Genomic DNA, 229670 nt, shown 5'->3' with positions numbered 1-229670 from the left:
CTCGGGCGGGTGCGGGAACACCCCGAGCGCCAGGTCCACTTCACCGTCCGTGAGCTGGGCCGCCATCGTCTCCCGGCTCGCCTGGCTGATCGCCAGGTCCAGGCCCGGCGCCCGCTCGCGGATGTGCCGCACCAGCGGCGGCAGCACGATCCGTGAGGCGTAGTCAGACAGGCAGAGCCTGAAACGCCCGCGGGTGCGCGACGGGTCGAAGTCCGGTGCGCTCAGCAGCCCGTTCAGGCGCGTCAGCGCCTCCTCCAGAGGCCGCACCAGCGCCTGCGCACGGGCCGTCAGGACCATACGGCCGCCGTGCCGCACCAGCAGGGGATCACCGAACCGTGTACGGAGCTGGGCCAGGGCGTGGCTGACGGCCGGCTGGCTCTTGTTCAGCCGCAGGGCGGCCCGTGTGACGTGCTTCTCGACCAGCAGCGCGTGCAGCGTCAGGAGCTGGTTGAGGTCGATACGACGCAGCTCATCCATGCGGCGAATACTACGAATGCACACAAAGCATTTCCATTGACGAGCGTGATGGCACAAGGTCGAAGCGTCGCCCCGCGGGCCCCTCCGGGGCGGCGGCCCACCGCACCCTCACCCTCCGGAACAGCCATGCCCACCTCTTCCGGGGCGGCCCACACGCGCGCCTCCTCCGCCGTGTCCCCGCCCGCCCGTCAAGTACCCGCCCTCTGGCTGGTGTTGCTCGCCTCCCCGGTGGCCGCCGCCGGCAACGCCGCCGTGCTGATCCTCGGTGATCTCGGCCGCTCCCTCGGGACCCCCGCGGCCACCGCCTCCTGGCTGGTCACCGCGTACGCGCTGGCCCTGGCGGTCGCGACACCGCTGTTCGCGACGCTGCTGCGGCGGCGCGGCATCCGGCCCGTGCTGTGGCTCGCCGCCGCCTGCGTCGCCGCCGGCACCGCGCTGCTGGCCCTGTCCCCGTGGCTGCCGCTCCTCCTGACCGGACGCGCCGTGCAGGCAGCGGGCGGAGCGGGCATGACGGCCATCGCCATGAACCTGGCCGGCACTGCCCGCCGCATGGGCGCGATCAGCGCGGGCACCGGGATCCTCGGCGCCGTGGGACCGCTGCTCGGCGAGCGCCTCACCGAGACGGTCTCCTGGCGCGCGGCGCTGTCCCTCCTGGCGGTCACCCTCCTGGCCGTCCCCGCGGTCGGCCGCCGCACCGCACCGGCACCGCCGCCCTCCGGGGACCGCTTCGACGCCCGGGGCGCGCTGCTGCTGGCCGTGCTGTCCGGCGGGCTGGTGCTGCTGCCGTCCCGCCCGCTGCCCGCCCTGGCCGTGGCCGCCGTCGCCGCCGCGCTGCTGGTGCCGCACATACGGCGCCGCCCGGACGGCTACGTCCCCGCCGCCGCGCTGCGCTCCGGCCCCTTCCGCGGCTCGGTCCTGATCGCCCTGACCCTGTCCGGGTCCTACTTCACGCTGCTGTTCGCGGTGCCCCAGTCGCTCGCCGACCGGGCGGACCGGCCGGCGACCTCCGTGGCCCTGGGCCAGATGGCCGCCATGATCACCGGCTCCCTGCTCACCCTCGGCTTCGCGGCCGTCTCCACGCGGCTGCGCCCCCGCACGGTACGGGTGATCCTGCTCGCGGCCGGGACGCTCGCCGCCGCCGCGGCCGTCCTCGCCCACGGCGCGGTCGTGCCGCTCGCGGCCATCGGCCTGGCCGTCTTCGCGGCCACCGCCGCCAACGCCACCCAGTCCGTGGTCGCCGCCTCCGCCGTCCCCGACCGCCAACGCCCCGCCGCCATCGGCCTGTTCCAGCTCGCCTATCTCCTCGGCGGCGCCCTCGGCCCGGCCCTCGCCACCACGCTCGTGCTGCGCTGAATCGCGGACCTGCCGGGTTGTTGACGAGGGGAACCGCTGAAACTACTTTTCATCGCATGAATGCGTTTGCGAAGGAAACTTTCCTTCCGTGAGTGTGCGTCAGCTCGACCTGCTGGTGGTCGTCGTCTACCTCGTGGCCATCGCCGTGATCGGACTGCGCCTGGCCGGACGGCAGAAGACGGCGAAGGACTACTTCGTCGGTGAGGGCCACATGCCCTGGTGGACCGTCTCCTTCTCCGTCGTGGCCACCGAGACCAGCGTGCTCACCGTCATCAGCCTGCCGGGCGGCGCCTACACCGGACAGGGCTTCGGCAACGTCGAACTGGCCCTCGGCTACGTCATCGGGCGCGTCGTCGTGGCGACCGTACTCATCCCCCTGTACAAGCGGGGCGGTTTCGTCAGCGCCTACCAGTACCTGGGCAGCCGGTTCGGGCTCAAGGTGCAGGGGCTCGCCTCGGTGACGTTCGTCTTCACCCGGCTGCTCGCCGAGGGCGTCCGGCTGTTCGCCTCCGCCATCCCGATCAAGCTGCTGCTGGACGAGTTCGGCGTGCACGCCGGCTACCGCGTCATCATCCTCGTGCTCACGGCGATCACCGTCGTCTACACCTACCTCGGCGGCATCCGGGCGGTCATCTGGACCGACGCCATCCAGATGGGCCTGTACCTGGGCGGTGCCCTGCTCGCCATCGGCGTGCTCGCCGCCCAGGTCGGCGGGGACGGCGTCCAGCGCGCCCTGGACGCGGGCCGGTTCCGGCTCTTCGACACCGACTTCACCCTGGCGCACGTCCTCACCAGCCCGTTCGCCCTGCCCACCGCGATCATCGGCGGCGCCATCTTCGCGATGGCCAGCCACGGCTCGGACCAGCTGATCGTCCAGCGCGTCCTGGCCACCCGCTCACTGCGCGACGGCCAGAAGGCCATGATCGCCTCCGGTGTCTTCGTCACGCTCCAATTCGCCGCGTTCTCCCTCGTCGGCGCGCTGCTGTGGTCCCACAACCAGGGCAAGACCTTCCAGGAGCTGGGGTTGAGCAGCTCCGACAACCTCTACCCGGACTTCATCCTGCACGGACTGCCCGTGGTGGTCTCCGGCCTGCTCGTGGCCGGCATCCTCGGCGCGGCCATGGGCTCGCTGTCCTCCGCGCTGAACTCCATGTCGAACTCGACCGTCGCCGACATCATCCACAGCTTCTTCCGGAGCGTGCCCACCGAGGAGTTCCTGCTCCGCCTCGCCCGGCTGATGACCCTGGTGTGGGCGGTGCTGATGGCCCTGTTCGCCTGCGCCTTCAGCACCAGCACCGGCAACGTCTACCTCACCGGCCTGACCATCGCCGGATACACCTACGGCGCGCTCCTCGGCGCGTTCCTCCTCGGCCGGCTCGTCCGGCGGGCGAACGAGACCGACGCCGTGATCGCGTTCCTGGTCACGATCGGCGTCATGACGTACATCGTGCGGGGCGTCAAGATCGACGTCAGCGCGGGCGGCGGCACCGTACCCACCGCGATCGCCGCGCAGTGGCTCGTCCCCCTAGGAGTGGCCGTCACCCTGGCCGTGGGCGGGCTGACCAGCCTGTTCCACCGGGCACCGACGAGCGCCCCGGCACCGCTGGACGAGGGCGGCCCCGAGCGCACGGCGGCCACCGTCGCCCCCGAGTGACCCGGCGGGCGGCCAGCCCGGCGACCGGTATCCGCGACAGCCCCGGAGGGACCATGCACCAGCCGCAGCCGACCCCGCCCGACCCCGGTCGTAAGGAGGCGCCGTGCGTGTGATCGGCCTGATGTCCGGCACCTCGTACGACGCCATCGAGGCCGCCGCGGCGGACCTCGCGCTGGACGGTGACGCCCTGCTCCTGCGGCCCCTCGGACACCTCTCCGTCCCCTACCCGGACGGACTGCGGGACGACATCGCCGCCGCCCTGCCCCCCGCCCACACCACCACGCGGGCCGTCTGCGCCCTGGACACCGGCATCGGCCAGGCATTCGCCGGTGCCGCCGGCCGGGCCCTGCGCGACCTGTGCGCCGGCACCGCCGACCTCGTGGTCTCGCACGGCCAGACCATGCACCACTGGGTCGAGGACGGCACGGTCCGCGGCACCCTCCAGCTCGGCCGGCCCGCCTGGATCGCCGAGGCGACCGGCCTGCCCGTCGTCTCCGACCTGCGCAGCCGGGACGTCGCCGCCGGCGGTCAGGGCGCGCCCCTGGTCGCCCTGACCGACGCCCTGCTGCTGTCCGGACTGCCCGGCACCCCCGCCGCGCTCAACCTCGGCGGCATCGCCAACATCACCGTCCTCGCCCCCGGCGCCGAGCCGCTCGCCTTCGACACCGGCCCCGCCAACGCCCTGCTGGACGCGGCCGTGCGCCACTTCACCGACGGCGCCGCCGCCTACGACGAGGACGGCCGCCGGGCCGGTGCCGGACAGGTCAGCCCGGAACTGCTGCGTGTCCTGCTGGCCGACCCCTACTACCGCAGACCCGCCCCGAAGACCACCGGCAAGGAACACTTCCATTTGCCCTATCTGCGGCGCGCCCTCGACACCGTGCCCGTGCCGTCCACCGCCGACGTCCTGGCCACCCTGACCCGGCTGACCGCCGTCACCGTGGCGGACGCCTGCCGCGCCCACGGCGTCACCCGGCTCGTCGTCTCCGGCGGCGGCACCCGCAACCCGGTGCTGATGCGCATGCTCGCCGAGGAACTGCCGGGCGTGCCGCTCGGACCCAGCGACGACCTGGGCCTGTCGTCGGCCGCCAAGGAGGCCCTGGCCTTCGCCGTCCTGGGGTTCCTCACCGCCCACGGCCTGCCCGGAGCCCTGCCCTCGGGCACCGGGGCCCGCCACGCCACCGTCCTCGGCAGCATCACGCCCGGCCGGACACCGCTGCGCCTGCCCGAACCCGCGGCACGGCCGCCGCGCCTGCTGCGGATCCTGCGCTGACCCGGCCGACCCCGGGCGGGCTGGGAGCCCCGCCCGCCCGGGGTCGGTGCCACCCGGGCGGGCGGGGACGAGGGGACCGCGCCGGGCGGGGCTCCCGGCCGGGCGCCGGGGCCCGCCGGCCGGTGGTCAGGTGCCGGCGCAGTGCGGGGACGGTGTGCCCGCGGTGCCGGTCGCGGTGAAACCGAACGTGGCCCTGGCGCCGGGGGAGAGGACGCCGTTGAAGGCGGCGTTGCGGACGGTCGCCCGGCCCTGGGCCGTGGACAGGGTGCCGTTCCACAGGCTGGTCACGGTGGCCCCGGCCAGGTCCCAGTCCACCGACCAGCCCGTCAGCGCCCCGGAGCCGGTGTTCTCCACGGTGACCTCGGCCTGATATCCGCCCTGCCAGGAGGAGACGGTGCGGAAGGCCGCCGTGCACGTGTCCGGGGAGGGAGTCGGGGTCGGGGTTGGGGTCGGCGTGGGTGTCGGAGTCGGGGTCGGCGTGGGGGTCGGGCTCGGTTCGGGGGCGTCGTCGTAGGTCAGCCCGTACCCGTACGGGAACAGCGGGGTCTTGCCGTCGCCGTCGTTCACGGGCTGCTGTGAGGCGGTGCGCATCCAGCTCATCGGCAGCTTGCCGGTGGGGGCGTGGTCGCCGAACAGGACGTCCGAGACGCCCGCGCCCTCGGTACCGGGCAACCAGGCGGCCAACAGCGCCTTCCAGTCAGGCAGCTGAGCGGCGATGTCGAGCGGCCGGCCGGAGACCAGCACCACGACGACCGGCACCCCGCTCGCCTTCAGCCGGGCGAGGGTCCCCAGGTCCTCCTGATCCAGTCCCAAGCCGTTCGGGCGGTCGCCCCGGCCCTCGGCGTACGGGGTCTCGCCGACGACGGCGACGGCGGCGGTGTAAGTGGAGTCGATGCCGTTGCCGTACCGGTCGTAGGTGACGCGTGCGGGGTCTGTGACGGCGGCGCGGATGCCCTGGAGCACGGTGGTGCCGTCGGTGACGGGACCGCTGCGTCCCTGCCAGCCCACGGTCCAGCCGCCGCTCTGGTTGCCGATGTCGTCGGCGGACTTGCCGGCGACGAACAGCCTGGCCGACTTCGCCAGCGGCAGTACCCCGCCGTCGTTCTTCAGCAGCACCTGGGACTCCCGCACCGCCTGCCGGGCCAGCGACCGGTGCGCCGCCGAGCCGACCGTGCCGGTGAACGACCGGTCGGTCAGCGGGCGTTCGAACAGGCCCAGCTGGAACTTCTTCGTCAGGATGCGGCGGTTGGCGTCGTCGATGCGGGCCTGTGCGATCCGGCCCGCGGTCACCTCGCCGCGCAGCAGGGCGAGGAACTTCTTGTAGTCGTGCGGGACCATCACCATGTCGACGCCGGCGTTGACGGCCGTGGTGATCTCGGCGCCGGTGAAACCGCTCTGCCCGTCGAGCTGGTCGACCGCGGCCCAGTCGGACACCACGAACCCGGTGAACCCCAGCTCGCCCTTGAGCACATCGGTGACCAGGTACTTGTGGGCGTGCGAGCGGACGCCGTTCCACCTGCTGTACGACAGCATCACCGAGCCGACCCCGCGACGGATCGCCTCCTTGAACGGCGGCAGATGGACAGCCCGCAACTCCGCCTCGGACAGCTCGGTGTCGCCCTGGTCGACGCCCGCGGTGGTGCCGCCGTCACCGAGGTAGTGCTTGGCGGTGGCCAGCACGGACGCCGGGGCCGCGCCCAGGGTGTCGCCCTGCAAGCCGGTGACGAACGTCGTCATGGCGGACGGCAGTTCGGGGCTCTCGCCGTACGACTCGTAGGTGCGGCCCCACCGGTCGTCGCGGGCGACGCACAGGCACGGGGCGAAGTCCCAGTCGATGCCGGTGCCCGAGACCTCCTCGGCGACCGCGCGTCCGATCCGCTGGACGAGGGCGGGGTCACGCGTGGCGCCGAGTCCGATGTTGTGCGGGTAGAGCGTGGCCCCGCGCACCGCGTTGTGGCCGTGCACGGCGTCGATCCCGTAGATCATGGGGATGCCGAGCGGTGTGGTCAGCGCGGTGCGCTGGAGCGAGTCGTAGGTGTCCGCCCAGGTCCGGGCGTTGTTGGGGCTGACCGTGGAGTCGCCCCCGGACAGCACGGACCCGATCCGGTACGCGGCGAGGTCGGACTGCGGGAGGAGGGAGTCCTTCTCGATCTGTGTCATCTGGCCGAGCTTGTCGTCCAGCGTCATCCGGGACAGCAGGTCGTTCACCCGGTCCGGAACGGGCAGCGTGGCGTCCTGGTAGGGGAGCCCGGCGGCCGGCGCGGCGGTGGCCCGTTCCGGGACGGCCGTGGCGGGCCCGGAGAGGACCAGGCCCGCCACGCACAGGGCCACGGCCGCCGCCACCCGGCGGCGGGCGGACGGAAAGCGCCTGGCGGCGCCGTTGTGGTGCGGTGACAGTCGCATGCGGGTCCTCTCCGGGGAGGCGGGAGGGGCGGCGAGCCAGGAAATGGGAGCGCTCCCATAGCTGGTCTGCTGGGACTGTAGAGACAGGCACGCGCCCCTGACAAGACGATCTGCCGAAGAACTTGCCGAGGAGACGGTCGCGGCGGCGGGCCGGAGGTTCAGCCGTCGTCGCGTACGGCGGCCAGGCCGTTGAACACCCCGATGTAGGCGGTGCCGTCCGGACCCACCGTGATCGGCGCCCAGTTGTTGTCGTACCCGATGCCGGTGCCCACGAGACGCTTCCAACGGGTCTGCCCGGTACGGAAGTCGACGGCGGTCAGGTACCAGGCGTCCACGCCGAGGCTGTGGGAATCCTTGGTGTAGAGGTAGATCAGCCCGTTGCCGGCGGACAGTTTGGGCACGACGGACGGCGACCGCTCACCGCTCTCCCACACGGTCTCGCAGCCGCTGCCGTCCGGGCGGACGTCGATCCGGGTGACCCCGCCGACGACGCTGCGCCCGAAGGTGAGGGAAGAGACGTTCTCATAGCCGTAGTTGTTCTCGACCACCAGGCTGTCGCCCCAGCTGATCAGAGAGTTGTCGGTCGTGGACGCACCGGGGGCGAAGACGGGGACCTCGCACACCAGCCGCCGGCCGGCGGGCACGTCCGCGCCGCGCCGGTAGACCAGGACGTGCATCCGGTCGTCGGCGTTGTCCGTGATCGCCACGTACCGGCCGCCGTCGCCGAAGATGTCCGGCGTGGTGCCCGAACCCTGGTTCACCGAGCCGGGCTTGGTGCCGGTGCCCCGGTCGTAGGTCTGCCGCCACACCATGGCTGGGGTGCCGTCCGCCGCCGCGGTGAACTCGTACAGCGCGTGGTCGGAGACGATGGACACGCCGTCGGCGGCGACGGAGAAGGAGTTCTGGATCTCCTCACCGTCCAGCCGGACGGAACGGACGGTCCCGGTGGCGGGGTCGACGGTGCCGACCCGGCCCTGCCGGGTGACCCACCAGATCCGGCCCTGCCAGTCCGGCATGACGGAGGTGACCGGGTCACAGCTTCCGTCGGGGAACGGATCGGCCCAGGTCGCGCAGTCGTGGGGCACCCGCTCGCCCAGGTCCCAGTCGTCGGTGACGGTGAACTCCCAGCCGCCGTCAGCCCGTTGCCGGTGGGCGAGCCGGATGATGTGCTGCCGGGAGTCCGCGAGCACCAGCCGGTCCTCGTTGTCCAGGTACGCATAGGCCCCGCCCGAGGTGTCCTTGAAGATCCGGGAGAAGTCGAGCCGGGTGATCGCCTCCACGGTGGACGGGCGTTGGGGCAGCTCGTACTCGGCCAGCGTGGCCAGGGAGCGCGGGTCGAGCAGCTTGACCAGGAAACCTGTGAACGTTCCGCACACGGTGACGATCCGCCCCGCCCGGTCGAAGGTCACGGTGGCGCACTCCCCGCCCAGCAGCGCCATCCGCTCGCTGTCGGCCCGCGGGTGGGCACCGAGCGGGCCGGACCAGGGGGAGGTCGCGCTGCCCCAGCCGTCCGCGTGCATCCCGGACCGGCCGTTCGGCGCGAGGTAGGGATGCTGGGGCGGCCGGGTCTCGGGCAGTGGCCGCGCGGCCGCCGGGGCACCGGCGTAGGAGTCGACCAGGCGGTGCCCGGGCGCCCTGGGGATCGGGTCGGCCGCCGCGGGATGAGGTGCGGCGACGGCGGTGCCTGCGGCCAGGGCCAATGCGAAGGCCAGGGCCCGGCCGGGCGTCCTGCGGGACATGGGGCTCCTCGGAATGGGTGCGTCGGGTGGTCGCGCCGCCGCGACCATAGGAGCGGGCCCCCGAGGAGTCCAGGGGAAGATGACGGTTGTTCATGACCCCGCAACACGGGTACCGGCAGCGGTGGGCAACCCTCCAGCGGACCCATGTGTCTCACTCCGTAATGGCGTGACAAACGATCAAGGGGGCAACATCATGCGACGAACAGCGGCGGCGGCAGCGGCGCTCGTTCTGGCGGGAACCGCGCTGGGGATGGTGACGGCCGCCGCGGGCACCGCGACGGCGGCCACCACCGGCGCCACGGCCTGTCCGACCGGCTGGGGCAGCGGCGACAAGGGCGGCGTCGCGGCGGGCGCCGTGCCGCTGAAGAACATCAGGGCCGGCCGGCACGACTGCTTCGACCGCCTGGTCTTCGACGTGCCCGGCGGCGGCGCCCTCGGCTACTCGGTGGGTTACGTCGACCAGCTCCACCAGCTCGCCAGCGGGGAGTACATCCCGGTCGGCGGCGGCGCCGTGCTCGACGTCCGGGTGGGCGCGCCCGCCTACGACCCGGCGACCGGCGCGGCCGCGTACCCGGGGCGGGCCGGCCAGCCCCTTCCGGGCGTGGACGTCAGCGGGTACAGCACCTTCAGGGACGCCCGGTTCTCGGCCAGTTTCGAGGGAGAGACGCAGATCGGCCTCGGCGTCCGCGCCCGGCTGCCGTTCCGGGTGATCCAGCTGCCCGACCAGCTCGTGGTGGACGTGGCGCACTCCTGGTGAGGTGCCGCACCTTCACTGCCATGGCGGGCTTGCGGTGACGTGGCGCGCTCCCGGTGCCGCGGTGCGCGCCCGGTGACGTGCCGCGCGCCTGGCGGGGCGGCGGACGAGAGCGGACGGACGACTGGCCCCCGCGCGGCCCGCCGCCCGGGACGGGCGGGCCGAGCGCCTCGCGGCGCCGGCGCGGGGTAGCCGGAACCTACCCTTCCGGCGGTCGGAAGGGAAGCCCCGCGACGGCCCTTCGGCAGTTCCCGGACAGCCCTCCGGCAGTTCCCCGACGGCTCTTCGGCAGTTCCCCGACGGTCCTTCGGCAGTTCCCCCACGGCTCTTCGGCAGCTCCCCGACAGTCCTCCGGCGGCTCCCGGCCGCGTGACGGCGTGTTCCGGACGGCGGGCGGGGAACGGCCGTTGCCGTGACGCTCATATCGGGTATGTCTCCCTGGCGTCGCCAAAGCGGCATGTGCGGTCGACCTCGGCCCGGGAGGCACGATGAGTCAGCAGCCTGTCCTTCTTCCCTACTCCGATCCGGCCTTCCTGGCGGACCCCTTCCCGCTCTACCGGCGGCTGCGCGAGGAGGGCCCGGTCCGGCGCGCGGTGATCGCCGGCGGCCTGGACGCCTGGCTGATCACCCGCTACGAGGACGCACTCGCCGCCCTCTCCGACCCCAGGCTGAGCAGCGATGTCCGCGACGCCTCGGACCCTCGCCTCATCGCACAACTGCCCGAGTTCGAGCGCGAGTCGATGATGAGCAGCATGCTGCGCGCCGACCCGCCGGACCACACCCGGCTGCGCCGCCTGGTCTCGAAGGCGTTCACCGCGCGCCGGGTCGCCGGGCTGAGCCCCCGCGTCCAGGAGATCACCGACCGGCTGCTCGACGCGGTGGTGCCGGCCGGCCGGGCCGACCTCGTGGCGGACTTCGCGCTGCCGTTGCCGGTCACCGTCATCGGCGAACTGCTCGGCGTGCCCGGGGACGACCGGCAGGACTTCCAGCGGTGGACCGACGCCATGCTCGTACGCGACGAGACCATGCCCGACCCGGCTGTCGTCAACGAGGCGTGGCAACGGATGCACGCCTATCTGACCAAGCACCTGGAGACCAAGCGCACCCGGCCCGGGGACGACCTCCTCAGCGCGCTGATCAGCGCCCACGACGAGGAACAGCGGCTCAGCCAGGACGAGCTGATCGCCATGACCTTCCTGCTGCTGGTGGCCGGGTACGTCACGACGGTCAACCTGATCAGCGGGGGCATCGCCGCGCTGCTCGCCCACCCCGGGCAGCTGTCGTCGCTGCGGGAGCGCCCGGAGCTGCTGCCCGACGCCGTCGAGGAATTCCTGCGCTACGACGGACCGGTCAACCCGGGGATCGTCCGGTTCGCCCGTGAGGACGTCGAAATCGCGGGCGTGACCGTTCCCCGCGGGGCCACCGTGGTGATCGCGTCCGCGATCGCCGACCGCGACCCGGCCCGGTTCACCGACCCCGACAGGCTGGACATCACCCGCGGTGACAGCGGCCACCTGGCCTTCGGGCACGGCATCCACTACTGCCTGGGCGCACCGCTCGCCCGGCTGGAGGGCCGGATCGCCATCGGCACGGTGCTGCGCCGCCTCCCGGACCTGGCCCTGGCGGTGCCACCGGCCGAGCTGACCTGGCGCCCCGGCGGCCTGCGCGGCCCGGCACGGCTTCCGGTCACGTTCACGCCCGGCGGGCGGCGGCCCGGGGAGAGCTGACCTGTCGCAGGTCTCGTACGCCTCGTGGGCAAGTCCGGTGTGCAGGGAGCCGGTGGCTCCGGTGGGCCGGAGGCACGGCCTCCGGCACCGCACCCACCCCGCGCCGGGACACGGCTCCGGCGGCGGATTCCCGCACAAGACCGGTGACATTGCCGGTCCGGTCGTGCCGCGCGGCGCCGACAGTGGCACTGCTCACCCCACTGGCGGAGCCCGTCGGCCGGAGCGCTCACGCGTGCCATCCGGGCCGGACGGGCGGCTCGCCACGACAGAGAGGACGACTCGTCGTGCAGCACCCGCGCACCAGCGCCACGGCACCGGCCCCCCGCACACGCCCCACCCGTCGCGCCGGACGGCTGGCGACCCTCGCCGCGGCGGTCACCGCCGTCGTCGGCCTGACCACGCTCGGCGGACCGGCGGCCCACGGTGCCGACAACCCCTACGAGCGCGGCCCGGCGCCCACCGAATCCAGCATCGAGGCGCTCCGCGGCCCCTACGCCGTAGCGGAGACCAGCGTCTCCCGGCTCGCCGTCTCCGGCTTCGGCGGGGGCACCATCTACTACCCGACCAGCACCGCCGACGGCACCTTCGGCGCGGTGGCCGTCTCACCCGGCTACACCGGCACCCAGTCCTCCATCGCCTGGCTCGGCCCCCGGCTGGCCTCCCAGGGGTTCGTGGTCTTCACCATCGACACCCTGACCACGCTGGACCAGCCCGACTCCCGGGGCAACCAGCTGCTCGCGGCGCTCGACTACCTCACCGGCAGCAGCTCCGTACGGAACCGCATCGACTCCAGCCGTCTGGGCGTCATGGGCCACTCGATGGGCGGCGGCGGCAGCCTGGAGGCGGCCAAGACCCGCCCCTCCCTCCAGGCGGCGATCCCGCTGACCCCGTGGAACCTCGACAAGACCTGGTCCGAGATCAAGACCCCCACCCTGATCTTCGGCGCCGACGGTGACACCATCGCCCCCGTCGCCACCCACTCCGAGCCCTTCTACGCCACCCTCCCCAGCTCCCTCGACCGTGCGTACCTGGAGCTGAACGCGGCTACCCACTTCACGCCCAACACCTCGAACACGACGATCGCGAAGTACAGCGTCTCGTGGCTGAAGCGGTTCATCGACAACGACACCCGCTACGAGCAGTTCCTCTGCCCGCTGCCCCGGCCGAGCCTGACCATCGAGGAGTACCGGGGCAACTGCCCGCACACCTCCTGACCGGTCCTCCGGACCCCGGCGGCGACCGTTGCTCGTGGCGGTCGCCGCCGGCGTCGTGCCGGGCCGCCGCCGGCGTCCCGCGACCCGGACACGGCGCCGCCGCAACGGATCGCAGGGGGCCGGACGTATGCCTTCCGCGCGTCCTTACGCGTCAGTAAGGTTTCGGGAATGAGCGGAGAGACGACTCTGGGGCCCGGTGCGGCGCGGCACCGGGCGGATCCGGTCGCGACGCTGGGGGAGCGGCTGCGCGAGGGCGGCGCGTACGTCGTGACCGGTGAGCCCGGCAGCGGTCGCTCGACCGTCCTCGCCCGGATCGCCCGCGCGTTCGACGCCGGGCCCGCCGTGGTCGTACCCGCCCGTCCCGAGCCGTTCCGGCAGCCCCTGGCCGGGCTGCGGGCGCTGTGCCGGGCGGCCGGGGTGCCCGACGCCGACGCGGCGGGCCCGGTGCCGGACCTGGCCGGTGCGCTGCGGGCGACCGCGGCGTCCGGGACGGTCCTGCTCTGTGTCGACGACGCCGACCGGTGGGACACCGTTTCCCGGACCGCCCTCGGCCGGCTGGCCGCGCTGCTGGCCCCCGGCGGCGGGGTCGCCCTGGTGCTCACCGTGGCCGGATTCCGGCCCGTGGACCCGGAGTTCGCCGGCCTGCCGCTGCTCCGCCTCGCCCCGCTGTCCGCGCCGGAGGCCGCCGCCCTGCTGGACGAGGCCGCGCCGGGCGCGCTCGACCCCCGGGTACGCGAGGAGATCACGGCCGCCGCCGAAGGCAACCCCGGCCTGCTGCTCGGGGTGGTGCACCGCCTGACTGCGGCCCAGCTCGGCGGCATCGCTCCGCTGCCGTGTCCCCTCGTCGCGGCCGAGACCCTCGCCGCGCTGGCGGGCCGCCACCTCACCGGACTGCCGCCGGCCCAGCGGGACCTGCTGCTGGTGAGCGCGGCGGCCGTTCAGGTCTCCGGGGAGCCGACCGCCGATGCCGACCTCGTACGACGCGCGGCGGCCCGGCTCGCCGCCGCCGGGCCGTGCGCCGATCCCTTCGCACGCGCGCTCGCGCACGCACCGGCGCATCCACGCGCCGAGCACGGCTCCCTGCCAGGCGGAGGTCTCCCGCGCCAGCCGGGGCCATGCCCTGACCCCGACCCCCTGTCGGAGCCGGCTGCCGGGGATGAGTCCGTGCCGGGTGGCGGTCCCGGTTCCCTCCCGGAGACGTGCACCCATGACGGCCCCATCCCCGGTCACGGCCCCGTTCCGCCTCCCGATCCGCACGGCACCGGCGACGACCGGCTCCCGCCGGGCGGCATCGCGCTGCCGGAGACGCTGTACGCGGCCGAGGGGCGGGTCGGTTTCCGCAGTACGGTGCTGTGCCGGGCGGTCTACGCCGGCGCGTCGGCCGAGCGGCGCCGTGCGGCCCACGAAGCGCTGGCCCGTACGCTGCCCGACGCACGCGGCCTGCCGGCGCTGCTGCACCGCTCCTGGGCCGTCGCGGCCCCGGCCCCGGCGCTGGCCGCCGCCCTCGCGTCCCTCGCCGCGGACCCGGCGCCGGCCGCCACACCGGCGCAGCGCTGTACGGCCTACACCCGGGCCGCCGAACTCGCCCCGGACGGCGTCGAACACGTCCGGTGGTACACGGCCGCCGCCGAACAAGCCCTGCTCGCCGGTCAGTCGGCCCGGGCGCTGCGACTGCTCGACACGGCCCGCTGCCGACCGGCGCCCGCACCGGTGCGCGCGCGTGCCGAACTGCTGCGTGGCACCGCGCTGCGCTGGGACGGTCCGGTCGACGACGCCCGCGAAACCCTGCTGCTCGCGGCGGCCCTGTCCGCTCCGCACGATCCCGAGCGGTCCGCCGAAGCCGCCCTGGCCGCCGCGGACGCCGCCTGGTCGGCCGGCGACGTCGCCGCGTGCCTGCGCGCCCTGACGCAGGGCCGTTGGTGGACCGGCATCCACCGCGCGGGGAAGGTCCCCGGCGCCGCTCTCACGAGCCGGTCACTCCCCGGGACCCCGCCCCCGTCCGCAGACCGGGCCGCGGCCGAACGGGTGCCAGGCGCAGGGGGAGGGTCCGGGGTCGCCCCCGTGGGCCACGCACGGCCCGTGTCCGCCGGACGGCCGGGGGACGAGCGGGGTCTTGACGTGGCGGAGGCCTCCGGCCCGGTGGGTGAGATGCCGTCGGATTCTGCCGGTCGGCCTGGTGATGAGCGGGGCTTTGGCAGGGCGGAGGCGCCCGGCCCGGTGGGCCAGGCGCCGCCCGTGTCTGCCGCTTGGCCCGGGGATGAGCGAGGTCTCGGCACGGCGGGGGCCCTCGGCCCGGTGGGTCAGGTGCCGCCGCTGTCCGCCGTTCCACCTGGGGATGAACGGGGCCTTGGCACGGCGGGAGCCCCCGGTCCGCTGGGACAAGTACCGCCCATGCCTGCTGAACGGGGCCCTGCCGTACCGGAGGCCCCCGGTCCCGGCCTCCTGGGGCAGGCGCCGTCCGTGAGCACGTCCCCGGCCGCCGGTGCGCTCCCGGCCGGGCGGGGCTTCGGTGCCGTGGCAACCCTGCGGGACCACCGTGCGGGCATGCGCGCGGTCCTGCAAGGGCGCTTCGACCTGGCCGCGGCCCCCCTGCGGCGGGTCGTGGAGCGCGCGTGGACGGCGGACGACCCGGAGGAACTGCTGAGGGCGGCCTCGGCGGCCCTGCTGCTCGGCGACACCGCCGCCGCCCGCCGGTCCGGCGCCCGGGCGCTCGCGGTGGCCCGTACCCACGGGTCCGCCCTGCACGAGACACGCGCCCTGGAGTACCTGGCCTACGGCGAACTCCGCGCCGGACGGCACGCGCTGGCCCGGGCGCACGCCGAGGAGGGGCTGCGCAGCTCCTACCGCGCCGGGCTGCGCAACACGGCCGCCCACCACCACGCCGTACTCGCCCTGGCCGCCTCCATCGCCGGTGAGGCGCACACCGTCGCCGAGCACGCGACCGCCGCCATGACCACCGCCCGCCGGCACGGGCTGGCCCAGGCCGCCGCGCTGGCCCAGTGGGCGCTGGCCCGCGCCGACCTGGGGCACGGCCGGCCCCGCGAGGCCGCCGAACGGCTCGCACCCCTGGTGCGGCCCGGCTCGGGCCGCGGCCACTTCGCCGTCTGGATGCTCGCCGTACCGTGCTACGTGGAGGCGTGCGCGCTCGCCCGGCAGCCGGAGGGCGCCGGGGACGCGGTCGAGGACTTCGCGCTCTGGGCGGCGTGCGACGCCGACCCGCAGGCCCCCGCCCAGCTCCTGCGCTGCCGCGCCCTGCTGGCACCGCCCGAGGCCACCGACGCGCTGTATCGGCAGGCGCTGCGGCGGCACGGGGAGGGCGCCGGGGACTTCGAACGCGCCCGCACCGAACTGCTCTACGGCAAGTGGCTGCGCCGGCGCCGGCGGTTGCGCGAGGCACGCGCCCATCTGCGGGCCGCGCTGCTCGGCTTCGAACGCTGCGGCGCCGGCCCGTGGGCCCAGCAGGCGGCGGCGGAACTCCGGGCGAACGGGGTGACCGGAGTGACCGGGGTGACCGGCTCCGCCGGTGTGCCCGGCGCGGACGGACCGGCGGCGGGCGTGCCGGGGGAAGCGGTCCGACCGGACGGGCTGGCGCGGCTGACCCCGCAGCAGCTGCGCATCGCCCGGCGCGTCGCACAGGGACTCACCAACCGGGAGGTGGCCCTCAGCCTCTCCGTCAGCACCCGCACCGTCGACTACCACCTGCGCAACGTCTTCGCCGCCCTCGGCGTCCGCTCCCGGATGGAGCTGGCCCGTCTGGTGGCGCAGGCCGGGCAGACCGTGGCACAGCCCTGAGCGCGCCGTGCGTCAGGTGTCCCGGCGCCGCCTCAGCACCGCGAGACCCACCGCGTACAGCGCGAGCACCGCGGTGAGCGGGAGGTAGTAGACGGGCGGCAGGGCGGTCAGGCCGAGCACCGGGCCGAGCGGCGAGGGCGGCACGGCCAGCCCGATGACGGCCAGGGCGAGCGCCGCCCAGGACACCGGTCCGGGACGACGGCCCCGGCCACCGCCACGCTCCCCCCGGAGCAGGAACATCACCAGGGCCTGAGTGAGCAGGTTCTCGGTGAACCAGCCGGAGCGGAAGAGCGTCACGTCGTCCCCGCTCCCCGTTCCGGCCGGGACGAGTGCGAGCACACCGAAGGTGGCGAGGTCGGCGACGGCGTTGAGCAGCCCGAAGCCGGTGAGGAACCGCAGGAGGGCCCCAGGGCGCAGCACGGCGGGCCGGCGCAGCACCGACGGATGCGGCCGGTCGTGGGCGAAGGCGAGCTGGGCCGCGTCGAAGCACAGGTTCTGGGCCAGTACCTGCGCGGGCAGCATCGGCAGGAACGGCAGCAGCAGACCGGCGGAGAGCATCGCCACGACGTTGCCGAGGTTGGAGGACAGCGTGACGCGCAGATACGTGGCGATGTTGCCGCCCGCGTGCCGGCCGGCGGCGATGGCGTGGGCGATCGCGGTGAGGTCCTTCCCGGCGAGCACCACGTCGGCGCCCTCCCGGGCCACGTCGGCGGCGTCACGCGGGGCGAGGCCGACATCGGCGGCGCGCAGGGCGGGCAGGTCGTTGACGCCGTCCCCGAGGAAGCCGACCGTGTGTCCGCCCGCGCGCAGCGCCTGGGTGATCCGGGCCTTGTGCTCCGGCGTGCAGCGGGCGAAGACGGTCGTACGGCGGACCAGGCCGGACAGTTCGGCGTCGGTGAGGGCGTCGATCCGGCCGGCGGTGAGCACACCGTCCGCCGGGACCGGGATCCCGAGGTCGCGGCAGGCGCGCAGGGCGGTGCCCGGGTGGTCGCCGGTGAGCACCTTGACGGTCACGCCCCCGTCCATCAGGTCCCGCAGCGCGTCGGCGGCGGTGGGCGCGAGCGCGTCCCGCAGGGTGACCAGGCCGCGGAAGGCGAGGCCGCGTTCGTCGGCCGGGGTGTAGTCGCGGGCGCGGGCCGGGCGTTCGGCGGTGGCGACGGCCAGGACCCGCAGCCCCTCCTCGGCCGCGCGGGCGGCGCGGGCCCGGTGCCGCTCGCGCTCCGCCCCGTCCAGGGCACAGCGCTCCAGGACGCAGTGGACGTCCCCCTTGACGACGAGCGTGTGCGTGCCGAGCCGGCCCGGGGTGCGGATCACGGCGGTGGCGAGGCGGCGGACCGGGTCGAAGGGGAGGGCGGCCACTCCGTCGTAGGCCATCGGGCCGTCCGGGTCCGCGTCCAGGAGTGCCTCGTCCAGGGCGTCGGGCTGGGGCAGGTCGGCGAGCTGGAGCGTCCACCACGCATTGACGGCGGCCCAGCGCAGCACCTCGGGATCGTCCCGGCCGTCCGCGCCGACCGACCGGTCGACGACCGGCCGGTCCTGGGTGAGGGTGCCGGTCTTGTCCAGGCACAGCACGTCCATCGCACCGATGTCGTGCAGGGCGGGCAGCCGCTTGACGATCACGCCCCGGGTGCGGGCCAGCAGCGCCGCCCCGCGGGCCAGACAGACGGTGACCAGGACCGGCAGCATCTCGGGCGTCAGTCCCACCGCCACCGCGACGGCGAACGGCAGCGTCTCCAGGCCCCGTCCGCGCAACGCCGCGTTGGCCATGAGCACCAGCGGCGGGGTGAGCAGCATGAACCGGATCAGGATCCACGAGATACCGTGCACGGACCGGTCGAAGGTGCCGGCCTCCCGCCGGCCGGCCGGGCCGCCCTGGGCAGCGGCGAACCGGGTGCGCGCCCCGGTCGCGGTGACGACCGCGGTGGCGCTGCCGGTGGCGACACTGCTGCCCAGGAAGCAGTACCGGGACTGCCCGGCCACCCCGCTTCCCGTCCCGCCCGCAAGACCGTCCGCGTGCTTGGCGACGGCCGCCGACTCGCCCGTCAGCGCCGACTGGTGCACCGTCAGCCCACTGGCCCGCAGCAGGCGTACGTCGGCCGGCACCAGATCGCCCGGACCCAGGCGGACGACATCCCCCGGGACCAGCTCGTCCACCGGAACCTCCCGGCTCGTCGGCGCCGCGTCCTCGTGTGGGCGGCGCAGCACGGTGGCGGTGGTGGCGACCAGCTCGCGCAGCCGGGCCGTGGACCGGTCCGCCCGGTGCTCCCCGGTCGCCCGCAGGACGCAGCTCACCGTGACCAGGAGGAGGATCACCGAGGCCGTGCCCCAGGCGAAGACGGCCGCCGACACCAGTCCCAGGCACGCCAGCACCGCGGTGAACGGGTCCCGCAGGCTGCGCACGCACAGGCGCGCCCAGGAGACCTCCCGCCGGGCCGGGAGCACGTTGTCGCCGAACCGGGCCAGTCGCCGCGCGGCCTCCGCCTCCGTCAGGCCGCGCGGACCGGTCTCCAGCGCGCGGAGCACCTCCAGCACACCGGGCTCCGGGCGCTCCTCGCAGCGAGCCCCGTCGACGTCTCGGTTCGGGCCCGTCCGCGCGGTGGCGCCGGGAGCCGGACCCGCCGCGTCCCGACCGGAGGCCGCGGCGGCCTCAGGCACCGGTTCCGCGCAGCCCGCGCGTCCGGCCGGAGCCGTACCGGGAAGGTTCGGTCAGATGCGTGACCATCACCCGTACGAGTGTGACCACGTCGGGATCGTCGATGTAGTAGACCTGCCGCCGGCCCTCCCGGCGCGAGCCGACGAGTCCGGCCAGCTTCAACTTGGTCAGGTGCTGGCTGACGGCGGGCAGCGCGCCGCCCACCCGGTCGGCGAGGTGGGTCACGTCGCTCTCGCCCTGGGACAGGGCCCACATCAGATGCAGCCGGGCGGTCGAGGCGAGCAGCCCGAACGCGGCGGCCGCGGCCGCCAGCACCTCGGCGGGCGGGTCCTCCAGGGCACCGGCGCGGTCCGTCACAGTTTCCCTGTCCTCTCCTGTCCTCTCCGATTCCGGCCCGTGGGCGACCGGCGTCCACGGGCCCGCCCATCGTAAGCGCCGGGGCACCGGCCACCGTGCGCCGCCGGGGCCCGGGTCATCCTGTGCTGCCGGGGTTTCCCGGGCCCGGTCCGTCACCGCCCCGCCCGGTCCCGGCGCTGTCCCAGGCGTGCCTCTTCGAGACGGCCGAGGAGGAAGGGCACCACCCCCCGCTCCAGCAGGGCCAGTTCCCAGGCCTGCCGGGCCCGGACCACGGTGTCCGCGGGGGCCGCGGCCGTGCCGGAGCCGCCGGTGTGCTCGCCCGGCACCGGCCCGGACCGCCGGAGCAGGCGACCGATCGCCGCTCCGACGGCCGGTGCGCCCAGCAGCAGGCAGACCGTCAGCACACCGTCGCCGGCGCGGGGCAGAGCGCCGGAGAACCACATGCCGTACCCGGACAGCAGCACCAGCCCGACCGAGGACAGGACGAGCCGCACGGACGTCGAGGGTGGCCGCCCGGCGGCACGGCCCGGCGGCCCGGGGTCGCGGGAGGGCGGCAGGGTGCCGCACGACGGCACCCCTGGGTCGCGGGACGGCGGCGCGGGGGCACGGAGGGCTCGCCGGCCCTTCCCCCGGTCCGAACTCGCGGTCACGGCCGCCAGATACTCGCGGTACTCGATGTCGGCGAACGCGGTGATCGCGTTCATCGCCCCGAGCGCCTTCGCGCGCAGCTCCGTGCGGTCGACGAGGCTCCCGCACCGCTCCATCGCCTCCACGACCTGCCCCAGGTCTATGGCCTGGTCGAGTACGCGCTCGAACACACCGCCGAGTTCAAGCCCGAGCGGGGCACTGTCCGTCATGCATCCCCCAGGTGCGGAAGGTTCGCCGGCAGCAGGTCCGCCACCCGTCGCAGCGTGGTGCGGCGAGGGGTGGCGCGTCTCATAGTCGCAAACTTGCGCAACCAACAGAACGGATCGCGGGGTCGGTCGAGGGGGCGTGAAGAAGGGAAAGCGTGAAGAAGTGAAAAGGGGAAGGGGAGACCGGTGACTCGGTCTCCCCTTCCCCTTTCAGGGCGCTCGGTTTCCCGTCAGGACACTCAGCTCAGGCGCAGGGCCTCGCGGAGGGTGGTGAACAGGTCGGTCTGGTCGGTGACGCCGAGCACGCGGTAGGCCAGCGGGCCCTGTGCGGCGATGCGCACCTGGGTGCCGGTGTGCTCCTGGGACTGGCCCGGGGTGTTGGTCGAGTAGTTGACCTTCAGCTGCTGGCCCTCGTTGGTCACCAGGGTGGCGGACAGGCCGGGCGGGGTGGCCTCCAGCGGCACGATCTGGCTGGTGTGGCCGTGGTCGGCGGTGGTGACGACGAGGGTGTCCGGGTGCTGGGCCGCGTAGGCGCGGGCGACCTTCACCGCGCGGTCGAAGGCGGCGGTCTCGCCGATCTGGCCGCAGGGGTCGGCGGCGTGGTCCTGCTTGTCGATGGAGGCACCCTCGATCTGCAGGAAGAAGCCCTTCTCGGAGTGCTTCTGCCGCTGCTTGGCCTCCAGTAGCTGGATCGCCTTGGTGGCGGAGTCCGCCAGGCTCGGTGTGGCGGACGGCCGGTTCGGGTTCGAGGTGACGCAGCGCTGCGGGTCGGTGCCGCCGACGGCGGCCGGCTTGCCGGTCCACTCGACCGGTACGTTCCCGGAGGTGAACAGGCCGAGGACGGGCTTGCCCGGCTTCGCGGCCTTCATCGAGGCGTTGTCGGTGACGACCTGGTAGCCGAGTTTCCTGGCCTGCTCGGTGACGGTCAGGCCCTTGTACTCGCCGTGGGTGACCTTCTGGTCGAAGCGCTGCTTGCCGCCGCCGAAGAGGACGTCCACCTTGTGGTTGACGGACTGCTCGGCGATCGAGCCCGGGCCGCCCGCCGCGATCGTGTCGGCGGGACACTTGGCCATGTCGGCCGGGCCCTGGCAGGAGCGGTCGGTGACGTGGGCGGCGAGCACGGCCGGGGTGGCGTCGGTCAGCTCGGCCGTGGTGACGCTGCCGGTGGCGTAACCATTCTTCTGCGCCAGTTCCAGGATCGTGCGGGTGGCCTTGTTGCCCGGTGTCTTGGATATCCGTCCATTGACCGTCTTCACACCGGTCGCCCAGCCGCTGCCGCTGGCGGCGGAGTCGGTGACGTAGTCCGGCGTGCCGTCCTTGTGCACGGCGTACGTGGTGTAGTCGCCGGTCAGCGGGAACTTGTCCATGTTCAGGCGACCGTCGGCGCCGACGGTGTAGTCACGGGCGAGCGTGATCTCCGAGTCTCCCATGCCGTCACCGATCAGCAGGATGACGTTCTTCGCCTTGCCGCCCTTGATGGCGTCCTCGGCCTGCCGCTTGGTGTCGGTCGCGCCGGCGCCGGTGGTGAAGGCGACCGCGGCGGCGGTGGACGCCAGCAGCGCGGTGGCGAGGGTGAGGTGACGGCGGGACGGCCTGTGCATGAAAGCGACTCCTTGGGGCATCCCGTCCGGGACGGACGGGCGTCAACGGGCGTCAGCCCATCACCCGTTGATGAATCGCGTGGAAACCCCTGGTGGGGCGTCGGTTTCGGACGCATGGCCCCCGGACGGCCATGGGCGTGTGGCGTTCGGACGGCTGTCGGTGCGCGGCCCCGGGCCGGCCGCCGGTGACGAAGCCCGTGCCGATGGAGGATCGCCGTTCCGGCGGTACGGGCTCAGGGGCGGGCGATGGCTTGTTCCAGCAGCTCCTGAAGGGTGCGCTGCTGCTGTGGGCTGAGGCCGGCCAGCGGTGAGTCCTGGGAGAGGAGCCCGAGGAGCCGGTCGCGCAACGCCGTGCCCTCGGTGGTGAGCAGGAGCTGCTTGGCGCGGCGGTCGGTGGGGTGCGGGCACCGCTCGACCAGGCCCTGCTTCTCCAGTTTGTCGACGACGAACGTGGCGTTGGAGGGCTCGCAGCTCATGCGTTCGGCGAGCTCGCGCATGGTCATCGGGCCGGTCATCTCCCGCAGCGCGGTCGCCTGGGCGGCGGTGAGGCCCAGGGCGGCGGCCCTTTCCCGTACGTGCTCGGTGATCTGCTGCGCCAGTCCGTTCACCAGACCGCACAGCTGTCGTTCGGCGCTGGTCTGCGGCTCCGGGGGCATCGTCATGGTCCCATTCTAGCGAGTCCATCAAGTTCGGATATTTAGAGCTTGAATGTTTCTAGCTTGATGCTTATCGTGGTGGTGTGCCGACCGGGAGACATGACGGTGACCGGCATCGATGTCCGGCGCCGGCGACCGAGGCCGGGGAACGAAGAAGAGGGAGACGAAGCACATGGTGGCCAACTCCGCGCTCGCCCAGCACGACCGGCTGCGCCGGCCCGCGGCAATCCGCTCGGTACGGCTGGGCGACACGAAGGTGTCCTTCGTCCCGGACGGAGCCGTGCAGGGCAGGCCGCGCGCCTGGCTGCCGGACACGACCGAGGAGACCTGGGCCGCGCATCCGGAGTACCTGGACGCCTCCGGGTATCTCGTGGCGAGCATCGGCGGCCTTCTGGTGGAGCACGGAGACCGCGCGCTGCTGATCGACGCGGGGTTCGGCCCCCAGTCCCTGCCGGCCGTCCAGGGTGCGCCGAACGGCGTGCTGTACGGCGGCGCGCTGCTGGACGGCCTGGCCGAACTGGGCCGTGCACCCGGGGAGATCGAGGCCGTGGCCTTCAGCCACCTGCACCCGGACCACACCGGCTGGGCCGTCCACCCCGCCCCGGACACCGGCCGGCTCGCGTTCGCCCACGCCGACCACTTCGTGCCGGAGCCGGAATGGGCCGCGCGTGACCTGCCGGAGACGGCCGGCGGCCTCTCCGAGGAGACCGTGTCGGCGCTGGCGCCCCGCGTGCGCACGGTGACCGACGGACAGGAGATCTTCCCCGGCGTGCGGGTCCGGATCACCGCCGGCCACACGGTGGGGCACGCGGAGTACGTCGTCACCGGCGGCGGGAGCCGGCTCATAGCCTTCGGCGACTCCCTGCACTCACCGATCCAGGTGGACCACCCCGAATGGTCCTGTGTCTACGACCAGGATCCCGCCCGGGCCGCCGACCATCGCCGGCGGCTCGTCGCCGAGCTGGCGGAGCCCGGCACGATCGGCTTCGGCGTCCACTTCGCCGACGTGGTGTTCGGCCAGGTCCGGCGGGAGGGCGACGGCCCGGCGTGGCAGCCTCTGGACGCCTGAGGCGCAGGGCACGGGCAGGGCGGGGTGCGGCGTACGGGCAGGGCGAGGGCGCATCCACGGGGCGCGGGTGGCCGGTGAGGGCGTGGGCCCCCCGAGGGCGCGGCTCGTACGACTCGTACGACGACGCACTCGCCCACTCGTACGGCGTGAACCCGCCCACTCGTACGACGACGCACCCGCGATCCGCCGGCCGGCGCCGCAGTCCCGCGCGCCGACCCGCATTCGACCGCGGTACCCGCCACCATGGACCCGGCCGTGCCGCCCACTCGCCGCGGCCGCATGCTGAGGACGGCCGCTGGGTGACCCGGTGAGGAGAGCGCGATGACGACGGATCACGGCCGGGTCAGCCGCCGGGACCTGCTGCGGGGGTCCGCCGCCGGGCTGACGGCGGTCGCGGCTCCGGCCCCGGTGACCTCCCCGGCCATGGCCGCGTCCGGCTCCGTAGGGCAACAAACCCTGCTTTACCGCGAGTTGACCGGTGGATCGGTGACCTCTTCCCGTGACGGGTCCGTGGTGATCGCCGAGGTGCAGGGCGTCCTGTGGCGGGTGCCGCCGGAGGGCGGGGAAGCGGTGCGGATCACCGACTGGGACCTGGAGGCGACCCGCCCGGCCCTGTCCCCCGACGGCAGGCGGCTGGCGGTGGGCGGCTACCGGGGCGGCGGCTTCCATCTGTGGACGCTGCGCACCGACGGCAGCGGGCTGCGCCAGGTCACCGACGGGCCCTGGGACGACCGGGGCGTGGCCTGGTCACCTGACGGCAGCCGTCTGGTCTTCGCCTCCGAGCGCGGCGGCGACCCGGTGGCCGGTGCCTCGTTCGGCCTGTGGACGACGGACGCGGACGGCGGCGGGGCCGAGCGGCTGACCGGCGGCGCCTACGAGGACATCGACCCGGTCTGGTGGCCGGACGGGCGCTCGGTGGTGTGCGTCCGCGCCGCCCACACGCCCGACGGCGGCAGCGACGGTGGCCGGGCACTGGTCCGCGTGCCCGCCGGGGGCGGTGCCGGGCAGGTGCTCCGCAGGGTGGGGGAGGGCCGGCTGCTGTGCCCGTCGGTGTCCCCCTCGGGCCGGATCGCCTGCCTGCACCTGTCCGGTACCACCGCCTCCCCGTCCCTGCCGGCCGCGCGGGCCACGCTCCTGGTGGACGGCCGGGCGGTGACCGAGGGCGAGGATCTGGCGGCGGCACCGCCGTGCTGGCTCGGCGACGACCGGCTCCTGTACGTCGCCGACGGCCGCCTCCGCCTCCGCACCCTCGGCGCACCCGGATCGGTGCGGGACATCCCGTTCACGGCCCGGATGCCGGTGCCACGCCCTCGGCGGCGCCCCAGAACGCTCTCCCTGGAGGCCGCGGGGCCGGTGCGCGGCATCCATCTGCCCGCCCTCGCGCCCGACGGCGGCAGCGTGGCCTTCGTGGCGCTGAACGCCCTGTGGGTGCTGCCCGTCGGCGGGACGCCCCGCAAGGTGCTCCAGGCCGCCGCCGTCCACCATGTGCAGATGCCCGCCTGGGCGCCGGACGGGCGGAGCCTGCTGTACTGCACCGACCGGGACGGGCTGACGGCCGTACGCCGGTTCCACCTGGACAGCGGGCACGACGAGCCGGTCACCGGACCGGGCCGGCTGTACCCGGCGGTGTCCCCGGACGGCACCCGCCTCGCCTGCCAGGACACCCGGGGCAACGTGCTGCTGCGCGACCTGGCCAGCGGCGCGGAGCGGGTGCTGGCCCGGCCGCTGGCCGCCGACGGCCCGCCCGGCGCCCCGACCTGGTCACCGGACGGCCGGTACGTGGCCTTCTGCGACCGCAACCGGCTCAACCACCGCTTCCGCGAGGGCTACCACCTCATCCGGGTCCTCGACACCCGCACCGGCACCGAGAGGCGCCAACTGCCCGCCGCGCACCAGTCCCTGTCCGACCGCGCAGCCGCCGGCCCCGTGTGGTCGCCCGACGGCCGCTGGATGGCGCTGGTCGCCGAGTCGGTGCTCTGGCTGCTGCCCGTCACCGGTGACGGCACCCCGGCCGGTCCCGCCCGCCGGCTCACCGGCGAACCGGCCGACCACCCCACCTGGGCACGCGAGACGAACACCCTGCTCTACCTGTCCTCGGGCCGGCTCCGTCTCCTGGACCCGGCCCGGTCCGGGCCCCGGACGCTGTCCGTGCCGCTCACCCACCGTCCGGCCGGCGGCCGGGAGCGACTGCGCGTCCACGCCGGGCAGTTGTGGGACGGCACCGGCACCGCCCCGCGCCGGGACGTCGACATCCTCACCGACGGCCGCCGGATCACCGCCGTCGAACCCCACCGCCCGCGCCGCCCGGGGCACCGCACCGTGGACGCCTCGCGGCACACCGTCCTGCCCGGCCTGTTCGACAGCCATACCCACCCCTACAGCGCCACTTACGGCGCCCGGCACGGCCTCACCGCACTCGCCTACGGCATCACCACCATGGCCTGCATGGGCGGGTCCCTGTACGAGGCGGTCCGGCTGCGCGAGTCCCTCGCCTCCGGGCACAGCACCGGCCCGCGCCTGCTGGCCTGCGCCGAACTCATCGACGGCGCCCGCACCGCGTACGCCATGGGCCGCGCCCACCGCACCGCCGCCGGTGTGCGGCGCACCCTGGAGCGGGCCACCGCCCTGGAGGTCGACTTCGTCAAGACCTACGTCCGCGCCTCCGGGCAGGTCATGGCGCGGGCGGCCGAAACCGCTCACCGGCTCGGGGTGCCCAGCGGCAGCCACCTGTGCGCGCCGGGCCGGGCCGCCGGACAGGACCTCACCACCCATCTGCAGGCCACCCAGCGCCTGCCCTACGGCCACGCCACCACCCCCACCGGCCACATCCACCAGGACCTCGTCCAGCAGTACGCCGACGGCCGTTTCGCCCTGATCGCGACCCCGTTCGCCGCACAGGCCCTGCTGGGCGCCGACCCCGCCCTGGCCGACGACCCCCGGGTGCTCACCCTCATGCCGCCCTGGGACGTCACCGCCGTCCGTGACCGCGCCCGCAATCCGCCCACCGACGAGCAACGGCGGGCCCTCGCCACCGAGATGGCCGCCTACCGCCGCCTCGCCGCCGAGGGCGCCCTGCTCGCGGTGGGCACGGACGCGCCCCTGGTCCCGGCCGGGCTCTCGCTCCACCTGGCCCTGCGCGCGCTGCACGCCCACGGCTTCACTGCGGCCCAGGCCCTCCTGTGCGCCACCGCCGCCCCCGCGCGGCTGTTCGGCGTCGAGGACGATCTGGGCACCGTCGAGCCGGGAAAGACCGCGGACCTCACCGTCGTCGACGGCGATCCCTTCACCGACTTCGGCAGTCTCCCGCGCACCCCGCTGGCCCTCCGGGACGGCATCGCCCACTACCAGAGCGACCTCGTGGCCGCGGTCCGGGGCACGGTCACGACGCCCGCTTGAGGACCACCGTCCGCATGCCCCCCGGCCCGCCGCGCTCGTGCGCCACCCGCAGCCCGGCGGCGCGGAACCGCTCCAGCACCCAGGCGTGGGAGAGCCGCAGCTTGCGGTAACTGTGGGCGTTCAAGGACCAGTCGCCGCTCGCGGGGTCCCGGGTGTGGATCAGGTCGTGCACCACGACCGTGTAGGCGTCGAAGTCGTCCGGGTACTCCAGGAAACAGGTCATGATCCGGTCCTCGGTGGAGCGGACCGGGAGGAAGCGGTCCGTGCCGGTGAGCGGGACCGTCAGGTCGCGGTAGGCGAACACGGCCGTTCCCCCGGGCGCGAGCGCGGCGGCGACATCGGCGCACAGCGCGGCCACGGCCCCCCGGGTCGGCAGATGGGTCAGGGTGTCGCCCAGGCACACGACGGCCCCCACCGAGCCGGGGCGGACCAGCTTTGGCAGGGCGGCGCGCACGTCCGCCCGCACCGGGCGCACCGCCGGGGTGCCGGTGGCGTGCGCGGCCAGCTCGTCCAGGAGCGGTTCGCTCAGGTCGACGGCGAACACCGGATCGAAGCCGAGGCCGGCCAGGGCCAGACTGGTGTGCCCCGGACCGCAGCCCAGGTCCACGGCCGTCGACCCCGCCGGACCGGGCACCACGCCCCACTCCAGCAGCTGGGCGCGCTGGGCGGCGGCGAGCGCGCGGAGATCACCTCCCAGCATCCAGGTGTAGTGCTCCGCGAGAAACCGGTCGTAGTGATCGACGGCGGTCGTCATGGGGCGTTCAGGGCTCCCTTCGGATCCGGTGGGTGAAGGGAAACCTAGAGCGTGATACGGCCGTTCCGAGCGCCCGCCGAATCCTATTCGGGGCGCGGGGAAAAATGGCGGCCATGGACTCCATTGATTCGGCGATCCTCGGCCATCTGCAGCGCGATGCACGGCTCACCAACCGGGAGTTGGCCCGCAAGGTCGGCATCGCCCCGTCCACCTGTCTGGAGCGGGTCCGGTCGCTGCGGGCCCGCGGGGTGATCACCGGCTACCACGCGGCCGTGCAGCCACGTCTGTTGGGCCGTTCGCTCCAGGCCCTGGTCTTCGCCCGGCTGCGCCCGCTGAGCCGGGACGTGATCTCCGGTTTCGAGGCGTACCTGGCCGAACTGCCGGAGGTGGTCTCGGTGTTCGTGGTCTCCGGCGACGACGACTTCGTGGTGCACGTGGCGGTGCCGGACATCGAGCGGCTGCACGCCTTCCTCATGGACCGCTTCAGCGCTCGCCGGGAGGTGGTGAGCTTTCGCAGTTCCGTGATCTACCAGCAGACGAGCAGCCGCGTACTGAGCCCCATGGACGGCACCGAACGCAGTGAGGGGAGGTGACCGGGGCGGATGCCTGACGCCACGTCAAATACCGTCGGGTCACCCGTAGAACCGTCGCCCTCCGGTCGCGTCAGTCGTCGGCGCCCAGTGTCCGGGCCGCGAACTCCGCCAGCCGTGACCGCATCTCCTCGCGGGACAGCCCGCTTGCGTCGGCCAGGTGGGCGACGAGGTCGGCGCGGGTGGCGGCGAGCAGGGCGTGGGCGGTGAAATCGGCGTCGGCCTCACCCGGCACCTGCTCCAGCAGTTCCTTCAGCAGGGCGTGCCATCGCTCGTAGTGGTCCGTGCGGTACGGGCTGGCGTCGCCGGTCTGTTCCAGGGCCAGCGCGAGGTGGCGGTTGTCGAGCTTGAAGCACAGCACGGCGTCGAGCAGGGCGAGCACCCTCCGGCGCGGCGGGCTCCCCGGGCCGAGCGGCGGCGGGCCCTCCTCCGCGCTCGCGCGGACGGGTTCCAGCCGTGCCTCGTACAGCGCCCGGAGCAGCCCGGTGCGATCGCCGAAGGCGCGGAAGAGCGTCCCCTTGCCGACGCCGGCCGCCGCCGCGATGTCGGCCATGGTGACGTCGTCCGGGTGCTCGCACCGGGCGAACAGCGTGTCGGCGGCGGCGAGGACGGCCGCGCGGTTGCGGGCGGCGTCCTTGCGCGGTCTGCGGTCGGCCATGGGCCCCTCCTCTGTTGCGATCCGGACCAGCGGTCCGTATCTTCAATGAAGCGGACCGACGGTCCGTATCGTACTGGAACGGAGACAGCCATGCCCGTGACCACCCGAGCCACCGCCTCCCCGGCCGACCTGTACCGCCACAGCCTGCGCCTGCTCCTCGACAAGGACATCCCCGGCTGGATCGGGCTGTGGGCCGAGGACGGCGTGATGGAGTTCCCCTTCGCCCCGCCGGGCCGGCCCCGCCGGCTGACCGGCCGGGACGCCATCGCCGCCTACATGCGCCACTACCCCGACCACATCGACCTCCACGACTTCCCCGAGGTGCGGATCCACCAGACCACCGAGCCGGACACCATCGTGGTCGAGATGCGCGGGGTGGGACGGATCGTGGAGAGCGGCGACCCGTACGACATGACCTACATCGCCGTCGTCACCGTCCGGGACGGCCGGTTCACCTCCTACCGGGACTACTGGAACCCCCTCGCCCTCCAGGCACCCGGTCTCGACTTCAACAGGTCCGTCCAGACGCCCGGCTCCGACTCCCGCGGGAGCGACGCCCGATGACGAACCCCGGCACCACCCTGGTCATCGGCGCCACCGGCACCACCGGCGGCCGGACGGCCGCGCGGCTGACCGCCGCCGGACACCGCGTGCGGGCCGCGAGCCGCCGGGCCACCCCGGTCCCGGGGGCGCGACCGGTCCGCTTCGACTGGTACGACCCCGGCACCTTCGACGGCGCCCTCGACGGAGCCGACCGCGTCTACCTCGTCCCGCCCCTGGGCGACCCGGACCCGGCCGCGGTCATGCTGCCCTTCCTCCGGCGGGCCCGGGCCGCCGGCGTCCGCCGCGCCGTGCTGCTCGGCTCCTCGGCCATCCCCGCGGACGGGCCGGGAGTGGGCGCCGTGCACCGGGCCCTGCCCGAGCTGTTCGACCAGTGGGCCGTACTGCGCCCCTCCTGGTTCATGCAGAACTTCACCGGCACCCACATGCACGCCCGGAGCATCCGGGAGCACGGCGTGATCCACACCGCAGCCGGGAGCGGCCGGGTCGGGTTCGTCGACGCCGACGACATCGCCGCCGTCGCCGTCCACGCCCTGACCGACGACCGCGCACCCGACACCGACCTCGTCCTCACCGGTCCGCAGGCGCTCGGCTACGACGACATCGCCGCCGTCGTCACCGAGGTCACCGGCCGTCCCGTGACCCACCGGCCGCTGACGTACGAGCGGATGCGGGACCGGCTGGCCGAGGAACTGCCCATGGAATTCGCCGAGATGCTGGCCGGCATGGACCGTGCCGTCGCCGCGGGCGCCGAGGACCGCACCACCGACACCGTACAGCGCCTCACCGGCCGCCCGCCGCACAGCTTCCGGGAGGTCGCGGAACGCGAGCTGACCCGGGGAGGATGAGCGGGGCCCGCGCCGAAAGGGCCGGACGGCCCTGTTCCCCGGTCCCGGAAGGGACCAGGATCGGCGTGGAGAACCGAGTAAGTGACAGGGAGTTACCATGGCGGAGCGCGCGCAGACCGGACCCGGCAACCCGATCCGGGTCTTCCTCCTCGACGACCACGAGGTGGTCCGGCGCGGGGTGCGCGACCTGCTGGACGACGAGCCGGACATCACGGTGGCCGGCGAGGCGTCCACCGTCGCACAGGCCCTGGCGCGCGTCCCCGCCCTGCGCCCCGACGTGGCCGTCCTCGACGTCCGGCTGCCGGACGGCGACGGGGTGACCGTCTGCCGGGAACTGCGCTCGCAGCTGCCGGAGCTGGCCTGCCTGATGCTGACCTCGTTCGACGACGAGGAGGCGCTGCTGGACTCGATCATGGCGGGTGCGTCCGGGTACGTCCTCAAGCAGATCCGGGGTTCGGACTTGGTCTCCGCCGTGCGCACGGTGGCCGGCGGGCAGTCGCTGCTGGACCCCAGCGCCACCACCCGGCTCCTGAGCAGACTGCGGGACGGGCGGGAGGAGGAGGCCGAGCCGGACGACCTGCCCGGACTGACCGAGCGGGAACGGGAGATCCTGGCGCTCATCGGGGAGGGGCTCACCAACCGTCAGATCGGCCGGCGGCTGTTCCTGGCCGAGAAGACGGTGAAGAACCACATCTCGCGCCTGCTCGCCAAGCTCGGGGTCGAACGCCGTGTCCAGGCGGCCGTCATCGCGACCCAGGTCCGCAGCCGCCCGCGCGCCGCCGGCCACCGGTCGTGAGCCGGGCGGCGCCCGGCCGGTCACATCCCCGACAGCCGGCGGCCGGTGACCAGGTCCGGCGCGATGCGTACGAACACCCCGTCCGGCAGGGGCATCCAGGACTCCGGGCCGCGCCGCGCGAGGCGCGCCCGCTCGGCCGGGTCCGTCACCAGGGCGGCCCGGCCGGTGACGACCACACTCCAGCCGCTGCGGGCCGCCGCGTCGAACTCGTCGGCCTCGAAGGCGACCACGGCGCCGTCGACCGCGCGCACCAGGTCCGAGCCCGCCGACGTCCGCAGCACCACGGAGGAGTCCGCGTCCAGACGGAAGTTGACCGGCAGCACGGCCGGCAGCGCCCGCCGGGTGTACACGATGCGGCCGACCGGCACCCGGCCCAGCAGGCGCAGGCAGGCCTGTCTGCCGAGCGCGTGGAAGTCGACGTCGTGAAGCACCAGGCCATCGTGGACCCGGGCGATGACAAGGGGTAGGGCCGATAGGCCCTGCCCGCGCGCCCGGAAACCGCTGCCGAGGGGCCTGCCGCCCGACCCCGTGCCACGCCCGCCCGCCCCGGCCGCTACCGTGATCCCGGACGAGGCGGCCGCGCGCGGGGCGAGGGTTCGGGGAGGAACGGCGGTGGAGAGCTCCGAGGGCACGGGTGCGGCAGGCGTCGTACGGCTGCCGCAGCTGAGACTGGACGAGCTGCTGGGGGAGTTGCAGGCCCGCCTGGACGCCGCCCGCGGCACCCAGAACAAGGTGCACACCCTGCTGGAGGCCGTGGTCTCCGTCGGCCGCGAGCTGGACCTGGAGCAGGTGCTGCGCGGCATCGTGGAGGCGGCGGCGGTCCTGGTCGACGCCGAGTACGCGGCGCTCGGCGTGATCGGCACCGGCGGCACACGGCTCTCGGCGTTCGTCACCTACGGCGTCGACGCGGCGGACATCGCCCGCATCGGCCCGTACCCGGAGGGCCACGGCATCCTCGGCGAACTGATCCGGCACCCGGAGCCGCTGCGGCTCGGCAAACTCTCCGAGCACCCGGCGTCGTACGGCTTCCCGCCCAACCATCCGCCGATGAACACCTTCCTCGGCGTACCCATCCGCGCACGCGACCGGGTCTTCGGCAACCTCTACCTCACCGAGAAACGCGGCGGGCTGCGGTTCGACGAGGACGACGAGTCGCTGCTGTCCGCGCTGGCCGTGGCGGCGGGCGTGGCGATCGACAACGCCCGGCTGTACGAGGAGTCCCGGCTGCGGGAACGCTGGCTCGCGGCCACCGCGGAGGTCAGCAGCAGCCTCATGTCCGGCGCGGCCCAGTCCGAGGTGCTGGCGCTGATCGCCGAGCGGGCGCGCGACATCAGCGGCTCGGCGCTCGCCGCCGTGGCGACCCCCGTGCAGGACGCCGACGCGCTCGCGGTGGAGCTGGCCATCGGCCCGCAGGCCGACGCCCACCGCGGCCTCGTGCTGCCCGTGGAGGGCACCCTCACCGGCCGGGCCTTCGCCCTGGGCGCCCCCGTGACCAGCCCGGACGTGGCACGTGACGAGCGGGTCACGGCGGGCCCGCCGCGGTTCGCCGGACTCGGCCCGGCCGTCGCCGTCCCGATCGGCCGGGAGGACCGGGTCCGGGGCGTGGTCCTGCTGGCCCGCGAGACGGGCGCGGCGGACTTCTCCGACAAGGAGACGGAGCTGCTGACGGGATTCGCCGCGCAGGCCGCCGTCGCCATGGAACTCGCCGAACGCCGCCGGGACGCCGAGCAGATCGCACTGCTGGAGGACCGCGACCGGATCGCCCGGGACCTGCACGACCTGGCCATCCAGCGGCTGTTCGCCACGGGCATGACGCTGCAGAGCGCGGACCGGTTCATCCAGCACCCCCAGGCCGCCGAGCGAGTGCGGCGAGCCGTGGACGACCTCGACGAGACCATCAAGATCATCAGGTCCGCGATCTTCGGCCTGCGCGCCGACGACCGCGACGAGACACCCGGGCTGCGCGCCCGGGCGGTGCGGGTGGCCGGCGAGGCGACACCGGTGCTGGGATTCGCGCCCAGCGTCCGGATGGAGGGACTGCTCGACACCCACGTGCCCAGGGAGACCGCCGACCACGTCGTGGCCGTCCTGTCCGAGTCCCTCGCCAACATCGCCCGGCACGCCCACGCCGACCGCGCCGACGTGGCCCTGGAGACCGACGGCACCGAGGTACGGCTCACGGTCACCGACAACGGCGTCGGCATCCCGCCCGGGGGCCGCCGCAGCGGCCTGCGCAACATGGCGGAACGTGCCCGGAACCTCGGCGGGGACCTGGAACTCGGCTGCCCCGAAGGCGGGGGAACCCGGCTGGTCTGGCGCGCGCCCCTGCGGCGGTAGCGCCCCGGCGGTGTGCGACCGGGGCCCGCTGCCGGACGTCGGCCGTCGTCGGGAATCACCCGAGCGGAGCAGCGCGGGGGCCGAACGGCCGTAGCCCGCCGGGGCCGGGGACCGTTTGACCGGGCCCGGCCCGGCGACATCGGTCATGGTGGACATACGGGGCGACGGCCCGCAGCCCGAGGAATGAGGAACCATGGCCGAAGAGAGACCACCGGGACGGCTGCCGCAGGGCGACCTCGGGCGCCGCATCGAACAGCGCCGCAGGGAACTGGGCCTCACCGTGGAGGACCTGGCGTTCCGGGCGGCCATGGCCCCGGCCTACATCGAGCACCTGGAGCAGCACAGCACCGCCGCACCGGAAGCCGGTACGCTGCTCCGGCTGGCCGGGGCCCTGCGCACCAGCGTCACGGAGCTCGGCGGCGGACACGCCGACCTGCCGTCCGGCCTCGGGCAGGCCGCCCGGACGCCCCGCTTCACCGAGCTGGGCGAGGAGGACTGCCGTCGGCTGCTGTCGACGCACGGCGTGGGAAGGATCGCGGTGTCCACCGAGGCCGCCCCGGTCGTCGTACCCGTCAACTACAGCGTCATCGACGACGCCATCGTCTTCAGGACGCAGGCCGGGACGGTCTCCCTCCAAGGGCTCGACCGGGAGGTGGCCTTCGAGGTCGACCGCGTGGACGACGCGCTCAGCCAGGGCTGGAGCGTCGTCGTGCACGGCACCGCCGAACAGGTGACCGACCCCGACGCCGTACGTCATCTCGCCGAGCGCGCCTACAGCGCGCCCTGGGCCGGCGGGGAACGCGACGTGTGGGTGCGGATCGGGATGAGCGCGCTGACCGGCCGCCGTATCGACACCTGGTAGCCGACGGCACCTGGCGGCCGGATCAGCGCCGCCGGTCCTGGTCCTCCCGGACGACGACGACCGGGCAGGCCGCGTGCTGGGCGCAGCGCAGGCTTACGGAGCCCAGGAACGCGCGGGCGAAGCCGCCCCGCCCCCGGCGGCCCACGACGAGGATCTCCGCCCCCTCCGAGGCCGCGATCAGCACGTCCGAGGGGTCGCCCTCCACCAGGATCTCGCGCATACCGGCGGGCCGTTCGTCGGGGAAGACCGCCCGCATCTCCTCCGCGAACCGCTCCTGCGCCTGCTCCAGGTCGAACTCGGGGTCGATCGCGGGCCCGGTCCAGCCGATGGCCGACGGGGTGTCCCAGGCGTACACGGCCTCCACGAAGCCGCCGACCATCTCCGCGTACCGCGCCGCCCAGCGCAGCGCCGCGTACGACGTCGGGGAGCCGTCCACACCCGCGACCACGCGGGCCTTCGGTTCAGGGGGTTGCATGGCCACCTCACCAGCGAGTCGTTGTCGGTACTCTCCACGCTGCCCGGGACGACGCGACTGTGCCAGCCGGGAAGTCACCTCCACCGAGTGGCGGCGAGCACGGGGAGTGAGCACCCGCCGCACGGCGCCGCGCGGTCAGAGGAGGCTTCCGCTGCCGTAGGGGGCGTACAGGTCGAGCAGCCGGACGCGGGAGGCGAGCAGCCGCTCGACGAGCACCCGGCCCACCCAGACCGCGATCGCACGGCCGAACTCCGGGTCCTGGGCGCACATGGCCCGGACCGTCCCGCCGTCGAACTCCCACGCGCGCACCGGAGTGACCGCCTCGGCGCCCAGGCGCCAGAGGTACGGCGGGTGGTACCAGGACCAGCCGACCAGTTCGCCGTGGCCCAGCGAGGCGACGACGGCGGGCCGCCGGCCGGGCACGCGGAGGTCGAGGGCGACCGTGCCGGTGCGGACGATCCACAGCCGGTCGGCGCGCCGGCCCTCCTCGAACAGCCGGGTCCCGGCGTCGAAGGACACCTCACCGGCTGCCCGCATCAGCCGTGCGCGGTGCTCGGCGGGGAGTGCCGCGTTCATGGTGGTGGCGGAGGTCATCACACCGGCTCCCTTCGTGTGGTCTGCCTCCAGCCTGGGCCGTTTCCGCCCTTGCCACCACGGGCCGCCCGGCCCGCCCCCGGGGCCCTTCGGCCCCCTCGCGCCCGCCCCCCTGCCGACGACGGTCCGGGGTCCTCAGCGGCCGTCGGGCTGCGCGCGGGCGTGATAGAGGTCGCGCAGCAGGGCGATCTCGGCTCCGTGGTGCAGCAGTTCCTGGTTCACCCACCACACGATGTCGAGGAACGGCTCTTCCGGATCGCCGCCGTGCGGATAGGTGCAGTACCCGACCGTGTCGAGCGCGGTGTCGTCGGCGCCGAGCAGCGCCTTCCGCCAGGCCTCCGCCCCGCTGCCGAAGGCGGTCGTCGCGGTCGCCGCGTCCCCGCTGATCCGGTAGTCGTCCCGGGTCAGCCGCCGGCCGCCGGCGGTGTGGTCGGCGCGCAGCGTCAGCATCTCGCTGAGGTGGCTCAGGCGCCACGCGATCGTGGTGAAGGGCGGCGGCCAGGGGTGCGGGTAGGCGGCGGCGTCGCGCCCCCAGTCGCCCGCGCCCGTCAGGGACGTGGCGCGCGGCCCCGGCCCGCCCTCGCGCCGCCGTACCGACCAGCAGCCCGGCACCGGCTCCCAGAAGTACTCGTCGTCCGTCAGCGGACCGACCGGGGTGTCCGTTCCGTCGCCGCTGTCCACGACGGGCCCTGTCATACGGTCGGCGAGACGCCTGTACGCGAAGTCGAACTGCTCCAGCAGCGGCAGCAGGCGGGACGGCACCGTCATCGGAGGCTCCTGTGTCGAAACCGGTTCGGGACGGTCCGCCAGACTGGCACAGCCGCGGCCGGAGCCGCGCCAGGTTTTCCCGCGCGGCTCCGGCCACGGCTGGTGTCCCCCCGGCCGTTCCTACCGCGGCGCGCGCCGGCAGGCATCCAAAGCGATCACCGCGGGGACGTACTCCCGCCGCAACTGTGTGTAACAGGACCGGATGGCCTCCTCGGTGCCCTGGGCTCCGGTGAGACAGGCTCGTTCGACCACCTCGGGGTTCGCCTGGGGGTGCTGCTCCAACACCGCGTAGAAGCAGGATTGCGGGGATGCGTGGGCGGCCGGGGCGGCGGCGACGGCGCCGCCGAGAGCGAGGACGAGACCGCTGAGGGCAGCAGCGAGACGCATGGGGACCATGGTTCCTTTCGGGCTGGCGCGACACACGTTGGTCACGATGGGTAGTTGATCCAGTGGGGAGAGTGCCCGCGCGTGTTCACGGTGATGCGGCGGGAGGAGGGGCGCGGAGGGTGAGGAACGGGCGCGCGGGGAGCGCGAACCGGGGGCGGGGCGCACGGCCGCGGTCCGCGCCCGCAGGGACTCGGGGATTCGGCAGGATGAGGGTGCGCGCGGCATGCCCCTGCGTGACCCGCGTTCATGGCGGACGATGGCCCCAAGGCCACGTCGTCCCATCGGAGAGACCTCCATGAGAATCCACCTGACCAACGTCTTCGTCGACGACCAGGACAAGGCCCTGCGCTTCTATACCGAGGTGCTGGGCTTCGTGAGGAAACACGACGTTCCGCTGGGCGAGGACCGCTGGCTGACCGTGGTCTCGCCGGAAGACCCCCACGGCACCGAACTCCTGCTGGAGCCCTCCGGTCATCCGGCGGTGCGGCCGTACAAGACCGCGCTGGTCCAGGACGGCATCCCGGCCGCCTCGTTCGCCGTGGACGACGTACGGGCCGAGTTCGACCGGCTGCGCCGGCTGGGCGTGCGGTTCACCCAGGAGCCGCTGGAGACGGGCACGGTCACCACGGCCGTCCTGGACGACACCTGCGGCAACCTGATCCAGCTCGTCCACACCACCTGAGCGTTCCGGCGGCGGACCAAGCGGGCGAGCCAGAGGCAGAAGAAACGCAGGGAGGCGGCCCATCCTTCGTCGTTCCCCGGCATCCCGGCATCCCGGACCCGGCCCCGTTGCCCGTCTTCGTCTCCGACGCCGGCGGCAAGGCCGCGGCAGAGCGACCGGGCCGGCAACGGGCAACCCGGCGAGTGGTCGGAACAGATCGGTGGACACTGCGGACAGTCGGGCCGTGCTGTGCCGGTTCAGCGTGGCGGCTCATGCGCGGCGGGGGCGGACCGGTCCGGAGTGACGCCCGCGAGGACGGCCAGAACGGCGAGACGGATGCGGTTGTCCCGGCCCGTCTTCGCCATCAGGTTCGCCACATGCGTCTTCACCGTCGTGACCCCGAGATGCAGCCGGTCGGCGATCTCCTTGTTGGACAGGCCCGCGCCGAGCAGACCGAGTACCTCCCGCTCGCGCGGGGTGATGGCCGGCACCGGTGGGGCTTTGGGGGTGTCGGAGGAGGAACGGGCGCGGAGAGCGTGGGAGACGAGGCGGCCGAGAACGTTCCGGCTGAAGGGGGCTTCTCCGTCGGCGGCCCGGCGTACGGCGTCCAGAAGTTCGGTCGGCGGGGTGTCCTTGACGAGGAAACCGCAGGCTCCGGCCACGAGCACCGGGTACAGATGGTCGTCGTCGTCGAACGTGGTGAGGGCCACGACGCGGGTGGCCGGGCGCGCGGCGAGGATGCGGCGGGTGGCCGTGATGCCGTCCATCCCGGGCATCCTCAGATCCATGAGGACGACATCGGGAGCGAGGCGTTCAGCCAGTCGTACCGCCTCCGCTCCGTTGTCCGCCTCGCCCTGGATCTCGATGTCCTGGGCCTGCTCGAAGAGCATGCGCAGCCCCATGCGGACCAGTTGCTGGTCGTCGACGATCAGGAGCCGGATCACAGCAGCGGCTCCACGCCGGTGGCGGTGACGGGCAGTTCGGCCGTGAGCCGCCAGCCCCGGGCAGCCGGGCCCGCGTCCAGCCGGCCGCCGAGCAGATCCACGCGTTCACGCATGCCGATCAGGCCGTGTCCGGACGGGCCCGGGACCGGTGGCCGCGTTCTTCCGGCCCCGTCGTCGCGGATCGTCACCTGTACGGCGTCATCGGCCAACCGAACGGTCAGCTCCGCGTGTGCGCCGGGTCCGCCGTGCTTGGCGGCGTTGGCCAAGCCTTCCTGTGCCAGTCGGAGGACCGCGAGGCCACATACCGCGTCGAGCCGCGCGACACGGGGGTCCACGGAAGCGGATACGGTCAGGCCGGACTGTCGGCTGTGCTCCACCACCGACTCCAGTGCCGCCGGCAGCGCCCCGGGCACGATCAGGGAACCGGTGTCGGGACCGGCACCGTCCGGGGTGCGCAGTACGGCCACCAGGCGCCGCAGATCGGTCAGTGCCGCGCCGGCGCTGGAGTGCAGGTCGTCGAGGACTTCGGTGATCCGCGGGTCGGTGGTGCTGGTGGCGGCGACGACATGCCGGGCGACACCGACGCGCAGCACCATGGAGGAGACGTGGTGGGCCACGAGGTCGTGCAACTCGCGCGCGATGGTGGTGCGCTCCGCGGCGCGGGCGGCCAGCAGCTGTTGTCCGGCGCGAAGTCGCTGCTGTTCCGCGTGCTGACGGGCATGCGCCGCGGCGTCGCGGGTCACGCGCACGTACGCGCCCAGGAGCAGTGGCAGTCCTGCGACAACGCCCATCTTGTAGAGCACCTCCAAAAGCTCGCCGGGCAGGTCGTCGAGACGGTTCACGGCGACGGCGACCGCCAGTGCCGTCGTCCCGGCGGCCAGACGGCGCCCGGGCTGCCGAACGGCCAGCTCGAAGAGGGTGACGGCGGCCAGCACCTTCACCGCGGAAACGGTGCTCGCGCCCAGCGTGTGGGCGACGACGAGCAGCACCGACTGCGCCAGGAGCGCGCCGAACGCCCACTTGCCCGCGGCCAGGCACAGCACAACTCCGGCTGCGGCAAGGCTCCAGTCCTGTGCTCCGGACGGCCGCTGCAACAGCAGCAAGTCGCCGATCAGCGCGCCGGCGAGTGCGAAGGCGCGTATGACGGCGTACCTGCTGTCGAACGCAAGCTCGATCCAAGATCGGTTCACCCGGCCCACGATAGGCGGACGTCCGGCTCCCGGGGTCCTGCCGTGGGAGGAGGGCGTCTCCTCCCACCGGCCGTGAGGTACGGCCGCGGGAGGGAGCCGTGCGCCTGGACGGGCTGCCACTGTGCTCGTCATGGATACGCATGCGAACACGAACCCGACTGCCGGCACGAGTGCGGGTTCCGCGGCCACGGGGCGGCGGACCCTCCTCGGCGGTGCTGCCGCCCTGGGCCTGGCCGGCGCGGCCTTCGGCACTACCGCCCACGCGGCCGGCGCCCCGTCCAGGTCCCAGGCCGGCCGCTTCCCGGGCAAGTCGGTGCTCATCACGGGCGCCACCTCCGGTATCGGCAGGGCGGCGGCGATGGCGTTCGCCGCAGAGGGTGCCCATGTCGGATTCTGTGGGAGGAGAGCCGCGTTGGGGCGCCAGGTGGAACGGGAGATCCGGGCCTCGGGCGGCGAAGCCACGTACTTCCAGGCCGACGTCCGGAAAGCCGCCCAGGTACAGCGCTTCGTGGACCGGGTCGCGAGCCGTTACGGCGGCATCGACGTGGCCTTCAACAACGCCGGCATCGGTGGCGGCAGACTTCCCCACGAGATGAGCGTCGAGGAATGGGACGACGTCCAGGCCACCAACGCCCGAGGCGTGTTCCTCGCGATCAAGTACGAGATCCCGCACATGCTCAGGGCACAGCGCGGCGTCATCATCTGCACCTCGTCGTCAGCGGCCGAACAGGCGCGGCCGAACGGCGCCGCCTACACCGCGAGCAAGCGGGCGGTACAGGGCATCGTGAAGTCCGCGGCGCTCGCTTACGGACCCAGGGGAATCAGAATCAACGCCCTGCTGCCCGGTACCACCGACACCCCCTTCGTCCGCCCGCCGGGCATCCCGGACGCGGACTGGGCCCTGTACAAGCAGGCGTGGGGGCCGCTCAACGTCGACGGTCTCGAACGGATGGCCGACGCGGAAGAGATCGCGCGCGCGGTGCTCGGGCTCGCGTCCGACGACTTCCCGTACATGACGGGCGCGTCGGTCACCGTGGACGGCGGAAGCACCGCGGGCCGCGACATGACCCAGCCGAGCGGTATCTGAGGGCGCACCCCCGGCCCTGGGGATGATTCACCGACTTGGCCGAGGCGGCCCGGCAGGGGGGCGGCACAACAGCCACGGCGCCCCTGCCGGAACGTGCGCCTGCCGAAGACCGACGCCGCCCGCGCCGCATACGACAGCCGGGCCGACACCCCGGACGCCCAGCCCCCGCTCGGCTTCCGGGAGCGGGAACCCGAGGGTGCCAGGGCCACCCGGGCGCCAGGCGCGTGCCGCTGGAGCCCGTCCCGGGGTGTCGCGGCCTACGGTGGGAAGACCCGATGGGAGGAGTGCACGTGGAGATCGTGGCGTACGGCGTTCTCTCCGATGAGGAACCCCTGCTCAGGGCCGCGTTCGACAAGGCGTTCCACGGGCGGCACGAGCTGCGCTGCCTGCGGCTGTTCCTGGACCGGGACACCGTTCCGACGGCCGCCGGCCACGAGATCGTGCTCAGCGGCGTCAACGACACCCTGGACGCAGGCGTGCTGCGCACCCTGGCCGCGGGCGGCACCCGGATGATCGCCCAACGGTCCACCGGCTACAACAACATCGACCTCACCACCGCCGGGGAACTCGGCGTCACGGTCGCCCGCGTCTCGTACTACTCGCCGTACTCTGTCGCCGAGTTCGCCTGGACCCTGGCCCTGGCGGTCAACCGCCGGATCGTCCGCGCCGCGCACCGCACCCGCGAGTTCGACTTCCGGCTCGACGGACTGATGGGCCGCGACCTGCGCGGCCGGACGGCCGGTGTGGTGGGCACCGGAAAGATCGGGTCCGCGTTCGCCGCGATCGCCCACGGGTTCGGGATGCGGCTGCTCGGCTGGGACATCACGGAGAATCCCGACTGCCTCGCCCTCGGCATGAAGTACGTGCCACGCGAGCGGCTCTTCGCCGAGGCCGACCTGGTCAGCCTGCACGTGCCGCTGCTCCCGGAGACCCATCACCTCGTCGACGCCGGCACGCTGGGCCTGATGAAGGACGACGCCATCCTGGTCAACTCCAGCCGGGGCGGCCTGGTGGACACCGACGCCCTGCTGGCGACGCTGCGCGCCGGACGGCTGACCGGGGTCGGCCTCGACGTGTACGAGGAGGAGGCCGGCGTCTTCTTCCTGGACAAGTCGCTGGAGGTGATGACCGACGAACGCCTGGCCCGGCTGATGACCTTCGGCAACGTCCTGCTGACCTCGCACCAGGCGTACTTCACCGAGGACGCCGTCGGTCAGATCGTCCGTACCACCGTGTCCAACGTCGAGGACTACCTCGCCGGCCGCCGCGGCGACAACACACTCGTCGCCGCGACATGAACCCCTCTGTCGCGGGTGCTCACCTCGTGTCCTGGGCCGGGAGCACGACGCACAGCTCGTAGCCGCCGTCACTGGTGGGGCCCGAGGTCATGGTGCCGCCGAGGAGTTCGGCGCGCTGGCGCAGACCGAGCAGGCCGTGGTGCGCCCCGGGCAGGGGCAGCGGCGGCTGGGTCGGCGCGGTGTTCGTGACCCGGACCCGGACGGCTCCGTCGGCATGGCTCAGGTCGATGTGGGCGGTGGCGCCCGGGGCGTGTTTGCGGGTGTTGGTCAGCGCCTCCTGCACCGTGCGGTAGACCGCGCGCTGGACGGTCGGCGGAAGACCTTCGGGCAGGTCCATGCGCAGCTCGGTCCTGATGCCGCAGTTGTCGGCCAGCCGCTGGATGTCGCTGAGCGCCGGCTGCGGGGTGAGCTCCGTGGGGTGACCGCTGGAGGCGCGCAGGACACCGACCATGTGACGCAGTTCGTCCAGCGTCTGCACGCTCAGCCGCCGGATCGTCGCCGCCGCCTCCCTGGTGTCCGGGTCGCCCGCACCCACTTGCAGCGCCCCGGCACGTACGGCGATCAGACTGACCTGGTGGGAGACGACATCGTGCATCTCCCGTGCCAGCTGCGCGCGCTCCTTGGCGAGGACGGCCTGTGCGGTCAGCAACTGCTGATGGTCACGCGCCTCCGAGATCTCCGCCAGCCTCAGCGACAGATCGCGACGGGTGCGCACCAGCTGCCCCAGGAAGACGGCCGCCGCCGCCGTGGCGGCGCTGTACCCGAGGGCGATCAGCGTCGGGGTACGCGTCAGATCCAGCTCCGGCGACGGCAGCGACGTCGTGTCGCTGACCGCGAACGCCAGGGCGCACACCACCAGCAGCGCCCGGGGACGGTTGAACGAGGCGAGCGTGTACAGCGCGGCCAGGCAGGCGAACACCGCGTCGGACAGCAGGACCGCGGGCAGCGTGAGCAGGAAGGTCAGTAGCGGTTGCGGCCGGCGCAGCAGCAGGGCGACCGCGGCGGCCAGCGCGCACGCCATCCGCAGCGGCTCCTCGATGTCCCAGTGCGCCCACACGTCGAGGAGCGCCAGGGCCACGGCCACGCCGTCCAGGAACAGCGGGGACGGCCGGCGGGTCATTCCGCGCCCTCGGCGAGGAGTCCGGCCCGCTGGGCGAGGAGGGCTGCCTGGACCCGGCCGCTGACCTCCAGCTTGGTCAGGATCGCGCTGACATGGTCCTTCACGGTGCCGGTGCTCAGGTGCATCCGGGCCGCGATGTCGGTGTTCGACAGGCCCTCGGCGATCAGCACGAGCACCTCGCGCTCACGCTCGGTCAGCCGCTCCAGCGCCCTGGGCGGGCGCTCCTGGGTCCCCGCGTTCAGATAGCCGTCCACCACCGTGCGCGTGACCTTGGGCGACAGCACTGTGCCACCGCGGGCCAGGCTCTGCACCGCCGGCGGCAGCGCCTCGGGGTCGGTGTCCTTCAGCAGGAAGCCGGCGGCGCCCGAGCGCAGCGCCGTCTCCACGTACTCGTCCATGTCGAACGTGGTCAGCATGGCCACCACCGGAGGCTCCGGCAGCCGCCGGATGTCGCTCAGCAGGGTCAGCCCGTCCACGTCCGGCATGCGGATGTCCAGCAGGACCACATCGGGACGCGTCTCCCGCACCGTCCGCAGGGCCTGACCGCCGGAGACCGCCCCGACGACCTCGATGCCGTCGGCCGCGTCCAGAATGCGCTGGAAGCCCGTGCGGATCAGGGCTTCGTCATCGACCACCAGTACCCGGATCACATGTGCTCCAGCCTCTGTGGGAGTACTGTGTCCGATTCGTACCACGCCGGGCCCGGCCGCGCCGCCGGGGCGCCCGCGTCGCCTTCGCGGCCCCGGTGCCGTGCCGGTACGGGGCCGCCGCCCGGTGTCCCGCCACGGTGGCCGCGCGGCGGTCAGGTCAGGGCCGTCCGGCGGGGCAGAGCCGCTCCCGGTCGGCAGGCAGGGCGAGCAGGACGGCGCCGGGGACGCTTCCCCCGGCCGTCGGCGGCATCCGCCGCGGTGCCGTGGGCGGTGTGAGCCGGGCCGTCCAGTGGCCGTCGCGCATCGTCAGCGTCACCGTCGACAGCGGTGGCACCCGCAGCTGCCAGAAGGCGCGGGCGGGCACGGCCAGGGCATGGACCAGGGCGGCCCGGATGACCGCTGCCTCGGTGATCGCGAGCAGCCCCGGGCCGTCGGGCAGCGCCGTCAGCCAGGCCGCCGTACGGTCGCACAGCCGGGCGACCGACTCGCCGCCGTGCGGCGCGGCCTCGGGGTCCGTCAGCCAGGCGGACAGGCCGTGCGGGTCCTTGGCCGCGATGTCCCGCAGCGGACGGCCGTCCCACGCGCCGTGGTCCAGATCCCGCAGGGTCTCCTCCGGCGTCGCCTCGACCGCCAGGGCCCCGGCGGTCCGCGCGCAGCGGGCCGAGGGCGCCCGCAGGGCCCGCGCGTACGGCGGCAGGGCCGCCCGCACGGCGCCGGCCACGCTCTCGTTCGCGAGGTCCCGGTCGGGGCCGCCCGGTGTGGCGGTCGCGCACAGCATCGTCAGTCGCACGGTCACCATCCGCCTCCTTCTCCGCGCGGAGCGGCACCTCACCGGCCCGGTGAGCAGGGGGTGCTCGTCGAGCAGGGGGTGCTCGCCAGTCACCACCCTCCAGGCAGCAGGACCGGTCGAACCATCCGGCAGGTGGCCGGAGCACCCCCGCCGGGTGGCGGGACCCGCGCCGCGAAGAGCCGGATCGCCGGCCGCGGAGGACGTGGCGGCGGCCCCGCACCGGCTGCGTCAGCGCAGCCCCAGGCAGGGCAGCCAGTCGCGCGGTGCCCCGTGGACGGCGGTCAGCAGCGCGGCCAGCACCCCCGGCAGGCCGGTGAGGAGGTCCGCGGACCACTCGGCCGGCGGTCGGGCGGCCATCCGGGACGTCAGATGGCCGACGAGCCGGTCCTTCAGCGCGCTCGCCGCCAGCAGCCGGGCGTGGCGGTCGAAGGCGTCGGCGACCGCCAGCACGCCCGCGGCCCCGTGGCACAGCCCGAGCCGGTCGCCGGGGGTGTCGCCGAAGAGGTGGAACGTCTCGTCGTAGCGCTCGGCGAGCGTGGTGAAGGCGGTCGCGGCCCAGTCGGCGGCGGCCTCGTCCCCGAGGGCGTCGGCGGCGTCCCACAGGGCCCAGGCGACCCCCGGCGTGCCGTAGCACCACGCCTGGCGGGGGTTGGCCTCACGGGAGGGCGGCTCGGCGAGTCCGGCGCCGGGCCAGGTCCGGATGCCCCGCTCGTCGTCGTACGCCTGGCCGACCAGCCAGCGGGTGGCCCGGCGAAGGGCCCCGGCGAGATCGCCCGCGAGGTCCGGATCCGGCCCGGTGCGGCGCAGTGCCGCGGTGAGCGCGGTGACCAGCCCGGCGACGCCGTGCCCCATGCCGGTGTTGACGCGGCCCTGCATCCACGCCAGGAACGAGTGGTCCGTGTACTGTCCCGCGCGCAGCCGCCCCAGCTCCTCCTCGTCGCACAGCAGCGCCAGATGCGCGGCGAGCGGTCGCGGCACGGGCAGCCCCGGCTGCGTCGCGCACAGCGCGAGCAGCAGGCCCGAGGGGCCGGAGATCAGGTCGTAGTCGGGGAACGCGACCTCGCGGGTGCGGTACCTGAGCGGGCGCCCGGCGAGGTGGGCGCCGAGCCGGTCCGCCGCGGCCCCCAGCCCCGGAAGCACCCGGGCGCCCAGGCGCAGGCCGACGAACGTGCCGGCCAGGCCCCCGTCGTACAGGGCGGGGTGGGACGGCCCGCGCCCGGCCGTGCGGGACCACACGGCCACGGCGGCGGGCGCCGCCCGGTCGTCCGCGACCAGGTGGGCCAGCACCGGGATCCCGGGGTCGCAGCGGTGTACGCCCCGGTCGGGCGCCTCCGCCCACTCCATCAGGCAGCGGACGGCGAGGCCGTGGACGTCCTCGTCCGGCGGGGCGGCCGGTACTGCCGGATCGTGCGGCATCATCCTCCAAACGTCGTCACGGGCGGGGCGGAGCCGCCCGCACGGGCGGGCGGCTCCTGGGAGCGTCATCCACAGATGATGACCGTGGCACAGATGACGATCGTGCACAGGCCGCTGCATCCCTCGCTGTACCCGTCCGCCGACGGCAGCTCCTCGTCGGTGATCCGCTCCTCCAGGTCGCTGATCAGCGTGTCGAGTTCGGTGATCTCGTGTGCGGGCATGGGACTTCCCCTTTCACTGTTCACTCATCGGGTGTTGGCCGCCCCGGCGGGCCGCCTGGCGGGCGGGCCGGGGACGTCGTGCCGGCCCGCGTCGACCAGGGCGTCGGCGGCGGCCTCGGCGAGCCGGCCGGCGCATCGGTCGTGGGGGAGCCGGAGCAGGAGCTGCGCGGCGACTCGCGCGCCGCCGTGCAGCGGGTCACGCAACAGCAGGTCTTCGGGGGCCGGCAGCATCTCCTCCACCAGCAGCGCGGTGCCCGCCTCCCGGGCGCACAGCCGCTCGATCAGCTGGAGGGCCGTCAGCGAGGCGAGGTCCACCGGGACCGGCTTGGCGCCGGGGGCGGTGCGCACGAACGCGTGCCGGGGCAGACCGGCGGACCGGCGCAGCAGGGCGAGGACACGGACCTTGGTCAGCGGGTCGTCGCCGGGCTCCCACAGCTTGCCGCGGTCGACGCGCCAGGTCGCCGGGGCGAGGACGAGATCGCCGCCCGCGGTGAGCCGGGGCAGCCGGGCCCGGTCGGGCAGCGCCGCGTCCAGCGCGTCCAGCCGCACCAGATAGGAGGCGGCCGGATGGCTCGCCGCCAGCAGCAGCCGTACGAGGGTGTCGTAGGGCGGGGCGGGGGAGCGGGTCGCCTGGTACACGGGGATGACGCGCCGCCCGTCCGCCTCGGCGACGATCCGGCCGTTGGCGCGCCGCAGGCTGATGCGGTCCAGCGGGAGGTAGCGCGCGTGCCCGCCGGGCGAGCCGTAGTACGGCGTGGGGTCCGGGTCGCCGGTCCACCAGCGCGTCGTCACCGGGCGGCGCACGGCGTTGGCGGACCGCTCGGCGAGCGGCGGGACGAGCAGGTCGACGAAGCGGACCCCGGTGCGCTCCTCGACGGCCGAGAGGAAGGCACGGTAGGCGTCGCTGTTGCCGTAGCCGCCGTGCAGGGTGCGCAGCCCGTCGGCGAACCGGGCGTCGAGCACCCCGGCGGACGAGGCGGTCTCCAGCACGGCCACCGGGCCGCCGTCGGCGGAGGGGGGCAGCGGGCGCAGCAGACAGTCGACCGGCCAGGGCGGCAGCGTGGCACCGCCGGGCGGCGCGCCCAGCTCGTCCAGCAGCGCGTCGTCGAGGTCCACGCAGGCCGTGCCGGAACGGGCGGCGGCGTCCAGGTGGGCCAGCAGCCGGGCGTAGCCGCCGGCGGGGTCGTGGGCGGGGTGCCAGCCCCCATAACGGCGGCGGACGGGCGGCGGTTCGTCGGCGTTCAGCCGGTCGGCGAGGATCTCGCTGATGGGGCGCGCCTGTTCGGTCAGCCCGGCGAACCAGGGCTGCCGCTCCGGCGGCTCCGCCGGCCGGTCGGCCTCCCGGAGGGCGGCCAGCCGGGCCGCGATGCGCAGCCCGCGCCGGACGCGTGCGGCGGCAGCCGCGGGCACGGCGGCGCCGGCACCGAGCCGGCGGTAGGAGTCGAGGAACCAGGCGTCTGCCCCGCCGCCCGCGGGCACCGGCGGCAGCGCGCCGGTGGCGCCGACCGTCTCGGCCGGCACCCAGCCGGAGCAGTGCTGCCGGGGCGCCCGGCAGATCTGTACGACGCCCAGCCCGTGCAGGTGCTGGAGGAACCCGCGCAGCACCGCGGGGGCCACGGCCGGCCGGCCCGGCGGGGCGCTCAGCGCGGGCAGCACGCGGTCCAGTTCGCCGAGCGTGCGCGGCCCGTCGGCGAGCAGGGCCAGGATGCTCTCCAGCACGCGGGTGCGGCGCAGCACGATCTGCCGGAGCCGGCCGGGTTCACGGGGGTCCACGACGTAACAGCGCACCTGTCCGGGCGGGTCGCCGGGGGCGGGGGCGGACGGTTCGGCGAAGTGCAGGGGCGTCGGCGCGAGCAGGGTCGCGGGGTCGGCGGTGCTCAGATCCACGGGGGCGGTGCCGGCCCGCAGGAGGTGCACGTTCTCCACGGCGATCGCGGCGAGGGCACCGAGGGGGGTACCGGGCGCGAGCAGCGGCAGGCAGCCGTCGTCCGGGCCGTCGGCCACCGGGAGCGCGGCGATCTGGCCCGCCCAGCCGCGCGGCGTCGTCTTCACCGCGGCCCGGCCCACGATGCGCCACAGGTAGGCGGCACGTTTGCGCAACTGCTTGCCGGACCACGACTGGCCGTCGGCGAGCCGCCGTTCGATGTCCTCGGCGAGTGCGGGAGCGGCGCTGTCCAGGAACGCGCGCAGCACCGGGCTGGAGCACGCCGTGCGCCATGCCTGCTCGGCGACCCGCTGCTGCTCGGCCGTGACCTCCTGCCGCAGCCGGGACAGTGCCGCCTCCGCCGCCTCGGCGCCGCGCAGCAGGGCGCGGGCCTGCCCGGCGAGGTCAGCGGGCACGGCGGACGAGCGCTCCAGCAGCACGCAGTCCGGTGCCCCCGGTGCCGCTCCCGAGTGCAGCCGCCGCCGCAGCGCGAGTACGGCGCCCCGGTCGGCGGACGCCAGCGAAGGGTGCGGTACGACCTCGGCACCCAGCCGGTCGGCCAGCGACCGGGCCTGCGCGGCGAGCCGCTCGGTGGTGTCGGCGTGCCGGGCGGCACCGTCGAAAAGGTGCTCGGCGGCACCGGCCGTCCAGGCCGTGCCGGGCATGCCGCCCAGCCGCAGCAGCGCCGTGGCCCCGAGCGCGGTGTCGCGCGCGTCGGCCGGTTCGGCGGCTTGTGCCGGTACGGGCGTGGCCCCGGGTGACGTGTCGTATGTGCGGGCCGGTACGGCCGAGGTGCCGGGTGCGGTGTCGGGTGTGTGCGCGGGTCGGGCCGTGGTTCCGGGTGCCGTGTCGTGGCTGTCGTGCGTCGCGCGCGTCTCCTGCCTGTCTTGCTTGTCTTGCTTGTCTTGCCGGTCGGCTGGGCGGTCCGCTCGTGCCGGTACGTGTTCCATGCTCAGTCCGCCTCCTCCCGGCCGTCCGCGGCGAGTGCCTCGGTGAGCAGGCACTGGCGTACGGTGGGCAGCGCGCCCCGGTTCCAGTGGAAGATCACGTGGTGGGCGGCGGCCCGACGCGGACCGACCGTGGCCTCACCGGAGGCGAAGTAGTGGCTGTGCCAGCGCTCCGCGGCCCGCCCCACCGCCACCAGGTGCTCGCCGAGGACGTCCCGCCAGGCCTTCGGGAGGGCCTGGAGCCGGTCCTCGGGGCGCTGCTCCCAGTAGGCGCGGATCCCGGCGGCGGCCCGGCGCAGGTCCGGCTCGCCGAGGCCGCCCGGCAGCCGCCGGCCGGTCTCCTCCCGTACGACCTGCCAGACCCCGCGGTGCTCCCAGCCGACGATGCCGAGCCCGTCGAACACGGCGTGCAGCAAGGCCAGGGACACCCGCCAGCCGACCGGAGCGGGAGCACCGGCCACGGCGGTGTGCACGTCCAGCCAGGCCCGGGAGTCCGCGGTGAACAGCTCGTGCACCCAGGGCATGGAGCGCGGGCCGCCGAAGAGGTAGGTCTCCGGCTCGTACACACCGGCCACGGCCGGCGTCCCGGCGGCCCCGGTCCGTTCCGGCGTCAGGTGGCGCAGCAGGGCGGTGCGCAGTTCCGGTGCCCGGGACGGTTCCGCCGCGAGGAACCGTACGCGCAGCCCCGGGGGTTTGTGCATGAAGAAGAAGTCGCGGGCCTGCCCGGTGCCGAGCAACTCGCGTGCCGCCGTGGCGAGCCGGCCGTACGGTGGTGGCGTGACGGCCAGGTTGAGCTGGACCCAGCCGGCCTCGGGGGTGTGGGCGCGCAGCGCTTCGAGTCCGGCGGTCAGAAAGGTCCGCCGGGCCGCGGCGTACTCGGGGTCCTCCGCCGTGAGGGGCACGGTGCCCGACGGCTCGGTACGTACGTCGTCCAGGCAGTCGGCCAGTAACCGCTCGACCCGCACCATGCGACCTCCTCACCGGGAAGGGCAATCCACTGCTGTGATGTCCACGTCGCATGCGGTCCGAAGCACGGAAGCGAATTGGTCATATGATCAACAGGAGTGCGCGGGAGGTATGTCACGCGCGGCGACAGCCGGTCCGGCGCGCTGGTGTCACACCGGCGCCGCCGGTGACGGCCGGGCGAGTTCTCCCGGCTCGGTGACTCGCAAGTCGTCCCCGCTGACGAGCTGGCCGGCCCCTCGGCCGCCGCCGTGAACCGGGACGGCGGCGGGGCCGAAAACAGGTGGGCCGGGACGGCGCAGCGACGCGATCATGGACCGGTTCACCATCGCTTCTCAAGCACCGAGGGACCCGCCATGCCCGTACCCGCCGATCCGACCGTCCTGCACCCCATGCCCGGACAGCCTCGCGTGGTCCTGCTCAAGCCGCTGGTGAAGTCCCCGCTGATCGAGGTCGGGGAGTACTCGTACTACGACGACCCGGACGACCCCACCGCGTTCGAGACCCGCAACGTGCTCTACCACTACGGTCCGGAAAAGCTGATCATCGGTAAATTCTGTGCGCTGGGGACGGGGGTGCGGTTCATCATGAACGGCGCCAACCACCGTATGGACGGCCCTTCCACGTTTCCGTTCCCCACCATGGGCGGCTCCTGGGCCGACCACTTCGACCTGCTCACCGACCTGCCGAACCGGGGAGACACCGTCGTCGGCAACGACGTCTGGTTCGGCCACGGCACGACGGTGATGCCGGGCGTACGGATCGGACACGGCGCGATCATCGGCTCCGGCGCCGTGGTCACCGCCGACGTACCCGACTACGGCATCGTCGGTGGCAACCCGGCCCGTCTCATCCGCACCCGCTACTCCGACGAGGAGATCGCCCGGCTGCTCGCGGTGGCCTGGTGGGACTGGCCCGCGGAGCACATCACCGAGCACGTGCGCACGATCATGTCGGGCACCATCAACGACCTGGAGGCCGCCGCTCCGGGCGGCGGTCGGGCGTAGGGGCGGCGCCGACGGCCGAGCGCGCCATGCTGGAAGCGTGGCCGAGGTGGAACGCGACTGGTTCCAGCGGGTGTTCGCCGGCCGGGACGTGCCGCCGGCCTTCGGGGCAAGCAACCCGGACGGCTTCGCCCTCGACCCGGAACGCGGGCTCGACGAGGCGATGACCGTCTGGCGGGCGGAGGTTGCCCGGGGGCGTGCGGTGATCGACGGAGCGGCGCTGGACGGCTCCGGCCGGCTGCCCGAGCGGGAGGCCGGTCATGTCGGTGACCGGGGAGTCTCCCTGCGCTGGATCCTGGTGCACATGATCGAGGAGTACGCGCGTCACAACGGTCACGCGGACCTCATCCGCGAGCGGATCGACGGAGTCACCGGCGCGTGAGACATGCGTGCGGCGTAGGCCAGACCGCGCGAGCGCCGCGTAGGACAGACCCGCGAGCGCCCGGCAGCGTCTGCCGGTTCGCACCCGCGTCGTCTGCCGGTTCGGCACCCGCGCGCCGGTTCATCAGCCGTGGCACGCCCGCCTGCCTCAACCGATCGAGAAGGTGGTGCCGGGGGCGGCGTAGTCGACGGGGCCGGGGAACCGGGCCGAGGCGCGTCGTACCGCTTCGGCCGGGGTGAGGGTCGGGCCGACGTGGGTGACGAGCAACCGGCGCGCCCCGGCCGACCTGGCCGTGTCGCCGGTGTCCTCGGGAGTGTGGTGTGCCTGGGGGCCGTCGGCCGGGGCCTGGCTGCTCTCGGCCTCGCACAGCAGCGCGTCGCATCCCTTCGCCAGTCGTGTGAGGTTGGCGCACGGAGCGGTGTCCCCGGAGTAGACCAGCGACCGGCCCCCGGCCTCGATGCGCACGGCGAAGGCCGGTATGCCGTGCTCCACCGCCCGGGTGGTCAGCGTGAGACCGCCGACGTTCGCATGATGCCCGTCACGCAACTCGTGGAAGGCGAAGGCGGATTCGACGGGGCTGCGCTGCGAGGTGTTGGTCAGGAAGTGGGCCAGCCGGTCGGCGGTGCCCGGCGGCCCGTACAGGGGGATGGGCGCGTCGAACCGGACGTCGGCGAACAGCACCGCGTAGTACGCGGTGAGCAGATCCGCGCTGTGATCGGCGTGCAGGTGCGAGATCCAGATCGCGTCCACCTCGTCGAGCCGGACATGCCGCTGCAACTGCGCCAGTGTCCCGCTGCCCGCGTCCACCCAGAGGCGGGTGGCGCCCTGGGACACCAGGTAGCCGGAGCACGGATTGTCGACGGTGGCATGGGGCGTCGCGGAGCCCAGGACGGTGAGGTGAATCAGATCGCCGGTCATTCGCGGAGTCTATAGAGCGGATGATCTTATGAAAGCGTCAATTTCTTGTGCGCGGACAACCCGTGCGGATGACGCCGGTTCGCGTCACTTCGATGCGTCTGGGCGTGGATGCGGGCCAGTCGGGGTCGGCAGCAGCGGCGCGAAACGTGCCCTTCGAGACAATAAAGAAGATCATTCTTTAATTCGCTTTACATGGTGAACCGTTCCGCCCGGACAGCATGCGAAGGCAGCGCTTCCCGAGCGAAGGGAGTCGGCGGCATGGCCGACTGGAAGCAGATCAGCGGTGGGTTGACGCGGATCGCGGTGGGTTCGCGTACGAACGTGTGGGGCGTGAACTCGGCGGGGAACATCTACCACTACACCAACAACGACGCGAGTCCGTGGGTGCAGATTCCCGGTGGGCTGTCGGACATCGGGGCGGGTGCGGACGGCACGGTGTGGGGGGTGAACTCGGCCGGGAACATCTACCGTTACACCGGTGACCAGGGCTCCGGTCACTGGAAGCAGATCAGCGGTGGGTTGACGCGGATCGCGGTGGGTTCGCGTACGAACGTGTGGGGTGTGAACTCGGCGGGGAACATCTACCGCTACACGAACAACGACGCGAGTCCGTGGGTGCAGATTCCCGGTGGGCTGTCGGACATCGGGGCGGGTGCGGACGGCACGGTGTGGGGGGTGAACTCGGCCGGGAACATCTACCGTTACACCGGCGACCAGGAGTCTGGCCACTGGAAGCAGATCAGCGGCGGGCTGAGGGCGATCGCCGCCGGCTCCCGCACCACGGTGTGGGGCGTGAACTCGGCGGGGAACATCTACCACTACACCAACAACGACGCGAGTCCGTGGGTGCAGATTCCCGGTGGACTGTCGGACATCGGGGCGGGCGCGGACGGCACCGTGTGGGGTGTCAACTCGGCCGGGAACATCTACCGTTACACCGGCGACCTGCCCGGCTGACCGGGCACGGCGGCGCCCCGGGCCCCGTACGGGGGTCCGGGGCGCCGGTGACCGCGCAGTCCTCGCCGGGTGAGGTCAGCGCGCGGCGAGCAGGTCGAGTGTGTCGAGCACGCGGTTCGAGAAACCCCACTCGTTGTCGTACCAGGCGACCACCTTGACATGGCGGCCATCCACGCGAGTGAGGGCCGAGTCGAAGACGGACGAGGCCGGATTGCCCGTGATGTCGGACGACACGAGCGGGTCCTCGGAGTATTCGAGGATGCCGGCGAGCGGCCCCTCGGCGGCGGCGCGGTAGGCCGCCAGCACCTCGTCCCGCGACACCTCCCGGCTGACGGTGGTGTTGAGCTCCACGATCGAGCCCACCGGAACCGGCACCCGGATCGAGTCACCCGACAGCTTGCCGTCCAGATTCGGCAGCACCAGTCCGATCGCCTTGGCGGCGCCCGTGGTGGTCGGCACGATGTTCACGGCGGCGGCACGCGCACGGCGGGCGTCGCGGTGCGGACCGTCCTGGAGGTTCTGCTCCTGGGTGTAGGCGTGCACCGTGGTCATGAAACCGTGCTCGATGCCCGCGAGTTCGTCCAGCACCGAGGCCAGCGGCGCGAGCGCGTTCGTCGTGCAGGAGGCGTTCGAGACGATCGTGTGCAGGGCCGCGTCGTACGCCCCGGTGTTGACCCCGTACGCGAGCGTGACGTCGGCACCGTCCGACGGAGCGCTGACGAGTACCTTCCTCGCGCCCGCGTCCAGATGCGCGCGGGCCGCCTTGGCCGAGGTGAAACGGCCGGTCGACTCCAGGACGATGTCCACCCCGAGTTCGGCCCACGGCAACCGCGCCGGCTCCCGCTCGGCCAGCACCTTGATGCGCCGGCCGTCGACGACGAGCGTGTCCCCGTCGGCGCTCACCGGCCGGCCGAGCCGGCCGGCCGTCGTGTCGTAGGCGAGCAGTCGCGCCAGGACGGTGGGCTCCGTGAGGTCGTTGACGGCGACGACCTCCAGAGCGCTGTCGCGTTCGAGCAGCGCGCGCAGCACGTTGCGTCCGATGCGGCCGAATCCGTTGATGGCTATGCGGGTCATGAGTGCTCTCCTTCCGTTCGCCACCATCGTGGATCACCGCCTGCGCCCATGCCGACGGCGCGGGCGCCATGGTTCGCAAGGATCGCGCCAGACAGTGGGCCGGCCGTGTCCGCCCGTCGCGGCACCCCTCGGGCGGGCGGTGCGAGCCGGGTTTCCGGCACGGAGCGCACACTCGGTGCATTTCCTCAGATCTCGCTCAATTGTCGCCAACCTCGGCCGGAAGTGTGGTGTCGTTCTTCCCGGCACCGAACAGCCGCGTACGGCACGGTCGTCGCGGCACAGCACACCGCCCTGCTCTGGGCGCGAACGTACAGGGAGGGCGGATATGGCGAAGGTGGTGCACGCCTGGCTGGGCGACACGCGGATCACTTGTCAGGTCTGCCGAGGAGAGCTCTTCCGCGAGCGAGGCGTGAAGCTCAACAGCACCGGCATGGAATTCATGAAACTGGCCTGGGCGGACGAGACGGCGACGGGGCTGATCTGCTGGCAATGCGGGTATGTGCACCTCTTCGTCAACCGGGACATCGAGTTGCGCCGCGTCAAGATGTGACTTCGCCGTCCCCCGGCCGCCCGGCGAGCCGGGTCGCGAGGCGGTAGACGATCAGGGCGTCCCGGTACTCCTTCCCGGCGACGACTTCGTCGGGAAGGTTCGTGCGCTCGCTGCGGGACGTCGATGTCCGCTTCCCGGTGCCGGGGAAGCGGACCGCTGTTCGCGGTTCCTCCGTGAAGCGGAGGCGGTCGGCGCGGACGGTCGCCCGGAACGCGATGTCCCAGGGCGGATGGGCGGCGTCCGGAGCCGGGGCGCCGGCCGTTCAGGGCGGCTCGTCCCGCTCCCTGGGGGCGCGGCGGCGCACGGGACGGGGCGGCGACTTCCCGTCCTCGCCACGTGCTCGGCGCGCGCGGGTGCCGCCGTGACCGGGGACTGCCGGATTCCGGAACGCGTCGTCGGGCCCGCGCGTCCGGGCCCCTCCGGGGGCCGCGGCCCGGCGTACGCCACCACGCGCGGCGTCCGGCGCGTCGGTGACGGCGCCAGGTGCGTCTTCGACGACATCCGACGCGATCTCGGTGGCCTCCGGCACGTCTTCGACGACATCCGGCGCGGCCTCGGCGGCCTCCGGCACGATGTCGACGGCACCCGACGCGATCTCGGTGGCCTCCGGCACGTCCTCCACGGCACCCGCTGCTTCCCCGACGACGCCGGGTACGTCCTCGACCGCCCCGGTCACCCCGCTCACGGCGCCCGTCACAGTGCCCCCGGCCGCACGGCCCACGTCCCCGACGGCGCCCGCGGTACCCCGCCCGACGCCCTCCACCGCCGAGCCGGCGCCACGGCCCACCCCTTCCACCGCTGAACCGGCGCCCCGCCCTACACCTTCGACCGCCTGGCCGGCGCCACGGCCCACGCCCTCCACCGCCTGGCCGGCCCCGCGGGCCACGCCCTCGACCCCTCGGCCGGCGCCTCGGCCCACGTCCCGCACGGCCGACCCGGCTCCGCTGCCGAGGTCGGCGACCGCCCTGCTCGCGCCCGTACCCAGCTCGCCGACGGCCTGCCGCGCCCCGCTGCCGACGTCCCGCACGGCGGACCCCACCCCGCGGGTCAGCTCCTCGAGGATCTGCGGATTGCGGTCGAGCGTGGTGAGCACGCGGTTGATGATCGTCGCCACGTTGTCGAGCCGCACCTCCAGCCGGGCCTGCGCCTCCACCCCCGAGATGCCCAGATGCACCCGGCCCAGCGCGACATCGGCGCCCACGTTCAGCCTCAGCAGATCCAGCACCTCGGCCTGGAGCGAGACGTGCGCCCGCAGGTCCTCCACGTCCAGGTCGATCTGGTCTACCTTGAGCACCGGGACGTCGAGGAAGACATCGGGGTCCGCGTCGGCCGCCCTCCTCCGGACGGCGGGCTCCTCGTCCGGACCGGCCGTGCCGTCGTAGACCTCGTCGTCCGCGTCGGCCATATCGTCGTGAACCGCGTCGTCCGCGTCGGCCGTCTCCTCGTAGTCCTCGTCCTCAGGGGTGGCCGGGTCCTCCTCGTCGTACAGCCCGGGCTGCTCCTCGATCGGCCCCTCGCCGTCCTCGGCGCTGTCACGCATCACCGAGCCGCCTCCGCTGGTTCGCCGGATATTTGATCCCATTCTGCGGGGATATGTACCGGAGTGCTCGGCGCGAGGACGGCATTGGTATCTCCTTGGGCCCTGGTCGTTTTTTCGTCTTTGACCTATGGGGTGTTCCGGGCGTGCACTGGAAGAGCAGCCGACCAGCGGTGGGCCGAAAGCGCGAGTGAGGACTCACCCGCCAGGTGTCCGGGGAACCCGGGACCGGTGCCCCGCATGTTTCTCCGACACGGAAGGGCGATCATGGCCACGCACCACAAGAAGATGGATCCGTTCGCCGTCGAGGGCGACTTCTTCAGGATCAAGGACCTGCTCGAACCCGAGGAACGGCAGACGCTGGAGCGCATCCGCTCCTTCCTCGCCGACAAGGTGGAACCGACCGCCGGCGAGCTGTGGGCCCGTTCCGAGTCCCCGCTCCACCTGGTGGACGCGATCCGCGACCTGGGCATCACCGGCATCCCCGGCGACGCCCCCGGGATCACCGCGCGCAGCCCGCTGCTGAGCGGCCTGATCAGCATGGAGATGGCCCGCGTCGACCCTTCGTTCGCCACTTTCTACGGCGTGCACAGCGGGCTGGGCATGGGCTCCATCCGTGAGTGCGGCTCCGACGAGCAGCGGCAGCGCTGGCTGCCGCAGATGGTGGAGTGGCGCAAGATCGGCGCGTTCGGTCTGACCGAGCCGCTGGTCGGTTCCGGCACGGCCCGCGGACTGCTGACCACGGCCCGCCGTGACGGCGGTGAGTGGGTGCTCAACGGCGAGAAGCGCTGGATCGGCAACGGCACGTTCGCCGACCTGGTGGTGATCTGGGCCCGCGACGAGGCGGACGGGCAGGTCAAGGGCTTCGTCGTGGAAAAGGGCACTCCCGGCTTCACCGCCCGCAAGCTGGAGGGCAAGATCGCCCTGCGCGGTGTGCAGAACGCCCACATCGTCCTGGACGACGTCCGGGTCCCGGAGGAGAACCGACTCCAGCGGGCCGACTCCTTCCGCGACACCGCACGCGTCCTCAAGGTCACCCGCGGCGGTGTGGCCTGGCAGGCCATCGGCTGTTCGATCGGCGCCTACGAGGCGGCCCGCGCCTACGCGGTGGAGCGCGAGCAGTTCGGCAAGCCGATCGGGAGCTTCCAGCTCATCCAGGACCTGCTGTCCCGCATGCTCGGCAACATCACCGCCTCCCAGGCGATGGCGGTGCGGATGGCCCAGCTGCACGCCGAGGGCGCGCTGAGCGAGGCCCAGGCGGCCATGGCCAAGATGTTCTGCACCACCCGGATGCGCGAGACCGTCGCCTGGGCCCGCGAGGTGTTCGGCGGCAACGGCATCCTGCTGGAGTACAAGGCGGCCCGCTTCTTCGCCGACGCCGAGGCGCTCTACTCGTACGAGGGCACCCGCGACATGAACTCCCTCATCGTCGGCCGGGCGGCCACCGGGATCAGCGCCTTCGTCTGAGCCCCGCGCCCCGAGCCCTGGCCCCGAGGCCCCGCGCCCAGAGTCCTGTGTCCCGAGCGCTGAGCCCGTGTGGCTCCGCGCCCTGGACCCCGAGCCCACGCCCGCGCAGCCGCGCGCCGCCGGCCCTCCCTCACCGCAACCCTCCCCGTCCCGCACCGGGACGAGTCATTCCGCAAGGGGATGAGACCTTCATGAACCACCCCACCCCGGCATCCGGCACCCGCCCCCTCGACGGCCTGCGCGTCATCGACCTGGCCAGCGTCATCATGGGGCCCTACGCCTGCCAGATCCTCGGCGACCTCGGCGCCGACGTCATCAAGATCGAGTCGCCCGTCGGTGACGTGATGCGGCATGTGCACCGGCGGGACGCCGACACCATCGGGGCGCTGGCGCTCAACATCAACCGCAACAAGCGCAGTGTCCGGCTGGACCTGAAGACGCCCGAGGGCAAGCAGGCCGCGCTGGCGCTCATCGGCACGGCCGACGCGCTGATCACCAACATGCGCCCACGCGCCCTGCGCAAGCTGGGTCTCACCTACGAGGACCTGGCCGAGAGCAACCCGCGCCTGGTCTACTGCAACGCCCAGGGCTTCCGCTCCGACTCGCCGGCCGCCGACTACGCCGCCTACGACGAGGTCATCCAGGCAGCCTCCGGCATGGTCGACCTGATGCGGCGGGTCACCGGCCAGCCCTACTACGTACCCACGGCCATGGCCGACAAGGTCTGCGGCATGACCATCGCCTACGCCGTGCTCGCCGCCCTGCTCGGCCGGGAACGCACCGGCAAGGGCCAGCACGTCGAGGTGCCGATGGCGGACACGATGTTCGCCTTCACCCTGGTCGAGCACATCGGCGGCCAGGCGTACGAGCCCCCGGCCGGTCCCGTCGGCTTCCCGCGCTCCCTGGAACCGGGGCACGCGGCGTTCCCGACCAAGGACGGATACGCGTGCGTCCTGCCGTACAACTACCGTGACGCCGAGGCCTTCTTCACGTTCGTCGGGCACCCCGAGGCACTGGAGGGCTTCACCCCCGAGAACTTCCAGTCGAAGATCGGCGAGCTGTACGAGCTGCTCGCCCGGTACACCGGCGGGCACACCACCGCGGAGTGGGACGCGTTCTGCTCCCGGCACTCCATCCCGTTCGCCCCGGTCATGAACCTCGACCACGCCGGCGAGCACCCCTACTGGGTCGACGGGCACATGCTCGACGTGCAGCAGCACCCGCACGTCGGCGCCTACCGGGTGATCGGCGATCCCGTCCGCTACTCCGGCTCGCCCTCCGGGGTACGGCGGCCCTGCCCGGAACTCGGCGAGGACACCGCGTCCGTCCTGACCGAGATCGGCTACACCCCCGAGCAGGTGGCCGCGGTGACCGGCGAGGCCGACGCGGGGCGGTGAGGGAGAGGCGCACTGGGAGCGTACCGGGAGGCGTGGTCACGCTCCCGGACCCGGGCCGCCGGCGGACCGTGCCGCGCACGTCTCCCGCAGGATGTCCAGGAACACCCGGCAGGCCGGGGACAGGGGCTCCCTGCGGCGTGCCACTCCGAACGGGGCGCGCACGGGCGGGCCGAGGGGGCGGACGACCCCGCCCTGCTCCGCGATGCGCTCGGCGTACCAGCGGTCCACCAGAGCCGCGCCCGCACCGGTCAGCACCAGCGGGATGACGGAACCCAGACGCGGCGTGACGACACCGGCCCAGGAGCGCACCGCCCGCGCCGGCTCCCGGCCGTCCTGCTCGCGCCCCGCGCCCGGCTCGCGCCCGCTGCTCCGCCGATGCCCGGTGCCGTGCCCAACGCCTTCCTCGGTCCCGGTGCCGGCGAGGGCCCGGCGGATCGCGTGCCGGGCGGAGCCGCCGTGCAGGACCGCCACCAGCGGCATGGCGCTCACCTCGGCCGGCGACACCGGTCCCGGTGCGATGGCGGTGCCCGGCGCCATGGCCAGCCAGATCTCGTGGTGGCCCAGCTCCTCCGTCACCAGATCGGGAGCCGACGGCAACGGCAGTGACACCACGGCCAGTTCATGGCGCCCGTCGGCGAGCGCGTACACCAGCTCGTCGTCGTCGGACGCGTCCTCCACCAGCACGCCGACCCCCGGGTAGGCCCGGCGGAACCCGCCCACCGCCCGCGCCAGCGGGTCGGCCGTCACCGAGGCGTGCGCCACCAGCTCCAGGCGGCCGGCGCGCAGCGACGCCACGTCCGAGACCGCGCGGCCGGCCGCCCGGCGCGCCGCCAGCAGCCGCCGGGCCGGCTCCACCAGGGCCCGGCCCGCCGGAGTGGGGACGACACCGCGCGGCGTCCGCTCGAACAGCTCAACGCCCGCCTGCCGTTCGATCGCCCGTACGGTCTGCGATAGGGACGGCTGCGCCACGTGCAGCCGCCGCGCCGCCGCGGTGATGCCGCCGCTGTCGACCACGGCCAGGAAGTACTCGGCCTGCCGCAGACCGGTGAACGGCGCGCCCCGGCCCGGTTCACCCGGCAAAGGACCCACCCCCCACGTACGCTCCGTCGTCCGGTGCCACCGCCAGGCCGGCCAGCGCCCGGGCGGCCGGGGACAACCGGCCGTGCCCATGCGCCAGCCCGTACCGCTGGCGCAGGGGCGGATCGAGCCGGCGGACCCGCGCGCCCTGCCCGGCGGCCCACCGCGCCGCCTTCCCGGCGAGGAAGGACATGCCCGCCCCGGCCAGCACCAGCGGAACCACCATCTCCCGGTGCGCCACCTCGACGGTGAGCCGCAGCCGCACCCCGTGGGCCGCCAGATGGTCGCCCACCAGTGCGCGCTGACGGCTGTGCCCGGTGACCCCCACCGTCTCCCGGCCGGCCAGCCACCGGACCGGCAACGGGTCGGGCGGGGGTGGTTCGTCGGGCGGGAAGACGGCCATGATCTCGTGCTCGGCCAGCGCGCGCACCACGATGCCGTCCGTGTCCAGGGGGAGGTAGGCAAGGCCCACCTCGGCCCGGCCGTCCGCCAGCATGCCGGGCACCTCCGCGTCGCGGTCGGTGACCTGGACCCGCACCCGCACCTCGGGGTGCAGCCCGCGGAACCGCCCGAGGAGCGGGGCGCAGGGATCGACGGCCAGCACCGGCGTGGTGACCAGGTCCAGCTCCCCGGACAGCCCGCCGTCCGGACCGCCGATCACCTCGCCCGTCCGGCGCAGCTCACGCAGCAGCAGCCGCGCGTGGGGCACGAACGCCCGCCCCGCCGGAGTGAGGACGGCCCCCCGCCGCACCCGGCGCACCAGCGCCGCGCCCATCTCCTTCTCCAGGGTGCCCAGGGCCTGCGACAGCGACGGCTGGCTCACCCCGGCGGCCACCGCCGCGTGACCGAGGCTGCCGTGCTCGGCGACCGCGAGGAAGTACTCCAGCTGCTGACGGTTCACGCTCCGCACCGTACCCGGACCGGCACGCGATCCCCGCCGCAGGAGGCTAGTCCCGCCGGACGAAGGTGCGCCGGTACTCGGTCGGGGTGGTGCCGAGGATGCGCTGGAAGTGGGTGCGCAGGTTCGTACCGGTGCCGAGACCGACGTCGGCGGCGATCTGCTCCACGCTGCGTTCCGTACGCTCCAGCAGTTCGCGGGCCAGGTCCACGCGGGCCCGCATGACCCACTGCATCGGTGTGTACCCCGTGTCCTCGACGAAGCGCCGGGAGAGGGTGCGCGGCGAGACCGCCGCGTGCCGGGCGAGCGCCTTGAGGGTGAGGGGTTCGCCGAGCCGGTGCAGCGCCCACTCGCGGGTGGCGGCGAACCGCTCGCCGAGCGGCTCGGGCAGGCTGCGCGGCACGTACTGCGCCTGACCGCCGCTGCGGTAGGGGGCCGCGACCAGGCGCCGGGCCGCGTGGTTCGACGCGGCCACCCCGAGGTCCCCCCGCAGGATGTGCAGGCACAGGTCGATGCCCGAGGCGGCACCGGCCGACGTCAGCACGCTGCCCTCGTCGACGAACAGGACGTTCTCGTCGACCCGGACCAGCGGATGCTTCGCCCTGAGCGCCCGGGTGTAGTGCCAGTGGGTCGTGGCACGCCTGCCGTCGAGCAGGCCCGTGGCGGCGAGCGCGAAGGCGCCCGTCGAGATGGCGGCGAGCCGCGCGCCCCGGGTGTGGGCGGCGAGCAGCGCCTCGACCACGGCGGCCGGCGGGTCTTCGCGGTCCGGGAACCGGTAGCCGGGGATGAAGACGGTCTCGGCCCACTCCAGCGCGTCGAGGCCGTGGGCGACGTGGTACGACAGGCCGTCACCGCCGGTCACCAGGCCGGGCGCGGCGCCGCACACCCGCACCTCGTACGGCATGCTCGCCCGGGTCGTGAACACCTGGGCGGGAATGCCGACATCGAGCGGCTTGGCTCCTTCCAGCACCAGGACGGTGACACGACGCATACGGGAGGACGGCACGGGAACAGGGTACGAGCCGCCGCCTCAGCGGGAGCGGGCGGGCTGTTCGGAACGGAAATCGACGTGACCCGCGGGGAGTTCGCCGGTACGGGCGCGAGCGTGGAACGAGGGCCGGAGGCGGCCGGTCAGCGCCAGGAACGCGACGAAGGCGCCGGTGGCGACCCAGCCGGGCCAGCCGGCCATGCCCATGTGCAGCGGATCCAGGGCCGCCGTGGGATCGGCGAACTCCTTGACCATGCCGACACTCATCGAACTGACGAACGCGTGCCCGATGACGGCGGGCACGACCGACCCCGACCGCAGCCTGAGCCAGGTGAAGACCGGCAGGATCAGGACGCAGCTCACCAGCATGGCGGGCACCGACACGTACCAGGGCCGGCCCGGGTACTGGCCGCCCATCAGCAGCGTGGGCAGATGCCACAGGGCGAAGGCCGCGCCGGTGACCGCGTACGCCCGGACCAGGCTCCGGCCGCCGCCGTCCCCCGCGAGACGCGGGAAGAGGTATCCCTGCCAGCCCAACTCCTCGCCGAAGAACAGCGGGAGCGACACCAGCATGCCCAGCACGGCCCCGGCCGCCCAGCCGCCGAGCCCGCTCCAGTGCACGCCGCCGAACGGGTAGCGGCCGGCCAGGGTGCCGAGGGCAAGGGCGGCCGCCGTGAGCCCGCACGGGACGGCGAAGGCCGTCAGGCACGCCAGTGCGGTACGTCCCCACGGTCTCGGCCACCGCAGGGCGAGCGTGTCCCGTACCCGGCCGCCGCGCTCGACCCGGTGGACGACGAGGATGGCGGCGAGGGCGGGTGCGAGCATCGCGGCCGCGATGCACACCTCTTGCAACGCACCGGTCGCCTCGCGTGCGTCACCGCGGTGGTAACCGCCGAGCAGCAGCGGTGACATGGCCGCCCACATGCAGAGGTAGGCGACGCCGAGGTAGACCAAGAGGCCGCGCCGCCCCTTCACGACGGGCAGGAAGCTTGTGGAGAGTGTCATGCCGGGGGACGCTACGGGGTCGTGCGGGGGCGCGGAATGCGGCTGGGGCACGTATCGGTGGTGGCTTTGACACCACCCCCGGCCGGGGGTTCTCCCGCTCTGGGGAAGGCCGTTGCCGGCCCCGGGAACGATTGTGCCGATGCCATCCGCGGTGACTGTGCCGCCGGGTCCGAGGGGCGGCGGAGGGCGCTCACCTCCCCGTCGGCCTCGGCGGCCGGACCAGCCGTAGAGCCTTCAGGACTCCCGCGGCCGGGGCCGCCAGCCGCCGGTGACTTCCTTGACGGGCTTGTGCGGGAAGCGGCGCTCCGCGTACCGCTGCGCGTCGGAGTCCGGCAGGACGTACAGGGTCTCGGCCTTGTCCTGGAGCGGGCGCAGCACCGTGTCCATGAACCCCTTGCGGTCGTCGAGGTAGGGGCCGAGGACGTCCTCACCGGCGGGGCAGACGGCCACGCAGTAACCGGACTTGTAGTTCGGCTTGAACGCCAGGCTCTGCCACATCGACGCGTTCTCGGGATCGGTGACGCGGGAGCGGAAGTCGGTGGCGTCCGCGCTGTCCGCCACCGTCTGCGCCCAGTCGGTGAACCCGCTCATGAACTCCCGGTAGTTGTGCGTGACGCAGGCCATGAAGTCGAAGTCGCCGTCCTTCGTGAGGGCGCCGACGGGGCAGGCGGCGACGCACAACTTGCAGTCGATGCACGGGTTGTGGTCCAGCGGCTGCCCGTAGGCGCTCACCTCCGCGTCCACCAGCACGGTGGCCAGCAGGACGAAGGAGCCGAACTTCGGGTGGATGACGTTGCGGTGCAGCCCCATCACGCCGAGGCCCGCCGCCACGGCGACCGTCTTGTGCGCCACCACCCAGATACGGCCCGGGAACCGCTCCATCTCCTGCGGGAAGCCGGCCGACGGGTTCAGCGCGCGGTAGCCGGCGTCCTGCAGGGCCCGGGTGACCGCCCGGGCGGCGTGGTTGATCTGTTCGTCGGCCTGGTGGAACTCCTGGTTCGCCACGCTGCGGGCGGGCGAGCGGTAGTTGTCGCGGTTCATCCGCACCACGAGCGAGACGAGGGTGCGGGTGCCCGGGAGGGCGGTCAGCGCGTGCTCGCGTTCCCCGGCGAGGTCCGGGTGGCCGAGGCTCACCGCCGCGGCGTCGTCGGCACCGGCGGCCAGGCACAGCTCCCGCAGCCACTGCGCGTCGATCACCTGCGGGGGCTCGTCCGCCGCTCCGGAGTCCCGGCGGGCGAGGACGGCCCGTACGGACGGATGGCCGGCGAGCTTCGCGGGTAGCTTCGGCCGCCCGGCTCCCTCCGTGACATGTGGTTCGCGCATCCCGGCACGCTCCCTGTGAGTCGGACTGTGAGTTGGATTTTCAAACTCACTATGCCGGGCGAGGGGACCGGTCGGCAAGATCCCCCGCACCGGGAGACTGGTGTCACGGGGACGGGAGCAGCAGCACCGTGTTGGAGACCGCTCCCGCCGCGGTGTTCACCGGCGCACCGGAGGCCGTCCCGGGGCTCCCGTGACGGACGTAGGCGCCCGCCGTGCGGCCGTTCACCAGGAACGGGGAGACGACGAACGGCACCCGGGCCGTCTCCCGCGTGCCGTCGGCACTCCGGACATGCATCCACGTGGTGTCCGGCACGATCCGGTGCTGGAGGACCAGCGTCTCCTCGCGGGACCGCCGCGCCAGCAGGCCGGCCCAGTCACCGGCGGCGACCTCGACACCGGCGACGAAACCCGTACCGCCGTGGCCGCGCGACGGCTTGACGACGAGACCGGCCCGCTCCCGCACGGCACGCGCCAGGACGTCCCGGCGCCGTTCGGCGGACTGCCCGGGGCCCAGCCACGCCGTCCACGGCACATGCCCCAGGACCAGCGCCCGGTCCTCGGGCGCGTACAGGTCCAGATCCTCGTGCATCCAGGCCAGCACCTGCTTGGCGCTGAGCAGACACGCCGCTTCCGGCACGAACAACCGCACGCTCCGGGCCCGTACCGCCTCGCGCAGCACACCCAGGGCCGCCGTGTCCGCCACCACGGAACCGACGAACTGATTGAAGACCACATCGACGCGGTCCCCGCCCACCCACAGCCCGGCGGCGCCACCGCGCACCTCGGACAGGTCCGCGACCGTCACCTCCAGCCCCACCGCCTCCGCGGCCTCCGCGGCCGGCCGCAGATAGCGGCGCAACGCGCCGGCGCCGCCGAGCTTCGCCGCGATACCCGAGGCCGCCCGCCAGGTCGGCACCAGCACCCGGCGGCGCCCGCCGCCCGGCACCGGCTCCGGCACCGCTCCGGCGAGGGCCACCGCTCTGGCGCGCAGGGTCGAAGGCGGCTCGGCCGGTGCGCCGTCCGGCCAGCCGCGGGCGAACGCCGCGGCGCGCCGCTCCAGGCCCGGGACACCGTAGACGTTGGGACCGGTGTTCAGCTCCACGAACCAGGGCCTGCCCCCGGCCACCAGCGCGTCGGGACGGGCCACGCGCAACAGCGCGGGGTCGGACAGCGGCTGCGCCGGGTCCAGAAGCCGCGGCTCACGGTGGTCGTCCAGCGCCCGGCACAGCTCGCCGGCGGTCCCGGCCCGGCGCCGGCAGGCGAGGAGCGCGCACCGCAGCACGCCCGCGGCCAGCTCGCCGAACCGCTGGTAGTCCGCCTCGGCGAAGACCAGCGGGCGCAGCGCCTCCCAGCGGCTCGGCAGCGCGTCGAGAACCCACCAGTCGGCCTCGGCGGCGCGCCGCATCAGTTCCGAGCGGGCCCCGCCGGGCAGCCGGGGCCACAGGTCGCACAGGGTCACATCCGGGCCGCGCTCCACGTCCGCCTCCCTCCCGCTTCCCATCCTGCGGGAGCGCCCGGCGCCGCGCCCGCGCGGGCTACGCCGACGTCCGGGCAGGGGGCACGGCACATCCGGGCCGTCCCCGCGTATGCCGCCCTCCTGCCGGAGCGCTCGGTGCCGAGCCCGCGTGGGCTACGCCGTCGGCCGCACAGGGACACATCCGGGCCGTCTCCGGGTCCGCCTCCCTCCCGGCGGAGCGCTCCGCCCCGTGTCCATGCGGGCTACGCCGTCGGCCGCACCAGCGCGCCCGGCTCGTCGGCCGGCGCCGCCGCCGGCGTGCGGACCATCAGGTAGGTGCACACCGCCACCACGGCCGTGGCCACGGCCCCCGTGTACAGCGCCGCGTGCAGACCGTCGAGGAACGCGGCGTGGAACCAGCGGCGCACCGCACCGGCGCCCGGACCGGCGAGCGCCGCCGCCGGCCCGTGGGCCAGGGCACGGTCGGCCAGCGCGGTCGCCTGGTCCGCCGGGAGGACGGCCTCCGCCTGGCGCAGGAACGAGTCCCGCATCCGGGAGTTGAGTACCGCCCCGAGCGCCGCCACGCCGGTGACACCGCCGAGTTCGCGCAGCGTCTCGGCGATCGCGGTGGCCATGCCGGCCCGCGGGCCGCGAACCCGCTGCACGACGATGACGTTGACCGGTACGAACGTCAGGCTCACGCACACCCCGATGACCGGCAGGACCCAGCAGTACTCGGCGTAGCGCGCGTTCTCCCCGTACCCGGCGAGCCCCGCCAGCGCGAGCGGGCACAGCGTGACGCCGACCAGCAGCGGCCGGAAGGCGCTCCGGCGCGCGGACAGCCTGCCCGCGACGGGGCCCGTGACCACGATGAACGCGGACGCCAGCAGGAAGACGAGGCCGGCGCCGGCCGGCGACCAGCCGAGGATGTACTGGAGGTACAGCGACAGGAAGAAGATCGCCCCGAACAGGGCCAGGCTCGTGGAGAAACCGGCCAGCGCGGCCACCGCGCAGAGCCGGTCGCGGAAGAAGGACAGATCGATCATCGGCTCGGCGGCGCGCGCCTCCACGGCCAGCAGGGCGGGCAGCGCCAGCCCGGCCGCGGTGAACCCGGCCAGGACGGCCGGGTCGGTCCAGCCCTCCGACGGCCCCTGGATGAGCGCGAAGATCAGCCCGCCGACGCCGACGGCCGCCAGCGCCTGTCCGGGCAGGTCCCAGGGGCGGCTGCGGCACGGCGGCGCGTACGGCAGGAAGAACGCGCCGAACAGCAGCAGGCACACGCCGATCGGCACGTTGATCAACAGCACGCTCTGCCAGCCGAACCGCTCCACGAGCGGACCGCCGATCACCGGGCCCAGGGCGAGCCCCAGGCCGGACGCGGCGCCGCGCAGCCCGAGCGCCCTGGCCCGGGTGGCATCCTCGGGGAAGACCTGCCGCAGCAGGGCGGCGCTGGACGGCAGCAGGGCCGCGCCTCCCGCGCCCTGGACGATCCGGCCGGTGACGAGCATCGCCCAGCTGTCCGCCGTCGCCCCGAGCGCCGACCCCAGGGTGAACGCGGCCAGTCCGGCGAGGAACAGCCGGCGCCGCCCCAGCCGTTCCCCGACGATGCTGCCCGGCAGCAGGAAGGCCGCCAGGACCAGCGTGTACGAGGCCACGACCCACTCCAGGCCGCCGACGCCCACGGCCAGGTCCCTGCCGATGTCGGGGAGCGCGTTGTTCATCGCGAGGTTGTCGAGCATGACCATGAAGACGGCCACGGACTCGACGACGAGCACGGCACCGGGGCGGCAGCGCCTGGATCGGGGCACGGCGGGGGCGGCGGCGGGCGAGGGCGGGCCGGTACGCGGCAGGGACATGGCGTCGTCCAGACGGGGAGAGGGGCGGGGGTACGGGTCGGTAGCGCGGGCCGAGTGGTTCCGGGCCGGCGGATCAGGGTTCGGCGTATTCGAGTGGGGTGGAGCGGACCGGGCGGATACGGGTGCGGTGGAGCGCCCCGGGCGGTTCGGGCCGACGGATCGGGCCGGGCGGATCCGGGCGGTGGGGAGGGTCAGGGGGAGTCGGTCGGTGGACCGGGTCGGACGGAACCGGTCAGCGGACTCGCTCGGCGCGGAGCCGCGGTACCCGGTCGAGAGCCCGGGCGGGATGGCGGTGACAGCCGTGCCCTTCCCGCCGGGCGCGGTGGGCGGGCTCCGGACACTGTCCGGAGAATTCCGCGCCCGAACCGGACTGATGGGCGCCTCGCCCGGGGAAAAGGACTGCGATCACCTGGCAAAAGGTACGCGTTCCGCGCCGGAACGCAGGCCGATGACGGCGAAGATCACTGACAGAGGTGAGGCGCGTACCCGGGCGGGCATCATGCGGATGATCGGACAACCTGCGGCAATGTCAGGTGTGTTGATCGAGAGTGATCGGACCAAGCGCCGTACGGGACAAACGCGATCACGATAATGACGATGGCCTGTTCTCCCGGAGCAATTCTGCCCAGGGTCGGTTCCCTCTTTCTCGCATAGGGCTGGCAGCGACTCCTGTTCGGCGGGCCGGGGGCCGACGGCCGCCGGCGAGGGATTCGCGGACCTCGGCTATCGCCCGGGGAAGCTGTTCGCGGTGATCGCCGGTCTCTCCGAGTTCCACGGCGGCCTCGGCCTGGCGGTCGGACCGTTCACCCCGCTCTCGGCCGCCGCGCTGGTCGGAGTGATGATCGACGCGATGGCGACGGTGACCGGGGCGCACGGCCTGTGGGGATCGGACGGCGGCGTCGAGTACAACGTGGGCATCGCCGTCGTCGCCCTGACCGTGGCCGGGACCGGCCCGGGCCGACTGGCCCTCGGCCGCTACCTCCCTGGCGCGCCGGTGGCCGGCCCGCAGCAGGCGTCGCCCTGGTACTGGGAGGCATCGGCGCCACGATCACACTGAGCGTGTGAAGGCCGGTGACCTGAGCCTGTGAAGGTCGGTGGCCGGGCGGCCGTTTCCGGCATGTCCCCGGCCTGACCGATGCCGGCGACGGCACGCCGTACTCGCACCACTGCCGATCAGAGCTGGGCGCGCACCCACCGCGGGTCGGGGTTGACGTACGGCCGGCCCGCCACCACCACCGTCGGCACGGTCTCGGCACCCCCGTTGACCGCCCGCACCGCCGCCGCGCCGGCCGGGTCACGCCAGATGTCGACCCAGTGCAGCCGACGGGCGTCCCGGCCCAGCCGGAACCGCAGACGCAGGCAGTACCTGCACCCCGCCCGCCAGTAGACGACCGGTCGGCCGTCGACTGTGCTCAGCTCCCGTGCCTCCACCGCACCGACCGGCCGCGGAAACACCAGCGGGGAGTGCACCACCGCGAGCAGCGCGAACACCAGCCACATCGCGACGGCCGGTCCCACGGACCCGTCCACGGACCGTACAACCGCGACGAGCGAGCCGCAGCCGATGAACAGGAGGGGCAGCAACCAGGGGCGCATCATGATCAGGCAACCTATCAGGGCGGGTTGAGCGGGCCGGGCAAACAGCTTTCCGTGGTCACTTCGCGCGGGCGATGCCCTCGACGGGCGGGACGAGCGAGAGGCCGTGGCCCGGGTGATGCGCGACCGCCGGGATGCTCGCCGGCGAAACCCTGCGGCACTCGAAAGGGCTGACGTACGCGGCCGTGAGCGGGGTCAGCCGGTGTGGCCGAGACGAGCGGCGTCGTCGTACGACTCGCGGGCCTCGACGAGTTCCTCCCAGTGCTGCTCGGCCCAGGCGCGGGCGACCGCGATCGGTCCGAGCAGGCTGCGGCCCAGCGGGATCAGCTCGTACTCCACGTGCGGAGGGCCCTGTGCGTGGACGGTGCGCTTGATCAGACCGTCCCGCTCCAGGGAACGCAGCGACTGGGTGAGGACCTTGGGCGTGACACGCCTGAGCGGCACCCGCAACTCCGAGAACCGGCGCGGTCCGTGTTCAAGACAGCGGAGACGAGATCGAGACGCCCCGCCACCACCAGGCGGTGGCCGGAGTCCGGGAGCAGTCGCCGGCGACGCCGTCATGACCCCCGGCGACCCGGAGCACGCCGTCCGGTACGGCCTCCTGCCGCCGGACAGATGGCGGGCGGGCAGGCACCCACGGTGTTCGAGGAGCAGTCACAGAACAGGGGCTGGGCACCGCCGACGCCGTGTCTGCGGCGCGCCCGCCCGGGAGGACCGGCCGCCGACGCCCTCCGTGCGCCGTTGCTCCGGGGCCTGTCCGCCCCCTCCGGGGCACCGCTTCCCGAGCCTCCCGGCAGGTGGCGAGCCGTCCCGTGGCCACCACCGCCACCAGGGCCGATGCTCATGGGCATGACGCGGAGCGGCCCGCACCGGGCCGAGGGGGCTCGGGTCGGTGCGGGCCGCTCTCGGCGACTTCTCTTTGGGGGCTGGTCAGACCGCCTTCGTAGGCTGCCGGGCGGGTTCGGGAATGAGGGGTGCCGCGGTGGTGGTCCGGCGTGGTGGGGCCAGTGCGGCGAAGATGGCCACCGCGCCGATCGCGCACACCGCGGCCGTTCCGTACAGGGCGAGGTGAAGGGCGTGGGTGAAGGCGTCGGCCCGCACGGCCGAGCCGCCGCCGGACAGGTCGCCCGCGGCCACCCGCGCGGCCAGTTCCCGTGATCCGACACGGGTTTCGATGAGACTGACCAGGACCGCGCCGTACACGGCGATGACGATGGCCTCGCTGCCGATGCGCATGGTGTTGAGGAACCCGGTGGCCATACCGGCTTGTTCGGGCTCTACAAGGCTCATCGCCGCACCGTCGCCCACGCCGAACGACATCCCGGCGCCCAGCCCGGTCATCAGCAGCGGACCGGCGATCACGGCGACGGAATCGCCGGGGCCGATCGCGGTGAGCCACGCGTTTCCGCCGGCGAACATCAGCAAGGACGACGTGATCAGCGTACGGGCGGACACGCCCCGGTTGACCAGGGCCCCGGCCGGCGGCGGGGTCAGCAGTACCGGCGCGGTCAGCAACAGCAGGACCGTTCCCGCGCGTTGGGCGGAGAAGCCGCTCGCCCCCACGAGATAGGTGGGCAGGTACGTCAGCAGCGTCACGAAGCCGAACGTCGTCACCACGGGCACCATGCACAACGCGAAGAACCGGCGGTTCCGCACCAGCGTCAGATCCAGGACAGGGGCCGCGGAACGCGACTGCAGGAAGACGAACAGCACCAGCAGTCCCGCGCCGCCGGCGAGCAGCGCCGCCACGCCGGGACTCGTCCAGCCCCATTGCGGGCCCTGGACCGCGCCCAGGACGAGCAGGCCGAGGCCCGCCACGAACACCAGCGCGCCGGTCGCATCCAGCCGGGGACGCCGCGGGGCGCGGGACTCGGCGACGAACCCGACACCCGACAACGCCACGACGAGCAAGACCGCGTGCATCCCGAACGTGGCGCGCCAGCCGAGCGTGCCGACCAGCCACCCCGACAGGGTCGGCCCCACCGCCAGCCCGACACCGGCGGCACTGCCGAGGGCCGCGAAGGCACGGGTGCGGACGGCACCGTCGAAGGTCGTCGCCAGGATCGCGCCACCGCTGGCCAACACCCCCGCCGCGCCGATGCCCGACAGGGCGCGGGCGAGGTCCAGCAGGACGACGCCGGGTGCGACCGCCGCGGCCAGCGAACCGACGGCGAAGACCGCCGATCCGGTCGCGAAGATCCGCCGGCGCCCGACCAGGTCGGCCGCGGACCCGGCGACCAGCATGAACGAGGCGAACGTCAGGTTGTAGGCGTTCATGACCCATTGCAGGGGCGCGCCCGCGGTGTGCAGGTCCTCGCCGATGCCGGGCAGTGCGACGGCCGCACCGGAGATGGACATCGGCACGGTGGCGAAGGCGAGCAGGACCACGGCCAGCGTGATCGCCGGACGTGGTCGGCCCGCGGAATCGGTAGTCACGACGGAGGGCTCCTCCAGGAGACGGCAAGAAATGGCACCGAACGGCCACTTGGGCGACAGTGCCACTGAGTGGCATTAGCTGTCAAAGGGCAACCGCGTCCGGGTGGTAGGCTCATCGTGTGAGTGACGATCTGCGCGAACTGCCGCTACGGGAACGGAAGAAGCTGCGCACGCGCCGGGCTCTGGCCGAGACCGCGCTCCGTCTGTTCACCGAACGCGGCTATGACGCCACCACGCTCGACGACCTGTGCGACGCGGTGGAGGTGTCCAAGCGGACCTTCTTCCGGAACTACCGGTCCAAGGAGGACGTCGCGCTCGCCGCCGACAGCGACCTGTGGTCGGCGTATCTGGACCGCGTGGCCGCCGCGAAGCTGGACGGCCCGCTCCTCGAAGCGCTCCGAGTGGCCCTGAACGCCACCCTGGAGGACATGGACCCGGACTGGGAACGCCGGTTCCTGGCCACCCGTGAGCTGTCGGAGTCCGTTCCGGTACTCCAGTCGCACAGCCTGGGGTACTGCCAGGACACCACCCTGGCCATGGTCGAGACGCTGGCCGGCCGTTCCGGCGCCGGCGTGGACGAGACGTGCCTCCGGCTCACCGTGGAGATCTTCGTCGCCTCCTGGCGCACGGCGTGCCTGCGCTGGACGGCCGAGGGCGGTCAGGGGGGCCGCGACGGCCTGACGGACCTCATCGAGCGGACCTTCGCCCTGCTCCCCGACGCCCTCACCTGCGCCGCCTAGGCTCTGCCGACCCTGCGACGGCAGACGGCAGACGGCAGACGGACGCCTGACGCGCGACGGCGAAGGGGCCGCCCTCCGTCCCCGGGCCCGGAGCGGAGTGGCGAGCCTCCGCCCCGGCCCGGCGACATGCGCGTCACGCTCGCCTGGACGCACGAGCGCTGACGTGGCGCGTCAGGTCCGGCGCCGGGTGTGGTCGCCGACGAACGAGTGGGCGTGCGTGTAGCGCTTGACGCCCGGGTCACCTCCCGAGGCGGCTTCCTGGGAGGCGGCGTCGGTCCATTCCGTGACGACGACGGTTCGCTCGCCGTCGGACGTCACATGGAGGTGCGCCCCGAGCAGGCCCGGCGAGGGAGCGGTCGCGGCGTCCGCGTCGCCGGCCGCCACCGTGCGTACGGCGAAGAGGCCGGCCGGGCTGTGGGCGTCGTGAACGACGCTGCGGGTGAGGCGCGTCCGGGTGAGCCCGGGGCGCTCGATGCCGGGCACCAGCGCGTCGACGCGGCCGACGACCTCGGTGCGCCGGGCGCGGGCCCAGGCCAGATGCTCCTCGTCGCTGGTCCACTGGGCGTAGAAGAAGAGGCCGGTGCCGTCCAGGGCGAGGAAGACGTGCTGCGCCAGCCGCCCGGGGGGCGCCTGTGCCGCCGTCCACTCGTGGAACAGGGCGTCGGCGGCCGTGCGTGACCGCTCGGCGGTTCCGGTGAGCCACTCGCTCATCAACGTCGTACCGGCGGAAGGGTGCTGGAGGTCCCGCAAACGTGTCATGAACGATGACTCTGATACCTCAACTGCCCTTGAGGTCAAGGTCGAGTTCTGTCCACCCCTTCAGTGGTCCTCTTCCCGCGCGGACACCCCGGAGAGAAATCTCTCGCGGTCGACGACGGCCCGGTCGATCTCGCCGGTCGCGACGAGGTGGCCGGAGTCGTCGACGGCACGGACCGGGAAGGTGAGGCGTCGGCCGTCCACCGACGGCGGCTCGGCGCTCACCCGCACCCGCGCACCCACGCGGGAGGCACGCAGATGCCTGACGCGGACCCCGGTCCCCACGGTCGTCTGGCCGGCCCGGGTGAACGGCGCGGCGGCCCGCACGGTCGCCGCCTCCAACCACGCGATCAGCCGCGGGGTGGACAGCACCGGCACATCGCCGCTGCCCATCGCCACGGCGGTGTCGGTATCGGTCACCTCATGATGCATGGCAGCACGCTATCGCCGCGCGGACGCGACCAGGCCGCCTCCCCCTCGCCGCCCGGAGTCACGGAGATCACCCTCGCGGGAAATGCGAGAGACGGCTCTGTAAGAGGCAAACCCCGGCCGCACCACTCGGCTAACATGATCGAACTCATGACGAGCGCACCCAACGCTCGTCATTCACCGGAAAACCGTGCTATCCGGCGCGAAAAGACACCTAAATATACAACAACTAACAAATCGGCCAGAGAATTGATACCTATACCAACACGGGTAATACCCCGAACAAAGGGCGGAACCGAGGTCCCCCTGTGGCGCCGACCACGGGTGATCCTCTGGACCGCGGCGGCTGTGACAACTGTCGGTTTCCTGGTCGCACTGGAGATCACCGCCCATCACTACGGTCTGCGGGGACCGCTCACCACCGAGGCGCGAGAGCTGATATACCCGCCCAAGTCGGGATTCCTGCTGTACGCCAGCATGGGCCTGATGATGGTGGTGCTCACCTGGCGGCAACGGCTCATCGCCGCGGGCGTCGCGGTCGGCATCGACGTCGTCTTCCTGCTGGTGCGCTGGGCGTCCGGCTTCCACTACGACTTCGACGAGGGCCACCCCTTCGGCAACGGCGCGCTGTGGGTGCTCCTGGGCTCCGCGGTCTTCGCCGTCGCACGCCGCACAGGACAGGAGCGCGCCCTCCTGCTGAAGGGCGTCGGACTGGGCCTGCTGCTCATGGCCGGCCGCAAGACCGGTGACACCTGGCTGCTCATCACGTCCAAGAGCCGGCCGATGGTGCTCGACCAGTACGTAGCGGTCGCCGACCACGCGCTGGGCAACCCGTCGTGGCTGGTCGGCCGCCTGGTGAACGCCAGCGGCCCGGTCGGCACGCACCTGCTCGACTACGTCTACGCGCAGCTCGCGGTGGCCGCGGTCGTCGTCGCCCTGTACCAGCTGCGCAACGTGGCGACCGAGCGCCGCTTCCCCCGCCACCACCTGGTGCGCACCTTCCTGGTGATCGGCCTGCTCGGCCCGGGCATCTACATGATCTTCCCCGTGGTCGGCCCGATCTTCGCCTACGGCCCGGGCGCCTCCGGCACCGGCGGTCTGGAGTGGGCGGCGGCCAACCTCTGGCCGCACACACCGACGCCCATCGCCACACCGCACCCGATGCTGTACGACGGGATCACCCCCCGCAACTGCATGCCCAGCCTGCACACGGCCTGGGCCACCGCCATTTTCATCCACTCCCGCAAGGGCCCGAGAATCCTGCGGTACGGAGGCGCCTTCTGGCTCATCGCCACGCTCGCCGCGACCCTGGGATTCGGCTACCACTACGGCGCCGACATCGTGGCCGGTGTGGTGTTCACGCTCACGATCGAGGCCGCGCTGCGCTCGCAGGCACGGGGCTGGGACCGGTCGGGGACGCGACTGGTCGCCCACGGCGCGACGGTCTTCGTGGCACTCCTGGTGGCGTACCGCTACCTGCCCATGGAGATGGCCCGGCTTCCCTGGCTGTTCGGGCCGCTCGTCATTCTGGCGATGCTCTCGGTGATCTACGGCTACCTGCGGACCACCTCGCGGTGGGAACCGAAGCCCGTGCCGGCGCCCCGAGCGGAGCCGCAGCCCGAACCGGTGTGAGCCATGGCGCGGCACCGGACGCACGAGCCCGGGGTCGGCACCGGGACCGCGGCGACGGCGACCGCCGCCGGCCGGATCACCGACCCCGGCGGTCGCCGCGATCAGCGCACGGCCGTCGAGCGCCTCCGCGTCACGCCCACGACGACCGTCGCCCGACCCCCGCGACCAGCGGTCCGAGCCCGCCGAAGACCAGCGGCAGCGGCGGCGCCCCGCACCGTGAACAGGACTCTTCGGCCTCAGATACCCAAGTGCGAGAGCACCGTACCCATCGCGCGGGTGACCGCCTCCCGGGACTCGTCCGTCGGGCCGTGCAGCTCGAAGCCGTGGGCGCCGTGCGGTACGTCGATGATCTCGACCGGGGTCCCGGACTCCTGCGCCGCGCCCAGGAACCGTTCGACCGTGGCGGCGATCTGCGGGGTCTCCAGGCCCGCCCGGGTGAGCAGGAGCGGTGGCGGCTCGGCCCCGCCGGCCCGGAGCGCCTCGGCCGGGCGGAAGCGCGGCGGGACGGCGCCCCAGCCGGGCAGCGGGGCGAGGACGGGGTAGGTCAGGGCGACGCAGCGCAGCCACTCCGGCGGGGCGGTGAGCCAGTCGGTGACGAGCAGCCCGGCGCCCGAGAAGAACCACAGGGCGATGCGCTCCGGGTCCACGCGCGGGTCGGCCCGCAGCAGCTCGACCGCCTCGGTCACGTCGTCCGCGGCCCGCGGGTAGGCGGTGAGGCCGTGCAGGCGGTGCTCCACGACGGCGCCCACCGCGCCCAGGCTCGCCGCGAGGCGGGCGTAGCCGAGGTAGAACGGCCAGTCGCGGGGGGCCGGGTCGACGTCGGGCGTCAGCGGACCGCCGTGCACGAACAGCACCGCCGGCCGGGGCGCGCCGGTTGTCCCCGGTTCCGGCAGGTGCAGGTCCACGCGGCCGGTCCGCACCCGTGGCCGCTCGGGGACGTCCAGCAGGAACGGGCGCAGGAACGCGGGATCGCCCTCGGGCGGGGTCAGCCTGTGCCCCTCGTCCGCGGCGGCGCGGCACAGCACCTCGGTCAGCTCCCGCGGACTGGACAGCATCGGCCAGTGGCCGGTGGCCAGTTCGAAGAAGCCCACCCGCGGGTCGGCGAGCTTCCGCAGTTGCGGCGGGCCTACCCGCACCAGTTCCTGGACCCCCTCGATCGTCGTCCCCCCGGCCGTGCACAGGACCGCGCTGACCGGCACGCCGGCCGCCGCTCCGGTCAGCCGCAACGGCTGGGTCAGGGTGCGCGGCGGCTGGGCGACGGCCACAGCGCTCAGGAACTCCAACCGGTCCGCCGTAAGACCCTCGGTGCTGCCCCAGCGCTGCCAGTCCCGCGGCCCGGGCGGCGGGACGGGCCGCGGGTCGTCGCCGGCCCCGAGCAGCTGATGCACGGTGGGGTCCGGTACGAGGGCCAGGGCGGGGTCGCCGGGCTGCGGCAGCCCGGCGTCCAGGTGGACGACGCGGGCCACCCGCTCCGGGCGCAGGTCGGCCGCGCCCAGCACCGGGTGGATGGCGTAGTCGTGACCGACCAGCACCACCCGCGGCACGTCGAGGGAGTCGATCAGCCGGACCACGTCCTGGACATGCGTCTCCAGGTCCGCCTCCGGCCGCATGTCCAGCGTCACCGGGTACGCACCGGCACCCTCCCGCCGCAGCCGGCCCACCACCGCGTCCCAGATCCGCCCGTCGGTGAACGGGCCGGAGACCAGCACAAACGCAGACATCAGCGCCTCCAGACAAGTAGGTCGTCGCGGGTAACGTAGGAACTCCCCCTGAGGGAGGTTCAAGCTGTGTCACCGGACGGCACCCTGAGCATCGGCGAGCTGGCCGCGCGGGCCCGCACCACGGTCAAGACCATCCGCTTCTACTCCGACCAGGGCCTGCTGCCCGAAGCCGCCCGCAGCGGCGGCGGCCACCGGCGCTACGGGCCGGACGCCCTGGCCCGGCTGCGGACGATCCGGTCGCTGCGCGCCCTCGACGTCCCCGTGCCCGAGATCAAGCGGTTCCTGGAATGCGGTGACGGCAACGAGTCCGGTGACGGCCTGGAAGCCGTGGTGGCACGGCGGTTGGACGACATCGGCGGTCAACTCGCCGCCCTGCGCTGGCGGGAGGCCGCCCTGCGGGCACTACAGGACGGTGAACCGGAGCGGTTGGCGGAGCGCCTGGAGCTGATCGGAGCGGTCAGCGTCCCGCCCGACACCGCCGCGATCGCCCACTACTGGCGCCGGCTGCTGCCCACCCGGCTGTCCGCCCGGCTCCGCACCGCGATCACCGAGGCGGCCGTTCCCCAGCCGCCCGCCGACCCCACCCCGGACCAGGTTCTCGCCTTCGCCCGGGTGCACGCGCTGGCCACGGACGCCACCGACCACTGCCTCGCCGGCCACCGGCCCGTCACCGAGGCACACCCGGACCTGCTCTACGACGGCCTGTACGAAGCCCACCGACTGGTGGAGGCCGCCGTACGGGCCGGTCGTGTCCCCGGCCCGGGGGAGGCCCTGGACTGCTATACCGCCGCCTACGCACGGGCCGCCGGCACCCGGGACACCCCTGCCTTCCGCCGGGCCCTGGCGGCCCGTCTCGCCGCGGCGGACCACCCGGTGATGCGCCGTTACTGGCACCTGGCGGGAACGCTGATCCCCGGCCTCACCCTCGGCGCGGCCGACGCCTGGCTCCGCGACGCACTGGCCGCGGACACGGCGACGGCCTGAGCCGCCCGGCCCGGCCGGGATTCAGCCCTGCCACTCCCGGGCGAGCAGCGCGTACACGTACTCGCTGCCCCAGCGGTCCCCGTCCAGGTCGCTCTCCACCAGATGGGCCTCGCGGCGCATCCCGAGGCGCTCGCACACCCGCGCCGACGCCGTGTTGAGGACATCGAGCCGGGCGAAGACCCGGTGGGCGCGCAACTCCCCGAAGGCCAGTGAGAGCAGCGCGCCCGCCGCCTCGGTGGCGTAACCCCGCCCGGCGTGACGGGGGTTGAAGACCCAGCCGATCTCGGCCTGCCGCGCGTGCGCGTCGGTGAGGGTGAGGACCACCTCGCCGACGACCCCGGGCTCGTCCTTCCGGCACACGGCCAGCAGCAGCGTGTCGCCGTCCGACCGCCAGCCGGTGCCCTGGGCCCGGGCCGCGATGGACTCGGCACAGCCCTCGCGGGTGAGCGGCGGCCGGTACAGGTAGCGCGCCACCTCCGGCAGGCACTGGTAGGCGTACCGGTCCTCGGCATCGGCGGGCGTGAACAGCCGCAGCACCAGCCGGTCGGTGACGACGGGTGCCGTGATGTGCTTCGTGCTGTCCTTCGAGACGGCGGTCATCGCGTTCCCCCCACGTACTGCTGCCCGGCCTGCCTGCCGCGACAGACTAGCCGGGCACCGCGCGCCCTTCCCGTGCTTTTCCCGGGAATCCGGCGGCCGGCCGCTCAGTCCAGGGGGACGGCCACCTCGCCCGTGCCGGTCGCGCTCGCGCCGCCGCCCGCGACACGGACGGTGAACGGCCGTTCGGTGCCGCGCGCGGTGACCCGCAACCCGGTGCCGTCACGGCGGACGGTGAAGGTGGCGGCGGGGGTGCCCGACAGGTCGGGGACCGTGACCTCGGCGGTGAAGTCCGGCTCGGCCGTGGGGTGGACGAGCAGGGTGGGGGTGTCCAGCCAGTCGCCGTCGGGGCGGCTGTCGTCGGCGGCCAGCGGCAGGACGGCGCCCTCGCGGACGTACAGCGGCAGGCTGTCGTAACCGTACCGCTCGGTGCGCCAGGCCGGGCCGGTGACCCGCTCGCCGGACAGCAGGTGCGTCCAGGTGCCCTCGGGCAGGTAGACCTCCACCTCGCCGTCCTCCGTGAACACCGGGGCGACCAGCAGATCGGGGCCCAGCATGTACTGGCGGTCCAGCGGGCGGCACGCCGGGTCGTGCGGGAACTCCAGCAGCATCGGGCGCATCACCGGTACGCCGGTGCGGTGGGCCTCGGCCGCGGCGCCGTACAGGTAGGGCATCAGACGGTGCTTGAGCAGCGTGAACCGCCGGGCGACCGCCACGGCCTCCTCCCCGAAGTTCCACGGCACCCGGTAGGAGGTGGAGCCGTGCAGGCGGCTGTGCGAGGAGAGCAGGCCGAAGGCGAGCCAGCGCTTGAACACCGACGGGTCGGGGGTGCCCTCGAAGCCGCCGATGTCGTGGCTCCAGAAGCCGAAGCCGCTCAGCGACAGGGACAGCCCGCCGCGCAGGGACTCCGCCATGGCCTCGAAGGACGCCCAGCAGTCGCCGCCCCAGTGCACCGGGTACTGCTGCCCGCCCGCGGTCGCCGAGCGGGCGAAGAGCACGGCCTCGCCCTCGCCCCGCTCCTTCAGCAGGAGTTCGAAGACGGTCCGGTTGTACAGGTGGGTGTAGTAGTTGTGCATCCGCTCCGCGTCGGAGCCGTCGTGCCAGACGACATCGATGGGAACGCGTTCGCCGAAGTCGGTCTTGAAGCAGTCCACGCCCTGGTCGAGCAGCGCCTTCAGCTTGGCTTGGAACCAGGCGCGGGCGTCGGGGCTGGTGAAGTCGACCAGGCCCATGCCGGCCTGCCACAGGTCCCACTGCCAGACATCGCCGTCCGGCCGGCGCACCAGGTGGCCCAGGGCCGCCGCCTCCTCGAACAGCGGGGACTTCTGCGCGATGTAGGGGTTGATCCACGCGCTGACCCGCAGCCCCTTCTCCTTCAGCCGGGCCAGCATGCCCTCCGGGTCGGGGAAGACGGCCGGGTCCCACTGGAAGTCGCACCACTGGTACTCGCGCATCCAGAAGCAGTCGAAGTGGAAGACCGACAGCGGGATGCCGCGCTCGGCCATGCCGTCGACGAAGGACATCACGGTCGCCTCGTCGTAGTCGGTGGTGAACGACGTGGTCAGCCACAGGCCGAAGGACCAGGCGGGCGGCAGCGCCGGGCGGCCGGTCAGGGCGGTGTAGCGGGCGAGCACCTCCTTCGGGGTGGGTCCGGCGATCACGTAGTACTCGATGCTCTGGTCCTCGACGCTGAACTGCACCTGGCCGACGGACTCCGAGCCGACCTCGAACGAGACCTTGCCGGGGTGGTTGACGAACACGCCGTAGCCGCGCGAGGAGAGGTAGAACGGGATGTTCTTGTAGGCCTGTTCGCTGCTGGTACCGCCGTCCGCCTGCCAGATGTCCACCGCCTGGCCGTTCTTCACGAACGGCGTGAAGCGCTCGCCGAGTCCGTAGACCTGCTCGCCCACACCGAGGGCCAGTTGGGCCAGGACGTGATGGGCGCCGTCGTCGGTGGTGGCGAAGGCGGTGCCCTTGGCGCCCGCCCGGGTCAGCTCCCGGCCGTCCGCGCCGAGGAACGCCAGGGCCCACGGGGCCGCCTCGTCCAGGCGCAGGGTCAGCGGTCCGCTGGTCAGCTCCGTGACCGTGCCGTCCCGGCGGACCACGCCCGCGCCGTCCGGCTCCCCGCCCAGGGCGAAGTCCGGGCCGGGGCGGCGCTTGCCGGCGTGGTGGGTGACCCGCACACCGATGACGCCCTCGGCGGGGGAGAAGCAGTCGACCGTGAGCAGCGGCGCGTTGAGCGTGTCCCCTCTCCGCGCCACGTTCTGTACGGCCGCATAGGCGGTGAAGCGCTTCGATGACAGACGTACATCACGCGGCTGCACCGCGTAGAAGATCTGCACGCCGTCGCGGACGCGCCAGAAGCCGTTGGTGAACTTCATGTTCTTCCTCGGGGGAGCTGGAGTGGTTCGAGTAGGGCGCGAAGGCGCCGCCCGGCGGTTCGATCGTACACAGAACACTCCCCGGCCGGGCAGGTCCCGGCACCGATAAATCCCCCCTGAACAGGGGATATTGCGGGTTTCCAGCCACTCGCCACCGGCAGCGCGGACGAAAGTGGATGTGCTCGGGTCTGGCGCGACGGCCCGTGCATGGCGTATTAGTCATCACCATAAACAAAGGCGTCCGGCACCGTTGCCGGACGGTACGACAGCAAGGGCCGCACATGTCGAAGCGCTTCAATAGACGCTCCCGCAAGGCCGTGATACCTCTCGCCGTGGTCGGCGCCCTGCTCGCCGGGGCGGCACTGACCGGCTGCGGCCGGCAGCGCGACGGCTCCGTCTACACCGTGCTGAACTCCTCGACCGACGAGACGTACCACCGCTGGGACGCCGAGGCGATGGCCCGGTGCGGCGAGCGGCTCGGCGTCACCGTCGAGCAGCAGAGCGTCCCGGCGGCCCAGGTGATGACCAAGGCACTGCGCATGGCCTCCTCCAAGTCGCTGCCGGACATCGTGCAGTTCGACGCCTCGGAGATGCCGGTGTTCGCCGAGGCCGGCGGGCTGACCGACCTCAGGACGCTCGGCCTGGACACCGACGGCGTGCCGCGCGGCATCGTCAACTTCGGCTCCTACCGGGGGACGTACTACGGAGCCGCCCGGACGGTGAACACGCTCGCACTCTTCTACAACAAGGACCTCCTCGGCCAGGCGGGCCTCGAAGTGCCCACCACCTGGGCGGAGTTGCGTGAGACCGCGCGCAAGCTGACCCGGGGCAAGCGCTACGGACTCGCGCTCAGCGCGGGCGGCGCCGAGGACGGCGTCTTCCAGTTCACGCCGTTCATGTGGTCCAACGGCGGCGACGAGACCCGCCTCGACGGGCCGAGGGTCGTCGAGGCGCTGGACTACTGGAAGAGCCTGCTGAAGGACGGCTCGCTGTCGAAGTCGACGGTGGGCTGGACCCAGGCCGACGTCAACGACCAGTTCATGGCGGGCAACGCGGCGATGATGATCAACGGCCCGTGGCAGGTCGAGACCCTGAACACCGAGAAGTCCCTGCACTGGGGCATCGCGCGGATTCCCGTGCCGAAGCCCGGCGCCGAGTCCGTGGCCCCGCTGGGCGGAGCCGTGCTCACCGTCCCGGACACCGGCGACGAACGGCGGGAACGGATGGCGGGGAAGATCGTCGGCTGCCTGACGAGCGAGCGCGAGCAGCTCACCTACGCGCGCAACAGCTGGATGGTCCCGGCGAACGGGAAGGCCGCCGCCGTCTGGCGCGGGCAGGTGCCCCAACTGGACGCGCTGGCCGACCAGGTGGCCACGGCCCGGTCCCGCACGGCCCGGCTCGGCGCCGGCTGGCCGGCCGTGTCGCTCGCCCTGCAGAGCGCCTTCCAGGCCGCCCTGACCGGCCAGTCCAGCCAGGCCGCCCTCCAGCGAGCCCAGCAGCGGGCCACGAGCGGGAACTGAGGTACGCGCAGATGACCACGCCCACCGTCACCGCGCGCGGCGCGGCGCCCACGGCCGGGGTACCGGCCGCCGCCCGGCCGCGGTACCGGCGACGCCTCGCCCAGTGGGGGTTCGTCGCCCCCGCCGTGCTGTTCATGCTGCTGTTCTTCGGCTACCCGCTCGTCCGCAACGTCGTGATGAGCTTCCAGCACTACACGCCGAAGACGTTCTTCACCGGCGAGGCGCCCCTCAACGGGTTCGACAACTGGTCGGCCGTCTTCCGGGACGCCCTGTTCGGCAAGGCACTGTGGCACACGCTCGTCTTCACCGCGGGCTCGCTGCTCGGCCAGTTCTGCGCGGGCCTCGCCCTCGCCGTCTTCTTCACCCGCAGGTTCCCGCTGAACGGCGTCCTGCGGTCGCTGATCCTGCTGCCCTGGCTGGTGCCCATGGTGGTCTCCGGCATCGTGTGGCGACGCATCCTGGACCAGGACACGGGTGTACTGAACTCCTTCCTGGACGCCATCGGTCTCGACGGACACACTCCATGGTTGACCAGTCCGCACATGGCGCTGCTCTCGGTCATTCTGGTCAACATATGGATCGGAATCCCGTTCAACATGGTCATCCTGTACGGCGGTCTCCAGGAGGTGCCCCGCGAGCTGTACGAGGCCGCCGCCCTGGACGGCGCCTCCGCCTGGCGGACCTTCCGGTCCATCACCCTGCCGACGCTCCGTCCCGTCATCACGGTCGTCCTCGTCCTGGGCTTCATGTCGACGGTCAAGATCCTCGACCTGATCCTCGCCCTCACCGACGGCGGTCCCGCCGACGCCACCCAGACCCTGGGCACGCTCACCTACCAGAACTCCTTCGTACGGCTGGACTTCGGGGCCGGCGCCGTCGTCGGCAACGTACTGATCCTGATCTCCGCGGTCTTCGCGGTGTTCTACCTGCGGGCCAACCGCACCGAGGGGAAGTGACCGGCGATGGCCGCCGAGAACGTGAAACCGCGTACGCGCCGACGCCGTTGGGGCTCCACCGTGGCCGGGGCGCTCGTCCTGGCCGTGATGCTCTTCCCGCTGTACTGGATGCTCGACACCGCGCTCCAGCCCGAGGCCGGGCTGCTGGAGGTGGATCCGGTGCCGCACCGCCTCGACCTGTCCGGTTTCACCAAGGCGCTCGACGACCAGGGCGGGCATCTGCTGACCTCGCTGCTGGTCTCGCTCGGCGCGGTCGTCATCTGCCTGGCGATCGCGGCCCCGGCCGCCTACGGGCTGGCCCGGTTCCGGCTGCGCGGCACACGCACCATCGTGTTCGGCACCCTGATCACCCAGATGGTGCCCGGCATCGTCATCGCCAACGCCCTGTACACCTCGTACGTCGATCTGGGCCTGGTCAACTCCTACTTCGGCCTGATGCTCGCGGACGCCTCCCTGGGCATCCCCTTCTCCATCGTGCTGATGCGGTCGTTCATGCAGTCCATACCCGGCGAGGTGATCGAGGCCGCGGAGATGGACGGGGCGGGACGGCTGCGCACCTTCCTGCGGGTGGTGCTGCCGATGAGCCGCAACTCCCTGATCACCTCGGGCCTGTTCGCCTTCCTGTTCTCGTGGAGCGACTTCATGTTCGCGCTCACCCTCAACACCACCGACGACGTCAAGCCGGTCACGCTGGGCATCTACCAGTACATCGGCGCGCACGTGGGCGACTGGGGCTCGGTGATGGCCGCGTCCGTGCTCTCCGCGGTGCCCGCCGCGATCCTGCTCGTCCTCGCGCAGAAGTACATCGCCGCCGGCATCACCGGCGGCTCCGTCAAGTGACCCCGAGGGCAGGGCGGGGGAGCGTCGGCACCGCCGCCCCGGCGCGGCACCCGGGCCCGCCAAGGACGCCTCGTGCTGTATCCACGCAGCCCACCGGGCGATCAGCCGATCACATCAAGCATGCACCGAGCGCCTCGGGTCTGCCCGGCGGCCGTCGCGGCCGGGCTCGAGTTGCCGTCGCGGCCGGCGAGCCGCAGCATGGCCGGAAAGACGGATCCGAGGGCGACAGCCGCAAGGCGGACCGCCGTAAGGCAGGTGAGACCCGGAGACACACGAGGCAGCATCTCGGGTTGTGCGTCCGTGGATGACGTGCCTCCGATCGACCCACCGTGGTTTCCGGCCTCCCGCATCCCGCTTCCGGGGCGCTGCGAGGCCGAGGACGTCTGGGAGGCCGGCCAGTGGTGTACTTCACGAATTCGCTCGACCGAATGGTCCCCGACGCACTGGCCGGGTTCGCCCGGGTCCACGCCGACCTCGTCGTCCACGACGAGGCGGCCGGCTTCTTCCGGGCCCGGCACCCGGCTCCCGGCCGCCGCGTGGCGATCGTGTCGGGCGGCGGCTCCGGGCACGAACCGCTGCACCTCGGTTTCCTCGGCGCGGGCATGCTGGACGCCGTGTGCCCCGGCCAGTTGATGGCCTCCCCGCACAACCGCCAGGTGTTCGACGCCTCCCGTGCCGTGTCGCGCGGCGCGGGCGTGCTGCACCTGGTGAAGAACTACACGGGGGACCGTATCAACTTCGGCATCGCCGCCGAGCGGCTCGCCCATGAGGGCATCGACTGCGCCCGCGTGCTGATCGACGACGACCTGGCGTCGGACTCGTCCGAGTCGGCCACGGGCCGTCGGGGCACCGGGGCCGCCGTACTGGTGGAGAAGGTCCTCGGGGCCGCCGCGGACACCGGCCTCGGGCTGCGCGAACTCGCCGACATAGGCACCGAGTTGGTGAGCCGCTGCCGTAGCCTCGCGGTCGCCTCGGCCGCACATCGCACTCCGGCCACGGGGCGTTCCGCCTTCGACCTCGCCGAGGGGGACCTCGAGTGGGGGGTCGGCATCCACGGCGAGCGGGCCCGCCGTACGGAGTCCCGGCCGGCCCTGGACGAGCTGGTCACCCGGATGACGGAGGAACTGCTGGCGGCGCTGGACCCGGCCGCCGGCGACTCGGTCATCGCCCTGGTCAACGGGCTCGGCGGGGTGACGCGTCTGGAGTTGTACGGCGTGGCGCGGCAACTCGCGGCGCGGCTGGACCGGTGCGGACCGGTCCTCGAACGCGTCCTCGTGGGCGACTTCGTGACCGCGCTGGACATGCGCGGCTTCTCGCTCACGCTGATGCGTGCGGACCCGGAGACGGTCAAGTGGTTCGACGCGCCCGCGCACACGCCCTCATGGCCCCGGTGACCAAGGGCGGGCAGGAGGTGGCACCATGCTGGAGCACTACTCGGCGCAGGACGACGCGGCATCCCCGGACAGCACTGTCGCGAGCACGACGTGGACGGACATCCCCGTCGCGGACGCGGCCTTCACGGAAGGCTGGATGCGGAGGTTCGCCGCCTCCGTCCGGGCCACCGAGGCCGAACTCACCGCGCTCGACCAGCGGGTGGGCGACGGCGACTTCGGTACGAATCTCCGCTCGGGACTCGACGCCTCCGTGCGCGCCCTGGACCGGGCGGGGCCGGTGTCACCGGCTGCGGCCGGGCGGGCCGGCGGACCGCTGCGGACGGTGGCGACCGTCTTCCTGGACGGGGTCGGCGGCACCAGCGGCCCGCTGTTCGGGCTGCTGCTGACGGAACTGGCGCTGGCGGCGGTCGGCCCGGTACTGGACGTGGCCGCCCTGCGGGCGGGTCTCACCGGTGGGCTCGCCGCCGTACAGCGGGTCGGTGAGGCGCGGCCGGGGGACAAGACCCTCGTGGATGCCCTGTACCCGGCGTGCGAGGCGCTGCGCGTGTGTCCGGAGCAGGTCGGCAGCCGGGTGGCCCTCGCCCATGCGTCGCGCGCCGCATGGGAGGGGGTGCGCCTGACGGCACGCCTGCGTGCGCGCCGTGGCCGGGCCAGTTACGTCGGCGAGCGGGGCAGGGGAGTGCCGGACCCCGGTGCGGTGGGCGTCGGCCTGCTGCTCTCCTCAGCCGGCGGCGTGGTCACCGGACTGCCGCCGTCCGTCACGGATGCGGCGCCGCGGCGGCCGGACTGAACGAGCGGCGGGCCGCCTTCCGGGGACGGACCCGGGCCACCGTTCACCCGTCGCGGGACGGCGGTCACGGAGCCGTGGCCTGCTGGAGCCCGGAACCGGTCGGCGACGGAGCCGCGGCGGGCTTCGGCGGCGAGGTCCGAAGCGGTGTCCGTTCGGTGGCCCAGCGGATGATCCGGGGGTCCTCCAGCGTCTCGACCCACAGATCGGTCAGGGCGGCCGTCTCCTCGCCGGGCCAGGGGCCGGCGCCGAGCACCGTCAGTCCGGCCCGGACCGCGGCGAGGATCCCGCAGTGTGTGTCCTCGACCGCCATCGTGTCGGCCGGATCGGCGCCGCAGCGCTGGGCGGCCGTCAGGTAGACGTCCGGGTCGGGCTTGGGCCGGATCGTGCCCTCGGGCACCACCACGGCGCGGAAGTGACGGAGCAGCCCGGCCTCTTCCAGACCGGGTTCGACCACGTCACGGGGGCAGTTGCTGGCGATGGCCAACGGGGCGAAGGCGGCCGCCGCCCGCACCAGTTCGCGGGCGCCCGGCATGGTCACCGGATGGTCGCAGACCAGGGCGCGGAAGTGCCCCAGCAGCCGGTCGGCGAGGTCCCGGCCCAGTTCGGGACGGCCTCCCTCGTCGGCCATGAGCTGCCCGCACTCGGTGTAGTGCAGGCCCTTGGCCCGTTCCGCGAAGCCCGCGGCGGGGGTGAGGCCCACGTCGTCGAGAACCCGCCGGCGAGCGGTCTCCCAGTGTCGTTCGGTGTCCAGCAGCGTGCCGTCGCAGTCGAAGACGACGGCCGCCGGTGTCCAGGAAAGGATGCGATGAAGCGCCATCTGTGTGCTTTCCGTTCGGATGGGCCGCGAGAGCGCAGACCGGTGCGTGACGTCCTCTCACCGCGAGGGTGCGAGCGGCGCCGACGGGCCACCCGTGTGCGCGGGGCGGCGCAGGGTTCCGGGCGGGGCCGGAAGTCGTACGGTCGGCCGTTGACGCCCGTACGGACTAGTCCCACCAGGGAACATAACGATCGTTACGCTAGGTTTGGTCACGCATAGCAGTCAAGCGATGACGTCAAGTTACGCTCGCAAGGGTGATTGGTAGTGCAGAACGCCGAAAGCGGGGCATTCGCCGTCCTGCTCGAACCGGAAGGTACAGGTGCGGTGGTGCGGCACGCACACGATCCGCGCGGGTGGCGAGAACTCGGTGAAGCGCAGCGCCGTCAGCCGGACACCGGTGGGCCGGGACAGGGCCCCGTCGCTCGCCAGCGCGGCGGCCTGGCGCGCCGCCTCCAGCAGCACCATCCCGGGCACGTGGTCGGTGGCATGGTCGAAGAAGAAGGGATGCCAGGGGTCGGCCGCGTCCACCAGCACCTCCTGCGGGTCCGGCCGGTCCCGGCGGCGTCGGCCGTCGCCGCCGGGACCGGCGCGTCCCGAGTGGCCGGCGCAGCCGATGACCACGTCCCGGGCATGGGGCACACCGAGCCGTGCCGGGTCGGGCCGGAGCAGCCCGGCCGACGCCGGGGGTTGGCAGGTGCCCGTCAGCGGACCGCGCAAGGCGGCATACCGTTCGGAGGAGAGGAGCCGGGCACCGCCGCCGGCCCTCGCGAATACCGCGCCGCCGGCCAGGAACTCCGCGTGCAGCCGCATCCCGGCGATGGCCCCGTCGGAACCGGAGCGCAGCCCGGTGACCCGCACCCGGCAGGTGACCTGGGTGGCGCTGTGGGAGGCCCGTGGCTGCGCTCCGGGTTCCGTGGTGAAGAACACGTCGGTGATCAGCATGCGGGTGTCCACCGGGACGCCGAGGTAGCGCAAAGGGATGAAAATACCCAGCTGCCGTAACGTCTCCACCACCATCAGCGGATGATGTACGGCATGGCCGTCGACCGGAAAGGTGGGATGCGACCGCGACCAGCAGGCGGCCGCCAGGAAACGCGTCGAGTCGACGCGTAGCACGTCGGTGAGCAGAACCTCCGCCACGGACGCCCGGTGGACCAGTTCCCGGGGGACCGTGCGCGACCAGCTCAGGTCCCGCGGCTCTGCGGCGGTGCCACGGATTCGAGCGTCCATTCCCCCAGCAGACCGCAGTTCGGCGCGTTCCGCACACCGACTCGACAGTCCGGGCGGGCTCGGGTACTACATTGCCTAGCGGCAGGTGAGGTACGAGAACCTCGGAAAAAGGTTGCGACGCGTGCGAGCGAATCTGACACGGCGGACTCTGCTGGAAACCGCGGCACAATTGTTCGATGAACGGGGTTATGCCGGGACCAGCATCAGCGATATCAGCGCACTTTCCGGGCGCACCAGCGGCGCCATCTATTTCCATTACGCCAGCAAGGAGAAACTGGCCCTCGCCGTGGTCGAGGAGCACTTCGCGTCCTGGCCGCGCATGATCGAACACCATCGCTCCACGGGCCGCCCGGCCCTGGAGAAACTGGTGGCGCTGAGCTTCACCGTCGCCCGCGCCTTCCGGGACGATGTCGTCGTACGGGCCGGCTCACGCCTGTGGATGGAACGCAAGGCGATCGCCGCTCCGCTGCCCACGCCGTTCGTCGACTGGATCGAGGTCGTCACCGAACTCCTCGCCGAGGCACGCGCCAACGGCGAACTCGCCGACGGCGTCGATCCGGTGCCCGCCGCGCACAGCGTGGTCTGCGCGTTCTTCGGCCTCCACACCGTCTCCGACGCCCTGGATGGCCGCGAGCACATCGAGCAGCACCTGCACGACCTGTGGCGGCTGCTCCTCACCGCGCTCCAGGCCCACCCGGACCCGGCGCTGCTCGACCGTGTCCACGCCGCCCGGACCTCCCCTTCCCCGGGGGAGCGGCCGCCGGTCGACGAGGCGGTGCTCACCCGCGCCGAGGCGTAGCCGGTCACAAGAGAGGGAACCGCGAGCGGGGCAGGCCGCCGGCCTGCCCCGCTCCTCGCCGTCAGGCGGACGGGTTGACGGTCACCGTCGTGGAGTTGTTCCCGCTGTCCGGGTCGAAGGCGAAGGACGTGCCGTAGTCGGGACGGGCGACGACACGGCCCGTCGCGTCGGGAACGACCCGGTCGACGCGCAGCTGGAACGGGAAGCTGACGTCCAGGCCGGGCTTGGCCCACATCGGCAGGGTGCAGGCGTAGTGCGACGACCCGGCGGCGTTGCAGGTGTCCGGCACGGACGTGGCGGTGGTGCCCTCCGGGAGGTAGAAGTCGATCACGGCGACCGGGTCACCGGAACTGACGTTGCCGACCCAGGCCGGGCCCCCGTTGGTGAAGCGGAAGGCGGCGGTGACGGTGTCCCCGGCCCGGCCGCTCACCTGGGTGCCGTGCACCGCGAAGTCGGCGGTGTTGCGGGCGTTGATGCTCCAGGCCTGGTAGTTGTCCGAGACGTCGAGGTCGGTGGCGCCGCCGCCCGGCTGCACCTCGTAGTCGAACCGCTCGTACAGCGCGTGGCCGGTCACGGCGAGCCGCAGCGGCTCCGGCAGTTCCACCGTGGCGCCGGGCGCGATGTCGGTGTCGAAGGAGCACGTCACGTGCGTCATGGGCGTGTACTCGTTGCCGTCGGCGTCCGGCCCGACGTAGGCGCACTGCGGGTACCGGGTGGCGATGTCGAGGCCGTACGTCGCCCACAGCTTCACGCTGAAGCCGTGGGCCGCCTGGTCACCGGTGTTGGTGACGGAGAACGGCACCGTGAGGGTGGTCCCGGGCACCACGTCCCGCACGCTCTGCGAGGCGCTGACACCCAGGTCCGGGCCGGAGCCGACGGTGAGGAAGGTCTCCGAGCGCGGGGCGACGAGCTTGCCGTCGGGCCCGCCGGTGGCCTCCGCCGAGTACTCGATCGCGCCCTGCACCGCGCCGACGCCGGTGCCGGCGGCGGCCCGCACCTTCAGCTCGACCTGCCGGGTGTAACCGGTGGGCACGTCCCCGGTGTCGCACACGGCGACCGTACCGGCGTCGTCCGGCACGCAGTTGTCGGGCCAGACCACGTCGACCGCCCCGGCCAGCCCCGAGACATCGACGGTCAACCGGCCTTCGGTCACGGTGAAGTTGGAGTTGTCGTGGTACAGGCCGAGCGCCAGCGACCGGTACTCCCCGGCAGCGCCGTCCGCGCCCACGGTGACCGCCTGCTCGTACGGCGCCTGGATCCACAACTGGTCGGTCTGCGGCTCGTCGGCGAAGGCGACCCCGCTGCCGAGACCGGCGACCAGCAACGCCCCAACGGCTCCGGCGCACGCGCCACGACGCAGCACACGGCCGACGGAGACAGAACTCATGACATCTCCCGGATCGGAAAGAAGTGAAGCCCGGCGCGGTGTTCCGCACCGGGCTCCCCTTGGACGGCCGGCCTGGCCGAAAGGTTGTAACCGGCCTGCGCAGACCCGGCGTTCCACACCGCTTCAGAACCCCGGGCAGGCCTCCGGCCCCGACTCGGCGAGCACACTCAGGCCGCAATAGGCCGCCTCGGGGTAGTACGGGCCCATCACTTCGGCGGTGCGGGCCGTGTCGCTCCCCGCGGGCACCCGCTGGATCGCCTCGGCGAAGCCCGGCGCGGCCACCATGTTCCGCAGGATCAGCAGGTGCCGGGCGGTCGGTGTGGCCGAGGACAGCGGCAGGAAGGTGACCCCGGGCACGCGCTCGACGACCGCCCGCTGCTCCTCCGTACCGACGGCATAGGTGTAGGTGCCGGCCGGGGAGAGACGGGTGTCGAAGTCCGCGCGGCAGCCGGGGTCCACCCCGCCGTCGGGCAGCGGGTTGGCGACCACCTCGCCCGGCCCCCACCACAGGTTGTCGCACATCGACCAGTACCGGACCTGGGCGTTCCCGGCGGGCCAGGGCCGGGCGTGGTCCCCGGCGGTCGCGGTGGGCGCCTTGCCGCGGACGACGAGGACCTGTCCGGCGGGCGGCGCGTCGAAGCCGGCGCTCAGATACGCGTTGTCCGGATTGGGGTAGAGACCGGCACCGCCCGACCGGGAGAAGGCCGGCGGGGGCGGGGTGCCCTCCCCGGCCGGGGACGGGGGCCCGGAGGGCGTTCCGGCGGCGGGAGAGCCGGGGGACAGGGCGTCCGCGCACGTCCCCACCCGGACGCGGTGCCCGTCCTGGACGAAGGTGACCTTCGGCAGGCGGAACTTCCCGTGCGGCAGGTAGATCCGGTAGACGACGGTGCCCTCGGCGCCTTCCGGGGTGCCGGCGGGGGCGAGCGGCAGGGCGTTGGGCCGGCCCGCGGGTGTGTCCGTGACCGTGACGGTGAACTTGCCGCCGGGACGGGCGGGTCGGCGGTACGGGTTGCCGCTGCCCCGGTCCGGGAGGAGCTGGTGGTCGGTCAGCGCGGACGGGGTTCCGTCCGGGCCCGGGAAGCTGCTGCGCCGGGCGTCGTAGGTGGCGACGGAGGCGTAGCGGGCGTCCGGGAAGCGGCCGTCGAGCCGGATGGCCAGACCCTTGCGCACGGTGTACCGCAGCAGCCAGTACCGGGCATTGGTGTCGGGGTAGGCGACGTTGGACGTCTGGTAACCCAGCGGCTCCCAGGCGCAGTCGGGCACCGTGGGCACGGGGGCGCCGGCCCGCGCGGCGGCCGCGGGGGCGGCTCCCGACAGGGCGAGCACGGCGGCGAGGAGAACGGGCTTCCAGCACTTCATGCGGCTGTCCTTCCGGTCCGGGGGGCCAGCCAGGACGCGGCGGCGGCCAGGAGGTGGCGTACCCCGGCGGCGACGGCGTGCCGGTCGGAGGGCGCGTAGTGCGGGGAGTGGTTCGTGGCCGTGCCCGGCGGGAGCGTGCCGCGTTCCAGCGCGGCCACCGCCGCCTCGTCGAAGTCCCCGGGATCGGCGCCGCCGAAATGGAAGAACACCGACGGGCACCCGGCCGCCGCCGCGAACCGGCCGAAGTCCTCGCTGGCCGAGAGTGGAGCACGCAGGGTGTGCCCCAGGGCACCCGCGGCGCCCACGGCCGCGAGGACGCGCTCGGTGGCGGCCGGGTCGTTGACCGTCAGGGGGAAGGAGTCGTACGTCGTGATGTCCGGCGTACGGGTGGCGCCCTGGGCGTCGGCCTCCGCGTCGACGACGCGCCGGATGCCGGCCAGGACCTGCTCGCGGGTCTGCGCGTCGAACGTCCGCAGGCTGCACAACAGTTCGGCGGTGTGCGGGATGACGTTCGCCACGGTGCCGGAGTGCAGGGCCCCGACCGTGAGGAGCGGTGACGGGGACAGCGGCGCCAGGCGGGCGGACAGGGTCTGCAGCCGCAGCACCACGGCCGCCGCCATCACGATCGGGTCGACGGCGAGATGGGGGGCGGAGGCGTGCGCGCCCGCGCCGTACAGGGTGACGCGGAGGCTGTCGGCCGCCGCCATGAGGGGGCCGGGCCTGGTCGTCACCACACCGGCGGGCAGCGGGCCCACGTGCTGGCCCAGCACCACCTCGGGCCGGGGGAAACGGTCGAGGACACCGTCGTCCAGCATGGCCCGCGCGCCGTGGCCCACCTCCTCGGCGGGCTGGAAGACGGCCACCACGGTTCCGCTCCAGGCGCCGGGGTGGGCGGCGAGCTGCCGGCAGACCCCCAGCAGGGCGGCGACGTGCACGTCATGGCCGCAGGCGTGCATCAGCCCCGGCTCGACGGAGGCGTACGGGAGTCCGGTCTCCTCCCGCACGGGCAGGGCGTCCATGTCCGCCCGCAGCCAGACCACCGGCCCCGCGCCGTTGCGCAGGACGGACACCACACCGGTCCGGCCGACCCGCTCGGTGGTCTCCCACCCGCCGATGTCCGCCAGTTCCCGGACGACGGCGGCGGCGGTACGGCGCTCCTGGAAGGCGAGTTCGGGATGGGCGTGCAGATCGCGGTACACCTCCTCCCAGTGCGGGAGGTGAGCCGCGAGGCCACGGCTCAGGCCGGTCTCAGGCGGGGCGGGCGGCAGCGGAGGTATCACTGTCGTCCTCCTTCGGGGTGTCGGTGACGACGGCGCGCAGACGCGCCAGGAAACGGGGGGAGGTCTGGGGCACCCAGAGCACGGCGGCGACGGCGAGCACGGGACCCGCGAGCAACGACCAGAACGCGGTGCGGTAGGAGAAGGCGTCGACGATGTGACCGAACAGGGTCGGCACGATGATGCCCGACAGCTGGCCGCCGAAGAGGATGATTCCCGAGGCCGCTCCCGTCAGGCCCGGCGGAAGGCTGCGCAGGGGCACCGAGAAGCACGGCATGTAGCACAGGCCGACGGCCCCGCTGACGAGCGTGCCGACCGCCACGAACTGGGCCAGTGTGGTGGTGAGCGGCAACAGGACGAGCAGGCCGGCCGCCACGCACATGGCCGGGACGACGATCCGCCGGGGGCGCCCCTCGAACCTGTCGCTCAGCCGGCCCCCGATGACGGCGGCGACCGCCGCGAGCAGGGTCGGCGCCAGGGACACCAGCCCCGCGTCGGCCACCGCCAGACCGCGCTCCTCCATCAGGAAGGAAGCGCTCCAGCTGTTGAGCCCCCACACGACGACGTCGTAGGCGAGGAACATCACCGCGAAGCCCCAGACGACCGGGGACCGCAGCAGGGCGGTCGCGGCTCCCTTCGGCTGCCGCAGAGTCGGGCCGGTCTGTTCGGCGGGCAGCGGTGCGGGCAGCCCGTGCCGGATCGCGACCACCACCAGCAGGCCCAGCACGGACACGGCCGCGAACATCACCCGCCAGTCCCAGCGGGCCAGCAGCAGCCCGCCCAGTACGGCGGCCAGCAGCCCGCCGACCGCGTTGGAACTCTGGATCCAGCCGTTGGCCGTCAGCCGCTGCTCGGGCAGGCTGCGCCGGCTGAGGGTGTCGATGGCGGCGGCGGGGAACAGGCCCTGGGCCACGCCGAAGAGACAGCGGAAGACCACGAGCGCGGCGAACGACCAGGCGACGGCGGTCAGTCCGGTGAAGACCGACCACAGGACGAGGGCCGCGCACACCACCCGCGCACCGCCGAAGCGCGCGGCGACCAAACCGGCGGGGATCTGCGTCAGCGCGTAGGTGACGAAGAACGAGGAGAGGATCACGCCCCGTTCCGCGTGGCCGAGACCGAAGGTGTCACCGATCGACGGCAGTGCCAGATTGATCACCTGCCGGTCGATGTAGTCGACGGCCCAGGCGGTGAACAGCAGGACCGCGGTGGTCCGGGTGGTTCTGAGCAAGGGGTCCTCCCGCCGTGCGAGGCGACGCTTGGCGGACACCCTGCACCGTCCGCCGCTTCGCACCGCGCAATCGCAGGATTCCGGCTCGTGCGGGGACTTGGCGCCGGAATCCGGCAACCCGGTTACGGGCCGGGGCTCTTCATCCGGGCCGTCCGTGCTGACAGGATGAGACGCGTGCCGCCCACCGACACCGCCCTCCCGGACACCCCCGACGGGCTCGACGAGACCGACCTGGCCCTGGTCGAGGCCCTTCAGCTGGGGCCGCGCGCCACCTGGGCGCAGATCGCCTCCGTCATCGGCATCGACGCCACCACCGCCGCGCGCCGCTGGCGGCGGCTCAGCGCCGGCGGCCTGGCCTGGATGACGGCCTACCCGGCGCAGCACGCCTCGGTCGTCGGTTACGTCGATCTCGCCTGCGCGCCCGGCGCACTCGACGCGCTGACCACCGAACTGTGCCGCTGGGGACCGGTGTTCAGCGTGGAACGCACCACGGGCGACCACTCCTTGTTCCTGGGCGTGGCAGCGTACGACCTGCCGTCCCTGGACGACTTCGTCACCGGACGGCTGGGACGGCTGGACGGGGTGCGCTCGGTACGGCTGAGCATCTGTACCCGGGTGTACCGGGAGGGCAGCGGATGGCTGGTGCACACGCTCAACGAACGCCAGCGCACGCATCTCACCGGCGGCGACAGCCGTACGCGTGCACGGCCCGGCGGCGGACCGCACGAGGGCGACCGCAGGCTCCTGCGCGCGCTCGGCGCCGACGCCCGCCGCGGCCACGCCGAACTGGCGCGGGAGTGCGGACTGAGCGAGACGACCGTACGCCGGCGGCTGGCGCGCATGATCGCGGGCGGTGAGGTCTACTTCCGGTGCGACCTCACCCAGCAGCTGGCCGGCTGGCCGGTCATCGCCACGTTCCGTATCGCCGCCCCGGGACCCGGCACCGAGGCCGTGGCACACGCGCTGGCGGGACTGCCGGAAACCCGGCTGTGCGCGTCGGTCACCGGGCCGGACAACCTGCTGCTGTCCGTGTGGCTGCGCTCGCCCGCCGACTGCCTCACCCTGGAGGAACGCATCCTGCACCGCCATCCCGGGCTGCGGATCGGCGAGCGGAGCATCACCCTGCACACCGCCAAGCGCATGGGCAGGCTGCTGGACCGATGGGGCCGCGCCAAGGCCCACGTCCAGATCACGGCGGCACCGCAGACGGGGGCCTTGGAGAACGGTCGCGCCGAGAACTGAGGTCCCCTTTCCGTCCAGCCCCTTGACGTGCCCTGTGGTAACTGGCTGTATGGGAGCGCTCCCACATGTTTTCGGCCGACTTGTTCACCCACTCATGGAGCCGCAGTGAGAACAACGACAAGTACGACCCCGAGGAACCCGGTCACCGTACTGCTGGCCGCCGTGGTCGCCGTGCTGGGCCTGCTCGCCCTCGCCCCGGCCCCCGCCCACGCCGTTTCCCGGCCGGCCGCCGCCGCGACCGGGCTGCACATCGGCAACGGCCGCCTCCTCGAAGGCAACGGGAACGACTTCGTGATGCGCGGCGTCAACCACGCGCACAACTGGTACCCGGGCGAGACCCAGTCGCTGGCCGACGTCAAGGCGCTCGGGGCCAACACCGTGCGCGTCGTCCTCTCCGACGGCCACCGCTGGTCCCGCAACAGCCCGCAGGACGTCGCGACCGTCATCCAGGACTGCAAGGCCAACCGCCTGATCTGCGTCCTGGAGGTGCACGACACCACCGGCTACGGCGAGGACTCCGCCGCCGGCACGCTCGACCACGCCGCCGACTACTGGATCAGCCTCAAGGACGTCCTGGCCGGTCAAGAGGACTACGTCGTCATCAACATCGGCAACGAGCCGTGGGGCAACACGAACCCGGCCGGCTGGACCGAGCCCACCATCGCCGCGGTCAAGAAGCTCCGCGCGGCGGGCTTCCAGCACACGATCATGGTCGACGCGCCCAACTGGGGCCAGGACTGGCAGGGCGTCATGCGCGCCAACGCCCGCACGGTCTACGACGCCGACACCACCGGCAACCTCCTGTTCTCGATCCACATGTACAGCGTCTACGACACCGCGCAGGAGATCACCGACTACCTCAACGCCTTCGTCTCCGCGAAACTCCCCATCGTCATCGGTGAGTTCGGCGGACCCGCCGACCAGTACGGCGACCCGGACGAGGACACCATGATGGCCACCGCCGAGCGGCTCGACCTCGGCTACCTGGCCTGGTCCTGGAGCGGCAACACCGACCCGGTGCTCGACCTCGCGATCGACTTCGACCCGGCCCGGCTCAGCTCCTGGGGCCGGCGCATCTTCCACGGCGCCAACGGCATCGCCGCGACCTCGCGCGAGGCCACGGTCTTCGGCGGCACCGCCCCCGACACCCAGGCCCCGACGGCACCGGGCACCCCGACCGCCTCCGCCGTGTCGCCCACCTCGGTCACCCTGACCTGGCCCGCGGCCGATGACAACGTTGGCATCACCGGCTACGACGTGGTCCGCCTCAACGGCACCACGGAGACCACGGCCGCCTCCACCACGACCACCACGGTCACCGTCTCCTCCCTGACCGCCGACACGACGTACACGTTCGCGGTGTACGCCAAGGACGCCGCCGGCAACCGCTCAGCCCGGTCCGCGGCGGTCACCGTCAGGACGGAGAAGGGCACCGGAACCCCCGGCGCCGGCTGCTCCGTGCGCTATCGCGTCACCGGTGAATGGCCCGGCGGCTTCCAGGGCGAGATCACCATCGGCAACACCGGCACCGCCGCCATCAACGGCTGGACGCTGGGCTTCAGCTTCCCCGACGGCCAGAGCATCAGCAACATGTGGGGCGGCACCCCGACCCAGAACGGCGCCTCGGTGACGGTCGCCGCGGCCTCGTACACGTCGACGGTCCCCGGGGGCGGCTCGGTCACGGTCGGTTTCACCGGCGGCAGGTCGACCACCAACACCTCGCCCACCGCGTTCACCCTCAACGGCGCTGCCTGCACGACCATGTGACGGGCCTGCCTCGGCCCCCGTGGATGTCCCACGGGGGCCGACACGTCGTGCCGGACGGTCCTCCTCTTGCGTGGAACCACCGTCCGCGGAAGGGGAACCCGTGCTGCCGGCGGGCATCACCCCGGTGACCGGCGCCGCCCGCGACCATACGACTCAGGCATACGTGGGGAGAGATCGTGCAATCCCGCCCCGCACACCGGCGCGGCGGCGGACGGGACACTCGGCGGGGCGGCCACGGACACCCCGCCCCACCCGGTGCGGATTCGCCCCCGGCACCGGGACCGGCGGAGCCCCACTGATCATGGACGTGCTGGCGCGCGCCGGTCTCCTGGGCAATCTCCCGGCTCGCGCGCGCCAGACCTTCCAGCCGGCCGGCGGCCGGCCGCGGTCACCCGGCGCAGCCGACATCCAGTACCTCGACCACGTCGTCGTGGACGGTGTACACCAGCCAGCACCATTCACCGAAGGCCGCGGCGAGATCCGGGACCTGGGCCCGCCGGTCCTCGGAGACGGCCGTGATGAGCATGATGATCTCTTCGTGCATGTCGTCCGGGACGTCGAACAGCACGTTGGCGGCCCGTTGAATGAGTTCGATTTTCATGGCGTCCACCCGTGGACGGGAGGATTTCCCGTGGTGTGCAGATGTATACCGGGGGCTGGGACTGTCACGGAAGTGGGAAACAGGGCCCGTCAACATGGTAATTCCGCCGGCCCCGGCCGGAGCCGGTGAGACCTCGCACGCGGTCAGGCCGGGCCCGGCCTGCCGAACAGGTCCGCGTAGCCGGCCGGCAACTGTGACAGCAGGTGGTCGACCTCCGCGCCCGGCACGGCGTCCGCGACGGTGGACAGGACGGCGCCGGCGTCCCACTCGGCGGTCCGGGGCCGGGCGCCGGTCTGCTCGGCCACGCGCCGCAGGAATTCCTCACGCCCGAGGGCCTCCGGCCGTTCCGGGTGGACGTGCAGGACGTCGTCCAGCGGCGCGGGCAGCCGTGCCGCCAGGTCGTCCGCCTCCTCCGGCGAGATCCGCGTGGCGAGCACCCGCAGCACCGACGTACTGATGTGCTCGGCCTCCTCCTGGCTGCGGTACTCGCCTCGATCGCGGACCTGCGCCAGAAAATCCACCAGCTTCACTGTGCCCTCCTCGCACTGGTTCCTTCGGCACGCCTGGGAGACGGCCGGCACGAGACCCGGCGCGAGACGACAGCGTCGTCTCCAGGCCCCGTCGGCCTCACACCCCGGCGGGCCAGGTCTCCACCTCAGGGCTGGCCGCGGCCGTCGGGCGCAACGGGGTGACGGCCCGGGTGTGGTCGAGATAGCAGAAGGCGTCGTAGCGCTCGGCCAGGACGGTGGGAACGTAGTTGCCCACGCGTTCGTACCGCGGCTGGTAGACCACCCCGATGGCCCGGTGGCCGCGCTCCTCGTGGTACCACGCGCGCCGGCCGGTGGCCGGCGGCCGCTGGAACTGCACAGGGGGGAAGACGAAGAGGGCCCGCTCGCCCGGCAGCGCCGTGTGCAGCAGGTCCTCCAGGCTGCCGGTGTGCGCGGGCGGCACCTCCATGACCCGGGGCACGCCGCCCCAGGCGTCCGCGGCGATCACCGTGCCGGTGTACGAGCCGAAGCCGACCAGCGCCACGCCCGCGCCCATGTGCCGTTCGCGGACCAGCTGACCGACGTTGATCTCGCCGATGTCGGCCATGTCCGTGGCGCGGGCGTCCCCGACGTGGGTGTTGTGTTCCCACACCACAGCCTTGGCGCCGGGGCCGTAGTGCTCCATCAGCCGGTCCAGCGTGTCGACCATGTGCCGGTCGCGGATGTTCCAGGAGTCCGGGCCGCTGTCCAGCATGGCCCGGTAGTAGCGCTCGGCACCGGCCAGCACCTCGGCGTTCTGCCGGGCGGCGAACTCAGTGAGCGAACCGTCCAGGGAGGCCGTCCGCGCGGCGCTGTGCCGTGCCTCCGTGAGCAGGGAGATCACCTCCCGCTCACACCCTTGGGGGACATACCGTGTGGCCAGCGCATACTCCTGCGGGTCCTCGGCGTACGGCTCGAAGCAGCGGTACGCGTCCAGAGCGGGCCGCACCCGCTCGGGGTCGTGCTCGCGGAGATGGGCGAGGACGGCGTGCAGCGACTCCCACAGGCTGTAGACGTCCAGCCCGAAGAAACCGACGCGCCGCTCAGTGGGCAGCCCCTGGTTGTGCCGGCGCAGCCACCGGGCGAAGGCCGCGACCTCGGCGTTGCCCCACATCCACGTCGGCCAGCGGCTGAAGCCCGCCAGCACCTCTCCGGGGTCCTCGGGCGCGCCCGGGGACGCGACCACCGAGCAGTGCACGGCGTGGCAGTCGGGCCAGTCGCCCTCCACCGCGACGAAGGAGAACCCCTTCTCCTCGATCAGCCGACGGGTCAGTGCGTCACGGAGCCGGTAGTAGTCGGCGGTGCCGTGGGACGCCTCGCCCAGCAGGACGTAGCGGGCGTCGCCGATGCGGTCCAGCAGGGGGTCCAGGGAGCCCGGATCGGTCAGCGGCAGGGCCGCCGCCCGAATGCGGGCCTGTTCGGTGTCGGGCACGGCTCGCCTCCCTTCCACGGGGTGCACCACCGGGTCCCCGCCGCCCCACGCGCTGAAACCCGAGGTCACCGTGGTGCTCACGGTGTCCGGGGGGCGGGTGCGCACAGGAGGGTGTGATGTGAATCACAGTGCTGGGTCCGTGGGTGTTGCTTCGCTCACTCAAGTGGGGGAATTCGGATAAAAAGAACATAAGCCTCAATGCTGGAGAGGAGACGACGCCCATGTCGTATCCGCAATACTCCACCGGCATGACCGGACACCCCGAGATGGCGGAGATGCGGGAGCGGCTCGAACGCACCGCCTCCACCGGCAGGGCGATCGCCCTCGAAGGGCTGATCCTCCTGACCGGTCTGTACGTCGCGATCTCGCCGTGGGCCGTCCACTTCGCGGGCCTGCGGAACATCACCGCCAACAACCTGATCGTCGGCATCACCATCGGCCTGATCGGTCTCGGCCTGGCCCTCGTGCCGGAGCGGATGTTCCGTCTGGCCTGGGCGCTGGTACCCCTGGGCGTCTGGCTCCTGATCTCGCCCTGGGTGGTCACCGCCACGCACGGCGCACGGGCCGGTGTCATCTGGAACAACGTCCTGACCGGCGTCATCACCATGGCGCTCGGCCTGGCGGCCATGGGCCTCACCATCGGCGTCGCCCGCCCGGAAAAGCGCTGAGACGAGGAGCGTGCCGCACCCGGCGGGTCCGGCACGCCCCCGATCCGGCGGCACGCCCCCCGATCCGGCCGCACGCCGACCGATCCGGCCGCACGGTCCCCTCCCCGCCCCTCCATGCCGACGCGCCCCTCCATGCCAAGGCGCACGGATTGGAAGGTAAGACGATGCCCACCACCCGCTCATCAGACTTCGAGCACGCCATCCACAGTGCGAACATCTGGCTCAAGGCGGTCGCGGAAGCCCTGGGAACGGACGACCGCCATCTCGCCCACCGGGTCCTGCGCACCTGGCTGCACACCCTCCGGGACCGGCTCACCGTCGACACGTCGGCCCATCTCGCCGCACAGCTCCCCGAACTGCTGCGCGGCGCCTACTACGACGGCTGGACCCCGAGTTCCGTTCCCATCAAGTACGACATCGACGGCTACGTGAACCGCTTCGTCCAGGAAGCCAAGGTCGACGCCGAGGACGTGCCGAAGATGGCCGCCGCCGTCACCACCGTGGTACGCGACCACGTCTCGCCCGGCACGCTGGAGTCGGCACTGGACCAGCTCCCGAAGGACATCTGCGGCCTGCTGCTGCAGCCGGCCTGAACCGGGCGGGCCCGCGACCTCCTGAGGGCGAGTCGGCCGGGCATCCGTGACCCACGGCCCGCCATGACGCGCCTGGTGGCCGCGCTCCTGAAGGGTTGAGAGGCGGAGCGGGGGCCCTGCGGAACGGTCCGCAGGGCCCCCATGGCATGCGCGGAAACTCTCCCGCGCGCGTGGTGCGGGGCGGCCGGTGATGTGCGCGGGCACACGAATGGCGAGACGTAGTCACTTTCCGTGGTGAGTGGTGCGGTTTTGTCAGGGTTGTGCTGCACCTTCATTCGTGCGGTGTGTTTATACGGTTCAGCCGGTTATCCCACGCCGGTTCGGTCATCACCGTTGCGGGACCGGACCCCGCATGCCGGCGGACGGGGCGCCGGCCCACACCCCTTCGGACTCAAAGGACACGGAAGGAGGTGACAGATATGGAGAACCGCGAAGAGGTCTACGAGGCGCCGATGCTGAGCGAGGCCGGAGACTTCGCCGAGGTCACCCTCGGCTGGCCGTGGGGCAACCGCTACGACGGAGGGCTGCCGCCGTACTGGCGTTTCCCGTACGGCCAGTGAGCCCGGTGCTGTGAACCCGGTGGGCACGCGCGACGCGCGCGCCCACCGGGCGCGGGGCCGCCCGACCTGTCAGTGAGGGGAAGGAGTGCCGTGGACGACTGGTGGGTGATGCTGCCGGACTCACCGGCCGCCGCCGCTGTCGCGGAGCGGCTGTGCCGGGAGGGCGTGCGCCGGGTGCCGCACGCCTCCGGACGGCCCTGGCTGGTGGGCCGTTGGGACGCCCGGCAGGAGGTGTCGGCGCGGGCGGGCGAGGCAAGGATCGTGCTACTGGGCCGGAGCACCGCGCAGGCCGGGACGCTACGGCGGCGGATCGAGCGGGTGCGCCGGCCCGCGGAGGCGGAACGGGCCGTGACGGGCCTGGCGGGCAGCTTCCATGTGCTGGCCTCGGTGGGCGGACGCGTGTGGGCACGCGGTACGGCATCAGCCGTACGCCGTGTCTTCACCGCGCACATCGACGGCGTACCGGTGGCGGCCGGCCGTGCCGATGTGCTGGCCGCCCTGTCGGGCGCGGACCCCGACCTCGGGGCGCTCGCCGTGCGGCTTCTCCACCCGCCGGTGGCCTCCACGGTCCTGGCCGAGCGCACCTACTGGCGCGACGTGCGCGCCGTACCCCCGCAGGAGGCGTTGGTGTGGGAGCGCGACGGGCGCCGCGGGCCCCGGGCCCGCTGGTGGAGTCCCCCCGAACCGCACCTGTCCCTGACGGAGGCCGCGGCCGAGGTGCGTACGGCCCTGACGGACGCGGTCGGCACCTGTACGGCCGGTGGCGGCACGGTCAGCGCCGATCTCTCCGGAGGGCTGGACTCGACGAGCCTGTGCTTCCTGGCCGCCCGGGAAGCGGACCGGCTGGTCACCGTGCACTGGGAGGGACGGGACCCGGACAACGACGACGCCCTCTGGGCCGCGCGCGCCCGCGAGGCGCTGCCGTCGGCCACCCACCTGGTACTGTCCGGCGAGGAGTCACCCGACTGGTTCGCCGGCGTCGGCGGGTTACGGCTGCCCGGCGAGGAACCCTGCGCCTGGGTACGGGACTTCGCCAAACAGACCGACCTGCTGCGGCGGGTCGGGGAGCACGGCTCCCGGCTCCATCTGAGCGGTGGTGGCGGCGACGAGATGTTCACGCCGTTCCCCTGCCACCTCCAGGACCTGGCCGCCACCCGGCCGTGGCGGGCGTGGCAGCTGCTGAGCCGGCAACGCCACCAGTGGCGCGTCGGCCACCTCTCGGTGGCCCGCGGCGTCCTCGGACGGACCTCCTACCGGCGGTGGCTGCTGGACGCCGCCGGACACGTGGCGCTCGCGCCGCCGACGGGCCTCACGAGCATGCTCGGCTGGCAGCCCGAACCCCGCGCACCGGGCTGGGCCACCCCCGAGGCGGTGGCGATGATGACGGACGCGTTGCGCACCGCGGCGGCCGACAGCCCCGAACCGCTCGCGCCCCAGCGGTCCGTGCACTGCGCGCTGCAACAGGTCCGGGAGGGCGGCAACACGATCCGCGTACTGAACCAGACGCTGGCCGGCCCGGATCTGGCCCTGCCCTACACCGACGACGCGGTCGTCACCGCCGCCCTGTCGGTCCGCCCGCTGGAAGCCGTACGGCCCGGTGCGTACAAACCGCTGCTGGGCGCCGCCCTGTCCGGCATCGTGCCCGCGCACCTCCTGGCCCGCCCGGGCAAGGGCCCGTACGACGCCGACTTCTACCACGGGCTGCGCCGCCACCGCGGGGAGCTGCTGGCCCTGACCGAGGACTCGCTGCTGGCCGAAGCCGGACTGGTCGACGCCGAACGGCTGCGCCGCGCCCTGCACCACCATGCCGCCGCCGCCGAACTCGACCCGCTGCTCCACACGTTGGGCTGCGAGGTGTGGCTCCGTGCGCTGGACGACGACGGCCCGGCCCCGGTGCCGTACCCGCCGGCCGCGCGAGCACGGTGAACAAGGGGTACGGCGATGGAAGGAGCGCGTTGATGTCCGTATCCCTGTCCCTGGCCGCGTACGTGACCGCGGTCGACACCGACGGCGGGGCCATGGTCCTGCTGGACGAACGCACCGGCACCTACCGGCAGTTGAACCCCACGGGTGCGTTCGTCCTCCGCCTGCTGCTGCGGGGCGCCAGCACCGGGGACGCCGCCGCGGCCCTGGCGGAACGCTATCCGCAGGCCGTCGCGCGCGCCGCGGAGGACGTCGCGCGCCTCGTGGAAGCCCTGCGGCGGGCCGGACTGCTGCGTGACTGAGCCGCCCGGCATCATCCGTTCCCCGGCCACCGGGAGCCCGGAGCGGGTCCGGGAGCCCGGAGGACGCCTGAGACAGACACCTTCGCCACCGCACCAGGAGCCATCACCATGACCGACCCCGTCGGAGCACCCCAACCGGCCGTCGTCCCACGGCCGCGCCGTCTGCTCGCCCTGCTGGCCGTGGCCGCCGCCCGTCCGCTGGCCGGCGCCGGACCGCGCCGCATCCGCGCCGTCCTGCACCTGCTGCGCCGCGGAGCCGTCCCCGCCACCCGGCAGCAGGCCGCCGCGGCCCGGCAGGCCGTCATCACCGTCAGCCCGCGCTGCGCCGCCGACCGCAGCTGTCTGCAACGCTCCCTGGCCACCGCCCTGTTGTGCCGGGCGTGGGGGGCCTGGCCCACCTGGTGCACCGGCGTGCGCACCGAACCCTTCCGTGCCCACGCCTGGGTCGCCGTCGGCTCCGAGCCCGTGGGCGAACCGGCACACGAACGCGGCTACACGCCCGTCATCACCGTCCCGCCCCTGCCGCTCACCGGGAACCGCTCATGACCGGACGCCCGAGCCCCACCACGGACACCACCGCCGCCCGGGGAACCCGCCGCGCCCTGCCGTACGCGGTCCACACCCGGGGACTGGCCAAGACCTATCCCGGCGGCCAGGACGCCGTACGGGGCGTGGACCTGACCGTCGCGACCGGCGAGATGTTCGCCTTCCTCGGCCCCAACGGCGCGGGGAAGTCCACCACCGTGTCCATGCTGTGCGCGCTGAAGAGGCCCAGCGCGGGGGAGGCCTGGGTCGCCGGGGCGAACGTGCTCACCGAATCGCACCTGGTGCGCCGCCGCGTCGGCGTCCTCTTCCAGCACAGCGCCCTGGAGCGCGACCTGACCTGCGCCCAGAGCCTGCAACTGCACGCGCGCCTGCACGGTCTGTCCCGCTCCGACGCCCGCTCCCGCACCGGCCAGGTGCTGAGCGCCGCCCGGCTCGCCGAACACCGGCACGCACGCGTACGCACCCTCTCCGGCGGCATGCGCCGCCGCCTCGACATCGCCCGCGCCCTGCTGCACGAACCCCGCGTGCTCTTCCTGGACGAACCGACCGCCGGACTCGACCCGCCCGCCCGTGCCCGCCTGTGGCAACACCTGCGCCGTCTGCGGGAGGACGAACGCATCACCGTCTTCGTCACCACGCACTACCTGGAAGAGGCCGAGTACTGCGACCGGCTCGCCATCATCGACCACGGCCGCATCGTCGCCCACGGCACGCCCGCCGGCCTGAAATCCGCCCTCGGCCAGGAGACCGTACGGTTGCGCACCAGCGACAACCGGCGGGCCGCCGCCCTGCTCAGAACCGACCACGGCCGCACCGCCTTCGACGGCTGCGAGGAGGTCACCGTGCCGGTGACCGACAGCGCCGAGTGGCTGCCCAGGCTGTGCGCCACCCTCGGCGCACACGGCATCCACATCCATACGGCCACCGCCACCGTGCCGACCCTGGACGACGTCTTCTTCCACCACACCGGCCGCCCCTTCGACCCCGAGAGCGGCACCCCGTGACGACGGCACGCGTCCCGTCCAGGGCGGGGCACGCCGGGGAGGGCGGCGTGCGTCAGGAACTGCGCGCCGTCCGCGCGCTCATCACACGCGACTGGCTACGGCTGGTCGCCAACCCGACGAACACCGTGCTGATGCTCCTGCAGCCCCTGCTGTTCCTGCTCGCCTTCGGCGGCGGCCTGTCCGCGCTCGTCCCCGACAGCGCCGTCGGCGGCCAGTACCGCGCCTTCCTCTACCCCGGCATCCTGCTCATGGCCATCCAGGCGCCGGCCGTCAGCGTGGGCATCCGCCTGATCACCGACCGGTACAACGGCAACGTCCGCGAGCTGCTGGTGACCCCCGCCCGCCGGTCGAGCCTGCTGTGCGGGATCTGCCTCGGCGGCTGCGCCACGGCCACGGCCCAGGGCGCCGTCCTGCTCGCCCTGGCACCGGCCGGCGGACTGCCCTACCGGCCCCTGCTGCTCGCCGGCCTCCTCGCGGAACTGGCCCTGGCCTCCTTCACGGTGACCGCGCTCGCCCTCGTACCGGCCGTACACACCCGGGGGCCCGAGACCTTCAGCACGCTCCTGGCACTGACCAGCGCCCCCCTGCTCTTCGGATCGGGTGCCCTCGTTCCCCTGTCCACCCTGCCCTCCTGGGTGTCCACCGCGGCCGCCCTCAACCCGCTCGCCTACGCCACCGACCTCCTGCGCCGCACCGCCGGCCCCACCACTGCGGCCGGCGTCCACTGGGGCACCTGGCAGCCACCGCCGGCCCTGGAGGCGGGCGTCCTCCTGCTGACCGCGATCACCGCCCTCCTCTGCACGGCCCACCGCTTCGGCAGCACGGACGACGACGTGACCTGACCCGACCCTCAGGGCCCTCCGCAGCCGGGCCTGCGCCACGTCAGCGAGTACCGACGCAGCACATGCCGTCGACAGCGCACACCGGGCAACAGCCGCAGCGCCGTGGCCCGGACCTGCCCGACCAGCCCGTAGCGGCGCCTCTGTCCCCCCGCTGAGCGGCAGCGGTGGTGTCGATCAGCGGTTGTGGCAGGCGAGTTCAGCCGTGCGTCAGAGCGGGCGCGTACGTGTGGTCGCCCAGGGCGCGGTGTACCAGTTCGAGGACCATGGCGGTCACGCGGCGCTCGTCGATGTCGGCCCTCTCGTCCCCCTGGCCGATGAGGTCGTCCAGCAGGCCGTCGGACGCGTGGTAGGCCATGCGGAACGCCACGCGGGTGTCGCCGGCCCGGAACGCGCCGGCGTCCGTGCCCTCTTCGACGAACGCGCACATCAGGTCGATGACCCGCTGGTTGGCCTGCCGGCACAGCTCCAGGGCCTTGGCGTTGGCCGAACCGTAGACGATCCGGTGCAGTTCGGCGTTCGCGATGGCGTGCCGGACGAGGGCGCCCATCACCCGGTCGATGGTGGGCCACCAGCCGTCGCTCTCGTCCAGGATCTCCTGCGCGGTGGAGACGATGGCGTCGACATAGCGCTCCCACAGCGCGCCGAGCAGGTGGTCCTTGGACTCGAAGTACAGGTAGAAGGTGCCCTTGCCGATCTCGGCCGCGTCCGCGAGTTCGGAGATGGTGGCGCGTTCGAAGCCTGTTGTGCCGAACACGCGTTGCCCTGCGCGCAGGATGTCGTCCCTGCGGTCGTCGGGGCTCTTGGTGACCCGCTTCCTCCGCGTCGTCGCCGGCATGCCCACCTCCGTTCACGCGGTGTCGTGGCGCCCTGTAGGGGCTGCCCAATATATCTGACCGCCGGTCGCTTCCCTTCCATTGACTGACCGTCGGTCATTTGTTTGACTGACCGCCGGTCACACACGTCCGGCCGAAGCGCCGCGACGACGCACCCCCGCGACACCGACCCGAGGACCACGAGATGACCACGCACGGCCTGACGGCCTCCACCGAACCCAAGACCGTCCCGCGCAGCCCGGCCCGATTCTGGGCCACCGCCTACACGCTCCTCTGCCTGCTGACCGGCACCAACCTGCCCACCCCTCTGTACCGCGGCTACGAGCGCGAGTTCGGCTTCTCCCCGCTCGTGGTCACGCTGATCTTCGCGGTGTACGTCGCCTCGCTGATCCCCTCCTTACTGATCGCCGGCCCGCTGTCCGACTCCGTGGGGCGCCGCGCCGTACTCCTGCCGGCCGTGGTACTGGCCGCCCTCGGCTCGCTCGCCTTCGCGCTCGCCGACGACGTCGGCTGGCTCTTCGCCGCCCGCCTGCTCCAGGGCCTCGCCGTGGGTGCCGCCTCCGGCGCGCTCACCGCGGCACTGACCGAGCTGGAACCCCGTGGCGACCGGGGCCGGGCCGCGCTGGTGTCGACGGTCGCCTCCGTCGGCGGGCTGGGGGCGGGCCCCCTGATCGCGGGCCTGCTCGCCGAGTACGCCCCCTGGCCCTACGTCCTGCCCTACGCCCTGGAGATCGTGCTGCTGGTCCCCGCGGCCATCGCCATGGCCACCCTTCCCACCACCCGGCCCACGACCCGCTGGCGCCCCCGCCGCCCCACCGTCCCGGCCGCGATGCGCGGGCTGTTCCTCTCCAGCGGCACGGCGTGCTTCCTCGCCTTCTCCGTGATCGGGCTCTTCCTGAGCCTGGTGCCGACCTACGTCACGAAACTCTCCGGCAGCGACAACCTGGCCCTGGCCGGCGGTGCCGTCACGCTGATGCTCGCCTGCTCCGTACTCGCCCAGATCGCGGCAGCGGGGCGCCGGGCACCCGGCGTCCAGATCACCGGCCTGGTCGTACTGGCCGCCGGCCTGGTGCTGCTCGCCGTGGCCGGCGGCCTCTCCTCCCTCCCGCTGCTCCTGGCGGCCACCGTCGTCGGCGGCGCCGGCCAGGGACTGGCCTTCCTCGGCGGCATCACCAAGATCAACCGGGCCGCCCCCCAGGGCAGGCACGCGGACGTGCTCTCCAGCTTCTACGTCGTCGTCTACCTCGGTGTGGGCGTCCCCGTCATCGGCGTCGGCCTCCTGGCCACGACCACCGGTCTGCTGACGGCCGTGCAGCTCTTCACCGCCCTGGTGTCCGCGCTGTGCCTGCTGGACGCGGCCGTGCTGTTCCGCAGGCGCATGACCGGACGCGGCGCGAACGGTCTGCCGTAGCCGACCCGCCCCTGTGCGCTGATCCACTGACGAAGCGTGCGGCCATTGAAGCAAGGGCTGGAAATGGAGTTGAGTGCTGCCTCATGACTCAGTACATCAAGACATTCCATGCCATCGAGATCGGTGACGGTGGTGACGGGCGATGGGCCGAACGCGTCCGGCCGGCCATGGTGGGCGCGCCGGACTGGCTGACCGAGCAGGGACGGACTCCCGAGGGTGCGGCCCGTGCCCGGCGGCTCTTCGAGGAGCACATGCCCGAACTGGTCCCGGCACTCGACCGGCTCGCCGGCCAACTGCCCTCACCGCAAGCCAGAACTCTTCTCACGATGGCAGAGGTGCGGCCGTTCTTCTCCGGCTGCACCCAGATCGGCCGCGAGGGCACCCTGCTCAGGAACTACGACTTCGCTCCCGAACACTGCGAAGGAACCATCGTCTCCTCCCGCTTCCTGCGTCCTGTGATCGGTATGCAGGAGGCCGGGTGGGGGCTGCTGGACGGCATGAACGACGCGGGCCTCGCGGTGTCGCTCACCTTCGGCGGGAGGTACGTCCACGGGCCGGGATTCGCTCTCCCCATAGTGCTGCGCTATCTGCTGGAGACCTGCCGGACCGTCGATGACGCGCTGGACAGCCTGCGCACCATACCCATCGCGATTCCGCAGAACGTCACCCTCGTCGACCCGGGCCGGACCGTGACGGTCCACGTCGGACCCGACATCCCGCTGACAGAGACGCCGGACTCCTGCGCGGCCAACCACCAGCACCTGCCGGTGCCGGACGAACAGGAACGAGTCACCCGCACACAGGCGCGGCTGGCCGCCGTACGGGCGACGGGCATCGATGTCGCGGCGATGCTACGACCGCCGCTGTACCAAGGCGCGTACGACGAGTGGCTGGGCACGGTGTACACGGCCGAGTACCGTCCCGAGGAGGGCCGTGTGACCTACCACTGGCCCGAAGCGAGCTGGGAGCACTCCTTCGACGGCTTCTCCCCGGGCACCCTCACCGTCACCTTGGGGCTCCCGGACGGAACTGACAACAGCTGACGGCTGGAGCGCCCAAGCGCGTTCAGGACGGCATTTCGCTCTCCAGCCATGCCAGTTCCGCCTCGCTCAGCCTGATCTCCGTGGCCTGCGCCGAGTCGGTGATGGAGGCCGGGCGGCCGGCCCCCGGCAGCGGGATCACGGCCGGGGAGCGGGAGAGCAGCCAGGCCAGGGCGACCCGCTGTGGACTGACCCCGTGCCCGGCCGCGACGCGGTGGAAGGCGGTGTCGTGGGAGGTCGGGCCGGAGGGGCCGTCGAGGGAGCTGCGGGAGATGCCGCCGAGGGGGCTCCAGGGCAGGAACGCCAGGCCCAGCTCGGCGCTGAGCCGCAGCTGGGGCTCGCTGTCGCGGACCGCGGGCGAGTACTGGTTCTGCACGGAGACCAGTCCGTCGCCGAGGATCGCGTGTGCCTCGCGGATCTGGGCGGTGGTGACGTTGGAGATGCCGGCGGCGCGGATCGTGCCCGCGTCGAGGAGTTCGCGCAGGGCTCCGACGGACTCCGCCCAGGGCACGGCCGGGTCGGGCTTGTGCAACTGGTACAGGCCGATCGCCTCGACGCCCAGCCGCTTGACGGACGCTTCGGCGGCGCGCTTCAGGTGTTCCGGGGTGCCGGTGACCGTCCAGCTGCCGTCACCGGGCCGGCCGCGACCGCCCTTGGTGGCGATCAGGACGTCGGAGGTGTCCCCGCCGTAGCGGGCCAGGGCGCGGGCGATCAGCAGCTCGTTGTGGCCGGCCTCGCCGGCGTGCCAGTGATAGCTGTCGGCGGTGTCGATCAGCGTGACGCCGGCGTCGAGGGCGGCGTGCACGGTGGCGACGGCCCGCCGCTCGTCCGGGCGGTTCTCGATGGACAGCGGCATGGCACCGAGGCCGATGGCGCTGACGGTGGCGTCTCCGATGGTGCGGTACTGCACGGTGGTTGGTGTCCCTTCGAGCGGCGGGGGATGAGACGAGGGTTCGGGCAGCGGCGGCAGGCAACTGGTCGGCGGCGCCGCGGAAGAAGTAACCCGGTTTTTCCGCAAGGACGTTGCTCATGGCGTAGTGGCGCCTTCGCCGTCACCGGGGACCGCCGATGACACAGATCCTTTGCATGTCCCCAGCCTGCACACCTATCGTCAACAGCAGAAGTGGCCACTTACTGGAAACGCCCCAAGGAAAACTGTTGATCGATGTGCAGCGGCTCCGTGTGCTGCGAGCGGTGGCGGACCACGGGAGCTTCAGCAGGGCCGCCGCGGCGCTCCGCCTCACCCCCTCTGCCGTCTCCCAGCACGTGGCGGTGCTGGAACGCAGCCTCGGCACGCCGGTCGTGACCCGCAGCACGCGCGGAGTCACCCTCACCCAGGCCGGCCAGATCATGGTGGGGGCCGCCGAGTCCGTCGTGGCCGAGCTCGCACAGGCCCAGCAGCGGGTCGAGCAACTCAGCACCGGGCGCGTGCAGTTCACCGTCGCGACCTTCACCAGCGGCGGCAGGCACCTGCTGCCCGGCGCCCTCCCCCGGTTCATGGCGGCCCACCCCGGCACCCTGCTCCATGTCCGGGAGGGCGAGCCCGAGCACACCCTGCCCCTTGTCCGCCAAGGCGCCGTCGACCTCGCTCTCGCCTACCACTTCGACGGCCCGCTGCCCCTCGGCCCGCGTCCCGGTCCGCGGTGGACCGCCCTCATGGAAGACCCCCTGCACGTCGTTGTGCCGGAGGAACACCGGCTCGCCGGCCGCGAGTCGCTCGACATCACCGAACTGGCAGCCGAGCCCTGGGTGCTGGGATGCCTCAAGACCGAGGCGTACCTACGCCGTTACGCCGAGCGCGCCGGCTTCGAGCCGGACGTACGCGGCACCACCACCGACTACTTCTTCGCCTGCTCGCTCGTCGCCGCGGGCATGGGAATCTCCCTGATCCCTTCCATCGCGCTCGTCCCCGCCGTGCCCGGTGTGTGCATCGTCCCGGTCGAGGCACCGGCTCCGACCCGGCACATCGGCGTCGTCGCGATCGGCCACCGCGGTGACCGCCCGCACGTGACGACGTTCATCCGTGCCCTCAGTGAACAGGTGGCGCGGAACCACGGGTTGTCAGCGAGGCGTTGACCGGCGTTCGTACACTATGACCCTGCGGCCACGGGTCTGCTCGTCGGCCACCGGGACGAAGTACCTGTGCAGGACAGCGGTCTTCATCCGGTCCCGGGCGCCTCTCGCCGGGCGGGCCCCCGGGGACGCGTCCGTCACCAGCAGGACCCGCTGCTCGGCAAGGAGCGCGGCGCGTATGCGATCCGGTGCCGTCTCGACGCCTCTCAGAGTGCCGGACTTCTCCGGGGGCACCGCCAGGGCTATGTCCCGCAGGCCGGCGAAGGCGTCCGGGGTGAGGGACTTGACGTCCCTGCGGAGTGGGGGTACGAAGAGCACCGCGTTCCCGGGCCGCTTCAGGTGCCGTATGTCCGAGGCGATGGCCAGGACGTCGTCCACCCTGCTGGCCGGGGACCGTGTGGCCAGTGACTGCGGCAGCAGGGCCGACATGGCCACGGCGAGCGTGACGGGGAGGATCCACCTCGACGCCGTCGGGAAGCGGGGCCTGGCGGCCCGTACCGCCGCGCCGACGGCAGCACCGATCAGGAGGGCCAGCCCCAGCATGCTGTAGAGGACGTAGCGGTCCAGGAAGACCGGCTGGAGCAAGGACAGGGCGATCAGGCCGAGTTGGGGCACCGCGAGCAGCGGCAAACCTACGGTCGCCGCCGACAGACGGCCTGCCCGTGGCCGGTCCGGCAGCGCGCAGGTGCCGCCGATCGCCAGCAGGACCGCTGGGCCGATCAGCATGTGCCAGGTCAACGGCGGAATCCACGCCACTTGCACGGACTGGCCCCGGCTGAAGACGATCAGCGGCAGCACTCCCGCTACGGCGCACCCGGCCGCCGCCGCCCAGCGAGCCAGCACCGCGCGTCCGGCCCGGGTCCAGAGCAAGGTGGCCAGGTGCGCCGCGAGGATCATGAGCGAGAGCCAGTGCAGCAGGCCGGTGAGGAGGACAGTGGTGCTGTAGGCAGCCCAATGGCGCGTCCGGGCGGGTCGCTGGAGGACGGTGGTGAGGAACAGGGTGGAGATTGCCGCACCGGCCGCCACCAGCGCGTACGACCGGCCCTCCTGGAGATGGAACTGCACGGCCGGCAGCAGCCCGAACGCCAAGCCGGCGGCCAGGCCCGCCCAGCTACCCGCCACTCGGCGGCCGATGACGGCCACGCAAGCCGCCGCGACCGCTGTGGCCAGCACCGATGGCAGCCGCAGGGTCGTGGTGCCGGGCCCGAAACACGTGAACAGCACGTGCATCAGCAGGTAGTAGAGGCCATGGACCACGTCGACGTTCGCCAACAGGTGCCATATCTCCGCCGTCGAGCGCTGAGCCACCTGCCAGGTCGCGGCCTCGTCCCGCCACACACTGTCCTGCCGCGACAACCCCCACAGGCCGAAGACGCACGTCCACAGCATCGGCAGCAGCCACACGACAGCCGTGCGGATCGAGGCCGTTGGCGCCGCACGTGCTGCCCCGGGCGGAGAAGACGGGAGAGCGGTGTCCGACGTGTGGCCAGGCGACATGAAGAAAGACTCCCGATGCAGTTGTCTATGAGGGCGGACAGCCAGAAGTTACCTACCGGCCGTCAACCGTATCCCGGCCCCGGGGGAGCCGACCTTGCCGCTTCCGCGGACCGCCGGGACAGGGCCGTCGACACGAGCGACTCACCACGGTGCCGCCGGGGTTGCCTGGTAGGCCCCTCAGGCACGGGGTCCCACCGTCGCCATGGCCCGGTCCAGTGCGTCGGCGAAGGAGCCCTTGCCGGCCGAGGCGAACCAGGAGTGCTGGGCGGCGACCAGGCAACCGAACGCCGCTGCCGTCAGGGCCCGGGGTGCCGGGTCGTCGGGCGCGTAGGGGGCACCGATCGAGGCGGCCCGCTCGCCCAGCCCGGTGACGACGGCCTCCTGCGCCTGTTGCAGCTTCTGGAGATAGCCGGCGAGCAGCACGGGGGTGTCGAAGACCATCCGGAGGACCGGTGCCGCCGCGTGCTGGTGCCCCGGCGGCCCCGGGCGGGCCACCAGCACGTCCAGCACGCGGCGCAGGGAGGTCCACACCGGCTCGTCGGCCGGGCGAGCGCGCAGGGCGGCGAGCATGTCGTCCACGACGAGACCGAAGTGTCCGAGGACGATCTCCTCCTTGGTGGCGAAATAGCGGAAGACACTGCGCTGGGACATCCCCACGGCCGCCGCGATGTCGTCGACGGTCGTCGCCTCGAAGCCGCGCTCCAGGAACAGCGCGGTGGCGGCGTCGGCGATCTCGTTCCGCACCGCGCGGCGGGAGAGCTCCCGCAGGCCGTCCCGTTTCCCACCCATGACCCTCGCACTCTAGCGAGACCGGCGGTGCTCGACGCCCCGGACGGCGACGCCGGCCGCGTCCGGCACGCCGAGGGTGCCCGGCGGCCCGAAGACCGGCGGGTCAGGTGCGGCTCGGCGCCGGGTCCGGCGCGGAGAGGGGCGTCACCGTACGGCGGGGGAGGAGCAGCGGGGTCGTCAGGACCAGCACGCCGGCCAGGCCGATGGCCGTACGCGGGCCGAGCAGGCCGCCCAGCACGCCCCAGACGGCGGTCAGCAGCGCGGTCGAGGACCTGGTCGTCACGGTCCAGGCGGACAGCGTGCGGGCGACCCGGTCGGGCGCGGTGCGCTCCAGGCGGTAGGTGGCGTAGACGGGGTTGAACACCGCGCAGCAGAAGATGAGCCCCAGCTCCACGCCCATCACCAGCAGCAGCCCTCCGGCGCCGGGCCCCACGAAGGCCAGGCCGACGGGCCACAGCGCGCGCAGCGCACCGGACACCACCAGGACCCGGTGCCGCCCGAACCGGGTGACGAGCGGCCGGGCCAGCCGCGAGCCGGCCAGCCCGGCGAGGGAGGGCACGGCGAAGGCGAGGCCGTACTGCCACGGCGCGAACCCGAACCGGCCGAGCATCAGCACGGCCAGCAGCGGCTCCACGGCCATCACCAGTCCGTTGAACAAGACGGTGTTGAAGAACAGGGGGCGCAGCGCCGCGTCGTCGAGGATGTACCGCCAGCCGTCGCGCAGATCCCCGGCCCGCAGACGCGCGGCCCGCCGGCGCTCCGGCCGCGGCTCGGGTCCGCCCATCGCGCGGATGCCGAGCGCCGAGAGCAGATAACTGACCGCGTCGGCCAGCACCGTCGCCACCGGCCCGAGGAACCCGATCGCCGCGCCGCCCAGCGGCGGTCCGACGATCGTGGTCGTCCAGGTCGTGGACTCGAACCGGGCGTTGGCGACGAGCAGGTCCTCGCCGGGCAGCAGTGTCTTCAGGTACGCGCCGGAGGCGGTGCGGAAGGTGATGTCGGCCGCCGCGACGACGACCGAGACCAGCAGGAGCTGCGGGAAGGTGAGGGCACCGAACGCGTACGCCACCGGGACCGTCAGCAGTGCCGCGCACCGAGCCAGGTCCATCCCGATCAGCACCGGCCGCTTGCGGCGGAACTCCACCCACGGACCGAGCGGCACCGCCACGGCCGCACCCACCGCGGCCCCCACGGAGGACAGCGCGGCGACCTCGGCCGGGCCCGCGTCCAGCACCTGGACGGCGATCAGCGGGAACGCCCCGAAGGCGAGCCAGGTGCCGAGCGCACTGGTCCCGTACGCCGCCCAGAGCCATCCGAACCGCCTCCCCAGCCGAGGGCCGAGCACCTGACCCGGCCGGCGCCCGCTCTCCATACCCGCGTCCCCTCACGTCCGTACAACCGCCCCACGACCCGAAGCATCAAACCGGGGACGATGCCCGGGGATCAAACAACCGGGACGCCCCAGCACCACAACCAACGGTTGTGGTCATAGGGTGTCGGCATGGACCTCGAAACCGTCCGGACCTTCGTCGCCGCCGCCGACGCGGGGCAGTTCCAGGGGGCCGCCGCCGAGCTGTCGCTCACCCAGCAGGCCGTCTCCAAGCGCATCGCCGCGCTGGAGCGCGACCTCGGGGTGCGGCTGTTCACCCGCACCCCGCGCGGCGCCGGACTCACCATCGACGGCCAGGCCTTCCTGCCCCACGCGCGCGAGCTGCTGCGCATCGCCGAGCGCGCGGTCACCTCCGTGCGCACCGGCCGCCGTCCGCTGCGCGTCGACGTGATCGCCTCACGCTCCGCGCCGTCCGGCCTGATGCGCGACTTCCACCGCGCGCACCCCGGGACCGAGCTCGACGTCGTGTGGCTGTTCGACATCGAGGCGGCCGTCACCGCTCTCCGGAACGGCGAGATCGACGCCTCCTTCCGCGCCGTGGCCGCGCCCGGCCGGCCCCTTCCCGGGGACATCGAGTCCGTGCGGGTGCTCGACGAGCCGCTCCAGCTCCTCACCGGCCCCGCTCACGCCCTGGCGGGCGCCCGGTCCGTGCCCCTCGAACGGCTCGCCGGGCACCGCATCTGGATGCCCGGCGTCGTCCCCGGCACCGAGTGGGCCGCCTATTACGACGATCTCGTGGCCGAGTTCGGGCTCACCATCGAGGCGACCGGCCCCAACTTCGGCTCCGACGCGCTTCTCGACACCGTCGCCGACACGCCGGCCCTGGCCACCTTCATGGGAGCGCACACACGCCTCGTCTGGCCCGCCGGCCACGGACTGCGCCGCATCCCGGTGACCGACCCGACGCCCGTCTACCCGCACTCCCTGCTCTGGCACCGTGACAACCCCCACCCGGCGCTGGACACGCTCCGCGCCCACCTCGCCGCCCGAGCGGCCGGCCACGACGCCGCCGGGACCTGGACACCGGCCTGGGTACTGCCGCGCTGACCGCCGCCACGCCCTGTCAGGACACGCTGATGTCGGTGTGCGCCCGGGCCACGCGCAGCAGCGCCTTCGCGATCACGTCGGCCTCGTCGTCGCTCGGATGCCGGGCGAAGTGCTCCCGGATGTCCCGCAGGTGGACCGGCGTCGTCTCACGCAGCGGCCAGGGCTTCCTCGGTGATCAGCGCCCGGGTCAGCCGCTCGTGCGTGGGATCGGGCCGCTCGTTCACCAGGCCGAGCCGGGCCATCTCGTCCACCAGCCGGCTGACCCGGTTCCGGCTGAGGACCACACGCTCGGCGACTTCCCGCATGCGCAGGCCCCGCTCGCCCCCCGCGCCTCCCCGTCCACTGGGGCCTCAGCGAGGGCTGGTGGGGGCTGATCCGCGTCGAGGAGACTCCATGACCCCAACGACCACCGGTACGGACGGGCCGTCCGATCCCCGGCTGCCCGCCGCACCCGACACCATCGCCGTCTACACCGACCTCAAGTGCTCCTTCGCCCACGCCGCCGTGCGCCGGCTGTACGAGACCCGGCGCCGCCTCGGCCCGGAGGGACGGCTCCGGTCCGATCTGCGGGGCCTTCCCGCTGGAGCTGTTCAACCGGGAGGTCAACGCCCGCCCCGGAGTGGATGCGGAGATCTCCGTGCCGGGCGCGCTGGAGCCCGGGGCCGGCCGGCGGCTGTGGCAGGGGCCGGACTGGGCCTGCCCGGTGACCACGCTGCCCGCGCTGGAGGCGGTGCACGCGGCCAAGGCGCAGGGCCGGCACGCCGGCGAGCAGCTGGACCGCGCCCTGCGCCGGGCCTTCTGGGCCGAGAACCGGTGCATCTCCCAGCGCCACGTCATCCTCGACGTCGCCGCGGAGACCGGCGCGGTGGACGTGACGGCGCCGGCCGCGGCGTTCGACAGCGGCACCGCCCGGCAGGCCATCATGCCCAGTACGAGTCGGCCCGCGACGGCCGGGCCGGCTGCAGCCCGCACCTGTTCCTCCACGACGGCACGGACAGCGCCCCCCGGGCATCACGGCCCACTGGGTGGGCGGCGGTTCCGGCGTCGGCCATCCCGTCATCGACGAGGACCGCCCGGAGATCTACGACAAACTCCTGACCCAGGCGGCGGCGCCGCTGTAGGCACGCCGGGGTCCGCCGGTGTGCGGGGCCACCGCGGCCAGCCGTTCAGGCGGGCCAGTTCCCGCATCACCGGGTCGTCGCCCACGACGACCGCCCGACCGGTCAGGCGCAGCAGCGGCAGGTCGGAGACGTGGTCGCCGTAGGCCGTGGAGGCGGCCAGGTCGAGGGCGCCGCGGGCGGCGAGGGCGCGGACCGCCTCGGCCTTGGCCACACCGATCATCGGGGCGGTCACCCGCCCGGTGTACCTGCCGTCCGCGGTCTCGGGCTCCGAGCACACGACGATGTCGGCGCCGAGGTGGCGGGCGACGGGGGCCAGGCAGGCGCGGAACGAGCCCGACACCAGGACCACCAGGTGACCCTCGCGCTGGTGCCGGCGCAGCGCGTCCACCACGTGCTCGTTGAAGAACGGCCCGGAGCGCAGTTCGGCCCGGAACCAGTCCTCGGCGAGGCGGGCGACCGCGCGGACGTCGGCACCGGCGTAGGAGGCGAAAGAGGCGCGGTTGGTCTCCGTACGCGGCACCCCGGCGGCCGTCATGGCCTTCAGCCGCTGCCGTTCGTGCCGGTACACCGACGGCGGGTGCCCCTCGGCGGCCAGGCGGTACTCCAGGAAGCGGAACATGCAGGTGACGTTGGTGACGGTACCGTCGACGTCGAAGAAGGCCGCTGCTCGGCGCACGGATGCTCCTTCCGCACGGGGTGGCCGGGGACAGACGCGGGCGTGAAGGGGATACCCGCCCCGCGCCCCGGGCGGGAACGGGGGCGGGAATCCGGTCAGCGGGCCTCGGGCGCCCCGCCCACCGGCAGCAGCCCGCGCTCGGCGAAGACGCGCTTGGCCGTGGAGAGGGCGTTGAAGGTGCGGGGGAAGCCGATGAACGCCAGACCGTGCACCAGGGCGCCCACGACCTCCTCCGGGGTGAGTCCGGCATTCAGCCCCAGGCCCAGGTGGAAGGCGAACTGCCGGTCGGTGTCACCGAGCGCGGCGAGCATGGCCAGCGTGACCAACTGCCGCTGCCGGTCGTCGAGTCCGGGCCGCCCGTACAGGTCGCCGAAGACGAACTCGGCCACGTACCGGCCCATGTCGGGCGCCACGTCGGCGAGCGCCGTGAAGATCGCTTCGCCCTTGTCGCCGAGCCCTTCCAGCCGCGCCTGGCCGGTGACGAAGCGTGGATTGTCCCGCTGTTCGTCGCGGATGTCACGGGTCATGCGACGCGCTCCGCGTGGCGGGCGGTGAAGTCCAGCACCCGCCGCCAGGCGTCGGCGCTGATGTCCTTCCACTCCGCGGAACCGCCGTCGAAGAAGGAGTGCGGCGCACCCTCGTAGACCTTGTACTCGTACGACTTGCCGGCGTCGTCCAGCTTGCCGCGGAAGGCGGCGAAGTCCTCCTGGCTGGTGGCGACGTCGTTGCCGGCGAGCAGCAGGAGCAGCGGCGCGGAGATGTCCTTGAGCCGGTCCTCCGCCAGGCCCGGCAGGCCGTAGAAGCCGATGGAGCCGGCCAGGCCCAGGCCCGCGCCCGCGAGCCGCCAGGAGTGTCCGCCGCCGAGGCAGAAGCCGACGGAGAACACGGCGACGCCGGGGTTCTTCCCGGTCAGGAAGGCGACGGCGGCGCGGGCGTCCTCGGCCACCCGGTCCGGCACGAGCTGCTTGAAGTGCGGCTCCCACTCGAACGCGTCGTCCCGGGGGCCGAGCCCGGCCGTGCGGCCGTAGTAGTCGAGCACGACCGCCGGGAACCCTGCCTCGGCGAACCGGCGGGCCAGCTCCTGGTAGTAGGCGTGGACGCCGCGGATGTCCGGCAGGATCACGACGCCGCGGCCGTTGGGCTCATCCGGCTGGGCGTGGAAGGCCGTGAACGCCGTACCGTCCTGGGAGGTCAGCTCGATCAGCCCCTCCTCGGCCACACTGCCGGGGTCGGCGACGGCGGGGGGCCTGCTGTCGGTGCTGTGGCACATGGGTGTTTGGCCTCTCTTGGTTGGGACGCGGGGGAACCGGTCGATGACTGGTGTAGGGGCCCGGCCCGGCTCAGGCCGTGCGCACGGCGTCGCGGGCGCGGGCGGCCGGGGGGAGGCTGACGGCGCAGGTCAGCCGGGCGGTGCAGGAGCGCCGGCCGGAGCCGTCGCTGATGACGATCTCGTACGTGGCGGTGGTCCGCCCCTCGTGCAGGGGCCGGCACACACCCGTCACCCGGCCGCTGGCCACCCAGCGGTGGTGTGTGCAGGACAGGTCCAGGCCGACCGCCCGGCCACCGGGACCGGCGTACAGGAACGCGGCGAGGGACCCGAGGGTCTCCGCCAGCACGGCGTTGGCGCCGCCGTGCATGATGCCGACGGGCTGCCGGTTGCCGTGCACGGGCATGGTGCCGATGACCAGGCCCGGCTCGCACCGGACCAGCTCGATCCCCATCTTGGGGACCAGCTGCTCGTGGCTGAACTCGGCTGTGACGGCCCATGGGCCGATACTGACGTCGGACATGGCGAACCTCCCCCGTTGCGGAACTGGAATCCGTTGTCCGCGAACGCCGCCGACGTTAGTCAATTCCCGGCACCGGTCGAAAGTACGTCAGCTGGTGGTGTCCAGGGTGGTGTTGGCAGTAACCGCATGAACCGACTCTCCTTGCGCCGGCCGAACTCGGTTAGCGTCGAGCAGACCGAGAAGCGCCCGTTGGGCCTCGCCGCGAGGGAGTGCGCATTGTCTGAGAAGGGTTCTGCCGGAGAATTGCTGCTCGACTCGGTCGACGACTATCTCGGCCCGGCCGAGAAGCGGTTCTTCGGCTCCGGTTTCCGACGCGTCACCTACCGCCACGACAAACTGGAGGTGTGCCGCGGCGAGGAAGGCCGTACCGAGTTGTCCGGCCGCCTCGGCGTCGGCTATCCGCCGGACTGGTCGACCAAGGCCCGGCGCGGCGACCTGCGCCCGCACCTGAGCACGGTCGACGGGGTGATCACCGCCGTGCACCTGAGCGAGGCCACCCTCACCCACGCCCTGCGTCTGACCGCCGAGCGCCGCCGGGCCGGCCGGGTCCTGCAGGTGCGGATCAAGGCCGGCACCGTGCCCGACGAGGAGCTCGCGGGGCTGCCCGTGCGCAGCACCCTGCTGGGCAGCGCACCGGCCACCGACGACGACGGCGACGCGGTCGTGTCCCGGCTGGAGACCCTGGTCGGCGTGATGCGGGTACGCACCGCACTGCGCCATCCGGGGGCCGCCCCGGCCGCGGACGCCCCGGCCGGGGCCACCTACGCCTCGCCGGAGGAACTGCTCGGCCCCGCCGACCGGCAGTACTACGGCACCGGCTTCGCGGCCCGCACCCAGAGCGTCCGCAAGGTCGTGGCCCGCGTGGCCGAGGCCCGCGCGGACGCCGTGGTGGACGTGGCCCAGGAGCCCGGCAGCGTCCTCGCGACCGAAGGCACCGAGGGCCTCTACCAGCCCTTCGTCGGCCTGGTCGACACCTTCGTGACCAGCCTGCAACTGGGCCAGATCCTGCTGTACGAGACCGACGGGATCTCCCGGGGCGCCAGCGACACGCTGTGGATGCGCACCACCGTCCTCACCGCGGGCGTCGAACCCGACCCCATCCGCTACGAGACCCCGCTCAGCGTACGGCTGGAGAACAGCGCGCTGCTGCGGCGCGACGACGAGACGTGGCGCGCCGCCGACATCGTCGGCAGCCTCGCCGGAAACACCGTGCGCTGCAGCGTGGCGCACCGGCTGCCCCGCTGACTTCTCTTCCCGCCGAGAACATCCGAGGAATTCCCGGAGTCCACCGAACTCCGGGGAAAACAAGGGGCGGCCCGCGCCGCCCGGAAAATGGAGCCTGCCATGCGTATCGCCATCTCCGGCACCTATTCATCGGGAAAGACGCTCACCTCGTACGCCCTCGCGCATTACGTGGGAATTCCGCGCACCCGGGCCCGCACCATGCGTGAGCTGCTGCCGGAAGCCGTGCCCGGAAAGACCCTGGAGCAGTGCACCGCCGCCGAACTCGTGCAGCTGATCGTGCGCCGCCATGTGGACCGGGCCGTGCACGAGAGCCGGTTCGAGGGCCCGTTCATCTCCGACGGTTCCTCGCTCCAGGAGTGGATCTACGGCTCCGTCCGCGTGATCGTCGGCATCAACCCCAACGAGTCCGTCCACCTGGGCGCGTTCGAGAGCGTCGAGCGCACCCCCGAGATACGCGTGTTCGAGGAGGTCATGGAGCAGCTGGGCATCGCCTTCAAGCAGCACGTCAAGCAGACGTACGACGTGTTCGTGCACCTGCCGAACGAGCTGGCGCTGGCCGCCGACGGGCACCGCCCGGTCAACGAGCGCTTCCGTTCGATGGCCGACGAACGCCTCCTCGAGGTCGCCGCCGAACTCGGCATACCCGCCCATGTGGTGGGCGGCAGCGTCGCCGAGCGGCTGGTGCGGATCGCCGGGCTCCTCGACCTGCCGGTGCAGATGCCGCCGCACGAGGCGATCGCGCGCGCCGAGGCCGAGTACCAGGCCCTCGACATGCGCACCGAGTCCGACCGGGCCTCGGTGATCGTGCGATGACCCGGCGAGCCGCCGTCCTCGCGGGCCTCGGCTCGGCCCTGCCGCCCCGCGTGGTCACCAACGACGACCTGGCCGGCCGGATGGACACCTCCGACGCATGGATCCGCACCCGTACCGGCATCGCCGAGCGGCGGGTCGTCGACCCCGGCACCGCCACCAGCGACCTCGCGATCACCGCCGGACGGCGCGCGCTGGACTCGGCGGGCGGCCCCCGGGTGGGCGCCGTCGTGCTCGCCACGGCCACGCCCGACCACCCGTGCCCGGCGACCGGGCCCACCGTCGCCGCCGGGCTGGGCCTGGGCACCGTACCCGCCTTCGACGTCGGAGCCGTCTGCTCCGGATTCCTGTACGCCCTGGTCACCGGGGCCGGCCTGCTCGCGGCCGAGGTGGCGGACAGCGTGCTGGTGATCGGCGCCGACGCCTTCACCACCCTCGTCGACCCCCACGACCGCGCCACCGCACCGATCTTCGCCGACGGCGCCGGCGCCGTGGTCCTGCGCGCGGGCCGCACGGACGAGCCGGGGGCCCTGCGTGCGATTGACCTGGCCAGCGACGGACTCCAGGCGGACCTGATCCGCGTGGCGGCCGGCGGCTCCCGTCAGCGCAGCCACCACACCGAGGCACTGCGCGAGGACCACTACCTCACCATGCGCGGCGGCGAGGTGTTCAAGAACGCCGTGCTGCGCATGACGGAGTCCTCGCGGACCGTGCTGGCCCGCACCGGCTGGACCACCGCCGACGTGGACCTCCTGGTCGGCCACCAGGCCAACGCGCGCATCCTGTACGCGGTCGCCGACCAGCTCGGCGCCGACCGGGAACGGACCTACGTCAACATCGGCCACACCGGCAACACCGCGGCCGGCTCGATCCCACTGGCCCTGGACGAGGCGGCCGGCGAGGGCCGGCTGCGTCCCGGCGACCGGGTGCTGCTGACCGCCTTCGGGGCCGGCACCACCTGGGGTGCCGTCACCCTGACCTGGCCGCACGGCCTCACCCGGCCGCGCACACCGGCCGCCTGAACCCCGGGAACGGACGCCCCCGCCCGCACCGTCCGCACACCGCTCCCCCCACCTGCGCGCCACCTGTCCACGCAAGCCCCGGAGCACGGCTCCGAGGAGGGAGTACGCAATGCTGTTCACGGCTTATCCTGGCCTGCTCGCGTTCATAGCCGAGAAGGCCGAAGTCCCCGTCGAGGAGATCCACCCCGACCAGAGTCTGGACCAACTGGCCCTGGACTCGCTCGCCCTGATCGAGATCGCCCTCTTCGTCCAGCGCGAGTACGGCATCGAGGTGCCGGAAGGCGATCTGGACCTCGGCCAGAAACTGTCCGAATGGGCCGCCTACCTGGACGAGCGGGTGGGCCGGTGAAAGCCGTCGTCACCACCGCCACCGGCGCGCCGGACGTGCTGCGCCTCACCGCCACCGAGCGTCCCGCCCCGCTGCCCACCGAGGTCCTGGTCAAGGTCGCCGCCGCGGGGGTCAACCCCGTCGACTGGAAGATCCGGGCCGGCGTGTTCCCGCCCGGCGCACTGGGCACCCCGCCGTTCGTGCAGGGCTGGGACGTCGCCGGCGTCGTCGAGTCGGGACCGCGGGTGACCCGCTTCCAGCCCGGGGACGAGGTGTTCGGCCTCATCGGCTTTCCCCGCCCGGGCGGCGCCTACGCGGAGTACGTCACCGCTCCCGCCCGGCAGTTCGCGCGCAAGCCCGGGGGGCTGAGCTTCGAGGAGGCCGCCGCGCTGCCCCTGGCCGGGCTCACCGCCTGGCAGACCCTGGTGGAGACCGCGCACATCAAGGCGGGCGACCGGGTGCTGGTGACCGCCGCCGCGGGGGGCGTCGGTCACCTGGCGGCACAGATCGCCCGCGCCCACGACGCCGAGGTCACCGGCACCGCCCGCGCAGCCAAGCACGGCTTCCTGCGCGAGACCGGCGTCGAGTATCCCGTCGACTACACCACCGGACCGCTGCACCACAGGGTGACCGGACAGGACGTCGTCCTCGACCTGCTCGGCGGCGACCACAGCTTCGAACTGGCCCGCACGCTGCGCCCGGGCGGACTGCTCATCACCGTGATCGGCCACGTCAGCCCCGAACTCGCCACCCACGCCGCGAGCCTGGGCGTACGGGTGACGGGGTTCCTGGTCGAACCCGACCACGCCGGACTGGAGGAACTGGCACGGCTGGTGACGGCGGGACGGCTGAAGGTCCACGTGGACCAGGTCTTCCCGCTGGCCGACGCCGCCAAGGCGCACGAGTACGGCGAGACGGGCCGCACCACCGGAAAGATCGTGCTGGTCCCGTGATGTCCCACGCCGCCTCGGCCCGGCCCGCCGGACGTGGTGCCCGTACGGCACTGCGTCCGGCGGGCGGGCTCCCCGACCGCCTGGTCACGGTGTTCGCCGTGGCCGCGGGGTTCGCCGTCGCCAACATCTACTACGCGCACCCGCTGCTCACCGCGATCGCCTCGGCGTTCGGCGTGGGCAGCGGCACCGCGTCCCTGGTGGTGACGGCCTCCACCGCGGGCTACACGGTGGGCCTGGCGCTGCTGGTGCCGCTCGGCGACATCGCCGGCCGCCGCCGGCTGCTGGTCGCCCTGCTGCTGGTCACCGCCGTGGCCCAGGCCGCCTCGGCCGCCGCGCCCACGGCCACCGCGCTGATCGCCCTGTCCGGGCTGATGGCGGTCGCGGCGGTCGGCGCCCCGCTCCTGGTGGCGTTCGCCGCCGCGCTCGCCCGCCCGGAACAACGCGGCCGGGTCACCGGCCGGGTGATGAGCGGGGTACTCGGCGGGGTCCTGCTCGCCCGCACCGGCGCGGGACTGCTGGCCCAGTGGACCGGCAGCTGGCGCACGGTGTTCGTGGTGGCGGCGGTGGCCATGCTGGCGCTCGCCGTGCTGCTGTGGCGGCTGCTGCCCGACCTCGAACCCGCCGAATCCCTCGGCTACTTCGCCCTGTTGCGCTCGGTGGCCTCGGTGGTCGCCCAGGAGCCGGTGCTGCGGCTGCGCTGCCTGTACGGCTTCCTCACCTTCGCCTCCTTCAGCGTCTTCTGGGCCTCGGCGGCCTTCCTGCTCGCCGCGCCGCCCTACTCGTACGGCGCGGCGCTGACCGGCGCGTTCGGGCTGCTCGGCCTGGCCGGAGCGGTGGCCGCGCGGGCCACCGGTCCGCTGGTCGACCGCGGCCGGGACCGGCTGGCCGGCACCGTGCTGTACCTCGCGAACCTGGCCGCCTGGGTGCTGCTCGCCTTCGACGGCGGCCACGTCCCCGTGTGCCTGGTGCTCGGTGTCCTCCTGCTCGACTTCGGGGTGCAGGGAGCCCAGGTCGCCAACCTCGGCGTCCTCTTCCGGCTGCGCCCCGAGGCCCGCAACCGGATCACGATGGCCTACATGACCGCCTACTTCCTCGGCGGCGCGGCGGGTTCGGCGCTCTCGGGCGCCGTGTACTCCGCCGCCGGGTGGGCCGGTGTGTCCGCGGCCGGGGGCGGCCTGGCCGCGCTGGTGCTGCTGCTGTGGGGCGTCGAGCGACTGCGCGCACGGACGTCCTGACATCCCAACCCTTCTCGAGGAGTTCTCGTGCCCACTCGTCCGACGGGCGCCGTACGGTCCCGTCCCGTCCTCACCCTCATCGCGGTCTGCGTCTCCTGCGGACTGCTCCCCGCCTCCCTGACCGGAACCTCCGTCGCCCTGCCCGACCTCGGCGGCGATCTGCACGCCTCCCTCGTGACCGTGCAGTGGGTCGTCAACGCCTACAACCTCACCTTCGCCAGTGTGATGCTCGTCGCGGGCTCGCTCGCGGACCTGCTGGGGCGGCGCAGGATGTTCACCCTCGGCCTTACCGTCTTCGTGCTGTGCACGGCCGGCGCGGCCCTCGTCTCCGAGGTGGTGCTGATCGACGTCCTGCGTGGAGCGGCCGGGGTGGGCGCCGCGATGGTGCTCACCGCGGCCACCGCGCTGCTCGCCCAGACCTACGACGGCGCGGGCCGGGCCCGCGCCTTCGGGTTCCTCGGCTCGTCCTTCGGGCTCGGACTGGCCCTCGGGCCCTCGCTGTCCGGCCTGCTCGTCGGGGCCTTCGGCTGGCGCTCGGTGTTCCTCGCCCACGCCGCCGTCGCCGTGGCCGTCCTGCTGCTGTGCCCGCTGCTGACCGAATCCCGTGACCCGGCCGCGGGCGGCGTCGACTACGCCGGGGCGGCCACGTTCAGCGGTGCCCTCTTCGCGCTCACCCTCGCCCTGGTCGAGGGACCGCAACTGGGCTGGGGGCACCCGCTGGTGCCGGCCCTCGCCGTACTGGCGGCCCTGCTGCTGACCGGGTTCGTCCGGATCGAGAAGCGCCGGGCGCGGCCCATGCTGGAACTGTCACTGCTGCGCGAGCCGAAGTTCGTCGCCGTCGGGCTGATGCCGGTACTGCTGGCCTTCGGCTTCGTGTGCCTGCTGGTCTTCCTGCCGTCGTACTTCATCGGCGTGGGCGGCATGACCTCACAGCGGGCCGGTCTGACCATGCTGCTGCTCAGCGGCCCGGTGCTCGCCCTGCCCGTGCTGAGCGGAGCGCTCGCGCGCAAGGCCGGCACGGCGGTGCCGCTCGGGGTGAGCCTGCTGCTGGTCGCGGGCGGCGCCGCCTGGCTGACCGTCCTCGACCAGGACGCCACCACCCTGATGATCGCCGGGCCCCTGCTCGTCATCGGCACCGGGGTGGGCATCTCCTTCGGCCTGCTCGACGGCGCCGCGGTGGGCGCCGTGGACGCCAGCCGGGCGGGTATGGCGGCCGGACTGTTCAACACCATGCGGCTCACCGGCGAGGCCGTCGCCATCGCCGGCATGGGCTCCGTCCTGGTCAGCATCACCCGGCACAACCTCAAGGACCCGGGCGCCTGGCGGGGAGACACCGGCGACCTCGCCAACCGGGTCGTACAGGGCGAGATCGGCGCCGTGGCCGGCCAGGTACCGGCCGCCGACCGGGCCGGCTTCACCGAGTTCGTCTCCGGCGCCTACACCTCCGCCCTGCACACGGTGCTGTGGCTGCTCGCGGCCGTGTGCGCCGTGGGCGCCCCGGTGATCATGCGCATGCTGCGCACCGCCGCCGGGCCGGAGGTCTCCGCGACCGCGGACCGGGGCGCCAAGGAACCGATCACGATGGGAGAGAGGTCATGAGCAAGCACGATGACAGGCCCGTACTGGTCGTCGGCGCGGGTCCGGTGGGCCTGACGGCCGCGGCCGAACTGGCCCGGCGGGGCGTACCGGTACGGCTGGTGGACAAGGCGGCCGGGCCCAGCCCGCTGACCAAGGCGCTGATGGTGTGGCCGCGCACCTTGGAGGTGTTCCGGGGGCTGGGCGCCGCCGCGTACATCGACAAGCACGGTCTGCCGGTGCACTCCTTCCGGTACAACTCCGGCACCGACCCGATCTGCGACATCGTCTTCGGTGACCGCACCCGCCCGATGGTGATCGTCCAGCCGGACGTCGAGGAACTGCTGCGCGAGGCGCTGGAGCGCGACGGCGGGACGGTCGAGTGGCGCACCGAGCTGACCCGGCTCAGCCAGGACCCGGACGGCGTGCTCGCCACGCTGCGCGGCCCCGACGGAGCGGAGACCACCGGGGAGTTCGCCTACGTCGTCGGCGGCGACGGGGCGAGCAGCACCGTACGCAAGGCGATCGGCGTGCAGTTCACGGGAGCGACGTACCCCAACCTGTTCATCCTGGCCGACACCGCGCTCGACGGGGACCTGCAGCGCGACGCCGTGCACTACTACTGCACGGAGAACGGGATCATGGTGCTGGTCCCGCTGCACAACGGCCGGTTCCGGGTGTTCACCGCCGGCCCGCCCGGCATGAAGCCCAAGGACCTGACGCCCGAGGTGCTCCAGGACTTCGTCGACAAACGCGGACCGGGCGGCCTGAGGCTGTACGACATCTCCTGGCAGACCACGTTCAGCATCCACGCCCGGCACGCCGAGCGGTTCCGGGCCGGACGCGTCTTCCTCGCCGGCGACGCGGCGCACATCCACAGCCCGGCCGGCGGCCAGGGCCTGAACACCGGGGTCACCGACGCGCACAACCTCGCCTGGAAGCTGGCGCTGGTGCACCGCGGCGCGGCCGCGCCGGTGCTGCTGGACAGCTATGGCAGTGAGCGCGCCGCCGTGGCGCGGGCCGTGGTGAAGCAGGCCGAGGTACAGACGAAGGCATGGATGCTGGACAAGCGCTGGCAGATCATGCTGCGGGACGTCTCCGCGCGGCTCGCCGAACGCACCGGCCTCTTCGACCGGTTCTACTCGCCCTGGCTGGCGGGCCTGACCAACCACTACCCGGCCGGTCCGGCCGTCGACGACAGCCCGGGAGGGCGGCCGAGCCGGTTCCGGCAGCGCAACGGGCACCTGCTGGCGGACCCCGCGACACGCGAGTCACTGCCGGTGGACCGCTACACCCTGCTCGTCACGCTCCCCGCGTCCGGCGCACGCCCCGCCGCGCTCGCGGAACTCCAGAGCGCCTACGGGGAGTTGGTGCGGGTCCGCACCACGCGCGGCCGCCGCTTCTCGGCGGTCCTGGTCCGCCCGGACCACTACATCGCGGCCCAGGACTCTGCGCCGGACCTCGGGCTCGTCCACCGGCATCTGGCCTCGCTGGCCGCGCCCGCGGTGCCCGCCCGCCGCGAGGACCTCGTCGGGGAAGGACACAGCGCATGACCAGGAGCACCGCCGACACCGTCGGGGAGTTCTTCCGCCGCTTCGGAACGGGGGACCTCGCCGGGCTGCCTGAGCTGTTCGCCGACACAGCCGATCTGGTCGTGGCGGGCGCCCCGTTCGTCCCGTGGACCGGGCACCTCGTCGGCCGGAACGAGGTCGAAGGCTACTTCCAGCGGTTCGTGGCCGCTGTACGGACGCAGCGGTTCGACATCGAACGGATCGTCACGGACGGCGAAGACGCCATCGTCCTCGGCGCGTTCGAGCACCAGGTGACCTCGACCGGGAAACCGTTCGCGAGTCCCTTCGCGATCAGGATCACCGTCCGCGACGGGCTGATCCGCCGTTACCAGACGTTCGAGGACAGCTACGCCGCCGCGCTCGCCTTCTCCGAGGGCGACTGACCGTCCTCGTCGCCGTCCTCGCCCGGCCGGTCCGGATCCTCCGCGTCCGGACCGGCCGACGCGAAGAAGGCGTCCAGCTTCTCCTTCGTTTCCTGCACGGTCGGCATGTGCAGGACCAGCTGGACCTCGTGGTCCGCGGCCAGCTCCCACTCGTGGACGTCGAAACTGAGCGTCCCGACCCCGGGATGGAGCACTTCCTTCGTCCGGCTCTTCACCGGTTCCAGCACCTCATGGCCGCTCCACAGCTCGGAGAACTCCGGGCTGCGCTCGCTCAGTTCGGCCAGGACCCGCTCGACCTCCGGCCGGCCGAAGCAGTCGGCCACGTCCGCGCGGAAGCGGGCCACCGAGCTGCGGGCCAGGGCGTCGCCCCGCACATAGCGTTCCCGGCACGTCTTGTCCGTGAAGAACTCCACGAGGATGTTCGCGCCCGGACCCGGGAAGCCGAGGAACTCCGGCACCGCCGAGTTCGCGGCCAGGATGTTCCAGCAACGGTCCCGCACCAGCGCGGGGTTGGGGAACCAGTGGTTCACGAGCTCGGCCAGGCGCCGCGGGTCGTCGGGCCCGCTGGTGGCCCGGGCCGCGTCCTCCGGCGCCTTGAGGCCGGCCAGCCGGTGCAGGTAGATCTCCTCGGCCGCGTTGAGGCGCAGCGCGCCGCTGATGGCGCCGAGCACCGCATCCGAGACGTTGATGTCCCGGCCCTGCTCCAGCCACGTGTACCAGGAGGTACCCACGCCCGCCAGGACGGCGACCTCCTCCCGGCGCAACCCGGGCGTGCGACGACGTCCGGAGGTGGTGAGCCCTACATCGCCCGGGGACAGGCGCATGCGCCGCGTGCGGAGGAAGTGAGACAATTCTTCCAGTTGACGTTTTCGGTGACTTGTCGTCATGGACCATGAGGGTCCACGGAGGGCAATACTCAGTCAAGCCCCTGTGGCCGGTTCCTGCCGCCGGGAGAAGGTAAATTCTTATTCCGCTTTTTCATGAGGCGTTCAGCGGCCGTAGAGATATGCAAGTGATACCGGAAGACCTTATTCGCGTCCGCCTTGCCGTACATGTGTTCGTGGGTGCCTCCGCGTCCCCTGCCAGGTGCTTCCCCGGTACCTGCGCCGAAGCCCCGACTGTGCCGCGGCCGCGCGGAGCGCCGCGACAGGTTTCCGTCGCGCCGCCCTTAACGTGGAGAATTTGAGCGCTCTCTTCCGAAGGCCGTGCCGGAATCCCAGGAAAGGATGTCCGGTCAAACGGCCCGGACGGCAGCGGAAAGAAGGTCGCGCCGACGCGCGCCGCGGGAGCGGGGGCGCGTCCGGCCGAACGGGCGCACGGTGGAGAGGGGACGGCGGGTGCCGCGACGGCGGCTGCCCGCGGGCACAGACTGCGGGAGCGACCATGAGTGACGGCACCACACCGGCCGGACCGAAGGCGGGTGACGGCCTGACCTGCCTGGTGACCGGGGCCACGGGCTACATCGGCGGCCGGCTGGTACCGGAGCTGCTCGACGCCGGACACCGGGTGCGCTGCCTGGTCCGCACCCCGGAGAAGCTGCGCGACCACCCATGGGCCGGCCGGGTGGAGATCCTCCGGGGTGATGTGACCGACGCCGAGTCGGTGGCCCGGGCGATGGACGGCGTGGACGTGGCCTACTACCTCGTGCACGCTCTCGGCACCGGCCGCGGGTTCGAGGAGACCGACCGTGCCGCGGCCCGGATCTTCGCCGGCCAGGCCCGCCGGGCCGGTGTCGGCCGGCTCGTCTACCTGGGTGGCCTCACCCCCGGCTGCGTGCCCGGACACGAGCTGTCGCCGCACCTGCGCTCCCGCGCCGAGGTCGGCCGGGTCCTGCTCGCCTCGGGAGTCCCCACGGCCGTGCTCCGCGCCGCCGTGATCATCGGCTCGGGCTCCGCCAGCTTCGAGATGCTGCGCTACCTCACCGAGCGGCTGCCGGTGATGGTCACTCCGCGCTGGGTGCACACCCGGATCCAGCCCATCGCCGTACGGGACGTCCTCCGCCTGCTCACCGGCTGCGCCCGCCTGCCGAGGGAGGTGAACCGTACCTTCGACATCGGCGGTCCGGAGGTGCTGACGTACCTCGACATGATGCGCCGCTACGCCTCGGCGGCGGATCTGCCCCGACGGCTCATCCTGCCCGTCCCCGTCCTCACCCCCCGGCTGTCCAGCTACTGGGTGGGCCTGGTGACGCCGGTCCCGGCCTCGATCGCCCGCCCCCTGACCGAGTCCCTGCGCCACGAGGTGGTGTGCCGCGAGAGAGACATCGAACAGTACGTGCCCAGCCCGCCGGGACACCCGATCGGCTTCGACCGCGCCGTCCGGCTGGCCCTCCAGCGCGTTCGCGACGCCCAGGTCACCACCCGGTGGTCGTCGGCCTCCGTGCCCGGCGCGCCCAGCGACCCGCTGCCCACCGACCCCGACTGGGCGGGCGGCAGCCTCTACACCGATGTACGCGAACGCGAGGCGGACGTCTCGCGGGAGGCGTTGTGGCAGGTCGTCGAGGGCATCGGCGGAGAGCACGGCTGGTACTCCTTCCCCCTGGCGTGGGCGGTGCGCGGCTGGCTCGACCGGCTGGTGGGCGGCGTCGGCCTGCGCCGGGGCCGCCGTGACGCCCGGCACCTCAGGACCGGGGACTCCCTGGATTTCTGGCGGGTCGAGGAGATCGCGCACGGCCGGCTGCTGCGGCTGCGCGCCGAGATGCGGCTGCCCGGCCTGGCCTGGCTGGAGATGAGCGTGGACGGCGACGACGGCGGACCGGTCCGCTACCGGCAGCGGGCGCTGTTCCACCCCCACGGCCTCCTCGGCCACCTGTACTGGTGGGGCGTCTCGCCCTGGCACGCGGTCGTCTTCGGCGGCATGGCCCGCAACATCGTCCGCACCGCAGAACGCGCGGCACCGCCACCCGGCGGACGCGCGCCCGGCGCGCCCGGCGCCGCGACGGCGCCCGGGGACAGGGGCGCAGTCTCCCGGCGTGCCACGGAAGGGGGCTGAAGCCGTGAGCCGGCTGCCGCGTGGCGGGGCCGCCCCGCGGGTCAGAAGGCGTACCGGATGCGCAGCCAGGGCGCGTGGGCCGCGACCAGGCCGCGCAGGGTGCGTACGGCCCGTGCCTTGACCTGGTCGTTGTAGCGGACGTTCAGCGCGCCGTTCTGCGAGCGCTTGTCCTGTTGCAGCTCCGGGCGCCAGAGCAGGTCCTCGGCCCGGGGGTGCCAGCCCAGGTTGACCTGGTGCAGGTCCCGGTTGTGGGTGAGCAGGATCACCTCGGCGGCGGCCTGCCGTTTGACCCGGCCGGGCAGGACGTCGTCCAGCTGCCGGAGCACCTCGCTCCAGGCTTCTTCCCAGCCGGGGCGCAGCACCACGGGGGAGAGGTTGAAGTGGACCTCGTATCCGGCGTCCAGGAAATCCGCAGCGGCGGCGATCCGGTCGCCGACCGGCGATGTCCGTAGGTCCAGCAGCCGCGAGTCCGCCGCGGGCATCACGGAGAAGCGGATCCGGGTGCGGCCCCGGGGGTCGAGCGCCAGCAGGTCCGGGTTGACGAACTTGGTGGCGAAGGACGCCTTCGCGGTGGGCCAGCCGCGGAAGGCGCGCACCAGGTCCGCGGTGTTGTCGCTGATCAGCGCGTCCACCGAGCAGTCGCCGTTCTCCCCGATGTCGTAGACCCAGGCCGACTCGTCGCACTGGTTGGGCTCCGGCTTGCGTCCCTGACGGGCGATGTGCCGGGCCAGGTGGGCGATGACGGCGTCGATGTTGGTGAAGACGGTGACGGGGTTGGCGTACCCCTTGCGGCGCGGGACGTAGCAGTAGGCGCAGGCCATCGCGCACCCGTTGGAGAGGCCGGGGGCGATCCAGTCGGCGGACCGTCCGTTGGGCCGGGTGACCAGCGTCTTCCGCTCGCCCAGGACCAGTGTCTCCCCCTTCACCCGCACCCAGCGCTCGACATTGCCCTCGTTGCCGTGCAGCCCCGGGATGCGCCAGTGGGAGTCCACCTCGATCAGCTTCGCGTCCGGGAAGCGGGCGAGGATCTGGCGGCCGCGCGCGGAGGACGCGGCGGCCGGTTCCGCGTAGACCGTCCGGACGGGCAGCAGACGACGGGCCGCGGCGGACTCGCGGAACGGCGGCCGGTCGTCCGGGCCGCGCCCGGGGCCCGTGCCGCCGCGCCCGGGTGTGCGCGTGGCGGCGTCCAGCGCGTCGAGGCCGAACAAGGCGTCGGGGCCGTCGTCGCCGGGGTCTGCGGAGGGGTACGTCATGCGCGTCTGCCGAACAGTAGGGGAGGGGCCGTAGGCGGGGGAGGGCCACGTTCCACTGTAGGCGCTTCGTCCGGGGCCGCCGGGTGGTCTTCTTTACGCCGGGCTTTACACCGGGGCCGGCCTGGCCGGTCCCGGTTCCGCGTGGTCCCGTACCAGGCGCCGGAACGCCCGCGCCGCCGGGGAGAGGTCCCCGACCTCCGCGCCGGCGGGGGAGAAGGCCAGCGCCAGCGTCCGGCGCAGAGGAGGGTGCAGCGGCCGGGCCACGACGGCGCCCTTGGTGTTCTGCCACGCCCCCCTGCCGAGCGCCGGCGCGATGCTGACGCCGAGTCCGCTGCCCACCATCGTGGCGATCGCCGACAGTTCGGCCGCCTCGAACGCGACGTCGAGTTCGATCCCCGCCTGCCGGGCCGCGTGCCGGATCAGGGGCCGGCAGCCGCCGGTGGAGAGGATGAACGGCTCCTTCGCCAGGGCCGGCACCGGTACGGCCGGAGTGTCCGCCAGGGGATGGCCCGCCGGGAGCAGCGCCACCATCTCGTCCGAGCCCAGTTCCACCACGTCCAGCCCCGGGGCCGGCAGTGTCACCACCCCGGCCTCGACGGCCCCCCGCTCCAGCCAGGCCCGTACGTCCCGGTCGAAACCCTCCAGCAGCCGGACCCGCACCCTAGGGTGGCGGTCGGTGAACTCCGCGATCCGGGGCGTCAGCAGGGCGCCGGTGGCGGTAGGCAGCGAGGCCGGCCGCAGCTCGCCCGTCACCGCGCCGGTGGCCGCCGTCACTTCGGTGCGCACCAGGTCGAAGTGGCGCACCGCCTCGCGCGCGTGCGTGACCGCGCGCCGACCGGGTTCGGTGAGCCGGACGCCGTCACGGCCCCGGACGACCAGCCGGGCCCCGAGTTCACTCTCCAGGGAGGCGACCGCACGGCTGACCGCGGGCTGGGAGATCCCCATCCGCTCCGCCGCCGCGGTGAAGCCGCCGTGCTCCGCCACGGCCAGCAGGACGCGCAGCTGTGAGAGACGCATCACACTCCCCCAGAGATGTCGGCCCGTCACCAGCGATCATGCCGGGCCGGGCATGATCGCATACCGCCACCATTATTTGCCCGCCGGTACGCCATGGCAGAAGGCTGTCGACATCCGAGATCCGACACCCCGACCGATCGTCGTGAGGAGTCCCGCCATGGACACCGCGCCTGCCGCTGTCCGCCGCGCCGCCGTCGAGGTCGACGGCCTGCCCGCCTCCTACCTGACCGCCGGCGGCGAAGGCGCCCCGGCCGTCCTGCTCCTGCACGGCACCTACTGGAGCCGTGTCTGGCTGCCGGTGCTCGGGGACCTGGCCGCCGCCGGCCTGCGGCCGGTCGCCGTCGACCTGCCCGGGCTGGGGCGCTCGGCCGGCGAGCTGACGGTGCGGACCGCCGCCGTCCCGGCCCTGGCCTCCTGGGTCGCGCGGTTCGCCGCCGCCCTCGCGCTGCCCGGGCCGCTGCGGGTGGCGGGCCACGACATCGGCGGCGCCATCGCCCAGCACCTGCTCGCGGGCGAGGACGCGGAGGTCGAGCGGATGGCACTGGTGAACTCGGTGAGCTACGACTCCTGGCCGGTCCCGGCCGTGGCCCGGTTCCGCGATCCGGCCGTACGGGCGGCCGTCACCCCCCAGGAGCTGCTGGACGCGCGCCGGACCGCCCTCACGGCCGCGCTGGGCCGCCCGGCCGGGGAGGCCGAGATCACCGAGTACCTTCAGCCGTGGACCGACCCCCGCACCGTCCGCTCGTGGCTGTGCCTGGCCGCCGCCGCGGACAACCGTCACACCCTGGCCGCGCTCCCGGCTCTCACCGCGTCGACCGCGCCGAAGCTGCTGGTGTGGGGCGAGGAGGACCGTTTCCAGCCGATCGCCTACGCCGAGCGGTTCGTCAAGGAGGTCCCGCACAGCACCCTGGTCCGGATCCCCGGCGCGGGCCACATCCCGATGGAGAACGACGCCCCCGCCGTGGCCCGCGCCCTGGCCCGGTTCTTCCTCGGCTGAGCCGTTCTCAGACGAAGAAGGCGTTCATGCCGGGAACATCCGAGAGATAGGTCTCGATGCTCGCGATCCGGCCGTCGCGCAGACGGCAGACGGTGGACAGGTGTTCGTCCAGCCGGACATCGCCCCGCCGGGCGGTGTTGTGCAGGGAAAGCGCCATGTTCTCCCGGCTGACCAGGATGTGCAGCAGCCGGAAGTCGAGACCGTAGGAAGCGATCTTCCGGGCGCGTTCCACGACCGCGTCGGCGCCCACGGCCGTACCGGAGACGGCGTTGTCGCCGGGCAGCGTCCACGTGGCGTCGTCGGTGAGCAGGGACCGGATGCCGTCCCAGTCGCCGGCTGTGAGGAAGGCGTGGAACCGCGTGCCGAGCTGGTGTGCGGCCTTGTAGGGGTCCTCGTGCGAGGGCATGGTTCCTCCACGGAAGAGCGACTAAAGCAGTGATCGTTGCGTTAGTCAGCCTAGGCGGCCTGCTCGCTAAAGCGCAACTCTTTGCTTTAAGATGGGGGAGTGTCCGTCAAAAGCAAAGACAGTCGTCCCGGGGGCAGAAGTGCCCGGGTGCGTGCCGCCGTCCATCGCGCGGTGGTGGAACTCGTCCACGAAGTCGGCGCCGACAGGGTGACCATCCCCGCGGTGGCGCGCCGCGCCGGCGTCAACCCCAGCTCTGTGTACCGCCGTTGGGGTACGGTCTCGGCCCTCCTCGCGGACGTGGCCGACCGGCGTCAGGACGAGGGGGCGCCCGAGCCGTCCGGTGATCTCCGTGAGGACCTGGAGCGGGTGGCGGTCTGGACGCTCGCGGACCTGTCCCGGCCGGGCGGCGTGGCGTTCTTCCGCGCGGAGGTGGCGCCGGACGTGGACGAACGCCGGGCCGGCCTGCGCGCCTGCCTGGAGCGGGTCAGCGCTCGCTTCCGTGTCCCGCTGGACGCCGCCGCCGGGCGCGGTGAGGCGGCGCCCCCGCTGGAGCGCGTACTCGACCGGGTGGTCGCCCCTCTGTATTTCCGTGTCGTGTTCTCGGTCCCGGGGACGGACGAGCGGTACGCGCGCGACCTGGTCGCCGAACTGTGTGCCCCCGGCCCGGACGTCCCGGACGCTCGCGGTCGCCGCTGACCTCAGGTTCCGCCGGCCGGAGTACCGGACGTGCGCGATCTGTTGACACCCCTCGGGCGCTTCCTATCATCAAGCCTTGTCCGCCAATGCGTTCAATATCCGAAATATCGAACGCATGTTGTCATGTGCATGACTTTATGGTCCATGTGCCGGTGGCGGGACGCCACCGGCCCCCGACTCCCCCAGGAGACCGCTCATGTCTGTGACATCGGCCCGCCCCCGGCGGGCCGCCAGGCCGCTCGTCCTGCTGGCCGTCGTGCTGGCCATGGCCATGGCCAGCACGACGGCCCTGCTCGGCGGCCGGGCCTCCGCCGAGGGCGACGCCGTGACCGCCGGCTCGCTGCCCTGTGACCTGTACGCGGCCGGCGGCACCCCCTGCGTGGCCGCGCACAGCACCACGCGCGCCCTGTACTCCGCGTACACCAGCCGCCTCTACCAGGTGAAGCGCGCTTCCGACGGCGCCACGCGGGACATCGGCGCGCTCGGCGCGGGCGGCTACGCAGACGCCGCCGCGCAGGACTCCTTCTGCGCGGGCACGAGCTGCCTGATCACCGTCATCTACGACCAGTCCGGCCGCGGCAACCACCTCACCCAGGCCCCGCCCGGTGACTTCCAGGGCCCCGCCGCCGGCGGTCACGACAACCTCGCCGAGGCGTCCGCCGCACCGGTCACCGTGGGCGGCCACAAGGCGTACGGCGTCTTCATCGCCCCCGGCACCGGCTACCGGAACAACAACACCAACGGCATCGCGACCGGCGACCAGCCGGAAGGCATGTACGCGCTCCTCGACGGCAGCCACTACAACAGCGGTTGCTGCTTCGACTACGGCAACGCCGAGACCAACAGCCGGAACAACGGCAACGGCGCGATGGAGACCGTCTACTTCGGCAACAGCAAGGCCTGGGGCTACGGCACCGGCAACGGCCCCTGGGTCATGGCCGACCTGGAGAACGGCCTGTTCTCCGGGGTCAACCGCGGCTACAACGCCAACGACCCCAGCGTCGGCCACCGGTTCCTCACCGCCGTGGTCAAGGGCGGCCCCAACCGCTGGGCGATCCGGGCCGGCAACGCCCAGTCGGGCGGCCTGTCCACCTACTACGACGGACCGCGCCCCAACGCCTCGGGCTACAACCCGATGAAGAAGGAAGGGGCCATCATCCTCGGCATCGGCGGTGACAACAGCAACAGTTCCGCCGGCACCTTCTACGAGGGCGTGATGACGTCCGGCTACCCGTCGGACGCCACCGAGAACGCGGTACAGGCCAACATCAACGCGGCCGGATACGCCGCCTCCCCTACGGCGGGCGCGCCCGCCGTGGGTGCCAGGGTCTCGCTGCGGGCCACCACCTCCTGCTGCACGACCGACTACCTCCGGCACAACACGGCCGACAACAACGCCGCCATCGGCGCGGTCTCCTCGTCCAGTCCGGCCGCCGACAAGGCCGCCGCCACCTGGATCGTGCGCGCCGGCCTGGGCGACGCCTCGTGCGTCTCCTTCGAGTCCGCCGACAAGCCGGGGCAGTACCTGCGCCACTACGACTTCCGGCTGCGCGTCGACACCATCGACAGCGGCGCGTTGGCCAGGCTGGACGCCACGTTCTGCCCGCAGCCGAGCCACAACGGCCAGGGCGTGTCCCTGCGGTCCGCCAACTACCCCGGCGACTTCGTGCGCCACTACGAGTACGGCGCCTATGTCGCGAGCCACGGCGGCTCCCACGCCTGGGACAGCGCCATCGCCTGGGCCGACGACACGAGTTGGGTCGTGACCTCGCCCTGGGGCTGACGCTCCCCGCGCGACACCCGCACCCCGGCCGTGCCACCCGCTCCGGTGGCACGGCCGCCACGTGTCGCGGCATCGGCCTCCGGTAGCCGAAAGTTTCGCTTGATCGCCGAATCGGCCCGAAAATCTCCGGCCCCGCGCATTGTGGTCGCCGTGACGTGTTCCTAGCCTGGGAGCGCTCCCATATCAATCCGCCCGCCCTCCCCGGCCTTGGAGGTCCCATGCGCCCGGACCGATCGCGTCGGCACCGCCCAGGACTGCCGGTGGCCACAGCCCTGGCCGGGGCCGTGGCCCTGACCTGCGCGACCCTGCAGGAGGCCCGCCCCGCCACCGGCGCCGTCACCGCCGCACCGGCCGCTCACGGCGTCGAGGACGACGGAGCCGACTGCCCCGTACCCGCCACCGGACAGGCCCCGTCCCGCCCGCTGCTCCCGGACCCGTTCCTCAAGCTGGACGGCACCCGCGTCACCAGCGCGTCCGACTGGCGGTGCCGCCGGGCCGAGATCAGGGAACTGGCGGAGCGCTCCCTCTACGGGCAGAAGCCCCCGAAACCCGCCAGTGTGACCGGCACCGTCTCGGCGACCACGATCACGGTGAACGTCAGTGACCAGGGCAGGAGCGCCGGTTTCTCGGCTCGCGTCGAACTGCCCGGCGGTTCCGGCCCGTTCCCCGCCGTCATCGTCTACGGCGGGCTCGGCGCCGACACCAGCACCATCAAGGCCTCCGGCGTCGCGGTCATCAGCTACGACCCGTACACCGTCGGCAAAGAGGGCACGGCCCGCGGCAGCAAACAGGGCGCCTTCTACACCGTGTACGGCTCGTCCAGCCCCACCGGCCTGCTGATGGCCTGGTCCTGGGGCGTGAGCCGGATCATCGACGTGATCGAGCAGTCGGGCGGCACGATCCTGAAGGCGGGCGCGACCGGAGTCACCGGCTGCTCTCGGTTCGGCAAAGGCGCCTTCGTGGCCGGCGCGTTCGACCAGCGGATCGCCCTCACCATGCCGGTCGAGTCGGGGACCGGCGGCGTCCCCGCCTACCGGGGCATCCCCCAGGAGAGCGGCGCCCAGCCGCTGAGCAGCGCCTACTCGGAGCAGCCGTGGCTCGGTGACGCCTTCGGCCCCTACACCGGCAACCCGGCCACCCTGCCGGTGGACACCCACGAGATCATCGGCATGGTCGCTCCGCGCGGCCTGTTCATCATGGAGAACCCGTACGTCGACTGGCTCGGCGCCCGGTCCGGCAGCGTGGCCGCCCTGGGCGGAGCCGAGATCTACAAGGCGCTGGGCGCGGGCGGCGACATCACCTACTGGTCGGACGTCCGGGACGGCACGCACTGCGCCGTCCGGCCCGAGTGGAAGACCCCGCTCCAGCAGAACCTGTCCAGGTTCCTGCTGAACTCCGGCAGCGGCTCGGGCGTCTTCCGGATCGCCTCCGGCAAGGCCGGCAGCCTCGCGCAGTGGCGCGACTGGCAGACGCCCGTGCTCACCCGTGCGGGCGGGACACGGTCCGGGGCCGGGACCGGCACCGGGTGACGCCTGGAACACACCGGCGCCACCACCGTCTCCGGCTCCACCGCGCACGGCGGGTCCGCCGCGCCCGCGGCAGGCACGGACGGGCGTGGGCGTTCCGCCGGGGCGACGGCCGGTCCCCTCCGTCCCCGGGGGACCGGCCGTCCGTGGTGGTGGCTCGTCCTGAGGCGTCGCTCACCGGCGGAACAGGGCGACCGGGACGGCGTCGGCGAGGGCCTGGTACCCGGCCGGGTTGAGGTGGAGGTGGTCACCGGTGTCGTAGGCCGGCCGCAGCCGGCCGGGGGCGTCCGGGTCGCGGGCCGCGCGGTCGAAGTCGATGACCGCGTCGAAGCCGCCACCGGTGCGGATCCACCGGTTGACCTCTTGCCGGGCCGACTCGTGGGCGCCGGCCGGGTCGTCGTAGCCGTTGCCACCGAAGGGGGTGAGGGTGGCGCCGTAGACCTCGATGCCCTGGGCGTGGGCACGGGTGACGATCTGCCGGTAGGCGCCGATGAGTTCGGCCGCGATCCGCCGCGCGTCCGCCGGGGAGGTGCCGGCGGTGCCGATGTCGTTGACGCCCTCGAAGACGATGAGCCGGTCGACGCCGCTGCGGGCGAGGACGTCCCGGTCCAGCCGGGCCAGGGCGTTGGGGCCCAGCCCGTCCCGCAGGACGCGGTTGCCGCCCGCCGCCTCGTTGACGACGGCGATGTCCGCCGTGCCGGGGCGGACCGCCAGCCGCGCCCGCAGCCGGTCCGGCCAGCGGTCGTTGCCGTTGGTCGTGGACCCGCGGCCGTCGCTGAGCGAGTCGCCGAGGACGACGGTGGCGGAGGCGGTCCGCCGCGACCACACCTCAAGCCCGCTCAGGAAGTACCAGTGGTCGACGGTCGTGGCACCGGGCAGGTCCGCGTCGTCCAGGTGGTCGCCGGCGAGCAGGTGGGACGTCGTGCGGGACCCGGGGTGCGAGGTGATGGCGGTGGAGGCCTGCCCGTGCGCGAGGTACAGGGTGACGGTGAGGTTGCTGCCCGGCGCCACGTCGAAGTCCAGCGGGTCGCTGACCGCCTGTGCGCCCTGCGGGATGTCGAAGCCCGGCTGCCCGCCGAACGTCACCCGCCGGGAACTGCCCGGCACGATCGCGCCGACGCCCGCCTTGCCGTCGGCCGGGCGGGCCACGGAGACGGCCGTGACGGGCAGGTCGGCCCCGCCGAAGGCGTTGGACAGGCGCAGCCGTATACGCTTGCCGCCCACCCCGACGTGCACGGTCTGCCGCAGCGTGGCGTTGTCGAACACGCGGTCGCTCTGGGTGAACGGAGCCGGGGGCATGTTGCCCGGCTCGGTCAGCTGGGGCATGGACGCCCAGGTGTCCGTCCACTGCCCGCTCCCGGCCGGCACGGCGGCGGGCCGGGCGGGAGCGGCCGCGCCGGACGAGGCGTGAGGGGACAGGCCCACCGTGGCGGCGATCGCCGCGGCGGCGACCACGAATGACGCTGCTCGTTTCATGAGACGGTTCCTCCAACTGATCTGGTTGCTGGGGCTGGTGGGAGGGTCAGGCCCGCTCCGCCACGGCGTGCGTGGCCGTGCCGGACCCGGGCTCAGGGCCCGAGACCGCCGCCACCACGGCGTCCGCCTCCGCGTCCGGTTCGGGCAGGAACAGACCCAGGCCCGCGTAGACGACGAGCGAGGTGACCAGCGGGGTGACGACCACCGTGGTCTGCGAGGCACCGTCCAGGCCGTACTTGACGAAGAAGTAGCCGCCGAGACCGAGCGCCCACGACGTGAGGGCCGCCCGGGGACCGCAGCGGCGGAAGGCGGGCAGCAGCCCGAGCAGCATCGGGATGGAGATCGGGCCCATGACGGCCGCGACCATGCCGACGATGATGCCCAGGACCCCGCCGAAGTGATCGGCCTCGATCGCCACCACCATGGAGACGGTGATGAAGACGACCGTGACCACCCGCGCCGCCCGCAGTCCGCGCGCCGTGCTCACCTCGCGGAAACCGGGCAGGACGGCGGGCATGATGTCCCGGGTGACCACGGCCGAGATGGCGTTGGCGTCCGAGGAGGCCATGGCCATGGTGTGCGAGAACATGCCCGCCAGGGTCAGCCCCACCAGGCCCACGGGCAGGTACGACTGTGCCATCAGCGCGTAGGTCTGCTGCGGGTCGGCGATGTGCGGCATGAGCACCGGAGCGGCGACCGCCGGCAGCAGCAGTACGGCCGGCCACACCAGGTAGAGGGCCGCCGACAGCCCGGCCGAACGGCGGGCGGAGCGCGGGGAGTCGGTGGCCATGTACCGCTGGGCCAGGTTCCACATGCCGCCGTTGTATTCGAAGAGCTTCACGACGACGTACGCCGTCAGGAAGCCCGCCGTGTACGGGCCGACGAGGGGGTCGGTGTGCCCGGCCGGCAGCCGGTGCCACAGCGTGCCGAGGGCGGAGACGCCGCCGAGCCGGTCGAGGACGACCCACATCATCGACAGCGCGGCCACGCCCTGGATGACGAACTGCCCGAACTCGGTGAGCGCGTCCGCCCACAGCCCGCCGACCGTGCAGTACAGCAGGGTGACGACGCCGGTCAGCAGGATGCCGTGGGTCGTCGACATACCGGTGAACACCTTCAACAGCACCGCCACTGACGCCCACTTGGCGGCCACGTCGAAGACCTTGAGCAGGGCGCCGCTCCACGCCAGCGCCTGCTGGGTGGGCAGGTTGTAGCGGCGCACCAGGTACTCCAGCGGGGAGGCGACCTGGTAGCGCTCACGCAGCCGGTTCCACCGGGGCGCGAAGAGCCAGGCGCCGACGCCGGTGCCCAGGGCGAGCGGCAGGAAGGCCCAGACGTAGACGGTGATGCCGTAGTCGTAGGCGACCGCGGCGTACGCGACGAAGACGGCGGCGCTGTAGCCGGACATGTGGTGCGAGATGCCGGTCAGCCACCAGGGCATCCGGCCGCCGCCGGTGAAGTAGTCGGACACGTCGTCGACACGCCGGTGCGACCACAGGCCGATCAGCAGCATCACCAGGAAGTAGCCGCCTACGGCGGCCCAGTCGAGCCAGTGCATGGGAGGACCTTCTTGTCGTGGACGGCGGGGAGGCGTACGGACGTCGGGGCGGACCTGGGCGGGGCGCTCCCGGGTCCGCCGGGGTCACCAGCGCGGTGACTTCTTCTCGTACGACGGGTCCAGTCGGCGCATGTAGCCGGTGTCGTCCCGGTTGCGCAGACCGCAGCGCAGGTACTGCTCGTGCAGCCGGGCCAGCGCGTCACGGTCCAGTTCCACGCCGAGGCCGGGGGAGCGGGGCACGGCGACCGCGCCGGCCCGGAAGCCGAGCGCGCCCGGGACGATCACGTCCTCCGCCGGGTCCTTCCACGGCCAGTGCGTGTCGCAGGCGTACGTGAGGTTCTCGGTGGCGGCGGCCAGGTGGGTCATCGCGGCCAGACTGATGCCGAGATGGGAGTTGGAGTGCATGGACAGCCCCATGCCGAAGGTGGCGCAGATCCCGGCGAGCAGCTTGGAGCGGTGCAGGCCGCCCCAGTAGTGGTGGTCGGACAGGACGATCCGGACCGCGTCGTCGCGCACCGCGGAGGGCAGTTCGTCGAAGGCGACCACGCACATGTTGGTGGCCAGCGGCATCGGGGCCTCCCGGGCGACCCGGGCCATGCCCTCCTGACCGGGGGTCGGGTCCTCCAGGTACTCCAGGACGCCTTCCAGCCGACGGGCCACCTTCAGCGAAGTCTCCACGGTCCAGGCTGCGTTGGGGTCCAGACGCAGCGGGATGCCGGGGAAGGCCCGGCGCAGCGCGAGGACCGCCTCCACCTCCTGCTCGGGCGGCATCACACCGCCTTTGAGCTTGATCGCCCCGAAGCCGAACCGCTCCACCATGCGCCGGGCCTGCGCCACGATGCCGTCCGGGTCGAGTGCGGGCCCCCATTCGTCGGGCTCGTGTCCGGGATGCGCGGCCCACTTGTAGAACAGGTAGGCGCTGTAAGGGACTTCGGCACGGACGGCACCGCCGAGCAGATCGCTGACGGGACGGCCGGCGGCACGGCCCTGGATGTCCAGGCAGGCCACCTCGAACGGGGAGAAGACCCGGTCGACCGTGCTGCTGGTGGTGATCATGCCGGTCAGGCCGTGGCCGTCGCCGCCACGGTCGTCGCCGGTCAGCTCGGCGATCCGTCGGTGCATCGCGCCGAGGGCGTGCACGTCCATGCCGGTGATGGCGTCGGCCGCCGCACGCAGCCGGCGCAGGTGGCCCTCGTCCGCATAGGTCTCGCCCAGACCGGCGATGCCCTGGTCCGTCGTCACCTCGACCACGGCGCGCAGCGCGTAAGGCTCGTGGACACCGACGGCGTTGAGCAGGGCGGGGTCCTTGAACGCCACCGGTGTGATGTCGACGCGGCTGATCCGCAGGTCCTCGCTCATCGGATCGCCGCACCCCTCTCGATGATCTGCTCCAGTTCGGCGAGGTGCTCGGGCGTCGGATCGCTCAGCGGTGGACGCACGCCCCCCACGTCGAGGCCGCGCAGCCGGACGGCAGCCTTGACCAGGGACACCGCATAGCCGGGCACGCGTTCGCGCAGTGCGATCAACGGGTGGAAGAAGCCGGCCAGCAGCCGCTGCACCAGCTCGTCGTCACCGGTGGTGACGGCGCGGTGGAAGGCGAGAGCCGTCTCGGGAACGAAGCAGAACGCCGCCGAGGAATACAGGTCCACGCCGATGCCGCGGTAGGCGAGTTGGGTCCCTTCGGCGGTGGGCGTCCCGTTGAAGAACTGGAAATCCCGTCCGCCGGTGGCCGGGTCCGCCCGGACCGCGGTGACGATCCGGGCCAGCAGGTCCAGGTCGCCGGTGCCGTCCTTCAGGCCCACCACCCGTGGCAGGCGCGCGACTTCGACAGCCGCCGGTACGTCGAACCGGGCGGTACCGCGCTGGTAGACGATCACCGGCAGGGAACCGGCGGCGACGACCTCGTGCACGTAGGCGACCAGCCCGGGGGGCGGTCCCGCGACCAGGTACGGCGGCATCAGCAGCAGCCCGTCCGCACCGGCCTCCTCCGCGGCCCGCGCATGCTGCCGGGCGAGGGGCAACGGCCCGCCGGCGCCCGCGAACACGGGCACCCGGCCGGCCGCCACCCGCACCGCCGTACGCACCACGGAGGTGAACTCCGCCAGGTCCAGGGCGTGGAACTCCCCGGTCCCGCAGGCGGCGAAGACCCCACCGGCTCCGGACTCGATCCCCGCTCTCAGATGCTCCGAAAGTTTCGTGGTGTCTATCGAACCATCCTCCGTGAACGGGGTGACGGGAAAGAAGAGAACGCCCTTCAGCACGCTGACCTCATCCGGTGACTGTCACATACGTGAATGGCCGTCATGATGACGAATGATGGGAGGGAATGTATGGTCGGCCGCCGAGTCGGGTCAAGGTGTGTGCAGCGTCCGTCTGGCCGGTGGAAGGTGCGCACTGTGCGGGCGGGCGGGGCCGCAATCGGCCGAACGCCAAGCGAAACTTTCGGTTGTCTTCGGGGAGGTCGGCCGGGTGACTCCAGCCGCATCGAGACCGCACTGGGTGCGTGCGGCGGGCGAAGTGGGTCACTCTGATGTGTCGATATGTATGTTATTTCCCTCGCATGGGTGATAGCGCCATTGCGTCGGTTTTCCGCACGCCTGGGCGGGGATTGCCCGGACAGAGGGACAGTGCGGACAGGCCCGGTGTCCCCGCCGAGAGACTCGCCGAGGAGATGGCTCGATGAGAATCGGAGAAAAGCGCCGGTTCCGGCGAGACCCCCTGGCCTACATCGACATCCTCCGTCGCCGTAGCGGCACGGAAGTGTTCCGGCTTCCCCGGGGCGGCTATTGCGTCAGGGACGCGGATCTGGCGCAGACACTGCTGCGCAGCCCGGAGTACAACACGGGGAAGTCGGGATTCTTCAACGAACTCCTGCCCACGCGAGACGCGCAGGTCGAAGTCGGCCACGCGGTACGGAACCTCCTGCGCGCGGGCCTGCCCCGGTACCGCGCCGAGCTGACCCGGGCGGTGACCGCGCTCCCGGCGGTCAGCCGCTGGCCCGCCGCCGGGAACACGCTGGTGCACCGATGCCTCACCGACCTGCTGCTGCACCCCCAAAGCCCCGTACGGACACGCGGGTTGACCGATCAGGCGATGCGCGGGGGAGTGGTGTTCCACGCACCGCGCGCCTGGCGGCGAGCGCGGGCGGAGTTCCTGCGGGCCAGGCTGCTCACCGCCCTGACCGAGGAGGTGCGACACCGTCGGCGACACCCCGCCGACGAACCCCGTGACGTGCTGGACGCCCTGCTCGGCGCCTGCCCTCCCACCGAGGTGACCGACCGGACGCTGGCCGAGCTGCACTTGATGATGTACCGGGCGATCGTGGTGCCCATCAGCGCTTCGCTGGCCTGGTCGGTGCTGCTGGGCTGCCTGCACCACACGTCGGACGCGCCCTGGCCCTGGCCCGCCGACCAGGTCGTGCGGGAGACGCTCCGGTACCGCCCGGTGCCTTGGCTGCTCGGCCGCACCGTCCCGCACGTCGTCGAACTCGGTGGCGTCGCCTTCCGGCCCGGCGACCTCCTCTCCGCCAGCCCGTACCTGATGCACCACGAGAAGGGCCGGTGGACCGCCCCCGAAGAGTTCCGGCCCGAACGCTGGGAGGAGCCGGGCGAACACGGCTCCTACGTACCGTTCGGCGCGGGCCCTTACATCTGTGCCGGCGCGGCGGTGGCGCAGACGCTGCTGACCGAGTCGCTGAGCGCGCTCACCCGCGACGCCCGCCTGACCGTCACCGGCGGCGACACCCGCGCGGTCATCTCCGAAGGCAATGTTCCACGACCGTTCGTCCTCCATCGCACACCACGCCACGGGGGAACCGAGCACGAGAGGGAAGGGAGGTGAGCAGCCATGGCCGCATCGATGCGACGCATCTTCAGCAACAAGCCCGCCCGCCGCTGGTACTGGTACTGAGCGCCACGGCGATGACGGCCCGGAAGCCGGCCCCGGCCTCCGGGCCGTCCCGAGCCGGGCAGAGTGCGGCACAGTTGTAGGTCTCGCGGCCGGCGGCCTGCCTGCGAAGGTGGGTGTCCGTGTCGATGACGACCTGGTGACCGGTATTCATTTTCGTGAGCGGCGGTTTTTCCCACTTCTTGCCGGGCTGCGTTCCGGAAGGTGAATGGGCGAGATGCCGCTCCTCGGAAACCGTGAGAAAACCGATGAAGATTCTACGGCTCGTTGCCGTCCCACTCGCCGTCGCCGCATTGTTCGGAGGCGCGACGACGGCCCAGGCGGACACCGAGGGATCCTCCTACAACCTGCACCTGCTGCCGTGCGCGCAGGTTCCGATCCTTCCCATTCCCATTCTGTCCCTCTACCAGCACCCGGCCGACTGCTCCAAGACGGTGACCAAGAGCGACGGTGGTGACAGCCAGTACCACTGATCGGGTCCCGCTCACCGGTGACCCCGGCGGACGCGTTGAGTATCGCGCCTTCGGTGCGCTACTCAACGCCGTCGAGCAGTGAATCAGCGGATTTCGTCGGGCACATGTGATTGCTGACCTGTCCGATTCTTTCAGGGTTTTCCATCGGCTCTCCCATTGGGCGGAAAGAGGCACACAATGGCACCGCTCGATGCCGCCGCTCTGGCGGGAAGCCCCGAGGGGATGGCCGCGCTGCGACGCCTCGTCGACGAGGTTCTGCGGGCCGCGCAGGCCGGCGCTCGGCGCCGGGGCGGCCCGGTAGCCGTGGGCGGACCGGCCGCGGTCGCCGAGCGGAACTCCGACCTGCTGGCGGGAGTGCTGCCCCTGGAGGGGCTCTCGGACGCCGAGGCCCTGGTGCCGCTCGCGGAGGCGTTCGCCTGGGGAAGCGTCGACCTGGCCTCACCGTCGACTGCGGCGTTCCTGCAGTGCCCACCGCTCACCGTCGCCGCCGCCGCGGACTTGGTGGTGAGCACGTTCAACCAGTCGGTGGACGTCTGGGACAGCGGCCCCTTCCCCATCGAGCTGGAGAAGGCGGTGTTCGAGCAGCTTCGTGTGCTGACCGGACTGCCCGAAGGGACCACGGGGGTGATGACTCCGGGCGGTTCGATCGCCAATCTGCTGGCCGTGATCATCGCCCGGGACGTGCGCGGGTCGGCGCTGTGCGGAGTGGGCTTGACAGAAGAAGGCCTGCAGGCGGCCCCGCGACGACTACGGGTGGTCTGCTCGCGCGAGGCACACGTCAGCGTCGACCGGGCGATCGCGGCGGCCGGTCTCGGCAACGCGGCCGCGGTGGTGGTGGAAACCGGCGCGGACGGCCGGATGACAGCCGGGGCGGTGCACGCCGCCCTGACCGCCCTGCCGGCGGATCACGTGCCCTTCGCTCTGCTGGCCACTGCCGGGACCACGGACCTCGGCGCCATCGACGACCTCCCCGCCCTGGCCGAACTCGCGCACGCGCACGGTATGTGGTTCCACGTCGACGCCGCCTACGGCGCCGGCATGCTGTTCTCACCACGGATGCGACCGCTGTTCGCCGGTATCGAACGGGCCGACTCCATCACCCTGGACCTGCACAAGTTCGCCTGGCAGCCCGCCTCCTCCAGTGTGCTGATGGTGCGCGACGGCCGTCACTTCCGTCCCCTGCAGCGCGAAGCCGCCTACCTCAACCCCCGGGACGACGAGCAGGCCGGTCTTCCCAACCAACTCGGCCACACCCTGGAGACCACGCGGCGGGCCGACGTACTGAAGGTCGCGGCGTCTTTCCGCTACCTCGGCAGGCGCGGCATGGCCGAGCTGATCGACCACTGCCACACCATGGCGCGGCACGCCGAGCGCCTGGTCGCCGGCCACCCGCGGCTGCGGGCCGCCGCGCCCGTTGTCCTCACCCGCCTCGTCTTCCGTTACCTGCCGCGGCGACCGGAGCTGACCGACCAGGTCAACGCCGGTCTGCGCAGAAGGCTGCTGACCCGGGGAAGTGCCGTCATCGGCCGTACCACCCGCGTTGTCGAAGGCGTCGGGCGTACGCACCTGAAACTGACCGTCATCAACCCGAGGACGACCGCACAGGACATCGAGAACCTGATCGCCGGGATCGTCGCCGCCGGAGAAGCCGAGGAGCGGGCGATCCGGGAGCAGGGAAGACGATGACCGACTCGCCTGCCCACCCCGGTGTCGACCTGCGCGCCCTCAGCGACAGGCGCACCGCCCGGTTGACCGGATGGATGGCCGACGCCGGCCTCGACCACCTGGTCCTCACCGGCCCGGACCACATCCGTTACGCCACCGGCCACCGCGCGCAACTCGTCAGCGAGGGCGTCGACTGGTACGCCGCGATCGTCGGCGCCGACGGCGAGGCGGAGGTGTTCGTACCCTTCACCGACACCGACGTGCCCGAGCCGGGCCCGGCACTGCCCAGGTTGCGGCGCCTCCGGCCGGCTCCCTCCTGGGCCCCGGCCGCCTGCCAGCCCGGGCAGTGGGCACGCTCCCTCGCCACCGCCCTGAGTACCCGTCACGCGAGACGCGTGGGATACGACGCACTGGACGCCGGTATCCTCCACGACGTCGCGGCCGACCTGCCAGGCACCCGTTTCAGGCCGTGCGCCGCCGATCTGTTCGCCCTGCGCGCCGTCAAGGACCCGCTGGAGATCGCCCTCGTCGAAGCCGCCTGCCGCATCAACGCGGCGGCCCTCGACCTGGCCGTGGACAGCGCCGACATCGGCACGCGCGATCACGACCTGCTCGCCGTGGCCGCGGCCCACCAGCACCGGTTGGGGGCCGAGTTCCTCACCCACTCGGTCTGCAACGTCCGCAAGGGCAGCGGCGGCTGGTTCGCCGACGGCGCCCCGCTGAAGGAAGGCGAACCCTTCTTCCTCGACATCGGCTGCCACGGACCCGGAGGATACGCCTCCGACGCCGCCCGTACCGGATTCGTCGGAGAACCACCGGCCGGCATCGCCCGCGCCTGGCAGCAGCTGCTCACCGCCTACCAGGAAGGACAGGACGCGGCGCGCCCGGGGGTGCGATGCTCCGTGATCCACGAGACCATCAACGCGTGCCTCGCCCGGCACAAGCTGCCGGTTACGCCCTACGGAACAGGGCACGGCGTCGGTCTGCGCTGCTGCGAACTGCCCTCCATCAACGCCGCCGGCCGCATGGACAGCGACGCCGTCCTGAGGCCGGGCCACGTCATCGCCCTCGAACCGGAGACCGCCGTGGACCACCATGGCACCCTGTTCGTCCTCAAGATCGAGGACAACTTCGCCGTCACCGAAACAGGACTGCGCCGGCTCACCCACCACACGCGCGCCTGAAGCGCGGTTGGGGCACCTGGCAGCGGCTGCGTGCCTCCTCCGCCCGTACCGCGGCGGTGCTGCTGGACAAGACCGCGCCCTACGCGGCGGTCTCCACGCTCCAGATCCTGCTGCTGCTCGCCTTCGGCTGGCTCCTTCTGGATCTGCACCTGCGCGGCTCCGTGGCCGGGCTCGTGCTCGTGATCGTCGCGGTGGTGGCGGTCATCATGGCGATCGCCCTGTTCCTGGTCGCCCGCTGCGGGTCCAGCCAGCAGATCAGCGCGCTGACCAACCTGGTCGGCATCGTCGGCGGGGTGATCGGCGGCGCCTTCCTGCCGGTGGACTCCCCGCCCGGCTGGCCCAGGCCGTCGCCTACGTCACCCGCCCGTACTGGGCGATGGACGGCCTGTCCGGCGTCCTCGGCGCCGGGGACGGCATGGCGGACGCGGCACCCAACGCCGCGGTACTGCTGGGCGCTCCAGTCCGGCCCCGAGGCGGTGCGCGAGATCGGCCAGATCCGCCGACCGCAGTACCCGTCCGCCGAACCCCGGCAAGGGCACGTGCAAGGGATCGGTCCAGCGCGCGGGGATCGCTTCCCATCCGTGACACGCGCCCGCGAGCCCTCCGGTGACCGCGGCGACGGTGTCCGTGTCCCCGCCGACGTCGACGGCCGCGCGCAGGGCGTCCTCGAAGGTGGTCGTGGTGCGCAGGGCCCAGACCGCCGTCCCCAGACAGGGCCAGACCGCGCCGTTGAACTCGGTGGCCTGCTCCGGGTGCCAGTCGGCGGCGAGGACCGTACCGTATCGCCGGCGGTGGTCGGGATGAACGGCGGCCGGCACACCGGGAAGGGCGGCGAGCGGGTCGGCGCCCTCCAGCGCGAGGCGGACGAGTTCGTGGAATATGGCGGTGCCTTCCCAGGCGGCGCGGTCGCCATGGGTGAGGGCGGCGATGCGCCGGGCGGCATCCATCGTGGCCGTACGACCGGCACGCGCGAAGCAGACCGCGGAGGTCGAGGCCCTCATCAACGAGCCGTTGCCGGCCGCTCGCCGGTTGACCTGGAAGTGCAGCGCGGCGGCCAGATCCCACGGCATGCCGTTCGTCAGCACGTCCTCGGTCTGCAACCCGATGTCTTTGGGTTCGGCCGCCGCCCACCGCTGGAAACGGGCGAAGATGTCGGGCAGGTCAAGTTTGCCCTGCCGCAGGAGCGACTCCGCGACCAGTACGGCCATCTGCGTGTCGTCCGTGGCCTCGCCCGGTTCCCAGCCGCCGCCTCCGCACATCTCTCCACCGCACCCCGGCTCCGGGAACCGGGCGGAGAACGCACCCGGGGGACCGAACTCGAAAGGGGCCCCCAGCGCGTCACCCACCGCGGCACCGACGACCGTCGCGATGACTCGCCCCGTACGCTGTTCCACCCGTGCAGGCTATCGGCGCCACACGCCGGCCGCACCGGCCATTCCCCGCTCGGCCGCCGGCCTCGGGGCAGCAGAGGCCGGCCCTCGACGGACGTGGGGCGGCGCGGGCATCACCCAGGCCGCCGAGGCAGGTGGGGAACGGACATCGCCGACCCGCACGCCCCAGCGGTGCGGGGACGTGCGTTCACGGTCGCCCGCGCGGTGTGTCCCGAGCCCTCAGAGGATGTCGGCGAGACGGTCTACCTGGTCGGGGTCGAGGCCGTGGCAGTAGAGCATGACCTCGTCGGCGCCCAGGTCGGTGAAGGCGGTGATCGCGGCGCGGATTCCGGAGGGCGTGGTGAGCAGCCCGGCCACCATCCGGTCGGCCATGCCGGTGAAGGCGTAGTAGGCGTGCATGGCGGCCCGGGCGTCGGCGACGGTCTCTTCGGGGCCGAGTGCGACATTGACCTGTGCGACGATGCGAGGTTCGCCGTTGCGCCCGTACTCCTTCCAGAACGCGCGGACGGTCTCGAACAAGCCGCCTGCCCAGGACGGCTCCGCCGCGGAGAGGAAACCATCGCCCCAGCGTGCGACGCGTTCCAGCGCGGCGGGCTGGAAACCGCCAAACAGCACTTCGGGGCCGCCGGGGCGGGCGGGAGCGGGGCCGATCGGGCCGGCCCCGTCGCCGTACGGCCGGCCCGACCACAGGCGGCGCAGCACCGCCATCTGCTCGTCCAGGCGCCGGCCTCGGGTGCGCTTGTCGATGCCCGTGACCCGGTGATCGTCGTCCCGGCCACCGATGCCCAGGCCGAGGACCAGGCGACCACCGGTCATCCGGTCCAGCGTGGCGGCCTGCTTGGCCAGGAGGGCCGTATCCCGCAGCGGGGCGAGGAGCACCTCGGTCTGGACCCGGATGCGGGAGGTCGCGCCCGCGAGAACGGCGAGGGCCACCAAGGGCTCCGGGTTGTGGTGGACGAGTCGGTCGAGCAGTCCGAGTGTGCTGAAAGGACCGGCTTCGGCGCGCCGGGCCCACGTGAGCAGAGTGGCGGGGTCGCCGATGGGCAGTCCGATACCGACGTTCATGAAGGAGCCTCCGACAGGCAGGAAGGGTCGACAAGGACAACTGCCGCCCCTCCGGCACCTCAGGGAGGTGGGACGCTCCCGCTCTGCGGCGTACTTCCGGGGGAGCCTCTCATCGAAGTGCCCTCACCTTAGGACGGCATTCTTCCGGCCGGCAAGCCAATTCGGCCCGCGCACCCGCCGGTTGCCGAGGACATCCGTTCAGGGTCGTGGGCCGGACGAGGGGCAAGGGAGGGTGGCGAAGCACCAACGGTTGGCGGCCAGGGCGTCGTTCGGTTCCGGGCGGGGGCCACGGCCGTGTACGGCGGTGAAGTCGTACGGCGTGTGCGTGGCCACCGTCCAGCCGCGGGCGGTGAGTTCACCCGCCGTGTCGGGACGGGTCCCGCCGTCGAACAGGGCGAGCAGGTCGATGCCGGTCCGCTGCCTGGCGGCGGCATAGACGGCACTGGCCCGTACCCGCGGTGCCTCGACGCCCGGCTTCACCTCGTACGCCAGCGAACTGCCCACGGCGCTCAGCCGGTCGATCGTGGCCACGAGACGGCGTTCGGCAGCCGCCGGGAGGTAGAGCAACAGCCCCTCGGCGAGCCACGCGGTGGGCGCGGCGGCGTCGAAACCCGTCTTCAGCAGGGCCTCGGACCAGTCGAGCCGTAGATCGGCCGTAAGGACCCGGCGTCCGGCCCTGGGAGCGGCGCCGATCCGGTCGAGTACCGCTTGTTTGAACGTCAGCATCCCGGCCGTGTCCACCTCGTGGATCACACAGCCCGGCGGCCAGTCGAGCCGGAACGCCCGGCAGTCCAGGCCCGCCCCCAGCAGGACCACCTGCCGGACGCCCTGGCGCGCCGCGCGGAGCAGGTGGTCGTCCAGGACGCGGGTGCGCAGGCCGAAGTACCGCCCGAGCCGGCCCCACAGCGGGTCGGCCTCGCCGGCGGGCACCTGCTCCGGGCGGACCGGCCAGCCGGCCGAGGCCGGCGCCGCGCGCACGAAGTGCTCCGCGAACGGATCCCGGGCCAGGGCGTCGGGGCGGTGCGTCTCGATGGCCCGGGCCGCGGCCACCAGCAGGGCCGTGCGGCCCACACCCGCCGCGACAGCGGGGCTCAGTCCGGCGGCCGTACGCACGTCTCCTCCTCGGCTCGGTACACCGGCGCGGTCCATGCCCGGGGGTCGTCCGCGGTGGTGGTCCGGGCGCCGTAGACGAGCCGCATGAACCCCAGCACGGCGTCGTACGGCAGGTGCAGCGCGGCCGTGCAGTCCGTCAGGACGGTGACGTGGAAGCCCTTCTGGAACGCCGTGCGGGCCGTGGTGTCCACGCACACGTCCGCGTACAGCCCGGCGAGGACCACATGGCTCACGCCCCGCGCGCGGAGGTACTCCTCGAAGCCGTCGGACAGGAAGGCGTCGAAGCAGGCGCGCTTGGTGAACACCCGCTCGCCCGGGGCCGGGACGACGGCGTGGAACCGCGCACCCCATGAACCCTCCAGGCACTTGGGCCGCTTGCCGAGCGTACGGTCCCGCAACCGCCAGCCGGGCCCCTGGTGTTCGGGGTCGCCGACGAAGCGTACGAAGAGCACCTCCACGCCGCGCTCGCGCGCCCGGGCCACCGCCCGGACACAGCCGGCGGCGGCCCGTTCCAGCACGGCCACGTCCTCGCCGAAGCGGGCCAGGGCCGCCGGGCCGGCGCAGAAGTCGTTCTGCAGGTCCACGACCACCAGGGCCGTCCTGTCCGGTTCCGCGCCGGTCATGACCCGCCGGCCAGGGCGTCGTCCTTCTGGGCCCCGCCGGTCCGCGAGGTGTCGAGCAGGGCGAGCAGGGCGTCGACCACGGCACTGGTGGAGTGCCGCCCGCCGAGGTCCGGGGTGCGCACACCCCGCTCGTCCAGGGCGCGCAGGGCCTGCTCGGTGGCCCGTACCGCCCCGCCGCACCCGGCGTGGCGCTCCGCGACGAGCGCCGCGGCGCGGATCGTGGCCACCGGGTTGACGAGGTCCCGGCCGGCGAGGTCGTCGGCGGACCCGTGGACCGTCTGGTACTCGACCAGGCCGGACAGCCCGGGATCGAGGCAGACGTTCTCGGTGCAGCGGCTCTCCTGCCGGTCGCTGCCGAACCGGTCGAGCAGCATGACGTGCATGATGTCGGCCCACTCGTTCCCGGCGACGACCAGCGTGCGGTCGGGCAGCCCGTGGGTGATCAGATTGCGGTTGACCGTGTCCGGCTGGAACAGGTCGACGCGTATGCCGAGCCGGTCCGCGAGTTCGGCCACCCAGGTGTCCAGGGCGCCGTCCAGCAGGTGGAACTTGTAGGCCATGACGATGCGGTCCGGGGGACCGTCCGGCCACTCGCGCCGGGCCCGGCGCAGGGCGTACGTGACCACGGCCTCGGTGATCTCACGGCTGAAGGTCATGGTGCGGGTGACCTCGCCGTGCGCGTGCCGGTTGACCCCGGTGTAGAACCCCTGGGCCTGGTCGCGCACCAGCAGCAGCGAGCGACCGGCGCCGGTGAGGAGATCGACCTTCACACAGCGCAGCCGCTGCCGGACGAGGTAGAGCGACTGGGCGTTGACGGCCGTACGGAAGACCGCCCGGGTGCCACGGGCGGCCACGGTGCGGCAGAACCGCTCGTAATGGTCGGCGTCCTCGGCGGTCAGCGCCTGGATCCTGGCCACGTCCCGTTCGGCGCGCAGCGACTGGTACGAGTGGTAGAGGCGGGGGGAGCGCTCGATCGCCACGCCGTGCGGATGCCCGGCGGTCAACGAGCCGAGCACCCGCTCGAAGACGTCCGCGACCTCGGGCCCGGTGCCCCGGCCCACCGCCAGTCCGACGACGGGTCGCTCCGTGCCCGACTCCCGTCCGGCCGGGGCGACTTGGGGGAGGTTCATCGGGTGGTGCCCGCGGTGAGGTGGTCACCGGGGATGCCGGCCTTCTCCGGACGGTAGTAGTCCCTGATGCCGTCCGCCCAGGTGGCCACGGGGACGCGGACGCCGTCGACGGGCTGGAAGGCGTCGAACAGGGCGTCGATGTTGGGGCGCTGGAATCCGATGGCCGTCATCAGGGCGGTGAAGTGCGCGCGCTCGACGAAGCCGTCGCCGTCCGGGTCGCCGATGGTGGCGAGGGCGTCGGCGAACTCGTCGACCGTGGCGTCGAACCGCTCCGGGTCGAGCACGATCGCGGTGAACTCCTCGGGGCTGACCCGCCCGTCACCGTCGGCGTCCAGCTCCCGGACGAGTGTCCGCCAGTAGCCGCGGAAGGCGTCGAGCAGCCTGCTCTTCGCGTTGTCGCCGGCCTCGGGCACCGCCGCGGTGACCCGCGTGCCCATCAGCTCGAAGTCGTCAGCTTCCAGGACGCCGTTGCCGTCGGCGTCGAACAGGGAGAAGACGAGCCGGACGCGGTCGTTCGCCTCGGTGGTGGGCATGATGTGTCCCCTTACGACGGAAGAGCGGTGTGGCGGATGACCGAGGACCGTCCGGAGCGCTGAGGAACCGTCCGGCGGACGTCGGCGATCCCGGCCCTGCGGCCCGACCACTATCGGCGCGCCCCCGTCGCCCCGGCGCGGAAAGCCGGGGGCATGCACACGAAAGGAGGGAATCCGACGGCCGGCGCATGAAACGCCACCATCCTGGAAAGCGTCCCGCCCCCCGACGGTCTCGGAGCAACTCGCGCCGAAATCAGCCCCGTTGGCCAGGACGTCACCCCCGCGCGCGGACGAGGTCGTGGGTGAGGCCGGTGAAGGCGCGGGCGGCGGCGCTCTGGTAGGCGTCGGTGCGGGTGAGGAGCGCGACGGTGCGCACCGGCAGGGGCGGGTCGAGGGGGACGAGGGTGAGATGGGGGTGGTCGTGGGCGATGGCGTCGGGCAGGACGGTGGCCAGCGTGGTGCGCTGGACGATCGCCGTGAGGGCCTGGATGGAGTTCGCCTCCACCGCCGTGCGGGGGCTGATGCCGTGCTGGGCGAAGTAGTCGTCGATGTGGGTGCGGGTGGCGAAGTCGCCGGTGAGCAGGGCCAGTTGCATCCGGGCGAGGTGTTCCACGGGCAGTGCGCGGTGGCCGTCGGCGGGCTGGCGGGCGCTGGTGACCAAGGTGAGGGACTCGGTGAACAGCTCGGTGGCGGTGATGCCGGGCAGGTGCGTTCCGGTGAAGGCGATGCCGAGGTCGATGTCGTCGGCGAGCAGGCCGGCCTCGATGCGGTCCTGGGCCATCTCCCGCAGGGTCAGGGTGATGCCGGGGTGGCGGCTGTGGAGCTCGGCGGCGAGCGGGCCGGTGAGGTAGGCGGTGAAGGTGGGGGTGACGGCGAGGCGCAGATGACCGCGGCTGAGGTCCCGCACGTCGTGGACGGCGCGCTCGGCGGCGGCGAGGTCGCGCAGGGCGCGGCGGGCGTGGTGGACGTACGCCTCGCCGGCGTCCGTGAGGCGCACGGTACGGCCGGTCCGGTCCAGCAGTTGCGCCCCCAGCATCCGTTCGAGCTGCTTGATCTGCTGGGAGAGGGTGGGCTGGGAGATGTGCAGCTCTTCGGCGGCGCGGGTGAAGGTGCCGTTCTCCGCCACGGCGATCAGATAGCGCAGGTGGCGCAGTTCCAGGGCCATACCGCGACTATAGGTGAGATCTATAGGTGCTAGGCCCAGCAAGTCTTGGACGCTATAGGTACCGGTCGGGCAGGGTGGGGTGCGCCGGCCCGGTGAGGGCGGCGCACCCGTCCAAGGGGGGTGACCCATGTGAAGGGAAGTGACCCCGTGCATGATCTCGCCGAGGGCGTCGCGCGGTTCCAGCGGGACGTCTTCCCGGCCAAGGAGGGCCTCTTCGCCCGCTTGGCCGGACAGCACAGCCCGCACACCCTGTTCATCAGCTGTTCGGACGCCCGTGTCGTCCCGGAGCTGATCACCGGCAGTGAGCCGGGCGAGCTGTTCGTCGTCCGCACCGCCGGCAACCTCGTGCCCGCCCACGGCCCCTGCCCGGACGGGGTCGCGGCGAGCGTCGAGTACGCCGTCGCGGTCCTGGGCGTGCGGGACGTCGTGGTGTGCGGCCATTCGGCGTGCGGCGCGATGACCGCCCTGGCCCGGTGCCACGACCTGTCCGGCACCCAGGCGATCGCCGGCTGGCTGCGGCACGCCGACGCCTCCCGGGCCCGTGCCGCCCGGGGCGGCGACGTCGACGCGCTGGTACGGCACAACGTGCTCGCGCAACTGGCCAACCTGGCCACCCACCCCTCGGTCGCCCGCGCCCTGGCGGAGCGGACGCTCACCCCGCACGGCTGGGTCTACGACATCCCCACCGGCCGCGTCGAGGTCCTCACCCCCACCGGCGACCCGGCCGCCCTGGCGTCCTGACCTCCCCTGCTCGCGGACTCCCCGCGACATATCCCGTAAGGAACGTGATTCTCATGGTGCACGCCCAGTTCGACCCCGCCGCCCGTCAGGCCCTCGCCGTGAAGGCGGTCGAGGCCAAGACGCGCAAGAACCTGTCCTGGGAGCAGATCGCCGAGGCCTCGGGTCTGTCGGTGGCCTTCACCACCGCCGCCGTGCTCGGCCAGCACGCCCTGCCGGAAGGGCCGGCCGAGGCCGTCGCCGAGCTGCTGGACCTGGACGCGGAAGCGGTGATGCTCCTGCAGACCATTCCCACCCGCGGCTCCATCCCCGGCTCCGTCCCCACCGACCCGACGATCTACCGCTTCTACGAAATGCTCCAGGTCTACGGCACCACCCTGAAGGCACTCGTGCACGAGCAGTTCGGTGACGGCATCATCTCCGCGATCAACTTCAAGCTGGATGTGAAGAAGGTCGCCGACCCCGAGGGCGGCGAGCGCGCGGTGATCACCCTGGACGGCAAGTACCTGCCGACCAAGCCCTTCTGAGCACCCGCTCCGCGCGGATTCCGTCCCGGCGGCGCCGCGGGCACCGGCGTGATCCGGATATGCCGGGCAGGGGGCCGCCGGTGCCGTGGGCCGGGGCCGCGCGGGGCGGTGAGAGAATTGCCCGCGTGAAGGCAACAACCAGTGACATCGAGAAGGCGGCCGAGGTGCTGCGCGCCGGGGGCCTGGTGGCGCTCCCGACCGAGACCGTCTACGGTCTGGGCGCCAACGCCGAGGACCCCGCCGCCGTCTCGCGCATCTTCCAGGTCAAGGGGCGCCCGCCCACCCACCCGCTGATCGTCCACATCGGTGGCGCGGAGCATCTGGACGCGTGGGTCGAAGAGGTGCCCGCGACGGCGCGCCTGCTTGCCGAGCACTTCTGGCCGGGCCCCCTCACGCTGGTCCTGCGGCGCGGCCGGCGGGTGCCCCTGGAAGCGACCGGCGGCCTGGAGACGGTGGCCGTGCGCGTGCCCGACCATCCCGTGGCACTCGCGCTGCTGGCGGCCTTCGGCGGCGGTGTCACGGCTCCGTCCGCCAACCGCTTCGGCTCGGTCAGCCCCACCACGGCGCACCACGTCCGCGCGGAGCTCGGTGATGCCATCGACTTCGTGCTGGACGGCGGCGCCTGCGAGGTCGGTGTCGAGTCGACCATCGTCGACGCCACGGGCGAGATCCCGAGCATCCTCCGGCCCGGCGGGGTGACCCGCGAGGAACTCGAAGCGGTGCTGGGGCACCCGGTCGCCGTCCCCACCACGAGCCATGTCCGGGTGCCGGGCCAGCACCCGTCCCACTACGCGCCCCGTGCGCGGGTCGTCCTGGTCGAGCCGGAGAAGGTCGTCGCCGAGGCGGAGCAGGCCCAGGAGCTGGGACATCAGGTGGGTGTCCTGCTTCCGCCCTCGCTCGCCGGCACCTCGGTGAAGACGCACGTCGTGGAGACCGTCCCCGATTCGATGGCCGCCTACGCGCGCGGGCTGTACGGGCTGCTGCGCGACCTCGACCAGCGGGGCTGCGACCTCATCGTGGCGTCCCTGCCGGCGGAGGAGGGACTGGGGCTCGCGATCGCCAACCGGCTGCGCCGCGCCGCGGGACCCCGTTCCTGACTGATCATTCCAGAACAAGGGGAAGCGGCGGCGCCGGACGAAGGCCCGCTCGACAGCGCGGCGGCTCCTGCCTCGGCAGGGGCCGCCGCGCTGTGTCACCCTCGCGGCTGACGGTCGGCCGAACGGCGGCGTGGCCGGGGCGAGTCGGCCGGTGCCGCCACCCTTGACGGCGGATCGGCAGGCTCACATACTGGCGGCCAAATCGATTTGGCCAAATCGATTTGGCTCTCCGTCCAGGGCCGGATCGCGGCTGAAATCCGAGCGTGTCCTACGCCCGAACGGAGCCCGAACGTGTCCAGTCCCCGCCAGAGCCGCCCCGGAGTCGGCCAACCCCTCGCCCCCGGCCGGACCCCACTCCCGGCCCCGGCCACGACCCCGGTGACGTCCCCCCGCCCCGCCCCGGATCCCGCCGATGCGCATCCCGCCGGCGCCCACCCTCCCGCGAACGCGGGCGCCGCCGGCACCGACTCCCCGGCGGGTGACGGCACCGGCTCCCCGGCGGGTGACGGCACCGCGTCCTCGACCGGTGACGGCCCCCGGCCCGGGACCCATCCCGAGGACGACGGGCCCGGGACCCACCCCGAGGGCGACGGGCGCAGGCCCCACCCCGTGGACGAGTCGCGACCCCTCGGCCGGATCCTGCTCTTCGGCATCCAGCACGTCCTGGTCATGGCCGCCACCCCCATCTCGGCGATCTTCCTGATGAGCGCCACCCTCCGGCTCGGCAGCGAGCTGACCGTCGACCTGCTCTCCGCGGCGTTCGTGCTGTCCGGCATCGGATCGCTGATCCAGTCGCTCGGACCGTGGAAGGTCGGGCCGCGGCTGCCGTTCATGATGCTGCCGGGCGGGGCGCCGCTCATCCTCTTCCTCGCGATCGCCGAACAGCACGGCCTGCCCACCGCCACCGGCTCGGTGATCCTGACGGCGTTGTTCTCCTTCGTCGTCCTGCCGGTCTTCACCCGGCTGCTCAAGTTCTTCCCCGCCCTCGTCATCGGCACCATGATCGTCATCGTCGGGGTCAACCTGGTGAAGGTCGGCGCGGTCCTCGTCACCGGACAACCCGGCACGCCCGGCTTCGCCGACCCCGTCAACCTCGGACTCGGCATGGCGACGATCGGCTTCACCGTCGTCTTCTACCTGCTCTTCACCGGCATCCTGCGTCAGCTCGCCGTGATGCTCGGCCTGCTCGCCGGTACCGCGCTCGCCGCCGTGACCGGCGCGATCCACGCGGGCGGTGCCGGCGGCGAGCTGGTCAGCCTGCCGCGGCTGACGCCCTTCGGCTCACCCGTGTTCCATCTCCTCGCCGCGCTGCCGCTGATGCTCTACAGCCTGGCCTCCATGGCAGAGGCCACCGGCCAGACCGTCATCAACGCCGAGGCCGTCGGCAAGAAGATCGACCGCCGCACCGACGTGCCGAAGACCGTCCGGGGCGACGCGCTCACCTCGCTCCTCGGCGCGTTCTTCGGCCTGCCGCTCATGGTCACCAGCGGGGAGAACATCGGCATCGTCCGCGTCACCGGCGTCCGCAGCCGGTTCGTCACCGCCGCGGCCGGCGTCGTCCTCGTCGTCATCGGCTTCCTCGCCCCCGTCACCCGCGCGATCAGCGTGATCCCGTCCGCGGTCGTCGGCGGCACCGCCATGGTCGTCTTCGCCGTCATCACCGTGCTCGGCATCCAGACGCTCGGCCGCTCCGACCTCGACCGGCACACCAGCACCTTCATCTGCGCGGTCGCCCTGGCGCTGGGGCTGCTGCCGATCCTCGTGCCCGGCGTGTACGGCCACTTCCCGCCGAACGTCCGCATCCTCCTGGAAAGCGGCGTCGCCGTCGGCGCGTTCGTCGCAGCGGTCCTCAACATCCTCTTCCACCACATCAGGCCGGGCATCGCCGCCCGCCTGACCGTCGTACGCACAGAAGGCGACCGATGAACCAGCCCGAGCGTGAACTCCTCACCGCCCCCGGCCCGCTCCTCCTCGTACCGGACGTGGTACTGCTGCCCGAAGGCCCCGTCGACGGCCTTGCCGTCGTCATCGACGACGGCCGCTTCCAGGCCGTCGGACCGGCGGACGAACTGGAGCGCACCCATCCGCGGTCGCGGGCCGTGCGACTGCCCGGCCGGCTCCTGATGCCCGGTTTCGTCGACGCCCACCACCACCTCACCCAGAGCTTCGGCGCCGCGCTCGCCTTCGGGGAACCCTCGGAGATCTTCCGCCGGGTGTGGGTGCCGCTCGAGGGCGCGCTGGACGAGGAGGCGGCCTACACCGCGGCCAAGCTGGCGGCCCTCGAAGCACTGCGCGGGGGCTTCACCACCGTCGCCGACGCCGGCACCCGCGCCGGTGTGGACGTCGACGTGGTCGCGTCGGCCGCGCGGGACGCCGGGATTCGCTGCGTACTGGGGCTCGTCTGCAACGACGCGGACGACGCGAGCGGTGACGGCGGTGCCACGGCGGGCGACCCGGCCGTGCTGCGCGGCGCGGAGAAGCACCTCGCCCGATACGCCGGCGATCCGCTCGTCCACGCCTCCCTCGCCGTCTCCATCCCCGAGGCGGCCACCGAACGCACCCTGCGCGCCACCGCCCGCCTGGCCGCCGAGTCCGGCGCCGTCGTACAGATCCATGTGAACGAGCACCTGGCCGGCGTGGAACGCTCTCTGGTACGGCACGGACTGCGGCCCCTGGAACACCTGCACCGTATCGGCGCGCTCGGTCCCCAGCTGCTCGCCGCGCACGCCGCGCTCCTCACCCCGCACGAGCTGACCCTCCTCGCCGACACGGGCACCGCCGTCAGCTACAACCCCGTCGCCAGCGCGTGGAAGGGCAACGCGGTCGCGCCCGCGACCACCATGGCCGAGCGCGGCATCCGCTTCGGCCTCGGCACCGACGGCACCCGCGGCGACGGCTTCCGGCTCGCGGACGCCGCCGAGTTCGCCCAGCGGCTGGCGTACGGGCTGAGCACCGGCGACTCCTCCTGCGGCGCCGGCTGGACATGGCTGGAGACCGCCACCCGCGGTGGTGCCGACGCCGTCGGCCTCGGTGCCCGCACCGGCACCATCGCCCAGGGCCTCGCGGCGGACTTCCTCCTCGTCGACATCGGGACCCCGGAGCTTGCCCTCTCCTGGGACCTGCCCTGGGAGCTGGTGCGGCGCGGCAACCGGGACCAGATCACGGCCGTGTTCGTCGCCGGCCGGCTGCGCATGTGGCACGGCCGGCCGGCCGACTGGGACGGGGCCGCGCTGGTGCGGCGCGCCGCCGAACTGGCCCGTGCCACCGTCGGCAAGGCGGACATCACCCGGGTGCACCGCACCTCCGCCGCGGCACGGGCACTGCACCGGTCCCGGGAGCGGGTGACGGCGCGGTGACGGCACAGACACTGACGGTCCTCGCCCTCACGGTGGCCGTGGCCGCGTTCGTCCAGGGCAGCAGCGGGCTCGGCTTCGCGCTGATCGTCGCACCGGTGGCCGGGATGCTCGATCCCCACCTGGTCCCGGTCTTCGTCCTGGCGTCGATGATCCCGCTGAACCTGTACGTCGCCTGGCGCGAGAGGGCGTCGCTCGATCTGCGCGGCGCGGGCTGGATCACCGGGGCGCGGCTCGCCGCCACCCCGGCCGGGCTGGCGGTGCTCTGGATGATCCCGGAACGCGGCCTCGGGGTGTTCGTGGGCGTCTCCACCGTGCTCGCGGCCGTCGTGAGCCTGGCCGCGCCCGCGTTCACCCCCGGCCGGGCCGCCTACGTCGGAGCGGGCGCGGTGACCGGGCTGACGGAGACCGCGACCGGTGTCGGCGGGCCTCCGCTCGCGCTGGTCTACCAGCACCGGCCACCCGCCGAACTGCGCTCCACCGTCGCCGCGTGCTTCCTCGTCGGCGAAGTCGCCTCCCTGGCACTGCTGTTCGGCACCGGGAAGGCACAGGCGACGGAACTCGGCCAGGCCGCCCTCCTGCTGCCGGCGATCGCCGCCGGCGCGTGGCTCAGCCGGCTGGTGCACCACCGGCTCGACGCACGCAGGATGCGCCTGTTCGTCCTGGTCTTCGCACTGGTCTCCGGGCTCGTCCTGATGCTCGGGGTCTGACGGCCCGGACGGGGCCCGGGCTCAGGTCCGGGCGGCCCGGACGGACGACGCCCGGGCGATCACCCGCGGCTCGGGGGACACCGCCACCGACGGTACGGCGGTGTCCCCGCGCAGCCGCCCCAGCAGCAGCTCCACCGCGTCGGACGCCGCCCGGTCCAGGTGCAGATCGACCGCTGTCAGCGGCGGCTGGCAGGTGCGGGCACGCAGGCCGTCGTAGCGGGTCACCACCATGACGTCGTCCGGTACGGAACGCCCGCTGTCCCGGACCGCCCGGACGGCGCCCACCGCGAAGGCGTCCACCAGTGCGCAGACCGCGTCGATGCCGGGATGCTCGGCGAGCAGGGCGGCACACCGCTCGTACCCCGCCCGCTCGCCGCCGGACTCGGCGATCCTCGCCACGATCGGTGTCCAGCCGTACTCCTCGGCGAGCTGCTCGTACGCGGCGATCGCGTCCACGGACGAGTGCCGCGCACCGGCGCCCACCATCAGCGCCGGCCGGACGGCACCCTGTTCGCGCAGGTGCCGCAGCAGCAGCTCCGCGACCAGCCGGCCGCGCAGATCGACGTAGGGGGAGTCCTCCTCGGGCGACACCGGCCGGCCGAGCGCCACATACGGCAGCCCGCGCTCACGCAGCTGGGCCGCCGCCGCGTCCTCGACGTCCGGCTCGACCACGATGGCCCCGTCGATGTCGACGGAGTACAGCGCCGAGCCCGATTGCACGGGCGGTACCAGCACGAGCGCGTAGTCGTGCAACAGGGCACGTTCCGCGGCGGCCGCCGCGACCTCCATGTAGAACCCGAGCCGGGACGGCCCGCCCGCCACCGCGAACGGCATCGAGGAGGCGAGCGCGATCACCTTCGCCTGCCCGCGCCGCAGCCGCTGCGCCCGGAGATTGGGCCGGTAACCGAGGTCGGCCGCGACCTGCCGGATGCGCTCCCTCGTCCTGGGGTCGACCTTGCCGCGCCCGTTGAGGGCGTGGGACACGGTCGTACGCGAGACCCCGGCGACCCGTGCGACATCCGCGATCGTCGGCGGCTTCGGGCCGGGGGCGGAGACAGCCATCTGCGCGGACACTCCTCGCTGACGGAAACGGTTGACCCGCCCATCTTCCCCGACCCACCGCCCACCGTCGCGGCCCGGTGGATGCCGGCCTCGGCGGACCCGGCCCGTGTCCTGCTACCGGCGAGGTGATCCGAGTCGCCGCTACCCGGTGGTCCGGCCGTCATCCGGGGCGGAGTCCAGGAGACCGGCGGAGCGGAGCCGTTCGAGGAAGGTGTCGACGTCGGATTCCGCCTGTTCGCGTCCGATGCCGTAACGGGACACCAGGTGCTCCGCGGTCGTGCGTGGGTCCGATCCCCGCGCGAGGTGTTCCAGGATCGCCGCGGCGGTGGCGTTCAGCTGCCAGTACCGTCCGCCGCGCTCGTCCAGCAGGACCAGCCCGTCATCGGTCGCGACGGTCGTCACGTGGGGGTGCAGTCGTGCCCTCCGGGTCATGGACGGACTCCCCCTGTCCAGGAGTGGCTTTCGACAGTGATCAGTGGCCGCCACAGGGTGGTGTCGGTGCTCTCCCCGACCGCGGTCCCCTCCGCCTCCACCCAGGCGTGCGCACGGAACGGCATCGTACGGACCCCGACCCGCCACGTCGGCCACGCGCCCCGCACTCGGCACAGCAGGGCGATGGCCACGGACCGCTGGAGACAGCCGTCACCGGCGCACATGACGCTCACCCTGAGAACCGCGGCCCGCGCCGCCGCGGCCTCGTCGTAGGTCGCCGGTCTCGCCCCCTTGGCCAAGCGGGTCAGCACGCGCCGCACGTCGTGGGGCGGTCGGCGCGTCAGCAGGCGGGCCGCGCCGACGGCCAGCACCGCGCACAGATGCCGTCCCGGAGTCAGGGGCCGCTGGTCGCCGGGCCGCGCCAGCGCCGCACCTCTCGCTTTCCTCACCATGTTCCTCCGGTAGGTGTGTCACGGGTCCATCCCGCCGGTCACGGCGCCGCGAGGCGTGGGCGGCACACGGCCACGCAGCCAGGATTCGCAGTTCAGCGTCAGGATGAGGGCAGCCGGCAGGGGACCTGGCCGCTGCGGGGCCAGGCACGCCTGGCGCAGTTCCCCCGCGTCGATCAGTCCCAGCCGGGCCAGCCGCGAGTCGTCGCACAGCGCCGCGAGCCTCCGCCGCTGACCGCGCAGGCCGGTGTGGACGTCCTCGGCCATGTCGTTCTTCGTGGAACGCTGGAGCATTCCGCGGGGCACGGTCCCAGCCAGGGCTTCCCGCAGGAGCGGTTTGAACTCCCAGGGACTGGAACGTTCCTCGGGGCGGGTCGCCAGGCAGATCTCCACCACACGGTCGTCGAGGTAGGGCGTGGCGGTCCGCACACCCGCCTCGCCCGTCAGCTGGTCGACCAGCCGGGCGATCCGTCCGGACGTCCTGATGTTCTCCAACGCCAGGTGCTGGGTACGGGTCTCGGCCAGCGGCCGGGCATGACGGGCCGCGTCGGTCAGCGCGTCCGCGACGGCCTGTGCGGCCCGCGCGGTGATCCACGGGGGCAGCCGCAGGGTCTGGTGCCAAAGGGGCGGGGGAACGCGCCACTGGCCGGGCATCGGCGAGCGCAGGTGCCGGGCGCTGTGCGCCAGCCACGCCCCGTACGGGCGGCGGTCGCTGACCATCTGCCAGGTCTGCCGCACCGACCACCGCCGCAACCCCCGCTGCCCGTAAAGGTGGTCGAGGGCCGACAAGGGGTGTTGCCGGATCAGCGTGTGCACGTACGACGGCGGCGCCGTCAGGACCTCGTCACCGCCGTGGCCCGTCAGGTGCAGCCGGGAGCCGGCCGACCGGGCGAGGCGCGCCAGTTCCAGGAAGCGCGCGCCCTGCAGGCCCTGGAAGGGCTCGTCGTGGCGGGCACGGGTGTCGAACAGGCCTTCCAGGGCATGGGGCAGTCCGTCCGCGCCGATCAGCCTGTGGTCGGCTCCCGGCATGTGACCGGCGGCTCGTACCGCCGCCGCCGTGTCGTCGTCCTCACTGGTGAGACCCGTGAGGGTGAGAGCGACGAGCCGGGTGGCCCGCTGCCACGCCAGATAGGCGACCGGGGTGGAGTCGAGTCCGCCGGACAGGTCGCAGCTGACGACCGCGCCGGTCCCGACACGGGCGTGCACGGCGGTGGAGAGAGCCTCGCGCAGCAGGACGGCGGCCTGGGCCCGGGTCAGCTCGGGGCGGGGCGGGCTCCATCGCCGCCCGGTGCGTGCCCTGCCGTCCGGGGTCAGTTCGAGGAAGTGGTCCCCGGGCAGCGCTCGCACACCCCGCCACACGGTCGTCTCCGACAGCGGGTGCGGCACACCGGGGAGGAGCAGCCGCAGGGCCAGCGCGGTCTCGTCCAGCGCGGTGGCGCCGACGGCCAGGAGGTCCGCGCGATTCGACGCCAGCGGCCCCGCGCCGTGGAACAGCCGCCGGGTGTGGGCCAATGTGCCCCAGGCGCGGACCGTTCCGCCGGACGAGACGACGACATGATGGCTGCCGGGCAGCCCCGACGCGGCCCGCTGCAGGTCCGCCGGGGTCCGTGAGCCGGCCAGGCGGCTCTCCAGCAGGCGCCGGTCCACCGGGCAGAAGCCCAGCACCGCGACGGTTCCCGCGGGGGTACGGCTCACCAGGAGCCGGTCGCCGTGGAGTACGCCGACGATCAGCGGCCGTCCCGACGGATGAGTGGCCAGGACCTCGGCGTCCGGAGCGGTGGGGGCGCGGACGCCGTCGCGGTCGGGAAGCACGACGAACTCGCCCTCACCGCCCGGCTCGTGCGTGTCCGGCACGGCCAGGACCTCAGTCCCACAGCCAGATGGTGTCCCAGGTCTGGGAACCGATGCCGTTCGTCAGCTCGGCGAACTCGCCGAGTTCGACCATCATCGGGGACTCGTACTCCTCAACCGTCACTTCCGGGTTGTCCATCTCGTTCCTCCTTCCAGCGGCCCACGGAAAGCCGCTACGGGGGCCTGGTGCGGCCTGGTGCCATGAGGGCAAGGACAATGCTTCCCCATGAACAAGCGGAGCCGCACCGGAATGTGACTACTTTCCGTATCCAGTCAACTCCTTTCTGTATATAGGTCACGAGTGCGAGACCAGTGGCCGCCCGGTAACAAGCCACCTTCCGTGGCTGTCACTTGGGCGGGTGATGTGTGCCTGGGAGCCCTCCGCTCAGCGGCTCGCCGAAGAAGCACGCGGGCCGTGACCGGCGTACCGTACGTCGAGCGGCCGCCCGCTGACGGGCCCGGCCACCCCGGCAGACCGGCAGTGACCACACTGAGACGACCAGGAGGCTGGTATGTCCCCGGCGCATCCCGTCCCGGCCGACGACACCGGCACCAGCCTGGCGCCGCCATGTGCCCTGGGCGCGCTGTGGGTCGTACGGCACGGGCAGAGCACGGCCAACCGGGCCTTCGCCCTGGCGGAACGGTCCGGGACCACCGCGTTGCCGGTGTCCGGACGCGACCGCGATGTCCCGCTGTCCCCGCTGGGCCTCGCGCAGGCCCACGCCCTGGGCGACTGGCTGGCCGGCCGACCGCCCGCCACCGGGCCGGACTTGGTGGTCTGCTCGCCCTTCACCAGGGCACGGCAGACCTGGCAGGCGATGGCGGACCGTGCTCGGCGGGGCGGAGCGGCGCCGCTGCCGGTGCTGGTCGACGAGCGGTTGCGGGACCGGGAGATGGGCGTCTTCGAGCTGCATCCCCCCGCAGCGCTGCGGGCCCGCGCGCCCGAGGAGGCCGACCGCCGTGCACGTCTCGGCGAGTGGTGGTACCGGCCGCCCGGCGGCGAGGCGCTGACCGATGTGGCCGTGCGCGTGGGCCAGTTCGTCAGCGACCTGCAACGGGCCGCGCCCTCGCGGCGGGTCCTCGTCGTGGCGCACGACGCCGTGGTCATCGGCCTGCACCACGTCCTCGCGGGCATCGGCGCACCCGCGCCGGACCGGCTCCCTCCCGTCCCGAACGCCTCGGTGTCGTCCTGGCGCGGCGACGGACAGCGCCTGCACCCCGAGTCCTGGGGCGACACCGCCCACCTGACCGACCTCGGCTCCCCGGACGGCGACGCCCCGGCGTGAGCCCCGCCCAGGGCATCTCGTGCGACCAGGCGACTCCTGCTGGAATCCGATGGACGCTGTGGTGAGCGCCGCGGATGCCCACGGGCTTCTCGGGGTGATCGACCGGGGGTTTGCGCAGCGTCGGACACCGGTGGCTCCGGCGCGGGTCCGACGGGCGGGGCGCACCGACCTCCTCGTCCGGGGCCACCACCGGCACAAGGCGGCGCGCCCGACTCGGTGTCGGATGTCGCGAAGCGCTTGCCGACGACATCGACGGCTGCTGCACTGAAGGACCGACCGGCCATACCGCTCATACGGGAGGCCCGCGTTGAAGCGCATCGCGACACCCGACCAGGAGATGACATGAAGCGCTTGACCTCCATGCTGTCCGCGGCAGCTCTCACCGGGACGGCCCTGATCGGCTTTTCCGTCGCGTCCGCGGCCTCGGCCGACGCGGCGGTGCGGAACGTCCAGAGCGTCCAGGGCTGCTACGACTATCTGCTCAATCACAACTACGAGCTGCGGGACGCCCGCAAGAAGGCGTGCTACGAGGGCGCCAAGGGCGGGGCCATCCCCATCAGCAACTGTGTGCGGATGATGCTGGCGGCAGGCGTGACGGACCCCGGAGACGCTCGGGGGGCGTGCAACGCGGCAGCGGCCCGCACCTGACCTCAGGGGACACGGCGGCGGAGCCCGGTCCGCGGAGTGACGAAGGCGGGTCGCGGGACAACCGGCACGGCAGGCGCGGGAAGCAGTCCCTTCGGATGCAGCCCGGACGGAAGGCATCTGGCCGTGGTGGGACGCGCATCGTGCTCCCGCCGTCGGCCGTAACCTTCCGTCCTTCGGGCTCGTTCCAGCAGGCGACACATCTGCCGCCGGGGTACGAGGAGGGGCGAGCCATGGGCCGTCGGCCGCGTGGAGTCCGTACGTGGTCGGCCGTCGCCATGGCGGTCGTCGTCACCCTGGGCGGCGGCATCGCCTCCGCCGCCGCGCCGGCCCCGGCCGGGCCCCTGGCGTGCCAGGGGCCGGTCATCCGTTGCGTGCAGGACGCGCGCCGCACCCTGGAGGGTATCCGGGACCGGCTGGGCTGCGACCACCGCGCTCCCTTCCCCGCCATCTACGTCCACCTCGAGCGTTCGCTGGAGACGGCGGTCGCCCACGGCGAACCCTTCGACGAGCCGTCCTGGCTCGCCGGCAGTCTCAACACCGGCTTCGTCAACCTGTACCTCGACGCTTACGAGGCCGACCGCGCGGGACGCCCCGTACCGGCCGCCTGGCACGCGGCGTTCGCGGCGGCGCGCACCGCCGATGTCAACGCCGGGCAGGACGTGCTCCTGGGAGCCAACGTGCACATCCAGCGCGACATGCCGTACGTCCTCGCCGCCCTCGGACTCACCCGCCCCCAAGGGGGCACGCGCAAGCCCGATTACGACCGCTTCCAGGCGGTCCTGGACCGTGCCTACGGCCCTGCCGTCCGGGACGTCGCCGACCGCTACGACCTGATCGTCGCCCTCGCCGACGACCGGTGGAACCCCATCGCCGGGCTCACCGCCGGGCAGCTGTTCCGGTCCTGGCGCGCCCGGGCGTGGGAGCACGCCCGGCAACTCGTCGACGCCCCCGACGAGGCCGCCCGTGACCGTGTCGTCCGCAGGATCGAGACGAACGCCGCGGATTGGGCGCGACTGCTGAGCGCCGTCCGTGTCCCCGGCTACCGGACGGTCCGCGACGACTACTGCCGGACGCACACCACTCGCGAGCTCGCGCCGACGCGTCCGCGGTAAGCCGAGGTCTCCGGCACGGTCCCGACGGCGCCCGTCCTGGCCGGTGTTCGCGCACGTACCGCGCGCCGGCTCCGGCGAGGTCACCACTACGGTGACGGCGGTGCCTACGGGCCCGGCGGGAGGCCGGCCGGTCCGTCGGCCTCGCGGTCCGAGGACGGCCATACGTAGGGCAGGTCGTCGGGGACGCCGGGGAACAGGTCCGCGTAGGTCTCCGGGTCCTTGCGGACGAGCGCGGACTGGTGGCTGCGGTGGAAGGCGGCGTCACCGAGCCAGGGCGGCAGTTCCCCCGCGCGGGCGAGCGCGGCCTGGTCGCGCACGTGGGCGCCGGGGTGGGCGCCGGCGTAGTCGGCGACCAGCGACGCGGCGCAGCTGTCCTGGTGTCCCTGCTCCCGCCACACCCGGCAGATCTCCAGCCCGTAGCGGACCAGGGCCTCCTCGTAGCCGTGCCACATCCGCACGGCCGGGTGCCTGCGCCAGCCGTAGCCGGGCACGGTCAGCCCGCGCAGGACCTGGAGCGCCTCGACCCGCTGCTTGCCCAGGCGGCGGCGGTCCAGGAGCAGGGCGGAGCGGCGGAAGTCGGAGTCGGGCAGGAACGTCTGCATGGTGCTCCCTGGATGCCATGGCCGGTGCCGTGTACCCGTCCTCCTTCCCGCTCCGCCGCGCCGACGGGTGCGCCGTGGGCCGAACGGGTCAGGCGCGCAGCCGCCCCGACGGCCGGTGCCCTCAGGGACAGCGAGAGAGAGCGAAGCCGGTGTAGCCGTTCCGGGCCACGGTGTCGCACTCCTCCCGGTAGCGGTCCAGACCGCCCGCGTAGGCGAGGAACACACGGGGTTTGCCCGGGACGTTCGCTCCCGTGTACCAGGAGTCCACCGCCGGATAGAGCGTACGGGCGGCGACCTCGGCCACGTGGACGCCCCAGCCGGCCTCCGCGTCCGGGAGGGCGTCGATCTCCGTGACGCCGTTGCGCCGCAGATGCGCGATGCAGTCGGTGATCCACTCGACCTGCTGTTCCAGGGACACCGCGATGTTGGTGAGCACGGACGGGCTGAGCGGCCCCAGGACCGTGAAGAGGTTGGGGAAGCCGGCCGAGACGAGCCCCAGGTAGCTCCGGGGACCCTCCGCCCACCTCTCCCGGAGGGTCACGCCGCCCTTGCCCACGATGTCGATGGCGAGCTGGGAGCCGGTCAGGGCGTCGAACCCGGTGGCGAAGACGATCATGTCGAGGTCGTGCTCCCCGTCCGAGGTCCGGATGCCCCGGGGCGTGATCGTCTCGATCGGGGTCGTGCGCAGGTCGACCAGTGTCACGTGCGGCCGGTTGTAGGTGGCGTAGTAACCGGTGCCCAGACAGGGGCGCTTGGTCGCGAACGGGTACGTGCGCGGGGAGAGCAGTTCGGCCGTCGCGGGGTCGGTGACGATCGACCGGATCTTGGCACGGACGAACTCCGCCACGGTCTCGTTGGCCTTCTCGTCGGTCAGGATGTCGGTGTACGTGCGCAGCAGTCCGTTCAGGAAGCCCTGGTCCCAGGCGGCCTCGTAGGCGGCCGTGCGCTCCGTCTCGTCCGCCTCCAGGGCCGACCGGGTCGGCGGCTCGAAGACGGTGCCGCCCCGGGACAGCCGCTGGGCGCGCCGGAACTCGGGGTAGCCGGCCTTGAACAGTGCCGTCTCCGCGGACGGCAGCGGGCGGTTGTGCGCGGGCAGCACATAGGCCGGAGTGCGCTGGAAGACGGTGAGGGAGGCCGCCTCGTCCGCGATGACAGGGATGGCCTGGACGCCCGAGCACCCGGTACCGATTACGGCGACCCGCTTGCCGGCGAAGGAGACGTCCTCGCGCGGCCAGCGGGCGGTGTGGTGGACGGCGCCGGTGAAGCTGTCGGCGCCGGGTATCCCGGGATTCTTGGGGACCGACATGCAGCCGGTGGCGAGGATGACGAACCGGGCGGTGACGGTCCGTCCGGTGTCCGTGGAGAGCTGCCAGAGGTGACTGTGCTCGTCGTACACGGCGCGGGTGACCCGGGTGCGCAGGGCGACGTCCCGGCGCAGGTCGAACCGGTCGGCGACGTGGTGGATGTACCGCAGGATCTCCGGCTGGGAGGCGTAGCGTTCGCTCCACTCCCACTCCTGGTCCAGTTCCGGGGAGAAGGAATAGGAGTAGGACAGGCTCTCTATGTCGCAGCGGGCTCCTGGGTACCGGTTCCAGTACCAGGTGCCGCCGATGTCGGCACCGGCTTCCAGGACCACCGCCGACAGGCCGAGCCGCCGCAGCCGGTGGAGCTGGTAGAGGCCGGAGAGCCCGGCGCCTACGACGACGGCGTCGACCGGGTGCGTCGCGACCGGCGGGCCGGGGTTGGTAACCATCGGGTCTCCTGTTCTTCCGGATCGCCTCGCGGCTCACCTCGTCGTCCGGCACCAGGTCCACGAGGGTCCGCGCCGCCTTTGCCGAAGCCTAGAAGGTAAAGAGATGGTCAATCAATGGTCATGGAGGCCGGGGCGGTTGCGGATGTCCGGCGTTCGGCCCGGACGCACCACCCTTGAAGCACCGGTGGATTCACCGATGGCAGCCCGCCACCGCTCCTGGACACTGCGGTCTCAAACCCCGTTGGGACCCGCAATCACGGAGGCAACCGTGCGCATGCTCGCTCGATCATCCCGGCGGTCCGTCACCGCCACCGTGCTCGGGACGCTGCTGTGCGGCGGCCTTCTCGGCACGCCTCTGGCCACCCCGGCCGCGGCCTTCGTCGCCGAGGCCGCGAGCCCCACCGTCACCGTCCCGCCCGTCGGCAGCCACGGCTTCCCGTTCCTCGCCGCGGCGGAGGACCTCGGCTCGTTCGGCTACACCGAGAGCGAGTATTTCTTCTCGGGCACCGCCACGTCGTACGCCAAGTCCGGCCTGTGGACCCCGGACGGCCGCTGGAACGTCCGCGCGTCCGGTACCGCTCCCTACACAAGCCGCCTGCTGGTGCGCCGTCCCGCCGACCCGGCGCGGTTCAACGGCACGGTGGTCGTGGAGTGGCTCAACGTCAGCGGCCAGCTCGACCTCTCCCCGGACTACTGGTTCGAACGGGACGAACTGCTGCGCCAGGGCTACGCCTGGGTCGGCGTCTCGGCGCAGGCCGTCGGGGTCGACGGCGGGCTGGGCGAGATCAAGGGCCTGAAGGGCTGGGACCCGGCGCGGTACGGCAGCCTGGTCCATCCCGGAGACGCCTACGCCTACGACATCTTCTCCCAGGCGGGCCAGGCGCTGCGCGCCCCGAACGGGCCCGACCCGCTCGGCGGGCTCCAGGTCCGGACGCTGCTCGCCGACGGCGAGTCGCAGTCGGCGGGCTTCATGACGACCTACGTCAACGCCGTCCAGCCGGTGTCCGGGGTCTACGACGGCTTCATGGTGCACAGCAACAGCGCGATCGCCGCGCCGATCAGCGGCGAGCTCGCCGACACCCTGCGGATGCCGAACCCGTCCCGGATCAGGACCGACCTGCCGGTGCCCACGTTCGTCGTGCTCACCGAGACCGACGTGCCGGGCGCCGCGGCCGCACGGCAGCCGGACACCGACAGCGTCGTGCGCTGGGAACTGGCCGGCACCGCGCACGGCGACCAGTGGGCCTATGACACGGGCGAGCCCACCGTGCGGAAGTCGGCGGGCCGAGCCGGGCCGTCGGCCGACTGCGCCGCCGGTTCGGCCCCCTTCAACGACGGGCCCGGCCACTGGGCGATGAACGCGGCGCTGCGCCACCTGGCCGACTGGGCGCGGGGCGGTGCGCGGCCGCCGGGCGGGCAGCCGCTGAGCACCCTCCTGCGCGACCCGGCCACCGGCCTGGCCACCGGCGGCGTCCGCCTGCCGGACGTCACGGTGCCCACCCGCACCCTCACCGGCGCGCGCGACACCACCGGCAGCGGTGTCTTCTGCGGCCTGTACGGCGCCCGTGACCCCTGGAACGGCGACGCCGACACCTGGGACCGCCACGACGACGGCGACCCCTCCGACCCGAACTTCCCGCCCACCGCCGAACCGGTGCTCAGCCGGCTCTACCCGACCCACGCCGACTACGTGGACAAGGTGCGCACGGCCGCGTGGACGTCCGTCGACGCCGGCTACCTGCTGCCGGAGGACGCGGCGGCGATCGTCGCCGCCGCGCAGGACTCGGGCATCGGCGGCTGACCCACCGGCCGCCCGGCCGCCCGCGGCCCCGCGCCCACCGCGGCGCGGGGCCCCGGACGGATGCCACCGGAACACAGCGGGCACCCGCCCCGGCAGCGGCTACACCACCCGGATGCCCACGATGCAGGTGTCGTCGTCCGTGTCCGACCTGCTGTAGGTCAGCAGGCCGTCCAGCTGCTGGTCCAGGGTCTTCGGCGCCGTGCGGGCCGTGGTCAGCAGGTGGGCCAGGGACTCCTCCACGGACCGGTCACGGCGTTCGATCAGGCCGTCGGTGTACAGCAGCAGCGTGTCCTCCGGCGCGAACTCCAGCTCGGCCTCCTCATAGACGGCCTCCGGCACCGCGCCCAGCAACAGGCCCTTCACCAGCGGCAACGGCGCCGCCTCCGAGCCGCGCACCAGCACCGGCGGCAGATGGCCGGCCCGCGCCCAGCGCAGGGTGTGCCGCTCGGGGTCGTACAGCGCGCAGACCGCCGTGGCGGTGACCGCGCCGGTCAGATGGTGCGCCACGATGTTCAGCCACGACAGCAACTGGCCCGGCCCGGCACCGGTCACGGCGAGCCCGCGCAGCGCGTTGCGCAGCACGACCATGCTGGTGGCCGCCTCGATGCCATGGCCGGCGACATCACCCACGCACATCAGGATCAGCCCGGACGGCAGCACCACGGCGTCGTACCAGTCGCCACCCACCAGGTGCTCGGTCTCCGCCGGGCGGTACCGCACCGCCACCTCCAGACCCGGCACCGACAGCGGCGCCCGGGTCGGCGGCATGATCGCGTGCTGCAACTGCAGGGTCAGCCGGTTGCGCTCGGCGGCCTGCTGCTCGGTGTGGGCGAGCTGGTCCCGGGTCGCGGCGAGCGCCACCTCCGTCCAGTGCTGGGCCGAGATGTCCTGGTAGGCACCCCGTACGACGAACAGCCGGCCGTCGGTGTCCAGCACCGGTTCGGCGACCACGCGGATGTGCCGGGTCACGCCGTCGGGCCGCTGCAACCGGAAGGCCGCCGAGGCGGGCCGGCGCTGGTGCAGCACCGTGCGCAGGAACCGGCCGAGGGGCACGGCGTCGTCGGGGTGCGCGTACGCGGGCAGCTCCTCCAGCGGGACGGGCGTGCTCGCCGCGGGCCGGCCGTAGAGCTGGAACAACTGGTCGTTCCAGGTGATCTCGCCCGTGAGCAGGTTCTCCTCGAACCCGCCGATACGGCCCAGGCGCTGGGCGTGCTGGAGCAGGCTCGCCAGCCGCGCCGTCTCGTCCTCGATGCGCCAGATCAGCAGCACGCTGTTGCCGTGCCGGCTGATGCTGATGTCCGCGACCGCCGACAGCGACACCTGGTCGACCAGCGAGGTCAGCTGCATGCGGCGGGCCCGGAACGGCTCGCCCGTGGCGTACACCCGCTCCACCCGGTGGAACAGCTCGCTCTTGCCCGCGGCCATCGGGTACGCCTCCAGCAGCAGCGCCCCGTTGACCACCGCCCGCGGCCGGCCCGCCGGATCCAGGAAGTGGTTGTTGATGTGCTGGATGCGGAAGTCGACCAGCTGCCCGGAGTCGTCGAGGTACGGCACCAGGACCAGGGCGGGGTCGTGCAGCCCGTCCGCCAGGTCCATCAACTCGGCGGTGTCGGGCAGGACCCGGGGCTCCTGCCCGGCGTCCCGGCGCGGTGTGTACGTCTCCAGGGTGTGCGCGCACAGCTCGGCCAGGGCTTCCACCTGCCGGACCACCCCTGCCGGCTGGGGCTCCAGCGGGCCCGGCCAGGCGATCTCCAGCACCCCGTGGATCCGGCCCCCGGTGCCCGCGGGCACCGCCACCCGGGCCCCGTCCGGGTGCAGATACCGGCCGATGGTGGGCAACCCGGTCTCGGCGAGCGAGCCGAACCACTGACCGGCGCGCTCGGTCAGGCCCCGGCGTGCCACCGTCGCCACCTCCGGCGGCACATAACGCCATCGGGTGGCCTCCGCCGGGGAGAACCCGGCGCTGCCGGCCAGGGTCAGCGAGCCGTCGGCACCCGCGGCCCAGACGGCCACGGCCACCGCGCCGAGCGGGCGCAGCGCGTGCTCCAGCAGGGAGTCGGCGACGGCCTGGGTGTCGTCCGCGGCCAGCGCCCCGCTCTCGGCCGCCCGCAGCCGCACGGCCGCGGCGTCCCGCTCCGCGGCGCCCGCCGCGGCGGCCAGGAACGTGTTGGTGATCTCCGACATCCGGTCGCGGGCGGCCTGGTTGATGACCTCCACCGCGAACTCCAGCGGCGTCGCCCCGGCCTGCTCGGTCAGCTCGGCGAGCTGTCGGGCGGCCTGCGCCGGACCGCAGCCCAGCCGCTCCACCAGGATGCCCTTGGCCAGCTCGATCAGCGCCCTGCCCTCCGCCTCCGCGTGCGCGGCGCGTACCTCGCGGCGCAGCCGCTCCACGGTGGCGGCGAGCCTGCCGACGGGGGACGTGGGGGAGACCCCGGCCAGGTCCGCCGGCACCGGATCGCCGACGGCCGGCCGTTCGGCGAGCGCGGACGGCTCCGGGCCCGGAGCGGCGTTCTCGGGCTCCTGTGACTGCTCGGTCGTGCTCACGACAGTACTGCTCCTCGGCCGAGGCGCGCTCGCGCGCTCACGCGGACAGCCAGCGCTGGACGCAGGCCATGAGGTCGTGGGTGTCGACGGGCTTGGTGACGTAGTCGCTCGCGCCCGAGGCCAGGGACTTCTCCCGGTCGCCGGGCATCGCCTTGGCGGTGACGGCGATGATCGGCAGGTCGGCGTACTGCGGCAGCTTGCGGATCTCGGCGGTCGCCGTGTAGCCGTCCATCTCCGGCATCATCACGTCCATCAGCACCATCGCGATGTCGGGGTTGCCGAGCAGCGTGTCGATGCCCTTGCGTCCGTTCTCCGCGTGCAGCACCCGGAATCCGTACATCTCCAGGATCCCGCTCAGCGCGAACAGGTTGCGCGCGTCGTCGTCGACGACCAGGACCGTACGGCCCCGGAAGCTGTCGTCGACCGGCGGGGCGAGGTCCTGCCGGTCCTCGGCCCGGACCAGCGACAGCACGTCCCCCGGCTCCTCGGCCGACAGGTGCAGCGCGACGCGCTCGCGCAGCTCGTCCAGACTGGACAGGAACTCCAGCGCCCCGTTGTCCCGGTGCGAGCGCAACGCCTCGTCCCGGGCCGCCTCCGGCCGGCGGCCGCTGTGCACCAGCACCGGTACGCCCGCCAGCCCCGAGTCGCCCTGCAAGGCCCGCAGGAACCGGCCCGCCTCCCCGTCGGGCATGTCCAGGTCCAGTACGACGCAGTGGCACGGCTCGGCGGCCAGCGCGCCCGCCGCCTCCTGCGCCCCCACGGCGGTGATGACCTCCACGACGGGCAGCGGGGAGCCGTCGTCCGGGCTGTGCCGGGCCACTTCCGCGACCACGCTCTCGGCGACCAGGGTCAGCAGCCCGCGCGGCCGCTCCTCCACGACGAGCAGCCGGCGCGGCCGCTGCCGGGCGGGGGAGGACTGCGGTGCGGCGGTGTCCCGGGCGGCCGCGGCGGCCGGGTCCAGCTCGGCCGGTTCCTTCGGCGCGCGTCGGCCGCTGCCCAGCAACTGCTCGAAGTCCGGACGGGCCACCGGCAGGTACAGCGTGAACGTGCTGCCCCGGCCGGGAGCGCTGTCCACCGCGACGGCGCCGCCGAGCAGGTGCGCGATCTCCCGGGTGATGGACAGACCGAGGCCCGTCCCGCCGTACTTGCGGCTCGTGGTGCCGTCCGCCTGCTGGAACGCCCCGAAGATCGTCTCCAGGTGCTGCTCGGGGATGCCGATGCCGGTGTCCCGTACCCGGAACGCCACGACGGCACCGCCGCGCACGACACCGTCCGGGACCTCCTCGTCCGCGGCCGGCTCGATGGCCAGCTCGACGCGGCCCTGCTCGGTGAACTTCACCGCGTTGGAGAGCAGGTTGCGCAGGATCTGCCGCAGCCGGGAGTCGTCGGTCAGCAGGTCGGCGGGCGCGCCCGGCGCGGTGCTGACGGCGAACTCCAGCCCCTTCTGGGACGTCATCGGCCGGAACGTGGCCTCCACGTAGTCGATCAGCTGGCGCAGCGGCACCCGCTCCGGGGTGACGTCCATCTTGCCGGCCTCGACCTTCGACAGGTCCAGGATGTCGTTGATCAGCTGGAGCAGGTCGCTGCCCGCCGAGTGGATGATCCCGGCGTACTCGACCTGCTTCGGGGTCAGGTTGCGCGACGGGTTCTGGGCCAGCAACTGGGCCAGGATCAGCAGGCTGTTCAGCGGGGTGCGCAGCTCGTGGCTCATGTTGGCCAGGAACTCCGACTTGTACTTCGAGGCCAGCGACAACTGCTGGGCGCGGGCCTCCAGTTCCTGCCGGGCCTGCTCGATCTGCAGGTTCTTCGCCTCGATGTCACGGTTCTGCGAGGCGAGCAGGGTTGCCTTCTCCTCCAGCTCGGCGTTGGAGCGCTGCAGTTCCTCCTGCTGGGACTGCAACTCGGCCGAGCGGACCTGGAGTTCGGCGGTCAGCCGCTGTGACTCCTCCAGCAGCTCGTCGGTGCGGGCGTTCGCCACGATCGTGTTGAGATTCACGCCGAGCGTCTCGCGCAGCTGCTCCAGGAAGTCCCGGTGGATCGAGGTGAAGGCGGTGACCGACGCCAGCTCGATGACGCCGAGGACCTGGTCCTCGAACAGGATCGGCAGCAGGATCAGCGCGGTCGGCACGGTCCGGCCGAGCCCGGACGAGATGGTGACGTAGCCCGGCGGCAGTGCGTCGACGGTGATGGTGCGGCGGCTGCGGGCGGCCTGGCCGACCAGCGAGCGCCCCACGGGGAAGCGGGCGGGCCGCTGGTCGTCGTCGGGTCTGCCGTACGAGCCGACGAGCCGCAGCTCCGGACCGCTCTCGCCGTCTTCGGAGAGGTAGAAGGCGCCGTACTGGGCCGCCACCAGCGGTGTCAGCTCCTCCATGATCAGCTCGGCCACCACCGGCAGCTCCCGGTGGCCCTGCATCAGGCCGGAGATGCGCGCCAGGTTGGTCTTGAGCCAGTCCTGCTCCTGGTTGGCCCGGGTGGTCTCGCGCAGCGACTCCACCATGGAGTTGATGTTGTCCTTGAGCTCGGCGACCTCGCCGGATGCCTCCACCGTGATCGAGCGGGTCAGGTCGCCCTCGGCCACGGCGCTCGCGACCGCGCCGATCGCCCGTACCTGCCGGGTCAGGTTGCCGGCCAGCTCGTTGACGTTCTCCGTGAGCCGCTTCCAGGTGCCCGAGACGCCCTCCACCTCGGCCTGGCCGCCGAGGCGTCCTTCGGTGCCGACCTCGCGGGCGACGCGGGTGACCTCGTCGGCGAAGGCGGAGAGCTGGTCCACCATCGTGTTGATGGTCGTCTTCAGCTCCAGGATCTCGCCCCGCGCGTCCACGTCGATCTTCTTCGACAGGTCGCCCTTGGCCACCGCGGTCGTCACCAGCGCGATGTTGCGCACCTGGCCGGTCAGGTTGTTCGCCATGGAGTTGACGTTGTCGGTGAGGTCCTTCCAGGTGCCCGCCACGTTCGGCACGTGGGCCTGGCCGCCGAGGCGTCCCTCGGTGCCGACCTCGCGGGCGACGCGGGTGACCTCGTCGGCGAACGCGGAGAGCGTGTCGACCATCGTGTTGATCACGTCCGCCAGCGCGGCGACCTCGCCCTTGGCCTCGACCGTGATCTTGCGGGACAGGTCGCCGCGGGCGACGGCGGTGGCGACCTGGGCGATGGAGCGCACCTGACCGGTCAGGTTCGACGCCATCACGTTCACGTTGTCGGTGAGGGCCTTCCACGTGCCCGAGACGCCCTTGACGTCGGCCTGGCCGCCGAGGCGTCCTTCGGTGCCGACCTCGCGGGCGACGCGGGTGACTTCGTCGGCGAACGCGGAGAGCTGGTCGACCATCGTGTTGATGGTGTTCTTCAGTTCGAGGATCTCGCCGCGGGCGTCGACGGTGATCTTCTGTGAGAGGTCGCCCTTGGCCACCGCGGTCGCCACCTGGGCGACGTTGCGGACCTGGCTGGTGAGGTTGCCCGCCATGAAGTTGACCGAGTCGGTCAGGTCCCGCCACGTGCCCTTGACGCCCTTGACGTCGGCCTGGCCGCCGAGGCGTCCTTCGGTGCCGACCTCGCGGGCGACGCGGGTGACTTCGTCGGCGAAGGCGGAGAGCTGGTCGACCATCGTGTTGATGGTGTTCTTCAGTTCGAGGATCTCGCCGCGGGCGTCGACGGTGATCTTCTGTGAGAGGTCGCCCTTGGCCACCGCCGTCGTCACCTGGGCGACGTTGCGGACCTGGCTGGTGAGGTTGCCCGCCATGAAGTTGACCGAGTCGGTCAGGTCCCGCCACACACCGGCGACCCCCGGCACCTTCGCCTGCCCGCCGAGGCGCCCTTCGGTGCCGACCTCGCGGGCGACGCGGGTGACCTCGTCGGCGAACGCGGAGAGCTGGTCCACCATCGTGTTGACGGTGTCCTTCAGCTGGAGGATCTCGCCGCGCGCGGGCACGTCGATCTTCTGCGACAGGTCGCCCTTGGCCACTGCCGTGGCCACCTGGGCGATGTCGCGGACCTGGGTGGTCAGGTTCCCGGCCATGGCGTTGACCGAATCGGTCAGATCGGCCCAGGTCCCGGAGACCCCGGGCACCTCCGCCTGCCCGCCGAGGGTCCCCTCGGTGCCCACCTCCCGGGCCACCCGGGTCACTTCGGAGGTGAACACGGACAACTGGTCGACCATGCCGTTGAACACGGTCGCGATGTCACCCATGAGACCATGGGCGTCTTCCGGAAGGCGCGTCCCGAAGTCGCCGTCCCGCACGGCGGTCAGGCCCGCCAGGAGCTGTCGCAGCTCCTGGTCGCCCGGCGCGGCGTCGACCGTCTCGGACTTGTCGCTGGTCATGCGCAACCTCGTCCCGCTCCCCACGGGCCCTCGGCGGTGAGGACCCGAACACCCCTGCGGCCCGCGAGGGCCCCAATGCTGTGCATTTCCGCACTTCACGGATCTGCGTGATGAGAAATACGCCGCAGGCTAACCCGCTTGGCCCTCACCGCACAAAACCGCCCCCGCCGTGCGCCCCCGCCACGCCGCCTCCCCCGGCACGGCGGGCCGGACGGCGACGCTCCGTTTGACGTGGGGGGATGCCCGGCGTCCCGTGTCGGGGAGCCGGCCCCGGGGTACTCGGTGCGCCGTGCGGAGGCAGGGCCGCCGGGGCGGGCCTGCGGACGGCGACCACGAGGGCGGGATTCACCATGCTGAGAGGCGCGCAGGCCCGGCCGGTCCGTGAGCCGGCGGCGTCATGGCGGGTCCGAGCGGCCGAGGCGGCTTTCCGGCTGCCGGCCAGGCTGCGCGGGGCGCCCGCCCTGCATCCGCACGGGCTGATGTGCGCGGGCGACGTGGAGGTGCCGGACGGCGGTGAACGCTGGGGCGCGCCGTGGCTGGACGGACCGGGCCGGTTCACCGCCACCGTGCGGCTGTCCCGGGCGGCCGGGCTGCCCCGGCGCCTGCCCGACGCGCTGGGACTGGCCGTACGGGTGGACGAGGCCGACGGACCCGCCCGGTCCCTGGATCTGCTGATGACGAGCAGCGGCCAAGGCCGCCTGGGCCGGCACTTGCCGCGGCTCCGCGCCGACGCGCTCGGCGGGCCGTACTCCAGCCTCCTGCCCTACCGGGTGGGCGGCCGCTCCCGCGTCCTGGCCGCCTTCCCCCGCCCGTGCGGGCAAGGCCCGGTGCACGGTGACCCGGAGAGCCTGGCGCGGGCGCTGGCCGCCGGACCGCTCGTCTTCGACCTGTGCGCCGGGGGGACCGGCCGTTCCTGGCGGCCGTTCGCCGTGCTCACCGTGCGCTCCGCCCTGCCGGCCGGGCCGAAGGAGAGCGCGGGCTTCGACGTCTACGAGCACGATGCCCGGGGCTTCACCCCCGGCCCCGCGCTCGCCGCCGTCCGCCGCGCGGCGTACCGGGGGTCGAGGGCCGGACGCCGCTCACCGTAGTGCTGTCCTCGCATGTCGTGCCGGCCGATGCTCAGCCGCCGAGCGCGGGGGAGGCTCACCGGGCCGTGCTGTCCTCCGTCTGGTCCCGGTCCCGCAGGCGCACCTCGAGGTGGCCGTCGACCACGCGGGTGTCGAAGGCGGGCTGGGGAGAAGTGGCCGGGCCCTGTACGTTCCAGCCGTCGGCGAGGCGGAAGACACTGCCGTGCCAGGGGCACCGGACGCATCCGTCTTCGAGGGTGCCTTCGGACAGCGGTCCCGCGAGATGGCTGCACCGGTCGGCCAGCGCGTGGAAGGTGCCGTCGGCTTCGCGGACGACCAGGACCGGTACGTCGTCCACGGCGCGCCGAGTCGCGCGGCCGGCCGGGAACTCGGTCACGGACCCGATCCGGTGCCAACCCTCCGAGACGACCTGGGGAACCTCTTCCGCGTGGTTGGCGCCCGCGGCCTGTCGGTAGGCGAGGTGGCCGCCCAGCAGGCCGCCGGCCGCCACCGCCGTCAGCCCCAGGAGGCCGAGGCCGCGGCCGGCCTTCGTACGGCCCTTGACGCGACAGGCGAGTGAGGCGGCGTACAGCGCGACGGCCGTCGTGTTGGCCAGCGCGTGCACCAGGCCGACGCGCTGCTGGCGGGGGTGCAGTTCCGCCCAGTCGACGGCTCCGGCCAGCGCGGCCGGGGCGGCGGCGGCCAGCCCGACCGCGATCAGCGAGCCCGCTGCCCGTTCCCGGCCGGGGCACAGGTCCAGCACCGCGGCGGACAGCCAGCTGCCGACCGGCACCTGCACCAGCAGCGGGTGCACCGGGTGGCCCAGCCACCTGCCGTGCAGCAGGTCCCGGCCGCCGCGCAGCGGCAGGGCGCGCACGCCCCGGCTGAGCGTGTCGGTCACCGCGTCACCGTGCGGCTGCCGTTCGACACTGTCCAGGAGCCGCGGAACGATGTCCCGCCGCATCCGGCGAGGTGGTGTTGTCGTCATGGGTCGCTGGGTCCCCCGTCGCGCACACCGCAAACGGGACCCGTGGCCGGCTGCCCGCGGCCGCGTCCGGCGGCGCGGGGAGCCTGGGCCCCACGTCCTGGACGAGCCGGTCTCACGTCCTGGGCGACCGGCAGGCGACGGCCCGACCACAGGGGCCGGCTCGTCGCCGAGGGGTGCCCGTGCCGCCCGTGCCGCGTCCACGCGGGGCCGTGGTCCGTTGCGGGTGCCCGGACCGGGACCGGCCCGTGGGCGGTCCCGGCGGTCACGAGATGCGTTCTCGTGCTCGTACGAGCGCACTCGGCGGCGGTCGGACGGCTCAGCAGGCGCCGAGGTCCTGCCAGACACCCCACTGGCCGGTGGTGCCGGGCTCCTCGCCCGTCGTCCACCACTTGGCCTTCCAGGTGTGGCCCTTGTACGAGACCTGCTGGCCGCCGGTGTAGACCGTGTCCTTGGCCCACGGGGCGGCCGTGCACTGGTTCCCGCTGCCGCCGGTGACGGTCAGGGAGTAGGACGCCGAGTGGCTGCCCGAGGCGCCCGCGCCGGTCACGGTGACCGTGTACGTGCCCGACGCCGCGGCCGGGGTGGTGGCCAGGGTGAGCGTGGAGGAGCCGCCGGCGGTGACCGAGGCGGGGCTGAGGGAGGCGGTGACACCCGCCGGGGCGCCGCTGACGCTCAGCTTCACCTCCTGGGCCTCGCCCTTCGTCACGGCCGTCTTCACGGTGGCCGTCGCGGACTGGCCGGCCGTCACGGACCCGGAGGCCGGGCTGAGCGCCACGGAGAAGTCGTCGGCCGGGTCGGGGACGCCGCCACTGGTGAACGGGGCGAAGATGCGCGTGAAGTCCCATGTGTTCTGTTCGATGCCCGAGCAGTTGTCCGCGGCGCCCCCTCCCGGACAGCCGCCGTTGTCCCGCTGCAACGCCCAGAAGGACAGGGTGTTGATGCCCTTGGCGACCGCCCAGTCGTACACGGTCCGGGCGTTGGCCAGGGTGAAGGTCTCCGCCTTGCCGAAGTCGTCGACGCCCGGCATCTCGGTGACCCCGACCATGTTCCACAGCTGGGCCGGGGTCTTGGCCGGATACAGCTCGGCGAGCAGGTCGTACAGGCCCTGGGCGGCGGTCTGGGTGTCCTTCGCCATGTCGTGGGGCTGGTTGTCGTAGTAGTCGAACGTCATGAGGTTCACGACGTCGACCCGGGTGCCGTTGCTGATCGCGTTGCGCAGCAGCGCCTCGCCGTTCGCCGCGGGACCGCGCGTGGTGGTCGGCAGGGTGTAGGAGATCTCCACCTTGCGCCCGTTGGCCGCCGCCCGGTCCTGGACCAGCTTGATGGCCTTGTTGCGGCGGTCGATGCCGGCGGCGTTGTCGAGCGAGTCCACCTCGATGTCCATGTCGAGCCGCGAGATGTCGTAGGTGGTGATGACCTTCTCGTACGCGGCGGCGATCTGCTGGACGTCGGTGCAGCTGTCGGCGATCTCGGTGCCGGTGGTGTCGGCCGTGTACCCGCCGAACGAGGGGATGACGTCGCCTCCGTTCGCCTGGATCGTCTTGATGTCGGCACCGAAGGTCGAGGCGGCGACCGGCATGCTCGTGTCGCCGTTCCAGTACGGCGTGCAGGAGCCCTTGGCGGCGGTCTGGAGGAAGGCCATCGTCAGGTGCTTGGCGCCCGACTGGGCGGACAGGGCGGCGGGGCTCTCGCCGGTCCAGGCCTCGAAGTAGGGGGCGAAGACGTGGTTCGGCAGGGGTGTCGCGGCTTCGGCGGTGCCGGTTCCCGCGAGGGCGAGGCCCACCGCGGCCGCCGTGGTGGCGGCGGTGAGGGCCGCGCGGAAGGAACGCACGAGTCTCATGTCAGTCCCGGTGTGTGGAGGGCAGGCGGCAAAGGTCTTGCGCGCGGAAGGAGTTGCCGACTACTGGGATAGCGCCACCGCAGGGGCGGGTCAATGGTCTGGACCAAAAAGGGACTAGACCAATTCGTCGAACGGAGGCGCCCTGTCGCAGTACAGGGCACCCGGCGGCGGACTGGACCATGCCCGCGCCTTCCACCAGGTCCGCGCCGGGATGACCATGCGCGCCGAACGCGGGTATACGGGGTGCCGTGCCGACAAGTCTTCCGACGGGAGGAGCAGACGATGACCGACGACGCCTGTCTCGTGCTGAAGTCCGAAGCGATGGCCGCGCCCGGCGTGCCGCCGGCGGCTGTCGGTGACCTGGCTTTCCTGGAGACACCCGCGGTGCGGGCCTGGCTCCAGGCCCATGGGGTCACCGAAACCTCCCCGGACCTGCGGCTGGTGCCGCCCGAGGAGACGGCGGCCGTCCCCGAGGACGCCGAGCGGCTGTCCGTGCCGCTAGGGGAGGAGGAGCTGAGCCGGCTGCGCCACCACACCGCTCCGCCGGACCGGGCGCGGCTGGAGGAGGAACTGCTGGGCTACCGCTCCTGCACCGACGGCCGTGACGCCCTGCTCGCCCGTGCCCTGGCGGCCGGTGTCCCGGCGCACCGCGTCGCGGAACTCACCGGCGAGGACCTGGCCACCGTCGAGGCGGCCACCCGCTGAGGATCGCGCCGCCCGGCCGGCGCACCTCCCGTCAGCCGGCACACACCAGTACCTGCCGCAGGGAGAGCGGCGCAGGGCGCCACGGCACCCGAAGGCCGTACACCGATGGCTGCGCCGTGCTGTCGGCCGAACGGATGAAGTGCCTTCTTGTGACCGGTTCTTCGGCCGGAGTGGGCTAGTCCGGCGCGTGTCGGTCCTGGCCGGGTGCGGGTGCGTCCGGGAGGGTCCGCGTGGAAGCCGGGGCGGAAGGATCGGGAGGTGCCCGCGGTGGGCTATGAGGACCTGGGCCTGGACGAGGTGCTGCGGGCAGCGGAGGAAGCCGCGCCGGTGGAGTCGGTGGACGTGATCGCCCGGAAACTGGAAGAGCGGTTCTCGGCGAGCGAGGTCTCCTTCTGGCTGGTGGACATGCTCGGACAGGCAGCCGTACGGCTGCCCAGGGCCGACGCGGCCGGGCAAACGCTCGGCCGGGCGGAGAGACGCGAGCTCGCGGGCAGTCTGTACGACCGGGTACTGCGTTCCCAGGACGTCCAGCAGGAGCCGGCCGAAGAGGGCGGCCACCGGTTGGCGGCCCCGGTCACCAACCGCGGCGACTGCATCGGCGTCCTGGACCTGGTGGTGCCCCGCACGGACGACGCGCTGCGCCAGGCGGTCGCGCAGGCCGCGCACGCGCTGGCGTACATCGTGGTGACCGACCGCCGCTTCACCGACCTCTACCACTGGGGACGGCGCACCACCACGATGACCCTGGCCGCGGAGATCCAGCACCAGCTGCTGCCCTCGGCGTCCTGCTGCGAGGCCGCGCAGTTCACCCTGGCCGGTGGCCTGGTCCCGGCCGACGACATCGGCGGCGACACCTACGACTACGCCTTCGACCAGGCTGCCCTCTACCTGTCGATCACCGATGCCATGGGCCACGACACCGATTCCGCCCTGCTGGCGACGCTGACCGTGAACGCCCTGCGCGGCGCCCGCCGGGCCGGGGGAGGCGTCCTCGACCAGGCGTACGCCGCTCATGAGGCGCTCAGCCGGCACAGCCGCGGCATGACCACCGGGCAACTGCTTCGGGTCGAACTGGGCACCGGCGCCTGCGAACTGGTCAACGCCGGCCATCCCTGGCCCCTGCGACTACGCGGTGGTCAGGTGGAGGAGGTCGCCATCAGGGTGGACATGCCGTTCGGGGTCCCGGCCCCGGTCACCTACGAGGTGCAGCGGCGTCGTCTGGAGCCCGGCGACCGGCTCGTCCTGATCACCGACGGCATGCACGAACGCGCGGCCGCCGCGGTCGACCTTCTCTCCCTCATCGCCGCCACTCGCGACGAGCACCCCCGTGAGGTGATCCGGACGCTGACCGCGGCGGTGCACGACGCGTGCGGAGGGGAACTGCCCGACGACGCCACCCTGTTGGTGCTGGACTGGCACGGCGGCGGCGCGGTACGGCGCCGCACCGGCGGCGGCTCCGGCACCTGATCCGGCAAGCCGCCCGGTCCCGCCAAGCGGCACTTCCCCCGGGGCGGGGCGGCCACCCCCGCCGCCGAGGGAGTCGAGCCCGCTGCTTCACTCGGGAAGACGGACCGACAGCGCGTGGCGGAACTCGTCACGCGGATCCCAGCGGGCCTTGACGCGCTGCAGACGCGCGTAGTGGTCCTTGTAGTACAGGGTGTGCCACGGTGTCCCGGAGGTGTTGAGGGCCGGGTCGGTGAGATCGGCGTCCGGGTAGTTGATGAACGAGCCGTCACTGACCGCGCCGGGTACGGGCACGCCGCCGGTGTCGGCGTACACCGCGCGGTAGAGGTCGCGTACCCATCCCAGGGCGGCCCCCTCCGCGTCCGGGCTCCGCCAACTGGTGAGATAGATCGCCTTGAGGACGGAATCCCGCTGTGCCACGGCCGTCTCGCCGGGCGCCACCGCGTTGACCTGCCCTCCGTAGGAGACCAGCCACACCGAACCGTCGGCCGCTCCGGCCGCCTCGCTCGACAGGTGTGCGTACAGCTCGTCCGTCTGCCGGTCCGTGAAGCGCCGCCGCAGATAGGCCGCCTTGGCCTTGTAGTACGTCGGTTCGCTCTCCTGGACGGCCGCGGCCGCCTGGAGCCACGGCCGGGCCTCCATGGTCCGCGTGGGCCGGGCCCGCACCCCGGCTCCGACCGCGGTTACGTAGTCGCCCACCAGCCGCCGCGCCCCGGCGCCCGTGGCATCGACCTGGCCCACCAGATCGACCGTGCCGAACCGGCGGTTGTTGAGCATCAGCACGCCGAACAGGCCCGCGTAGGGGGAGCCGGGTGCGCTGTTGTGCTCGTACCAGCCGCCGTGGTTGGTGACCAGGCGGGTGAACGACTGCCGGTCCAGGTCCTTCCAGGACCAGGAGGTGCTGAAGGAGAGCACGGACTCCGGCGCGCGCGGCAGCAGCCGCGAGGGGTCGGAACCCTTCGCGCCCGGGGACCGGAACCAGTAGCGGGTGACAATGCCGAAGTTGCCGCCGCCGCCCCCGGTGTGCGCCCACCACAGGTCGCGGTGCGGGTCGCCGGGCTCCCGCGTGGCCACCACGCTGCGCGCCCTGCCCCGCTCGTCCACGACCACCACCTCGACGGCGTACAAATGGTCCACGGACAGGCCGTACCTGCGGGACAGGGCACCGTAGCCACCGCCCAGGACATGACCTCCGACGCCGACCTCGGCCGTGGCGCCCGCCGGGACGGTCACGCCCCAGCCGAGGAACAGACGCCGGTAGACCTCACCGAGCAGGGCACCCGGCTCCACCGCGAAGGCCCGCCGCCGTGCGTCGTAGGAGACGGAGGACATGGGGGAGAGGTCGATGAGCGCCTTGACGGCCGGGTCGTCCACGAAGTTCTCGAAGCAGTGCCCTCCGCTGCGCACGGCGATGCGCCGCCCCTCGTCCACCGCTCGCTGCACGGCGTCGACCACGTCCCGGGTCGAGGACGCCACGCGGACGTAGTCGGGGGCGCCGACGAAGCGCGCGTTGCTGCCCCGGCGGGTCAGCGACGCGTACCGCGTATCGCCGGGACCGACCGTCACCGCGCCCGGCGCACCGGTGCGTGCGGCGTCCGCCGCCGCGGTGGCGCTCGACAACCCCAGTCCCGCGGTCGCGCCCCCCACTGCGGCCGCTCCCGCGAGAACGCCGCGTCGTGTCACCTTCGCCATGGCCGGCTCCTAGGGTCGGCGGCGCCGGTACCGGCGCCGAACTGCTGATGCCTCATCACCAGTTCATGATCAACGGCGTGACCGGTGCCGGACATCGTGCCTGATGACCAACGGGCCCTCCGCCTTTGGAGTACGCGATCCCCTCCTCGGGGAGGTTGCGCCGCGACCCGTGCGACCGCCGGCAGCGTGCGGGGCCGGCCGGGCGCGCCCTCTTGCCCAAGTGATCTTCACGCCTGTTTCATGACCTTCACAGGCGTCTCACCGACACCGGTGAGGTGCTCGACTCAGCCTGTGGGGGGCACAGTTGGATACAGCACAGCGATCCGGACGTCTCGCGGCCACACTCCTCGCCGCCGTGCTCGCCGGGACCGGACTGACCGTCGCCGCCGCGCCCGCGGCCCACGCGGCGGCCTCCGAGGCGGTGGCCAAGCTGCCGATCGGGACGTACTCGGGCCTGGCCGTCGACTCGGTCCACCAGCGCGTCTACGTCGCCGACCAGCGCGACACCAACTCCGACGGCACGGTGCTGGTCTACGACTTCGACGGCCAGAAGGTCGCCACGCTCCCGCACCAGTACGCGGTCTCGGGCGTGGCCCTCAGCGAGGACGCCACGACGCTGTACGTCGGCGAGCGCAGCCGCGTCGTCGCCTACGACACCGGCACACTCCAGCAGAACGGCGCGTACGGCGCCACCTACGACACCTGCGGCCGGCAACTCGCCTTCACCGGCGGCAGGGTGTGGAGCACCAGCGCCTACGTCTATCAGACCTACCAGTGCGCCACGGCCTCCACCGCCCTGAACATGTTCGCCGACGGCACGGTCAACTCGACCGGCTGGAACGACATCGGCCGGCTCCAACTGGCCCCGGGCGCCGGCGGGCAGAACCGTCTTCTCATGGGCCAGCCCAAGGAGAGCGGTGCCGCCGACCCGTTCCTCGCCTCGTTCGACGTCAGCGGCACCACCCCGGTGCGGGACGCCTCCCGCCGGTTCGCGGACGCCGACGGCAAGGGCGCCCTCGACCTGAAGGACATGGCGGCGAGCGCGGACGGCACCAAGGTGGCCGTGGCCGACGCCACCGCCGGCACCCGGCTGCTGAACGCCGGCGACCTGACGGACGCGTCCGGCCAGTACCCGGCACTGCCCGCCGGCGCGACGTCCACCGCGGTCGCCTTCAGCGGCGACGGCAAGTACATCGCCCGGGGCGCCCAGGCCGGCGGCAGCACGCCCGACCTGCTGGTGCAGAGCGCCGACCCGGCCGACGGCACACCGCCGCTGGAGTTCGTCTTCCAGGGCAGTCTCGACGGCAACGGCGTCGCCCCGCGGGGCCTGGCCTGGTCCCAGGACGGCTCCCGGCTCTTCGCGGTCACCCGGGGCGGCAACGGCTACGAGTACTGGCTGCACGTCATCCAGCCTCCGGCCGTCCAGTACGACACCCGTTTCACCGGCGACCTCACCCACAGCCCCTCCGGAGCCGTCGCGGGCGAGCCGCTGTCGGTGCGCGGCCGGCTGGAGTGGGACGGGCCCGCTCCCGCCCGGCCGCTGAAGGTGACCGCCGTGCGCGAGGACGCGAACGGCACCCACCAGCTCGGCACGGCGACCGTCAAGGAGGACGGCACCTTCACCGTCCTGGACGAGCCCGACCTCGTCGGCACGGCGACGTACCGGGTGTCGTTCCTCGGCGACCTCACCCACCGCCCCGCCACCGATGTCACCCACACGGTGACGGTCGGCAGGGCGCCCGCCGCGATCACGCTGACCGGGCCGGAAGAGGCCACCATGAGCGGGGGCGTCCACCTCACCGGCACGTTCACCGCACAGGGCAAGGCCCTGCCCGAGCGGGCCACGCTCACCGTGCAGCGCACGGACCGGCTCGGCACCGGCACCCTGTCGTCGGTGACCGTCGCCGCCGACGGCACCTTCACCATCGACGACCTGCCGCGCGCCCGGCGCCAGGTGACCTACACCGTCAGCTGGCCGGGCGACGACCTGCACACGGACGCGACAGCGTCGGCCACGGTGCGCGTCACGCGCTGAGTACACCGCCCCCGTCCCGCCCCGCTCCTCCGGGGAGCGGGGCGGGCCTCCGGGCGGTGGACCTGCGCCTTGCCCGGCTCACCCTCTCCGCACGGACGGATGCCGCCGGGGAAGGGCGTGTCGGTCGCGGACGGGCTGGTCGGCGGAGACGTGACGGACACGCCCGGCAGCACGGCCCGGCCCCGACCACCCGTCGCCGACAAGTCCGCTGTCGACGCGGACGCCCAGGCCATCGGCATCACCGTCGGCAACCAGTACGTGACCGGCGCCGACCATGTGGATGCGGTGGCGTTCGGCTACGCCAGCCGGACACGGGCCGACGGAGCTGAACGCGAGCCTCGTGGCGGTGCGCGTCGTCTCGCCGGGCGGTGAAAAGGCGTTGCACAACCCTATTGACCGACCAGACGGTATGTCATTCTTCGGGGCAGGACCAGACGGGCGGCAGTCACCGCACGGACCCAGCGGCCCGCGTGAGCCGCCGAGGAGTCCCGGGCGCGCCGCCGCCGAGCCGACCCCGGGGGATGACCGCGATGCACCAGGCTCCAGGGACACCGACAGCGCTCCGCCACGCCCCGACGGCCGTACCCCGGCCCAGGCCACCACGGACGCGCTCACTGATCGACGCCGACGCGGTCGGTGTGCTGCACCGGGCCGCCCGGGCACTCCTGGACGATCTGGCGGGCCTCACCGACCGCCTGCTCACGGTGCTCGAGGACCGGGAACCGGCGTACAGGCCGGCGCTCCGAACCGACCCGCACACCACCTGGCGGGAGGCGCACCGCTCCCTGCGGCACAGCGTGTCCTCGCTGATCGACCCGCGTGGCACCCGGGACGCGGCCCGGCGCTGCTCCTGGAAGATCGGCGTCACGCGTGCCGAACAGGGCCTGCCACTGGACGCGTTGCTGCACGCCTTCCGGCTCGGCGGCTCGTTGGTGTGGCAGGGGTTGGTGGAGGAGACCGCCCGGACGGCACCCGAGGACGTCCGGCTGCTCGTGCACGTGGCGGCCGATGTGTGGAACTTCGTCGACGAACACTGCACCGTCGTGGCCGACGCCTACCGGCAGGTGGAGAGACGGATGAGATGGCAGCGCGAGAACCGGGTCCGGCTGCTGGCCGCCGCGCTGCTGGACGGCACCAGCCGCATCGCCGACCTGCCCGAGGCGGCCGAGGCACTCCGACTGCCCGAGCAGGGGCGGTATGTGGTCGTGGCGGTCACCGGCGGACGGCCTCCTGGACCAGTCGGCCCGCGCGCCGTGCTGCCGGAGCACTCACAGCGCGCCCACTGGCACACCGACACCGACGCCGACGCGGACTACGGCATCCTGCTCACCGAGAACGGCGAACTCCCTGATCCGGTGGTGCCGCCCGCTCCGGGCACCCGGGTCGGGATCGGCAACGTCGTCGACGGTCTCGCGGCGATCGGCGAGGCCCGGGTACAGGCCGACCTGGCGCTGAGCCTGTGCCCTACCGAGGGCGGCACCGTGCGGCTGGCGGAGCAACTGCCCGCCGCGATGGTGGTGTCCGCGCCGGAACTCGCCGCGTCGCTCACCGAGCGGGTCCTCGGACCGCTGGCCGACATCGAACCCGCCGACGCGGAGGTGCTGGTGGAGACCCTGGCCGCCTGGCTGGCCTGCGACGGCTCGGCGCAGCGGGCCGGGGAACGCCTCTACTGCCATCGCAACACCGTCCTCAACCGGCTGCGCCGCTACGAACAGCTCACCGGGCGCTCGCTGGGCCGGCCGTCCGACGTGGTGGAGATCAGCCTCGCCCTCACCGCGCGCCGGCTCCCACGGCTCTGACCGCCGGCACAGGTGCCCATGACGCCGTGGCCGAAGGGCCGCGGCCAGGCCCGCGCCACCCGCCGCCGGGCCGTTCCGCAACCGGTTCCGGCGGGAGGACACGAGCGGATTCCGCTTTCCAGCGAGAGGCCGTGCCCGGCTCGCCTGCCGCCGCGATGCTGTGTCCGGCACCCTGCTCCCGCCGTGGGGCCGGACCCTCCCCACCGCGAGGCCGGCCCCGCGGCCGCCGGGCCCGCGCACACCCGCTGGGCCCGCGCACAGCCCCCTGCCGTCCGCACTGGGCCGGCGCACCGTGCCGGCCGGGACACCTGTACCGCCGGCCGCGGGGTGTGCTGTCGTGGGTGCCCCATCCCCGCAGTACCCCCTCCCCGCAGTGTCCTGCGCCCGCAGTGCCCAGCCCTCAGCCCCAGCCCCCAGCCCCCGTGCCGCACCGGCACGGACCCGAGGAGCCGCGATGCCCGCACCACCCCTGGACGACGACCGGCCGGCTCTGACCGTGGAGCACCTTGACGTGACCTACGGACGTGCCGTGTCCGCCCTGCGCGCCGTCACCCTGACCGTGCCGCCCGGCGAGGTGGTGGCCCTGCTCGGCGCCAACGGAGCCGGCAAGTCGACCCTGCTGCGTGCGGTGTCCGGCACGCTGCGCCTGCACCGGGGAGCCGTCACCGCCGGCCGTATCGCGTACGGGGACACCGTCCTGGACGGACGGGACCCGGTCGCGGCGGTGCGCGCCGGCGTCGTGCAAGTGCCCGAGGGGAGGCGGGTGTTCGCGAGTCTCACCGTGGACGAGAACCTGCGCAGCGGCGGCCTGGGACTCGCCCGGCGCTCCCCGGCCCGGCAACGCCAGGCGTCGGAAAGGGTGTTCGCGCTCTTCCCCCGGCTGGCCGAGCGCCGTCGGCAGGCGGCCGGGCTGCTCTCCGGCGGCGAGCAGCAGATGCTCGCCATGGGCCGTGCCCTGATGGCCGCTCCGCGCCTGCTCCTGCTCGACGAACCCTCTCTCGGGCTCGCCCCGTTGATGGTCGAGCGGATCGCCGAGGTGATCCGGGAGATCAACAGCCAGGGCACCGGCGTGCTGCTGGTCGAGCAGAACGCCGGGATGGCCCTGTCGCTGGCCGACCACGCCCATGTGCTCGACGTCGGCGAGGTACGACTGTCCGGCCCTGCCGCCGAACTCGCCGGCACCGACGCGGTCCGCCGCCTCTACCTGGGTGAGGAAGCCGACGCGCCCGGACAGGGGGCCGCGTGAACACCCCGCGGTTCCCGCCGGACGCCGAAGGCACCCCTCCGCTCGCCCACGGCGTCCCGGCCGCCCAGGGCGTTCCGCCCCTCCAGGTCCGCGACGTCACCGTCCGCTTCGCCGGCCTCACCGCCCTGGACGAGGTCTCCCTCACCGTCGCCCCCGGCACCGTGCACGCCCTCATCGGTCCCAACGGGGCCGGGAAATCCACCTTCTTCAACGTCCTGTCCGGGCTCTACCGGCCCTCCTCCGGTACCGTCCGCCTCGGCGACACCGACCTGACCCGGCTCGCCCCGCACCGCATCGCGGCCCTCGGGGTGGCCCGCACCTTCCAGAACATCGTGATCACCGAGGGCACCGTCGCCGACAACCTGATGGTCGGCCGCCACGCGCTGACCCGAGCGGGGTTCGCCGCCGGGGCGCTGCGCCTGCCGCGCGCCGTGCGCGAGCAGCGCGAGCACCTGGAGAAGGTACGGGAGATCGCCGAACTCACCGGTCTCGGCCCCCACTTCGACCGGCCGGTGGCGTCGCTGCCGTACGGCGACCGCAAGCGCGTCGAACTCGCCCGCGCGCTCTGCCTGGAACCCGAAGTACTGCTCCTGGACGAACCGGTGGCCGGCATGAACGCGGGGGAGCGGGCCCGGACCGCCGAGGTCGTCACCGAGGTCCGCGCCCGGCTCGGCCTGTCCGTGCTGCTGGTCGAACACGACATGGGCCTGGTGATGCGCCTCGCCGACGAGGTCACCGTGCTCGACTTCGGCCGCCTCATCGCCCACGGCACCCCCGAGGAGGTCCGCGCCCACCCGGAGGTGCTGCGCGCCTACCTCGGCACCGCGGGCGACCGGGAGGACACCACGTGAGCGCCTTCCTCGCCAGCCTCCTCAACGGCCTGTCCCTGGGCGCCGTCCATGCCCTGGTCGCGCTCGGCTTCGTCGTCATCTTCAAAGCCTCCGGCGTGCTCAACTTCGCCCACGGCTCCCTGTTGCTCCTCGGCGGCTACCTCATCGCCGTCTGGCACCCCCACCTCGGCTTCGCCGGCGCGCTCGCCGCGGCGGTGCTGGCCACCGCGGCGATCGCGGGAGCTGTCGACCGGCTCCTGCTCCAGCGCGGCGACGCCGGCGCGCACACGACGCCCGCGCAGACCATCGTGACCATCGGCGTGGACGTGCTGCTGCTCACCGACCTGTCCCGCCGCATCGGCGGCGACCTGCTGCCGCTCGGCGACCCCTGGGCGGACTCGGTCACCCGGATCGGCCCGGTCAGCGTCGCCGACAGCCGGCTCGCCGCGATCGTGGTGTCCTGCCTGGTCATCGGAGCGGTCTTCGCCGCCTTCCGGTACACCGCCTGGGGGCTGTCCCTGCGCGCAGCCGCCGAGGACGCCGAGGCGGCCGCCCTGATGGGCATCCGGCTCTCCCGGGTACGCACCGGCGCCTGGTGCCTCGCGGGGGCCCTGGCCGCGACGGCCGCCGTGTTCCTCGCCGCGTTCCCGGCCCCCGGCCTGGAGCGCACCACCGGCCAGCTCGCGCTGGCCGCGTTCCCCGCCGCGATTCTCGGCGGTCTCGCCTCACCCGCCGGCGCCCTCGCCGGCAGCCTGCTGATCGGGCTCACCGAGGCGTTCGCCGCCGGCTACCAGTCCGAACTGCACGTGCTCGGCGACGGGTTCGGCGACGTGGCGCCGTACGCCGTGATGGTCGTCGTGCTGATCCTCCGGCCGCAGGGCCTCTTCGGCGCGAAGGGTGCCGCCCGTGTCTGACCTCCCCCCGCGCCGCGCCCTGCGGGCGCTCGCGTTCCTCGGCGTGGCCCTGCTGCTGTGCGCGCCGCCGTTCTACCTCGACGTGTTCTGGCTGCGCATCGGCCTGTTCGCGATGGCGGCCGCGACCGGCGCCGTCGGCTTGGGCCTGCTCACCGGCACCGCCGGCCAACTCTCCCTCGGCCACTCCTTCTTCCTCGCGATCGGCGCGTACGGCTACACCTGGCTGGGCGGTGAGGAGCCGGGCGCCGGGCTGCCCACCGTGCTCGCCCTGGTCGCGGCGGTCCTGCTGGCCGGGCTGGCCGGCGGACTGTTCAGCCCCGTCGCCGGCCGGGTGCGCGGTGTCTACCTGGGCGTGGCCACGCTCGCCCTGGTCTTCCTCGGCCACCACATCCTGGTCAGTGCCGAGCCGGTCACCGGAGGCTTCAACGGCCTCTCCGTGCCGCCGCTTTCGGTCGGGTCCTTCACCTTCGACGCGAGCGGCCCGGAACTCGTCGTCCTGGGTGTCCCGTTCGGTGCCGAGGAACGCCTGTGGTACCTGAGCCTGGCCCTGTTCGCGTTCACCTGGTTCACCGCGCGCGGCCTGCTGCTCTCCCGGGCCGGCCGGGCCCTGAAGGCGCTGCGCGACAGCGAGACCGCCGCCGCCGTCATGGGTGTACCGGTGGCCCGCTACCGGGCCGGGGCGTTCGTCCTGTCCTCCATGTACGCGGGCCTGGCCGGCGCCCTGCTGGCACTCGCCTTCCGCCGGGTCGTCCCGGACTACTTCGGGCTCGCCCTGTCCGTCGACTACCTCGCGATGATCGTCATCGGCGGCCTCGGCTCGGTGGCCGGCGCCACCGCCGGCGCGGTCTTCGTCACCGCGCTGCCCCTGCTGATGACCCGGTACGCCGACCAGCTCCCGCTCGTCACCGCACCCGGCTCGGCCGGAGGCACCCTCGGCCCCACCGAGGCTTCCCGCTACCTCTACGGCGCCGCCGTCGTCCTCGTCCTGATCTTCGCCCCCGACGGCCTGGGCGGTCTCCTGCACCGGCTCCGCGCCCGGTTCCGGATGCGACGCCGCCCGGCCGCAGCCCCCACCTCCGCCGCAACCGCAGTACGAGCCAAGGAGCACACCCCGTGAACACCAGGAACCGCACCGCCCGGGCCGTCCTCGCCCTGTCCCTGGCCGTGCTCGTCGCGGCCACCGGCTGCAGCTCCAAGGCGAAGAGCGGCGGCGACGGCGACACGAGAACCGGCGGTGTGCGCACCGGGCCGGGCGTCACCGCCGACACCATCAGACTCGGCGCCCTCACCGACCTGACGGGGCCCTACGCCACCCTCGGCAAGAGCAACGTGCAGGCGCAGCAGCTGTGGGCCGACCAGGTCAACGCCCAGGGCGGGATCTGCCACCGGAAGATCGAGATCGTGGTCAAGGACCACGGCTACGACGTCCAGAAGGCCGTCACCGCCTACGCCGACATCGCCCCCGACGTCGTCGCGCTGCCCCAGGTCATCGGCTCCTCGGTGGTCGCCGCCCTCCTCGACGACATCGAGCGGGACAAGGTGCTCACCTTTCCGCAGGCCTGGTCCGCCTCCCTGCTCGGCAAGGACGCCGTGCAGGTCCTCGGCACCACGTACGACGTCGACGCACTCGCCGCCGTGGACTACCTCACCCGCACCAAGGGCATCGGGAAGGGAGACAGGATCGGACACGTCTACTTCGAGGGGGACTACGGCGACAACGCGCTGGAAGGCTCCACCTGGGCGGCGGAGCGGGCCGGGATCACGGTCGTCGGCCAGAAGATCCAGGCCACCGACACCGACCTGTCCGCGCAGGTCGCCGCGCTCGCCAAGGCGGACGTCAAGGCCGTCCTGATCAGCGCCGGACCCGCCCAGACCGCCTCCCTCGTGGGCGTCGCCGCCGCGAGCGGGCTGAAGGTCCCGGTGGTCACCAGTGCGCCGGGTTACGCCCCGCAGCTGCTGAAGACCCAGGCGGCGCCCGCCCTGGTCGCGATGCTCAGCATCGTCAGCGCCGCCCCGAGCGTGAACTCCGACCTGCCCGGCGTCAAGGCGATGGTCGCCGCCTACAAGGAGAAGTACCCGGACTCCTCCGTCGACTCCGGTGTGCTCTCCGGCTACAACGCGGCCCGGCTCATGGGCGAGGACCTGAAGAAGGCGTGCGCGGCCGGCAGCCTGGCCCGCGCAGACGTGATCAAGGCCCACCGTTCGCAGAGCGAGCTGGACACCGGTCTCGGCACCCCGCAGGACTTCTCCGACCCGTCACGCCCGGCCGCCCTGTCGACCTACGTCCTCAAGCCGGACATGAAGGGGGTCGGCGGAACGGTCGGCGTCGAGGACGCGCACCGGGCGCCGGGCGTCGAGGAGTATCTCAAGCAGCGTTCCTGACCGCCGCGACCGGTTCCGGCCGCCTCGGCACGCTCTCCAGAAGATGCGCAGGTCAGGAGGGGTAAAGGGGTGACACCACCCAGGCGGCCCTGGGGAAAACCCCCGGCTCGAACCGGTGCCTGGCAGGCTGTCCCGAGGGGACGCGCACGCCGAGACTCGGTGGCATGACGATTTCCCCGCAGGCCACGGCCCTGATCACGGCACCCGCCGAGCCCTCCCCCGATCCCGGAGCCGGAAGCGACTTCTCCCGGCTGTCCCGCCGCGTCACCGAGGCGGGACTGATGCGGCGCCGCCCCGGCTACTACGCGGTGCGGCTCGGGCTGGTCGTCGCGCTGACGGCGGCGGGCTGGGGCGTCTTCCTCGCGCTCGGCGACAGCTGGTGGCAGCTCGCGGTGGCCGCCTTCCTCGCGCTGATGTACGGCCAGACGGCGCTGGTCGCCCACGACCTGGCACACCGTCAGGTGTTCCGGCGCGGCCGGGCGAGCCGGATATGGGGCCGGCTCTTCGGCAACCTGGGGATCGGCATGAGCTACGGCTGGTGGATGAACAAGCACACCCGCCACCACGCCAACCCCAACCACGAGGAACTGGACCCGGACGTCGCCCCGGACATCCTGGTGTGGTCCACCGCGCAGGCACGCGACAGCCGGGGCCTGGCCCGTCTCATCGGCGGCCACCAGGCATGGCTGTTCTTCCCGCTGCTGACGCTGGAGGGCTTCAACCTGCACGTCGCCGGCGTGCGGGCGCTGCGCTCGCCGTCCATGAAGCACCGCACGCTGGAGGCGGGACTGCTCCTGCTGCATTTCACCGCCTACCTCTCGGCGCTGTTCCTGGTGCTCCCGCCCGGCAAGGCGGTCGCGTTCCTCGCCGTGCACCAGTGCCTCTTCGGTGTCTATCTCGGCTGCACCTTCGCCCCGAACCACAAGGGCATGCCCACGTTCAGCGGTGACGACCGGCCCGACTTCCTGCGCCGCCAGGTCCTCACCTCCCGCAACGTGCGCGGTGGCCGGCTCACCGATGTGCTGCTCGGCGGGCTCAACTACCAGATCGAGCACCACCTCTTCCCGAGCATGCCCACTCCGCACCTGCGCCGCGCCCAGGTCATCGTGCGCGCCTACTGCGCGGAGATCGGCGTGCCGTACCACGAGACCGGTCTGGTCCGCTCCTACCGCGAGGCCCTGACACACCTGCACCGGGTGGGAGCACCCCTCAGGCGGCAGCGGAAGACGACCACCTGACCGAGGCACCCGCGCCACACCGGCGTCCCGCTCGCGTGACTGCTCGGCCGGCCCGACCCGTTGGAGCCGCGCTGATCCGCTCCAGGGCTCGGGAGGGGGTGCGGCCGCCGGCCGGGGTGGATGGTCACTGCCGTTCGGACCGGTCGCGCCGCTCGCGTTCGTACGCGTTCCAGTCGGCCGGCGGATACGTCGCCTGCGGGGCCGCGAGGGCCACGTCGGTCGCGATCGCGGTCTCCACGGGGAAGAAGCCGAGGTCTCGGACCAGTTCCAGCGCCCGCACGGTGTCCTCGCCGAGCGGACGCGCCATGCGGTCCGCGCCGGACGGGAAGGACACGGGCTTCATCCGGGCCACTCGGAGCATGCGGTCGGCTCGCTCGTCCAGACCGAGGACGGAGTAGCCGACGGCCAGGGCGAACTGCTTGAGCGCCGTGGCCATGGCCCCGGAGAGGTCCGAGCTGCCACGCAGCGTCTGCGCGGGGCTGCCCGCGACGGCGTCGTACGGTGTCGGTCCGTACTGCCGCTCCAGACGTTTGTGCTCGCTCTCCAGCAGGGCGTGCGCCTCTTCCAACACCCGGGCGATGCGCGCCAGTTCGGTCATGTCGTGGAACACCGTGTCTCCTTGTCGTCAACTGGGCCGACTCTACGAGCGATCGCGGAGCCCGCGGAGGCTGTTGCGCGGAGGTGGCCTGATGGTGTGACCGGCGGCCGGCCGGTGGTCACGGCGGTGACCGCGAGACGAGCACGCCGCTCACGGCGGCCTCCGCGCAGGTCGGAGGCCGCCCACCGTGACGGGTGCACGAGCATCACGGGCGTGGGGTGGAGGTCTCCTCCGTCGGCAGCGTCGCCTTCTTGAACAACTCGTGGACGGCCAGATAGTTCTCCCCGCCGTGGCCCTCGGCGACGGCGCGCTCGGCGATCTCCTTCATCAGCCGCGGGTGGCCGGAGTGGACGCCCTGCTCCTCGCTGGTGCGGGTGATGTGGTCCAGCGCGTTCAGGTTCATCTCCAGCGTGCTCAGGGTGCCCGGATAGTGGCCGGCGTCCAGGTCGGGCGCCTGACGGGCCAGGACCGCGTAGTCGACCACCACCGGCATGAACCAGCCGAGCGCCAGCTCCGCGAACTCCCGGGCCGACACGTTCGCCGAGCCGACCAGGGCGGTGGCGTGCAGCCAGCCGTTCAGGGTGGCGTACATCATGTCGAGCATGGCGGTGTTGTAGAGCACCGCTAGACCGGGGTCCTGTCCCAGGTATCGCGGGTCGCCGAGGCTCGTCAGCGTCTCCGAGTGCCGCGCGAAGACCGCGGGTGAACCGCTGTAGAGGAACACCGCGCCCGGCTCGCCCACCATCGGCGGCGGCACCATGATGGCGCCGTCGAGATAGTCCACGCCCCGCTCTTGTGACCACGTGACGGCCGCTCGCGCCTCGGCCGGCGTACCGGAGTTGAGGTTGACCACGGTGCGGCCGCCGAGCGCCTCGGCGGCCGGCTCCAGGACCTTGCGCATCGTGTCGTAGTCGGTGAGACACACGATGGTGAGCGGGCTGGCGGTGACCGCCTCGGCGACGGTCCGCGCGCGCCGGGCCCCCATGGCCACGAGGTCGTCCGCCTTCCCCGGCGTGCGGTTCCAGACGGTGAGCGGGTGGCCCTTCTTCAGCAGGGTCTGCGCCAGGGCCTTGCCCATGGGCCCGAGTCCCACCAGCGTAACGGGCTTGTGCTGCGGATCAGTTGAGTGCTGTGTCGTCATGCCGACTAGGTTGGGGTCTGACATTGATGTGAGAGTCAAACCGGAACTGTGTGGTGAGCGACACATGCGCATCGGAGAGCTGTCCCGCCGGACCGACGTCAGCGTCCGCCTTCTGCGCTACTACGAGGAACAGGGGCTGCTGCACCCCGTGCGCCGTCCCAGCGGATACCGCGAATACCAAGAGGACGATGTCCGCACGGTGCACAACATCCGTACGCTGCTGGGGGCCGGCCTTTCCACGCGGACGATCGCCGCCCTGTTGCCGTGCATGGTGGACGACGGCCAGACGCTGGTGCCGGCCTGCTCCGGCACGCTTTCCGGCCTTCAGCGGGAGCGCGAGCGCATCGACCGGGCGGTGGCCGATCTCCAGGCCGCCCGCGCGGCCCTGGACACCATCATGACCGTCCCCCCGCCGTACGACGTCGCCGGGAACGAGGTCTGCCACGCCGCGCCGGAGCCGGTGCCGGCCGGGTTCGACGCGGTGCTCCGCGGCGCGGACGGCTGAGGCGGGGCACAGGTGTCCCTGAGACCGGCCCGCGCCGCCCGGTACCGCCCCCCGGTGACGGGAGAACGGTCCGGGCACGCGGGGACGACGAACAGGTTCCTCGCCCGCCGCACCGGCCGCGTGGCGGTAGGTCAACTCGTGGCACAGGTCGCGCCGTTGAGGCTGAAGGACGCCGGGGCGGAGGTGTCGCCGGTGTGCGTGGCCTGGAAACCCAGGGTGGCCGAGGCGCCCGGGGCCAGGGAGGCGTTGTAGGCGGCGTTCCGCGCGGTCACGGTGCCGCTGGAAGGCGAGAACTGGGCGTTCCAGCCGGAGGTGATGGCCTGTCCGGCCGGCAGGGTGAACGTCAGCGCCCATCCGTCGACCGGCTCGGTGCCGGTGTTGGTCACGGTGATCGCGGCCGTGAGCCCGGAGTTCCACGTGCTGGTCGAGTACGTCACCTTGCACGCGCCGGCCGGCGGGGTGGGCGGCTCGGTCGGCGGCTGGGTGGTTCCGGAGTCCAGGCCGAAGAAGGAGATGGCGCGTGCGGCCATGCCCGCGGTCGGCAGGGTGTGTCCGACGCCCTGGATGCTGATGGCCTCGACGGGGGCCTGGGTGCCGGTGCCGCCGTAGCGGGTGCGGGTCCAGTTGGACTGCGGGTGGTCGGTGGACGCGGGCGTCTGGCTCACGCCGAGGACATTGGTCCACTGCTTGATCTCTTCGCCGAAGTTCGGATAGCGCAACGTGGTGTCCTCGGTGCCGTGCCACAGCTGCATCCGGGGCCGGGGCCCGCTGTACCCCGGGTAGGCGCCGCGGACCAGGTCGCCCCACTGCTGGGGGGTCTTGGCGACGGTGCCGTTGGCGCAGGCGCTGTTCCAGCCGGAGCCGTCGGTGGTGGCGAAGCAGCCGAAGGGCACGCCCGAGAAGGCGGCTCCGGCCTTGAAGACGTCGGGGTAGTCGCCGAGCAGGACGTTGGTCATCATCGCGCCGGACGAGGCGCCGGTGACGTAGACGCGGTTCGGGTCGGCGCCGTAGTGCTGCTCGGCGTAGGTCACCATCGACACGATGCCGACCGGGTCGCTGCCGCCGCCGCGCTTGAGCGCCTGCGGCGACGAGACGTCGAAGCAGCCGCCGCTGCGGGTCGCCGAAGGGTAGATCACGAGGAAGCCGTACCGGTCGGCCAGCGAGGCGAACTCGGTGCCGGAGTAGAAGGCCGGACCGGAACCGGTGCAGTAGTGCACGGCCACCAGGACCGCGGGGCGGGCCGGCGCGCTGTCCGGGCGGTAGACGTACATGCGCAGGTTGCTCGGGTTGGCGCCGAAGCCGGTGACCTCCGTCAGGGAGGCCGCGTGGGCGGCCGGCGCGGACAGGGTGAGCACGGCCAGCAGCGGCGCCAGGACCGCGAGCACGGCTGTCAGCAAGGTTCGTGGTCCCGGCCTTTTCCGGATCATGTCATCGGCTCCCGTCGTCTCGAAACATTCGGTGGTCTTTCGGGAACGTGCCGCGTCACGTTAGGGGTAGCGGAGGGTGGCGTCAACCATTGCCGCAAGAGTGCAACTCGCCTACGGGCCAATGTGCATCGGTCTTCATCCGACTTTTCGAACAGTCGACACAGACCGTTGACCACGGTCGCTTCGGTTCGTAAGGCGCCTGTCACAGGCAATCATCGTGGCGAAAGTTTCGATCGAGTCGCTGCTTCGGCACCGCCGTCGCCGTGCCGACGATCGCCGGGCTGGACGCGTATCCGCACCGTGCCGACCGGGACCCCGGACCGCACACCGCGCCCCGGCACCAGCTGTAGGCCACATGGGTGTTCGAGTGGCGATGTCCGGTGGGCGGGCTCATCGTGGTCGGTGCCAGGTCCTTGACCTGTGGGTTGACGGCCCACACCTGGGACCGGCGGCAGCGTTGTGCGCAATCACTACCGAAATCATGGGATCTCGTATGAGCCGAATGGGAACAGCGGGGGCAGTGACACTGGTGAGCCTGGGCATGCTGGGGCTTTCGGCCCCGACGGCGGCCTTCGCCGAGGCCGGCGCTCCAGAGGCGCCGCGCGTGGTCTGCGGAACGGACGGGGCCACCGGACTGGCTGTGTCGGCCGGCAGCGCCGGGGACTGCGGAGCCGCCCTGCGGGTGGCGGATGCCTACACCAAGGCAGGGCTGCGGGAGGGCGGAGCGGTCACCGTGGTGAACTCGGACGGTACCGTGTGGCGCTGCCAGGAACAGCAGGGCGACCCGAATCCGTACCAGGAGTGCGTGGACACGACCGACACGACCCGGCACGTCACGCTGACATCGTGAGACCGGCCCGGCTGTCACCCTCCCGCACGAGCGGGCCCGGGACTCGCCGACGGCTACGCCGACATGTCCGGCACTCCGCCCCGGACGGCGGCCCGTCGTTCCCCCTGCCGCACCACCCATGACTCGGACAGCAGCACGGCCAGGCCGCCGGCCGCGAGCACACCGCCGACGAGCACCGCGCCCCGCACCCCGGGGCCGGTGGGCAGCAGCAGTCCGCCGACGAGGGAGCCTCCGGCGATACCGACGTTGAACACCGATGAGCCGACGGCCGAGGCGATCTCGGTGCTTCCGGGGGCCACGTGAAGAATCCTGCTCTGCAGCGCGGTCGTCATGGCGGCCATGGCGAACCCGAGCAGCGCCACCAGGCAGACGGCGGCGACGGACCGGTCGCCCAGCAGGCACAGCCCGAACATCGTCGCCGTCAGCAGGGTCACGGCCAGCACCATGGTGCCGCGAGGACGGCGGTCCACCCGCGCACCCGCCAGGGCGGTGCCCGCGATCCCGGCGACGCCCGAGCCCAGGAGCAGGGGCGCCACGGCTGACTGGGGGAGGCCGGCCACATCGGTGAGGAACACGGTGAGGTACGTGTACCCGGTGAAGACACCGCAGATGACCAGGGCCGTCGCCGCCATCAGCACCAGGAACCGGCCCCGGCTGGGCTCGGCTCCGGCCGCGCCGCTGCCCTCCTCGCCGGCCCCGGACGGCAAGAGGACGGCGACCGCGAGGAGGGCGAGGAAGCCGAACCCGCTCATCACCACGAACGGGATGCGCCAACCGGCCTGCTGCCCCAGCCATGTTCCGGCCGGGACACCCACCACGGAGGCCAGGGACAGACCGGAGAACAGTCCGGCGACCACCCGGCCCCGCACCTCGGGAGCGAAGAGGGTGGTGGCGGTCGACGCGATGACGGACCAGAACACCGAGTGGGTGAGCGCCACCGTGACGCGGGCGGCGAGCAGCACCCAGTAGCCCGGGGCCGCGGCGGAGACGAGATTCGCCATGACGAACAAGGCCAGCAGCGCGCAGAGCAACGTACGGCGCGGCACCCGGCGGACCAGGCGGGTCAACGGCACCGAGGCGACGGCCACCACCATTCCGTATCCGGTGACCAGGCGGCCCGCCGACGCTTCGGACACGCCCAGATCGTCGGCGATCAGCGGAAGCAGACCGACCGGCAGCGTCTCCACGGTGCTCAGGGAGAACAGCGCCAGCGCCAGCGCGACCACCACGACCACGGCGGTCGAGGTGCGTATGGGCGTTCCCGTTCCGGTGAGGGGCACTGTAACTGCCTTTCCTGTCTGGTGGTGTCCGGCGCTCCGGGCGGCCGGGGAGGGCTCCCGGGAACAAGGCCGGGCGGCGTCAATGAATGCATGATCCGATGGCCCGTGCAAGCGAAATTCTGTAAACACCCCGTAAACGGTGGTGTGTTGCTTCATTTTGGCCAGAAGCGCGGAATCAGCCGAAACTGTTTCGACCCTTGAGGTGGCGAACGCAGGACGTGTTGGCTGTCTCTCGCATGTCCTCTACGGGGACTCTCCGCACGTCATTTCAAGGAACACGGAGGAGCAATGCCCACTTCCACGGGCGGGGGCAAGCGCGTCGGTGTCGCCTTCCTCGGCTGCGGTTATGCCGCCGACTTCTACGGCCCCACGCTGCCCAACTACCCGGAAATCAACCTCATAGGCGCTTACGACCCCGAAGGGGACCGGGCGAAAAGTTTCGTCGCGGAGTACGGCGGGCGGCTGTTCGGAAGCATGGAAGAGGTGCTCGCCGATCCCGAGGTGCAGATCGTCGTGAACCTCACCCCGACCGCCCGGCACTACACGGTGAACCGGGCCGCCCTGTCGGCCGGGAAGCACGTGTACTGCGAGAAGCCCATGACCACGAACATGACGGAAGCGAGGGAACTGGCCTCGCTCGCCGCGGAGCGCGGACTTCTGCTGAGCAGCGCGCCGGCCACGGTGTTCAGCCGGTCCGCGCAAACCCTCATCCGTGCCGTCCACGACGGAGCGGTGGGCACACCGCGGCTCGCCTACGCCTCGCTCGACATGGGACCGCTCGCGTTCATGGCCTACCGCGACTGGCGCAGCAAGCGCGGAGTCCCCTGGCCGTACCGTGAGGAGGTGGCCAACGGCTGCGTGCTGGAACACGCCGGTTACCTCCTCACCTGGCTGACGGCCATGTTCGGACCCGTGGTGCGCATGTCCGGCCAGACCGTCACCCCCTTCGCGGACCAGTGGGAGGGCGTCGTCGCCGACGTGGCGCCCGAGACCTCGTTCGGCGCGCTGGGCTTCGCCGACGGGACCGTGTGCCGTCTCACCATCGGCTGGGCGGCGCCCGCCGACAAGTCCCTGCTCGTCGTCGGCGATCAGGGCGTCCTGTCCGTCGATGACGTGTGGCAGGCGTCGAGCCCGGTCACGCTGCGCCGCCGGGTGCGGACGACCGGCAGGGACACCGGTTACCTGGCCGAGCCCGAGCGACTGCCCTTCGTCCTGCCCCCGCTGGAGCACGGATACGACGACGGGGCGCACGACCTGACGGTCGGCGCGGGCATCGCCGACCTCGCCCGGGCGGTGCTGACGGGCGACCAGCCGCTGCTCGGCGCGGAGTTCTCCCTCCACATCCTCGACGTCAGCCTCCGCTTCGCCACGGCCGCGACCACGGACGAGCACATCGACGTACCGGCCCCCTCCGCGACCCGCCTGTGGGGAGACCGGTACCGGCGGCCCGCGGAGTTGCCCGCCCTGGCCTGACCACACCCGCCCGCCCTCTTCGGCAGCCACCCGCCGGCCGCACAGCACAACGGAGGAAACCGTGTACGGCAACACCCGAGGAATCCCCGGATCGTCAGGCGTACACCACGTCGCCTACACCGTTCCCGACCTGGACCAGGCCGTCACGTTCTTCGTCGACGTGCTCGGCGCGGAACTCGCCTACCGGCTCGGGCCGGTGGAATTCCCGGACGGCGACTGGATGGAGAGATACCTCGGTGTCCACCGGAGGGCGGTGATGGACCTGGCCATGCTCAGGCTCGGCCCGGTGACCAACTGCGAGCTGTTCCAGTACTCCGCGCCCGACCAGCGAAGGGAGATGCCGCGCAACAGCGACTGGGGCGGCCATCATCTGGCCTTCCATGTCGAGGACATGGACGAGGCGGTGGCATACCTGCGGGCTCAGCCCGGTGTGCGGATACTGGGCGAACCGCAGCCCCTGGAACCCGGGTCGACCAGAGGCGACAGCTGGGTCTACTTCCTCTCTCCCTGGGGAATGCAGCTCGAACTCATCAGAATGCCTCCGGGAATGTCCTACGAGAAGGAGACCACGACCCGCCTCTATCAGCCTGGCGGGCGTTGATCTCCCCTGTCTCCCCTGTCTCCTCTGCTGCGAAGCCGTCGACGCCCCGGTGATCAGTGGGGGCGCAGCGGGCGAAGCCGGCGGGGCCGTGACGGCGACGTACAGGCGGCCCTTTCGCACCTCGTAGGCCAACCCTTCGAGCGCGCCGCGCTGTAAACATCGGAACCCGCCATCACGGAATGCGGGCGCGGAGGGATAAAGGATCTTTCCGTACGCCGCGCGAAGTGCGCCGGAATATGATCTTCATATTTCCTCGGCATTGTCTGTGAAGATCCTTCGAGCCTGTTGTCGATGACATGCGGGCGTCATGCGAGAATAGCGAGCGTTTACGTTCACGAAACTTTCCTTCGGGGTGGCCGGAACGCATCTTGATGCCCCAACCGCCCGTGCTCCAAGGTTGATTCGTCTACGAGCATCAGGAGCCACAAGCGTTGCTTGCCCCGGTCGGTCGGCCGCCGTCGGGGAAACTGGCGGGGGAAATCGATGCGTGTGCACGCCCAGCGTTGACCGGCTGGTTACGTGAGGTCGTCCGCCGCGCCGGAACGGAACCTGTCTCTTTGCCGCCTGCCTCTTGGTGCCATTGCCCGGTGCCCGAGACAGGGGCAGGAGGGGGAAAGCCGATGAGTTCGGTGAGCGCCGCCAAGCCGACCTATCCCGGCGTCTATGTCGAAGAGCTTCCCAGCAGCACCCGCACCATCTCGACCCTGACCACGTCGGTGACCGCGTTCGTCGGCCACACCCGGCGCGGTCCGCTCAACGAGCCGGTGCGCGTCACCAGCTTCGCGGAGTTCGAGCGCCGCTTCGGCGGCCTCAGCGCACGCAGCGCGGTCGGCTACGCGGTCCACCAGTTCTTCGGCAACGGCGGCACCGTCGCCGTAGTCGTCCGTGTCACCAGGGCCCGCAGCGGAAAGGCCGCCCGCGTCACCCTGAAGTCCACCGAGGGACACAGCGACAGCGACGTCCTGGAGGTGCACGCCAAGGAGCCCGGCGGGTGGGGCAACGGCCTGCGCCTGGCCGTCGACCACGACACCCTCCACCCCGACGACTCCTTCAACCTGCGTGTCCACGACGCCCGGGGCCAGACCCGGGAGAGCTTCACCGGCCTGTCCATGGACCCGGCCAGCGCCCGCCACGCCCCCACCGTCGTCAACGCCGGCTCCCGGCTGATCCGCGTCCACGCGGTCGGCGAGGGCCGCCCCGACCCCTCCGGCACCGTCTCCAAGCCGTTCGGCCACCGGCTGCCCGACCTCGCCGTCGACCTGACCGTCAAGATCGGCGAGGTGCAGCGCGAGTTCACCCTCTACGACCCCGACTGCGACGGCGAGCCACCGTGCTCCGTCGCCGAGCTGGCGCTGCTGCTCGAACGCAAGCTGCGCGCCCTGCCCGACGCCCCCGGCAAGCACGCGTTCGCCGGCACCGAGGTCACCGTCTTCGGCCGCCGCCTCCAGGTCGTCGCCGGCTCCACCGACCCCGAGGACGTCGTCCGCTTCGTCGGCGAGTGCGCCAACGACCTCGGCCTGGAGGCATCCGTCAACCCGCCCGTCTTCCCGCTGACCGGCGGTGCGGACGGCGAGGCACCCGGCCCGGGCGACCTGATCGGCTCCGAAGCCGCCAAGACCGGCATCCAGGCGCTGCGCCAGGTGGCCGACGTCAACCTCCTCGTGCTGCCCGAACTCGCCGCGTACGAGAAGACCGAGGACATCCTCACCGTCGTCTCGGCCGCCCAGCGCCTGTGCGCCGAGCGGCGGATCTTCCTGCTGGTCGACGCCCCCTCCACCTGGGTCAGCGCCGAGACGGCACGCGCCGGCGTCGCCGCCTTCGACGCGGTGCGCGGCAACCACGCCGCCCTGTACTTCCCGCACCTGAGGCTCACCGACCCGCTCACCGGACGGCTGCGCGCCTTCCCGCCCTCCGGCGCGGTCGCCGGCGTCATCGCGCGCACCGACGCCGAGCGCGGCGTGTGGAAGGCCCCGGCCGGCACCGAGGCACGGCTGGCGGGCGTGCACTCCCTCACCGTCGGCCTCACCGACCGGGAGACCGGCCTGCTCAACCCGCTCGGCGTCAACTGCCTGCGCACGTTCCCGCTGACCGGCCCGACGGTCTGGGGCGCCCGCACCCTGGAGGGCACCGACGCGCTGGACGGCGAGTGGAAGTACGTGCCCGTGCGACGGCTCGCCCTGCACGTCGAGGAAAGCCTCCGACGCGGCCTGCAATGGGTGGTGTTCGAGCCCAACGACGACAACCTCCGGCAGCAGATCCGGCTCGCCGCCTCCTCGTACCTGCACACCCTCTTCCGGCAGGGCGCGTTCAAGGGCGGCACCCCGCGCGAGGCCTACTTCGTCAAGTGCGACAGCGACACCACCACCGACGAGGACATCGCCAACGGCGTCGTGAACGTCCTGGTCGGCATCGCACCGGTCCGCCCCGCGGAGTTCGTGATCGTGAAGATCCAGCAGACGTCCGGCCAGTTCGAGCTGTAGTCCCGCGGGAATTCCGGAGAGCTGAAGGAATCCGATGGCAGAGTTCACCGTCAACGCCCGTCGTTTCGACCCCTACAAGAACTTCAAGTTCCTGGTCCTGTGGGACGGTCGTACGGTCGCCGGCATCAGCAAGATCAGCCCGCTCAAGCGCACCACCGAGGTCGTCAAGCACCGCCACGGCGGCGACCCCAGTTCCCCGCGCAAGTCGCCGGGACGTTCCGAGTTCGACGGCATCACCCTGGAGCGGGGCGTTACCCACGACCCCGAGTTCGACCGCTGGGCCAACAAGGTCTGGCAGGTCGGCGCGGGCCTCGGCGCGGAGGTCTCCCTGGCCGACTTCCGCAAGGACATCGTCATCCAGGTCCTCAACGAGGCCGGACAGGTCGCCGTCTCGCACAAGCTGTACCGGACCTGGCCCAGCGAGTACCAGGTCCTCGGCGAACTCGACGCCAACGCCAACGCGGTGGCCATCCAGTCGCTGAAACTCGAGTGCGAGGGCTGGGAACGGGACTACGAGGTGCCCGAACCCGAGGAACCCTCCTTCCTCAACCCGGCCTGACGCAAGGCGCGGTGAGACGACAGGATGCGGGGGGAACAGATGGCGGACACCGGGGCGGCCGCGCTGCTGGCCACCTGGGAGGCGGGCCTCACCGAGGCACCCGCCGGGCGCGCCCTGCTGCTGCACGGCACGGCACGCCCGGACCTCGACGCCACCGCGCTGCCCGCCGTACCGCTCGGCGAGCGCGAGGGCGACCTGCTCGCCCTGCGCCGCGCCCTGTTCGGGGACCGGATGCAGGTGCGGCTGGACTGCCGTGCGTGTGACGCGGACATGGAATTCGAGCTGGACGCCGGGGAGTTCGCCCGGTCCCTCGGCCGGCCGGCGCGGCAGGTCGTGCGGCTCACGCAGGACGGCTGGGACATCTCCTTCCGGCTGCCCGCCGCCGCCGACCTCACGGCCGCCGCCCGCGCCGCCGACCCGCGCACCGCGCTGCTCACCCGCTGCCTGGTCGCGGCCGTCCACGACGGGGCGCCCCGCACCGCCGACTCCCTGCCGCCACCCGTACAGCGGCGGATCGCCGAGGCCGTCGAGGCCGCCGACCCCGGCGCCGACATCACGCTCAACGTCGGCTGCCCCGAGTGCGGCACCACCACTCGGGCCGACCTCGACATCGCCTCCTACCTGTGGACCGAACTCGACGCCTGGGCGCGGGACACGCTCCTCGACGTCCACCTGCTGGCCACCGCCTACGGCTGGAGCGAGCCGGAGATCCTGGCCCTGAGCCCGCTGCGCCGCCGCTACTACCTGGAGCTGTGTGCGGATGTCTGACTACTCCGTGACCGACCCCTCCCGGGCGCCCGACTTCCTCGACCGGCTGATCACCCGGCACACCGCCACCGCACCGGACTCGGTCCGGGTACGGCCGCGGCTGCCCGGCCCGTTCGAACGCGTCGAGGCCGTCCGGCCCCGCACCCCGGAGCCGGACCCCGCGGACACCACCTGGCCGGCCACCACGCACTCGGCCGCGCCCGAGCGGGACGGCACCCCGCCCGCCACCGAGATCCACCACCACACGGAACACCGGACCGTCGTCCGCACCGAACCGGCCTTCGCGGCGACGGAGCCGGGCGAGGTGACCCCGACCACCCCGCCTGGGGCACGGCTGCCGCGCCCGGCCGTCCCCCTGACGGCCGCACCGCACCCGGCACCCCGCACCACCGCGCGCGGCACCAGGCGACCGGCCCCGGAGACGGGCGCGGACCGGACCGCGGCATCCGCCCCCGCCTCCCTGGCGACGGGCACCGCTCCCACCGCCGTCGTGCCCACGGCGGCGCGCCCCGGCGCGGCGGACACGACGGCGGCCCGGACGGCGGTACGACAGTCCGCCGGGCGCCGCGCCGGCCGCGCGCCCGAGCAGGTGGTGCGGGTGCAGATCGGCCGGCTCGAGGTGACGGCCGCCCAGCCACCCGCCCGCACCGGTTCCCGGCCGGGCACCGGCCCCGCCGAACGGCCCGGCGCGACCCTCAGCCTGGCCGACTACCTGGCCCGGGAGCGCGAGTGACCACCGGCGCCGCCGGTGAGCGGGTGCCGGTGCCGGCGGCCAAGGGAGCCGCCCCGGTGTGCCGGATCGCCGGTGAAGGCCGGGGCACGAGGGGGCGTTCGACGACAGGGACGGGGAACCGACGCCATGAGCAACGCACTCGCCATCGCCCATGTCAGCCAGGCCCTCGCCCTGCTGATCGAGTCCCACCTCCAGCCGGAGATCGACATGGCCGTCAAGGTGGAGCCGCGCAAGCCGCCCACCGAGCCGCCGGCCGAACCCACCATCTCCGTCTTCCTCTACCAGGTCGCCCCCAACCCCGCCCGGCGCAACGACGACCTGCCCACCCGCGCCCCCGACGGCACGCTGACGCGCCGGGCGCGGGCGGCGCTCGACCTCAACTACGTGATCAGCGCGTACGGCGACGAGACCGAACTCGTCGGGCAACGGCTGCTCGGCTCGGTCGTACGAACCCTGCACGAGATCCCGGTCCTGCCCAAGGACATCATCGAACTCGCCGGAGAAAAACCCTACTTGGCGGGCAGCGACCTCGCGGAGACGGCACAGCGCGTGCGGTTCACACCGAACGTGATGGACATCGACGAGACGTCCAAGTTGTGGGGGATGCTCTACCAGACCCCCTACGCCCTCTCCGTCGTCTACCAGGCGTCCCTGATCTTCATCGACGGCCAGGAGACCCCGGTGCCGGCCAAGCCGGTCGAGCGGCCGGAGGTACGCGTGCTGCCGTTCGGCGCCCCGGGAGCGCCGGTACCGCCGGGGACGGGGACGGGCGGCAGCCCAGGGGAGGACCGGGCAGGAGCCACGGAACCCCGGCCGGCGAACGGCGACCGGACCGGAACGGACCGAGCCGCACCGGCGAAGGCGGCCGGGGCCGTGGCGAAGAACCCGGCGAAGACCCCTGCCAAGGCCCCCGCGAAGGCTCCCGCCAAGACGCCCGCCCGCGCCCGCAAGGGCACGCCTAGGGCGGCCAAGGCGGCGCGGCCGCCCACGCGCGGGACGAAGCGCGACACGGACGGCACCGAGAACACCGACCACGACTGATCCGGCACGGACGACCCGACGGGGGCAGGTGAACACATGGGAGCCGACGAGGAGCCGACGACGGCCGGCCGCACCGCGTTGACCGCCGGGATCAGGCGTGTCCTGGCCCGCGTCGACGCCCACGCCGCCCGCACCGGCCAAGGCCGCACCACCGAGGAACAGGCCGGCCCCGGCGCCGCCCCCACCACCGGGCCCGCCCCGACCCCCGCCCTCGCCACCCCGCTCGACGCCCTCGTCACCCTCTTCGGACTCACCCCCTTCGAACGCGACCTGGTCCTGCTCACCGCCGCCGACGAACTCGACCCCACCACCGGCGCGCGGTGCGCGGCGGCCGCGGGCGACCCGCGGCGCGCGTACCCCACCTTCTCCCTCGCCCTGGCCGCCCTCGGCGAACCGCACTGGAGCGCCCTGACCCCCGTGGCACCGCTGCGCCGCTGGCGGATCGTGGAACTGGAGGACGAGACCCGGCTGACCGTCTCCCGGATCCGGCTGGACGAACGCGTCCTGCACTTCCTGCTCGACTCGCCCTACCTCGACGCCCGGCTGCACGGCAGACTCCGCCGCACCACCGCACCGGACGCGCTCCCGCCGTCGTACGACCTGGCCGCGAGCCGGCTCGCCGACGGCTGGCGGCAGGACGGCCGAGACCCCGGCGCGCCACCCGTGGTCGAGGTGACCGGCGGCGACCCGCGCAGCCGCGCCGAGCTCGCGGCCACCGCGGCCGCCCGCTGCGGGCTGGGGCTGTACGCCATGAGCGCCGAGGACCTGCCCGCCGACCCCGCCGAGCGCGACCGGCTGGCCCGGTTGTGGCAGCGCGAGGCCACCCTGCTGCCCGCCGCCCTGCTGGTGGAGGCCGACGACCTGGACCGCGAACAGCGCGCGGCCACCGAGGCGTTCCTCGCCGGGGCCGCCGTACCCGTCGTCGTCTCCAGCCAGGACCCGCTGCCCACCGGGCGCCCGCCCGGCACCCGCGTGACCGTGCCGCGCCTGGCCGACGACGAACAGCTCGCCCTGTGGGCCGACGCGTTCACCGGCGTGGCCGACCTGGCCGACGGCGAACTGCGCTCCCTGGTCGCCCAGTTCCAGCTGCCACCGCACGTGATCCGCGCCACCGCCGCCGCCGTGGGCCGCCGGCTGCCGCACGAGGACGAGGCGCGCGCCGCCGAACTGGCCTGGCGGGCCGGACTGGAGGAGGCCCGCGTCGGCATGGACGAACTGGGCCGCCGGACGGAACCCCGGGCCGGCTGGCACGACCTCGTCCTGCACGACCGCCAGACCGCCGTGCTCCGCGAGATCGTCGCGCACGTGCGCCGGCGGCCGATCGTGCTCCAGGAATGGGGATTCGCCGCCACCCTGCGCCGCGGGCTCGGCGTCACCGCGCTGTTCGCGGGCGGCTCCGGCACGGGCAAGACACTCGCCGCCGAGGTCATCGCCAACGAACTCGGCCTGGACCTGTTCGTCGTGGACCTCTCCCAGGTGGTGAGCAAGTACATCGGTGAGACCGAGAAGAACCTGCGCCGCGTCTTCGACGCCGCCGAACGCGGCGGCGCCCTGCTGCTGTTCGACGAGGCCGACGCCCTGTTCGGCAAGCGCAGCGAGGTCAAGGACAGCCACGACCGGTACGCCAACCTGGAGGTCAGCTATCTGCTGATGCGGATGGAGGCGTACCGGGGCCTGGCCATCCTCACCACCAACATGAAGCAGGCCCTCGACACGGCCTTCCTGCGCCGCATCCGCTTCGTGGTCGACTTCCCCTTCCCGGCCGAACACGAACGCGCCGAGATCTGGCGCCGCGTGCTGCCACCGCAGGCCCCGCTCAAGGACATCGACCCGGACCTGCTGGCCCGCCTCACCGTCGCGGGCGGCTCCATCCGCAACATCGCCCTGTCCGGGGCGTTCCTCGCCGCCGAGGAGGGCGACCGGTTGCAGATGCGGCACATGCTCGCCGCCGCCCGCACCGAATACCTCAAGCTGGAGCGCTCACTGACCCCCGCGGAGGTGCGCGGATGGGTGTGAACAGGCGGCCCTCGGCGATCCGCGTGGAGATCGGCGAACTGGTCCTCGACGGCTTCCACGCCGACCCGGCCCGCGTCTCGGCCGCGTTCGAAAGCGAACTGGCCCGCCTCGTACGGCAGTACGGCGTGCCGTTGGCGGCGAACGGCGCCGTGACCGTGGAGGCGCTCACCGGCCTGCCCCCGCTGCCCGCCGGACTGTCGGCCCGTCGGCTCGGCCAGGAGCTGGCTCGCGCGGTCCACGACGGGCTCAGCGGCCACGGGGAGGTGACCCCATGACCGCCAGGGCCCAGGACGCGGCCGCCCGGGAGACGGCCGAACAGCGACGCCGCAGACGCAGGGAACGCGCCGCCAAGTCCCGCACGCCCGAACCGAAGAACATCGTCAGCGGCGCCGGACAGCCCCTCGATCCCGGACTGCGCGGGGAGTTGGAGGAACAGCTCGGCCACGACCTCGGCCGCGTCCGCCTGCACACCGACCGTGACGCAGACCGTCTCACCGAGCTGCTCGGTGCCGACGCCGTGGCCGTCGGCCAGGACATCCTCTTCCGCGCGGGCGCCTTCCGGCCCGGCACCGACGACGGCCGCCGGCTCCTCGCCCACGAGCTGCTGCACTCCGTACAGAACCCGCACGGCCTGGGCACCTTGCGCGCAGGACGCGAACCGGGCGCCGTCAGCCTGCCCCAGCAGTCCATCGAACGCGAGGCCGAGTCCGCCGCCCAGGACCTCGTACACCCCTCGACCGGGCAACCCGCGCCCCAGGTCACCGAGAACCGGCCCACACCCGGCTGGCTGCGCTACGCCACCGTGCACGCCGACCGCAGCCGGACCGAGGCCGTGGACCCGGCGACCCTGCTCGACCGGCTCGCCAACTCGGTCGTACGGTCCCTGCGGGGCGACCCGGAGGACCTGTCCGGTCGCACCCGCAAGCAACTCGCCCGCCTCCCCGAGGAGTTGCTCGACGGCGTGCTGGTCCGCCTGGAGAACCGGCTGCTGGCCCCGGAGCACGACCGGGTGCTCGACCTCGTGGAAGAGGCAGGAGCGTACGACGACCACGCCCAGGACCTGGAAGTCAACGCGCACGACGCGCCCGGCATCGAGCCGGACGTTGCCGAACAGGTGCGCAGCGAACGGGAGGAGACGCTGCGGTCGCGGGAACAGCGGCGGGCCGAGGAGGAACGGCCGGGCATCGCACCCGGACCGGAGAAGGAACGGGCCGACGACCAGGGCGCGGCCGGCAGGACCCCCCAGAACGGCGGCACGCCCGAGCACGGGAGCACGCCGCAGGGCGGGGACGCCCCGCACGCGAGGCGGCGGCAGCCGGCCGGCACACCAGGACCGGCGCGGGGCCCGGCACCGGCGGGCACGGGGACGTCCACTGACGGTCCGGAGCAGGCAGCCCCGCAGGCAGCCCCGGGGGCGGCGCCGGACGGCGAACGGCGAAGCGACACGGAGCCGACGCCGGCGGCGGGGCGGGAACAGAGCGGGAAGGCCGGCGCGGACGGCGGGGAAGAGAGCGGGAAGGCCGGCGCGGACAGCGGGGAGCAGACCGAGGAGACGCGGACTCCCGCCGCGAGCAAGGAGGAGTCCGCGGCGCGGAACCGCCCGGGCGCGGCCGAGGCCGCCGTCGCCGGACAACAGCTGCGGCAGCAGGACAAGGGCGGCCGGAAGAAGCCCACCGGCTCCCCGACGGCCTCGGGCCGGGACATCCGGCTCCCGGGACCGTTCAGCACCCTTGAGGGCAGACGCAACCAGGACATCGACGGCCCCGAGGAGAGGACCGAGGAGGACCCCTTCGGCTCCGGCAGCGAGTCGGAGGTCGACGTCGGGGGCGGGGAGCCGAGCGCCTGGGACGTCAAACTCCGGCCCGAGGACTTCCTGCCGGAGCGGGACCTCGACGTGTCCGCCGTACCGACGGCGGACACGCTCGGCCCCGGCGCGTCCGCGTCGTCGTCGGTCCCGTCCTTCCCCGCCCCACCGCCGACCAGGGCGGACCAGGTCCAGGCCGAGCGCGACGCGGAGGACGCGGAGGACGCGGAGGAAGCGGAGGACGGCCCGGAGGAGGAGACAGCCGCGACCGACCCGGGGGACGAGCCCGGTGTGTCCGCGCCGGAGGCCGAGAACGGTGCGAAGGGCGCGGGGCCGTCCGGACCGGCGGTGGAACAGGCCACCGCGGCCCCGCCCGCCCCCGGGACCCGTGACCCCAAGGGCGGAGACGACCCGAAGGCGGGCCCGGTCGCCGCGCAGACCACGGTGCAGCAGGCGCCGGGCCGGGCCGACGGGGCCTCCGAGGGCGGCGGAGCGGCGGGGGAGACGACCGCGAAGGAGGAGAAGGGCACCGCCGCCGCAGGCGACAAGGGGGCCGGCGGCCAGGAGAAGGAGTCCCCGAAGGCGACCGGCGGCCAGTCGGTGCAGAAGGACGCCGAGGCCCAAGAGGCGGGCGCGGGGGCCGGTTCGGCCGGGACCACCGGACGGCCGGCAGCGGGCGCGCAGGGCGTCGGCTCCGCGGAACCCGTGCCGGACGGGCCCGCCGCCGCGGCCGGGCCCACGGCGCCGGGCACGTCGCCCGGGGCCTCCGTGGCACAGGCGCCGGGGGCGGATGAGGCACCGGCCCCCGAGGCCCCTACGACGCCGGGGCCCCGCGCGGCGACGGCGGCGCCGCGGCCCGCGCCCACCGCGAGGGCCGCACCGGCACCGGCGAGGACGGCCACGGAATCGCCCGCCGAGCCGGAGCCCGCGCCGTGGCCGGCGCCGGAGCCCAGGTCGGCCGGCGGGGGAGCTTCCCGGAGCGGCGCCGGCGGTGGTGGCGCGGGTGCTGCCCCGGCCCGGCCCAAGGGCAGGCGGGACAGCGCGCCGGTACCCGACCTCTCCGGGGTGTCCCCCGAGGCGGGCCTCGCGACGGCCGCGAAACTCAAGCCGCACAAGGCACTTCAGGCCATGGGCGGGGTCGGTGGCGCGGTGGACCGCTCGGTCGGCGACGAGCACCAGGCCCTGGCCTCCGCGCCCCCCTCGATGCAGCGCCCGGCAGGCGCGCCGCAGACGCTGCGGGGCAAGCCGAAGACGGACGCCCCGGCGGAGTACTCCCAGGACAGGCCGCAGGAAGCCCAGGCGCCGGAGCAGAAGGACGCGGAGGTCACGGGCGCCAAGCAGCCCGAGGGCCGGATCGAGGCGGAGAAGGCCGAGGAGCCCGGCGGGTGGGACACCTTCAAGATGGCCCTCGGCTTCATCGGCGGCAAGATCGTGAACGGTGTCGCGAGCCTCTTCGGCGCCGACAAGCCGGTGGTGGATCCGCAGGCGCTGGCCGCGAAGTTCGCGGGGCTGCCGACCAAGGACGAGGCACTCGAGCAGGCCCGGGCGGGCGACGCGCCGGGGGTCGGCATGACGGGCGCGGCGGAACAGTCGGCCGGCGAGCAGGACGGCCACGTCGACGCCAAGGGCCGGCAGACGATCGGCACCGCCCGGGACGACGCCGGCCGGCGGATGGGCGAGGACCAGGTCTACCCGGACGCGCCCAAGGAGACGATGACCGCCGAGGTCCCCGGTGCACGGGGCGGTCAGGGCGCGGCGGCCGGCGGCGGAGGGGCGACCGGTGCCGTACCCCCGGAGGCGGCTTCCGAGGTGGCGGAGCACGAACAGGGCCCGCAGTTCCAGGCGGCGTTCACCGAGGGCACGAAGAGCATGTCCGAGGGCCGGCAGGCCAAGGACCGTGACGTCCGCGACGCGCAGGACCGGCACCGGCAGAAGGTCGACGCCGAGATCGCGGCGAACACCAAGTCGCAGGCCGCCGAGCGCGAGAAGGCCATGGGCGAGGTCACCGCCCAGCGGGAGGACTGGCGCGAGGAGCAGGACGAGCGGCTGAAGTCCCTCGGCGACAAGAAGAGCGAACGCCACGACAAGGTCCGCAAGGACGTCGCGGACAAGGAGAAGAAGACCGACGACGACGTCGACAACGAGAAACAGAACAGCGACAAGAAGATCCAGGACGAGAGCGACAAGGCCGAACGCGAAGCGGACCAGAAGCGCGACGGCGCAGTCCAGGAGTCCGGCAACTGGGTCAGCAAGGCCTTCGACTGGATCAAACAGAAGGTCATCGAGATCAAGAACGCGATCGTCCGGGTCATCCGGGCGGCCCGCGACGCGGTCGTCGGCTTCATCAAGAACTTCAAGGACACGGTCGAACGCTGGATCAACGAGGCCCGCAAGAACATCGTCGACGCGATCAAGAACCTCATCAAGGACCTGATCGAGTTCGCGGTGGCGATGGTGCGGGCGGTGATCGAACTCGCCGCGAGGATCCGCAGGTTCGTCGCCGACCTGATCTCGGCGGCGATCGCCCTGGTCAACCGCCTCGCCCAGGCGCTGAAGCAGGCCGTCTCCGACCTCCTCGACGCCATCGGCAAGCTGCTCAGCGGCCTCCTGGACATCCTGAGGAAGGCGCTCCAGGCGGCGGTGAAGGCGGTCGTCGACGCGGTGAAGGCGGTCCTGGAGTTCGCCTCGAAGCTCCTGAGCGCGCTGGGCGCCTGGATGATGATCGCGGTCGACTTCCTCTCCGACCCGGGCGGCTGGCTCGGCGGCGCGAAGAACTCCGCGGTGGACGGCGCGAAGAACCACCTCTTCCGCGAAGTGTCCGCGGCCGTCAAGGCATGGTTCCAGGAGAAGATCCAAGAGATCATCGGCGTCCCGAAGGCGATCATCGACAAGCTCATCAAGGGCGGCTTCTCCCTCGACCGGATCGTCAAGGAGGCATGGGACGCGGTCGTCCCGCAACTCCCGCTCATCATCGGTGAGTTGGTGATCACCAAGGTCGTCGCGAAGCTCATTCCCGGCGCCGGCTGGGTGATGGCGGTCATCGACGCGATCCGTACCGCCTGGGGCGCCCTCAGCGCCATCCTCAGCTCCCTCGACGCGGTCCTCACCTGGCTCAAGGCCGTCCGCACGGGCGGCGCCGGCATCCTCTTCGCCAAGGCCGTCGCCGCGGGCGTGGTCGCGCTCCTGGAGGTCCTCTACCAGGCCCTCCTCAGTGGGATCGGCAAGTACGTCGCCAAGGTGGGCCGCCGCCTGCGGGGCGTCGCGGCGAAACTCACCAACGACAAGTCCGGCAAGCCGGGGGACCGGGGGCGCGCGGGAGCGGAGGACACGGAGGGGCGGGGTCCGAAGAAGCCGAAGGACGCGCAGCCCGCCGGCCGAAAACCCGGCTCGGAGGTCCAGACACCTCGGGACGCGGACCCGAAGGCACCCCGGGCCAAGGACGGCAGGCCCAAGAGGCCCACCGCTCCCGAGCCGACGGCCAAGGACGGAAACGGCCGCCCGAAGGACCCCACCGAAAAACCCGACACCAAGCCCACCCCGACCACGAGGCCGAAGCCCCGCCCGGAGCCCCGCCCGAAGCCGAGGACCGAGCCCGAACACCGGGACCCGAACAGGCCCGGAACCGGAGATCAGGACAGGCCAGACACGGCGAAGCCCCAGGACAGGGACGGCAAGACCTCGGACAAACCGACGGACCGAGACCCCGGCAACCCGAAGGGCTCGGACCGGGACGCCCCGGGCAGCCGCAAGCCGGACGCGGACCAGAAGGCCCCCGGTGACAGGCCCCGAGGCGAGGGCGGCGACAACCGGGCGCCGAAGGAGAAGGAGAAGGGGAAGGGGAAGGAGAAAGGGAAGGGGAAGGGGAAGGACGGAAAGGAGCGGAAGCCCGAAAACGACCCGAAGGGACCGAAGCGTAAACGGGAGAAGGACAAGGGCCGAGACTCCAAGGAGAAGGACTCGGCCAAGAAGAAGCAGGACAAGAAGGAGCAGCGCAAGAAGGAAGAGGACTCGAAGGACTCGAAGGACGAGCGGCTGCGGAAGATCGTCGCACGTTTGCGCCCCCGGATCGAGCGGATGACGGAACGAGGCGTGAAGCAGTTCGTGTTCCGACCTGCCCTCTCGGCGCTGCGGCTTTGGTATCGCCTGACCGGCCTTGAGGCAAGCACTGCGGCACCTGTTTCGATCACGGCCGTCCTGAATCCTTCTGCCCGCGTCACCGAGGCCACTAGAGCGAAGCTCCGTCTGCTCGTGGAGGGAGATCCGGACCGGCAGCGTCGTCTGGAGGCGGCCCTCGGGATCGAGAGCTTCGAAGACTGGCTCCTGTTCAAAGGAAGTGAAAGTGAGAGAGACTTCATCAACAGAATGAGGAATCTCCTCAGGCGTCTGGACAAGCAAGAGCGAAAGAACCTTGGAAACGCGGAGCTGCAGCGGATTCGTGCGGCTGAAAGGGATGTGCAAAACGGCCTGGGGCAGGATATCGACGTTGAAGAAGGCGAGTACGAGAGCAGAGCGGAGACCCCGGAGCCGCAGACCGAGGAGTACAGAAACGCGTATCGCGAACTGCTGAACGATCAGTACTTGCAGAGTCAGAAGGAACGGCTCCGCTCCGGACAGCCTGGGGAGCAACCGGACCCGGCAGCCCGGAAGAAGGCGGCGACGATCCAGTTGAAGCATCACTACGACCTGGTAGGTTTCACCAGAAAGGCCCTGGCCATCAAGCGGGCCAGCGAGAACGCGACCACGTTCAGAAGGGAGGCATCCCCTTCCTACCACAGCATCTTCGGCCGCAAGGAGAAGCTCGAGGATCACCTGCAGGCGCAGCAGGATTCCAGGCGGCTTGGTGCCATGACTTTTCATTTCAAGAAAATGGTGCGGCTCCGCGCCCTGGCCAGTACCGGCAGCAGAGATCTGAAGCAGCGCATCGACGACCGGATCGACAACATGGACGTGGATCATGTGGTCGATCTTCAGCTCGGTGGCCTGGATGATTACAAGAACTTCTACCTGCTCGACAAGCAGACGAACAGGGAGATGGGGACAGACCTCACTAATGAACTCAAGATCAATAACGTTACCGTGCCGGCCGGTACGGTGATCGTTATCGATGTGAACTGGAAGTCGGTATCAGGGGAAGTGGGACGATGATCACGCATCAGGAAATGGCAGGACTATATGGTGAGGGCAATCTCGTGCGGCCGTCCGAGGCGGAGATCGACCGCCTCGGTCTTCGCTCGGTGGATGCGCGCGTTCTGAGGGAGACAGGAATTCCTCGAAGCAGTCCACCTTTCTTTTCCGTGCTGGTCGAAGGAGGTCCGGCTTTCCTGGAGGTGATCGACATCCCCCTTCCGGATGGCGGCAACCATCGTGAGGTCGTCATCGGGGGGCCGCCCGGAGACCCGGGATTCCGGTTTTCAGTGGATGCACGCGAAGGGTTTGTCACGCTGGCACAGTTGCGGGGGACGCCTCGCGGTGAAGTCGTCAATCGGGACCTTGCGGAATTCGTTGAATTTCTCTATCTGATCGATCTCCATCAAAAGCGCGCGATGGGATCAGGAGACGCAGCGAGTGAGTTCGAGAAGCTTTCGCATCACTTGAGGAGTCTGAACCCCATCTCATTCGAGCGGCCCGAGAACTGGTGGTCGATGGCGCTTGAGTACGTGGCGAGCGAGGAGGGCGAAGGATGACCCGCTACCCCGACATCCCCCGACCCATCCGCTCCGGGATCGTCGTGGTCGACCCCGACCACGGCACCCCGCAACGCGTCATCGTCCTCCAGTTCAACCCCGACACCCTGGAACGCGGCATCGCGCCCCAGTCCGCCGGGGACGGCGGGGACGCCGGTGGTGGGGGGACCGGCAGTGGGGACCGGAACGAGGCGTTGCGGTTGAAGGGGCCCGCGCAGGAGACGTGGAAGTTCACCGCCGAGATCGACGCCACCGATCAACTGGAGATCGCCGCGCCGGACGGCATTCATCCGCAGCTCGCCGTGCTGGAGATGCTGGTGCAGCCGACCACCGCGCAATTACGCGCCGCAACCAGGCTGTCGCAGAAGGGCAGCATCGAGATCAGTCCGATCGAGATGCCGTTGACGCTGTTCACCTGGGGGAGCAAGCGGGTGATGCCGGTGCGGCTGACCGAACTGTCCGTCAACGAGTCGGCGTTCGACGTGCACCTCAACCCGATCCGGGCCTCGCTCAGCATCGGGATGAAGATCCTGACCGTCAGCGACCTGCCGGCCGGACACCGGGGCGCCGACCTGTACCTGGCCCACCTGGCGCAGAAGGAACGGCTCGCCGCCGCCGCGCGCGGTGGCGGCCCCGGCGCGCCGGGCCTCGGCGGCGCCGGCCTCCTGACCGGAAGGGGATGAGGAGGAGATGGCGGAGACCGAGCCGTACGAGAGCGCGCTGGACTCGATTCCGGGCGCCCACCCCTACCCGCGCACCAGCCGCTACCACGACGCCGAGATCGGTGTTCACCGGCGCGCCGACGGCTCCGAAGTCCGCTACACCAAGCGGCGGTTGCTACCGCCGCTGGACGAGGAGACCGAGCCGCACACCGTCGGCGCCGGCGAGCGGCCCGACCTCCTCGGGCAGCGGTTCCTCGGCGACCCCGGCCAGTGGTGGCGGATCGCCGACGCCAACCCCGTACTGGATCCCAGGGAGTTGACGGACGAGCCGGGACGGGTCATCGGCATTCCGCTCACCGGCGGGTTCCCGCGGGGAGAGCGGCGTGTCTGAGCAGCCCGTGGGGCACGGCCCCGTCCACATCCAGCTCCTCATGGGACCCAAGCTCGCCCGCCCGGTCCCCCTGGAGGTCGCCGAGGCGCTGCTGTCGGCGCAGATCACGACCACGGCGGGGGAGCGCAGCGGATTCCAGTTCGCCTTCGACCTCACGAAGAACGGGCTCCTCAGCAGACGACTGCTGCCCGAGGGCTTCTTCGACCCGAAGACCCGCGTCATCGTCACCGTCAGCGTCCGCGGCACCCCCGAAGTGCTCTTCGACGGGCTGATCGTCCGCCAGGAGGTCGGCGCCAGCAACCTCCCCGGCCACTCCACCCTGACCGTCACCGGCGAGGACCTGACGCTGCTGATGGACCTGGAGGAACGCACCGCCCGCTACCCCAACCTGCCGCCGTCCCAGCGGGTGCTGGCGATCCTGCGCCGGTACTCCGACTACGGCATCCGCCCCGACGTCTACCAGGAGAAGATCGCCCAGCCCCCGCACCAGGACCTCCGCGTCCACTACCAGACCGGCACCGACCTCCAGTACGTCACCGAACTGGCCCGCGCCAACGGATACACCTTCTACCTGGAGCCCGGCCCCGGCCCCGGCCACTCCGCGGCACGCTGGGGCCCCGAGGTGCGCATCGGACTGCGCCAGCACGCCCTCAACGTCAACATGGACGCCCTGTCCACCGTGGATCAGCTGACCTTCGCCTACGACGGCACCGCCCGCGAGGAGCCCCAGGCGCGCTGGCAGGACCCCGGCACCCGCCAGTCCACCCTGCTGCCCCAGCCGCCGGTCAGCCCCCTGCGCCCGCCGCTCGGCCGTCGGCCCACCCCGGCGCTCAAACGCAAGACCCTCTCCGGCACCGCCAAGCAGCAGCGCGAGCAGGCCGAGGCCGAACTCCTCGCCCGCGCCGCCGTCTCCGCCGACGTCATCTCCGGCTCCGGTTCGCTCGACGTCGGCCGGCACGGCTACCTCCTCCAGCCGCGCCGGCTCGTCGGCGTCCGCGGCGCCGGACGGGCTTACGACGGCGACTACTTCGTCAAGTCCGTCACCCACAACCTCCGTCCGGGCTCCTTCCAGCAGAACTTCACCCTCTCCCGGGAGGGCCTGGAAGCACGCGGCGACACCGTCCGGCCGTGACCCACCCGACCCACCCGACCCACCCGACCCACCGACGAGGAGAGCACCCCGACCATGGCGGCACCCAGCAATCGCTACCTCGGCAAGTTCCGCGGCCGGGTGGTCAGCAACGACGACCCGTTGCGGCTCGGCCGGATCACGGCCGAGGTCCCGGACGTCCTCGGCGACGAGCCGTCCACCTGGGCGCTGCCCTGCCTGCCGTTCACCGGACCCGAGTCCGGACAGTTCGTGGTACCGCCACCCGGCGTCGGCGTCTGGATGGAGTTCGAACAGGGGGACCCCAGCTTCCCGGTGTGGACCGGGTGCTGGTACGGCGACGCGAGCGAACTGCCGCCCGACGCCCGGCGCGAGCTGCGGGCGAACGCGGCGAGCAAACCCGTCGTCGTCCAGACCCCGGGGGACCACAAGATCGTCCTCAACGACACGGCCGGCACCGAACAGGGAATCCTCCTGCAGGCACAGGGCGGCGCCTACATCCGCATCACCAAGGAAGCCGTGGTCATCGCCACCGGCGCGGGCGCCGAGATCACCCTGCGCGGCCGAGAAGTAACCATCAACCAGGGTCAGTTGACCGCACAGTCCAAGCGATAGACAAACGGGGGAAGAGAGTTGTCCGGGAGTCTGCTCCACGCGGGCGCCGTGATCGGCTGCCCGCACGGCGGCCGAGCCACACCCGCCACCACACCCTCCGGCGGCGTCCGCGTCGACGGCGACACCGTGGCCACGACCGCCCACGCCCACGTCGTCACCGGCTGCCCGCACACCGTGGACGGTGTGCCCTCGCCGTGCGTGTCCGTCCGCTGGACCGCCGCCGACACCGGCGTCACGGTCGACGGCGTGCCCGTGCTGCTCGACACCTGCGCCGCCCAGTGCTTCAGCGCGGCCCTCGTCCCGCAGGGACCACCCGTCGTCCAGGCCGCGCAGCGAAAGGTCACCGTCCGATGAGACCGCCGAGCCCACACACCCGCCCGCGCAGCGACATCGCGTTCCCGTTCCACGCCGACCGCCGCGGGCGCACCGCGCACGCCCGCCCCGCCGAGCACGTCCACGACCTCATCGAACAGCTGCTGTTCACCAGCCCCGGCGAGCGCGTCATGCGCCCCGACTTCGGCTGCGGACTGCTCGACCTGGTCTTCGCGCCGATCGGCCCCGAACTGGTCAGCACCCTCGAACTCTCCGTCCAGGCCGCCCTCCAGCGCTGGCTGGGCGACCTGATCGAGGTGGTCTCCCTCGACATCGCCGCCGCCGACGACACCGTACGCGTCCAGCTGTCCTACCTGGTCCGTGCCACGGGCACCGTCCACGAGGACCTCTTCGAGGGGAGGGCGGCATGAGCGCGGGAGCCACCCGGCGGGCCAAGGTGCGCGCCGCCCGCCTCAACGGGATCGACGCCGTCGAGGTGAGCGACGACGGGCTGCTGCTCACCGTCACCTTCCTCGGCAAGGCGCCCGACGGCCTCGGCCCGCAGAACGTCCGCATCGACGGCGGCCGGCGCGTCACCGGCCTCACCGCCGTGGACGTCAGTGTCGAACGCGAGGAGGACCCCGAGCTGGACGACCGGCTCCACGTCACCCTCGACCGGGCCGGCGACACCTCCCGCTACCGGCTGTCGCTGGTGGAGGCCGACCCCTACGGCAGGCCCGGCACCGAGCCCTACCACGGCTTCGACCAGCGGTACGCGGAAGCGGAGTTCGGCTTCTGGCCCGACTGCCCGAGCCCCTTCGACTGCGCGGACGCGGGCGAGGACGACGCCGCCCTCCCGGCCGCACCCGTGATCGACTACACGGCCCGCGACTACGACTCCCTCCGCAAGCTCCTGCTCGACCGGCTCGCGCTGACCACTCCCGACTGGGCCGAGCGCAACCCGGCCGACCTGGGCACCACCCTGGTGGAACTGCTCGCCTACACCGGCGACCAGATCAGCTACCAGCAGGACGCCGTCGCCACCGAGGCCTACCTCGACACCGCCCGCCGCCGCGTCTCCGTACGCCGGCACGTCCGGCTCATCGACTACCCGATGCACGACGGCTGCAACGCCCGCACCTACGTGACCGTCCAGACCGCCGCCGACCGCACCCTGGCGCCCGGCACCTACCGCTTCGCCGCGGTCGACGTACGCGCCCTCGACCCGCACGACCGCCCCGAACCCGGCACGGTCATCGACGACAACGACCTCGGCGACCTGGACGAGCGCGGCTCCGTGGAGGTCTTCGAACCCGTCCTCGCCGCCGAGCCGCTGGACCTGCGGGTCGCGCACAACGCGATCCGGTTGTGGACCTGGGGCGGCGAGGTGTGCGCGCTGCCCGTGGGAGCCACCGCCGCCACCTTACGGGACGAGTGGGCGGACCCCGCGACCCGCCGGGAGCGCGGGCTCGCCCTGGAACCGGGCGACGTGCTGATCCTGGAGGAGGTCAAAGGCCCGCGCACCGGCACCCCGGGCGACGCCGACCCCGCCCACCGGCAGGCCGTCCGCCTCACCTCCGTCACCCCCGGCCTGGACCACGTCGAGGACCAGCCCGTGCTGGAGGTCACCTGGGCCGCCGAGGACGCCCTGCGCGTCCCGTTCTGCCTGACCACCCGGGGCGGACGCGACTGCCTGCCCGTCGAGGACGTCACCCTCGCCCGCGGCAACGCCGTCCTCGTGGACCACGGCCGCTCCGGCACCGTCGAGACGGTCACCGTGCCACCGGCCCCGGCCGTCGTGGCGCCCTGCGGCCCGCCCGGCCCCGGCTGCGCGGACCCTACGCGGGGCAACGCACCGGCACGGCTCATCACCTCGCTGACGGACCGCGCCGAAAGCGGCCGGGCACTGCGCCCCGACGACGTCCGCGAACTGTTCGACGTCGTGGGGGAGCGAGCCGTCCTGCGCGCCGGAATCGGCCTGGAAGGGGCCGGACAACGCCACGAGCACGTGGTGCCCGCTGCGACGTACGCGCAGGCCGCGGCCCTGCGGACGCTGCTCGCCCAGAGCGTCTACCCAGGCATCCGGCCGCGTTTCCGCCCCGTCCTCGGCCACGCCCCCGTCACCCAGGCAGTACCGTTCCCCGACCCGGCGGCGGTCGCCGCCGCACAGGCCGAGCGGATCGCCACGATCCCGGAGCGGGTCCGGCAGCGGCTGACCGAACTGTGGCGCAGCGCCCGCGACGCCGACGGACTCGCCGAGTACGAGATCACCGAACTCGCCGTACTCTTCGGCCTGAAGCTGCTGGAACGGCTGGAACTGCGCCGGCACCCCGTCCGCGCCGTGCGCGAACTGCTGCACCGCAGCGACGAGTTGCTCCACGCCAAGCGGCGGCGCATCGCCGTCCTCACCGCGCGGGCCCACGCCGGCACCGTCCTCGACGCCCACATCACCTGGGAGATCGCGCACAGTTGGGGCCCGGCGTACGCCACCGGACTCCACCCCGACGAACCGGTGCTGCACGGCCCGGCCGGCGCCGCCCTCGCCCAGGACCCGCGCCGCGCCCTGCCCGCCGTACGCCTCACCGACGGCGAGGCGGTGTGGGAGCCGCGCCGCGACCTGCTCGACAGCGCTCCCCGCGACCGGCACTTCGTCGGCGAACCGGAGGACGACGGACGGCTCGCCCTGCGCTTCGGCGACGGACGGCACGGCGCCGGGCCGGCCCCCGGAGCACGCCTGACGGTGCGCTACCGCCTCGGCGGCGGCAGCGCGGGCAACGTGGGCGCGGAGGCCATCAACCACCTCGTCGTGGCGGCGGGCGAGCCCGGCGGGCCGGTACCCGCCGCCACCGTCCGCAACCCGCTGCCGGCCAGTGGCGGCACCGAACCCGAACCCCTGGAACAAGTACGCCAGTTGGCGCCCTTGGAGCTGCGCCGCACCCGGCTGCGGGCCATCACCGCCGCCGACTACGCGGCGCTCGCCTCCGCTGTGCCCGGCGTCCAGCGGGCCGCCGCCGACCTCCGCTGGACCGGCAGCACACAGGAGGCCCACATCGCCGTCGACGCGTACGGCGGCACCCCGTCACCGCGCCTGCTGGACACGGTGGCCCAGGCCCTGGAGACGTACCGGCGCATCGGTCACGACGTGCTGGTCGGCCCCGCCCGGCTGGTGCCCGTGGACATCGCGCTGCGCGTGTGCGCCCTGCCCGGTCACCAGCACGGGCGGATCCTGGCCGACCTGTACCGCGCCCTCGGCCGCGGCCGGCTGCCCGGCGGCCGGCTCGGCTTCTTCCACCCCGACGCCCTGACCTTCGGCGAACCCGTACGGCTCAGCCGCCTCGTCGCCGTCGTCGCGGCCGTCCCCGGCGTGGAGAGCGTCGAAGTGACCCGGCTGCGGCGGCTGTTCGAACCGGACCGGGGCGAGCGGGCGGACGGCGTGCTGCGACTCGGCCCGCTGGAGATCGCCACCTGCGACAACGACCCCGACCGGCCCGAACAGGGCCGGCTGGAGATCACCCTGGGAGGAGCCCGATGAACCGGCCCCGCTCCTGCGGCGGCGCATGCGGCGGCCACGACGAGCGCCTCGCCCCCGCCCCCCTCCACAACCCGCCCGGCCGCACCGCCCTCGACTACCGCGTCGGCGAGTACGGCACCTTCCTCGCGGCCCTCCTCGACCGGCTCGCCTCACCCGCGTACCCGGCCCTCGCCCGGCTCACCGTACGCACCCCCGACGACCCGGCCGTGGGCCTCCTCGACGCCGCCGCCATCCTCGGCGACCTGCTGACCTTCCACTCCGAGCGGATCGCCGACGAGGCCTACCTCCG

The 229670-nt window shown here is 72.9% G+C and carries 200 protein-coding genes and 2 pseudogenes (2 of these 202 running past the window's edge); 110 read left to right on the top strand and 92 right to left on the bottom strand.

Features of this window, described 5'->3' with window-relative positions; genetic code table 11:
• Positions 1-477: the 5' portion of a LysR family transcriptional regulator gene (locus Srubr_RS11335; RefSeq protein ID WP_189991247.1), read on the bottom strand. Its footprint begins 435 nt before the window's first position; the window shows 477 of its 912 coding nt (coding positions 1-477); its start codon is at positions 475-477; the stop codon falls past the left edge of the window.
• Between the two features lie 126 nt (positions 478-603).
• Between Srubr_RS11335 and Srubr_RS11330 the strand changes: the two genes are divergently transcribed.
• The 3 genes from Srubr_RS11330 to Srubr_RS11320 all read left to right on the top strand — a co-directional run bounded on the left by Srubr_RS11330 (position 604) and on the right by Srubr_RS11320 (position 4757).
• Complete coding sequence (locus Srubr_RS11330; RefSeq protein ID WP_189991245.1) at positions 604-1830, top strand: MFS transporter; 1227 nt, start codon at positions 604-606, stop codon at positions 1828-1830.
• Between the two features lie 94 nt (positions 1831-1924).
• Positions 1925-3484 carry a sodium:solute symporter gene (locus Srubr_RS11325; RefSeq protein ID WP_189991837.1) on the top strand — a complete coding sequence of 520 codons (1560 nt, stop codon included), beginning with the start codon at positions 1925-1927 and terminating at the stop codon, positions 3482-3484.
• A gap of 103 nt (positions 3485-3587) precedes the next feature.
• Positions 3588-4757, top strand: coding sequence for an anhydro-N-acetylmuramic acid kinase (locus tag Srubr_RS11320; RefSeq protein ID WP_189991242.1), 1170 nt, complete (start codon positions 3588-3590; stop codon positions 4755-4757).
• Between the two features lie 126 nt (positions 4758-4883).
• On the opposite strand, the gene Srubr_RS11315 is transcribed toward Srubr_RS11320, so the two are convergent.
• Together Srubr_RS11315 and Srubr_RS11310 are read right to left on the bottom strand one after the other, a co-directional pair.
• Entirely contained in the window at positions 4884-7160 is a 2277-nt protein-coding gene (locus tag Srubr_RS11315) for a glycoside hydrolase family 3 N-terminal domain-containing protein (RefSeq protein WP_189991241.1), read from the bottom strand.
• Positions 7161-7318: 158 nt separating this feature from the next.
• Complete coding sequence (locus Srubr_RS11310; RefSeq protein WP_189991238.1) at positions 7319-8899, bottom strand: hypothetical protein; 1581 nt, start codon at positions 8897-8899, stop codon at positions 7319-7321.
• A gap of 193 nt (positions 8900-9092) precedes the next feature.
• Here Srubr_RS11310 and Srubr_RS11305 point away from each other — a divergent pair, with 193 nt between their 5' ends.
• The 4 genes from Srubr_RS11305 (at position 9093) to Srubr_RS11290 (ending at position 16386) form a co-directional block, all read left to right on the top strand.
• On the top strand, positions 9093-9656 hold the full coding sequence (locus tag Srubr_RS11305) for an AMIN-like domain-containing (lipo)protein (protein ID WP_189991236.1): 564 nt from the start codon (positions 9093-9095) through the stop codon (positions 9654-9656).
• Positions 9657-10141: 485 nt separating this feature from the next.
• Positions 10142-11380, top strand: a complete 1239-nt coding sequence (locus tag Srubr_RS11300; protein WP_189991234.1) for a cytochrome P450 family protein — start codon at positions 10142-10144, stop codon at positions 11378-11380.
• Positions 11381-11664: 284 nt separating this feature from the next.
• The gene (bdeA, locus tag Srubr_RS11295; protein WP_189991232.1) at positions 11665-12594 is read left to right on the top strand and encodes a bis(hydroxyethyl) terephthalate hydrolase; all 930 of its coding nucleotides are present in this window, start codon (positions 11665-11667) and stop codon (positions 12592-12594) included.
• Between the two features lie 168 nt (positions 12595-12762).
• Positions 12763-16386 (top strand): LuxR C-terminal-related transcriptional regulator, encoded by a 3624-nt coding sequence (locus Srubr_RS11290; RefSeq protein WP_189991229.1) that lies wholly within the window; start codon positions 12763-12765, stop codon positions 16384-16386.
• 12 nt (positions 16387-16398) lie between these two features.
• On the opposite strand, the gene mgtA is transcribed toward Srubr_RS11290, so the two are convergent.
• The 5 genes from mgtA to Srubr_RS11265 all read right to left on the bottom strand — a co-directional run bounded on the left by mgtA (position 16399) and on the right by Srubr_RS11265 (position 22513).
• Positions 16399-19041 carry a magnesium-translocating P-type ATPase gene (gene mgtA, locus Srubr_RS11285; protein WP_189991227.1) on the bottom strand — a complete coding sequence of 881 codons (2643 nt, stop codon included), beginning with the start codon at positions 19039-19041 and terminating at the stop codon, positions 16399-16401.
• Positions 19034-19396, bottom strand: coding sequence for an ArsR/SmtB family transcription factor (locus Srubr_RS11280; protein ID WP_189991226.1), 363 nt, complete (start codon positions 19394-19396; stop codon positions 19034-19036). The genes mgtA and Srubr_RS11280 overlap by 8 nt, the downstream gene beginning before the upstream one ends.
• A 152-nt stretch (positions 19397-19548) precedes the next feature.
• A complete protein-coding gene (locus tag Srubr_RS11275) occupies positions 19549-20253 on the bottom strand; it encodes a hypothetical protein (protein WP_189991224.1) in 705 nt (234 codons plus the stop codon).
• A gap of 236 nt (positions 20254-20489) precedes the next feature.
• Positions 20490-21851, bottom strand: a complete 1362-nt coding sequence (locus tag Srubr_RS11270) for an alkaline phosphatase (protein WP_189991222.1) — start codon at positions 21849-21851, stop codon at positions 20490-20492.
• Between the two features lie 233 nt (positions 21852-22084).
• Positions 22085-22513, bottom strand: a complete 429-nt coding sequence (locus Srubr_RS11265) for a MarR family winged helix-turn-helix transcriptional regulator (RefSeq protein ID WP_189991219.1) — start codon at positions 22511-22513, stop codon at positions 22085-22087.
• 166 nt (positions 22514-22679) lie between these two features.
• On the opposite strand from Srubr_RS11265, the gene Srubr_RS11260 reads away from it, so the two are divergent.
• Together Srubr_RS11260 and Srubr_RS11255 are read left to right on the top strand one after the other, a co-directional pair.
• Positions 22680-23576 carry an MBL fold metallo-hydrolase gene (locus Srubr_RS11260; RefSeq protein WP_189991218.1) on the top strand — a complete coding sequence of 299 codons (897 nt, stop codon included), beginning with the start codon at positions 22680-22682 and terminating at the stop codon, positions 23574-23576.
• A gap of 321 nt (positions 23577-23897) precedes the next feature.
• Positions 23898-26972, top strand: a complete 3075-nt coding sequence (locus Srubr_RS11255; protein WP_189991216.1) for an amidohydrolase family protein — start codon at positions 23898-23900, stop codon at positions 26970-26972.
• Here the strand turns inward: Srubr_RS11255 and Srubr_RS11250 are convergent.
• Positions 26956-27726 (bottom strand): class I SAM-dependent methyltransferase, encoded by a 771-nt coding sequence (locus tag Srubr_RS11250; protein WP_189991213.1) that lies wholly within the window; start codon positions 27724-27726, stop codon positions 26956-26958. The genes Srubr_RS11255 and Srubr_RS11250 overlap by 17 nt on opposite strands.
• Positions 27727-27839: 113 nt before the next feature.
• On the opposite strand from Srubr_RS11250, the gene Srubr_RS11245 reads away from it, so the two are divergent.
• A complete protein-coding gene (locus tag Srubr_RS11245) occupies positions 27840-28319 on the top strand; it encodes an Lrp/AsnC family transcriptional regulator (RefSeq protein WP_189991212.1) in 480 nt (159 codons plus the stop codon).
• Positions 28320-28389: 70 nt separating this feature from the next.
• Here the strand turns inward: Srubr_RS11245 and Srubr_RS11240 are convergent, their stop codons facing one another.
• Complete coding sequence (locus Srubr_RS11240; RefSeq protein WP_189991210.1) at positions 28390-28974, bottom strand: TetR/AcrR family transcriptional regulator; 585 nt, start codon at positions 28972-28974, stop codon at positions 28390-28392.
• 90 nt (positions 28975-29064) lie between these two features.
• Between Srubr_RS11240 and Srubr_RS11235 the strand changes: the two genes are divergently transcribed.
• The 3 genes from Srubr_RS11235 (at position 29065) to Srubr_RS11225 (ending at position 31179) form a co-directional block, all read left to right on the top strand.
• Positions 29065-29538, top strand: coding sequence for a nuclear transport factor 2 family protein (locus tag Srubr_RS11235; RefSeq protein WP_189991208.1), 474 nt, complete (start codon positions 29065-29067; stop codon positions 29536-29538).
• On the top strand, positions 29535-30383 hold the full coding sequence (locus Srubr_RS11230) for an NAD(P)H-binding protein (protein WP_189991206.1): 849 nt from the start codon (positions 29535-29537) through the stop codon (positions 30381-30383). Before Srubr_RS11235 ends, Srubr_RS11230 begins: the two co-directional genes overlap by 4 nt.
• A 97-nt stretch (positions 30384-30480) precedes the next feature.
• Positions 30481-31179, top strand: coding sequence for a response regulator (locus Srubr_RS11225; RefSeq protein ID WP_189991204.1), 699 nt, complete (start codon positions 30481-30483; stop codon positions 31177-31179).
• A gap of 20 nt (positions 31180-31199) precedes the next feature.
• On the opposite strand, the gene Srubr_RS11220 is transcribed toward Srubr_RS11225, so the two are convergent.
• Positions 31200-31610 (bottom strand): pyridoxamine 5'-phosphate oxidase family protein, encoded by a 411-nt coding sequence (locus Srubr_RS11220; protein WP_189991202.1) that lies wholly within the window; start codon positions 31608-31610, stop codon positions 31200-31202.
• Between the two features lie 181 nt (positions 31611-31791).
• Between Srubr_RS11220 and Srubr_RS11215 the strand changes: the two genes are divergently transcribed.
• Entirely contained in the window at positions 31792-33516 is a 1725-nt protein-coding gene (locus Srubr_RS11215; RefSeq protein ID WP_189991200.1) for a sensor histidine kinase, read from the top strand.
• 193 nt (positions 33517-33709) lie between these two features.
• Positions 33710-34378, top strand: coding sequence for a helix-turn-helix domain-containing protein (locus Srubr_RS11210; RefSeq protein ID WP_189991198.1), 669 nt, complete (start codon positions 33710-33712; stop codon positions 34376-34378).
• Positions 34379-34400: 22 nt separating this feature from the next.
• Here the strand turns inward: Srubr_RS11210 and Srubr_RS11205 are convergent, their stop codons facing one another.
• The 4 genes from Srubr_RS11205 to Srubr_RS11190 all read right to left on the bottom strand — a co-directional run bounded on the left by Srubr_RS11205 (position 34401) and on the right by Srubr_RS11190 (position 36602).
• Positions 34401-34853, bottom strand: a complete 453-nt coding sequence (locus Srubr_RS11205; RefSeq protein ID WP_189991196.1) for a universal stress protein — start codon at positions 34851-34853, stop codon at positions 34401-34403.
• Between the two features lie 135 nt (positions 34854-34988).
• The gene (locus Srubr_RS11200) at positions 34989-35447 is read right to left on the bottom strand and encodes a cyclic nucleotide-binding domain-containing protein (protein WP_189991194.1); all 459 of its coding nucleotides are present in this window, start codon (positions 35445-35447) and stop codon (positions 34989-34991) included.
• Positions 35448-35582: 135 nt separating this feature from the next.
• Positions 35583-36215: a DinB family protein gene (locus Srubr_RS11195; RefSeq protein WP_189991192.1), complete on the bottom strand. Its 633-nt coding sequence runs from the start codon at positions 36213-36215 to the stop codon at positions 35583-35585.
• A 120-nt stretch (positions 36216-36335) separates the two neighbouring features.
• The gene (locus Srubr_RS11190; RefSeq protein ID WP_229926509.1) at positions 36336-36602 is read right to left on the bottom strand and encodes a hypothetical protein; all 267 of its coding nucleotides are present in this window, start codon (positions 36600-36602) and stop codon (positions 36336-36338) included.
• Between the two features lie 295 nt (positions 36603-36897).
• Between Srubr_RS11190 and Srubr_RS11185 the strand changes: the two genes are divergently transcribed.
• Positions 36898-37284: a VOC family protein gene (locus Srubr_RS11185; protein ID WP_189991188.1), complete on the top strand. Its 387-nt coding sequence runs from the start codon at positions 36898-36900 to the stop codon at positions 37282-37284.
• A 236-nt stretch (positions 37285-37520) separates the two neighbouring features.
• Here Srubr_RS11185 and Srubr_RS11180 read toward each other — a convergent pair whose 3' ends face one another.
• Positions 37521-38207, bottom strand: coding sequence for a response regulator transcription factor (locus Srubr_RS11180; RefSeq protein WP_189991187.1), 687 nt, complete (start codon positions 38205-38207; stop codon positions 37521-37523).
• The gene (locus Srubr_RS11175) at positions 38204-39397 is read right to left on the bottom strand and encodes a sensor histidine kinase (RefSeq protein ID WP_229926508.1); all 1194 of its coding nucleotides are present in this window, start codon (positions 39395-39397) and stop codon (positions 38204-38206) included. The genes Srubr_RS11180 and Srubr_RS11175 overlap by 4 nt, the downstream gene beginning before the upstream one ends.
• 130 nt (positions 39398-39527) lie before the next feature.
• Here Srubr_RS11175 and Srubr_RS11170 point away from each other — a divergent pair, with 130 nt between their 5' ends.
• Positions 39528-40484, top strand: coding sequence for an SDR family NAD(P)-dependent oxidoreductase (locus tag Srubr_RS11170; RefSeq protein ID WP_189991184.1), 957 nt, complete (start codon positions 39528-39530; stop codon positions 40482-40484).
• 290 nt (positions 40485-40774) lie between these two features.
• On the top strand, positions 40775-41782 hold the full coding sequence (locus Srubr_RS11165; protein WP_189991835.1) for a 2-hydroxyacid dehydrogenase: 1008 nt from the start codon (positions 40775-40777) through the stop codon (positions 41780-41782).
• A gap of 19 nt (positions 41783-41801) precedes the next feature.
• Here Srubr_RS11165 and Srubr_RS11160 read toward each other — a convergent pair whose 3' ends face one another.
• From Srubr_RS11160 to Srubr_RS11130, 7 genes are all read right to left on the bottom strand, one after another.
• Positions 41802-42902: a sensor histidine kinase gene (locus tag Srubr_RS11160; protein ID WP_189991183.1), complete on the bottom strand. Its 1101-nt coding sequence runs from the start codon at positions 42900-42902 to the stop codon at positions 41802-41804.
• Complete coding sequence (locus tag Srubr_RS11155; RefSeq protein ID WP_189991181.1) at positions 42899-43552, bottom strand: response regulator; 654 nt, start codon at positions 43550-43552, stop codon at positions 42899-42901. Before Srubr_RS11155 ends, Srubr_RS11160 begins: the two co-directional genes overlap by 4 nt.
• Positions 43553-43709: 157 nt before the next feature.
• Positions 43710-44351 carry a histidine phosphatase family protein gene (locus Srubr_RS11150; protein ID WP_189991178.1) on the bottom strand — a complete coding sequence of 214 codons (642 nt, stop codon included), beginning with the start codon at positions 44349-44351 and terminating at the stop codon, positions 43710-43712.
• A gap of 219 nt (positions 44352-44570) precedes the next feature.
• Positions 44571-45761: a lanthionine synthetase LanC family protein gene (locus Srubr_RS11145; RefSeq protein ID WP_229926507.1), complete on the bottom strand. Its 1191-nt coding sequence runs from the start codon at positions 45759-45761 to the stop codon at positions 44571-44573.
• A 62-nt stretch (positions 45762-45823) separates the two neighbouring features.
• On the bottom strand, positions 45824-45979 hold the full coding sequence (locus Srubr_RS11140) for a hypothetical protein (protein WP_189991176.1): 156 nt from the start codon (positions 45977-45979) through the stop codon (positions 45824-45826).
• A gap of 24 nt (positions 45980-46003) precedes the next feature.
• On the bottom strand, positions 46004-48853 hold the full coding sequence (locus Srubr_RS11135) for a lantibiotic dehydratase (RefSeq protein ID WP_189991175.1): 2850 nt from the start codon (positions 48851-48853) through the stop codon (positions 46004-46006).
• A gap of 2 nt (positions 48854-48855) precedes the next feature.
• The gene (locus Srubr_RS11130) at positions 48856-49818 is read right to left on the bottom strand and encodes a thiopeptide-type bacteriocin biosynthesis protein (RefSeq protein WP_189991173.1); all 963 of its coding nucleotides are present in this window, start codon (positions 49816-49818) and stop codon (positions 48856-48858) included.
• A gap of 351 nt (positions 49819-50169) precedes the next feature.
• Here Srubr_RS11130 and Srubr_RS11125 point away from each other — a divergent pair, with 351 nt between their 5' ends.
• Positions 50170-50820: a CatB-related O-acetyltransferase gene (locus tag Srubr_RS11125; protein ID WP_189991171.1), complete on the top strand. Its 651-nt coding sequence runs from the start codon at positions 50170-50172 to the stop codon at positions 50818-50820.
• Positions 50821-50857: 37 nt separating this feature from the next.
• Positions 50858-51199 carry a mycothiol transferase gene (locus Srubr_RS11120; protein ID WP_189991169.1) on the top strand — a complete coding sequence of 114 codons (342 nt, stop codon included), beginning with the start codon at positions 50858-50860 and terminating at the stop codon, positions 51197-51199.
• Positions 51200-51346: 147 nt separating this feature from the next.
• Here the strand turns inward: Srubr_RS11120 and Srubr_RS11115 are convergent, their stop codons facing one another.
• On the bottom strand, positions 51347-52117 hold the full coding sequence (locus Srubr_RS11115; RefSeq protein ID WP_189991167.1) for an MBL fold metallo-hydrolase: 771 nt from the start codon (positions 52115-52117) through the stop codon (positions 51347-51349).
• A gap of 258 nt (positions 52118-52375) precedes the next feature.
• Between Srubr_RS11115 and Srubr_RS11110 the strand changes: the two genes are divergently transcribed.
• A complete protein-coding gene (locus Srubr_RS11110; protein WP_189991165.1) occupies positions 52376-53074 on the top strand; it encodes a tectonin domain-containing protein in 699 nt (232 codons plus the stop codon).
• Between the two features lie 75 nt (positions 53075-53149).
• Here Srubr_RS11110 and gap read toward each other — a convergent pair whose 3' ends face one another.
• Positions 53150-54148: a type I glyceraldehyde-3-phosphate dehydrogenase gene (gene gap, locus Srubr_RS11105; RefSeq protein ID WP_189991163.1), complete on the bottom strand. Its 999-nt coding sequence runs from the start codon at positions 54146-54148 to the stop codon at positions 53150-53152.
• Between the two features lie 325 nt (positions 54149-54473).
• On the opposite strand from gap, the gene Srubr_RS11100 reads away from it, so the two are divergent.
• Positions 54474-54698 carry a hypothetical protein gene (locus tag Srubr_RS11100; protein ID WP_189991161.1) on the top strand — a complete coding sequence of 75 codons (225 nt, stop codon included), beginning with the start codon at positions 54474-54476 and terminating at the stop codon, positions 54696-54698.
• A 262-nt stretch (positions 54699-54960) separates the two neighbouring features.
• Here Srubr_RS11100 and Srubr_RS41935 read toward each other — a convergent pair whose 3' ends face one another.
• Complete coding sequence (locus Srubr_RS41935) at positions 54961-56238, bottom strand: TrbL/VirB6 family protein (protein ID WP_189991159.1); 1278 nt, start codon at positions 56236-56238, stop codon at positions 54961-54963.
• Positions 56239-56502: 264 nt separating this feature from the next.
• Between Srubr_RS41935 and Srubr_RS11090 the strand changes: the two genes are divergently transcribed.
• Together Srubr_RS11090 and Srubr_RS11085 are read left to right on the top strand one after the other, a co-directional pair.
• Entirely contained in the window at positions 56503-57702 is a 1200-nt protein-coding gene (locus Srubr_RS11090) for an acyl-CoA dehydrogenase family protein (RefSeq protein WP_189991157.1), read from the top strand.
• A gap of 191 nt (positions 57703-57893) precedes the next feature.
• Positions 57894-59099: a CaiB/BaiF CoA transferase family protein gene (locus Srubr_RS11085; RefSeq protein WP_189991155.1), complete on the top strand. Its 1206-nt coding sequence runs from the start codon at positions 57894-57896 to the stop codon at positions 59097-59099.
• Positions 59100-59135: 36 nt separating this feature from the next.
• Here Srubr_RS11085 and Srubr_RS11080 read toward each other — a convergent pair whose 3' ends face one another.
• The 7 genes from Srubr_RS11080 to Srubr_RS11050 all read right to left on the bottom strand — a co-directional run bounded on the left by Srubr_RS11080 (position 59136) and on the right by Srubr_RS11050 (position 67702).
• On the bottom strand, positions 59136-60179 hold the full coding sequence (locus Srubr_RS11080) for a LysR family transcriptional regulator (RefSeq protein WP_189991152.1): 1044 nt from the start codon (positions 60177-60179) through the stop codon (positions 59136-59138).
• Entirely contained in the window at positions 60169-61077 is a 909-nt protein-coding gene (locus tag Srubr_RS11075) for a LysR family transcriptional regulator (RefSeq protein WP_189991150.1), read from the bottom strand. The genes Srubr_RS11080 and Srubr_RS11075 overlap by 11 nt, the downstream gene beginning before the upstream one ends.
• A gap of 46 nt (positions 61078-61123) precedes the next feature.
• The gene (locus Srubr_RS11070; RefSeq protein ID WP_189991148.1) at positions 61124-62080 is read right to left on the bottom strand and encodes a GlxA family transcriptional regulator; all 957 of its coding nucleotides are present in this window, start codon (positions 62078-62080) and stop codon (positions 61124-61126) included.
• 24 nt (positions 62081-62104) lie between these two features.
• Positions 62105-63067, bottom strand: a complete 963-nt coding sequence (locus tag Srubr_RS11065; RefSeq protein WP_189991146.1) for a CPBP family intramembrane glutamic endopeptidase — start codon at positions 63065-63067, stop codon at positions 62105-62107.
• A gap of 234 nt (positions 63068-63301) precedes the next feature.
• Positions 63302-64390 (bottom strand): 4Fe-4S binding protein, encoded by a 1089-nt coding sequence (locus Srubr_RS11060; RefSeq protein ID WP_189991144.1) that lies wholly within the window; start codon positions 64388-64390, stop codon positions 63302-63304.
• A 103-nt stretch (positions 64391-64493) separates the two neighbouring features.
• Complete coding sequence (locus Srubr_RS11055) at positions 64494-65867, bottom strand: serine/threonine-protein kinase (RefSeq protein ID WP_189991142.1); 1374 nt, start codon at positions 65865-65867, stop codon at positions 64494-64496.
• 242 nt (positions 65868-66109) lie between these two features.
• Positions 66110-67702 (bottom strand): MFS transporter, encoded by a 1593-nt coding sequence (locus tag Srubr_RS11050; protein WP_189991140.1) that lies wholly within the window; start codon positions 67700-67702, stop codon positions 66110-66112.
• 739 nt (positions 67703-68441) lie between these two features.
• Here Srubr_RS11050 and Srubr_RS11045 point away from each other — a divergent pair.
• Positions 68442-68759: a DoxX family protein gene (locus tag Srubr_RS11045; protein WP_308439892.1), complete on the top strand. Its 318-nt coding sequence runs from the start codon at positions 68442-68444 to the stop codon at positions 68757-68759.
• A gap of 116 nt (positions 68760-68875) precedes the next feature.
• On the opposite strand, the gene Srubr_RS11040 is transcribed toward Srubr_RS11045, so the two are convergent.
• The 3 genes from Srubr_RS11040 to Srubr_RS11030 form a co-directional block, all read right to left on the bottom strand.
• A complete protein-coding gene (locus tag Srubr_RS11040) occupies positions 68876-69301 on the bottom strand; it encodes a glutaredoxin domain-containing protein (protein ID WP_189991138.1) in 426 nt (141 codons plus the stop codon).
• A gap of 192 nt (positions 69302-69493) precedes the next feature.
• Positions 69494-69859 (bottom strand): winged helix-turn-helix transcriptional regulator, encoded by a 366-nt coding sequence (locus Srubr_RS11035; RefSeq protein ID WP_189991136.1) that lies wholly within the window; start codon positions 69857-69859, stop codon positions 69494-69496.
• 369 nt (positions 69860-70228) lie between these two features.
• Entirely contained in the window at positions 70229-71734 is a 1506-nt protein-coding gene (locus Srubr_RS11030; protein ID WP_229926506.1) for an MFS transporter, read from the bottom strand.
• Positions 71735-71853: 119 nt separating this feature from the next.
• Here Srubr_RS11030 and Srubr_RS11025 point away from each other — a divergent pair, with 119 nt between their 5' ends.
• Positions 71854-72474 (top strand): TetR/AcrR family transcriptional regulator, encoded by a 621-nt coding sequence (locus Srubr_RS11025; RefSeq protein ID WP_189991135.1) that lies wholly within the window; start codon positions 71854-71856, stop codon positions 72472-72474.
• Positions 72475-72645: 171 nt separating this feature from the next.
• Here Srubr_RS11025 and Srubr_RS11020 read toward each other — a convergent pair whose 3' ends face one another.
• Positions 72646-73233 carry an antibiotic biosynthesis monooxygenase gene (locus Srubr_RS11020; protein WP_189991133.1) on the bottom strand — a complete coding sequence of 196 codons (588 nt, stop codon included), beginning with the start codon at positions 73231-73233 and terminating at the stop codon, positions 72646-72648.
• A 60-nt stretch (positions 73234-73293) separates the two neighbouring features.
• A complete protein-coding gene (locus Srubr_RS11015) occupies positions 73294-73662 on the bottom strand; it encodes a thioesterase family protein (protein WP_189991131.1) in 369 nt (122 codons plus the stop codon).
• Positions 73663-73965: 303 nt separating this feature from the next.
• On the opposite strand from Srubr_RS11015, the gene Srubr_RS11010 reads away from it, so the two are divergent.
• Positions 73966-75291, top strand: coding sequence for a phosphatase PAP2 family protein (locus Srubr_RS11010; protein WP_373313401.1), 1326 nt, complete (start codon positions 73966-73968; stop codon positions 75289-75291).
• Positions 75292-75527: 236 nt separating this feature from the next.
• Here the strand turns inward: Srubr_RS11010 and Srubr_RS11005 are convergent, their stop codons facing one another.
• Positions 75528-77012, bottom strand: coding sequence for an alpha/beta hydrolase (locus tag Srubr_RS11005; protein ID WP_189991129.1), 1485 nt, complete (start codon positions 77010-77012; stop codon positions 75528-75530).
• A 66-nt stretch (positions 77013-77078) separates the two neighbouring features.
• Here Srubr_RS11005 and Srubr_RS11000 point away from each other — a divergent pair, with 66 nt between their 5' ends.
• Entirely contained in the window at positions 77079-77996 is a 918-nt protein-coding gene (locus Srubr_RS11000) for a MerR family transcriptional regulator (protein WP_189991127.1), read from the top strand.
• A gap of 21 nt (positions 77997-78017) precedes the next feature.
• Here the strand turns inward: Srubr_RS11000 and Srubr_RS10995 are convergent, their stop codons facing one another.
• Both Srubr_RS10995 and yicI read right to left on the bottom strand, forming a co-directional pair.
• On the bottom strand, positions 78018-78596 hold the full coding sequence (locus Srubr_RS10995; RefSeq protein WP_189991126.1) for a GNAT family N-acetyltransferase: 579 nt from the start codon (positions 78594-78596) through the stop codon (positions 78018-78020).
• Between the two features lie 104 nt (positions 78597-78700).
• Positions 78701-80974 (bottom strand): alpha-xylosidase, encoded by a 2274-nt coding sequence (yicI, locus tag Srubr_RS10990; protein ID WP_189991124.1) that lies wholly within the window; start codon positions 80972-80974, stop codon positions 78701-78703.
• A 281-nt stretch (positions 80975-81255) separates the two neighbouring features.
• Here yicI and Srubr_RS10985 point away from each other — a divergent pair, with 281 nt between their 5' ends.
• From Srubr_RS10985 to Srubr_RS10965, 5 genes are all read left to right on the top strand, one after another.
• Complete coding sequence (locus tag Srubr_RS10985) at positions 81256-82494, top strand: ABC transporter substrate-binding protein (protein ID WP_189991122.1); 1239 nt, start codon at positions 81256-81258, stop codon at positions 82492-82494.
• Between the two features lie 11 nt (positions 82495-82505).
• Positions 82506-83450: a carbohydrate ABC transporter permease gene (locus Srubr_RS10980; RefSeq protein ID WP_189991120.1), complete on the top strand. Its 945-nt coding sequence runs from the start codon at positions 82506-82508 to the stop codon at positions 83448-83450.
• A 6-nt stretch (positions 83451-83456) separates the two neighbouring features.
• Positions 83457-84290 carry a carbohydrate ABC transporter permease gene (locus tag Srubr_RS10975; protein WP_189991118.1) on the top strand — a complete coding sequence of 278 codons (834 nt, stop codon included), beginning with the start codon at positions 83457-83459 and terminating at the stop codon, positions 84288-84290.
• 428 nt (positions 84291-84718) lie between these two features.
• Positions 84719-85684: a dihydroxyacetone kinase subunit DhaK gene (locus tag Srubr_RS10970; RefSeq protein ID WP_189991116.1), complete on the top strand. Its 966-nt coding sequence runs from the start codon at positions 84719-84721 to the stop codon at positions 85682-85684.
• A 136-nt stretch (positions 85685-85820) separates the two neighbouring features.
• On the top strand, positions 85821-86474 hold the full coding sequence (locus tag Srubr_RS10965) for a DAK2 domain-containing protein (RefSeq protein ID WP_229926542.1): 654 nt from the start codon (positions 85821-85823) through the stop codon (positions 86472-86474).
• A 64-nt stretch (positions 86475-86538) separates the two neighbouring features.
• Here the strand turns inward: Srubr_RS10965 and Srubr_RS10960 are convergent, their stop codons facing one another.
• A complete protein-coding gene (locus tag Srubr_RS10960) occupies positions 86539-87291 on the bottom strand; it encodes an HAD family hydrolase (RefSeq protein ID WP_189991112.1) in 753 nt (250 codons plus the stop codon).
• A 240-nt stretch (positions 87292-87531) separates the two neighbouring features.
• Positions 87532-88521 carry a ScbA/BarX family gamma-butyrolactone biosynthesis protein gene (locus tag Srubr_RS10955; protein WP_189991110.1) on the bottom strand — a complete coding sequence of 330 codons (990 nt, stop codon included), beginning with the start codon at positions 88519-88521 and terminating at the stop codon, positions 87532-87534.
• Between the two features lie 121 nt (positions 88522-88642).
• Between Srubr_RS10955 and Srubr_RS10950 the strand changes: the two genes are divergently transcribed.
• The gene (locus tag Srubr_RS10950) at positions 88643-89320 is read left to right on the top strand and encodes a ScbR family autoregulator-binding transcription factor (protein ID WP_373313381.1); all 678 of its coding nucleotides are present in this window, start codon (positions 88643-88645) and stop codon (positions 89318-89320) included.
• Positions 89321-89381: 61 nt separating this feature from the next.
• Here Srubr_RS10950 and Srubr_RS10945 read toward each other — a convergent pair whose 3' ends face one another.
• The 4 genes from Srubr_RS10945 to Srubr_RS10930 all read right to left on the bottom strand — a co-directional run bounded on the left by Srubr_RS10945 (position 89382) and on the right by Srubr_RS10930 (position 94574).
• On the bottom strand, positions 89382-90707 hold the full coding sequence (locus tag Srubr_RS10945) for a CARDB domain-containing protein (RefSeq protein WP_189991106.1): 1326 nt from the start codon (positions 90705-90707) through the stop codon (positions 89382-89384).
• A gap of 123 nt (positions 90708-90830) precedes the next feature.
• Positions 90831-92066 (bottom strand): hypothetical protein, encoded by a 1236-nt coding sequence (locus tag Srubr_RS10940; protein WP_189991104.1) that lies wholly within the window; start codon positions 92064-92066, stop codon positions 90831-90833.
• Positions 92063-93346 carry an amidohydrolase gene (locus Srubr_RS10935; protein ID WP_229926504.1) on the bottom strand — a complete coding sequence of 428 codons (1284 nt, stop codon included), beginning with the start codon at positions 93344-93346 and terminating at the stop codon, positions 92063-92065. The genes Srubr_RS10940 and Srubr_RS10935 overlap by 4 nt, the downstream gene beginning before the upstream one ends.
• Positions 93315-94574, bottom strand: a complete 1260-nt coding sequence (locus tag Srubr_RS10930; RefSeq protein WP_189991102.1) for an MFS transporter — start codon at positions 94572-94574, stop codon at positions 93315-93317. Before Srubr_RS10930 ends, Srubr_RS10935 begins: the two co-directional genes overlap by 32 nt.
• A 174-nt stretch (positions 94575-94748) precedes the next feature.
• On the opposite strand from Srubr_RS10930, the gene Srubr_RS10925 reads away from it, so the two are divergent.
• On the top strand, positions 94749-95816 hold the full coding sequence (locus tag Srubr_RS10925; protein ID WP_229926503.1) for an Lrp/AsnC family transcriptional regulator: 1068 nt from the start codon (positions 94749-94751) through the stop codon (positions 95814-95816).
• 105 nt (positions 95817-95921) lie between these two features.
• Positions 95922-97583 (top strand): cellulase family glycosylhydrolase, encoded by a 1662-nt coding sequence (locus Srubr_RS10920; protein ID WP_189991097.1) that lies wholly within the window; start codon positions 95922-95924, stop codon positions 97581-97583.
• A 388-nt stretch (positions 97584-97971) separates the two neighbouring features.
• Here the strand turns inward: Srubr_RS10920 and Srubr_RS10915 are convergent, their stop codons facing one another.
• The 3 genes from Srubr_RS10915 to Srubr_RS10905 form a co-directional block, all read right to left on the bottom strand.
• Positions 97972-98184, bottom strand: a complete 213-nt coding sequence (locus Srubr_RS10915) for a hypothetical protein (RefSeq protein WP_189991095.1) — start codon at positions 98182-98184, stop codon at positions 97972-97974.
• Between the two features lie 143 nt (positions 98185-98327).
• On the bottom strand, positions 98328-98714 hold the full coding sequence (locus Srubr_RS10910) for a DUF2267 domain-containing protein (protein ID WP_189991094.1): 387 nt from the start codon (positions 98712-98714) through the stop codon (positions 98328-98330).
• A gap of 97 nt (positions 98715-98811) precedes the next feature.
• Positions 98812-100143, bottom strand: coding sequence for an erythromycin esterase family protein (locus Srubr_RS10905; protein WP_189991092.1), 1332 nt, complete (start codon positions 100141-100143; stop codon positions 98812-98814).
• A gap of 221 nt (positions 100144-100364) precedes the next feature.
• Between Srubr_RS10905 and Srubr_RS10900 the strand changes: the two genes are divergently transcribed.
• The 8 genes from Srubr_RS10900 (at position 100365) to Srubr_RS10865 (ending at position 106581) form a co-directional block, all read left to right on the top strand.
• A complete protein-coding gene (locus Srubr_RS10900) occupies positions 100365-100811 on the top strand; it encodes an SPW repeat protein (protein WP_189991090.1) in 447 nt (148 codons plus the stop codon).
• Between the two features lie 164 nt (positions 100812-100975).
• The gene (locus Srubr_RS10895) at positions 100976-101404 is read left to right on the top strand and encodes a DUF2267 domain-containing protein (RefSeq protein ID WP_189991088.1); all 429 of its coding nucleotides are present in this window, start codon (positions 100976-100978) and stop codon (positions 101402-101404) included.
• A gap of 419 nt (positions 101405-101823) precedes the next feature.
• Positions 101824-101964: a keywimysin-related RiPP gene (locus Srubr_RS10890; RefSeq protein ID WP_189991087.1), complete on the top strand. Its 141-nt coding sequence runs from the start codon at positions 101824-101826 to the stop codon at positions 101962-101964.
• Between the two features lie 90 nt (positions 101965-102054).
• Positions 102055-103890, top strand: coding sequence for an asparagine synthase-related protein (locus Srubr_RS10885; protein ID WP_229926502.1), 1836 nt, complete (start codon positions 102055-102057; stop codon positions 103888-103890).
• 32 nt (positions 103891-103922) lie between these two features.
• Positions 103923-104189 carry a lasso peptide biosynthesis PqqD family chaperone gene (locus Srubr_RS10880; RefSeq protein WP_189991085.1) on the top strand — a complete coding sequence of 89 codons (267 nt, stop codon included), beginning with the start codon at positions 103923-103925 and terminating at the stop codon, positions 104187-104189.
• 108 nt (positions 104190-104297) lie between these two features.
• The gene (locus tag Srubr_RS10875; RefSeq protein WP_189991083.1) at positions 104298-104735 is read left to right on the top strand and encodes a lasso peptide biosynthesis B2 protein; all 438 of its coding nucleotides are present in this window, start codon (positions 104298-104300) and stop codon (positions 104733-104735) included.
• Positions 104732-105739: an ABC transporter ATP-binding protein gene (locus Srubr_RS10870; protein ID WP_189991081.1), complete on the top strand. Its 1008-nt coding sequence runs from the start codon at positions 104732-104734 to the stop codon at positions 105737-105739. Before Srubr_RS10875 ends, Srubr_RS10870 begins: the two co-directional genes overlap by 4 nt.
• A 47-nt stretch (positions 105740-105786) precedes the next feature.
• Positions 105787-106581 carry an ABC transporter permease gene (locus tag Srubr_RS10865; protein WP_189991079.1) on the top strand — a complete coding sequence of 265 codons (795 nt, stop codon included), beginning with the start codon at positions 105787-105789 and terminating at the stop codon, positions 106579-106581.
• Positions 106582-106777: 196 nt separating this feature from the next.
• On the opposite strand, the gene Srubr_RS10860 is transcribed toward Srubr_RS10865, so the two are convergent.
• Positions 106778-107416, bottom strand: coding sequence for a TetR/AcrR family transcriptional regulator (locus Srubr_RS10860; RefSeq protein ID WP_189991076.1), 639 nt, complete (start codon positions 107414-107416; stop codon positions 106778-106780).
• 182 nt (positions 107417-107598) lie between these two features.
• Between Srubr_RS10860 and Srubr_RS10855 the strand changes: the two genes are divergently transcribed.
• Together Srubr_RS10855 and Srubr_RS10850 are read left to right on the top strand one after the other, a co-directional pair.
• On the top strand, positions 107599-108825 hold the full coding sequence (locus tag Srubr_RS10855) for an MFS transporter (RefSeq protein ID WP_189991075.1): 1227 nt from the start codon (positions 107599-107601) through the stop codon (positions 108823-108825).
• 83 nt (positions 108826-108908) lie between these two features.
• Complete coding sequence (locus tag Srubr_RS10850) at positions 108909-109868, top strand: C45 family autoproteolytic acyltransferase/hydolase (protein WP_189991073.1); 960 nt, start codon at positions 108909-108911, stop codon at positions 109866-109868.
• A 22-nt stretch (positions 109869-109890) separates the two neighbouring features.
• Here Srubr_RS10850 and Srubr_RS10845 read toward each other — a convergent pair whose 3' ends face one another.
• Positions 109891-110775, bottom strand: a complete 885-nt coding sequence (locus Srubr_RS10845; RefSeq protein ID WP_189991071.1) for an aldo/keto reductase — start codon at positions 110773-110775, stop codon at positions 109891-109893.
• 248 nt (positions 110776-111023) lie between these two features.
• Here Srubr_RS10845 and Srubr_RS10840 point away from each other — a divergent pair, with 248 nt between their 5' ends.
• Positions 111024-111941, top strand: coding sequence for a LysR family transcriptional regulator (locus tag Srubr_RS10840; RefSeq protein WP_189991069.1), 918 nt, complete (start codon positions 111024-111026; stop codon positions 111939-111941).
• Here the strand turns inward: Srubr_RS10840 and Srubr_RS10835 are convergent.
• The 3 genes from Srubr_RS10835 to Srubr_RS10825 all read right to left on the bottom strand — a co-directional run bounded on the left by Srubr_RS10835 (position 111927) and on the right by Srubr_RS10825 (position 115596).
• Positions 111927-113327, bottom strand: coding sequence for a glycosyltransferase family 39 protein (locus Srubr_RS10835; RefSeq protein WP_189991067.1), 1401 nt, complete (start codon positions 113325-113327; stop codon positions 111927-111929). The genes Srubr_RS10840 and Srubr_RS10835 overlap by 15 nt on opposite strands.
• 285 nt (positions 113328-113612) lie before the next feature.
• Positions 113613-114224 (bottom strand): TetR family transcriptional regulator, encoded by a 612-nt coding sequence (locus tag Srubr_RS10830; RefSeq protein WP_189991065.1) that lies wholly within the window; start codon positions 114222-114224, stop codon positions 113613-113615.
• A gap of 103 nt (positions 114225-114327) precedes the next feature.
• Positions 114328-115596 (bottom strand): MFS transporter, encoded by a 1269-nt coding sequence (locus tag Srubr_RS10825; protein WP_189991063.1) that lies wholly within the window; start codon positions 115594-115596, stop codon positions 114328-114330.
• A gap of 129 nt (positions 115597-115725) precedes the next feature.
• Here Srubr_RS10825 and Srubr_RS10820 point away from each other — a divergent pair, with 129 nt between their 5' ends.
• Positions 115726-116661 carry a LysR family transcriptional regulator gene (locus Srubr_RS10820; RefSeq protein WP_189991061.1) on the top strand — a complete coding sequence of 312 codons (936 nt, stop codon included), beginning with the start codon at positions 115726-115728 and terminating at the stop codon, positions 116659-116661.
• 146 nt (positions 116662-116807) lie between these two features.
• On the opposite strand, the pseudogene Srubr_RS10815 reads toward Srubr_RS10820, so the two are convergent.
• The 5 genes and pseudogenes from Srubr_RS10815 to Srubr_RS10795 all read right to left on the bottom strand — a co-directional run.
• A pseudogene (locus tag Srubr_RS10815) lies at positions 116808-116975 on the bottom strand (MarR family transcriptional regulator); the annotation flags it as partial.
• A 742-nt stretch (positions 116976-117717) separates the two neighbouring features.
• A complete protein-coding gene (locus Srubr_RS10810; protein WP_229926501.1) occupies positions 117718-118458 on the bottom strand; it encodes an HAD family hydrolase in 741 nt (246 codons plus the stop codon).
• 95 nt (positions 118459-118553) lie between these two features.
• A complete protein-coding gene (locus tag Srubr_RS10805; RefSeq protein ID WP_189991057.1) occupies positions 118554-118985 on the bottom strand; it encodes a carboxymuconolactone decarboxylase family protein in 432 nt (143 codons plus the stop codon).
• Entirely contained in the window at positions 118982-119728 is a 747-nt protein-coding gene (locus Srubr_RS10800; protein WP_189991055.1) for a dienelactone hydrolase family protein, read from the bottom strand. Before Srubr_RS10800 ends, Srubr_RS10805 begins: the two co-directional genes overlap by 4 nt.
• A gap of 70 nt (positions 119729-119798) precedes the next feature.
• Positions 119799-120248: a hotdog fold thioesterase gene (locus tag Srubr_RS10795; protein ID WP_189991053.1), complete on the bottom strand. Its 450-nt coding sequence runs from the start codon at positions 120246-120248 to the stop codon at positions 119799-119801.
• A gap of 216 nt (positions 120249-120464) precedes the next feature.
• On the opposite strand from Srubr_RS10795, the gene Srubr_RS10790 reads away from it, so the two are divergent.
• The 9 genes from Srubr_RS10790 (at position 120465) to Srubr_RS10750 (ending at position 129370) form a co-directional block, all read left to right on the top strand.
• Positions 120465-121493 (top strand): AvrD family protein, encoded by a 1029-nt coding sequence (locus Srubr_RS10790; RefSeq protein WP_189991051.1) that lies wholly within the window; start codon positions 120465-120467, stop codon positions 121491-121493.
• A 99-nt stretch (positions 121494-121592) separates the two neighbouring features.
• Positions 121593-122306, top strand: coding sequence for an AAA family ATPase (locus Srubr_RS10785; protein ID WP_189991049.1), 714 nt, complete (start codon positions 121593-121595; stop codon positions 122304-122306).
• Positions 122303-123325: a beta-ketoacyl-ACP synthase III gene (locus tag Srubr_RS10780; protein ID WP_189991047.1), complete on the top strand. Its 1023-nt coding sequence runs from the start codon at positions 122303-122305 to the stop codon at positions 123323-123325. Before Srubr_RS10785 ends, Srubr_RS10780 begins: the two co-directional genes overlap by 4 nt.
• A gap of 109 nt (positions 123326-123434) precedes the next feature.
• Entirely contained in the window at positions 123435-123674 is a 240-nt protein-coding gene (locus tag Srubr_RS10775) for an acyl carrier protein (protein WP_189991046.1), read from the top strand.
• Entirely contained in the window at positions 123638-124606 is a 969-nt protein-coding gene (locus Srubr_RS10770) for an NADP-dependent oxidoreductase (RefSeq protein ID WP_189991044.1), read from the top strand. The genes Srubr_RS10775 and Srubr_RS10770 overlap by 37 nt, the downstream gene beginning before the upstream one ends.
• Positions 124606-125841 (top strand): MFS transporter, encoded by a 1236-nt coding sequence (locus Srubr_RS10765; RefSeq protein WP_189991042.1) that lies wholly within the window; start codon positions 124606-124608, stop codon positions 125839-125841. The genes Srubr_RS10770 and Srubr_RS10765 overlap by 1 nt, the downstream gene beginning before the upstream one ends.
• A gap of 27 nt (positions 125842-125868) precedes the next feature.
• Positions 125869-127440, top strand: coding sequence for an MFS transporter (locus tag Srubr_RS10760; protein ID WP_189991040.1), 1572 nt, complete (start codon positions 125869-125871; stop codon positions 127438-127440).
• Positions 127437-128969, top strand: coding sequence for an FAD-dependent monooxygenase (locus Srubr_RS10755; protein WP_189991037.1), 1533 nt, complete (start codon positions 127437-127439; stop codon positions 128967-128969). The genes Srubr_RS10760 and Srubr_RS10755 overlap by 4 nt, the downstream gene beginning before the upstream one ends.
• A complete protein-coding gene (locus tag Srubr_RS10750; RefSeq protein WP_189991036.1) occupies positions 128966-129370 on the top strand; it encodes a nuclear transport factor 2 family protein in 405 nt (134 codons plus the stop codon). Before Srubr_RS10755 ends, Srubr_RS10750 begins: the two co-directional genes overlap by 4 nt.
• Here Srubr_RS10750 and Srubr_RS10745 read toward each other — a convergent pair.
• Positions 129334-130221 (bottom strand): helix-turn-helix transcriptional regulator, encoded by an 888-nt coding sequence (locus Srubr_RS10745; protein WP_203854968.1) that lies wholly within the window; start codon positions 130219-130221, stop codon positions 129334-129336. The genes Srubr_RS10750 and Srubr_RS10745 overlap by 37 nt on opposite strands.
• Before the next feature lie 532 nt (positions 130222-130753).
• Between Srubr_RS10745 and Srubr_RS10740 the strand changes: the two genes are divergently transcribed.
• The gene (locus Srubr_RS10740; RefSeq protein WP_189991032.1) at positions 130754-132361 is read left to right on the top strand and encodes an SDR family oxidoreductase; all 1608 of its coding nucleotides are present in this window, start codon (positions 130754-130756) and stop codon (positions 132359-132361) included.
• Positions 132362-132402: 41 nt separating this feature from the next.
• Here the strand turns inward: Srubr_RS10740 and Srubr_RS10735 are convergent, their stop codons facing one another.
• Both Srubr_RS10735 and Srubr_RS10730 read right to left on the bottom strand, forming a co-directional pair.
• Entirely contained in the window at positions 132403-133614 is a 1212-nt protein-coding gene (locus Srubr_RS10735; RefSeq protein WP_189991030.1) for a spore photoproduct lyase family protein, read from the bottom strand.
• Between the two features lie 105 nt (positions 133615-133719).
• Positions 133720-134631: a LysR family transcriptional regulator gene (locus Srubr_RS10730; RefSeq protein ID WP_189991028.1), complete on the bottom strand. Its 912-nt coding sequence runs from the start codon at positions 134629-134631 to the stop codon at positions 133720-133722.
• Positions 134632-134788: 157 nt separating this feature from the next.
• Here Srubr_RS10730 and Srubr_RS10725 point away from each other — a divergent pair, with 157 nt between their 5' ends.
• Entirely contained in the window at positions 134789-135628 is an 840-nt protein-coding gene (locus tag Srubr_RS10725) for an alpha/beta fold hydrolase (RefSeq protein ID WP_189991026.1), read from the top strand.
• Between the two features lie 7 nt (positions 135629-135635).
• Here the strand turns inward: Srubr_RS10725 and Srubr_RS10720 are convergent, their stop codons facing one another.
• The gene (locus Srubr_RS10720) at positions 135636-136034 is read right to left on the bottom strand and encodes a nuclear transport factor 2 family protein (protein ID WP_189991025.1); all 399 of its coding nucleotides are present in this window, start codon (positions 136032-136034) and stop codon (positions 135636-135638) included.
• Positions 136035-136181: 147 nt separating this feature from the next.
• Between Srubr_RS10720 and Srubr_RS10715 the strand changes: the two genes are divergently transcribed.
• From Srubr_RS10715 to Srubr_RS10705, 3 genes are all read left to right on the top strand, one after another.
• A complete protein-coding gene (locus tag Srubr_RS10715; protein WP_229926500.1) occupies positions 136182-136730 on the top strand; it encodes a TetR/AcrR family transcriptional regulator in 549 nt (182 codons plus the stop codon).
• 196 nt (positions 136731-136926) lie between these two features.
• Positions 136927-138513 carry an alpha-L-arabinofuranosidase B gene (locus Srubr_RS10710; RefSeq protein ID WP_203854967.1) on the top strand — a complete coding sequence of 529 codons (1587 nt, stop codon included), beginning with the start codon at positions 136927-136929 and terminating at the stop codon, positions 138511-138513.
• A 260-nt stretch (positions 138514-138773) separates the two neighbouring features.
• Complete coding sequence (locus tag Srubr_RS10705) at positions 138774-140042, top strand: glucuronyl esterase domain-containing protein (protein WP_229926499.1); 1269 nt, start codon at positions 138774-138776, stop codon at positions 140040-140042.
• 171 nt (positions 140043-140213) lie between these two features.
• Here the strand turns inward: Srubr_RS10705 and Srubr_RS10700 are convergent, their stop codons facing one another.
• The 4 genes from Srubr_RS10700 to Srubr_RS10685 form a co-directional block, all read right to left on the bottom strand.
• Complete coding sequence (locus Srubr_RS10700; protein WP_189991020.1) at positions 140214-141515, bottom strand: SGNH/GDSL hydrolase family protein; 1302 nt, start codon at positions 141513-141515, stop codon at positions 140214-140216.
• A 46-nt stretch (positions 141516-141561) separates the two neighbouring features.
• The gene (locus Srubr_RS10695) at positions 141562-143073 is read right to left on the bottom strand and encodes a sodium:solute symporter family protein (RefSeq protein ID WP_189991019.1); all 1512 of its coding nucleotides are present in this window, start codon (positions 143071-143073) and stop codon (positions 141562-141564) included.
• A gap of 84 nt (positions 143074-143157) precedes the next feature.
• Positions 143158-144432, bottom strand: a complete 1275-nt coding sequence (locus Srubr_RS10690; protein ID WP_189991016.1) for a glucarate dehydratase family protein — start codon at positions 144430-144432, stop codon at positions 143158-143160.
• Positions 144429-145334: a 5-dehydro-4-deoxyglucarate dehydratase gene (locus tag Srubr_RS10685; protein WP_189991014.1), complete on the bottom strand. Its 906-nt coding sequence runs from the start codon at positions 145332-145334 to the stop codon at positions 144429-144431. Before Srubr_RS10685 ends, Srubr_RS10690 begins: the two co-directional genes overlap by 4 nt.
• 418 nt (positions 145335-145752) lie before the next feature.
• Between Srubr_RS10685 and Srubr_RS10680 the strand changes: the two genes are divergently transcribed.
• The 5 genes and pseudogenes from Srubr_RS10680 to Srubr_RS41930 all read left to right on the top strand — a co-directional run.
• The gene (locus tag Srubr_RS10680; protein WP_189991013.1) at positions 145753-146913 is read left to right on the top strand and encodes a cytochrome P450; all 1161 of its coding nucleotides are present in this window, start codon (positions 145753-145755) and stop codon (positions 146911-146913) included.
• Positions 146914-147227: 314 nt separating this feature from the next.
• Positions 147228-147452, top strand: a complete 225-nt coding sequence (locus Srubr_RS10675) for a hypothetical protein (RefSeq protein WP_189991010.1) — start codon at positions 147228-147230, stop codon at positions 147450-147452.
• A 177-nt stretch (positions 147453-147629) separates the two neighbouring features.
• Positions 147630-149138 (top strand): pyridoxal phosphate-dependent decarboxylase family protein, encoded by a 1509-nt coding sequence (locus Srubr_RS10670; RefSeq protein WP_189991008.1) that lies wholly within the window; start codon positions 147630-147632, stop codon positions 149136-149138.
• Positions 149135-150301, top strand: coding sequence for a M24 family metallopeptidase (locus Srubr_RS10665; RefSeq protein ID WP_189991006.1), 1167 nt, complete (start codon positions 149135-149137; stop codon positions 150299-150301). The genes Srubr_RS10670 and Srubr_RS10665 overlap by 4 nt, the downstream gene beginning before the upstream one ends.
• 56 nt (positions 150302-150357) lie before the next feature.
• A pseudogene (locus Srubr_RS41930) lies at positions 150358-150579 on the top strand (hypothetical protein); the annotation flags it as partial.
• Between the two features lie 78 nt (positions 150580-150657).
• Here Srubr_RS41930 and Srubr_RS10655 read toward each other — a convergent pair.
• The 7 genes from Srubr_RS10655 to cynR form a co-directional block, all read right to left on the bottom strand.
• Positions 150658-151695 carry an ADP-ribosylglycohydrolase family protein gene (locus tag Srubr_RS10655; RefSeq protein ID WP_189991004.1) on the bottom strand — a complete coding sequence of 346 codons (1038 nt, stop codon included), beginning with the start codon at positions 151693-151695 and terminating at the stop codon, positions 150658-150660.
• 216 nt (positions 151696-151911) lie between these two features.
• Positions 151912-152757, bottom strand: coding sequence for an LLM class flavin-dependent oxidoreductase (locus Srubr_RS10650; protein WP_189991002.1), 846 nt, complete (start codon positions 152755-152757; stop codon positions 151912-151914).
• A gap of 198 nt (positions 152758-152955) precedes the next feature.
• Entirely contained in the window at positions 152956-153906 is a 951-nt protein-coding gene (locus Srubr_RS10645; RefSeq protein WP_189991000.1) for a class I SAM-dependent methyltransferase, read from the bottom strand.
• Positions 153849-154493, bottom strand: a complete 645-nt coding sequence (locus Srubr_RS10640) for a cysteine hydrolase family protein (RefSeq protein WP_189990998.1) — start codon at positions 154491-154493, stop codon at positions 153849-153851. Before Srubr_RS10640 ends, Srubr_RS10645 begins: the two co-directional genes overlap by 58 nt.
• Positions 154490-155623: an isocitrate/isopropylmalate family dehydrogenase gene (locus tag Srubr_RS10635; protein WP_189990996.1), complete on the bottom strand. Its 1134-nt coding sequence runs from the start codon at positions 155621-155623 to the stop codon at positions 154490-154492. The genes Srubr_RS10640 and Srubr_RS10635 overlap by 4 nt, the downstream gene beginning before the upstream one ends.
• A complete protein-coding gene (locus tag Srubr_RS10630) occupies positions 155620-156156 on the bottom strand; it encodes an EF-hand domain-containing protein (protein ID WP_189990994.1) in 537 nt (178 codons plus the stop codon). Before Srubr_RS10630 ends, Srubr_RS10635 begins: the two co-directional genes overlap by 4 nt.
• A 274-nt stretch (positions 156157-156430) precedes the next feature.
• Positions 156431-157321, bottom strand: coding sequence for a transcriptional regulator CynR (cynR, locus tag Srubr_RS10625; RefSeq protein ID WP_189990992.1), 891 nt, complete (start codon positions 157319-157321; stop codon positions 156431-156433).
• A gap of 147 nt (positions 157322-157468) precedes the next feature.
• Here cynR and Srubr_RS10620 point away from each other — a divergent pair, with 147 nt between their 5' ends.
• The 6 genes from Srubr_RS10620 (at position 157469) to Srubr_RS10595 (ending at position 163746) form a co-directional block, all read left to right on the top strand.
• Positions 157469-158062: a carbonic anhydrase gene (locus tag Srubr_RS10620; protein ID WP_189990990.1), complete on the top strand. Its 594-nt coding sequence runs from the start codon at positions 157469-157471 to the stop codon at positions 158060-158062.
• 53 nt (positions 158063-158115) lie between these two features.
• Positions 158116-158586 carry a cyanase gene (gene cynS, locus Srubr_RS10615; protein WP_189990988.1) on the top strand — a complete coding sequence of 157 codons (471 nt, stop codon included), beginning with the start codon at positions 158116-158118 and terminating at the stop codon, positions 158584-158586.
• A 125-nt stretch (positions 158587-158711) separates the two neighbouring features.
• Positions 158712-159683: an L-threonylcarbamoyladenylate synthase gene (locus Srubr_RS10610; protein ID WP_229926496.1), complete on the top strand. Its 972-nt coding sequence runs from the start codon at positions 158712-158714 to the stop codon at positions 159681-159683.
• Between the two features lie 669 nt (positions 159684-160352).
• Positions 160353-161609, top strand: coding sequence for a uracil-xanthine permease family protein (locus tag Srubr_RS10605; protein ID WP_373313399.1), 1257 nt, complete (start codon positions 160353-160355; stop codon positions 161607-161609).
• Entirely contained in the window at positions 161606-163039 is a 1434-nt protein-coding gene (locus Srubr_RS10600) for an amidohydrolase family protein (protein WP_189990984.1), read from the top strand. Before Srubr_RS10605 ends, Srubr_RS10600 begins: the two co-directional genes overlap by 4 nt.
• A complete protein-coding gene (locus Srubr_RS10595) occupies positions 163036-163746 on the top strand; it encodes a sulfite exporter TauE/SafE family protein (RefSeq protein WP_189990982.1) in 711 nt (236 codons plus the stop codon). The genes Srubr_RS10600 and Srubr_RS10595 overlap by 4 nt, the downstream gene beginning before the upstream one ends.
• A gap of 21 nt (positions 163747-163767) precedes the next feature.
• On the opposite strand, the gene Srubr_RS10590 is transcribed toward Srubr_RS10595, so the two are convergent.
• The 5 genes from Srubr_RS10590 to Srubr_RS10570 form a co-directional block, all read right to left on the bottom strand.
• Entirely contained in the window at positions 163768-164808 is a 1041-nt protein-coding gene (locus Srubr_RS10590) for a LacI family DNA-binding transcriptional regulator (protein WP_189990979.1), read from the bottom strand.
• A 141-nt stretch (positions 164809-164949) separates the two neighbouring features.
• On the bottom strand, positions 164950-165240 hold the full coding sequence (locus Srubr_RS10585) for a lasso peptide biosynthesis PqqD family chaperone (protein WP_189990977.1): 291 nt from the start codon (positions 165238-165240) through the stop codon (positions 164950-164952).
• Positions 165237-165692 (bottom strand): lasso peptide biosynthesis B2 protein, encoded by a 456-nt coding sequence (locus tag Srubr_RS10580; RefSeq protein ID WP_189990975.1) that lies wholly within the window; start codon positions 165690-165692, stop codon positions 165237-165239. The genes Srubr_RS10585 and Srubr_RS10580 overlap by 4 nt, the downstream gene beginning before the upstream one ends.
• An 18-nt stretch (positions 165693-165710) precedes the next feature.
• Positions 165711-167543, bottom strand: a complete 1833-nt coding sequence (locus Srubr_RS10575; protein WP_189990973.1) for an asparagine synthase-related protein — start codon at positions 167541-167543, stop codon at positions 165711-165713.
• 10 nt (positions 167544-167553) lie between these two features.
• Complete coding sequence (locus Srubr_RS10570; RefSeq protein ID WP_189990970.1) at positions 167554-167679, bottom strand: lasso RiPP family leader peptide-containing protein; 126 nt, start codon at positions 167677-167679, stop codon at positions 167554-167556.
• Positions 167680-168052: 373 nt separating this feature from the next.
• Between Srubr_RS10570 and Srubr_RS10565 the strand changes: the two genes are divergently transcribed.
• From Srubr_RS10565 to Srubr_RS10555, 3 genes are all read left to right on the top strand, one after another.
• Complete coding sequence (locus tag Srubr_RS10565) at positions 168053-168826, top strand: histidine phosphatase family protein (RefSeq protein ID WP_189990968.1); 774 nt, start codon at positions 168053-168055, stop codon at positions 168824-168826.
• Between the two features lie 342 nt (positions 168827-169168).
• A complete protein-coding gene (locus tag Srubr_RS10560; protein WP_189990966.1) occupies positions 169169-169474 on the top strand; it encodes a hypothetical protein in 306 nt (101 codons plus the stop codon).
• A gap of 230 nt (positions 169475-169704) precedes the next feature.
• Entirely contained in the window at positions 169705-170586 is an 882-nt protein-coding gene (locus Srubr_RS10555) for a DUF5995 family protein (protein WP_189990963.1), read from the top strand.
• Between the two features lie 104 nt (positions 170587-170690).
• Here the strand turns inward: Srubr_RS10555 and Srubr_RS10550 are convergent, their stop codons facing one another.
• On the bottom strand, positions 170691-171188 hold the full coding sequence (locus Srubr_RS10550; RefSeq protein WP_189990961.1) for an MSMEG_6728 family protein: 498 nt from the start codon (positions 171186-171188) through the stop codon (positions 170691-170693).
• A gap of 121 nt (positions 171189-171309) precedes the next feature.
• Positions 171310-172941, bottom strand: a complete 1632-nt coding sequence (locus Srubr_RS10545) for a flavin-containing monooxygenase (RefSeq protein WP_189990958.1) — start codon at positions 172939-172941, stop codon at positions 171310-171312.
• Positions 172942-173215: 274 nt separating this feature from the next.
• Here Srubr_RS10545 and Srubr_RS10540 point away from each other — a divergent pair, with 274 nt between their 5' ends.
• Positions 173216-174742, top strand: a complete 1527-nt coding sequence (locus tag Srubr_RS10540) for an alpha/beta hydrolase domain-containing protein (RefSeq protein WP_229926494.1) — start codon at positions 173216-173218, stop codon at positions 174740-174742.
• A gap of 99 nt (positions 174743-174841) precedes the next feature.
• Here Srubr_RS10540 and Srubr_RS10535 read toward each other — a convergent pair whose 3' ends face one another.
• Together Srubr_RS10535 and Srubr_RS10530 are read right to left on the bottom strand one after the other, a co-directional pair.
• A complete protein-coding gene (locus tag Srubr_RS10535; RefSeq protein WP_189990954.1) occupies positions 174842-177286 on the bottom strand; it encodes a SpoIIE family protein phosphatase in 2445 nt (814 codons plus the stop codon).
• A 37-nt stretch (positions 177287-177323) separates the two neighbouring features.
• Positions 177324-181601, bottom strand: coding sequence for a HAMP domain-containing protein (locus Srubr_RS10530; RefSeq protein WP_189990953.1), 4278 nt, complete (start codon positions 181599-181601; stop codon positions 177324-177326).
• Positions 181602-181951: 350 nt separating this feature from the next.
• On the opposite strand from Srubr_RS10530, the gene Srubr_RS10525 reads away from it, so the two are divergent.
• On the top strand, positions 181952-182689 hold the full coding sequence (locus Srubr_RS10525; protein ID WP_189990951.1) for a phosphodiesterase: 738 nt from the start codon (positions 181952-181954) through the stop codon (positions 182687-182689).
• A gap of 55 nt (positions 182690-182744) precedes the next feature.
• Here the strand turns inward: Srubr_RS10525 and Srubr_RS10520 are convergent, their stop codons facing one another.
• Both Srubr_RS10520 and Srubr_RS10515 read right to left on the bottom strand, forming a co-directional pair.
• A complete protein-coding gene (locus Srubr_RS10520) occupies positions 182745-183656 on the bottom strand; it encodes a Rieske (2Fe-2S) protein (protein WP_373313376.1) in 912 nt (303 codons plus the stop codon).
• A 316-nt stretch (positions 183657-183972) separates the two neighbouring features.
• Entirely contained in the window at positions 183973-185496 is a 1524-nt protein-coding gene (locus tag Srubr_RS10515; RefSeq protein ID WP_189990949.1) for a glycosyl hydrolase family 18 protein, read from the bottom strand.
• A 282-nt stretch (positions 185497-185778) separates the two neighbouring features.
• Between Srubr_RS10515 and Srubr_RS10510 the strand changes: the two genes are divergently transcribed.
• Together Srubr_RS10510 and Srubr_RS10505 are read left to right on the top strand one after the other, a co-directional pair.
• Positions 185779-186201 carry a DUF6003 family protein gene (locus Srubr_RS10510; RefSeq protein WP_189990947.1) on the top strand — a complete coding sequence of 141 codons (423 nt, stop codon included), beginning with the start codon at positions 185779-185781 and terminating at the stop codon, positions 186199-186201.
• Between the two features lie 267 nt (positions 186202-186468).
• Positions 186469-187668, top strand: a complete 1200-nt coding sequence (locus Srubr_RS10505) for a PP2C family protein-serine/threonine phosphatase (RefSeq protein WP_189990944.1) — start codon at positions 186469-186471, stop codon at positions 187666-187668.
• Positions 187669-187755: 87 nt separating this feature from the next.
• Here Srubr_RS10505 and Srubr_RS10500 read toward each other — a convergent pair whose 3' ends face one another.
• Entirely contained in the window at positions 187756-189357 is a 1602-nt protein-coding gene (locus Srubr_RS10500) for an FAD-dependent oxidoreductase (RefSeq protein ID WP_189990942.1), read from the bottom strand.
• A 304-nt stretch (positions 189358-189661) separates the two neighbouring features.
• On the opposite strand from Srubr_RS10500, the gene Srubr_RS10495 reads away from it, so the two are divergent.
• The 9 genes from Srubr_RS10495 (at position 189662) to Srubr_RS10455 (ending at position 199801) form a co-directional block, all read left to right on the top strand.
• On the top strand, positions 189662-191392 hold the full coding sequence (locus tag Srubr_RS10495; RefSeq protein ID WP_229926493.1) for a WD40 repeat domain-containing protein: 1731 nt from the start codon (positions 189662-189664) through the stop codon (positions 191390-191392).
• Positions 191393-191509: 117 nt separating this feature from the next.
• A complete protein-coding gene (locus tag Srubr_RS10490; protein WP_189990940.1) occupies positions 191510-191764 on the top strand; it encodes a hypothetical protein in 255 nt (84 codons plus the stop codon).
• A 158-nt stretch (positions 191765-191922) separates the two neighbouring features.
• Entirely contained in the window at positions 191923-193191 is a 1269-nt protein-coding gene (locus tag Srubr_RS10485) for a PucR family transcriptional regulator (RefSeq protein ID WP_189990938.1), read from the top strand.
• A gap of 454 nt (positions 193192-193645) precedes the next feature.
• Complete coding sequence (locus Srubr_RS10480; RefSeq protein WP_189990936.1) at positions 193646-194437, top strand: ABC transporter ATP-binding protein; 792 nt, start codon at positions 193646-193648, stop codon at positions 194435-194437.
• Positions 194434-195288, top strand: a complete 855-nt coding sequence (locus Srubr_RS10475; RefSeq protein WP_189990934.1) for an ABC transporter ATP-binding protein — start codon at positions 194434-194436, stop codon at positions 195286-195288. Before Srubr_RS10480 ends, Srubr_RS10475 begins: the two co-directional genes overlap by 4 nt.
• Positions 195285-196181 (top strand): branched-chain amino acid ABC transporter permease, encoded by an 897-nt coding sequence (locus tag Srubr_RS10470; RefSeq protein WP_189990932.1) that lies wholly within the window; start codon positions 195285-195287, stop codon positions 196179-196181. The genes Srubr_RS10475 and Srubr_RS10470 overlap by 4 nt, the downstream gene beginning before the upstream one ends.
• Positions 196174-197298, top strand: a complete 1125-nt coding sequence (locus tag Srubr_RS10465; RefSeq protein ID WP_189990930.1) for a branched-chain amino acid ABC transporter permease — start codon at positions 196174-196176, stop codon at positions 197296-197298. Before Srubr_RS10470 ends, Srubr_RS10465 begins: the two co-directional genes overlap by 8 nt.
• Positions 197295-198563, top strand: coding sequence for an ABC transporter substrate-binding protein (locus Srubr_RS10460; protein WP_203854966.1), 1269 nt, complete (start codon positions 197295-197297; stop codon positions 198561-198563). The genes Srubr_RS10465 and Srubr_RS10460 overlap by 4 nt, the downstream gene beginning before the upstream one ends.
• Before the next feature lie 164 nt (positions 198564-198727).
• Positions 198728-199801: a fatty acid desaturase family protein gene (locus Srubr_RS10455; protein WP_189999593.1), complete on the top strand. Its 1074-nt coding sequence runs from the start codon at positions 198728-198730 to the stop codon at positions 199799-199801.
• Positions 199802-199925: 124 nt separating this feature from the next.
• On the opposite strand, the gene Srubr_RS10450 is transcribed toward Srubr_RS10455, so the two are convergent.
• Together Srubr_RS10450 and Srubr_RS10445 are read right to left on the bottom strand one after the other, a co-directional pair.
• Positions 199926-200411 carry a hypothetical protein gene (locus tag Srubr_RS10450; protein ID WP_189999594.1) on the bottom strand — a complete coding sequence of 162 codons (486 nt, stop codon included), beginning with the start codon at positions 200409-200411 and terminating at the stop codon, positions 199926-199928.
• Positions 200412-200604: 193 nt separating this feature from the next.
• Entirely contained in the window at positions 200605-201540 is a 936-nt protein-coding gene (locus Srubr_RS10445) for an NAD(P)-dependent oxidoreductase (RefSeq protein WP_189999595.1), read from the bottom strand.
• A gap of 64 nt (positions 201541-201604) precedes the next feature.
• On the opposite strand from Srubr_RS10445, the gene Srubr_RS10440 reads away from it, so the two are divergent.
• Positions 201605-202045, top strand: coding sequence for a MerR family transcriptional regulator (locus Srubr_RS10440; protein WP_189999596.1), 441 nt, complete (start codon positions 201605-201607; stop codon positions 202043-202045).
• Between the two features lie 131 nt (positions 202046-202176).
• Here Srubr_RS10440 and Srubr_RS10435 read toward each other — a convergent pair whose 3' ends face one another.
• Entirely contained in the window at positions 202177-203472 is a 1296-nt protein-coding gene (locus tag Srubr_RS10435; protein WP_189999597.1) for an extracellular catalytic domain type 1 short-chain-length polyhydroxyalkanoate depolymerase, read from the bottom strand.
• 520 nt (positions 203473-203992) lie between these two features.
• On the opposite strand from Srubr_RS10435, the gene Srubr_RS10430 reads away from it, so the two are divergent.
• Entirely contained in the window at positions 203993-204322 is a 330-nt protein-coding gene (locus Srubr_RS10430; RefSeq protein WP_189999598.1) for a hypothetical protein, read from the top strand.
• Between the two features lie 53 nt (positions 204323-204375).
• Here Srubr_RS10430 and Srubr_RS10425 read toward each other — a convergent pair whose 3' ends face one another.
• A complete protein-coding gene (locus tag Srubr_RS10425; protein ID WP_203854965.1) occupies positions 204376-205602 on the bottom strand; it encodes an MFS transporter in 1227 nt (408 codons plus the stop codon).
• Positions 205603-205890: 288 nt separating this feature from the next.
• Here Srubr_RS10425 and Srubr_RS10420 point away from each other — a divergent pair, with 288 nt between their 5' ends.
• From Srubr_RS10420 to Srubr_RS10330, 19 genes are all read left to right on the top strand, one after another.
• Positions 205891-207075 carry a Gfo/Idh/MocA family protein gene (locus tag Srubr_RS10420; protein ID WP_189999600.1) on the top strand — a complete coding sequence of 395 codons (1185 nt, stop codon included), beginning with the start codon at positions 205891-205893 and terminating at the stop codon, positions 207073-207075.
• A 61-nt stretch (positions 207076-207136) separates the two neighbouring features.
• Positions 207137-207676, top strand: a complete 540-nt coding sequence (locus Srubr_RS10415) for a VOC family protein (RefSeq protein ID WP_189999601.1) — start codon at positions 207137-207139, stop codon at positions 207674-207676.
• 620 nt (positions 207677-208296) lie between these two features.
• Entirely contained in the window at positions 208297-210156 is a 1860-nt protein-coding gene (locus tag Srubr_RS10410) for a phage tail sheath family protein (RefSeq protein WP_189999602.1), read from the top strand.
• Positions 210157-210190: 34 nt separating this feature from the next.
• On the top strand, positions 210191-210715 hold the full coding sequence (locus tag Srubr_RS10405) for a phage tail protein (protein ID WP_146468864.1): 525 nt from the start codon (positions 210191-210193) through the stop codon (positions 210713-210715).
• Positions 210716-210754: 39 nt separating this feature from the next.
• Positions 210755-211483 carry a T4 family baseplate hub assembly chaperone gene (locus Srubr_RS10400; protein ID WP_189999603.1) on the top strand — a complete coding sequence of 243 codons (729 nt, stop codon included), beginning with the start codon at positions 210755-210757 and terminating at the stop codon, positions 211481-211483.
• Positions 211476-212216, top strand: a complete 741-nt coding sequence (locus tag Srubr_RS10395; protein ID WP_189999604.1) for a hypothetical protein — start codon at positions 211476-211478, stop codon at positions 212214-212216. Before Srubr_RS10400 ends, Srubr_RS10395 begins: the two co-directional genes overlap by 8 nt.
• A gap of 126 nt (positions 212217-212342) precedes the next feature.
• The gene (locus tag Srubr_RS10390) at positions 212343-213257 is read left to right on the top strand and encodes a Pvc16 family protein (RefSeq protein ID WP_189999605.1); all 915 of its coding nucleotides are present in this window, start codon (positions 212343-212345) and stop codon (positions 213255-213257) included.
• 36 nt (positions 213258-213293) lie between these two features.
• On the top strand, positions 213294-215273 hold the full coding sequence (locus Srubr_RS10385; protein ID WP_189999606.1) for an ATP-binding protein: 1980 nt from the start codon (positions 213294-213296) through the stop codon (positions 215271-215273).
• Positions 215264-215548, top strand: coding sequence for a hypothetical protein (locus Srubr_RS10380; RefSeq protein WP_189999607.1), 285 nt, complete (start codon positions 215264-215266; stop codon positions 215546-215548). The genes Srubr_RS10385 and Srubr_RS10380 overlap by 10 nt, the downstream gene beginning before the upstream one ends.
• Positions 215545-222222, top strand: coding sequence for an eCIS core domain-containing protein (locus Srubr_RS10375; RefSeq protein ID WP_189999608.1), 6678 nt, complete (start codon positions 215545-215547; stop codon positions 222220-222222). Before Srubr_RS10380 ends, Srubr_RS10375 begins: the two co-directional genes overlap by 4 nt.
• A complete protein-coding gene (locus Srubr_RS10370; RefSeq protein ID WP_189999609.1) occupies positions 222219-222761 on the top strand; it encodes an SUKH-4 family immunity protein in 543 nt (180 codons plus the stop codon). Before Srubr_RS10375 ends, Srubr_RS10370 begins: the two co-directional genes overlap by 4 nt.
• The gene (locus Srubr_RS10365) at positions 222758-223444 is read left to right on the top strand and encodes a hypothetical protein (protein WP_189999610.1); all 687 of its coding nucleotides are present in this window, start codon (positions 222758-222760) and stop codon (positions 223442-223444) included. Before Srubr_RS10370 ends, Srubr_RS10365 begins: the two co-directional genes overlap by 4 nt.
• 7 nt (positions 223445-223451) lie before the next feature.
• Positions 223452-223814, top strand: coding sequence for a hypothetical protein (locus tag Srubr_RS10360; RefSeq protein ID WP_189999611.1), 363 nt, complete (start codon positions 223452-223454; stop codon positions 223812-223814).
• Positions 223807-224946: a hypothetical protein gene (locus Srubr_RS10355; protein ID WP_189999612.1), complete on the top strand. Its 1140-nt coding sequence runs from the start codon at positions 223807-223809 to the stop codon at positions 224944-224946. Before Srubr_RS10360 ends, Srubr_RS10355 begins: the two co-directional genes overlap by 8 nt.
• Positions 224947-225000: 54 nt before the next feature.
• The gene (locus tag Srubr_RS10350) at positions 225001-225537 is read left to right on the top strand and encodes a phage baseplate assembly protein V (RefSeq protein ID WP_189999613.1); all 537 of its coding nucleotides are present in this window, start codon (positions 225001-225003) and stop codon (positions 225535-225537) included.
• An 18-nt stretch (positions 225538-225555) separates the two neighbouring features.
• The gene (locus Srubr_RS10345; RefSeq protein ID WP_189999614.1) at positions 225556-225891 is read left to right on the top strand and encodes a hypothetical protein; all 336 of its coding nucleotides are present in this window, start codon (positions 225556-225558) and stop codon (positions 225889-225891) included.
• A complete protein-coding gene (locus Srubr_RS10340; RefSeq protein WP_189999615.1) occupies positions 225888-226280 on the top strand; it encodes a GPW/gp25 family protein in 393 nt (130 codons plus the stop codon). The genes Srubr_RS10345 and Srubr_RS10340 overlap by 4 nt, the downstream gene beginning before the upstream one ends.
• Entirely contained in the window at positions 226277-229381 is a 3105-nt protein-coding gene (locus Srubr_RS10335; protein WP_189999616.1) for a putative baseplate assembly protein, read from the top strand. The genes Srubr_RS10340 and Srubr_RS10335 overlap by 4 nt, the downstream gene beginning before the upstream one ends.
• Positions 229378-229670 carry the start of a putative baseplate assembly protein gene (locus Srubr_RS10330; RefSeq protein ID WP_189999617.1) on the top strand. Its footprint extends 3490 nt past the window's final position, so only the first 293 of its 3783 coding nucleotides appear in the window; the start codon lies at positions 229378-229380; its stop codon lies off the right edge, out of view. The genes Srubr_RS10335 and Srubr_RS10330 overlap by 4 nt, the downstream gene beginning before the upstream one ends.

The organism is Streptomyces rubradiris (assembly GCF_016860525.1).
Taxonomy (GTDB): domain Bacteria; phylum Actinomycetota; class Actinomycetes; order Streptomycetales; family Streptomycetaceae; genus Streptomyces; species Streptomyces rubradiris.
This window is presented reverse-complemented; position numbering and strand designations above follow the sequence as displayed.

Excerpts from the sequence above, each read along its gene's own strand:
- Srubr_RS10800 (WP_189991055.1), bottom strand. The coding sequence starts at position 119,728 with ATGTGCCACAGCACCGACAGCAGGCCCCCCGCCGTCGCCGACCCCGGC.
- Srubr_RS10750 (WP_189991036.1), top strand. The coding sequence starts at position 128,966 with ATGACCAGGAGCACCGCCGACACCGTCGGGGAGTTCTTCCGCCGCTTC.
- Srubr_RS11290 (WP_189991229.1), top strand. The coding sequence starts at position 12,763 with ATGAGCGGAGAGACGACTCTGGGGCCCGGTGCGGCGCGGCACCGGGCG.
- Srubr_RS10520 (WP_373313376.1), bottom strand. The coding sequence starts at position 183,656 with ATGACGACAACACCACCTCGCCGGATGCGGCGGGACATCGTTCCGCGG.
- Srubr_RS11330 (WP_189991245.1), top strand. The coding sequence starts at position 604 with ATGCCCACCTCTTCCGGGGCGGCCCACACGCGCGCCTCCTCCGCCGTG.
- cynS (WP_189990988.1), top strand. The coding sequence starts at position 158,116 with ATGGTGCACGCCCAGTTCGACCCCGCCGCCCGTCAGGCCCTCGCCGTG.
- Srubr_RS10500 (WP_189990942.1), bottom strand. The coding sequence starts at position 189,357 with ATGGCGAAGGTGACACGACGCGGCGTTCTCGCGGGAGCGGCCGCAGTG.
- Srubr_RS11150 (WP_189991178.1), bottom strand. The coding sequence starts at position 44,351 with ATGGTGACCGTGCGACTGACGATGCTGTGCGCGACCGCCACACCGGGC.
- Srubr_RS10560 (WP_189990966.1), top strand. The coding sequence starts at position 169,169 with ATGAAGCGCTTGACCTCCATGCTGTCCGCGGCAGCTCTCACCGGGACG.
- Srubr_RS10730 (WP_189991028.1), bottom strand. The coding sequence starts at position 134,631 with ATGCGTCTCTCACAGCTGCGCGTCCTGCTGGCCGTGGCGGAGCACGGC.
- Srubr_RS10455 (WP_189999593.1), top strand. The coding sequence starts at position 198,728 with ATGACGATTTCCCCGCAGGCCACGGCCCTGATCACGGCACCCGCCGAG.
- Srubr_RS11190 (WP_229926509.1), bottom strand. The coding sequence starts at position 36,602 with ATGCGTCTCGCTGCTGCCCTCAGCGGTCTCGTCCTCGCTCTCGGCGGC.
- Srubr_RS10570 (WP_189990970.1), bottom strand. The coding sequence starts at position 167,679 with ATGGACAACCCGGAAGTGACGGTTGAGGAGTACGAGTCCCCGATGATG.
- Srubr_RS10440 (WP_189999596.1), top strand. The coding sequence starts at position 201,605 with ATGCGCATCGGAGAGCTGTCCCGCCGGACCGACGTCAGCGTCCGCCTT.
- Srubr_RS10630 (WP_189990994.1), bottom strand. The coding sequence starts at position 156,156 with ATGCCCACCACCGAGGCGAACGACCGCGTCCGGCTCGTCTTCTCCCTG.
- Srubr_RS10880 (WP_189991085.1), top strand. The coding sequence starts at position 103,923 with ATGTCCGTATCCCTGTCCCTGGCCGCGTACGTGACCGCGGTCGACACC.
- Srubr_RS10445 (WP_189999595.1), bottom strand. The coding sequence starts at position 201,540 with ATGACGACACAGCACTCAACTGATCCGCAGCACAAGCCCGTTACGCTG.
- Srubr_RS10985 (WP_189991122.1), top strand. The coding sequence starts at position 81,256 with ATGTCGAAGCGCTTCAATAGACGCTCCCGCAAGGCCGTGATACCTCTC.
- Srubr_RS10435 (WP_189999597.1), bottom strand. The coding sequence starts at position 203,472 with ATGATCCGGAAAAGGCCGGGACCACGAACCTTGCTGACAGCCGTGCTC.
- Srubr_RS10400 (WP_189999603.1), top strand. The coding sequence starts at position 210,755 with ATGGCGGACACCGGGGCGGCCGCGCTGCTGGCCACCTGGGAGGCGGGC.
- Srubr_RS10795 (WP_189991053.1), bottom strand. The coding sequence starts at position 120,248 with ATGTCCGACGTCAGTATCGGCCCATGGGCCGTCACAGCCGAGTTCAGC.
- Srubr_RS10545 (WP_189990958.1), bottom strand. The coding sequence starts at position 172,941 with ATGGTTACCAACCCCGGCCCGCCGGTCGCGACGCACCCGGTCGACGCC.
- Srubr_RS10645 (WP_189991000.1), bottom strand. The coding sequence starts at position 153,906 with ATGGACCGCGCCGGTGTACCGAGCCGAGGAGGAGACGTGCGTACGGCC.
- Srubr_RS10870 (WP_189991081.1), top strand. The coding sequence starts at position 104,732 with ATGACCGGACGCCCGAGCCCCACCACGGACACCACCGCCGCCCGGGGA.
- Srubr_RS11005 (WP_189991129.1), bottom strand. The coding sequence starts at position 77,012 with ATGTCTGCGTTTGTGCTGGTCTCCGGCCCGTTCACCGACGGGCGGATC.
- Srubr_RS11250 (WP_189991213.1), bottom strand. The coding sequence starts at position 27,726 with ATGACGACCGCCGTCGATCACTACGACCGGTTTCTCGCGGAGCACTAC.
- Srubr_RS10590 (WP_189990979.1), bottom strand. The coding sequence starts at position 164,808 with ATGGCTGTCTCCGCCCCCGGCCCGAAGCCGCCGACGATCGCGGATGTC.
- Srubr_RS10360 (WP_189999611.1), top strand. The coding sequence starts at position 223,452 with ATGGCGGAGACCGAGCCGTACGAGAGCGCGCTGGACTCGATTCCGGGC.
- Srubr_RS10690 (WP_189991016.1), bottom strand. The coding sequence starts at position 144,432 with ATGAGCGAGGACCTGCGGATCAGCCGCGTCGACATCACACCGGTGGCG.
- Srubr_RS11245 (WP_189991212.1), top strand. The coding sequence starts at position 27,840 with ATGGACTCCATTGATTCGGCGATCCTCGGCCATCTGCAGCGCGATGCA.
- Srubr_RS10900 (WP_189991090.1), top strand. The coding sequence starts at position 100,365 with ATGTCGTATCCGCAATACTCCACCGGCATGACCGGACACCCCGAGATG.
- cynR (WP_189990992.1), bottom strand. The coding sequence starts at position 157,321 with ATGGCCCTGGAACTGCGCCACCTGCGCTATCTGATCGCCGTGGCGGAG.
- Srubr_RS11230 (WP_189991206.1), top strand. The coding sequence starts at position 29,535 with ATGACGAACCCCGGCACCACCCTGGTCATCGGCGCCACCGGCACCACC.
- Srubr_RS41935 (WP_189991159.1), bottom strand. The coding sequence starts at position 56,238 with ATGCGTGACAGCGCCGAGGACGGCGAGGGGCCGATCGAGGAGCAGCCC.
- Srubr_RS10550 (WP_189990961.1), bottom strand. The coding sequence starts at position 171,188 with ATGCAGACGTTCCTGCCCGACTCCGACTTCCGCCGCTCCGCCCTGCTC.
- Srubr_RS11310 (WP_189991238.1), bottom strand. The coding sequence starts at position 8,899 with ATGTCCCGCAGGACGCCCGGCCGGGCCCTGGCCTTCGCATTGGCCCTG.
- Srubr_RS11305 (WP_189991236.1), top strand. The coding sequence starts at position 9,093 with ATGCGACGAACAGCGGCGGCGGCAGCGGCGCTCGTTCTGGCGGGAACC.
- Srubr_RS10370 (WP_189999609.1), top strand. The coding sequence starts at position 222,219 with ATGATCACGCATCAGGAAATGGCAGGACTATATGGTGAGGGCAATCTC.
- Srubr_RS10980 (WP_189991120.1), top strand. The coding sequence starts at position 82,506 with ATGACCACGCCCACCGTCACCGCGCGCGGCGCGGCGCCCACGGCCGGG.
- Srubr_RS10585 (WP_189990977.1), bottom strand. The coding sequence starts at position 165,240 with ATGACCCGGAGGGCACGACTGCACCCCCACGTGACGACCGTCGCGACC.
- Srubr_RS10665 (WP_189991006.1), top strand. The coding sequence starts at position 149,135 with ATGACCGACTCGCCTGCCCACCCCGGTGTCGACCTGCGCGCCCTCAGC.
- Srubr_RS11170 (WP_189991184.1), top strand. The coding sequence starts at position 39,528 with ATGGATACGCATGCGAACACGAACCCGACTGCCGGCACGAGTGCGGGT.
- Srubr_RS10820 (WP_189991061.1), top strand. The coding sequence starts at position 115,726 with ATGGACCTCGAAACCGTCCGGACCTTCGTCGCCGCCGCCGACGCGGGG.
- Srubr_RS11115 (WP_189991167.1), bottom strand. The coding sequence starts at position 52,117 with ATGACCGGCGATCTGATTCACCTCACCGTCCTGGGCTCCGCGACGCCC.
- Srubr_RS11020 (WP_189991133.1), bottom strand. The coding sequence starts at position 73,233 with ATGACACGTTTGCGGGACCTCCAGCACCCTTCCGCCGGTACGACGTTG.
- Srubr_RS10975 (WP_189991118.1), top strand. The coding sequence starts at position 83,457 with ATGGCCGCCGAGAACGTGAAACCGCGTACGCGCCGACGCCGTTGGGGC.
- Srubr_RS10765 (WP_189991042.1), top strand. The coding sequence starts at position 124,606 with ATGTCCCACGCCGCCTCGGCCCGGCCCGCCGGACGTGGTGCCCGTACG.
- Srubr_RS10380 (WP_189999607.1), top strand. The coding sequence starts at position 215,264 with ATGGGTGTGAACAGGCGGCCCTCGGCGATCCGCGTGGAGATCGGCGAA.
- Srubr_RS10605 (WP_373313399.1), top strand. The coding sequence starts at position 160,353 with ATGGCCGCCACCCCCATCTCGGCGATCTTCCTGATGAGCGCCACCCTC.
- Srubr_RS11265 (WP_189991219.1), bottom strand. The coding sequence starts at position 22,513 with ATGACGATGCCCCCGGAGCCGCAGACCAGCGCCGAACGACAGCTGTGC.
- Srubr_RS11085 (WP_189991155.1), top strand. The coding sequence starts at position 57,894 with ATGAACCACCCCACCCCGGCATCCGGCACCCGCCCCCTCGACGGCCTG.
- Srubr_RS11140 (WP_189991176.1), bottom strand. The coding sequence starts at position 45,979 with ATGCCCGCACACGAGATCACCGAACTCGACACGCTGATCAGCGACCTG.
- Srubr_RS10555 (WP_189990963.1), top strand. The coding sequence starts at position 169,705 with ATGGGCCGTCGGCCGCGTGGAGTCCGTACGTGGTCGGCCGTCGCCATG.
- Srubr_RS10970 (WP_189991116.1), top strand. The coding sequence starts at position 84,719 with ATGGTCCCCGACGCACTGGCCGGGTTCGCCCGGGTCCACGCCGACCTC.
- Srubr_RS10890 (WP_189991087.1), top strand. The coding sequence starts at position 101,824 with ATGGAGAACCGCGAAGAGGTCTACGAGGCGCCGATGCTGAGCGAGGCC.
- Srubr_RS11160 (WP_189991183.1), bottom strand. The coding sequence starts at position 42,902 with ATGACCCGCCGGCCGTCCCCGCTGTTCCTGGACGGCGTGGCCGTGGCC.
- Srubr_RS11040 (WP_189991138.1), bottom strand. The coding sequence starts at position 69,301 with ATGATGCGCCCCTGGTTGCTGCCCCTCCTGTTCATCGGCTGCGGCTCG.
- Srubr_RS10335 (WP_189999616.1), top strand. The coding sequence starts at position 226,277 with ATGAGCGCGGGAGCCACCCGGCGGGCCAAGGTGCGCGCCGCCCGCCTC.
- Srubr_RS10995 (WP_189991126.1), bottom strand. The coding sequence starts at position 78,596 with ATGACCGCCGTCTCGAAGGACAGCACGAAGCACATCACGGCACCCGTC.
- Srubr_RS11235 (WP_189991208.1), top strand. The coding sequence starts at position 29,065 with ATGCCCGTGACCACCCGAGCCACCGCCTCCCCGGCCGACCTGTACCGC.
- Srubr_RS10710 (WP_203854967.1), top strand. The coding sequence starts at position 136,927 with ATGTCTGTGACATCGGCCCGCCCCCGGCGGGCCGCCAGGCCGCTCGTC.
- Srubr_RS11255 (WP_189991216.1), top strand. The coding sequence starts at position 23,898 with ATGACGACGGATCACGGCCGGGTCAGCCGCCGGGACCTGCTGCGGGGG.
- yicI (WP_189991124.1), bottom strand. The coding sequence starts at position 80,974 with ATGAAGTTCACCAACGGCTTCTGGCGCGTCCGCGACGGCGTGCAGATC.
- Srubr_RS10385 (WP_189999606.1), top strand. The coding sequence starts at position 213,294 with ATGGGAGCCGACGAGGAGCCGACGACGGCCGGCCGCACCGCGTTGACC.
- Srubr_RS10635 (WP_189990996.1), bottom strand. The coding sequence starts at position 155,623 with ATGAACCTCCCCCAAGTCGCCCCGGCCGGACGGGAGTCGGGCACGGAG.
- Srubr_RS10420 (WP_189999600.1), top strand. The coding sequence starts at position 205,891 with ATGCCCACTTCCACGGGCGGGGGCAAGCGCGTCGGTGTCGCCTTCCTC.
- gap (WP_189991163.1), bottom strand. The coding sequence starts at position 54,148 with ATGACCCGCATAGCCATCAACGGATTCGGCCGCATCGGACGCAACGTG.
- Srubr_RS10850 (WP_189991073.1), top strand. The coding sequence starts at position 108,909 with ATGACTCAGTACATCAAGACATTCCATGCCATCGAGATCGGTGACGGT.
- Srubr_RS10830 (WP_189991065.1), bottom strand. The coding sequence starts at position 114,224 with ATGGGTGGGAAACGGGACGGCCTGCGGGAGCTCTCCCGCCGCGCGGTG.
- Srubr_RS10700 (WP_189991020.1), bottom strand. The coding sequence starts at position 141,515 with ATGAAACGAGCAGCGTCATTCGTGGTCGCCGCCGCGGCGATCGCCGCC.
- Srubr_RS10340 (WP_189999615.1), top strand. The coding sequence starts at position 225,888 with ATGAGACCGCCGAGCCCACACACCCGCCCGCGCAGCGACATCGCGTTC.
- Srubr_RS10855 (WP_189991075.1), top strand. The coding sequence starts at position 107,599 with ATGACCACGCACGGCCTGACGGCCTCCACCGAACCCAAGACCGTCCCG.
- Srubr_RS10940 (WP_189991104.1), bottom strand. The coding sequence starts at position 92,066 with ATGAAGTGCTGGAAGCCCGTTCTCCTCGCCGCCGTGCTCGCCCTGTCG.
- Srubr_RS10395 (WP_189999604.1), top strand. The coding sequence starts at position 211,476 with ATGTCTGACTACTCCGTGACCGACCCCTCCCGGGCGCCCGACTTCCTC.
- Srubr_RS10350 (WP_189999613.1), top strand. The coding sequence starts at position 225,001 with ATGGCGGCACCCAGCAATCGCTACCTCGGCAAGTTCCGCGGCCGGGTG.
- Srubr_RS11110 (WP_189991165.1), top strand. The coding sequence starts at position 52,376 with ATGGCCGACTGGAAGCAGATCAGCGGTGGGTTGACGCGGATCGCGGTG.
- Srubr_RS11275 (WP_189991224.1), bottom strand. The coding sequence starts at position 20,253 with ATGACGGACAGTGCCCCGCTCGGGCTTGAACTCGGCGGTGTGTTCGAG.
- Srubr_RS11135 (WP_189991175.1), bottom strand. The coding sequence starts at position 48,853 with ATGGAACACGTACCGGCACGAGCGGACCGCCCAGCCGACCGGCAAGAC.
- Srubr_RS10680 (WP_189991013.1), top strand. The coding sequence starts at position 145,753 with ATGAGAATCGGAGAAAAGCGCCGGTTCCGGCGAGACCCCCTGGCCTAC.
- Srubr_RS10805 (WP_189991057.1), bottom strand. The coding sequence starts at position 118,985 with ATGACCCGTGACATCCGCGACGAACAGCGGGACAATCCACGCTTCGTC.
- Srubr_RS10915 (WP_189991095.1), bottom strand. The coding sequence starts at position 98,184 with ATGAAAATCGAACTCATTCAACGGGCCGCCAACGTGCTGTTCGACGTC.
- Srubr_RS11035 (WP_189991136.1), bottom strand. The coding sequence starts at position 69,859 with ATGACGGCGTCGCCGGCGACTGCTCCCGGACTCCGGCCACCGCCTGGT.
- Srubr_RS11145 (WP_229926507.1), bottom strand. The coding sequence starts at position 45,761 with ATGATGCCGCACGATCCGGCAGTACCGGCCGCCCCGCCGGACGAGGAC.
- Srubr_RS10755 (WP_189991037.1), top strand. The coding sequence starts at position 127,437 with ATGAGCAAGCACGATGACAGGCCCGTACTGGTCGTCGGCGCGGGTCCG.
- Srubr_RS11130 (WP_189991173.1), bottom strand. The coding sequence starts at position 49,818 with ATGGTGCGGGTCGAGCGGTTACTGGCCGACTGCCTGGACGACGTACGT.
- Srubr_RS10565 (WP_189990968.1), top strand. The coding sequence starts at position 168,053 with ATGTCCCCGGCGCATCCCGTCCCGGCCGACGACACCGGCACCAGCCTG.
- Srubr_RS11060 (WP_189991144.1), bottom strand. The coding sequence starts at position 64,390 with ATGCGCGAACCACATGTCACGGAGGGAGCCGGGCGGCCGAAGCTACCC.
- Srubr_RS10720 (WP_189991025.1), bottom strand. The coding sequence starts at position 136,034 with ATGCCCTCGCACGAGGACCCCTACAAGGCCGCACACCAGCTCGGCACG.
- Srubr_RS11260 (WP_189991218.1), top strand. The coding sequence starts at position 22,680 with ATGGTGGCCAACTCCGCGCTCGCCCAGCACGACCGGCTGCGCCGGCCC.
- Srubr_RS11205 (WP_189991196.1), bottom strand. The coding sequence starts at position 34,853 with ATGCAACCCCCTGAACCGAAGGCCCGCGTGGTCGCGGGTGTGGACGGC.
- Srubr_RS11065 (WP_189991146.1), bottom strand. The coding sequence starts at position 63,067 with ATGACACTCTCCACAAGCTTCCTGCCCGTCGTGAAGGGGCGGCGCGGC.
- Srubr_RS10650 (WP_189991002.1), bottom strand. The coding sequence starts at position 152,757 with ATGAACGTCGGTATCGGACTGCCCATCGGCGACCCCGCCACTCTGCTC.
- Srubr_RS11090 (WP_189991157.1), top strand. The coding sequence starts at position 56,503 with ATGGCCACGCACCACAAGAAGATGGATCCGTTCGCCGTCGAGGGCGAC.
- Srubr_RS10510 (WP_189990947.1), top strand. The coding sequence starts at position 185,779 with ATGACCGACGACGCCTGTCTCGTGCTGAAGTCCGAAGCGATGGCCGCG.
- Srubr_RS10515 (WP_189990949.1), bottom strand. The coding sequence starts at position 185,496 with ATGAGACTCGTGCGTTCCTTCCGCGCGGCCCTCACCGCCGCCACCACG.
- Srubr_RS11050 (WP_189991140.1), bottom strand. The coding sequence starts at position 67,702 with ATGTCCCTGCCGCGTACCGGCCCGCCCTCGCCCGCCGCCGCCCCCGCC.
- Srubr_RS10725 (WP_189991026.1), top strand. The coding sequence starts at position 134,789 with ATGGACACCGCGCCTGCCGCTGTCCGCCGCGCCGCCGTCGAGGTCGAC.
- Srubr_RS11270 (WP_189991222.1), bottom strand. The coding sequence starts at position 21,851 with ATGCACAGGCCGTCCCGCCGTCACCTCACCCTCGCCACCGCGCTGCTG.
- Srubr_RS11125 (WP_189991171.1), top strand. The coding sequence starts at position 50,170 with ATGCCCGTACCCGCCGATCCGACCGTCCTGCACCCCATGCCCGGACAG.
- Srubr_RS10775 (WP_189991046.1), top strand. The coding sequence starts at position 123,435 with ATGCTGTTCACGGCTTATCCTGGCCTGCTCGCGTTCATAGCCGAGAAG.
- Srubr_RS10895 (WP_189991088.1), top strand. The coding sequence starts at position 100,976 with ATGCCCACCACCCGCTCATCAGACTTCGAGCACGCCATCCACAGTGCG.
- Srubr_RS10835 (WP_189991067.1), bottom strand. The coding sequence starts at position 113,327 with ATGCTGTGGACGTGCGTCTTCGGCCTGTGGGGGTTGTCGCGGCAGGAC.
- Srubr_RS11210 (WP_189991198.1), top strand. The coding sequence starts at position 33,710 with ATGGCCGAAGAGAGACCACCGGGACGGCTGCCGCAGGGCGACCTCGGG.
- Srubr_RS10785 (WP_189991049.1), top strand. The coding sequence starts at position 121,593 with ATGCGTATCGCCATCTCCGGCACCTATTCATCGGGAAAGACGCTCACC.
- Srubr_RS10530 (WP_189990953.1), bottom strand. The coding sequence starts at position 181,601 with ATGACCAGCGACAAGTCCGAGACGGTCGACGCCGCGCCGGGCGACCAG.
- Srubr_RS11100 (WP_189991161.1), top strand. The coding sequence starts at position 54,474 with ATGGCGAAGGTGGTGCACGCCTGGCTGGGCGACACGCGGATCACTTGT.
- Srubr_RS10955 (WP_189991110.1), bottom strand. The coding sequence starts at position 88,521 with ATGGACGCTCGAATCCGTGGCACCGCCGCAGAGCCGCGGGACCTGAGC.
- Srubr_RS11240 (WP_189991210.1), bottom strand. The coding sequence starts at position 28,974 with ATGGCCGACCGCAGACCGCGCAAGGACGCCGCCCGCAACCGCGCGGCC.
- Srubr_RS10960 (WP_189991112.1), bottom strand. The coding sequence starts at position 87,291 with ATGGCGCTTCATCGCATCCTTTCCTGGACACCGGCGGCCGTCGTCTTC.
- Srubr_RS11195 (WP_189991192.1), bottom strand. The coding sequence starts at position 36,215 with ATGACGGTGCCGTCCCGCCTGCTGCCGCTGCTGGAGCAGTTCGACTTC.
- Srubr_RS10965 (WP_229926542.1), top strand. The coding sequence starts at position 85,821 with ATGCGGAGGTTCGCCGCCTCCGTCCGGGCCACCGAGGCCGAACTCACC.
- Srubr_RS10695 (WP_189991019.1), bottom strand. The coding sequence starts at position 143,073 with ATGCACTGGCTCGACTGGGCCGCCGTAGGCGGCTACTTCCTGGTGATG.
- Srubr_RS10580 (WP_189990975.1), bottom strand. The coding sequence starts at position 165,692 with ATGGTGAGGAAAGCGAGAGGTGCGGCGCTGGCGCGGCCCGGCGACCAG.
- Srubr_RS10600 (WP_189990984.1), top strand. The coding sequence starts at position 161,606 with ATGAACCAGCCCGAGCGTGAACTCCTCACCGCCCCCGGCCCGCTCCTC.
- Srubr_RS11300 (WP_189991234.1), top strand. The coding sequence starts at position 10,142 with ATGAGTCAGCAGCCTGTCCTTCTTCCCTACTCCGATCCGGCCTTCCTG.
- Srubr_RS10365 (WP_189999610.1), top strand. The coding sequence starts at position 222,758 with ATGACCCGCTACCCCGACATCCCCCGACCCATCCGCTCCGGGATCGTC.
- Srubr_RS10675 (WP_189991010.1), top strand. The coding sequence starts at position 147,228 with ATGAAGATTCTACGGCTCGTTGCCGTCCCACTCGCCGTCGCCGCATTG.
- Srubr_RS10480 (WP_189990936.1), top strand. The coding sequence starts at position 193,646 with ATGCCCGCACCACCCCTGGACGACGACCGGCCGGCTCTGACCGTGGAG.
- Srubr_RS10825 (WP_189991063.1), bottom strand. The coding sequence starts at position 115,596 with ATGGAGAGCGGGCGCCGGCCGGGTCAGGTGCTCGGCCCTCGGCTGGGG.
- Srubr_RS10860 (WP_189991076.1), bottom strand. The coding sequence starts at position 107,416 with ATGCCGGCGACGACGCGGAGGAAGCGGGTCACCAAGAGCCCCGACGAC.
- Srubr_RS10670 (WP_189991008.1), top strand. The coding sequence starts at position 147,630 with ATGGCACCGCTCGATGCCGCCGCTCTGGCGGGAAGCCCCGAGGGGATG.
- Srubr_RS10375 (WP_189999608.1), top strand. The coding sequence starts at position 215,545 with ATGACCGCCAGGGCCCAGGACGCGGCCGCCCGGGAGACGGCCGAACAG.
- Srubr_RS10735 (WP_189991030.1), bottom strand. The coding sequence starts at position 133,614 with ATGACGTACCCCTCCGCAGACCCCGGCGACGACGGCCCCGACGCCTTG.
- Srubr_RS10410 (WP_189999602.1), top strand. The coding sequence starts at position 208,297 with ATGAGTTCGGTGAGCGCCGCCAAGCCGACCTATCCCGGCGTCTATGTC.
- Srubr_RS10525 (WP_189990951.1), top strand. The coding sequence starts at position 181,952 with ATGCTGAGAGGCGCGCAGGCCCGGCCGGTCCGTGAGCCGGCGGCGTCA.
- Srubr_RS10390 (WP_189999605.1), top strand. The coding sequence starts at position 212,343 with ATGAGCAACGCACTCGCCATCGCCCATGTCAGCCAGGCCCTCGCCCTG.
- Srubr_RS11185 (WP_189991188.1), top strand. The coding sequence starts at position 36,898 with ATGAGAATCCACCTGACCAACGTCTTCGTCGACGACCAGGACAAGGCC.
- Srubr_RS11315 (WP_189991241.1), bottom strand. The coding sequence starts at position 7,160 with ATGCGACTGTCACCGCACCACAACGGCGCCGCCAGGCGCTTTCCGTCC.
- Srubr_RS10485 (WP_189990938.1), top strand. The coding sequence starts at position 191,923 with ATGCACCAGGCTCCAGGGACACCGACAGCGCTCCGCCACGCCCCGACG.
- Srubr_RS10640 (WP_189990998.1), bottom strand. The coding sequence starts at position 154,493 with ATGACCGGCGCGGAACCGGACAGGACGGCCCTGGTGGTCGTGGACCTG.
- Srubr_RS10740 (WP_189991032.1), top strand. The coding sequence starts at position 130,754 with ATGAGTGACGGCACCACACCGGCCGGACCGAAGGCGGGTGACGGCCTG.
- Srubr_RS11200 (WP_189991194.1), bottom strand. The coding sequence starts at position 35,447 with ATGACCTCCGCCACCACCATGAACGCGGCACTCCCCGCCGAGCACCGC.
- Srubr_RS11225 (WP_189991204.1), top strand. The coding sequence starts at position 30,481 with ATGGCGGAGCGCGCGCAGACCGGACCCGGCAACCCGATCCGGGTCTTC.
- Srubr_RS10540 (WP_229926494.1), top strand. The coding sequence starts at position 173,216 with ATGCTCGCTCGATCATCCCGGCGGTCCGTCACCGCCACCGTGCTCGGG.
- Srubr_RS10770 (WP_189991044.1), top strand. The coding sequence starts at position 123,638 with ATGGGCCGCCTACCTGGACGAGCGGGTGGGCCGGTGAAAGCCGTCGTC.
- Srubr_RS10945 (WP_189991106.1), bottom strand. The coding sequence starts at position 90,707 with ATGAGTTCTGTCTCCGTCGGCCGTGTGCTGCGTCGTGGCGCGTGCGCC.
- Srubr_RS10875 (WP_189991083.1), top strand. The coding sequence starts at position 104,298 with ATGACCGACCCCGTCGGAGCACCCCAACCGGCCGTCGTCCCACGGCCG.
- Srubr_RS10405 (WP_146468864.1), top strand. The coding sequence starts at position 210,191 with ATGGCAGAGTTCACCGTCAACGCCCGTCGTTTCGACCCCTACAAGAAC.
- Srubr_RS10780 (WP_189991047.1), top strand. The coding sequence starts at position 122,303 with ATGACCCGGCGAGCCGCCGTCCTCGCGGGCCTCGGCTCGGCCCTGCCG.
- Srubr_RS11015 (WP_189991131.1), bottom strand. The coding sequence starts at position 73,662 with ATGCATCATGAGGTGACCGATACCGACACCGCCGTGGCGATGGGCAGC.